Below are 225,123 nucleotides of genomic sequence, written 5' to 3'. Positions count from 1 at the left end.
GTTTGAAGACCACGTACAGGCTGACGCACACGACCCCCATCAGGGCCAGGGCGAAGGGGTAGCCCATGACCCAGTCGAGTTCGGGCATGTGGTCGAAGTTCATGCCGTAGATCGTGCCGACGAGGGTCGGGGCGAAGAGGATGGCGGCCCAGGAGGAGATCTTCTTGATCTCCTCGTTCTGTGAGTGGCTGGACTCGGCGAGCGCCTTCATCTCCTCGTTCTGCTGCTGAGTGACCAGCGTTGCGTTCACGGCGAGGATGTCCTGCAGGGCCAGGCGGAAGCCGTCGACGCGTTCGGTGACGTGGGTGGCGTGGTCGGCGACATCTCGCAGGTAGCGGCGCAGTTCCTCGTCGATGCCGTATTTCTCGAAGCCGGCGGAGAGCCCTTCCAGGATTCTGGTCAGGGGGCGGGTCGCGCGCTGGAACTCCACCACTTCCCTGGAGAGCTCGTAGATGCGGCGGGACACCCCGGGAGCGTTGCCGAAGACCTCGGTCTCGATCTCGTCGACGTCGTTCTCCACGCCGGCCACCACGGGGAGGTAGCCGTCCACGACCGCGTCGAGGATGGCGTACAGCACGGCTTCGGGGCCGCTCTTGAGCAGGTCGGGGCTGTCTTCCATCCGGCGGCGCACCGCGGCCAGGTCGGGGGCGGCGCCGTGGCGGACGGTGATGACGAAGTCGGGGCCTACGAAGACGTGCAGTTCGCCGAAGTCGACTTCCTCGGCGGCGTCGAGGTAGCGGGCGGCGCGCAACACCACGAAGAGGGTGTCGCCGTAGCGTTCCAGCTTGGGCCGCTGGTGGGCCTCCAGCGCGTCCTCGATCGCCAGCTCGTGCAGGTCGAACTCGGCGGCCACGGACAGCATCTCGGCCTCGGACGGGCGGTACAGGCCGATCCAGGCCATGCCGCCCTCCTCCTCGCGGAGCTTCTGGAAGGTCTCGGCGAGCGAATCGTGGGTGCTGGTGCGCACGCCGTCCTGGTACAGCGCGGCGGTGATCACACTGGATTCGCGGGGTGGCTGCTGCTCGGCCGACGCGGCCGTGCCGGGCTCCTCGCCCGTGGGGCGGGGCTGGGCGTGGTTCTTGGCGGGCTTCTTGAATGCGTCGCGCAGGCCACGCAGACGGCGCTCGGACATGGGAGTCCTTCCGGCGGGACGGACGGGGAGTCGTGGGCGTAGGGATGCAACTACGGCACGCCGCTGACGCCGCCTCCAGATCCGGTCAGGGCCCGGTCATGGCAGCGTCCCGCGGCGTACGACTGGGAGGTTCACCGCACATTGCGGATCTCACCTGCCTCTCTGTACGCATGGGATTCGGCCACGTAGCAGGCTATACCCGCCCGGGCAGGCTCCGGACCGGCGATCTCCGCGCCCGGCTTCAGGGCCTGTGCCCAACATGCGGCCTTCGTACGCACATGCGAATCTGGTAGTGGTCCATCGTCCGAGATCCTCTGTCAGGAGGCACGATCGTGGGCAAGAAGCAGAGCCGGCAGAACCGCGGTGCTCGCACCGGCGGCCATGAACGCACCACTGCTGCGGAGACGAAGGAGCAGACGCCTACCTCGGCCGCACCCGACGCGATGCGTCCCATCGCCGAGCACGTCTCCCATAAGAAGGAGCGGAAGTTCGGCCACAACTGATCCTGGTGGTACTGACCAGAAGTACAGATCAGTTGGTCAGGGAGTTGGTGAGTTCTCGTGCCAACTGTGCGGCTGCTGCCGTGTCCTTGTGGTCCGCCACGTTGCGCAGGTCGCGGAGCTGGGCGTTGATGCGAGCCGCATCGGCGGCCTGTGTGGTGTGCTCCAAGCGGTCCCAGGTGAGTTCGAGACTGGTGACGTCCCCGGCCACCGCGCCCGCGTCGGACGCCTGTGCGTCGAGGCGCAGTTGCTGTGCCCAGAGAGACATCCGGGCCGCCTCGACCGCGGGCAGTGGATCGTAGCGCAGATGCAGGTCCAGGTCGTTTTGCGCGACCCGGAGCATCGCTCCCCGTACCAGATCGGCGTCGCGCGCCTTGACGGCTGCGGTGAGTGCGTCCAGGTCGCGGTTCATCTGGGTCGTGAGCAGGGCCGGGACACGGTCCGATGTGCGGTACGTGTTCCAGGCTTGCCGTAGCGTGCCGACCGCCGCCGGATCTGCGGGGTGCTCGTGTGCCGCTCGGACGGCTTCCGTCAGGGCCGTGAGGTGTGCCGGTCGCGGGCCGGGTCTGGCGTCCGTCGGGACGGCCAGTGATACCGCCTCCAGGTCGGCGCCCGGCTTGCCGGTGGAGAACTCCCCGTATCCCGGGGCGAATACCTTGTCCTCGCGGGTGCCGTCCATGTGCAGTTCGGTCACCGTGATCGCGCCCTTCACGGGTCCGTACGGACCGGCGACCGTCTGGCCGGTCTTCTTGACGGTGACCTCCTCGAAGACGACCTCCGGTACGTTCTCCGGCCGGTAGACGTCCCCTGTCCTCGGCTGCGCGGGCATGATCATCGCGGCTGGTCCCGTCTTCCCTGCCAGCCACGTGCCGTCGGTGTCGGCGACCACGCCGTCCTCGTAGTTGAAGACGTCCTCGCCGAGGTACCAGACCGATCCGTCGTCGGCCTGCGCGAACCAGTCGAGCGCGACCTCCTTGATCCGTCCGTCCGAGAGCGCCATGTACTGGAGGGTCCGCACCTTCACCTGCTTGCCGTCGATGGCGATGGACTTGGTGTCGGGCAGCAGGGTGAACTCGGTCCGGAACGGCTTGCCGTCGACCTGGCCCCCGTAGATCACCTGCTTGATCTCCGAGCTGGGGTGGAGGGGGTTCGTGATGGTGGTGGGGTTCGAGAACGTGGGCCTGGTCGTATCCACCCGGGCCTTCTCCGGGGCCAGTGGCAGGCAGGTTCCCGTTTTCTTGCCGGTGGTCGCGTCCACGACGCGTACGCAGTCCGTACCGGCGGGTCCGGGTGCCTTGCCGGTGGCGTGCGCGCCGCACGCGCCCGCCGTGAGTGCCGCGGTCATGGCCACGCTCGCCGCGATCATCGGCCTCTTCCTTTGTGTCCTCATGGCTGCCTCCTCTGCCGTGTTCGCGACGTTGCCACTCGGGCGCTGAAGGGACGCTGAACGAAGCTGAATCGGCGTTCAGCAGGGGTGTTTAGTGGGGGTGTTCAGCGGGGTGTTCGGTGGTGGGGAACGACGCCTCGAAGCGGGCTCCTCCGAAGGCGCTCCCGGACACACTGACCGTGCCGCCGTGCGCCGCCACCAGTTCCGCGACGATCGCCAGCCCCAGGCCGCTGCCGCCTGCCGCCTCCCCCGAGCGGGCCCGTGCGTCGTCGAGGCGTACGAAGCGCTCGAAGACACGCTCCCGGTCGGCGGGCGGCACCCCTGGCCCGTCGTCCTCGACCCCGAGCACGATCCGGCCGTCCCCCCGCTGGGCGAGATCGAACACCACCTGCGTACGGGCGTGCCGGGCAGCGTTGTCGCCCAGGTTTCGCAGCACCCGGCGCAGACCCTGCGCGTCCGCTTCGAGCCGCGCAGCCGATACGCCGGTTGTGGCGACGCGCAGCCCGGCCGCAGTCGCGCGCAGCCGCCGTGCCTCGTCCAGGACCAGGTCGTCCAGGTCGACCGGGTGCAGCTGCGGGCGCAGCGCGTCCTCGTCTGCGCGGGCCAGGAGCAGCAGGTCGTCGACCAGGTGCTGGATGCGGAGATCCTCGGCGAGTACGGTCCCGGCGAGCCGCTCCTGGGTCGTGCTGCCGGGGTGGGCGAGCGCGACCTCGGCGTGCTGGCGGATGGAGGCCACCGGGGAGCGCAGCTCGTGCGAGGCGTCCGAGATGAAGCGCCGCTGGGCCCTCTGGGAGCGTTCGAGGCGGTCCAGCATGCGGTTCATCGTGGCGGCGAGCCGTGCGATCTCGTCGCGGCCGTTCGGCAGGGGCACCCGGCGGTGCAGTTCGGCCGATGAGATCGCCTCCACCTCCGACCGGATCGCCGCGACCGGGGCCAGGGCGCGCCCGACGGCCATCCAGGTGGCCCCGGCGGCCAGGAGGAGGAGCAGCGGCAGCCCGGCCACGAGCAGCCGGGTGACGATCTGCGTGGATTCGGCGACGGCGACGAGCGCCCGCCCGACCAGGACGGTCCGCTCGCCTCCGGGGCCGCCCGGATCGTCGGCCGCCACCGCCACCACCAGGAACTCGTCCTCGTCCAGCGGTGTGGTGACCCGGGACTCGCCGTCCCCGCCCGGGGCGGCCAGCGCGGGCAGCTCCTCGACGTTCGCGCTGGACGCCACGACCGCGCCCCCGGCGTCCAGGACCTGGATGAACTGTTCCTCCCGGTCGGCCACGGCCAGCGAGGGCACCCCGCGCCCCGACTCGATGACGGAGGCCACCTGCTCGGCGCGGGTGCGCGCCGCCTGCCGTACGTCATCGGTCAGCTCGGCCCGCAACAGCGCGACCAGGGCCACCGCTCCCGCGAGCAGTCCCACCGCGACGACCAGGACGGCCGCCACGGTCGACCGGAATCTCACTCCGTGCCTGAACGCCATCCCTAGCCCCCGTCCGGAGCCAGCCGGTATCCGCTGCCTCGCACGGTCTCGATCGCGGCCCGCCCGAAGGGCCGGTCGAGCTTGTTGCGCAGGTGACGGACGTACACCTCGACGATGTTCGGGTCACCCTCGAAGTCGTCGTCCCAGACGTGCGCGAGGATCTCCCGCTTGGACACGGTCTCGCCGCTCCTGCGCAGCAGGAATTCGAGCAACGCCATTTCGCGGGCGGTCAGTTCTACGCGTACTCCACCGCGCGAGACCTCCCTGGCCGCCGGGTCGAGCCGCAGATCTCCGGCGGCGAGTGCGGCGGGCCGTTCGCGGGGGTCGCGGCGCAGCAGCGCCCTCAGCCGGGCCAGCAGCACGGCGTACGAGAAGGGCTTGGTCAGGTAGTCGTCGGCGCCGGTGTCGAGACCCTCGACCTCGTCCCACTCGCCTTCCTTGGCGGTGAGGATCAGGATCGGTGTCCAGTTGCCCTCGGCGCGCAGCGCCGCACAGACGCGGTAGCCGTTCAGGCCGGGCAGCATGATGTCGAGGACGATCGCGTCGTACGGATTCTCGCGGGCCCGCCACAGGCCGTCCGTACCGTCGAGTGCGATGTCGACGGCGAAGCCCTCCGCCTCCAGGCCGTTGCGCAGCCCTTCGGCGAACCGTTCCTCGTCCTCGATGACCAGAACCCGCATGGCCCGATTGTGGCCCTCGGCACCTGAACCTGCGCTGAACGCGGGTGGGTGTCGGGCCCCTCAGTGGAGGCGCGCGTCACTAGATGCGCTTCAGTAGATGCGCGGCGACATCACGTGGGGCTGGGTCCCCGGAGCCTCGAAGAGGCACCTGGGGATGCCGGGGCCCGCGGCCACGTGCACCGACGCCGCCGTGGGCGGGTCGGTCGGGAGCTCGATGTGTACGGTGACCGGGCGGTCGCCGTGCGTCGTGGCGTACCCCGTCTCCTTGCCGTCCACGAGCACCTCCACCGCCACCGTGTGGCCCGTCTGGACGGTCGCGCTGACCGAGTGGCCCGCGTGGTCGATGTGGAAGTGATGGCGCTGTCTCATGGGTCGCCTCCCGGCGGCGCCTCGGGCCGCGTCGCCACATCAAGCGTAGGCACGGTGCCGCCGGAGCGGACAGTCGACGGTTACCTCGTGGCGTCCGCCGAGGGTGTCCTCGGCGGTCACCGTGCCTCACCACGCGGGAGCCGGCGGGCCTTGTACGTTGCTTGGCCCGCCGGCTCCCGCGTGGTGCTCGTAAGACCGTCAGTTCTTGGTCAGTTCCTTGAGAGCGATGTTGAGCTGGAGGACGTTGACGCGGGGCTCACCGATGAAGCCGAGGGCCCGGTCGTAGGTGTGGTCGGCGACGAGCTTGTCGACCTGCTTGACGTCGAGGTCGTTCTTCTCGGCGACCCGGTGGACCTGGAGCTCCGCGTACTCCGGGGAGATGTGCGGGTCCAGGCCCGAGCCGGAGGAGGTGACGGCGTCGGCCGGCACGTCCTGGGGCTTCACCTTGTAGCCGGCGGTCGAGTTGTCCTTGACCACGGCCGCCTTGGCGTCCTTGACCCACTGGATCAGGTCCGGGTTGTCTCCCGAGCGGTTGGTGGCGCCGGAGAGGATGAGCGCGTACTGGGTGTTGACGCTGTTGGAGCCGAGGCCGTTGGACGGGCGGGGCTGGAACCATTTCAGGTCCGGGGCCGCCGTCTCCTCGCCTTCCTTCAGGGGTACGTCGTAGCGCTGGCCGATGAGGGCGGAGCCGACGACCCGGCCGTCGGACTTGATCTCGGAGCCGTTCGCCTTGTCGTTGAACAGGACCTGGGCGACGCCGGTGACGGCGAGCGGGTAGATGACCCCGCAGATCACGGTCAGGACGAGCAGGGCCCGCAGTCCCGCGCCGAGCATCCGGGCAGTGTTTCCAAGGGAGTTGTTCATGGCGTCAGCCGATTCCAGGAATGGAGGAGATGAGCAGGTCGATGATCTTGATGCCGATGAACGGGGCGACCAGGCCGCCGAGTCCGTAGATCCCGAGGTTCCGGCGAAGCATCTTGTCGGCGCTCGTGGGCTTGTACCGGACGCCCTTCAGGGCGAGCGGCACCAGCGCGATGATGATCAGCGCGTTGAAGATGACGGCGGAGAGGATCGCGGACTCCGGCGAGGACAGGTCCATGACGTTGAGCTTGTCCAGGCCCGGGTAGACGACCGCGAACATCGCGGGGATGATCGCGAAGTACTTCGCGACGTCGTTGGCGATCGAGAACGTCGTCAACGCGCCTCTGGTGATCAGGAGTTGCTTGCCGATCTCGACGATCTCGATGAGCTTGGTGGGGTTGGAGTCCAGGTCCACCATGTTCCCGGCCTCCTTGGCGGCCGAGGTGCCGGTGTTCATCGCCACGCCGACGTCGGCCTGCGCGAGCGCGGGGGCGTCGTTCGTACCGTCACCGGTCATCGCGACGAGCTTGCCGCCCGCCTGCTCCCGCTTGATGAGGGCCATCTTGTCCTCGGGCGTCGCCTCGGCGAGGAAGTCGTCGACTCCCGCCTCCTCGGCGATGGCCTTCGCGGTCAGCGGGTTGTCGCCCGTGATCATGACCGTCTTGATGCCCATGCGGCGCAGCTCGTCGAACCGCTCCCGCATGCCCTCCTTCACGACGTCCTTGAGGTGGATGACACCCAGTACCCGGGCGCCCTCCGCATCCTCCAGAGCCACCAGCAGCGGCGTGCCACCAGCCTGTGAAATCCGGTCGGTGAGCGCCTGGGCGTCCTCCGGGACACTGCCGCCACGCTCCTTGACCCAGGCGACGACCGAACCGGTCGCGCCCTTGCGCACCTTGCGCCCGTCGATGTCCACACCCGACATCCGGGTCTGGGCGGTGAAGGCCACCCACTCGGCCTGCTTCAGCTCGCCCTGGTGCCGCTCGCGCAGTCCGTACTTCTCCTTGGCCAGGACCACGATCGAGCGGCCCTCGGGGGTCTCGTCGGCCAGCGAGGAGAGCTGGGCGGCGTCGGCGAGTTCGGCCTCCGTGGTGCCCTTGACCGGTGCGAACTCGGACGCCTGACGGTTGCCCAGGGTGATGGTGCCGGTCTTGTCGAGGAGGAGCGTGGAGACGTCGCCGGCCGCCTCCACCGCGCGGCCGGACATCGCCAGGACGTTGCGCTGGACCAGCCGGTCCATGCCGGCGATGCCGATGGCCGAGAGCAGCGCCCCGATCGTCGTCGGGATGAGGCAGACCAGCAGCGCGGTCAGCACGATCATCGACTGCCGGGCGCCTGCGTACGTGGCGAACGGCTGGAGCGTGACGACCGCGAGCAGGAAGACGATCGTGAGGGACGCGAGCAGGATGTTGAGCGCGATCTCGTTGGGCGTCTTCTGCCTGGAGGCGCCCTCGACCAGGTTGATCATCCGGTCGATGAAGGTCTCGCCGGGCTTCGTCGTGATCTTGACGACGATGCGGTCGGACAGCACCTTCGTACCACCGGTGACGGCACTGCGGTCGCCGCCCGACTCCCGGATGACCGGGGCCGATTCGCCGGTGATCGCCGACTCGTCGACCGAGGCGACCCCCTCGACGACGTCACCGTCGCCGGGGATGATGTCGCCCGCCTCGCAGACCACGAGGTCGCCGATGCGCAGCTCGGTGCCGGGCACCCGCTCCTCGTTCGCACCGATGATCCGGCGGGCGACCGTGTCCGTCTTGGCCTTGCGGAGCGTGTCGGCCTGCGCCTTGCCGCGGCCCTCGGCCACGGCCTCGGCCAGGTTGGCGAAGACCGTCGTCAGCCACAGCCAGGCGGTGATCGCCCAGCCGAACCAGTCGCCCGGATCCTTGAGGGCGAAGACCGTGGTCAGTACGGACCCGATCAGCACCACGAACATCACGGGCGACTTGATCATCACCCGGGGGTCGAGCTTGCGCAGTGCGTCGGGGAGCGCCTTGATCAGCATCTTGGGATCGAACAGACCCCCGCCCACCTTGCCGCTCCCGTCCTTGTGACCGGTGGGGGCGTCCTGGTGCGGCGCGTGGGTGGCGGAACCGGTCGGAGTGCCGGTCGGAGTGCCGGTCGGAGTGCCGGTGCTCATGACGCGAGCCCTTCGGCGAGCGGTCCCAGCGCGAGCGCCGGGAAGTAGGTCAGACCGGTGATGATCATGATCGTGCCGACCAGGAGACCCGTGAACAGCGGCTTCTGCGTACGCAGCGTGCCCGCCGTCTCGGGGACCGGGGTCTGCTCGGCCAGCGATCCCGCCAGCGCCAGCACGAACACCATCGGCAGGAACCGGCCCAGCAGCATCGCGATACCGATCGTGCTGTTGAACCACTGCGTGTCCGCGTTCAGACCGGCGAAGGCCGATCCGTTGTTGTTGGCGCCCGAGGTGTACGCGTAGAGGATCTCGGAGAAGCCGTGCGCACCGGAGTTGGTCATCGAGTTGGACGGGGTGTCCAGGGCCATCGCAGCGGCGGTGAAGCAGAGCACCAGCGCCGGGGTGACGAGGATGTAGCAGGCGGCGAACTTGATCTGCCGAGTGCCGATCTTCTTGCCCAGGTACTCGGGGGTACGGCCGACCATCAGACCGGCGATGAACACCGCGATGATCGCCATGATCAGCATCCCGTACAGACCGGACCCGACACCGCCGGGCGCGATCTCGCCGAGCTGCATGCCCAGCATCGTGATGCCGCCGCCGAAGCCGGTGTACGAGGAGTGGAAGGAGTTCACCGCACCGGTGGAGGTGAGAGTGGTGGCCACCGCGAAGATCGACGAACCGCCGATCCCGAAGCGGGTCTCCTTGCCCTCCATCGCGCCGCCGGCGATGTCGAAGGCCGGTCCGTTGTGCGCGGACTCGGTCCACAGCATCAGGAGAGTGAAGGCGATCCAGATCGTCGCCATCGTGGCGAGGATCGCGTAACCCTGCTTGACGCTGCCGACCATCTTGCCGAAGGTGCGGGTCAGCGCGAACGGGATGACCAGGATCAGGAAGATCTCGAAGAGGTTGGAGAACGCGTTGGGGTTCTCGAAGGGGTGGGCCGAGTTGGCGTTGAAGTAACCGCCGCCGTTCGTGCCCAGTTCCTTGATGACCTCCTGCGAGGCGACCGCGCCGCCGTTCCACTGCTGTGTGCCGCCCATGAACTGGCCGACCTCGTGGATCCCCGCGAAGTTCTGGATCGCGCCGCACGCGACCAGCACGATCGCGCCGATCACGGAGATCGGGAGCAGGATGCGTACGGTGCCACGCACCAGGTCCGACCAGAAGTTGCCCAGCTCACCGGTGCGGGCGCGGGCGAAGCCCCGTACGAGAGCGACCGCGACCGCCATGCCCACGGCGGCGGAGACGAAGTTCTGCACCGCCAGGCCGCCGGTCTGTACGACGTGGCCCATGGCCTGCTCGCCGTAGTACGACTGCCAGTTGGTGTTCGCGACGAACGACGCGGCGGTGTTGAACGCCTGGTCCGGGTCGATCGAGGAGAAGCCGAGCGAGCCGGGCAGGGAGCCCTGCACGCGCTGCATGAGGTAGAGGAAGAGGACGCTCACCGCGGAGAAGGCGAGGACACCGCGCAGATAGGCGGGCCAGCGCATCTCGGTGGTGGGGTCGGCTCCGATGGCCTTGTATATCCACTTCTCGACACGGAGGTGCTTGTCCGAGGAGTAGGTACGGGCCATGTGGTCGCCGAGCGGGCGGTAGGCCAGCCCCAGCGCGACGACCAGGGCAAGCAGCTGGAGCAGTCCAGCGAGGACAGGACTCATATCCCCCGGAGCGGCAGCGACTGATGTCACAGTCAGAACCTCTCCGGCTTGACGAGGGCGAGCACGAGGTAGCCCAGCAGGGCGGCGGCCACGACGAGGCCGACGATGTTCTCGGCGGTCACAGCTTCGCCACCCCCCTGGCTATAAGAGCCACCAGCGCGAAGACCGCGATCGTGGTGACGACGAAGGCCATGTCGGCCATCGTGAGCTCCTGAGTGAAGAACGGATTCTCGGACATTCCGAGGAAAGCGCCTTTTCAGAGCGGTGCGACTCCCGTTAACGGGTCCCATACGAATCGCGGGGCGCTCTTGATGCTTCCCCTACGGCCCGAGGGCGGCGCAGGCACTCACGGCAGGTCGGACAGCCGGAAGCGCAGCCGGCAGATCACCGCTTCCGTGTCGCGGCGGACGGCCTGGGCCACCACGGCGCCGCGCTGGTTCTGCAGCAGCCGCTGCCAGACGTGGGCCGGTTCGGCCTCGGGGATGAGCACGGTGATCCGGGTGGCCGGTTCGGCGGCCGAGATCTCCCGTACGTACGAGGCGATGGGGCGGCCGACCGTGCGGCGGGCGGAGGAGACGCGCACGAGGGGGACACCGGGGTTCCACAGGGCCCAGTCGCGTTCCAGAGCCTCCGTCTGCTCCCGGTCCTCGGGGTCCGGAAAGCAGACCGTCACCGCGCGGACCTCGTCACCCAGGGACACCGCAGCCGTCAGGGCCTCGCTGGTGAGGCGGGTCAGGGACGAGACGGGTACGAGGACGAGCGACCGGTCCCGGTGCGGGGCCTCGGGTACGCGGCCGACGCCGAGGCGCTCACCGATCCTCGCGTACGCACGGTGCACCAGCTCGAACGCCGCCACCAGCAGCGGGAGGGCGACGACTATCAGCCACGCGCCGTCATGGAACTTGGTGGCGGTGACGACGACCGCGCTCACGCCCGTGAGCAGCGCGCCGAGCCCGTTGAGCAGCGCCTTGGCCGCCCAGCGCGGGCCCCGTACCTGGCGCCAGTGGATGACCATGCCCGTCTGCGCGATCGTGAAGCCGACGAAGACGCCGATCGCGAAGAGCGGGACGAGCGTGTTGGTGTCGCCACCGGAGAAGAGGAGCAGCGCGGCGGAGACGGCGGCGAGGGTGAGGACGCCGTGCCGGTGCACCTGGCGGTCGGCCTTCAGGCCGAAGACGTGCGGCAGGTAGTTGTCTCGGGCCAGTAGCTTCAGCAGGACGGGAAGGCCGCCGAAGGACGTGTTCGCGGAGAGCGCGAGCAGCACCACGGTCGCGAACTGGATGACGTAGAAACCCCAGTTGTGGCCGAGGGAGGCGTCGGCGAGCTGGGCGAGGACCGTGACTCCCTCGACGGGCTGGAGGCCGAAGCGGGAGATGAGGACGGACAGCCCGATCAGCATCACGCCGAGCATTGCGCCGAGCGCGATCTCGGCGCGCTGGGCGCGGCGGGCGGCCGGGGCGCGGAAGGACGGCACCGCGTTGGCGATCGCCTCGACGCCCGTGAGGGCCGAGCAGCCGGAGGCGAACGCCTTCAGGAGGAGCAGGGCGCCGACGGTGGTGGCGTTGTCGCCGAGTACGGACGCGTGACCGGCGGCGGCCTCGGTGGAGACCGGGCCGTCACGGAAGAGGCCGACCGTGATCAGGACCAGGATGGAGGTGATGAAGACGGCCGTGGGCACGATGAACGCGCGGGCCGAGTCCACGATCCCGCGCAGGTTCACGGCCGTGATCAGGACGAGTACGCCGACGCATATCCACAGCCGGTCGCCGTACAGCTCGGGGACGGCCGAGGTGAGCGCGGCGACGCCGGCCGTGACGGCGACGGCCACGTTGAGGACGTAGTCCAGGACGAGGGAGGCCGCCGCGACGAGGCTGGTGCGGGGGCCCAGGTGCGCCCTGGCGACCGCGTAGCTGCCGCCGCCGTCCGGGAAGGCGGCGATGACCTGGCGGTACGAGGCGACGAGCACCGCCAGCAGGGCGGCGATGGCGAGGGTCACCGGCAGTGTGAAGCCGAGGCCGTAGCCGCCGGCCGCCGCGAGGACCAGGACGATGGCCTCGGGCCCGTACGCCACCGACGCCATCGCGTCGAGCGACAGCGCGGCGAGACCGGTGACGACGGTCAGCTTGTGCCGGGCGCCGGTATCGGGTGGTTCGTCGGCGGCGTGTGTGGTGCTTTCGGTGGCTTTGGCGCCTGTGGCGGCTGTGGTCGCGAGGGACTGATCGGCCTCGCTGATCGGAGCGGACATGGGGGCGGTCTCCTTCGGTCTCCGGTCCGCTCAGCGTGTGCTCCGATCCGGCCGCTCCCCCTCCCCCCTGGCGCGTTCCTTGCGCCTGACGGTGATCTCTTCACGCTTCGTTGACGCGGCGGTCCGTGATCGGCCGTCCGCGCGTCAGCCCTCCCGGCGGAAGTCGTCGAGGGCCTCGGCCGCCGAGTGCCGGGCGACCGCGGCCAGTACCGGATTCTTGACCCGGTAGTAGTGGTCCGCCATGAGGCCGAAGGCCAGCGCCCAGCTCCTCCCCCGCGCCCACGTCGCGTCGTCCACCTCGACGGCCTCCCGGAACAGGCCGCGGGAGCCGGCGGGCAGCAGGGTCCAGGCCGCCATCGTGTCGCAGGCGGGGTCGCCTGTGCCGACCGCTCCGAAGTCGATGACGGCCGCCAGCCGTCCCCCTCGGGCCAGCACGTTGACCGGCAGCAGATCGCCGTGGAGCCAGGCGGGCTCGCCCTCCCACTGCGGGAGCCGGAGAGCCGACTCCCACGCCGCCGTCGCGACGTCCGCTTCCACCGTGCCGTCCGCCCCCAGGTCGCGGATCGCGGCGCGGACCTCCGGATCGCGGGTGCTGACCGGCCCGCCGCGGAAGGACGGCGGGCCGTCGGTGGCGTCGACCGCGCGCAGCGCGGTCACGAAGCGGCCCAGCTCGACGGCGGCGTGCGGCTGATCGGTGAGGGGCGTGTCGTGGGCGTTCTCGCCCTCCAGCCAGCCGAAGACCGACCACGGCATTTCGTAGCCTTCGTCCGGCCGCCCCAGCCCGAGCGGGACCGGCACGGCCAGCGGGAGGTGCGGGGCGAGGTGCGGCAGCCAGCGCTGCTCCTTGGCGACCTGCCCCGCCGCTCCGGGAACCCGCGGCAGCCGTACGGCCATGTCGTCGCCCAGCCGGTACATGGCGTTGTCCGTACCGGCGGAGCGGACCGCGGTGACGGGGAGGTGCGCCCACTGCGGGAACTGCGCCGCGATCAGCCGGCCGACCAGTGGGGCGTCGATGTCGACTTCGTCGGCGTGCATCTTCGTGCCCGTCATGCGGGGGCCTTCTTTCGTGTCGTCCGTCCGGCGGGGAACGGTACGACCGCCACCGTCGGCGTTCAAACGATTTACACCCCACGTAACCCCAACTGCCTTCATTTCAGGGGCTCTTCGAGGTTTATCTACGCGCGGAGCTACGACTCCCGAACGATCATTCGGGCATATCAGACGACTTCTTGCGCGGGCATTACCGGCGAGTACCGGGAGCTGCTAGAAACTGGGGCGCCCCACCAAATCCCCACCCACCCCCCACACTTCGAAGGGCTGGCAGCCATGTCAGTACGAAGAATCTGGGCATCCCTCTCCACTCTCGCCATCGCCACCGTCGCCGCGCTGGGCGCCGCCACTCCGGCCTCGGCGGCCGCCGGCGGCTACGTCGCTCTCGGCGACTCCTACTCCTCCGGCGTCGGCGCCGGGAGTTACCTCTCCGACAGCGGCGACTGCCGGCGCAGCACCAACGCCTACCCCCACCTCTGGGCCGCCGCGAACTCCCCGTCGTCGTTCGCCTTCGTCGCCTGCTCGGGGGCGACGACGTCTTCGGTCTCCAGCGGCCAGCTGGGCGCGCTGAGTTCGTCGACCGCACTCGTCAGCGTGACCGCGGGCGGCAATGACGTCGGGTTCGCGAGCGTCATGCAGGACTGCGTCCTGTCGAGCGAGGCCACCTGCGTGAACAGCGTGAACGCGGCGATCTCACAGGTGGAGAACGTGCTGCCGGGGCGCCTCGACTCGCTCTACAGCGGCATCCGTTCGCGGGCTCCGCAGGCGCGTGTGGTGGTGCTGGGCTACCCGCGCTTCTACAAGCTCTCGGGCAACTGCATCGCCGGGCTCACCGAGACCGAGCGCGGGGCGATCAACAGGGCGTCGGACATCCTGAACGACGTCACCGCCAAGCGGGCCGCCGATGCCGGGTTCACCTTCTCCAGCGTGGTGGACGAGTTCACCGGACACGAGCTGTGCTCCGGCGACGCCTGGATCCACAGCGTGTCGATTCCGGTCTACAACTCGTACCACCCCAAGGCCACGGGGCAGGCGGGCGGATATCTGCCGGCCTTCCGCTCGGCCGCGTAACGCACAGTCCCACACCCTCCCCCACGGGGTCCTCCCCAAAGGGATGCGGCGGTCACCGGAGTTCGTTCCGGTGACCGCCGCTTCTCCATACACTCCCGTACTCAGCCGTCGAGTGGGCGTGATGCCCTGACCGAGTACATGAGCGGGATACGGGGACGGTCCGCCGGGAAGCGGTAGTAGCCGTCGCCCTTCCGCTCCAGCGTGCCGAAGCGCGGGAAGAGCGAGGCGTCGTGCTCGTGCAGCAGCTCGATGCGCAGCCCGGCCGAGGCCAGCGCCGAGACGACCTCGCCCACCGGGTGCTGCCATTCGACGCTGCGGTTGTGGATCGTCGGAGCGTCGAAGTCGGTGTACGTACCCGGCGTTTCGTCCACCCACGCGTCGCGGCTGAAGTAGTCGTACGTGATCCGGGAGCCCGTCGCATCGTCCAGCGCGTCGGTCAGCGGATGGAACTCCGCGAGATACAGGAAGCCGCCGGGCGCGACGAGCGAGGCGGCGGTCTCGGCCCAGCGCTCGATGTCGGGAAGCCAGTTCAGCGCGCCGACACCGGTGTAGACGATGTCGTACGAGGAGTCGGGGACGGCCTCCGCCGCGTCGTACACATCGGCGGCGACGAACGCCGCGCGGTCCGGGGTGAGCCCGATCGACCGGGCCAGCCCGCGGGCGGTCTCCACGGCGGGTTCGGAGAAGTCGAGGCCGACCACATGCGCGGCGCCGTGCCGGGCCCAGGAGAGGGTGTCGAGCCCGATGTGGCACTGGAGGTGCAGCAGGGACTTTCCCGTGACGTCGCCGACCTCCGCGAGCTCGAAGTCCCGCAGCGCGTCCTTCCCCGCGCGGAACGCGTCGAGGTCGTAGAACTCGCTCGCCGCGTGTATCGCCACCCGCTCGTCCCAGCGCGCGCGGTTGGCGTCCTGCCAGTCGTCCGGAGTCGGTGCATGCATGCCCGAAAGTTACCCACAGGCCGGGCGCCGCGCGAACAGTTATCCACAGGCCACTCGGCCGTGGCGGCCGATCGGGTTGGATGGGGGCATGAGCGACACACAGAACGCCTCGTCCACGCCGGAGTGGGAGCAGCGTTTCCGCGCGCCCCGCGTGTCCCTGCCCGACTGGGCCGAGGACGCCCCTGACCGCTCACTCTTCGTCTCCAACGCCACCGGGACGTACGAGCTCTACGCCTGGGACCGGGCGAGCGGGCAGCAACGCCAGGTGACGGACCGGCCCAACGGGACGACCGACGGACTGCTGACCCCCGACGGCTCGACGATCTGGTGGTTCAGCGATACCGACGGTGACGAGTTCGGTGTGTGGATGCGCCAGCCCTTCGACGGCGCCCAGGGGGAGGACGAGCCCGCCGCCCCGGGCCTCGAACCCTCCTATCCGGCCGGTCTCGCCATCGGCCGCGACGGGACGTCGGTGATCGGCCGGTCGACCGACGAGGAGGGCACGACCATCCATGTCGTACGGCCTTCCGGCGCGCCCGTCGAGATCTACCGGCACCGGGAGTCCGCGGGGGTCGGGGACCTCTCCTACGACGGCACGCTGATCGCCCTGGAGCACACGGAGCACGGGGACGCGATGCACTCCGCGCTGCGTGTGGTGCGGCCGGACGGTTCCACGGTCGCCGAGCTGGACGACACCGAGGGCGGCACGAAGGAGCTGGGCCTCGCCGTGCTGGGGTTCGCCCCCGTGGCCGGGGACACCCGGCTGCTCGTCGGGCACCAGCGGCGCGGTCGCTGGGAGCCGATGATCTGGGACCCGGTCGCGGGCACCGAGACGGACCTCCCGATCGACCTTCCGGGCGACGCGGGCGCCGAGTGGTATCCGGACGGCTCCGCGCTGCTCGTCGAGCACAGCTTCGAGGCCCGCAGCGAGCTGTGGCGGTACGAGCCGGGTGCGCGGGAGCCGGTCAGGGTGGAGACCCCGGCGGGCACGGTGTCGGGCGCCACGGCCCGCCCGGACGGCACCGTGGAGTACCTCTGGTCCTCGGCCGCGCAGCCGCCGGTCGTCCGGTCCACGACCGGCGCCGTGGTCCTCGACCCGCCCGGTGCGAAGGCCCCGGCTTCGGTGCCCGTCGAGGACGCGTGGGTGGACGGCCCCGGCGGCCGTATCCACGCCCTCGTCCAGAAGCCCGCCACCGGCGAAGGCCCGTTCCCGACGGTCTTCGAGATCCACGGCGGCCCGACCTGGCACGACAGCGACGCGTTCGCCTCCGGCCCGGCTGCCTGGGTGGACCACGGTTTCGCCGTCGTACGGGTCAACTACCGCGGGTCCACCGGTTACGGCCGCGCCTGGACGGACGCGCTCAAGCACCGGGTCGGGCTCATCGAGCTGGAGGACATCGCGGCCGTCCGCGACTGGGCGGTGAAGTCCGGTCTCGCCGACCCGGACCGGCTGGTCCTGGCCGGCGGCTCATGGGGCGGCTATCTGACGCTGCTCGGTCTCGGTACGCAGCCGGAATCCTGGGCCCTGGGCCTGGCAGCCGTTCCGGTCGCCGACTACGTCACGGCGTACCACGACGAGATGGAGGCCCTGAAGGCGATGGACCGCACGCTGCTGGGCGGCACACCGGAGGAGGTGCCCGAGCGCTTCGAGGCGTCCTCCCCGCTCACGTACGTCGACGCGGTGCGCGCCCCGGTCTACATCTCGGCGGGCGTCAACGATCCGCGCTGCCCCATCCGTCAGGTGGAGAACTACGTGGACCGCCTCAAGGCCCGCGACGCGGTGCACGAGGTGTACCGGTACGACGCGGGCCACGGCTCCCTCGTCGTGGAGGAACGGATCAAGCAGGTCCGTCTGGAGCTGGACTTCGCACTCAGGCATCTCGGACAGGAGTGACGGGTGGGCCCCCGTTCCGGAGCCGCGGAGCGGGGACCGTACCGTGGAGGGGTGTACCGGTTCCTGCTGACCCCGCGATGGTGGGGGATCAACCTCTTCGTCGTGCTGGCCATCCCGTTCTGCGTGTTCATGGGCACCTGGCAGCTCGGCCGCTTCGAGGACCGCGTGCAGTCGCACGAGGAGGCCGAGAAGCGGCCCGATCCGGGTACGCGGGCCGCCAAGCCCCTCGACTCGCTGCTGCCGGTCGACAAGGTGACGTCCGGCAGCCCCGCGACCGCCACGGGGACGTACGCCGAGCAGTTCCTCGTCCCCGGCCGCGAGCTGGACGACCGTAACGGCTTCTACGTCCTCAACCTGCTCCGTACCGACAGCGGCAAGGCCCTGCCTGTCGTACGCGGCTGGCTGCCCGGCACCGCCGGGCGGACCGAGGTCCCCGCCGCACCGGCCGGCCAGGTCACCGTGACCGGCGACCTCCAGGCATCCGAGAACGCGGGCACCGACGGCGTGCACTCCGAGGGCGGGCTGCCCGAGGGCCAGCTCGGCATGATCAGCGCCGCGTCGCTGGTGAACCTCGTCCCGTACGACGTGTACGACGCCTGGGTCACGCTCCAGAAGCCCGAGTCGGGCGCGGCGGCCGAGCAGGGCGGGGCGAGCGCGCTGAAGCCGGTGCCCGCGGAGGCCCCGCAGGGCAGCGGGCTCGACCTGAAGGCGTTCCAGAACCTCGGCTACACCGGCGAGTGGTTCGTCTTCGGCGGCTTCGTGCTCTTCATGTGGTTCCGGCTGATGGGGCGCGAGGCCGAGGCGGCACGCGACGTGGAGCTGGGACTCGCGGCCGACGCCGACTGAGGCGCCGGCTGCACCATCCTCAGCTCCGACGTCCTTTGCTCCGACATCCTCACGGAGAAGCGGTGAGGACTCCCGTGCGATAGATCGTGCCCGCGCAGGCGTTGGAGATCTTCGTCTCCGCCACCGGGGCCCCGGCCTCCGGTGTGTGCGTCACCGCGATGCTGCCGTCCGCGGTCCCGCCGTCCTCGTCGGCGAACTGCGCTTCCACGTCCGTCGGGGTCGTGCCCTCGCCCGTGGAGCCGGCGGCGCCGTCCGTCGGAGTGGGGCTGGGAGAAGGACCGGTCGTCGGACACGTGTCCGTCGGGACCCAGGCGAACCGCACCTCGTACGCCATGGCCGGCTTCAGCATCACCGTGCCGGGCTCGGTCGAGGGGTCGGGCAGCCCGTCCGCCGGGTCACCCGCGGTGTGCTGGACGACCTGGATCTTGAGCGGGTCGGCCGCGCCCATCGCCTGCACGCCCACCGAGCCGTCGCTGCTCACCGAGCATTCCTCGCCGGAGATGTTGGAGATCCGGAAGGTGCCGTACACCGCGCCGTCCGCTCCGGCCTCGCCGGACTCGGCCGAGACGGCACGGAGCTGTTTCGATTCGCAGCTGGGCATGGCGGCCTCTTCGGAGCGCGGTGTGTCCGCGACGCCGCCGATGCCCTCGGGGTCGGGCGTGGTGCCGCCGTCCGCCGTGGGGGACGCCGAGTTGTCGGGTTCGCCCTTGCCGCCGTCGGTCACCGTGTCGGCGGGCCCGGGGGCCTCGTCGCCGCCGTGCTCCTCGCCCGGCTCCGACCCACTGCCCCCCTGGGCCTCCTCGCCGTGACCGGCGATGGCGGAGTTCACCCCGGCGCTGCCGTCCGAACTGGCGACGTGCACGAACGCGGGGACGGCGGTGCCGATCAGCAGGGCCGCAGCGGCGACCCCGACGACCGCCTGCCGCCGCCGCGCGCGCCGGGCGGGCACTGCGCGGTGCAGGTGGTCGAGGGTGCCGTGGGAGGGCTGGAGGTCCTCGACGGCTCCCTGCAGCATGCGGCGCAGGGCGATCTCGTCGAGACCCGCTCCCGCGTCGGCCGCCAGGTCCGGCACCGGCTCCGGCACCGGCTCCGGCGCGGGGCCTCCCCGAGCCTCGGCACCGTCCGAGTGCGCCTCCGAGTGCGCCTCGGACTGCCCATCCGGCTGCCCGTCCGACTGCGCGTCCGACGACACATCCGGCTGCGCATCCGCTTGGGCGTCCGGGGTGTTCTCCGACCCGTGGTTCACAATTCCGTTTCCAGTCCGGTCGCTCTCACGCCTGTGCTCGGGGCCACTCATGCCTGCGCCTCCATCACGACGCGCAGCGCCGCGATGCCTCGGGATCCGTACGCCTTGACCGAGCCCAGCGATATGCCCAGCGTCTCCGCGACCTGGGCCTCCGTCATGTCCGCGAAGTAGCGCAGCACCAGCACCTCTCGCTGGCGTCGTTGCAGCCCCTTCATCGCCTTGATCAGCGCGTCCCGCTCCAGCTGGTCGTACGCCCCCTCCTCCGCGCTCGCCATGTCCGGCATCGGCTTGGAGAGCAGCTTCAGACCGAGGATGCGGCGGCGCAGTGCGGAGCGGGAGAGGTTGACCACCGTCTGGCGGAGGTACGCGAGCGTCTTCTCGGGCTCACGTACCCGGTTGCGCGCCGAGTGCACGCGGATGAACGCCTCCTGCACCACGTCCTCACACGACGCGGTGTCGTCCAGCAGCAGGGCCGCGAGGCCGAGCAGCGAACGGTAGTGGGCGCGATAGGTCTCGGTGAGGTGGTCGACTGTGGTCCCCGCTGCCACCGTCTCCTCAGCGCCCTCGCGCTGCGAAGGCAGCCGAGTGGAACGCGCAGCGGGCATGGGCGCAATCACCGGCATACCGCCGGCTGCGCGGGGCCGCCGGAGCGGACGCAATGAAGCGCCTCGCAACGGGCCCACCACTGTGATGTCGAGAACCTCTGCCACGCCAGTTGGACACGCTTCCCCCCGTCAGGGTTGTACGCGTGCGCCACCGCGTTTGGCGCTGTGCGACATGCCCTCATACGTACCTGCTCTTCCCCAAATACCCCATTCATGCGCCCCACCACGCAAGAGTGACGGCATAGACGCACCAGCCCGACTCGCGGTTGCAGAAGGCCAGGAGATCATCGTCGGATACGGCAATGTCCCAGCTCAAGAGGTTCAGACCTGCTAGTTGCTCACAGGGGACGCACAGATCCTACAAAACCCGCTCGATCAGGAACGAGGAAATTCGGCCGCCACCGATTCGGCGATCTGCGCAACATTCAGCGCTGCCCCTTTTCGGAGGTTATCGCCGCAGATGAACATTTCGAGAGCCCGGGGATCGTCCATCGACTGCCTCACGCGCCCGACCCAGGTCGGATCGGTGCCCACTACATCGGACGGGGTGGGGAAGTCACCGGCCGCCGGACTGTCGAAGAGCACCACCCCGGGGGCGGTCGCCAGGATCTCGTGGGCCCGGTCGACGGCGACCTCGTTCTCGAAGCGCGCGTGGACCGACATCGAGTGGGTCGCGACGACGGGGACGTACACACAGGTCGCGGAGACCCGCAGACCCGGCAGGTCCAGCACCTTGCGGCACTCCTCGCGGATCGCGAGCTCCTCCGACGACCAGCCGTTCCCGGCATCGGCCCCGGCCCACGGCACGACGTTCAGCGCCACGGGCGCGGCGAAGGGGCTCGCCTCGCCGTCCCCGAGGGCACGCCGTACGTCTCCGGGGTGGGTGCCCAGCTCCGTACCGGCCACCAGCGACAGCTGCTCGCGGAGTGCGGCGACGCCTTCACGGCCCGCTCCGCTCACCGCCTGGTAGGAGGAGACGATCAGCTCCTGGAGCCCGAATTCGGCGTGCAGGGCACCGACCGCGACGATCAGCGACAGGGTCGTGGAGTGCGGGGACGCGACGATGCCGCGCGGCCGGAGCCGGGCGGCATGGGGGTTGATCTCGGGGACGACCAGCGGCACGTCGTCGTCCATGCGGAACGCCGCCGAGTCGTCGACGACCACGGCGCCCTTGGACGCGGCGACCGGCCCCCACTGGGCGGACACCTCGTCCGGCACCAGGAAGAGGGCCACGTCGACGTCGTCGAACACGTCCTCGGCGATGGCGAGGACCTCGGTCTCCTCACCGCGGACGACCAGCTTGCGGCCGGCCGAACGCGGCGAGGAGATCAGCTTCACGTCGCCCCAGACATCCGCGTGCTGCGAAAGGATCTGGAGCATGACGCCGCCGATCACCCCGGTCGCACCGACGACCGCGAGCGAAGGGCGGCTGGGCGTCATCGTCCGGTGCCTCCGTAGACCACGGCCTCGTCGGAGTCGCTGTCGAGTCCGAAGGCGGTGTGCACGGCGCGCACGGCTTCGATGACGTCCTCGGCGCGGGTGACCACCGAGATGCGGATCTCGGATGTCGAGATGAGCTCGATGTTCACGCTCGCGTCGGACAGGGCCTCGAAGAAGGTCGCAGTGACGCCCGGGTTGGTCTTCATACCGGCGCCGACCAGGGAGATCTTGGCGATCTGGTCGTCGTAACGGAGCGATTCGAAGCCGATCGAACCCTTCTGCCGCTCCAGGGCGTCGATGGCCTTGCGGCCCTCGGACTTCGGGAGGGTGAAGGAGATGTCCGTCAGGCCCGTCGACGCGGCGGAGACGTTCTGCACCACCATGTCGATGTTGACTTCCGCGTTCGCGATGGTGCGGAAGATCGCGGCGGCCTCGCCCGGCTTGTCGGGCACGCCGACGACCGTGACCTTGGCCTCCGAGATGTCGTGGGCGACTCCGGAGATGATCGCGTGCTCCACCTGCTGGTCCCCTTGCGGCTCGTTGCTGACCCAGGTGCCGCGCAGTCCGGAGAAGGACGAGCGGACGTGGATCGGAATGTTGTAACGGCGTGCGTACTCGACGCAGCGGTGCAGCAGCACCTTGGAGCCGGACGCGGCCAGCTCCAGCATGTCCTCGGAGGAGATCCAGTCGATCTTCCGGGCCTTCTTCACGACCCGCGGGTCCGCGGTGAAGACACCGTCCACATCGGTGTAGATCTCACAGACCTCGGCGTCCAGCGCCGCCGCGAGCGCGACAGCGGTGGTGTCGGATCCGCCGCGACCGAGGGTGGTGATGTCCTTCTTGTCCTGGGACACACCCTGGAAACCGGCGACGATCGCGATATTGCCCTCGTCGAGCGCGGTACGAATCCGGCCCGGCGTGACATCGATGATCCGCGCTTTGTTGTGAACCGAGTCGGTGATGACGCCGGCCTGGCTGCCCGTGAACGACTGGGCCTCGTGGCCCAGGTTTTTGATCGCCATGGCCAGCAGCGCCATGGAGATCCGCTCTCCCGCGGTCAGCAGCATGTCGAACTCACGCCCGGCAGGGATCGGGGAAACCTGCTCGGCGAGATCGATCAACTCGTCCGTCGTGTCGCCCATCGCTGACACCACGACAACCACCTGGTTGCCGTTCTTCTTGGCATCGACGACTCGCTTGGCGACGCGCTTGATGCCCTCGGCATCGGCTACGGAGGAGCCTCCGTACTTCTGCACGACAAGGCCCACGTGCGCTCCTCGCTCAATTCAATAGTGCGGTCGATTCAGTTTAACGAGCAGTCCGGAATCGCCTCGTCCTTACCAGATGGTGAGATGTCCCGCCCACCACCCGGTCCGGCGCGTCGACCCGAACTGCTCGTAGAGGGTTGCTGCCCGCCGAACGCCGGACCACGCCCGTTTGTGTCCCAGCCCACACCGCCCCCTGGGTAGGCTCATGTCCATGTCAGTCACTTGGAACGACGCCGTTCGAAGGCTCCTGGACGAGCCCATACCCGCCGTGCTCGCCACCGTGAACGCGGACGGAAGTCCGCAGACGTCGGTGGTCTGGATCGCCCGGGAAGGCGACGACATCGTCATCTCCACGGCCGAGGGCCGCCGCAAGGACCGCAACGTACGCCGCGACCCGCGCGTCAGCCTGACCGTGTACGACCCCAAGGACCCGGACCAGTACGTCGAGGTCCGCGGCACCGCCACGGTGACCGCCGACCCCGGCCGCGCACTCGCCGTCCGCCTCGCGGAGGAGTACGAGGGCCCGGGCGCCGGCGAGGAGTACCTGGCACTCCCGCCGGAGGTGGTCCGCGTCGTGATCCGGATCGCGCCGCACCACATGGTGGGCTCGGCCACCGCATGACGAACGCCGGGGTGGCGCCCATGTGGGCACCACCCCGGCGGTGTGATCGTCGCTCCCGCTACATCAGGGCGGCGATCTCCTGGTCGGTGGCCGCTCCGGCGAAGACGCGGGCCTGGTCGACGGCGCCGTTCAGATACTCGCCCCAGCCGTCGGCCGTGCGGCCCCGGCCGATCTGCAGACCGCCGCTGCTCTCCCACGCGTCATGGAATTCCGCGGTTCCCCCCGCGTCCACGTAACCGTCCACGTAGAGCTTGACCCGGTCCGTCGCGTCGTCGTAGACCACGGCGATCCGGTGTCCAGCGCCCTGTCCGCCGTCCGGCCACTCGACTCGCGACACGACCGTCTCGGCAGCTCCCGGCGCGTCCGCGTGGGACATCACCAGCTCCCAGCTCCGCGTCGCGGGCGTGTAGCGGACCTTGAAGGCGTCACCGTGCTCGCCGCCCTGGGAGAGCGCCGTCATCGGGTGAGCGGGCTCGTTGTCGGCCAGCCGCACCGTCGCGCTGACGGTGAAACTGTCGTCGGTGTCGACGACCGGCTTCTCGGTCGCCGCGTACCCGGTGGTGCCGTTCAGGGACAGGTGCCCTTCGTCGACGAGGGGCCAGTCACCCGGCGTGCAGTCCGGGTTCACCTCGCAGTCGTCCCCGCCCCGGAAAATCGAGGCGCCCGCAGCCAGCTTCAGCGGTTCGCCGCCGCTCGCCTCGGCGCTGATGCCCGCCGGGGCGTCTTCCAGGGCCCAGTGACCGCGCAGCTGCGCCGCACGGTTCCCGAGCTGTGTGATCTCTGCGGAACCGACCACCCGGTCGTAGACCCGTACGTCGCCGATCTCGCCCTTCCAGCGGTCCCGGTAGCCCAGAGTGCCGCGCGACCGGCCGATCTGGAAGTTTCCGTCGGCCGCCACAGGGGTGACCGCCTTCTCCTCGCCCACGGCACGGCCGTTGACGTAGAGCCTGGCCTTGCCGGTCTCGGCGTCGTACGCCCCGAGGACGTACGCCCACTCGCCCGCCTCCGGCAGGCCGCCGGTCGTCCGCGTCCCGTCGACGCCGAACGACCACACCGGGCCACCGTCCTCCTGTCGCAGGCCGAGGGTGAACGCCGGCGCGCCGACCGCGTCCTGACTGGCGATCGTGCGGACGCCGTCGACCGCCGTCGGCCGCACCCAGCCGCCGACCGCGAACGTCTCCCCCGCCCCTGTCACCGAGGCGTCGGGGGTCAGGAAGCCGTGGCCCGTACCGTCGAGGGTGACCGTGGACGTAAGAGCCGTACCGGAGGGAGCGGGCGACCCGAAGGAGGCTCCGATTCCGGCGCGGGCCGCAGGTCCGGCCGCAGCGGCAGCCGTACGCGAACCCGCCTCGTCGGCGAGGGTCCAGCGTGCGGCGGGCGTCCGGCCCGAAGCGACGCGGAACGTGTAGTTCGTCGGGATGCTCCCGTTCCCCGCCCTGTCCCGCGCCTGTACCTCCAGGGTGAACACTCCACCGGCCGGCGGCATGTATCGGAGGTCCGCGGACCCATCGGGGCCGGACGCCGCCGCCGTCAGCTGGGGACCGCCGAGGAAGCGGTACGTGTAGGAGACGACGTCGTCGGAAGCCGAGTCGACGTGGAAGGTGCCGTAGACGCCGCCCCCGTCGGTCCAGGTGTCGTCGTCCGGGTAGTCGGTCGAGGTGACGACGGGCTTGGCCGGCGCCGTACGGTCGTAGACGAACTCGCAGGGAGCGCCCCCGCCCTCGGTGCTCCACGGGGACGCGGAGCCGCCGTCCACGTCGACCGCCCGCACACGCCACGAGATCACGGTGTCCTCGGGGATCTCAGCCGGCAACTGCCACGAGAACGGAGTGGTGTCGCTCCTCATGCCGGTGGCGAACGTCCGGCGCTCCTCGGCGCCGCCCTCGCCCTCCCACCAGGCTTCGAACTCGCCGCTGACCCGCGTCGCTTCGCCCGGCTGGTGGTCGCCGCCCGCATACAGACGGGCTGTCAGGCTGGGCACGGTCCCGATGAACGGCCGGCTCTCCCCCGCCGCGCACGGGCTGCCCCAGGTGCTGAGGTCCCCCACGAGCGGCTGCGGAGGCACCGCGGTCTCCGCCACCGCCACCCCCGGCGCCGCCAGCACCGCCCCCGCGACCAGCGACGTCACCGCCGTCCATCTGGCCCATCTGTGCTTCGTGTTCCCCGACATGCGCATGCCCCTCCCCATGGCCCGTGAGAATCACGAGCCATGGGGAGGCTAGCAACGGCCGCCGACAACGGCGCGGGAGTTTCGGCGCGGGGCCGGCCAGGCGCGGCCTGGTTACTTCACCGGCCGCAGACCCAGCGGGCCCGCGATCTCCTGGACCATGACGCGGCCCGCTTCCTCGGCCAGGTCCTCGTCGCCTGGGTCCTGGTCCGTGTCGAGGCCGTCCAGCTCCTCCAGGGGCTGGTTCAGGCGGATGTGGGCGACCAGGGACTGGAGGGCGCGCAGGGTGGCGGAGGCGGTGGAGCCCCAGTTGGAGAAGTACGAGAACTGCCACCACCACAGCGCCTCGGCCGTGCGGTCCGCCTCGTAGTGGGCCAGGCCGTGGCCGAGGTCCGTGACCAGGTCGGCCAGGTCGTCGGAGATGCGGTGCGGGACCGGGGCCTTGCGGGGCTCGTACGGGTCGAAGACCTCGGAGTAGACGTCGATCGGTTCGAGGAGGGCCGCGAAGCGCTCGCGCAGGCCGTCCGCGTCCGGCTCTGGGCCGAGGTCCGGCTCGTAGCGCTCGTCGGGCAGGACGTCCTCGTACGCACCGAGCCTGCCTCCCGCCAGGAGGAGCTGGGAGACCTGGAGCAGCAGAACCGGGACGGCCTCTTCGGGCTCCTCGACCTTGGACACCTCGGTGACCGCGACGATGAACGTCTTGATCTGGTCCGCGATCTGGACGGCGAAGTCGTCCGGGTCCTGCGTGACGGAGTTCAGCGTGGCGTCAGACATCGAGGGGACCTCCCGTAGGCACGGTCTCGAACGGTGAGTGGGGCCTGAGAAGCACAGCGCGGGTGTCAGACATCCAGGAGTCGCCTGCCTTCGAACGCGCGGCCCAGGGTGACCTCGTCGGCGTACTCGAGGTCTCCGCCCACGGGCAGGCCGCTGGCCAGCCGGGTCACCCTCAGGCCCATCGGCTTGACCATCCGCGCCAGGTACGTCGCGGTGGCCTCGCCCTCCAGGTTGGGGTCCGTCGCCAGGATCAGTTCCGTGATGGAGCCGTCCGCGAGCCGGGCCAGCAGCTCGCGGATACGGAGATCGTCCGGGCCCACGCCCTCGATCGGGCTGATCGCGCCGCCGAGTACGTGGTAACGGCCCCGGAACTCGCGGGTCCGCTCGATCGCGACGACGTCCTTGGGCTCCTCGACCACACAGATGACCGTGAGGTCGCGGCGGGTGTCCCGGCAGATGTTGCACTGCTCCTGCTGAGCGACGTTGCCGCACACCGAGCAGAACCGGACCTTGTCCTTGACCTCCAGGAGGGCATGGGCGAGGCGCCGTACGTCGGTGGGCTCGGCCTGCAGGATGTGGAAGGCGATCCGCTGCGCGCTCTTGGGACCGACGCCGGGCAGCCTGCCCAGTTCGTCGATGAGGTCCTGAACAACGCCTTCGTACACGGAAAGCCTCTCCACTGCTCTGTCGCTGTGCTGCTCGTACCGTAGTTGGTACGCCTGGGTATCAGTAGGTCTGGTGCGGGTCCGGTCAGAAGGGGAGACCGGGCATGCCGCCCAGGCCCTGGGTGAGGGGGCCCAGCTTCTGCTGCTGGAGCGCCTGCGCGTTCTCGTTCGCCGCGTGGACCGCCGCGACGACGAGGTCGGCGAGCGTCTCGGTGTCCTCGGGGTCCACGGCCTTGGGGTCGATCACCAGGGCACGGAGCTCGCCGGAGCCGGTCACCGTGGCCTTCACGAGACCGCCGCCCGCCTGTCCGTCGACCTCGGTCCTGGCCAGTTCCTCCTGGGCCTCGGCGAGGTCCTGCTGCATCTTCTGGGCCTGCTGGAGCAGCTGCTGCATGTTCGGCTGACCACCACCGGGAATCACGGTCACTCCTGGCATTTCGACGACAAATGTTTCGGTAAGCCGAGCCTACGTGCTCGTCGGTCGCCGCGCCCCACTCGCCGGGGACCAACTCTTTCGGGTGAGATTTGGAACGCGGTAGTCACCCTCCTATACCTGATCACAGGCCGTGCACACCCAGGAATCCCGCGATTTCGACTCCACGGCCCACCATTCGGCGGTAGGAAGGGCATGCGTATCAGTACACCCACGCGCATCAGCGGTAACGCAGAGTTACCCGGAGCCAGACCCAGAACCCACGTCGCGAACCCACGTCGTTCCTACGCAGAGTGCAGAGGAGTGCCCCGGTGAGTCAGCCGGAGATGCAGCCCGAAGGGCCGCCCCGCAAGGAGTCCGGCGAGGGAACCGGTGGAGAAACCGGAACTGAGCGCTCCGTTCCAGCCCAGGGAAGGGGGTCGTCCAGGGACCTCACGGTCCGGTCCTTCCCGCTCGGCGACTGGGGCGAGCCCGCCGAACGTCTCGACGAGCTCTACCGCTGGGTCGAGGACGGCGCCCTGCGCACCGTGGACTGGTATCTGCACGACCGCCTCCGCAAGCGGCGCGCGGCGCGGGCGCTGCGGCTCGGTACGGCGACCGGGGCGGTCGCGGGGGCGGCGCTGCCGCTGCTCGATCTGACGGGCGCGCTGGACGGGGCGGCGGGGTGGGGCTATCTGTCGCTGCTGCTGGCCGCGGCCTGCACGGCCTGCGACCGGTACTTCGGGCTGACCTCGGGATGGATAAGGAATCTCGCGACGGCGCAGGCCGTGCAGCGGCGGCTTCAGGTGCTCCAGTTCGACTGGGCCTCGGAGTGCGTACGGGAGGTGCTCGGGCCCGCCGAGGGCACGGCGAGCGAGGCCGCGGAGCGGTGCCTCGGGGTGCTGCGGCGGTTCTCGGAGGACGTCACGGAGCTCGTGCGGTCGGAGACGGCGGACTGGATGGTGGAGTTCCGGGCCGGGCCCGCGCCCCTGGGGATGCAGTCGATGGTGTCGGGGGGCGCGGGGCGGGCGGAGCCGGGCGGGCCCGTGGGCCGGTTCGCCCTGCCGACCGTCGCCCGGCCGAACATGCCTCGGCAGAGGCCGCCGGAGGCGCCGAGGTAGGGCGGTGGAGGACGAGCCGTCCGTGGGGGAATGCGTCAGCTGAAGATGATCATGGAGCCTTGGGCGAGGCTTCTCGTCGCCGCCGCGTGCAGGCCCAGCCAGACGTGGCGTTCGCGGGCGAACGGGTTGTCGTCGGGGGCTATCGGACCGGCCGGTTCCTCCAGCGTCGTCGGGCCGATGGGCGGGAGCGGGGCGGCGGGCGGGTTGGCCGGGTCGATGCCGATCGAAGGGGCCACGGACTCCAGCTCCCGCAGCAGACCGTGCGAGGAGCCCAACGGGCCCCCGCCCTCCAGCAGTTCGTCGTTCGAGAGCGGAGCGGAGAAGTCCACCGGGACGTACGCCCCCGCGTGGTCGTAGTGCCAGACCAGATGCGACTGCTGCGCGCTCTGCTCGAACATCTCCAGCAACTGCTCGTAGTCCCCGCCCAGTTCGTCGACGGGAGTCACCGCGAGGCCGCTCAGCTGGAGCAGGTAGGCGCGGCGCAGGAAGTGCAGCGCGTCGTAGTCGAATCCCGCGACCGGGGCGACATCCCCGGTGAGGCCCGGCATGTAGGCGTAGACGGGGACGGGCGGCAGTCCCGCGTCACCCAGCGCCTTGTCGTAGGTCGCGATCTCTTCGGCGAACGGGTTGTCGGGGCTGTGGCACAGCACATCGACGAGGGGGACCAGCCACAGGTCACAGGCCACGAATGCTCGCTCTCCAACGGGTTCGTGCGATGGTCGGGACAGCGTAATGCGGACGGAACGTCGCGCACAGTGCACCTCCCGAACCTATTCCGCCGCTTCAGCGGGCGGTGTGGCGGCACCCGGGTGCGCCAGGTCACCGGCCGCGAGCTTGTCCGCCCACTTCAGGCCGTGCTCCTTGTACGCGTCGAGCACCGCGCGTACGGCCTCCGCGTCCGTGTCCATGATCGCCTGCACCAGTTCCTGGTGGCCGCTCCACAGCCAGTCCAGTACGTCGGCCTCACCGCGCAGATACGGCACGGCGAACACCCACGCCTGGACGCGCAGACGGTGCAGGAAATCGGTGATGTAGCTGTTGGCGACGATCGCGCCGAGCTCACGCCAGAAGCGCAGGTCGTAGCCGATCAGGATGTCGAGGTCGCCGCAGCGGGCCGCCCGCGCGGCTTCCTCCGCCCGGCGGCGTACGGAGACGAGCGTGTCGCGGTACGGGGCCAGGCGCGCCGAGGCCGGCTGCTGCCCCTCGAAGACCCCGCGGAACACCCCGTCGATCACGAGTGCGCGGGCCTCCACCATCGACCGGTAGTCGGCCACGCTGAACTCGCGCACGCGGAATCCGCGGTGCTGGTCCGATTCGAGGAGCCCCTGCGCGGAGAGGTCGAAGAGCGCCTCGCGCACCGGGGTGGCGGAGACCCCGTACTGCTCCGCGATCTGCTTGACGGTGAACTCGCGGCCCGGCTGGAGACGCCCGGCCAGCACCTCGTCACGCAGCGCGTCGGCGATCTGCTGCCGCAGCGTATTGCGGGTCACACCTCCGCTCGCACGCATGGTGCCCCCTCCCCTTTTCGGCTCCGGTCACCTTAAGCCAGGCGCGGGCGGGGAGGAGGGGGCCATGTGCGGGACTCGTTACGCGGTGTGGTCGTCGGTGACCTACGCGGTGTGCTCGTCGGCGACCGAGAGGGCCACGTCCAGGGCCGCGAGGCCCTCCTTGGCCTCCGCCTCGGTGACGTTGCAGGCGGGGACGGCGTGGGTGCGGTTCATGTTGATGAAGGGCCAGAGGCCGTTCTTCTTCGCCGCCGCGCCGAAGGCCGCCATCGGGGCGTTGTCCGCGCCCGACGCGTTGTACGGGACCAGCGGTTCGCGGGTCTCGCGGTTACGTACCAGGTCGAGGGCCCAGAACGCGCCGAGGCCGCGGACCTCGCCGACGGACGGGTGGCGCTCGGCCAGCGCGCGCAGGCCGGGGCCGAGGACGGTCTCGCCGATGTGGGCGGCGTTCTCGATGACCTTCTCGTCCTCCATCACCTTGATGGTGGCGACGGCGGCGGCGCAGGCCAGGGGGTGACCGGAGTACGTCAGTCCGCCCGGGTAGGGGCGGGTCTCGAAGGTGGCGGCGATCTCGGCGTTGATGGCGACTCCGCCGAGCGGGACGTAACCGGAGTTGACGCCCTTCGCGAAGGTCATCAGGTCGGGGACGATGTCGTAGTGGTCGGCGGCGAACCACTTGCCCGTACGGCCGAACCCGGCCATGACCTCGTCGAGGACGAAGACGATCCCGTACCGGTCACAGATCTCGCGGACGCCCGCGAGGTAGCCGGGCGGCGGCGTCATGATGCCCGCGGTGCCGGGGATGGTCTCCAGGATGATCGCCGCGATGGTGGACGGGCCCTCGAAGGCGAGGGTGTCCTCCAGGTGCTGGAGCGCGCGGGCGCACTCCTCGGCCTCGGTCTCGGCGTAGAACGGCGAGCGGTAGAGGAACGGCGCCCAGAAGCGGACGACGCCCGACGAGCCGTTGTCGGAGGGCCAGCGGCGCGGGTCGCCGGTGAGGTTGATCGCAGTGGAGGTGGCGCCGTGGTACGAGCGGTAGGCGGAGAGCACCTTCGTACGGCCGGTGTGCAGCCGGGCCATGCGGACGGCGTTCTCGACGGCCTCGGCGCCGCCGTTGGTGAAGAAGATCTTGTCCAGGTCGCCCGGGGTGCGCTCGGCGATGAGGCGTGCGGCCTCGGAGCGCGACTCGATGGCGAAGGCGGGCGCGAAGGTCGTCATCTTCCCCGCCTGCTCCTGGATCGCGGCGACGACGGTCGGGTGCTGGTAGCCGATGTTGGTGTAGACGAGGCCGCTGGTGAAGTCCAGGTAGCGGTTGCCGTCGTAGTCCCAGAAATACGCCCCCTCGGCGCCGGCGACGGCGAGCGGGTCGATCAGGCCCTGGGCGGACCAGGAGTGGAACACGTGCGCGCGGTCGGCGGCCTTCACGGCCGCTCCGGCCGCGGAGTCGACATACGGGGCATGAGGGGTCATGCCGTGAGCGTAGGTGCTGGTGGGGGTGTGCTCCATGGCCACCTTGTATGGAGTGTGGCGTTCCGTTCGGCAGGGTGTCGGGTCCCCCGGGTCCGGGGCCAATTGACAGCATGCTGCATATATGACAGCCTACTGTCATAGCTGATGGTTCCGCGTTTCCAGTTCTGGAGGTCGCCATGACCCGCAAGACCGTTCATCTCGCCGTCTACGACACCTTCGCCGACTGGGAGACCGGGCACACCACGGCCCATCTCACGCAGAACGGCTACACGGTGCGGACCGTCGGAGCCACGACCGATTCGGTCACCACCATGGGCGGGGTACGCATCCAGCCCGATCTGGCACTCGACGAGCTGCGGCCCGAGGACAGCGCGCTGCTCGTCCTGACCGGGGCGAGCCTCTGGGACACCGGCGACGAGCTGGCTCCCTTCGCCCGCGAGGCACGCGCCTTCCTCGACGCGGGGGTGCCGGTCGCGGCGATCTGCGGAGCGACAGCCGGTCTCGCACGCGAGGGGCTGCTCGACGACCGGGCCCACACGAGCGCGGTCTCCTTCTACCTGGCGGCCACGGGTTACGCGGGGAGCGCGCGGTACGTGGAGGCGGACGCGGTGACGGACGGCGGCCTCGTCACGGCCGGGCCGACGGAGCCGGTGGCTTTCGCACGCGAGGTGTTCGGGCTGCTGGGGGTGTACGACGCGAAGAAGCTGGACGCCTGGTACCGGCTGTTCCACGACTCCGACGCGAGTGCGTACGAGGTGTTGACGGGATGAGTGGCCGCGAGGACCAGGAGCGGCTGAGCCGCACGGCGCTGGGTGTCTTCCGGCTGAACGGCCAGTTCCTCTCCGTGGCGGAGGATCTGGCCCGGCCGTCCGGGCTCACTGCGGCGTGGTGGCAGGTGCTCGGTGCGGTGGTGGGTGAGCCGCTGCCGGTGTCCGGGATCGCGCGGGCGATGGGCATCACGCGGCAGAGCGTGCAGCGGATCGCGGATCTGCTGGTGGGGAAGGGGCTGGCGGAGTACACGCCGAACCCGGCCCACCGCCGGGCGAAGCTCCTCCGCCCGACGGAGGAGGGCAGGGCGGCGATGTCCCGGATCGGCCCCGGCCACGCGGAGTTCGCCGCCCGGCTCGCACAGGAGCTGGGGGCGGAGGGGTTCGCGGAGACGGTGCGGGTCCTGGAGCGGCTGTCGCAGGCGGTGGAGGCGGTGGGCAGGGACGTGTCGGGCCCGTCCGGCGATTGAATCCGCCCCGGCCTCCGCGACGAGAGCGAGGCAGACCGTGATGTTCAGGCCCGGGCCTGAACCTCGGGGGTGACGTGGAAACGGATGCGGGCCGCCAGTTCCTCGCAGCGCAGAACAGCCTCCGCACGCGTGGGCGCGGTGGCGAACACGTAGCCCTTGTCGCTGGCCAGGAGCGAGTCCATGGCCGACACCCGGTCGCCCACATGCTTGCTGATCACCGCTCCCCCGTCCGACCCGGTGAAGCTCGCGAGGAAGGGGATCATGTGCGGATGGGTGGTCCCCGCCGGGACCCGGCGCACGGGTACGGGGAGGTCCTCCACCCCGGTGATGCCGGTGATCAGGCCCGGCTCCGCGTCCAGGAACCGGATCGCGGCGCCGCGCTTCGGTTCCGGCGCCGCCTCGGGGAGCCGGTCGATGCCGAGCGGAACGGTCATGAAGAGACGAGCCGGGTCCCAGCCGGTGGACCGGTTGACCATCTCGGGGATACCGGCGCCGGACAGCCGGTTGTGCGTCTCCAGCAGCCGCGGTCCGTTCGGGGTGAGCACGAACTCGCTGTGCGAGGGACCGTCGGTCAGGCCGACCGCGTCGAGGACGCCGGCGGTGAGCTCATGGATCTCGGACAGGCAGGGCGCCGCCTGGTCGCTGGGGACGCTGCACTCCCACTCGACGAAGTGCTCGTTGACCTGGTACTCGCAGATTCCGAGCACCACATGGCGCCCCTGGTGGGAGAACGCCTCGACGCTGACGACCGGCCCCTCCAGGAACTCCTCACCCAGTACGCCTCCGTGGCCGAACGCGGCCACTTCCCGCACCGCGTCGACGGCGTCCTTGGCGTTGTCCACCTTGTGGATGTGCAGGCTGCCCGCGCCCTTGCCCGGCTTGAGGACGATGGGACCGCCGACGTCCGCCAGGAACTCCACCGCTTCCGCCTCGCCGGTGATCTGCCGGTGGCGGACCGGGCTCAGGCCGCGGCGGTCCAGTGCCTGTCGGGTCAGTGCCTTGTCCTGGATGATCCGGGATACCGCTGGGCTCGTGCCGGGGAGGCCGAGCTCGGCGTTGAGTTCGCCCACCGAGACCGCGGCCAGCTCGGTGGTGGTGAGGACGAGTTCGAACGGGTTCGCGTCGTGCAGCGGCCGGAGCAGGCGAAGCAGCTCACCGGCGTCGGTGATGTCGCCGGTGAGGATCGCGGAGCAGTGCGGCTCGGCCTCGGCAGGGTCGAACTGCCCTTCCGTGTGGACCAGTGTGACGTCGATGCCGAGTTCCCTGGCCCCGTGGACGGGGGCGGGACGGCCGCCTACGACGGCGATACGGCGCGGGGTGGTGGTCATGCGGTCGCTCCTTCGGACCTGGTCACTACGGGGTACTGCTCCTCGGCCGCGGTACGGGCGAGGGCCGGGAGCCACTCGGCGATGGGCGGGATCCGGTGGCCGAGCTCGTCCGCCCTGGCCGTCGAGACCCCGAAGTCGGCGGGGCAGGAGAAGGGCGACAGGGCGGGGTCGTCGGCCGCGTCCTCCTTCTCCACCACGACGGCATCGAGGCCCGTGGACCGCTCCACCGCGGCGCAGATGCCGTAGACGTCGGTGGTGTCGGGAGAGGCGACGTTGACCACTCCGGTGAGCTCGGAGGTCGCCGCCCAGGCCAGGAACCGGGCCGCGTCCACAGCGTGGACCAGAGAGGTCTGCCCGGGGCCGGGGTGCGCGACGACGGGCTCTCCGGCCCGGATCCGGTCGAGGTGGAACCGGTACCGGCCGGTGAAGTCACCTCGTGCGGCCAGTACATGCGCCACGCGGGCGATGACGACCGGAACCTGCGCGTGGCGGGTCAGGGCTGCCTCGGCCTGGCGCTTTCCCTCACCGTAGTTGGCTCCCAGGAACGCCTCGTCGTCCCACGGCAGCTCGGTGTCGTACGCGTATCCCGCCGGGTCGAGTTCGTCCTCCCGGGCGAAGGTGCTCAGAGCCGGCGCGGGTATCCGCCACCTGAAGGTCTGCTTGTTGTACACCTCCATGCTGCTGGTCAGAACGAACTTCCCCGCCCGGTCGCCGAAGGCACGGCATGCCTCGACCGCGGCGTTCGGTGTGTAGCACATCTGGTGGATCACCGCGTCGAAGCGCCGTCCCGCAACGGCGTCGGCCAGCTCACCGGGCCGGGTGACGTCGGCGCGCAGACGCAGTACGGAGTCCCCGAAGTCGTCGGGGCTCTGACCGCGGGTCACAACGGTGACGTGGTGGCCTTCTTCGAGCAGCCTGTGAACCGTGAGCCTGCCGAAGAACCGAGTACCTCCGATGACGCAGACATCAGCCATTTTCCGCTCCCTCCATCGCTGGAACGGTCTGCGGCTCGTCGCTCGCGTCGCCCTCGTCCTCGTCCCGGCTCAGCAGGCAGGCAACGGCGCAGGCCGCCGCCACCGCCGCGGTGACGTACCAGTTGAATCCCGGCAGTCCGGCCGTACGCGACAGGTCGAACATGACTCCGGCAAGCAGCGAGCCGACCATGTTTCCGGCGCTGCGGAAGAAGTGCATGGCGCCCATCGCCTTGGCGAGCCGCTCCGCCGGGACCTTGCGGGCCACCCAGATGTCGAAGGAGGGCACGAAAAGGATCTCGCCGAGCACCACCGTGAGGCAGCCGACGATCACCCATGCGGCGCTTCGGCCGGCTCCGAAGGCGATGAAGGCGACCGTCATCCCCGCAAGGCCGACCGCCATGACGGCGCCGGGCCGCAGGTGCTTGATCAGGAACTTGAAGAGCGGGTACTGCAGGGCCAGGACGCCGAGCCCGGTGATCCAGAAGGGGGCCGAAGGCGCCCACTGCGGAGCGAACTCGGCCATGTGCAGGGGGATGCCGACCACGAAACCGATGGACAGGAACCAGAACACGGCCGACAGCAGGAAGTAACGGGTGGCGCCGCGCACTTCGATGCCCTTGAGGACCGCGGTGCTGAACAGCGGTCCGCGGGGCGCGACATCGGCCGGAGCCGCGAAGCCGTTCGGCGGGATGAACGCGGAGGCGGCGAGGCAGAACCCGATGAATATCGCGAAGACCAGACCGAACAGGGTGCGCAGATCGATGTCGACCAGCAGTCCGCCGGCCACCGCGCCGCCGAACAGCCCTACCTGCGCGGACATCTGGAAGGTGGAGAATGCCTTGGGCCGTTCGCTGTCCGGATAGGACACCAGAATGTTCTTCAGGCCGGGGAACGCGGTCCCGGAGCCGAATCCGATGAAGAACGCCAGAACGCTGTAGACGACCACGCCGCCGCTGAAGCCCATCAGGCCCAGCGCCACCGCCTCCATCGCGGTACCCAGGAACACCGCCCCGCGGATGCCCAACCGGGCGGCGGCCCCCTCGTAGGAGAAGGTGGCGAGGAGCCGGCCGACATAGGTCATACACATGACCACGCCGGCCCAGAAGCCGCTGTCGGTACCGCCGAGCGAGGCGATGAGGACGGGGAACCAGATGAAGTTCCCGATATGGGCGAGGAATATGCCGGCGTTGATGCCGATCAGGGCCCGCCTGCGTTCACTGGTCACAGTCTGACCTTCCCTTTCGATTCGGTGGACCGGATTTCTGCGATGGCGCGTGCGACGGCGGTCCTGTCCACCGGAACGCCCTGCACGACAGTGGCCACCGGCAGGGCCGAGAGCGGCTTGCCCGGGGCGTGCAGGTTGTAGGTAGCGCTCGCTCCGACGGTGAGGGGGTGGATGCCGGTGCGGTCCCCCCGCAGCTCGTCGAAGTAGGCCCTGCCGCCGACGGTGGCCTGGTGGCGCAACCGCGGGACCAGCGAGGGGTCGTCCCCGCAGAGGGCGTCGAGCTCGCCGAGGAAGGAGTAACCGTGGTAGGCACCGAGGTTGCCCGAGTCCGTACCGACCAGCAGGTCCCCGTTCCGCAGCGCGGTGAGGGCGTTGGCGCGCATGTCCCTCAGCGCGGCGGTACGGGTCTCCTGGCAGCCGTACTCGATCCCGAAGGGCTTCTCGACGCCCTGGACGAAATCGAGGTTGTATCCGTCCTGCGTCTCACGGAAGCCCTCCCGGCCGTACTCGGCGAGGAAGTCCTCCCGGGACATGATCATCGAGCGCAGTCCGGCCAGAGTGGAGACGAACCGGGCGCCCTGGAGCCCCTTCCACTCCGCTTCGGTGAGGGTCTTGTCCCGCACCGAGTGCGCGAAGAGCCGGAAGCCGCACGAGTACGCGAAGAGGGTCTCCTCCAGGGTGTTGCAGTCGATGACCGCCGTGACCCCGCGCTCGGCGGCCGTACGGGCGGTGAACCGCATGACGTGCTCCGACAGCCGGGAGAACCGCACGGGACTGCCCGGCTGCTCGGTGCCGTCCGTGAACATCACCTTCAGGAAGGTGCCGCCCCGTTCGGCATTGGTGCGCAGCGCGTGGTCCAGGTCGGCCTCGACGGCCAGCATGTGGACCGGGGCCGGGAACTCCACACCGTGACCGGTGCGCCCCGCGCTGTCGGTCGTCGCCGTCACCGCGTAGCCGCAGTGCACGAGTTCGGGGTACGGCCAGGGCGACGCGGCCCGGCCGGCCTCCCATGCCTCGGCCAGCAGGGGGAACCCGAACATGTCCACCACGTGGGTCACCCCGTGGTAGAGGTACTGGAGGGCGACGATGCGCGGGTCGTCGACCGAGTCGTCCCAGTTGGGAGGCAGCGAGACATGGGCGTGGGTCTCGGTGTAGCCGGGCCACAGCTCGTTCTCCGAGCCCTGGGGGGTCTGTCCGGTGGGCTCGACGCGGGTGAAGACTCCGTCCTCCGCGGTCACATCGAACAGGACCTCGGGGTCGAGGGCCGGGATGGCCACGCTCCGCAGGACGAGGGGGCCGGGCCGCTCGGCGGGGGCCCCTCTCATCGGGCGACCTCCACCCGCATCCGCAGGTCGATGCGGTCCAGGCCCTCCTCGCAGCGCTTGTTGACCTCGTCGCGGTCGCTGCCGGTGAAGATGATGTGGCCGATCCAGTCGAAGTTGCTCTTCGAGAGGCGGGAGACCGCCGTGCCGGTCTTCTTGTATGCCTGGGCGCTGTGATAGCCGGGCGCCTCTGCCAGGTCCTCGAAGCCGATGGAGTCCACGGTGCCGGCGATCGGGGCGCCGAACCAGTGGCCGCCCGCGGTGGTCTGCCCCGGGAAGGGAAGCTCGGGACGCTCGCCCAGTGCCTGCCGGATGACCTGGAGGTAGGCGTCGACACCCGAGGAGATCTCCATGAGGGTCGGCACGATTCCGCCGATCAGACGGCCGTTGACCTCGCACAGCACCGGTCCGTCGGCACCGAGCAGGAACTCGGTGTGGATGAAGCCGAAGTCCACGCCGAGCTCGTTCAGCACCTGGGTGGTCATGGCGAACAGCTCGTCCTGGAGGGGGTGGCCGCTGAAGTAGGTGGCGCCCATCTCGATGAAGTGCGGGAATCCGCTCATCGGGCGGTCGGTCAGGCCGAGGTTGACGATCTCGCCCTTGCCCAGCACGCAGGACTCCACCGAGATCAGCTCACCCGTGACGAACTCCTCGATCAGGATGTCCGGGATCCGCACGACACCACGCCCGTAGTCGACGACGTCCGCCAGCTCGGCGAGGTAGGTGGCGAGGTCGTCCTCGTCCTTGAGGTGCAGGACGTGGAGGCTGGCCGTACCGTCCGACGGCTTGACCACGCAGGGGAAGCCGATCTCCCGCACGGCGGCCTCGACCTGCGTCACGTCGGCGACGTGGGCGAAACGTGGCTGGCGCACGCCGGTGCCGTCCAGGGTGAGGCGTGTCAGGTGCTTGTGCCGCGCGTTGCGGGCGCCCTCCACGCTCATGCCCGGCAGGCCGAGCGACTGCGCCACCGCGGCGGTGTGCACGGTGTGGTACTCGCTGTAGGTGGTGACGCCGTCGATCGGCCGCTCGGCGTGCAGGTCCGTCGCCAGCGCGATGAGCTCGTCGATGGAGAAGGCCTGCTCGCTCTTGACGACACGGCAGTTCGGGTGGGCGTACGCCGCTTCGGCCAGCGGTGAGGCGGCGAGGTAGAAGCCGGGGTCGACCGATACCAGCGTGACGTCGTGCCCGAGTTCGAGGGCGTTGGCGATGCCGGCGATGCCGTTGGGGTTGCATTCGATCATGAGGATGTGCACGGGGACTCCTGAATTCTGTTGACGGGCCGGTTGGTTGCTTCGGTGGGATCAGGCGCCGGCCGGGGCGGGACGCTCAGCGCCGCGTGCCCGGTGCACGGCCGAGAGCACGGCGGGCAGGTCGAGGCCGAGCGCGGCCATGACCTCCTGGTGGTCACCGCCCTGCGTGGGCCAGCTCTGGTCCGCGGCCACCCCGGTCACCTCGCACCGGGGCATCAGCAGGGCCAGCGCCTCGGCGACTCCGCCCTGGCCGCGGTGCTCCTCGACGACCACGAACCGCCGGTGGTGCTCGGCCAGTTCCGCCGAGGCCCGGGTCAGGTGGTCGTGGTCCAGGTAGACCAGGTGCGCGTGAGAGGTATCCGGCGAGCCCTGCCGCGCGGCGATGGCGAGGCGGGTTCCCTCCTCGCCCACCGACACCAGGCACACCTCGTCGGACGCGGCCCGCGACTCCCAGTTGACCAGCGGCGGAACGTCTCCGTCCCAGTCGAGTGACGGGTATACGGCGTTGCGTCCCGTACGGATGTAGTGCGGCCTGCCGGAGCGCGCCGCTTCCCGGACCACCGCACGCATCTCTGCCTCGCCGTAAGGGGCCGCGATGGTCACCCCCGGGATGCTTCGCAGGATCGCGAGATCCTCCAGGCAGTGGTGGGTGGTGCCGAACCACGCTCCGGAGACCCCCGCGTACGGCGCCACCACGGTGACTCCGGCCGCGAGATAGCCCAGGGTCAGCTTCAGGCTCTCCGCCGCCCTGAGCGCCGCGAACGGCGCGAAGGTGCTGACGAAGGGCTTGTAGCCGGCCACGGCCAGCCCCGTCGCCATGTCGACCATGGCGCCCTCGGCGATACCGAGGTTGAAGAAGCGGTCCGGGTGGGCGGCCTGGAACGGGTGTCCCTTTCCGCCCAGATCGGCCTCCAGGCAGATGAGGGAGGCATCATCGGCAGCGAGCCTCGTGAGCTCGTCCCGATAGGCGTCACGTCCCGAGAGGGTCATCGGATCGCTCGCTTCCACTTGGCGGCGCGGGTGGCGTCGATGGTCACGTAGTGGGAGGCGGCCTTGCCCTGCACGGCGGCCACGCCCTTGCCCTTGACGGTGTCGGCGATGACCGCGAGCGGTCTGCGGGCCGCCGAGCGGTCGCCGGAGAGGACCGCGGTCAGCGCCCGCAGATCGTGCCCGTCGGTGTGGGCGACCTCGAACCCGAAGGCGGCGAACCGCTCGGCGAGGTGGGGCAGCGGCGAGATGTCCTCGACGAAGCCGTCGTTCTGGCCTCCGTTGCGGTCCACCACGAGCACGAAGTTGCCCAGTTCCCGGGCCGCCGCGACCTGGCAGGTCTCCCAGACGAGCCCCTCCTGGAGCTCACCGTCGCCGGCGACCGCGATGCCAAGACCGCCCCGGCCGCCGATGCGGCGGGCCAGCGCCCACCCGGCGGCGTACGGGACTCCGTGCCCGAGGCTCCCGGTGGGGAACCGCACTCCGGGCACCTTGGGGCCCGGGTGCCCGGTGTAGGGATGGCCGGCCAGTCCGTACAGCGGGGCCGGGTTCTCCGGCAGGATCCCGCTGACGTACAGGGCCGCGTAGAGGCCCGCGGCGGCGTGGCCCTTGCTCAGCACGACTTCGGTGCCGTCCCCCGCCGAGGCCCGGTGCAGGGCCGCGATCAGGATGTCGAGTACGGAGAGGCTGCCGCCGAGGTGGCATCCGCGGGGGCTTGCCGCCATGTCGACGACGAGCCCCCGGGCCTGCGCCGCACGTTCGGACAGGGTGTCGAACAGTTCGTCGTCGTGGGTGCCGGGTGCGCCGGCCGATGTGTCGAGCAGGACGGTCATCAGCGGCTCCCCTCGGGCAGGGCGAACCAGCGGTTGACCGCATCGGCCAGCAGCGAGCGGGCCGTGCGGTACTCGGTGCCGCCGATCCGCTCCTCGTCGGTGTGGTCGAGGGCCGAGTCGCCGGGCCCATACGCCACCATCGGGACATCGCTCCACGTGGTGGCCAGGGTGTTCATGTCCGACGTGCCCTTCTTCACCACGAAGCGGGGCCTGATGCCGGCGTCGGCGAAGGCGCGGGTGAAGACCTTGACCAGGGAGCTGGAGCGGCCTCCCGAATAGCCCGGGGTGGCGCGCAGCACCTCGATGGCCACGCCCTCGCGGGCGGCGCCGAGCGCGGCGGTGCGCAGCGCGTCGAGGTCGGCCGACGGCGGCACACGGAAGTTGAGGATTCCGGTGGCCCGGTGCTCCTCGCGCCCGGTCGCGCAGGTGACGTCGATGACCGCGCTCAGCGCGTCGGGCGCCTTCGCGAGTACGGCCTCCCGGATGTCGCCGAGGGCGCCGATCAGCCTGTCCGGAGCGGACACCGCGTCCATGCCTGCCGAGTGGCCGCTGGCCACGGACGCGGTGACCTGGAGCTTGAAGAGCCCGAAGTAGCCCAGGGTCAGTTTCTGCGAGCCGCTGGGCTCGCCGATGACGACGGCATCGGCGGGGTAGTGGTCCCGGGCGTGGAAGGCGCCCTTGGAGGAGGAGATCTCCTCCTCCACCGCGCCGACCACGCACAGCCGGCCGTCCTCGGGGATGTCCGCGTGGGCGAGCACCTCCAGGAAGTTCGCCAGGCTGCCCTTGGCGTCGACGCTGCCGCGGCCCCACAGCTCGTCCTCGCGCCAGGCGACAGGCCAGTGATGGGGGACCGTGTCGAGGTGGCCGAGGAGCATCAGGCGCCGGGGCCCGGTGCCGCGGGTCGCGACGAGGTTGCCGGCCTTGTCGACGGTGGCGCTCATACCGCGCTCGCGGCACCAGTCGGCGAGGAACTCCGCGAGTTCTGCCTCGTCACCCGAGACCGAGGGCACGGAGACCAGTTTGGTGAGCAGCGCAAGGTCGGCGGAGGGCTCCCGGGTACGCCAGAAGCGAGTCCATCCCGAGGGCTCGGCCATGGTGTGCGGGCCGGTCACCGCCACGTCCGCGCTGCCATCCAGGGCCATCTCGGCCGCCCGCACCTTCTGGCGCATACGGCCGCCGGCGTAGCGGGCACCGTCGCCCCGGTAGGCGTTCCCCAGCGTCGACCGAGGATCGGCGGGGTCGGTCAGCAGACCGGCGGTGCCGGTGACCAGGCGCAGATGGTCGGCGCCCAGCGCGTTGCTGAGGACCGCGGCCAGGACGTCGGCGTCGACGTTCAGCGGGGAGCCGTTGCCCTGGTCGGCGACCGGCGGCGACAGGCAGACCACGTCGTACGCGTCCAGCAGGGCGTTCAGCCGTGCGGCGTCGACATCGGTGGGGACACCGGCACGGTGGTCGCGGACCACGCGCGGCTTGTCCTCGGCGGACAGTGCCTTCAGGGGGCGGTTCGCCCGGCCGGTCACCAGGCCGCCGCGTGAGGCGACGGCGGTGAACACGCTCAGCCCGAGGGCCTTCAGGTCCTTCTCGACCGCGGGCAGCGTCACCCGCTCGTAGGCGTCGACCAGGTGCGCCATCTCCTCCGGCGGGCAGTAGCGCACGGAGTCACCGTTGGCCAGCCGCAGTTGGGGCATCGGGCGGCCGGCCGCACGGTAGTGGCGCTCGATGCCGGTGGCGCCGCCGGCGACCAGCAGCACCCGGGCGCCGCGGGCCACGAGCCCGGCGACTTCCCTGTGGATGGTTCCCCGGTCGAGCGTCGCGCTGCCGGCCTTGATCACGTACAGGGGCCTCGTCACGGCGACACCGCCGTGGTGGGCAGCCCTGCGGTCTCGTCGAAGCCGCTGATCAGGTTCATGGCCTGGATGGCCTGGCCGGCCGCGCCCTTGATCAGGTTGTCGAGGGCGGCCACGGCGATGCACTGCCCGTCGCGGACGGCGATCGCGACCTCGGCGACGTTCGAGCCGACGACGGCCTTGAGCATCGGGAAGTCCTGCGGAGCCTTGGGCGCCGGGCGGACCCGTACGAACGGCTTGCCGACGTACGCCTTGGCGTAGGCACGCTTGACGTCCAGGGCCGAGACTCCGGGGCGCAGCCTGGTGTAGGCCGTGACCATGATGCCGCGCGCCACGTCGAGGCTGTGCGTGGAGAACTGGAGGTCCAGGGCCGCGCCGGTGAACTCGGCGAGGGCCTGGTGGATCTCCGGAGCGTGCCGGTGCCCGTACAGCTTGTGCACGCGGAAGTTCCCGGTGCGTTCGGCGGGCGGCTCGTCACTGCTGCGTCCGCCACCGGTGGAGCCGGTCTTGGCATCGACGATGACGTGGTTGTCCACCAGGGACGCGGCGAAGAGCGGGTAGAGGGCGTAGATGCTGGTGACTGCCATGCAGCCCGGCAGGCTGATGAACCGGCTCTCCGGGACGGCCGGGCTCAGTTCCGGGACGAAGTACGCGAAGTCCTCCAGCGGCGGGTGGGCCGACGTCTTCGGATAGTGGGTGCTGATGTCCTGGCTGTCGCGCAGCCGGAAGTCGCCGCCCAGGTTGAGGACCCGCTCGGCATGTGCGGCGATCAGGGGCAGCCGCTCGGGCAGCGCGCCGGTGGGCAGGCATCCGAAGGCGATGTCGACGGTGTCGATGTCCGCGAGCTGGTCCAGCGGGCGGAACTTGAGACCGGCGGCCTTCGGGTGGTTGCGCAGCCAGGGATGGACGCTGCCGACGGCGGCGCCCGCGTTGCGTTCCGCGGAGAGGAAGGCCAGCTCCACGTGGGGGTGTTCCAGGAGCAGCCTGATCACTTCGCCGCCGGTGTAGCCGCTGCCGCCGATGACGGCCGCGCGGATCTTCTTGTTCGCAGTGTCAGCCAAGGCGGGCCGCCTTCTCGTACGGACGGCGGTAGTCGCCGGCCTCGACGAGCTTGCGGATGGCGTCCGGGCGCCGCGCGACCTTCGTGAAGGCGTCGGCGTAGCGCCGCGCACGCTCCCACTCGACCGGGGAGCGCAGCTCGCGGCAGAGAACGAGGGTGCTGTCGAGCATTCCGAGGGTGACCGGGAAGTCCTCCGCACGGTGGTCGCGCGCGGCATCCGGGTTGAGGGTGAAGGGGTATCCGTTGCCGAAGCCGCCCCGGTGCCGGAAGGGCAGATGGCAGGGGATCGGCGTGTTCTGCCATTCGCGGGCCGGTACGCCCTCGGCGACGAGCAGCTCGTGCACCGCCTCCTTGACCGCGTGCACGGGGAGGTCGCCCAGGCCAACGGCCTCGGGGGTGAGGGTGATCCGGTACATGTTGTACGCGTGCACGTGCCCGTCCGGGACGTACGGCGGCGTGAACAGGCCGGTCTGCGCGAGGGATTCGCCCAGCAGGGCGGCGTTACGGGCGCGGATCTCGTCGTAGTACGGCAGGCGCTTGAGCTGGCTGCTGCCGAAGGCCGCGGCGACCCAGGACATGCGGTAGTCGATGCCGTGGCGCTCCAGGTAGGCGACGGCCCGGTTGTGGGCCTCTTCGGTGGAGAAGAAGGCGATACCGCCCTCTCCGCCGAGCGGGAAGTTCTTGTCGGCCATCAGGCTCTGCCCCGCCGCATCGCCGAAGGAGCCGGCCACCTGCCCGCCGACCTTGGCGGAGTGGGCGTGCGAGGCGTCCTCCACGAGGGCGAGGCCGTGCTGGTCCGCCAGGGCCCGCAACGCGGTCACGTCGGCCGGCAGGCCGTGGACGTGCACAGGCATGAGGGCGCGGGTCCGGCCGGTGATCGCGGCGGCTGCGGCCTCGGGATCCATGCAGTACGTGAGCGGGTCGATGTCGACGAACACCGGGATCGCATGGGCTGCCACGACGGCCTGAGCGGTGGCGATGAAGGTGAACGCCGGGACGATCACCTCGTCGCCGGGCTGCACGCCGGCGCCGACGAGAGCCATGTGCAGGCTGGACGTGCCACTGGCGGTCGGCAGGGCGTACTCGGCGCCGACGTAATTGCGGTAGGCCTCCGCGAAGTCGGCGACGACCTTCTCGGGTGCCTGACGCTGGGCGAGCATCAGGTTGAAGACGTCTTCCTTGGTGATGACGGGGAAGAGCGTGCGACGCAGGGCCTTCGGAATCATCGCCCCGCCGCCGAGGGCGGCGAGCTCCGCCTCGATGTCCGCGGCGACCGGCAGGGGCAGCGGGGCTGCCGGGAAGTCAGTGATCATGAGCGTGCTCCGGATGTGGCGGCGGGTCGCGCCGCCTGGGTCAGGGCCATCCGCGCGCAGGCGGCCACCAAGGGGCTCAGGCGGTAGTTGAACTGGACGCCCGGGACCAGACCGGGGTCGGCCTCCTCCTGCGTCCACATCGTCCGCAGGTCGTGGGCGCCGAAGATCTTCAGCCGCTCGGCGCGGTTCCAGATGTCGGGCTCGTCGGTCAGGACGGCCGCGGCAGGCCCGAAGCCGAGCCCGGTCAGGTCCACGACCAGCGCCGGGGCGACGGATCGGGCGGCCAGCTCGGCCAGCCGGTCCGCGTTGGCGGCGTCCAGCGCCAGGTAGTCGTACGCGGCCGGGCTCTCGCCGCCCACGGTGACGCCGAGCCAGCTCAGGAACGCTGTCGTCTCCACGTCCGCATCGGCGAGGGAGACGGTGTCCCCGTGGCCGATGCCCTGGCCGGCGAGGGCCGCGTGGATGGCGCCGGTGCGGCTGTTGACCAGGACGGCCTTCGCGCGGCCGGTCTGCTTCGTAAGCAGCCGTTCCAGACCGGGCAGTTCCCGGTCGCTCTTCTCGATGCTCATGACCACGCCCGAGGTGAGGACGCGGGTGAGCACCGTTGCGGTGTCGAACAGTTCCATGGGTCTTCTCCGTCTCACGCGGCCACGGTCGCGGTCGCGAGCTGCTGCGCGACGTAGGCGGCGAGGTGGCCGGCCACGTTCACTCCGTGCACGGCGGAGGAGCGGGCGAATTCGGGGTTGGCGTTCACTTCGAGGACGAGCAGTTCACCCGTGGCCCGGTTCTCCACCAGGTCCACTCCGTAGAAGCCCTCGCCGAGGGCGTCCACGACCTGGGCGCAGAGCTTCTCGATCTCCGCGGTGATCTCCACACGCCGGACGTCGGCTCCCAGGTGGGTGTTGGTGCGCCAGTTGTCCGAGACGCGCTGGATCGCCACCACGGGGGTGCGTCCCACGACCACCACGCGCAGGTCGTGGCCCGGCTTGTCGACGTACTCCTGGACGACGACGGGGAACAGCTTGCCCGCGGCGTCGGCGGACTCCCGGCCGCCGGCCCATGCCTCCACGCACTCGGCGTTGGTCATCTTGGTGACGCCGCGGCCCCAGGACCCGCTGACGGGCTTGACGACCGCGGGCAGGCCGAACTCGGCGACGGTGGCGCGGACCTGGTCGTAGCTGAAGGCGTGCCGGGTGACGGGGTGGGGAATGCCGTGCCGGGCGAAGACGAGGGACTGGAGACCCTTGTCGTTGCACGTCTCGATGGTCGCGGCGGCGTTGAGCGTGGGGATCGCGGCATGTTCGAGGCGGCGGGAGACGCTGATGGCGTCGCGGTGGGAGAGATTTCTGATCAGGACGAGACCTGGCGGGCCTGTGCGGCCCGCCACGACCCCGGCCAGATCCTCCATGAGCAACGGCTCTGCCGTCAGGCCCTCGTCACGCAGCGCGGCGAGAAGGAGCTTCTCGTCGGGCCGCAGCATGGTGATCGAGAGCAGGATCTGGGTGGGAGATGTCACTCGCCCCAGTCCTCTTCCACCTCGGGGGCCAGGTCCAGACGTACGAGGGCGTCGGACTTCTCGACCACTTCGTGCTCCTGGCCGCAGGCCGTGCACTCGGTGATCTCGCCCTTTTCCCAGTCGTCCTTGACCTCGAAATCGGTGTCGCATACGAGGCACTTCGGTGCCGCAATGGCGGTGGTCATTCTCGAGACTCCTTGCGTAAATAGGGTTGACTGAGACATGCTGGGACGACGGCTCTGTCGGCAGGATGCGTGAAACAGCTCGAAGGCATCTCTGTTGATTCGGCACAACAGAGCTTGCCTGGCTGCCTCATGACGGTGCGTCACCTTCGGTCAGACACCGGCGACGCTTGGTCGAAAAGCCGTGACTCCGCAGTTCAGACGTGGTTCTGGGACTCAGTTCCAGCCCGTGTCATCCACTGCCCCGACGATTTCGCCGGCCACCGCCTGATCGGCGGTCCCCGAGATGCCGATCAATAGCGCAGCGGCAATCGCGAACGCACTGACGGCCTTGCACAGAAAATGCTTGAACTTCATATTCGTGCCCCCCCGGGCATTTTCCGGACTACCGGAGTTCCCCGGTGTCTCTGTGGAAATCATGTCGCAGGGGATGGGTTGCGGGAAGCGTCCGCAGGCATCAGGATCATGCATTGCTGAAACCTGAAGGGGGGTGGGGCACATGTGCGGAACAACGGAGGGCCGGGGGGCCGGGGCCGTCACAGAGATCTGCGAGGAGGGGCGCAGGCTCTATCGGGCCGCGCTCACGAGCGGGGCGATCGACCGGGGCGAAGCCCCCGGATGCCTTACGGAGCTGGGGCTGCTGACGCCCTCGGCCGGGGACCCGGACAGGCTGGCACCGGTACCGCCGTCGGTCGCGACCATGACACAGACGTACCCCGTGTCGCAGGCGATCCTCGTGCACCAGCAGCGTCTGGCCGCGCTGCACGAGGTGATGTCCCAGGTCGAGAGCATCTACCAGGAGGCGCAGCCGGTCGGTCAGCCCACCGTACGGCGACTGGTCGGACCTGCTGTGATCCGCGCGGCGATCGACGAGGCCGCGCAGGGCCTGACCACGGAGGTGCTGACCATGCAGCCCGGGGGCGGCAGGCCCGAAGGGGCGCTGGCCGACGCCCTCAAGCGCGACGTGCTCGCCCAGGGCAAAGGCGTCGTCCAGCGCACGCTGTACCAGCACACGGTGCGCGCGCACGCCCCGACGCTCGCCTACATCAGGGCCGTCACCGAGGCGGGCGCGGAGGTGCGCACGCTCGACGAGGTCTTCGACCGGCTGATCATCTGCGACCGGTCCACCGCGTTCATCCCGGATCTGGAGGGTTACCGCAGCGATCAGGCCCTGGTGATCCGTGACGTCGCCATCGTGCAGTTCTTCGTGTCGGTCTTCGAGCACGCCTGGGAGCGGGCCGAACCGATCGCCTTCAAGGCGGACCAGCAGCGCCCCGTACTCCTCACCGAGAAGACCCGGCTCCGGGTGCTGCGGCTCATGGTCGACGGCTACACGGACGCGGCGATCGCCAGCCGCCTCGGCATGAGCACGCGTACGGTGGCGACCCACCTGAAGAAGGCATCGGACATGCTCGGCAGCAACAACCGTGCGCATCTCGCCTACCTCATGGCCCAGACCGGCCTCCTGGAGGACCCGCTCCCCACCGGCTGCCGCTGCGATGCCTCCCACGTCACCGACGACACACACGACGCCGCCTCCGCGTAAGCGGGCGCCGGCCCCTATTCGGCAGCATCTCTCCTGGCCCCTTGGTACGGGGAGAAGTGCGGGTTCAGGGCGAGGGCTTCGCGTACGTGCCGCTCCCCCTCCGGCAGGCCGAGCTCCCGCTCGACGACGCCACGGTGGTAGCGGAACAGCGCGTTCTTCCAGCCCGTCGCAGCCGCCTTGCGGACGTACACAAGGGCCTCCGCGTCCCGGCCCGCCCGATGCAGGGCCCAGCCGAGCGCATCGGCCGCGATGACGCTGCGCGTGTGCTTCCACTCCCGGCGCATGAGTTCCACCGCGTCCTCCGGATCACCGTGATCGGCGGCGAACAGTGCGAGTTGCGGATCCACGGGTCCGCCGTCGGCGAGCGAGAGACGCACCTGCGCGGCCAGCACCGCCGCCTCTTCCCCGGGGCTGTTCACCCCCGCCGCACCCCGCAACTCCAGCGTCTCCAGCAGGAACTGCGGCAGCGGCGTCCGCCCCACGAGCCGCTCGTACACCTCAAGCGCCCTGCCCCGCTCGCCCCGTGCCGCGAGCACCCTCGCCGTACCGGCCTGTGCGTACGGATGGTCGGGTACGGAGTCCAGCGCCCGGCGGTAATGCCCCTCCGCCCGGCCCACCGCACCGCCGGACCAGGCCAGGTCCCCCAACCTCGCTTCGGCGAAAGCCCGTTCGTCCGGACTCGCCGCACTCTCCACCGCGCGCCGCAACGCGATCTCCGCATCCTGCGGCCTGCCGTGCGTCTCAAGGTCGTACGCCGCCCTGCTGTACGCGGCCGAGGCCGGGGCGAGGTCGAGCAGACGCTGTACCGCCGCCCGCGCGGCCGGGTAGTGGCCGAGCTGGATCTCCGCGTCGGCCAGCACCGCGTAGCCGTCCGGCCGGTCCGGTGCCATGCGGGTGGCCCGCAGCCCCTGGGCGCGGCCCTCGGTGAAGGCGTGCCGGGCGTTGGCGAGCAGCCCACGGCCCGTCTCCGCCGCGTAGTTGTCCGTCGGATCGAGGGTCAGCGAGCGCCGCAGCGCGAGGTCGGCGGCGTCCAGACGGGCCGCGTCCAGCGTGGTGCGGGCCCGTTCGATCTCGGCGCGGGCCAGGGCCGCCCAGACCGTGGGGTCCTTCGGATAGGTCCGCGTACGCTTCCGGGCCGTGTCGAGAGGCGTCTGCCCGCTCTCCGCGACGGCCCCGGCGGGCGGGGCGGCGGCCGGTGGCCGGCCGGTGCCGGGACCCAGGTACAGGAGTCCCGCCACACAGCCGGCCACGGCCGCCGCTCCGCCCACGGCGCTGATCAGACGCTTCACGGGCCCGCGTGCGGGAGGTTGAGGTAGGGGAACGTGGTCTGCGCGTCCGCGGGTTCGAGGCGCACGACCGGGTCGGGCAGCAGACCCATCGCGGACGGACCGGCGGGTTCGCCCTCCAGCATCCGGATCAGCGGCCCGTCGATGTTGTCGTTGAGACGCCGCCCGTTGGGGAAGCCCTGGAGGTCGCCGTCGATGACACCGTGCGACTTCGGCTTCGCGGTCACGGGAGTGGTGAGGTTGAGCCGGAGCATCTCGGCGAGCCTGATGCGGCCGGGGTCGGCGTCGGCGTTCATCGCATGGGTGTTGAGGTCGAAGCCGAACAGCGAACCGTTGGACTTCCCGATGCCCTTCATGAACAGCGCCTGGATGTCATGACGCGGCCCCGCGGGCGCCTTGCGCCCCTGGGCACGCTCGATGCGCTTCGGCGGTACGGGGTCGAGCGTCGCGGCCAGGAAGTCGGCCTCCAGGTGGTCGTCCTTCGGCGCACGCGCCTGGAACCGGTCCTCGGGACCGCCGGGCTTCGAGAACCCGATCGTGGAGCCGTACACCCCGAAGGCGATGTGCGGGGTGCCGTTGCGGGAGACCTGACGGAACGTGGGGGCCTGTTCCTTCAGACTGCGCCCCAGGTCGGCGCCCTGCCGCGAGACGGAAGCCCACACGCCGACGACCGGGTTGCGCTCCGGGTTGCCGTTGAGTGCCACCTCGCTCTTGGGCACCTGCAGCACAAGGCTGTTCACGTTCAGCGCGGACAGCGGCTGGGCGTCGGGCAGCCAGCCGGGCACGGGGCCCGACGTACCGAGCGTGAAGAGGCCGAAGACCTGGGTGTCGGCCTTGAAGGAGTCCGCCGCCTGCGTGGCCACCGTACGTCCGCCGCCTGGCAGGTCGCGGGTGGCCTGCGTCCGCAGCTTGCCGTAGTTCGGCATCAGGACGCGGCCGGTGTTGGTGGGCGAGGCGATGGCGTCGGTCAGCAGCTTCGTGGCGGAGCCGTCGGCCGCGACCTTCTCCAGGGTGTACTTCTGCCGGACACCGAGCGACCGGTCGTCGAGTGAATTCACCGGCATCGGACCGACCTTCGGGCCGATCCCGAACGGCCGGCGGTCCTCGTCGTGGAACGTCCAGCGGTACGTGGTGTCGGGGGCGCCGTCCCCGTCGGCGTCGGTGTGGATCTCGTACCGCGCCCCGGTCGCGAACGGGAAGTCGACCAGCGCGTTGGCCGCCGTGCCCGGCACCTGGAACGGCCTGACGTTGGCGACGAGGGTGACCATGTCGTGGTTGTCGGGGCTCGTGAAGGCATAGACGTCGGTGAGGTCCGCCGGGGAATCGAGCACGGCGGACGGGGCGTCGATATGTCCGCCTGCCGCACCGGTGCCCATGAGCGGACCCGCGACGGAAGCGGCGGTCAGCGCGACGGTGGCGGTCGCGAGGACGACGAGCTTCCTGCGGGACAGTCTGTTGAATCCGGGAGTTCTGGCGAATGCGGACATGCGGTTCTCCAGTGCTGTGTGGGGGAGTTGCCCCACACTGGGCCCGCTGTTGATCTTGGCGCGACCGCAGCGCGCTGATCGCCGCCAGTCGCGTGGCCGTTTTCCGCCGGGCGGCCTAAGAACGGTTTGGCGCCGTGCACATATATGCATTCATGGACATACCCGACAGGGAGTCGAACGCTTCGCCATCCCGCGACAACGTCGTCGCCTCCGATGAACTCGACTTTCAACTAAACCTGTTGGGCCCGGTCGACCGGGTCTCCGGTTGCGGCCCCCACCCCCCACAGACAGAAATGGGTCCATGAGTATGCACGGAATCCGTCGTCTCACCGTCCTCGCCGCCGTGGCCGCCCTCACCCTGCCCCTCGGCATCACCTCCGCCGGAGCTGCCGCCCCGCAGCCCGCGGAGGCCCGGACGACCACAACGGCCGACCCGTTCCCGGGCGCCTACATCTCGCCCTGGGGCGACGCGCAGGTCGCCCTCAGCGACGAGTCGCTGGCGTGGCTGGAGCAGTCGGGTATCACCCTGGAGGCCATCAGCCCGTTCGCGATGGACGCGGACGGCCGCGGCTTCTCCATGCCGATCGGTTCGACAGCCGGTGACGGCCTCGACTCCAAGGGCCGCATCTACTACCCGGGCGGCCTGAAGCTCAAGCACGCCAACACCGGCCAGACCCTCACGCTCAAGGCGACCTACATCCGCCTGATGCCGACGCCCGGCTACTCGGCGGGCGTCCAGGTGAACGGCAAGTCCGTCTCGGACGAGGTCATGGTCGCCGACACCACCCGCACCGAGGCACTGACCAGCGCCCGCCCGAGCTTCACCGGCTTCCGGCTGGAGAAGGTCCCGTTCCGCGTCACGGCGGAATTCTCCAACCTCTTCGCCGACGTGACGGGCACCCCGGGTCCGCGCGCGGGCAGCCTGTTCGGCACGCTCACGCCGAACTTCGACTACATCCCGACCAAGTCGTCCCAGGTCGGCCTGCCGAAGCTCCCGTAAGCGACCTGGCGGAACCGTACGGCGGCAGCATGACGTCCCCCGTCATGCTGCCGCCGTCGGGTGAAAGTTGAACTACGTGTGGACCGTCCTGGGGATACTCTTCGCCGCCGCACCGCTGATCGTCTGGACGACGATCGCCCGCACCCGAGGGGTGGGCTTCGCGGTCGGCGGCGCACTGCTGGCCGGAGCGTGCGTGCTGATCGGCGTGCAGCAGGACTGGATCACCGCCCCACGCACCGACGCCCACCTCCTGTACACCGCCCTCGCACCCCTGCTCATCGCCTGCGGTGCGGGGCTGGAAGGCCGCCACGAGAACTCCCCTCCCCCGGAATGGATCCCCCGCCGCAACGGAGCCATCGGCTTCCTGGGAACGCAGTTCGCCCTCACACTCGTGGTCGGCCTGCTGTACGCGCTGATGCTCACCGAGGGCTCGGACGCCCCGCCCGCCAGGGCCGTACCCCCGCTGCCACCCGGCATCACCGTGGTCGACGAAGGCACCAGCTGCGGTTCCGGCGGCTGCTGGCGCGTAGTGACGGTCGCCGGCAAGGGCGGTCAGTCCCGCCCGGAGATCATCCGCGAACTGAACCTCCAGCAGGAGACCTGCCGCCCCAGCGGCTGGCTGCTGGACTGGCGTGACGTGTGCGTCGGCGCCAGGGACAACGGCAGGAACGTCGTCATCTACGCGGGGTGGGGCTACTGAGTCCCCCACCCCGTCACCCCAGCAGCAGAAAAGCCGCGTTGAGCAGGATCAGCGTGTGCACGAAGCGCCCCGGATACGTCGGCGGATACCGCCACGCCAGCGGCCACGTCCGCCCGATGAGCGCCGGAACGGGTACGTAACTGATGGACCCCGCTGCTGAGTTGAGCCGCGTCACCCCCTCGGGCCACGCCCGCCCGGACGTCGTCCCGGCCGGCACGAGGAAATACACGCCCCGCCGCCCGCTCGCCTCGGTGACGACGGGTCCGGGCTCGCCCCCCGTAATCGCCTCCATGAGATCGGCGAGCCGCCGCCCGTCGTCCCCGTCGACACGGACGGCATCGAATTGCACGCCCGCCTTGCGGAGTTGGAATCCGGAGTCCGGAATCCAATCGATGTTTAGTTCACGATTCGGCGCATTCACAGGGACATTGTGCGGCCGAACGCCTAGCGTTTTCTTTGACTGACGAGGGGCGTCGCACACCCGTTGACCTGCGCGAACTCCTCTGTAGTTCAGTTGAATTCGGCGGGGTCGGGTAGTGACCGGTTGAGTCCGGTTGAGTCGAAAAGAGATCGCAATGGCGCGAGCTGAGAACAAGGAAACGGCGAGTCCGACAGCACAGATGGTGGCCGATCTGGCCCGCGCGATGCGCGTGAAACGAGGCTGGACCCAGGAGGAGCTGGGCACCGAGATCGGCTACTCGGCGGCGGCCGTGAGTGCGATGGAGACGAACGCGCAGCCTGCGAGCGACGCGATGCTGGTCGCGCTGAATCGGGTGTTCGACGACAGCGCGGACTTCTTCGAGACGGCGCGGAAGTACGTTCGGATGGAGAAGTACCCGCAGCAGTTCCAGGGCTACGCGCTGCTGGAGCAGGACGCGGTGGGGCTGATGCTGTACGCAACACCCGTCGTACACGGCCTCTTCCAGACGGAGGCGTACGCACGGGCACTGATCGGGGGCGGATATCCGCCGCTCCCCGACCACCGGGTGGAAGAACTGGTCGAGGCGCGGATGGCACGCAAGGCGCTGTTCGACCGCGATCCGGTGGCGCTGATCGAACTGATCCTGGAGGAGACGGTGCTGACGCGTGACATCGGCAGCAAGGAGGTCATGCGGGAGCAGATGCGGTACCTGGCGGAATGCGCACGGCGTCGTAACGTCACGCTTCAGGTGCTGCCGCTGGACTGCGGACTAAGCGGCGAGCATGCGGGCGATCGGGGCGGCATGAACCTGGTGGAGACCCCGGACCACGACCACGTCGTCTACCTGGAGCCCCAGGACGAGAGCATGCTGATCAGGGAGGCCGCAAAGGTGAGTACGTACGCGCATCGATATGCGAAGATCCGAGCACAGGCCCTGGGTCCTCGTGAATCGCTGGGCCTCATCGAGCGGTTGGCAGGAGAACAGGAATGAGCAACACCCTGCGGTGGTTCAAGTCCAGCTACAGCAGCTCCAGCGGCGGCGAATGCATCGAAGTCGCCTTCGACTGGCACAAGTCCTCGTACAGCAGCTCAAGCGGCGGTGACTGCATCGAGGTAGCCACCTGCCCCCACGCCGTCCACGTCCGGGACTCCAAGGTCCCCGAAGGCCCCGCCTTCGAGGTCGCCCCCGACGCCTGGTCGACGTTCCTCACCTGGGCGGGCTGAGCACGCGCGTGGGGCCGGGCATGTACGCCCGGCCCCGCGTTGCTGTCCGCGTACCGGATCAGTCCTCGATACGGATGGCCCGGACGCCCGTACCCCTGTACCGCGAAGGGCTCCTCGTCAGGACAGGGCGACCCCTCGGCCACTCGATCGACGGCCGGGCCAGGTGCAGCGCATGCGCGCCGCTCCAGTCGCCGCGCGTCTCGCCCCTGAGCTGCTTTCCGACGGCTGCCGCGCCGGCGAAGTCCAGCTCCGTGATGTCGAGGGACGGCAACGCGCCCAGATGCTCGGCCACGCCCGCACGCTCGCTCTCGGCGACGGCGAGACACAGAGCTGGGATGTAGATCCGCAAGGCCGGGTCCTTCTCGGCCTCGACGACGAACCGGGACGTCATGCGGTTGCCCGCACCGAGGGCGAGCGCGGCGGAGTCGTCGAAGACGATCGCGCGCGGCAGTGGATACTGCTCCTCGCCCATTACTGGACCTCTCCGATGCGCCCGGCCAGGACATCCGCCCAGAGCTTGTCCCCGGCCTTCTCGTCCTCGTCCGTGTAGGGCCTGCCGAGGAAGTGCTCCTCGACGTACGCCTTGGTTTCCTCGCGCTGCCTGGCCAGTTCCTCCTTCGTCGGAGTCGCACCGGCCAGCTCGGTGAGCAGATCGCGCATGGTGATGCCACGGTCACGGGCGAGCTCTTGAAGGCGGTCACGGACGGCGGGGTCGACCTTGATCGTGGTGTCAGCCATGCGGTCAGTATACCTGCGGTATACCGTCTCAGGGCGTACGAGTGTGATGGTCACGGCGCTCCGTTTCTCATGGGCGGGCTCGACTGAGGCGACGCTAGCGCCACAGACAGTCACTTGCGCAATGGCCAGTGGCATAGTCCAAACGCGATCCAGGATTCGCGCCTCGCACACCAAAGCGCCCTTGACCTGCCCTTTCACCCGGGCGACGGCCCACGGCGCCGAACCAACGGCCGCCCTGCCCCCGTACGACAGTTCAGCCATTGGAGTGACGGAGGCATCCTCGTTGCGGTGTCGCGCCCTGGGCGGCGACCTCCAGCACTGAACCGGGCGAGGGGTGGGGGCACTGCCCCCGCCCCCACCAGCCGATATTCCTCGCTCACTGTCCGAGCCATGCCATACCCTGCGATCCGGGCCGCACCCCTCTCTCATCTCCGGGTGCCACGCGGCCCCTCTTACCGTGGGGGTAACAGACACTGTGCGTACGCGCAGAATTTCGACCGCGACAGCGCTCGCGGTCCTTTTCAGTTCAGTAGTGCTCGTCGGCGGAGCCGCCAATCCGGCCGCCGCCGACAGCAGCGCGATCCTGCCGGTCATGACGGCCGGGGACATCGTGGTGGACGGCGTCCACCAGAAGATCTTCATCAGCGACCCGTACAGCGGCAAGCTCGTCGCCACCGACTACGCGGGCCGGGTCCAGGCCACGCTGACCGGACTGCCGGGCGTGAACGGGCTCGCCCTGTCCGCCGATTCGGGGCAGTTGTACGCGGCCGTCCCGGGTGACGACTCCATCGTCTCCTTCGAGACGCAGACGGTCACACAGACCGCCCGCTACGCGACCGGAGAGGGAACCGATCCGGAGTCCCTCGCCCTCGCGGGCGGCAAGGTCTGGTTCGGGTACGGCGTCGAGGACAAGGGGAACCTCGGCTCGCTGGACCTGTCCGCGGCCGAGCCCGTCGTGACCCTGGGCCAGGACGACGCGTCCGGCTGGCGGGGAGCCCCGAAGCTCGCCACCACGCCGGGCGCTCCCAACACCCTGGCCGCCGGGGACGAGACCACGTCCTCGGGCCTGCTCGGGGTCTTCGACGTCGCCACCGGTTCGGCGGTCCGCACCGCCTTCATCACCGACTCGTACAGCCATACCAAGGACCTCGCGCTCACCCCGGACGGCAGCCACCTCGTCACGGCCGACGTGGCGAACCGCCACTTCATCCGGCAGACCACGGACCTCGCGGAGGTGGGGACGTACCCCACCGAGCACTACGCCAACGGCGTGGCCATCGCGTCCGACGGGACGGTCGCGGCGGGAAGTGACTCCTCGTACGCCCCGGACGTGCACGTCTTCAAGCCCGGCGCCTCGACCCCGGTCAGGCAGTACGACTTCCCCAACACCGGGACGAGCAGCGGCTCGGATCTCCTGGCCGACGGCGGCCTGGCCTGGGAGCCGAACGGCAGCCGGCTGTTCGCCGTGTCCAGCAACAGCCAGGGCCAGTTCTCGCTCCGCGTCCTGACCGAGCCCACCAAGTCGGCCACCACCGTCACGGTGAACGCCCCGTCGACGGCGGCCCGCGCCACGAAGCTCACCGTCACCGGCAAGGTCGCGTCGAACACGCCGTTCCCGGCCGGGGCCAGGATCGCGGTCACCCGTGTCGACATGGAGTCGCCGAACGGCACCGCGCCCAGCTCGGTGGCCCTGAAGGCGGACGGCACCTTCTCGTTCACCAACTCCCCGCCCTCCGGCGGCAAGGTGACGTACAAGGTGGTGTACGCCGGTGACGCCACGCACTCCGCGTCCTCCGGTTCCGACTCCGTCGCCGTCTCCCGGGCCAAGACCAGCCTCACGCTGAACCGGAACAAGTCGGTCTACTCGTACGGCAAGGACGTCACGTTCACGGCGCACCTCGGTACGACGTACAAGAACCGTGTCGTCGAGCTGTGGGTCGACCCGTTCGGTGCCGACAAGCCGAAGAAGCTGGTCCGTACGGCCAAGGTCAACTCCAGCGGCAACCTGTCCGTCGTCGTGGACATGAAGCGGGACACCGCCGTCACCGCCGTGTTCAGGGGTGACTCGCGCTACGCGCCGAAGTCCGTGAAGTCGACCGCGTACGCCAGGGTGAAGGTGTCGACCTCCATCACCAAGGAGTACAAGAACGCGAAGATCGGCACCAGGTCGTACGCGTTCTTCCACAAGACGACCAACCCGGTCTTCAGCACGGGCATGAGCTACTACAAGGGCCGCTCGCACCTGCTGTCCCTGCAGCTGTACTACAAGGGCACCTGGTACGACGTGGGCTCGGACTACTTCAAGCTCGGCACGAGCGGCAGGACCTACATCACGCTGACCGGCCCGCACGACACCGGTTACAAGATGCGTGTGCGCCCTTCGTACGTGAACGGGTACTCGGGCGACAGCGTGAACAGCACCACGCACGGCAGCTGGAAGTACTTCATCTTCACGAAGTGAGCTCAGCGGCCCGGAACGCCAGCCACAGGTCGTAGCGGGCGCTCGGGGTTCTGAGCAGTGAGCGCTGGAGCACCGCTTCGAGCCGGGTGAGCCGCTTGCGGGCACCCGGCACGGAGATGCCCAGCTCAGCCGCCGTGGGACCGAGGCGGCCCTCGCACGCGAGCCAGGTGCGCAGGGTCGCCTCTGTCGTACCGCCGGCCGGGGCCAGCGCCCGCAGTTGCTCCGCCGCCCATGTCTGGAGGGCAGGTCCGGCCAGGAGTTCGTCGAGGCCCGGGGCGTGCGCCGGAGACGTGTCGGCGGGTCCGTGCCGGGCCGGGGTCGCGCGGACCCGGAGGGCCAGGTCGAGTGCGGCCTGGTCGGCGATCCGGTCGAGATCGAGGCCGAGCAGGTCACCGATCAGCCGCAGCCGGGAGGTCAGCGTGTTGCGGTGGATCTTCAGGTGCTGGGTGGCACCGGAGGAGAACGCGAGCCAGGAGCCGAGGGTCGCCGCCAGTTCCTGGCTGCCGGGGTCCTGGGAACGCCTCGGCCGGTAGGCCAGCAGGGGGCCGAGCAGGGCGTCGGCCCACCGCGCGCCCGCGTCGCCGACGACCAGGGCGGGTTCCGGTGAGTGGCCGAAGCGGGAGTGGCGGCCGGGGAGTCCGCGGGCCACGGCGAGCGCGTGGAACGCCTGCCGGTATCCGGTCGCCGTGTCGGACAGGGGTATCTCCTCGCTGATTCCGACGACGCAGTCGTCCACGAGAGCGGCGAGGGCCAGGTCGAGTCCGTGGTCCCCCGCGGGCATCACGAGGATCAGATGACGTGCGTACACCGGGCACCGCACGATCCACGACCGGCCGCCCGACACGTCCGCGCAGACCCGCGCCACCTCGTCGCGGCGCCCGCCCGAGCACTCGACCACGCACACCTGCACCGGATCGGGGAGCCTCGGCCGCAGCGCGCCCGCCACCTGGTGCGCGATGGACAGCTGGCCGGTCATCAGGAGGTGCAGCACCGCTTCCCGCCCCCGCGACTCGGCGAGGTCGACGCGGCGGCGCTTGCGTTCGACGGTCTCGGACTCCCAGCACAGGGTCAGGGGCATGATCACGTCGGCCAGCAGCGTGGACAGGCCGGCGGGCAGGGGGCGGGGTGCGAGGACGGCGAGGGCGGGGACGGATGCGCCCGACGGTCCGTCGAGGGGAAACAGCAGCCCGGTGTACGTGTCCTTTTCGAACGAGTACGTGCGAGCGCTCCGGTCCTTCAGCACGCTGACGCCCTCGGCCGCCAGCGTTGCGGCCTCCCGGAGCACTTCCGGGAGCACCCGTGACTGCGGTGTGGCCACGGCGTGGAGCACGGTGCCTTCGGAGTCGAGGAGACCGGCCCAGCCCTCGGCGCGCATGGCGAGCCACCGCAGCAGCTCCGCCGTTCCGCCGATGCGGGCCAGGCGGTGCATGCGCAGTACGTTCTCGGCCCGCTCCGGCGCGTGCACCTTCTCCTCCGTTCAAGCCGCTGAAATCGGAGCGAAGCGTACCGGTCCGACTGTGCGAACTGATACCCCGCGCGTCCCACGTTGGGCGAAGTGAAGCTCCCCGTCGGCCACCCGGCGCCCTAGAGTCCGAACGTGTCCCGGCCTTCGGGGGAAGCCGGGCATGCAGGGGGCACCGGGGGGAGCGCGGCGGCAGCGGCCCACGGGGGTGGTCGCTGTCACCGGCTCCCGCCCGGTGGGCAGCAGGGTTTCGGGGGATTGTCAGTGGCGTCCCCTAGCGTCGGTACTCCGGTGACCGATGAGGAGAAGCCCCGCCATGGAGTTCCGCATTGAACGTGGTGCACTGACCGACGCCGTGGCCTGGGCGGCCCGGGTGCTGCCCACCCGGTCGCCCGTGCCCGTGCTCGGCGGACTCCTGCTCGCGGCGGAGGGCGGCCGACTGCGTATCTCCGGGCTCGACTTCGAGGCTTCGGCGTGCATCGACGTGGAGGCCGAGACGCTGCGGCCCGGCCGGGTGCTGGTGATGGGGCGCAGGCTGCTCGACATCTGCAAGGTGCTGCCCGAGGGCGCCGTGGAGTGTGCGGTGGAGGGCTCGCGCTTCGCGGTCACGGGGGACGGCGCCCGCTTCGGTCTCTCGGTGCTGCCGCTCGACGACTATCCGGCGCTGCCCACGCTGCCGCAGGTGCGCGGGGCGGTGGAGGCGGCCGAGTTCGCCGCGGCGGTCGCGCATGTGACGGTGGCGGCGGGGCGGGACGACACCCTGCCCGCGCTCACGGGAATCCGGCTCGGCCTGGACGGTTCGACGATGACGCTCGCGGCCACCGACCGCTACCGCTTCGCGGTGCGCACCCTGCCCTGGAAGGCGGCGACGCCCGAGGTCACCGCCGATGTGGTGGTGTCGGCCCGCAGACTGACCGAGATCGCGCGCTCGCTGGGCCGCTCCGGCCTCGTCAGCGTCGCGCTGGACTCCGGCTCCGCCGGCTTCGAGCACGCGGGGATGCGGACGACGGTGCGCCTGCTGGACGGGCGGCTGCCGCGCCACGACAAGCTGTTCGCGATGGCGGACCCTGCCCTCGCGGTGACGGACCGGGCGGGGCTCGTGGAGGCGGTCAAGCGGGTGTCGGTGGTGGCGGACGGGGACAGCCCGATCCAGCTGACCTTCTCGGCCGCGGACGCCACGGTGCTGCTCCAGGCGGGGTACGAGGACGATGTGGCCGCGCAGCTGCTGCCCGCCACGCTGGAGGGCGCCGACGGGATGACGGTGGCGTTCAACCCCTCGTACCTGCTGGACGCGCTGACCTCCTTCGAGGAGCCGGTGGTCCGGCTGCATCTACTGGGGCCCGGGCAGCGCGCGATGATCACGGGCGAGCCGTCGCGCGGTGACGCCACGCACCAGCACCTGCTGATGTCGGTGAAGCCGTCGCTGGTGTAGTCGCGGGTCCGGACGCCGAAGCGGGGGGCGCGTCCGGCCGGAGCCGGTCGCACCCCCCGTCCGGGTGGGGGTCGTTGGTCAGCAGCTCAGGTTCGAGCCGGGGGTGGTGCCGAGGATCTGGGTGAACGCGCGGTACTTGTCGATGCGGCTCTGGACCTGGGCGGGGTTGCCGCCGTTGCACTCCAGGCTGCCGTTGATCGAGCGGATCGTCTCGCCGAAGCCGCGGCTGTTGACCATGGCGTTGTGGGGCGTCATGGTGCCGGGGCCGTTCTGGGTGTTCCAGTACCAGAGACCGGTCTTCCAGGCGATGGAGGCGTTCTGCTCCACCTGCCACGGGTTGCCGAGCAGGTCGATGCCGAGCGCGTCACCCGCGGCCTTGTAGTTGAAGTTCCAGCTGAGCTGGATCGGGCCGCGGCCGTAGTAGGCGGCCTGGCCCGCCGGGCAGCCGTAGGGCTGGCTGGTGTCGCAGTAGTGGGGGTAGTTGGCCTGGTTCTGCTCCACGATGTGGACCAGTCCGCCGGTCTCGTGGCTGACGTTGGCGAGGAAAGCCGCCGCCTCCTGCTTCCTGACCGTGTCGCTGCCCGTGGTGGCGAAGCCCGGGTAGGCGCTCAGTGCCGCGGTCAGGCCGCTGTAGGTGTAGAAGGAGTTCCGGCTCGGGAACATCTGGTTGAACTGCGCCTCGCTGACGACGAATCCGGAGGGGTTCGGTACGCCCGGGTCCGTACCGCCGCAGCTGCCCTGGTCGGCCCAGACGTCGACCGTGCCGGGCCTCTCGTTCTGGGTCCACCACTTCGCGGACCAGTTGTGCCCGTTGTACGAGGCCGTCCCGCCGCCCCAGTAGACGGACGAGGCGTTCCAGGCCGGGGCGCAGGTGGCCGCCGCGGCCGTAGTGGCGGGGAGGATGACGATCGTCGCGATGACCGCGCCCAGCGCGGTGAGCAGACTCATGACGCGTCTGATCAAGGTGATCACTCCTTCGGTGCGGCGCTACGGCTGACCGTGCGCCGCCATGGGGGGTGACCGTCACTCAAGCGGAATGGTCTGTACCTGTCAAGGTCTAGACCAAGGTTGGCGAATCCCGGCAGCCACCGCGGCAGCCACCCCGACGAACAACGGGCGAACTTCAGTCGACGGGACATCCCCCCGACCCCCAACTCCCTTACCGCGCGCATACGGTGGCGCAAAATGATGGCCGCGCCAGGCGCACGCCTGTGCGCGTCGGGGGGAGTGCGAGAACGCCGTGGAGTGGTTCAGCGCCGAGAACATCGTGGCCGTGCTCACCGCCGTACTGGGTGTCCTGGCCTCCGCCGGCGTGCTCTGGTACGAGCGCCGGGTGCCCCGCCGCAAACACATCGGCTACCGGGTCCAGATGGACACCCCAATCGGCCGCGACGTCAGCGAGGGCCGGGCCAATGTGCGGCTCGGGCTCTTCAACGAGACGCCGGACATGGCCGATGCCACGCTCGTACTCCTGCGCGTGGAGAACGACGGCTCGCAGTCCATCGCCGACAGCGACTACACGGGTCGTGAACTGCACGGACTGACCGTCGAGTTCACCGGCCGGACCGTCCGCGGGATAGCGGTCACCCAGTCACCCGGCGCCGACCACCTGATGGAGCACTTCACCCCGGCCGGCGGGATGCGGCACAGCGGGACCCTCATCCGGCTGCCACGCGTACCGCTCAACCGCAACGAACACTTCAAGCTGCTCGTGGTGCTCACCGGAGGCCACGTGGGCAGCCCCATCACCATCACCGGCGGCATCCGGGACGGCGTGGTGGCCCCGAACAAGGCCGTGCGCCCCGACGAGAAGCCGCCGCTGTTCGGCCGGGCCGCGCGGCTGATCACCGTGACCCTGACCGTCTGCGTCGTCACGCTCGCCTCGATCATCCTCGTACGGGACGACAGCCCGCCGCCGATCGGCTGCGCGCAGGGCACGCTGACGGTGACCGGCTCCACCGCCTTCGCCCCGGTCGTACGCGAACTGGCCGACAAGTACGAGAAGGAGTGCGAGGGCTCCACCGTGAACGTGGACCCGCACGGCTCCAACGCCGGGATACGGCAACTCGCCGACAAGGGCGCCGAGTCCACGAAGTCCGGCTCACCCGCCCTCGTGGCCCTCTCCGACGGGCCGAAACCGGACGGCTACCCGCAGCTGCGCGAGACCCGTGTCGCGGTCTCGCTGTTCTCCCTCGTCGTCAACGACAAGGTGCCGGTACGCGACCTGTCCCTGGCCGACGTCCGGAAGATATACCGGGGCGAGATCCGCAACTGGAAGGCCCTGGGTGGCCCCGACCTGAAGGTCCTGCTGGTCAGCAGGGACGCCAACTCCGGCACCCGCGAGGTCTTCCAGCGGCGCGTACTCGGCCGCAACGAACCCGCCCAGTCCTCCCGCGACTGCGCCACCAAGGACGACCCGCAGGCATCGGTCACCCGCTGCGAACTCGACAGCACCGAGCAGGTCCTGTCCACGGTGGCCAAGCTCCCCGGAGCCATCGGCTACAGCGAACTGCGCTCCGGGACCGAGCTGACCGGACTGCACCAGCTCGCGATCGACGGCACCACCCCGTCCGTGGAGACGATCGGCAGCAGCACCTACCCGTACCGCGAGATCGAGTACGCGTACAGCTACGGCCAGCCGCCCGCGGACTCGCTGACCTCCAGCTTCCTCGGCTACCTCAGCCGGGGCAGCGGCCAGGACGTCATCCGGACCCACGGCCACCTGCCGTGCGCGACCCCGAAGGGCCTGCGGATCTGCGGCGAGGACTGAACGTCGAAGGGCCGGGGCCGCTGGAAACCTCCCAGCCGCCCCGGCCCTTCGACAGACTCCGCCTCTACAGGAAGGAGTTGATCTCGATCGTCTCGGTGCGGCCGGGGCCGACACCGATCGCCGAGATCGGCGCGCCCGACATCTCTTCGAGCGCCTTCACGTAGTCCTGCGCGTTCTTCGGCAGGTCGTCGAAGGTCTTCGCCTTCGTGATGTCCTCGGACCAGCCGGGCAGCATCTCGTAGATCGGCTTCGCGTGGTGGAAGTCGGTCTGGTTGTACGGGAGCTCCTCGACGCGCTTGCCGTCGATCTCGTACGCGACACACACCGGGATCTGCTCCCAGCCGGTCAGCACGTCCAGCTTCGTGAGGAAGAAGTCGGTGAGACCGTTGACCCGGGTCGCGTACCGCGCGATCGGGGCGTCGAACCAGCCGCAGCGACGGTCGCGGCCGGTGGTGACACCGCGCTCGCCACCGATGCGGCGCAGCGCCTCGCCGTCCTCGTCGAGCAGCTCCGTCGGGAACGGACCGGCGCCGACGCGCGTGGTGTACGCCTTGAGGATGCCGATGACGCGGCTGATCTTCGTCGGGCCCACGCCGGAACCGGTGCAGGCGCCGCCCGCGGTCGGGTTCGACGAGGTGACGAAGGGGTATGTGCCGTGGTCGACGTCGAGCAGCGTGCCCTGGCCACCCTCGAAGAGGACGACCTTGCCCTCGTCGATGGCGTTGTTCAGGATCAGCGTCGTGTCGGAGACGTACGGCTTGAGCCGGTCCGCGTAGGTGAGCAGCTCTTCGACGATCTTGCCGGACTCGATCGCGCGCCGGTTGTAGAGCTTGGCGAGGAGCTGGTTCTTGAATTCGAGGGCCGCTTCGACCTTCTGGACGAGGATCGACTCGTCGTAGAGGTCCTGGACCCGGATACCGACGCGGTTGATCTTGTCCGCGTACGTCGGTCCGATACCGCGACCGGTGGTACCGATCTTGCGGGAGCCGAGGAAGCGTTCCGTCACCTTGTCGACCGTGACGTTGTACGGGGTGATCAAATGAGCATTACCGCTGATCAGAAGCTTGGACGTGTCTACGCCTCGCTCGTTCAGACCGTTCAGCTCGGAGAACAGCACGGCCGGGTCGACCACGACGCCGTTACCGATGACCGGGGTACACCCCGGCGACAGGATCCCCGAGGGGAGGAGATGCAGTGCGTACTTCTGGTCGCCCACGACGACCGTGTGGCCGGCATTGTTGCCGCCCTGGTAACGCACCACATAGTCCACGGATCCACCGAGGAGGTCGGTGGCCTTCCCCTTGCCCTCGTCACCCCACTGAGCACCGAGCAGCACAAGTGCGGGCACAGGCGTACACCCCTTCCGGGCGGGGCATGTCCAAGGTCAGGGGGCGTACGTAAAGGTGTACCTGCCGCACGACGATGTACGGCAAAGCCTGAGCCGTCGAACCGGGTGCCCCGGAATAGACGAAGCCCCTGGCGCAATAGCGCAAGGGGCTCTTGCACCAAGATGCTACCCGAGGAAGGACCGAGGTGTCGGCTGCAGAGCCCCCCGGCGACGGCGACCACCAGCTTCTGGTGCTCATCGACCCGGTTGCCCGCCGGACCGACGGCGAGTCCGTCCGTATCGCAAAGGATGTGCTGAGCGCCGGCTCGCACGCCAAGATCTGCCTTCCGGACACCCCCGAGGAGTTCCTCCGGGCCCTGTCCAGGCGGGGCGGGAGGCGGCCGGTGGTCGTCGGCGACGACCGGTCGCTGCTGCGCGCAGTGGCCCATCTCCACCGGGAGCGCGAGCTGTCCGACGGCGCCCTCTCCCTGGTCCCGGTCGGCGCCGCCCACACCCTGGAACTCGCCCATGCCCTCGGCGTGCCACGGGGCGCGGTGGCCGCGGCCCGTTCGGCGCTGGACGGCACGGGCCGCAGGCTGGACCTGCTGGTCGACGACAGTGACGGCGTCGTCCTCGGCACGCTGCGCATCCCCGCCCTGCCCCCGTCCTCCGGCACCCCGCACACGGGCGTCACGGCGGTCTGGGACACCTGCCGCTCGCTGGTGGCGTCCCTGGTCCGCCCGGCACCGTCCGGCGCCCACACGCCACCGCGCACGCACCGTCTGCGGGTGGAGGCGGACGGCGTGCTGCTCAACGACCTGGACCGCCCCGTCGAGGGCGTATCGGTGACCGCGCAGGGCGACGGCGGCCTGGTCGACGTGGTGATCCACACCGCACCGGGCCGTACGGAGTCCAGGGAGGCCAAGGCCGTCACGGTCTCCGGCGCGGACTTCCGCTACCGGGCCGACATAAACGTCACCGGCCCGGTCCGCACCCGGACGTGGACGGTGCGGGCGGGAGCGTGGTCGTTGATACTTCCGGCGGTGGTCGGCTGATCCGGCCCAGGGGGGAACGTGTCACACATGTCCGAGCCGGAGGCAGATCCTGCCGCGCCGGCGGCCGCGAGCGCGCTCGATCTGCCGGAGACGGCGGAGGCACTGCGACGCTACCGGCGGCGGGCCGGCCGCTGGGCCGACACGGGAACGGCGCTGCTGGCCGCCACGGCCTGTACGACTCCGAGCTGCGGGACACCGCCGCCCACGACGTCGTCGGCGCCCTCGGGATCGGCGGTCTCGCGCTCGTCCTGACGGGATTCACGGGCGGCGCCGTCCGGCACATCCAGCGGAGGCAGGGGGAGTCCGAGCTGCCGTTCGGGCTGTGAGAGCCCGTCAGTCCGCCTTGCCGCCCGGGGACGCGCGGTGGGCGCGCCAGCGGTCCATCATCCCGGCGAGCTCCGACTGTACGAACTCGAAGAACTCGGCCGTCTCGGCGAGGCGGACTCCGGCCGGGGTGTCCTCGCCCAGGGTGCGGGCGCCCTCCTTGAGGGTCTCCTCCCAGCGGGTGAGCACGCGGTCCCGGCTCGCGAAGGTGGTGTACCAGATCTCGCTGTGCAGGCGGTAGCGGTCGCGGCGGGAGCCCGGTTCGCGTTCCCTGCTGACCATGCTGACCTGGGTCAGATAGCTGACGGCGCCGGAGACGGCGGCGGGGCTGATCTGGAGCGCGAGGGCGAGCTCGGCCGAGGTCATCGAGCCGTCGTCGTCCGCGAGGAGGGCCGCGAAGACGCGGGAGGCCATGCGCTGCATGCCCGCCTCGGTCATGTCGGCCGCGAACCGCTCGACGAACCGCGACACGGCCTCGTCGTTGCGCGCGTCCACGCCGATCTCGCTGTTCTCACCGGTTTCGCTCGTCATCATGCACTGGATTTTACACGTTTCTTTAACTTCACAAATTTATGAAACTAGCGTACGTTGTGAAACATGACGAAGGCGATCACCGTAGCCGGACTGCACAAGTCGTTCGGGCGGACACATGCGCTGGACGGCCTCGACCTGGGTGTCGAGACCGGTGAGGTCCATGGCTTCCTCGGGCCCAACGGCGCCGGGAAGTCGACGACCATCCGGGTCCTGCTGGGACTGCTGCGGGGCGACTCGGGCTCCGCCCAGATCCTCGGCAGGGACCCCTGGGACGACGCGGTGGAGGTGCACCGCCGCATCGCGTACGTCCCCGGCGACGTCACCCTGTGGCGCAACCTCTCGGGCGGCGAGGTCATCGACCTCTACGGCCGGCTGCGCGGCGGCGGGCTCGACAAGCAGCGGCGCGCCCGGCTCATAGAACGGTTCGAACTGGACCCCACGAAGAAGGGCCGCACCTACTCCAAGGGCAACCGCCAGAAGGTCGCCCTCGTCGCCGCACTCGCCGCCGACGTCGACCTGCTGATCCTCGACGAGCCGACCTCCGGGCTCGACCCGCTCATGGAAGAGGTCTTCACGGACTGCGTGCGGGAGGCGGCCCGCGAGCGCGGGCAGACGGTGCTGCTCTCCTCGCACATCCTGAGCGAGATCGAGACCCTCTGCGACCGGGTCAGCATCATCCGCAAGGGCGTCACCGTCGAGACGGGTTCCCTCGCGGACCTGCGGCACCTGACCCGTACCAGCATCACCGCCGAACTGGCAGCCTCGCCCAACGGGATCGCCGACCTGCCCGGCGTCCACGACCTGGACGTACAGGGCAGGCGCGTCCGGCTCCAGGTCGACACGGACAAGCTCGACGCCGTGCTGCGCTCGCTCACCACCTCGGGCGTGCGCTCGCTGACCAGCACCCCGCCCACCCTGGAGGAGCTGTTCCTCCGCCACTACCAGGACACCGACTCCACAGCCGCGGAAGAGGTGATCGCGCGATGACCGCGGACCTCGCGGTACGGAGCCCCGGCGGCGCGGGCCGACCCACCGGCCGACCCGCCGGCCAACTCACCGGCACGAAGCCACTGTTCAGGCTGGCCATGCGCCGGGACCGCGTCATGCTCCCGGTCTGGGTCCTCGTACTGACCCTGATGGTCGTCAGCGGCGGCTCGTCCATCGAGACGCTGTACGACACCCCGGCCGACCGTGCCGAGGCAGCCCGGTCCATGACTGCCAACAGTTCGCTGCGCGCCATGTACGGACCGGTCTTCGACGACTCAGTCGGCGCACTGGTGGCCTGGCGGTTCGGAGTCTTCGCCGCCACGCTGGCCGCCGTGATGAGCCTGATCATCGTCACCCGGCACACCCGGGAGGAAGAGGAGACGGGTCGTCAGGAGATGCTCTCCTCCGCCATGGTGGGGCGACGCGCCCCGCTGACCTCGGCCTTGTGCACCGCCCTCGTCGCCAACGGACTGGTCGCCCTGCTCATCACGGGCGGCCTCGCGGGCCAGGGCGGCACCGGAGCTCTGGCACTCGGGCTCGCGGTCGGCGCGACCGGCATGGTCTTCGCCACCATGGCGGCGATCGTCGCGCAGCTCACCGAGAGCGCACGGCTCGCCAAGGGAATGACGGGCGGCGTGGTCGGCCTCGCCTTCCTGCTGCGAGCGGCAGGAGACTCCGGCACCAACGACGGATCGTCGCTCCTGACCTGGCTCTCACCGATCGGCTGGGCCGAGAACATGCGGCCCTACGCGGGCGAACGCTGGTGGGTGCTGCTGCTCGCCGTCGCGGCGATCGCGGGCCAGGGTGCGGCGGCGTACACCCTGGCAGGACGGCGCGACATGGGCATGGGCTTCCTGCCGGCCCGCCCGGGACCGGCCGAGGGCCGGCTCGCCACGGCGGGCGGTCTGGCCTGGCGGTTGCAGCGCGGCACCCTGTTCGGCTGGACCGTGGGCTTCGCCGTAGCGGGCGTCGTCTTCGGCGGCATGGCCGAAGGCGCGGCCGACCTGGTCGGCGACAACGAGCAGGCCAAGGAGATCTTCGCGCGGATGGGCGGCCAGGAGGCCATGACCCAGGCGTTCCTGGCCGCGATGGTCGGCATGCTGGGGATGATGGCCGCGCTGTACGCGGTGGCCTCTGTCCTCCGCCTCCACAGCGAGGAGACCTCGCAGCGCGCCGAACCACTCCTGGCGAACCGGCTGGGCCGACTGCGCTGGGCGGCCGGTCACCTGGTGATCGCCTTCGGCGGCGCGGTCGTCGTCATGCTGGCGGGCGGCCTCGGACTGGCCGTCGGATACGGCCAGGAATTCGGCGCGGTGCTCGGCGCGGCCCTGGTCCAGCTACCCGCGATCTGGCTCCTCGGCGGACTGGCGGTGCTGCTGTACGGGGCCTTTCCCAAGGCGGCACCCGCGGCCTGGGGTGTGGTCGGTGCCTGCCTGCTGATCGGCTGGATCGGCCCGGCGCTCGACCTGCCCGGCTCGGTGATGAACCTGTCCCCGTTCGGCCACCTGCCGAAGCTGCCGGGGACGGAGATGGCGTGGACCCCGGTGCTGCTGATGACGGTGGGGGCGGCGGCCCTGATAGCCGCCGGTCTGACGGCTCTGCGCCGCCGGGACGTCCTGACCTGAGATGAGTCGAGAGCCGGGGAGTCGAGAGCCGGGGTCCGGACCCCGGCCCCCGACTCCCCGGACCCCCGCCCTCACAGCTCCACGTTCAGTTCCTTCAGCCCCCGGATCACATAGCCCGGATGCCACTCCGGCTCTGCGACCAGCCGCATGTCCGGCGCCTTGCGCAACAACTCGCCGAACGAGGCGGCCAGTTCGATACGGGCCAGCGGGGCCCCCAGGCAGTAGTGGATACCCGCTCCGAACGTGATGTGCGGGTTGTCCGGCCGGGACAGGTCCAGCGTGCCGGGGTCGGCGAACCGCTCCGGGTCCCGGTTGGCCGAGCCGAAGAGAAGGGCCACCTCCGAACCACGCGGAATGACCGTGCCGGCGATCTCGATGTCGTCGAGCACCCAGCGCTCGAACATCTGCAACGGAGTGTCGTACCGCAGCAGTTCCTCCACGGCGGTGGGCAGCAGACCGTGATCTCCGCGCAGGGCCGCCAACTGCTCCGGGTGCCGGAAGAGCGTCCACCAGCCGTTGACCGTGGTGTTGACGGTCGCCTCGTGCCCCGCGTTCAGCAGCAGCACACACGTGGAGATCATCTCCTGCTCGCTGAGCCGCTCCCCCTCGTCGTGGGCGGCGATGAGCGCGGAGATCAGGTCCGTCCCGGGGTCGCTGCGGCGCTCCGCGATCAGCCCCCGCAGATACGCGGAGAAGTCCACCGAAGCCCGGACGGCCTCCCGGGCCGTCTCCTCCGACGGGTTCAGCTCGAACATCCCGCAGATCGCCGAGGACCACGGCCGCAGCAGCGCCCGGTCGGCCTCCGGCACCCCGAGCATCTCGGCGATGACGGCCACGGGCAGCGGCTCGGCGACCTCTGCCAGCAGGTCGCCGCCGCCCGAGGCGACGAACGCGTCGACCAGCTCGGCCGCCAGCCGCTCCACCGTGGGCGCGAGCCGCTCGACCGTACGCGGGGTGAACGCCTTGGAGACCAGCCGCCGGATGCGCGTGTGGTCGGGGGCCTCCAGATCGAGCAGCCCCTGCCCGTTGAGCGTGTGGAAGGGCTCGTGGGCGGCCGGCGGCGGGGTGAGCCCGAACTCCTCGTGGGTGAACCGGTGAAGATATGTCCGGCCGAGACGCCGGTCGCGCAGCAGGCCGGACACATCGGAGTAGTGCGGGATAAGCCACTGCCGGGTCGGCTCGAAGTAGTGCGCCCGGCCTGCGGCGCGCAGCGCGGTGTAGGCGGGATACGGATCGGCGACGAACGCGGGCGACCAGGGGTCGAAGGACACGTACATGAGGCGACGCTACAGCCCGCTGACCACGGGGGCCCCTGGACGGCCCCCGGCCCCGGGCCCCGCCCCCAAGCGGTGGGCGGCACCGCCCACCAACCCCTACCCCGGCGTCACCAGTCGCGCCTCGTACGCGAACACCGCCGCCTGCGTACGGTCACGCAGCCCCAGCTTCACCAGGATGCGGCTGACGTGCGTCTTGATGGTGGACTCGGCGACCACCAGCCGCGAGGCGATCTCCGCGTTCGACAGTCCTTGCGCGATCAGCACGAGCACCTCCGTCTCCCGCTCCGTGAGATCGCCGATCCTGGCGAGCGCGGGAGGCCGCGGCGCTTCGGCGAGCTTCGAGAACTCCGTGATCAGCCGCCGTGTGACCGTCGGCGCGAGCAGCGCCTCGCCGGACGCCACCACCCGTACACCGTCAGCGAGCTGACGGGCCGACGCGTCCTTCAGCAGGAAGCCCGAGGCCCCCGCGCGCAGCGCCTGGTACACGTACTCGTCGAGGTCGAACGTGGTCAGGACGAGGACCTTGGCGTCCGCGTCGGCGGCGACGATCTCGCGGGTGGCCTCGATGCCGTTGAGTTCCGGCATCCGGATGTCCATCAGCACCACGTCGGGCCGCAGGGCGGCGACCTGCGAGACGGCCTGCCGACCGTCGACGGCCTCGCCCACGACCTCGATGCCGGGCATCGCGTTGAGCAGCACCGAGAAGCCCTCGCGAACCATCATCTGGTCGTCGACGATCAGCACCCTGATGTTGTTCATACGGCCCCGCCCGGGGTCGCCCCGCCCGGCATCGTGTCGTCCGGTGCCTGCTCGCGGACCATCTGTACGGGGATGAAGGCGGTGATCTCGTACCCACCGTCCGCCGTGGTCTGCGCGGTCATCTCCCCGTCCAGCATGGCCACCCGCTCCCGCATCCCCGTGATGCCGTGCCCGGCCCCCGGCGACGGCTTGACGAGACCGGTGGGCGGCCCGTTCACGACACGCAGCCCGAGACCGCCGAGCACATAGCCGATCTCCACCTTCGCCGCGGCGCCCGGCGCGTGCCGCAGCGTGTTGCTCAGGGCTTCCTGGATGATCCGGTACGCCGACAGCTCGACGCCCTGCGGCAGCTCGCGTACCGCACCGGTGACCGTCTTCTCCGTCTCGAGGCCCGCGTCCCCCACATTGGCGAGCAGCCGGTCGAGCTCGGCGAGCGTGGGCTGCGGGGCGTCCGGGGCCTCGTAGTCCTCGGCCCGTACGACACCGAGGACCCGGCGGAGCTCGGTGAGCGCGGCGACGGCGTTCTCGCGGATGGTGAGGAAGGCCTGCTCCAGCTCGGGCGGCGGGTTCTCCACCCGGTACGGGGCGGCCTCCGCCTGGATCGCCACGACCGACATGTGGTGGGCGACGACGTCGTGCAGCTCACGGGCGATGGTCGTGCGCTCCTCCAGGAGCGTGCGCCGGTCGCGCTCGACGGCGGTCACGGTGCGCTGCACGGTCACCTCGCGCTGAGCCTCCCGCCGCACCTGGACCATGGCGACGACGAGCAGGGCGAACGCGGAGGTGACGCCCATGCCCGCGATGGTGGAGGAGTACCCGCTGCCGAATTTGTCCAGGAGGGACCCCACGAACATGGTGAGGACCCACATCCACGCGGCGGTACGCGCCCGGGTACGTGCCGCGACAACGACCAGAACGCCCAGGTGGCAGAGGAACATGCTCGGTCCCCACGGCCAGTCCCCGCTGCCCGCGACCGCGGCCACCGGGGTCAGCACGATCGACGCCCAGAACGCGCCGACGGGCCTGACCAGCGACATCAGGAGCGGAATGGCCGGCAGCAGCCCGCTGACGACGGCCGCGATCCCGTAGACACCGTGGGAGTCCGCCATGACAAGGCCCATGATCGCCGTGAACAGGGCCAGCGCGCCGACCACCGCGTGCGGAAACCAGACGGCTCGCGCCCGCAGCCGCTTGGGCAGCCGCCGGATCACCGGTCCGCCGGTCCCCAGCGGGTCCAGCGGACGGTAGGCGAGCACATTCTGGAAGAGATCCTGCCGCAGGCCGCCTATCGCATCTGCGGCCAGCCGGAACTCGGGGCTTCGGGTCTTGGTCTCGGTCACGCTCTCACGGTAGGCGGCGCGGCGAGCGGGGTCGTCAGCAGTGATGCGGATCCCGCACCGTCCGTCGCAAGGACTACACGGGGGTACGCGGGGGTACGCGGGGGTACGCGAGGCGCCCTCACCACGCCAGCTGGGCCAGCTCCTCCGCGACCACGGCACACGCGTCGGCCGAGGGATCGATGAGCGGGAAGTGCCCGACCTCCTCCAGCAGCGTCAGCCCCACCATCTCGCCCGCCTTCGCCGCGGCGTCGACGAACGCCTCCGACACCGCCTGCGGCACGGTCAGGTCGCAGGCGCCCTGCACCACGGCCGTCGCGATACCGGTGGGCAGCAGGACCGCCGGGTCGGCGAAGGCGCTCCGTACCGCGAAGTCCCCCTCTCCGCCCAGCAGTTGATGCGCGGCACCGGAGCAGACGTCCAGCTCGACGGCGGTCGCGAAGTCGGCGATCGGCGCCAGCGCGACGACACCGCGCAGTGGCGGCGGCGAGGGCAGCCGCCACGGCGACCCCTCGGGGAGTACGTGCCGGGCGGCGGCCCACAGCGCCAGCTGACCGCCCGCCGAGTGCCCGGTGACCACGGTCCGCCGCACATCGGCCTGCGGCAGTTCCCTGCCGGCCAGCACCGGCATCGCGTCCATCGCGGCGGCGACGTCGTCGAAGGTCTCGGGCCAGCGGCCGGCGACCGGACCTGAACCGCGCTGCTGCGGGATCTCGCTGCCGCGCCGGTACTCGACGTTGGCGACGGCGAAACCCCGCCGGGCCAGGAAGTCCGCGAGCGGTGACACATGGAGCCGGTCGTACGGAGCACGCCACGCCCCGCCGTGGAAGAGGACGACGAGCGGCGCCCCGGTCCTGCCGTCCCGGGGGGCGTAGAAGTCGATCACCTGATCCGGGTGGCTGCCGTAGGCCGCGGACCGATCGGGGGCGACCACCGGATGCGCGAACGCCGACTCCTCCTCGGCGGCATCACGATCACGCGCGGCAGAATCCGACATGCTGCTCCAACCGTCCTACACCTGTGCCCAACTGGCCTGACCTGCGGGGACGTTATCAGCCCCACGCAGGCCCCTTGATCGCCGGACGGACTCATTCCTCCCCGAGAACCTCCGCGACAACCTCCGCAAGAACCCGCGCGGCCCGCTCCGCGTCCGCGAACCCCACGTACAACGGCGTGAACCCGAACCGCAGCACGTCCGGCCGGCGCAGGTCCCCGACCACACCCCGCTCGATGAGCGCACGCATCACCGGCTCCGCGTCCTCGCACCGCAACGCGACCTGGCTGCCGCGTTCCGCGTGCGCGGCCGGGGTGACCGAGGTGACCCGGCCCTCCGGCACGTACGCGGCGACGCACTCCAGGAAGAAGTCCGTCAGCGCGAGGGACTTGGCCCGTACGGCGGCCACGTCCACCCCGTCCCACACGTCCAGCGACGCTTCGAGCGCCAGCATGGACAGGATGTCGGGGGTGCCGACCCGGCCCCGTACCGCACCCTCGGCGGGCGCGTATCCGGGCGTCATCGCGAACGGGTCGGCGTGCGACGTCCAGCCCGGCAGGGGGGAGTCGAACGCCGCTTGGTGGCGCTCGGCGACGTACAGGTAGGCGGGCGAACCGGGGCCGCCGTTCAGGTACTTGTAGGTGCAGCCGACGGCCAGGTCAACGCCGCGCTCGTCGAGGCCGACGGGCAGGGCGCCCGCGCTGTGGCACAGGTCCCAGACGGCGATGCCGCCCGCCGCGTGCACGGCGGCGGTGAGACCGGGCAGGTCGTGCAGCCTGCCCGTGCGGTAGTCGACGTGGTTGAGCAGGACGACCGCCGTACGGGGGCCGAGCGCACCCAGGACATCGGCGGGCGCGACCGGGACGATCCGGTGTCCGGTCATCCGGGCGGCGGACTCCGCGATGTACCCGTCCGTGGGAAAGGTCGTCGCGTCAACCAGGATCTCGTCGCGTCCGTCGGCCGCGAGGCGGCTCGCGGCGACGACGGCCTTGAAGACGTTCACGCTCGTCGAGTCGCCCACCACGATCTGCCCGGCGGCGGCCCCGACGAGCGGGGCGATCCGGTCGCCGATCCGCTCGGGCGCGGTCCACCAGCCGCTCTCGTCCCAGGACCGGATGCGCAGCTCGCCCCACTCGCGGGCGAGGACGTCCTGGATCCGGGCGGGTACGTGACGGGGCAGCGCGCCCAGCGAGTTCCCGTCGAGGTAGACGGTGTCGTCGAGGGTGAACAGCTCTCGGAGCTTGGCCAGTTCGTCGGCGGCGTCGAGCGCCGCAGCCTTCTCGGCGAAGGTCTCAGACATGGCTGCGCGCCGTCCACAGCTCGGGGAAGACGTTCTTCGTGGCCCGCTTCTCCAGCCACGCGACCCCGGCCGAGCCGCCGGTCCCGGTCTTCGAGCCCATCGCGCGCCGGGTGGCGACCAGGTGGTCGTTGCGCCAGCGCCAGACCAGTTCTCCGACGTCGGTGAGCGCCTCGCCGAGGCGGACGAGCTCGTCGTGCTGGTCGGGGTTGGCGTAGATCCGCGCCCAGACGGCCTCGACCTCGGCGGACGGCTCGTACTTCTGAGCCAGGTCACGGCCGAGCACGGACTGCGGCACCGCGTGCCCGCGACGGGCGAGGAGGGCCAGCACCTCGTCGTACAGGCTGGGCTCGTGGAGCGCCTTCTCCAGCTCGGCGTACACCCGGGGCGCGCCCCGGTGCGGCACGAGCATGGAGGCGGACTTGTCCCCGAGCAGGAACTCCATCCGCCGGTACATCGCCGACTGGAATCCCGAGCCTTCGCCGAGCGCTCCGCGGTAGGAGTTGAACTGGGCGGGGGTGAGCCCGGCCAGCGGGGTCCAGGAGGCGTTCAGCGCCTCCAGCTCCCGTACGGACCGCTTCAGGGCGTCGCGCGCGACGGGTATGCGGTCCTCGCGCAGGGCGTGCGCCGCGGTCTCCCACTCGTGCACGATGACCGTGAACCACAGCTCCATGACCTGGGTGGTGACCAGGAAGACCATCTCGCCGGGATCGTCCGAGCGAAGGTGCTGGAGGTGGGTCAGGACATCCGCCTGGACATAGTCCTCGTACGGAGTCGTTCCCGCGAAGTCCAGGTGCGGGGTGTCCGCACCGGTGGCTTCGGGGTCGGGGTGATTCGTCGACATTTCTGTCTCCTCGACAAACGAGCTTCCGGGTAGCGGTCCGCCCCTTCCGTGAAGGAAGTGGAGCTCCGGTCCCCTGTCGGCATCCTAAGCCGGGCCCGCGGGCGCCGTCTCCCGGGCATCGGGTGAGCGGCGGGAGCGGGGCAGCACACGGGCCCCGCGGACGCAGATGTCCACGGGGCCCGGTACAGCACAGGGCGGGCTGAATCAGCCCAGAGCGGTCTCAGCCCAGGGTGTCGGCGGCGGTCTGCGAGGAGTCGCGCAGGAACGTCGAGCAGCGCTCGTACTCGTCCTTCTCACCGATGTCCCCCGCGGCGCGGGCGAGGGCGTGCAGCGCGCGCAGGAAGCCGCGGTTCGGCTCGTGCTCGAACGGGACGGGGCCGTGGCCCTTCCAGCCGGAGCGGCGCAGGGCGTCGAGGCCGCGGTGGTAGCCGGTACGGGCGTACGCGTACGACTCGATGACCCGGCCGCCCTCGTACGCCTCGTCGGCGAGCTGCGCCCAGGCCAGCGAGGATGTGGGGTACTTCGCTGCGACATCGGCGGGCGCCGCACCGTTGGCGAGCAGCTCGCGCGGCTCCGGATCGTCGGGCAGATGGGTCGGGGAGGGCCCCCCGAGCAGGTTCTCGTGGATGGACATGGACTCAAGTGTGCCTGGTGGGACGCCCCCGTGGGGCATCACCCCGCTTCCCGTCCCGGTTCGCGTCCCGGCTCGCTTCCCGGTTCGCCTCCCGTCTCGCGTACGGGCTCCAGGGGCGGCGCCGCGACCCCGCAGTGCACGGTGCACGCGGGCCGGGCCGCCTTCGGCGGGGTCCGCACCGTCGCCCAGGCGATCGCCGCGCCCAGCACCAGCAGCCCCGCGCACATCGGCATCGCCCGCCGGAACGTCGAGGCGAACTCGTCGGCGTCGCGGTACGCCTCCGGGCCCATCCCCGCGAGCAGCGGCAGCGCGGCCACCGCGATCAGCCCCGCCGCGCGCGCCGCCGCGTTGTTGATGCCACTGGCGAGCCCGGCGCGCCCGGTGTCCACAGCGGCCAGGACGGTCGCGGTGAGCGGGGCGACCAGGATCACCAGGCCGGCGCCGAGCACCAGGACGGCGGGCAGCACATCGGTGACGTACGAGGAGACGGAGGCGCCAGGACCGACCCGCAGCATCAGCAGCATCCCGGCGGCGGCCAGCAGGGGCCCGACCGTGAGCGGGATGCGGGGTCCGATCCGCCGCCCGAGATCACCCGCCCAGGCGGAGAACAGCAGCATCAGCACGGTCGTCGGCAGCAGCGCGGTGCCCGCCCCGAGCGCCGAGTATCCGGCGACGACCTGGAGCTGCATCGCGGAGAGGAAGAAGAAGCCGCCGAGCGCCGCGTACACACAGAGGGTGACGATGTTGACCATGGTGAACAGCCGGGACGCGAAGATCGAGGGCGGCAGCATCGGATCGGGCCGCCGCCGCTCCACCTGCACGAACGCCGCACCGAGCAGCACACCGCCCACGGCGGCCCCGATGACGACCGGGGACGCGCCCTGCCCCGGTGCCTCGATCAGCGCGAACGTGACACCCGCCAGCGCGAGCGCCCCGAGCACGGCCCCCAGCACGTCGAAGCGGCCGTGCGCGTTCGGGTCCCGGGACTCCGGTACGTGGCGCAGAGCCACGGGTACGCAGATGGCGGCGAGCGGCAGGTTGAGCAGGAATACCCAGCGCCAGCCGGGCCCGTCGACGAGCCAGCCCCCCACGAACGGCCCGATCGCGGCCCCCACCCCGCCGAGCCCCGACCAGAGCCCGACGGCACGCGCCCGGTCGTCCGGATGGAAACTGGCCTGGATGAGCGCGAGCGACCCCGGCGTGAGCAGCGCACCACCGACCCCTTGCAGGGCACGGGCGGCGATCAGGACACCGGCGTTGGGCGCGATCCCGCAGAGCAACGAGGCGGCGGCGAACCACACGACCCCCACGACGAACACCCGCCGCCGCCCGTACCGGTCCCCGAGCGCCCCACCGAGGAGGATCAGCCCGGCGAGGGTGAGCATGTAGGCGTTGACGGTCCACTGGAGCGCGGCCAGATCGGTATCGAGGTCCTCGCCGATGCGGGGCAGGGCGACGTTGATCACGGTGGAGTCGAGCATGGCCATGCTCGACCCGAGAACGGTGGTCAGGACGACCCAGCGACCGACGGGCGAAGCGACCCGGATTCCGTCACCGCCGGCATGCGCATCATCCATGCAGCCAGCATCACGGGTCCAGGTTCACGCTGCGACCGGGCGGGGCCCGACCCGGCGATCTTTCAGCCCGTCCGGCGTTCGAGGACCGGCGCCCGGTTCCTTTCAGCCCGTCCGGCGTTTCAGGACCGGCGCCCGGTTCCTTTCAGCCCGTCCGGCGTTTGAGGACCGGGGCCCGGGGCGGAGCCCCGGTTTCGGGAAGGGGCGGGTAGGGGAACGCCCGCCGCAGGCGCACCTCGCACCCGCACTCCCCCTGCCCCCGCCCTACCGCCCGCTCCCCACCCCCCGGATCAACGCCTCCACCCCGGCCACCACCTTGCTCCGAGGGCACCCCACATTCAGCCGCAGGAACCCCGCCGCCCCGTACACCGCCCCCGGCATGATCGCGACCTTCTCCCGCTCGATCAGCACCCGCTGCAACGCCTCGTCGTCCACACCCAGCGCCCGCAGATCGATCCACGCGAGATACCCCGCCTGCGGCGGCTCCCAGCCCAGCTCGGGAAACGCCCCGTTCAGCCGCTCCGCCACCAGCGCCAGATTCCCCGCCACGTACGCACGGACCGCGTCCAGCCACGCCGCACCCTCCCGGTACGCCGCGATGTGCGCGGTCAGCGAGAGCACCGCCGGCGAGGCGAGGCCCTCCGCCGTCTGCATCCGCCGCAGGAACTCCGCCCGGTCCGACGGCCGGCCGACGATCCCGTACGACCCCGTCAGCGCCGGAAAGTTGAACGACTTCGACGCGGACGTGATGACCGCCCAGCGCCCGTCACCCCCCACCCGCGTCCAGGGCACATGCCGGTGCCCGTCGTGCACGAAGTCCGCGTGTATCTCGTCGCTGACCACCGCCACCCCGTACCGCCCGGCCAGCGCGGCCATCTCCGTCAGCTCGGCCTCCGTCCACACCCGCCCGGTCGGATTGTGCGGCGAACACAGCACGAGCACCTTCGCGTCGGCCCGCGCGAGCTCCCGCTCAAGCGCCTCCACATCCCCCACCGGCACGCCCCGCAGCTCACGCCCGAGCCCGGTGATCGCCTTGCGGAAGCCGTCGTACGTGGGGGTGTGGACGACCACCCCGTCCCCGGCGTCCGTCCACATCTGGAGGAACTGCGAGAGCTGGCTGAGGACGGACGGCCCGTAGACCAGCCGCCCGGTGTCGAGACCGGTGCCGTACCGGGTCTCGTACCAGTGCGCGATCGCCGAGCGGAAGTCGTCCTGCTCCCAGTCCGTGTAGCCGAACACCCCGTGATCGAGCCGGGACCGCAGCGCGGCCAGTACCTCGGGCGCGGTCTCGAAGTCCATGTCGGAGATGGTGAACGGCAGCAGCCCGTCCACCCCGAACCGGTCGGCGACCCCGTCCCACTGGACGCACCAGGTGCCCCGGCGGTCGACGACGGTGTCGAAGTCGTAGGACGCACTCACAGCAGCTACCTCACATCGCTCGAACATGCGACTCGGACACGAAACGGGCCCGGCACCCCAAGGGGTACCGGGCCCACCACAGCAAACAGCTTGCCGACTACTTCAGCTTGGTGCCCGTGGACCGCAGGTTGGCACACGCCTCGGTGACACGCGCGGCCATGCCCGCCTCGGCCAGCTTGCCCCAGGTGCGGGGGTCGTACTTCGACTTGGTGCCGACATCGCCGTCGACCTTCAGCACGCCGTCGTAGTTACGGAACATGTGGTCCGCGACCGGCCGCGTGAAGGCGTACTGGGTGTCGGTGTCGAGGTTCATCTTCACGACGCCGTTCTCAAGCGCGGTGGCGATCTCCTCCGCGGAGGAGCCGGAGCCGCCGTGGAAGACGAAGTCGAACGGGGACGTACGGCCGTACTTGGCGCCGACACCCTCCTGGAGGTCCTTCAGCAGCTCGGGACGGAGCACGACGTTGCCCGGCTTGTACACACCGTGGACGTTGCCGAAGGACGCGGCCAGCAGGTAGCGGCCCTTCTCGCCCAGGCCGAGCGCCTCGGCCGTACGCAGCGCGTCGTCGACGGTCGTGTACAGCTCGTCGTTGATCTCGTGCGTGACGCCGTCCTCCTCGCCACCGGTCGGAGTGATCTCGACCTCAAGAATGATCTTGGCGGCGGCGGCCTTGGCGAGCAGCTCCTGACCGATGGAGAGGTTGTCGGCGAGGTTCTCGGCCGAGCCGTCCCACATGTGGGACTGGAACAGCGGGTTCAGACCCTTGGCGACACGCTCCGCGGAGACCTCGATCAGCGGACGCACATAGGTGTCCAGCTTGTCCTTGGGGCAGTGGTCGGTGTGCAGCGCGACGGTGACGTCGTACTTGGCGGCGACGATGTGCGCGAACTCGGCCAGGGCGACAGCGCCCGTGACCATGTCCTTGTTGTACTGGCCGCCCAGGAACTCCGCCCCACCGGTGGAGATCTGGATGATGCCGTCGCTCTCGGCCTCCGCGAAACCGCGCAGTGCAGCGTGCAGGGTCTGGGTCGAGGTCACATTGATGGCCGGGTAGGCGAACTTGCCTGCCTTCGCCCGGTCGAGCATCTCGGCGTAGACCTCGGGGGTTGCGATGGGCATCTGTCCGCTCCTTGGGATGTGCGGGTGTGCAGTGCTGGTCCCTGACCTGGGGGCGACGTCATCGTCGCCCCCATCTTCCCAGACTCTCGCCGCGGCTCCACCCGGCCTCCCCGACCCGGCCACACACAAGGGCGGGCCGTTTCACGTGAAACGGCCCGCCCTTGTTCGAATCCGCAGGTCAGGACAGGTCGAGGTCCGCCACGGAGTAGACGTGGACGTACGGCAGCCCGGCCTCCGCGACGGCGGGGGCGGCCCCCCGCTCCACGATCACGGCGACGGCGACGACCTCGCCCCCGGCCTCGCGCACCGCCTCCACGGCGGTCAGCGGCGAACCGCCCGTCGTCGAGGTGTCCTCGACGACCAGGCAGCGGCGGCCCTTCACGTCCGTGCCCTCGATCCGGCGCTGCATCCCGTGCGCCTTCTGCGCCTTGCGGACGACGAAGGCGTCCAGGCTCTGCCCGCGCGCCGCGGAGGCGTGCAGCATCGACGTGGCCACCGGGTCGGCGCCCAGCGTCAGACCGCCGACGCAGTCGTAGTCCAGGTCGGCGGTGGCGTCGAGCATCACCTGACCGACCATAGGCGCGGCCTTGCCGTCCAGCGTGATCCGGCGCAGGTCGATGTACCAGTCGGCTTCCAGACCCGAGGAGAGGGTCACCTTGCCGTGTACCACGGCCTTGTCCTTGATCTGCTGGAGCAGCTCAGCGCGTACGTCAGTCATGTCAACGAGGGTAAGCGCTGCCGTCGCCGGTCAGAGCCGCACCCAGCTCCAGGTCGTCGCGATCTCCAGCGGCTCGATCGGGGTGACCAGCCGGGGCGCGGTGTTCAGCCCGTTCGGCGGGCCCGACTGCGGCTCCACACACACCGCGTCGTCCTGCTCGTCGTAGACGACCACCCACTCGTCCCGGCTCTTCACCGTCAGCTCCAGCTGCTCCGGCCAGGTGAGCTTCACATCGACACCGTCGGGCATCCCGAAGCAGTCGTCCCACGGGCCGGGCAGAGGGTCGATCCGGCGGCCGGTCGGCAGATGCTCCTCGCCTCGCTCCTCCTGCCAGGCGGCGTCGAAGTCGAGCCGCACGTCCCGGCCTCCGATGGTGCGGTGGAACCAAGGGTGCCAGCCTGCCTGCGCCGGGAAGGAGTCCACGTGAGCCTCGACGCCCATACGGAGCGTCAGCGAGTCCTCGGCGAGCTCGAAGGTCTGCGTCACCCGGCCCGGGTAGGGCCACGGTTCGGCCAGGTCGTAATAGAAGGCCGCTTCGTTCCCCGTCTCCATGGCGGTGTGCCAGGAGGTGTCGCGCCCGGTGCCGTGGATGGCGTGCGGCGGGGCGTTCAGCGGCAGGCTGTGCAGTTCACCGCCGCTGCGGAACTGCCCGTTCCCGGTACGCCCGCACCACGGCACCATCGGGAAGCAGCCGTACCGCTCCCCCTGGCGCAGCAGTTCGGTGCCACCGATCCGCAGGCTGCTGATCCGGCAGCCATGGGTGGGGTCAACGGTCAACTCGGCGTCGCCGACGGTCAGCCGGACGTTCTTCGCAGCTCTGCTCACCCCACGACACTACTGGCGCCGCTACCTCCGCCGCCGCAGCGCACGACCCACGACCACCGCGGAGGCGAGCGCGAGGGCGGCGGCGGGTGCGACCCAGCGCAGGGTCGCCCCGGCCCGGTCGGCCTCGGGCGAGGGCACGGGCGCGTACCGGCCGCGCGGCGGGGCGTGGTCGACCTCCTCCGTGCTGCGCCCGATCATGGTGCGCCGGGCGTGCGCGGCCTCGGCCGGAGGCCCGTCCGGCACGGTGAACTCGACCTCCGCGAGCGGGTCGAGCGAGGGCGGCGGCACCGGGGCGTCGTACACGGACCCCTTACCGGGCGGCGGCTCGGCGGACGGCGCCTCGTCGGGCGCGGCCTCGTGCATGGGCGCGGACTCCTCGGGGCCGGACTCCTCGGAGAAGCCCACCACCTCATCGGACACCCTCGGCTCCCCCGACACCCCAGGCTCCCCCGACACCCCCGGCTCCCCCGGCCCCCCCGCCAGCGACTCCGTCACCAGCTGCTGCGTGAAGCGGTCCAGCAACCGATGGGCCGCCGCCAGCGCCGCCGCGTCGTCCAGGTCCACGATGCGGCCGTCTCCGCCCGCCGTCCCGGCGAACTCGATCGTCGTACCGCCGTCGGTCTCCGTGAGGGTGAGCGTGAGGGCCAGCTTCGCCGAGCCCGTACCCCGCGCCTCCACACCCTCCCCGGACACGACGAAGGTGTCACCGTCGCGGCCGGCGAGCTCCAGCACGCCCCGGTAGGTGATCGTGTGGCCGTCGACCCTGATCTTCAGCCGGCCGGACAGCGGGCCCGCCGACGCGTCGGCGTCCTGCTGGAGTCCAGGCACACAGCGCGCGACCCGGGCAGCATCGCCCAGGGTCCTCCGCAGGGACAGGACCGGAACCGGAACGAACACCTCATGCTCCATGGAAACCGAGCCTACTCAGACCCGGCCGCCACGTCAGCGCTTCGGCACCCCGCACGCCTCCGATCCCCCCGCACCGACACCACCGGCACCGCACCCTCACGATTCCTCCCAGTACCGCGGATGCACCAGCGTCGACGGCGCCCGCACCCGTACACGTACGCTCTCCGCGGTCGACCCCGCCTCCCACAGCTCCCGCTCCCCCAGGGACCGCAGCCCCGGTGCCGCGGGGTGCAGACCCAGCGCGGGCGCCGTGTGCGCCGAGGCCAGGACGAATCCCCAGTCGCGCGGTTCCTCCGTCCGGCCCGTCACCCGGTTCGGACCCGCCGCGAAGCCGGAGAGCCGGCCGGCGATCCGGTACGGGCGCGTCGCCAGGCCGCCCGCCCGGATCGACGCGTCCACCGTCCAGAAGGTCTGCGGCCGGATGCCCACGGGCCCTGCGTGCACCACCAGCCGGCCGCCCGGCGCGAGGGCCTCCGCGACCAGCCCGTAGAACTCCGCCGAGTAGAGCTTCGTGCTCGCCGTGATCCCGGGGTCCGGCAGATCCGATACGACCACGTCGTAGGGGCCGTGTGCAGTCCGCAGCCATGTGAACGCGTCCCCGCCGACCGTCGTGAGCCGCGGGTCCCGGTACGCGTGCCCGTTCAGCCCGGACAGCGCGGGGTCCGTCCGGGCCAGTCGGGTGACGGCGGGGTCCAGCTCGACGACCGTCACGGCCCGTACGCCCGGATAGCGCAGCACCTCGCGGGCGGCCAGACCGTCCCCGCCGCCCAGGATCAGCACCCGCCCGTGCGGCCCGCGCATCGCCGGGTGCACCAGCGCCTCGTGGTAGCGGTACTCGTCGCGGGCGCTGACCCGCAGCCGCCCGTCCAGATACAGGTCCAGGGAGTCCCGCCCCTCTCCGGTGAGGACGATCTCCTGCACCCCGGTCTGTACGGCGACCCGCACCCGGTCCCCGTAGACCGCGCGCCGGGCCGCCCGCTCGAAGTCGTCGACCAGCACCGTGGCGGTGGCCAGCAGCCCGATCACCGTGACGTTGGCCAGGACCAGCAGCCAGCGCGACCGGGCGCTCAGGTCGCGCCGGAACAGCCACAGCACCAGCGCCCCGCCCGCCGCCGCGTTGACCGCCCCGGTGAACAGCGCGCCGGTGAGCTGGCCCAGCATCGGCAGCAGCAGGAAAGGAAAGGCGAGCCCGCCGACGAGCGCCCCCACGTAGTCGGCGGCGAAGAGGTCGGCGACGGCGCCGCCCGCGTCCTGCCGGTCGACCCGCTGGATCAGTGTCATCAGCAGCGGGATCTCCGCACCGATCAGAATGCCGATCGCCAGCGAGAACCCGACCAGGGCGTACCGCGACTCCCCCAGCCAGGCGAACGAGGCGTACAGCACGAGCGCCGACGAACCGCCGACCAGCGCGAGGGCCGCCTCGATGAGCCCGAATCCGACCGCGGCACGGCAGCGCAAACGTTTCGCGAGGAGCGACCCGATACCCATCGCGAACACCATCACGGAGAGCACGACGGACGCCTGCGTGACCGAGTCGCCGATCAGATACGAGGCGAGCGCGACGAGCTCCAGCTCGTACACGAGTCCGCAGGCGGCGCAGATGAAGACGGTGGCCAGCACGAAGAACCGTCCGGTCCTCGGCCGTACGGGAAGCCGCGCCGCGCCCCCTCGCAGCGGCACCTGCTGGTCGATCATGAAGCGAACGCTACGTTACGAAACTGTCGCCGCCTGTCACCCACACGGGTGTAAGTAGCTGGGTCAGAGCGCCGGGGCCGGCACCCGGACACCCACCCGGGTGCGCGTCACCACCAACTGCCCCTCCTGCGGGTACGCGTGCCAGGTGCGCCACCGCACCTGGCCCTCGGCCTCCTGCGCCAGCAGCGCGGTGAAGGCGTGCGGGCTGCCGGGGAACGTCCCGGCGAGACCGTGCGGATGGTCGGCGACGAGCGCGAGCAACTCCTGCGCACGCCCCGCGAACGCACCTTCGGTGAGCGTCTCGACGCGCGCCGCGAATTCGTACTCCCAGTCGCCCAGCCGCTTCGCGACGCCGAGCGGCAGCGGGGTGCTGCTGCCGGGGATACAGGCGACGGTCTCCGAACAGGTGGTACCGCTGTCCTCCTCCAGGAGGACCTGATGAGAGGCGCCGAGCAGCCTCAACTGCAGCTTGGCCTCCGCGAACCGGAGGTCGAGGACGGCGAGGGCGGGCAGCGGCTCCCGTCCGAGCGCCCAGGCCAGATCTGCGGCGCGGGTGTCGGAGTAGGCCGTCTGAAGGGTCGTGAGCATGGTTCGGCTCCGCAAACACACATGGGACACATGGACAGGGGGCGCCCCCTGGAGATGCGCATGGGGGAGGGAAACGCCCGATCAGGTCCAACTGGGGTCCGAGGGCTGAATGTTCTCTAGAGGGAGGGAATCACGAAGTACGCCTCACTCACAGCGTTTTTGCCCAACTTGACGTGGTTTCCATCCCCCCGGGGGCGGCCCGTTCAACTGTTCAACCACAACTCCCCGCGTGGCTCAACGAAAAGGTGTCCGGCGGGAGTTCACCCACCGGACACCTCACGTGCTCCGCGTCAGCTGCCCCCGCCACAACCGCCACCGCCGCCGCACGACGAACTGCTGCTTCCGCACGAGGAGCTGCTGCCGCAGGACGAGCCACCACCATGACCGCCGTACGCGCTGGAGCTTCCGCTCCCGCCGGCCCCGGCGGCCTTCCGCCGCCGCGACGCCTTCCCCCCGGGCACCGGCCTGCGCCTGCCGCGCGCCCCTGACACCCCGGCGGCGATGGCCAGCACCACGACGATCCCGATCAGTGCCGCTCCGAAAACCCCCACTGCCCTCACGTCCTTCCGTCCCCCGAAGCGAGGTCCTCGCTCCCGTGTACGAGGGGGATGCCCGGCGCCCTCCGGAGCCAAAGCAGACTTGAGCAACTCCAGAGCTTCGGCACAGGATGGCGGCCATGACACAGGGACGACCGCTGCTCAACCGCCGCCTCACCGAGTTCGGGACGACCATTTTCGCGGAGATGTCCGCGCTGGCCGTACGGACCGGCTCGATCAACCTCGGTCAGGGTTTCCCCGACACCGACGGCCCCGAAGAGATCCGCGAGGCCGCGGTCCGCGCCCTTCGGGCGGGGCACGGCAACCAGTACCCGCCGGGCCCCGGCATCCCCGAGCTGCGCTCCGCGATCGCGGAGCACCAGCAGCGCTTCCACGGGCTGTCGTACGACCCCGAAAGCGAGGTCCTGGTCACCGCGGGCGCCACCGAGGCCATCGCGGCGGCCCTGCTGGCCCTCCTGGAGCCCGGCGACGAGGTCATCGCCCTGGAGCCGTACTACGACTCGTACGCCGCCTGCATCGCCCTGGCGGGCGGCACCCGCGTCCCCGTCACCCTGCACCCGCACGACGGCGCCTACCGGCTCGACCTCGACGAACTCCGCGCGGCCGTCACCCCCCGCACCCGCCTCATCCTGCTCAACACCCCGCACAACCCCACCGGCACCGTCCTCACCCGCGACGAACTGGCCGCCGTCGCGGAACTCGCCTGCGAACGCGATCTCCTGGTCATCACGGACGAGGTCTACGAACACCTGGTGTTCGAAGGCGAGCACCTCCCGCTGGCTTCCTTCCCGGGCATGCGCGAGCGCACGGTCACCATCAGCAGTGCGGGGAAGACCTTCTCGTTCACCGGCTGGAAGGTCGGCTGGATCACCGCGAGCCCGGAACTGGTCGCGGCGGTCCGCTCGGCGAAGCAGTTCCTGACGTACGTCTCCGCCGGACCGCTCCAGTACGCCGTAGCCGAGGCCCTGCGCCTGCCCCGCTCCTACTACGACGAGCTGCGCGCCGACCTCCGGGCCAAGCGCGATCTGCTGAGCGACGGACTCGCCGACGCGGGCTTCGAGGTCTACCGGCCCGCCGGTACGTACTTCGTCACCACGGACATCCGCCCCCTGGGGGGCGAGCAGGACGGCTTCGCCTTCTGCCGCGCCCTGCCCGAACGCTGCGGGGTCGTCGCCATCCCGAACGCCGTCTTCTACGACCACCGCGAACAGGGAGCGCCCTTCGTACGCTTCGCGTTCTGCAAGCGCACCGAGGTGCTGACCGACGCGGTCGCCCGCCTGAAGACACTCACGGCCTGACAGCGGCCGCCCAGACGAAAGCCCGGCCCGGGGCAGCGGCCGGCATGACCGCCCGCGCCCGGACCGGGCTCCCGCTCGTTCCGGTGCCGGATCAGGCCTCCGGCGACTCCTCGTCGTCGGACTTGGCCTCGGCCGGCTCCAGGCCCAGACGCTCCACGAGCCACTTGTCGAACTCGATGGAGGCCCGCACCCAGCTGACCGTCGAGGAGACGAAGTGCTCCAGGCTGACGCCCGTACCGATGAGCATCTGCGCCTCACCGATCAGCCGCACGGAGGCCGCGGCGCCTTCTTCACCCTCATGGGCGTGCGTGTAGACCTTCGGCCACAGGGTGCGGCGGTTCCAGTCGTCGATCGCGTCCAGCAGAACGGGACGCTGGTCGAGGGCGTGGGGCCGGTCGTAGAACGTACGGACCGAGAAGACCTGCTGCTCGTCCTCACCACGGAACATGAAGTAGGTGCGGAAGTCCTCCCACGGCGCGGCGAGGTCACCCTCGTCGTCGACGACGAACTTCAGCTCCATCTGCTCAAGCAACTGCTTGACGAGGTCCTGGTCAGGGACGACGGGGCCCTCGGGTCCTGCCGCCTGCGGTTCGGGCTGCCCCCCGAAGTTGGGAATCGAGGACGGATCGATAGACATCGCCGGTTACTCCTGTGGATCGCACGTGGTTGCCTGACTTTGCCTTCGACCCTAGCCGCGATTGACCGGCAGTAGTCCTACGCCCTGAGGGGAATCGTGCCCGCGCCTGTTCCCCGGGCCCTCGACCAGGCGAAGGCGACCAGGACCGCGCAGATCGTACCGAGGATCCCAGCGCCTCCGATGGTGTCGGCCGAGGAACCCGACAGCTCCGTGGCGAGGCCGCCCGAGGCGACACCGATCCCCTGCATGGCGGTGAGCCCCGACCTGGCCAGTCCAAGCGCCTGGCCGCGCTGGTCCACCGGCGTGAGCAGAACGAAGGTGGCGCCGGCGGTGATCTGGTAGGCGGAGAACACGCCCGACACCATGAGCAGCAGCACGGCGGCCCCTACACCGGGGCCGGCCCAGTAGAAGATCAGCGGCAGATTCGCGCCGATCGCCAACGGGCCGAGAAGGCGGCGACGCCGCTCGTCCCCCACCCGCTCCCGGCCCAGAAGAGCCGCGCCCAGCACCATGCCCGCCGGATGAGCGGCGAGCAGGATCCCCACAGAGGCCGCGCCGGCGTCGGCCTCTTCGGCGAAGGGGGCGGCCAGCCCTTCCGGCAGCACGATGAATCCCGCAAGCCAGCCCAGTGCCATCAGCGACCGCAGCCGGGGGTCCGACCAGATCAGCCTGGCCGCGCTGCGGACCTGGCTGTGCAGCCGCTTCGGCCGCGCGTCGGCGTTCGCGACGGGCCGCGCCTTCACTCCGAAGCGGATCAGGACGGCGGAGAGCAGGAACGACACGGCGTTCAGCCCCAGGGAGATGTGGCTGCCCAGCCACACGACCACGATGCCGCCGCCGGCAAAGCCGATCAGCTGTCCGGCCTGGTGGGTGATCAGCATGGCTCGCTGACCCCGTTCGTACCTCCGCTCGCCGAGCACGGTCGGCAGCATGGCCCCCTGTGCGGCGCCGAAGGGCGACTCGGCCAACTGCGCCAGCACCAGCAGGCCGGCCAGCAGGGGCAACGGGGTTCCGGGCAACGCCATGAGCCCGACCAGGACCGCGCGCACCAAGTCGCATCCGATCATGACCGTGCGCCGGGGGAAGCGGTCCGCCAGACCGGACAGAAGCACACCGGACAGCAGGGCGGGCAGGGTCGTCAGGGCGTAGGTGGCCGCTGTCCAGCCGGCCGACTCCGTGCGCTCGAAGACCAGTAGCGACAGTGCCACGCGCGCGAGCTGGTCACCCAGGACCGACTGTGCATAAGCCGCCCACAGGGCGCGGAATTCGCCGAGGCGAATGAGATTGTCGCTTTTGCAATCCTTCGCCCCCGGGCTTATGTCATCAGGTATCCGATCCGTCATGCGCGTACCTTACCGGCTGACGAATTCCTCCCTGCCCCCTTCCAGCAGCCCACGAAAAGGCGTCCGGAGTGTCCCGATATTGCGCGGAAACCTTGCAAGCAACCGCCCACCGACCGGTCCGCGACCGAGGACGGTTTTATGTATCGACCGGATACAAATACCGGCGCATGGAACGCACGGCATCTTTCATTCGGCCACGTAATGGAAATTTTCGGCTTAATTTCGCGGGCAATCGAGAACGGCTGACAAGCGATGGGTGCGCGGGGCACACATCAATGCGGCCACCAGTGCGCACAAATACTTGTCCCCGGCCGGGACACCTGAGGTCCTGGCCGGGGACACGAGACCCGGCGCGTTCTACAGAGTCTTGGCCGTGGACGCCGAACCCACGATCAGCCCGTCCCCCACCCGGTCCACCCGCACCGTGTCGCCGTCCGTGATCTCGCCCGCGAGGATCTCCTTGGCGAGCCGGTCGCCGATCGCCGTCTGGATGAGGCGGCGCAGCGGCCGTGCCCCGTACGCCGGGTCGTTGCCCTCCTCCGCCAGCCAGGCCAGGGCCTCGGGGGTGACGTCGAGCGTGAGCCTGCGGTCGGCCAGGCGCTTGGCCAGGCGGCCGATCTGGAGACCCGCGATGTGCGAGAGCTCGTCGCCGGACAGCGCGGAGAAGACCACGAGGTCGTCGAGCCGGTTGAGGAACTCCGGCTTGAACGAGGCGCGCACTACGTCCAGAACCTGCTGCTCCTTGACCTCGGGCTTGGTCAGGGGATCGACCAGGTACTGGCTGCCGAGGTTCGAGGTCAGGATCAGGATGGTGTTGCGGAAGTCCACCGTCCGGCCCTGCCCGTCGGTGAGGCGGCCGTCGTCGAGGACCTGGAGCAGGATGTCGAAGACCTCGGGGTGCGCCTTCTCGACCTCGTCCAGCAGAACGACGCTGTACGGGCGACGGCGGACCGCCTCCGTGAGCTGGCCGCCCTCCTCGTACCCGACGTACCCCGGAGGGGCACCGACGAGCCGCGCCACGCTGTGCTTCTCGCCGTACTCGCTCATGTCGATGCGGATCATGGCCCGCTCGTCGTCGAACAGGAAGTCCGCGAGCGCCTTGGCCAGCTCGGTCTTGCCGACCCCGGTCGGACCGAGGAAGAGGAACGAGCCGGTGGGACGGTCGGGGTCGGCGATTCCGGCACGCGTACGGCGTACCGCGTCCGACACCGCCTGCACGGCCCGGGACTGCCCGATCAGCCGCTTGCCGAGCTCCTCCTCCATGCGCAGCAGCTTCTGCGTCTCGCCCTCCAGGAGCCGCCCGGCGGGGATTCCGGTCCAGGCGCCGACGACATCCGCGATGTCGTCCGGGCCGACCTCGTCCTTGACCATCGTGTCCTTGGCGGCTTCCTGCTCGGCCTCGTCGGCCTCCGCCAGCTCCCGCTCCAGACCCGGGATCTCCCCGTACAGCAGCTTGGACGCGGTGTCGAAGTCCCCGTCGCGCTGGGCGCGCTCGGCCTGACCGCGCAGGTCGTCGAGGCGTTCCTTCAGCTCACCGACGCGGTTGAGGCCCTCCTTCTCCTTCTCCCAGCGGGCGGTGAGGCCGCGCAGCTCCTCCTCCTTGTCGGCGAGGTCGCGGCGGAGCTTCTCCAGGCGCTGCTTGGAAGCGGGGTCGGTCTCGTTCTTGAGGGCCAGCTCCTCCATCCTCAGACGGTCGACGGCGCGCTGGAGCTCGTCGATCTCCAGGGGCGAGGAGTCGATCTCCATGCGGAGCCGGGAGGCCGCCTCGTCGACCAGGTCGATGGCCTTGTCGGGGAGGAACCGGGAGGTGATGTAGCGGTCGGAGAGGGTCGCTGCGGCGACCAGGGCGGAGTCGGCGATCTGGACCTTGTGGTGCGCCTCGTACCGCCCCTTGAGGCCGCGCAGGATGGCGATGGTGTCCTCGACGGACGGCTCGGCGACCAGCACCTGCTGGAAGCGGCGCTCCAGAGCGGGGTCCTTCTCGATCCGCTCGCGGTACTCGTCGAGGGTGGTCGCGCCGACCATCCGCAGTTCGCCGCGGGCCAGCATCGGCTTGAGCATGTTGCCCGCGTCCATGGCGGAGTCGCCGCCCGCGCCGGCGCCCACCACCGTGTGGAGCTCGTCGATGAAGGTGATGATCTGCCCGTCGCTCTCCTTGATCTCGGAGAGGACGGTCTTCAGCCGTTCCTCGAACTCACCGCGGTACTTCGCGCCCGCGACCATGGCGCCGAGGTCGAGCGAGACGAGCCGCTTGTTCTTGAGGCTTTCAGGAACGTCGCCCTTGATGATGCGCTGGGCGAGCCCTTCGACGACGGCGGTCTTGCCGACGCCGGGCTCACCGATGAGCACGGGGTTGTTCTTGGTGCGCCGCGAAAGCACCTGGACGACGCGGCGGATCTCCTGGTCCCGGCCGATGACGGGGTCGAGCTTGCCTTCCCTGGCCGCGGCCGTGAAATCCGTACCGAACTTCTCCAGGGCCTTGTACTGACCCTCCGGGTCGGGTGTGGTCACCCGTCGCCCTCCCCTGCTCTTCTCGAACGTGTCCAGCAGCTTCTTCGCACTGGCGCCCTGCTCAGTGAGGATCTCACCGGCGCGACCGCCCTTCGCCGCGACGCCGATCAGCAGGTGCTCGGTGGAGAGGTAGTCGTCGCCGAGCTCCTTCGCGCGCTGCGCGGCGTCGGCGATGACGGCGAGGAGCTCTCGGTTGGGCTGCGGGGGCGCGACGGTGGAGCCGGTGACGCTGGGCTGCGCCCCGAGAAGCCGCTCGGTCGCGGCGCGCACGGCCACCTGGTCGGCGTCGACGGCGGCGAGGAGGTCGGTGATGTTCTCGTTGTCCTCGCCCGCGAGGAGCGCGAGCAGCAGGTGCCCGGGAGTCAGATCGGGATGCCCGTCCTTCACGGCCCGGCTGGTGGCCGCGTTGAGGGCGTCCCGGCTCTTGTTGGTCAGCTCGGCGTCCACGTGCGTCGTCTCCTCCTCGTGCCGGTGCTTCACGGCTTCGGTGACCATGACTCGTACAACAGGTACAAAGTTGAGTCTACTGCACTCAACACTGCGCAGAGCCTGCCGATGCCTGTCCCGTCTCCCTGTATCTAGGCTGACCCCATGCCTGATGTACGCAACCCCGGCCCCGAATACCTCGCCTTCTGGCGGGAACGCCATGTCTGCACCCTGACGACACTCCGCCCGGACGGCACCCCGCACGTGGTCCCGGTGGGTGTGACGTACGACCCGGAGACGCGAACCGCCCGGGTCATCACCAACAAGAACAGCAGGAAGGTCGCCCACATCCTGGCGGCCGGCCTGGAGGGGGCACGGGTCGCGGTCTGCCAGATGCAGGGACGCCGCTGGGCGACGCTGGAGGGCCGCGCGGCGATCCGCACGGAGTCCGGGCAGGTCGAGGACGCGGTACGCCGCTACGCGGAGCGGTACGAGCGCACCCCGGCGCACAACCCGGACCGGGTGGTCATCGAGATCGCCGTGGACCGGGCCCTCGGAAGGGGCTGAACCGGCCCCGGGCCCGAATCCGGGCAGCACAACGGCGCCATCGTGTTCAGGTCACGATGGCGCCGTTGTGTGGGGGAAGCGCCTGAACGATATGGAACGACGGGGGTCGCTCAGGCACTGCGGGGGGTGGCGGAGATGGCTTCAGGTTCGAACAGCTCATGGTCCCGCTGATCGAGATTGACGAAGATCATGCCGTACCTCACGGCACAGCGGACCGGTTGCGGAGCCCCGCGGGGCCGACGAAGGCAGCGATAGGCGCGGACGTCCTCGCCCTCTTCCATGACGACGACGATCGGCTCACCGAACAGGGTGACCATCAACGAGTCGCCACGACGGGGGAGTGCCGTGAGCAGATCGATGAAGTGCCACCCGGAGCGATAGGCCGTGGCCATCTCGCGCCGGAAGGTGCGGTCGTCCGGCGGAGTGGTCATGCGACCGTGCGGGCCGGCGCGGACCAGCCGATGTCGGTCGGGGCAACCCAGCCGATATCACCCGATGCGACGGCCGGGGCAGCCCAGCCGATATCACCTGATGCAACAGCCGCCTCGCTGCTCCAGCCAATGTCGCCACCGCTCAGCAGTCCAAGACCCAGGGCCGCAACGAACGAGGCGGCAAGCGCCGAGCGAAGCATTCGCTTGTACATAGTCGGCTTCGTCCTCACTTGTGGATTCTTCTCCCCCGCACCTAAGACGATGTCTCACCTGGGCACACGAACACCACAGCGTCGATGCATCATGTTCCTGCATGTTCAGGAACCTGGGGGGTGAAGATATGACCACAAACAACACAAAAGCGACACATCCTCATGGGGTCACCGAACTGTGCGAGGCGGGAGGACGCCTTTACGCCAGCGCACTGCGCTCCGGTCGCATCGCCCGCGTCGAGGTCGAACCGGCTCCGTGCCTCATGGACTTCGCCCTGTTGCATCCCGACCCCGACGATGCGGACTGGCTCCGGCCCGTTCCGCCGTCCGCCGCTCTCGCACAGCATCTGCATCCCATAGAACGCGAAATCCAGGAGCGCCGAAGGCACTCGCTCGAACTCACCGAGTCCTTCGAGCCCTTCATGGACATCAGCGCTCAGGGGCCACCGGCCACCCACGCCATCACGGTGCTGGAGGGGGTCAACCGGATCAATGCGGCCCTTGATCTCGCCACCGCAGAGTGCCGGACCGAAGTGCTCACCGTCCAGCCCGGGGGAGGCCGCGACGAGGACAGCCTCAGCAAATCGTTGGAACGCGGCCTGTCAGTCGTCCATCGGGGCGTCAAGATACGCACTTTGTACCAGCACACCGTGCGTCACAGCCCCAGCACCTTGGCCTACGCGGAGCGCATAGCCGATGCCAACGTCGAAATACGGACGCTGGAAGAACTCATCGAACGGCTGATCGTCTTTGACAGGACGGTCGCGTTCATCCCCGCCCAGGACGACCGTCAAGTCGCCTTGGAACTCAGGCATCCGGGGCTGGTCGAGTACCTCGTCAAGGTATTCGACCAACTATGGACCCGCGCCGCCCCCCTTTTGGAGGACGTCAAGTACGACCCAACTCCCCAAGGAATCTCCGGCGTCCAACGCTCCATCGCTCAACTCCTCGTCGATGGCCATGTGGACGACTCCATCGCCCGCCGTCTCGGCATGAACGTCCGCACATGCAGGGCGCACGTTGCGAAACTCGCTGCGGCGCTCGGAAGCAACAGCCGGGCACAACTCGGCTATCTGATCGCCCGGTCAGGAATCCTGGACCAGGACTCCTGACCGTCCGGCGCCTCCAGCATCCCCACCCCAGGAGCCGGAAGGCGCGACCGCGCAACGGGGGAGAGCACGGCCGCACCCTGTTCCATCAGGGAAGTTCCCGGCTCCCCCGACCCGTCCACACTCTCCCGAAAGCTACGCTTCCACCACCGTCATCTTTCTGCACTGCAAAAAGTGGGGGGCCCACAAATGGATACGGAAACGGCAAACGAAGTCCATTCGCATGGGAACAGAGAACTGTGCGACCCGGCGATCCGGCTGTACGAGGCAGCGCTCCGCAAAGGGCGTATCGCCCGCGCCGAACTCACCGCCGCACCCTGCCTCATCGAGATGGCACTACTACATCCCGACCCGAGGGACGACGCGTGGCTACGACCCGTTCCACCATCCGCCGCCCTGGCACACCTGCTGCAGCCCATCACCCGCGAGATAGACGAGCGCGTGCAACTCACCGCCGCACTGAGCCGGTCACTGGCGCCACTGACCGCGGTCGCCAGCGATGACCCCAACCTCGCGATCACCGCGCTCGAAGGCAAAGAGACAATCCAGTCGGCCGTCGACGAGGCCACCGCCGCCGCCACGTACGAAGTCCTGACGGCCCAGCCAGGCACCAACCGAGCTCTGAACAACATGCAGGCGGCCCTGGCCAATGGCCGGAGCCTCATCCGGCGCGGCATCCAACTGCGGCACATCTACCAGCATCCGGCGCGCTACAGCAGCTACGTCCGGGAGTACCTGGAGCAACTGCCCACGGGCCATCTACAGGTTCGCACCACAGAACAGACCGTCGAGCGGCTGATCATCTTCGACCGTGCGGTGGCGTTCATCCCTGCCTCACCCGATCGCGAAACTGCCTTGGAGATCCGGCACCCAGCGCTCGTCCGCTACTTGTTCCAGGTCTACGAAACCCTCTGGGCACAAGCCACGCCCATCACCGAGCATCTCCAGCCCGTCGCCCCCGGCACCCCCATCACCGCCGTCCAGCACAGCATCGCCCGCCTGCTCGTCGAAGGCCACGTCGACGACGTCGTGGCCCGCAAGCTGGGCATCAGCGTCCGTACCTGCCGTGCCCACATCGCCAAGCTCATGCAGGCACTCGACGCGTCGAGCCGGACCCACCTGGGGGCACTGCTCATCCAGTCGGGCCTGGTCGAAACCGTTGCCACTACAACCCCCCAGGCCGACGCCCCGTGACGGCACCCCGGCCCCGTACAACACACACGATGCTCACGCTGACAGCAAAAGGCCCGTGCCCCCGAACCACTCGGGACCACGGGCCTTCTGCCACTCAACTCGCCTAGTCCGTAACCCTCTTCGGCTTCGGACGCCACACCACCAACGCACTCGCCTGCTGCACGTCCTGGTACGGGACCAGGTCGCGGCGGTACGAGGCGTGGACCTGGGCCTCGCGCTGCTGCATGGCCACCGCCGCTCCGTCGACCGCTGCCGAGAGCTCCGCGACGCGCTGCTGGAGCGCGGCCACCTGGTTCTCCAGCTCGATGATGCGCTTGATACCGGCCAGGTTGATGCCCTCGTCCTGCGACAACTGCTGTACGGTGCGCAGCAGTTCGATGTCGCGGGCCGAGTAGCGCCTGCCGCGGCCGGCGGTGCGGTCCGGGGAGACCAGGCCGAGGCGGTCGTACTGGCGCAGCGTCTGCGGGTGCAGGCCCGAGAGCTGGGCCGCGATCGAGATCACGTACACCGGTGATTCGTCGGTCAGCTGGTACGGATTACGTCGACGGCCGTCCATCTCAAGCTCCCTTCGCAGCCTGGAACAGCTCCGCCCGCGGATCCTCCTCCGCGGTCGCCTTCCGGTACGCCTCCAGTGCGTCCCTGGCCTCGGGTGCGAGGTCCTTGGGCACTGCGACCTCCACGGTGACCAGGAGGTCGCCGCGGGTGCCGTCCTTGCGGACCGCGCCCTTGCCGCGGGCGCGCATCGTACGCCCGTTGGGGGTGCCGGCCGGAAGCTTGAGGGTGACCGCGGGGCCGCCGAGCGTGGGGACCTTCACCTCGCCGCCGAGCGCCGCCTCCGTGAAGGCGATCGGCACGGTGACCGTGAGGTTGTCGCCCTTGCGGCCGAATACGGGGTGGGCGTCGACGTGGACGACGACGTACAGATCGCCGGCCGGTCCGCCGCGTTCGCCCGGGCTGCCCTTGCCGCGCAGCCGGATGCGCTGCCCGTCCAGGACGCCCGCCGGAATCCTGACCTGCATGGTGCGTGCCGACTTCGCCCGTCCGCTGCCCTTGCAGACCTCGCAGGGGTCCTGGGCGATGAGGCCCCGGCCCTTGCAGTCCACGCAGGGATCGGTGAGCGAGAAGCCGCCGCCGCTGCCGCGCGAGACCTGTCCGGTGCCGACGCAGGTCGGGCAGACCCTCGGGGTGCCGTTCTTGTCGCCGGTGCCCGAACACGCCTTGCAGGGCGCCTGGCTGGACATCCGCAGCGGGACCGTGGCCCCGTCGACCGCCTCGGTGAAGCTGAGCGTCACCTCGGACTCGATGTCCTGGCCGCGCCGCGGCTGCACACGGGTGCCGGCGCCGCCGCGGTTGAAGAGGCCGCCGAAGACGTCTCCCAGACCACCACCGCCGCCGCCGAAGCCACCGGCGCCACCGGGCTGGCCGCCGCCCGGGGCTCCTCCGAAGAGGTCGCCCAGGTCGAAGTTGAAGTTGCCTCCCGCGCCACCGGGACCGGCCCGGAAGCCTCCGTTGCCGAAGAGCGCGCGGGCCTCGTCGTACTCCTTGCGCTTCTTGCTGTCGCCGAGGATGTCGTTCGCCTCGGAGATCTCCTTGAAGCGCTCCTCCGCCTTGGCGTCACCCTTGTTGGCGTCCGGGTGGAACTCGCGGGCGAGCTTCCGGTACGCCTTCTTGACCTCGGCGTCGGTGGCGTCCTTGGGGACGCCGAGGACCTTGTAGTAGTCCTTCTCGACGAAGTCCTTCGTGCTCATCGACGTCCCTCCTTCCGGACGATCGGCCGAGGAGCCGGCCCGGGGGCCGGGCTCCTGGCCGGTCGGTGTGCACCGAGTTGGTCAGACCTGATGTCAGACCTCCTCCGTGCCACCGCTCTCCTCGTCGTCTGCCTTCTCTTCCTTCGCCGTCGCCGGCGTCGCGCCCGGCTGCGGCTCGGCCACGGCCACCCGCGCGGGGCGGATGGTGCGCTCGCCGATGCGATACCCCGGCTGCAGGATCGCCACGCAGGTGTCCTCGGTGACGTCCGGTGCGTACGAGTGCATCAGGGCCTCATGGATCGTCGGGTCGAAGGGCTCGCCCTCCTTGCCGAACTGCTGGAGGCCCATCTTCGCGGCGACCGTCTCCAGGGACTCGGCGACCGACTTGAAGCCGCCGGTCAGCTCGCCGTGTTCCCGCGCGCGGCCGACGTCGTCGAGCACGGGCAGGAGCTCGGTCAGGAGACCCGCTACTGCGATCTCCTTCACCGTGACCCGGTCCCGCTCGACGCGGCGGCGGTAGTTCTGGTACTCGGCCTGGAGCCGCTGGAGGTCTGCGGTGCGCTCGCCGAGCGCGGTGCGGACCTGGTCCAGCTGTGCCGTCAGACCGACTGTCTGTACGTCGTCCCCGGCCGGGGACGCCTCCTCCTCCGGAGAGGGGGTGGCGTCCTTCGGCTCAGCTCCGTCAGGGGTGGCGCCGGAGGGGACGTCAGGCTTCTCCTCGAAGCCCGGAGTCTCCTCGGTCACACCGCACCGCCCTTGGCGTCCTTCTCGTCGTCCACGATCTCGGCGTCGACGACATCGTCATCGGCCTTGGCCTGGCCGTCGGTGGGCGCGTCCGCACCCGGCGTCGCACCGTCGGCCTGGGCGTTGGCGTACATCGCCTGGCCCAGCTTCTGGGAGACGGCCGCGACCTTCTCGGTGGCGGTACGGATCTCGGCGGTGTCCTCGCCCTTGAGCTTTTCCTTCAGCTCGGTGAGGGACTCCTCGACCTCCGTCTTGACGTCGGCCGGAACCTTGTCCTCGTTGTCCTTGAGGAACTTCTCCGTCTGGTAGACGAGCTGCTCGCCCTGGTTGCGGGACTCGGCGGCCTCGCGACGGCGGTGGTCCTCGTCCGCGTACTGCTCGGCCTCTTCGCGCATCCGGTTGACCTCGTCCTTCGGCAGCGAGGAGCCACCGGTGACGGTCATCTTCTGCTCCTTGCCGGTGCCGAGGTCCTTGGCAGCGACGTGCATGATGCCGTTGGCGTCGATGTCGAAGGCGACCTCGATCTGCGGCACGCCACGCGGGGCCGGCGGCAGACCGGTGAGCTCGAACATTCCGAGCTTCTTGTTGTACGCCGCGATCTCGCGCTCGCCCTGGTAGACCTGGATCTGCACGGACGGCTGGTTGTCCTCGGCCGTCGTGAAGATCTCGGAGCGCTTGGTCGGGATGGTCGTGTTGCGCTCGATGAGCTTCGTCATGATGCCGCCCTTGGTTTCGATACCAAGCGACAGCGGCGTGACGTCGAGGAGCAGAACGTCCTTGACCTCGCCCTTCAGGACACCGGCCTGGAGCGAGGCGCCGATGGCGACGACCTCGTCCGGGTTGACGCCCTTGTTGGCTTCCTGACCACCGGTGAGCTCCTTGACGAGCTCGGCGACGGCCGGCATACGGGTCGAGCCACCGACGAGAACGACGTGGTCGATCTCGGAGAGCTGGATGCCCGCGTCCTTGATGACGTTGTGGAACGGGTTCTTGCAGCGGTCCAGGAGGTCCGCGGTGAGCTGCTGGAACTGAGCGCGCGTGAGCTTCTCGTCCAGGTGCAGCGGGCCCTCGGCCGACGCCGTGATGTACGGCAGGTTGATCGTGGTCTCCGTGGAGGAGGACAGCTCGATCTTCGCCTTCTCCGCGGCCTCGCGGAGACGCTGGAGAGCCATCTTGTCCTTGGACAGGTCCACGCCGTGACCGTTGGCGAACTGCTTGACCAGGTAGTCCATGACGCGCTGGTCCCAGTCGTCACCACCGAGGTGGTTGTCACCGTTGGTGGCCTTCACCTCGACGACGCCGTCACCGATCTCCAGGAGGGACACGTCGAAGGTGCCGCCACCGAGGTCGAAGACGAGGATCGTCTGGTCGTCCTTGTCGAGCCCGTACGCCAGCGCGGCGGCGGTCGGCTCGTTGACGATACGCAGGACGTTCAGGCCCGCGATCTCGCCGGCCTCCTTCGTCGCCTGACGCTCGGAGTCGTTGAAGTACGCCGGGACGGTGATGACCGCGTCGGTCACCTTCTCGCCCAGGTAGGACTCGGCGTCACGCTTCAGCTTCTGCAGGATGAAGGCGCTCATCTGCTGCGGGTTGAAGCTCTTGCCGTCCAGGTCGATCTTCCAGTCAGTGCCCATGTGGCGCTTGACGGAGCGGATGGTCCTGTCGACGTTCGTCACTGCCTGGCGCTTCGCCACCTCGCCGACGAGAACCTCGCCGTTCTTCGCGAAGGCGACGACGGACGGCGTGGTCCTGGCGCCTTCGGCGTTGGTGATGACGGTGGGCTCGCCGCCTTCGAGAACGCTCACGACGGAGTTAGTCGTGCCCAGGTCGATGCCGACCGCACGTGCCATTTCAATTCCTCCAACTGACTACTTGAGTGGATCTGACTCAAGGATGCATGACACCCGCCCCAGAGTCAACAGACCTGAGTCGAGTCGACTCAACTAACGTGCTCACACCCTTGCTCACCAGCGGTTTTCCCTGAGGAGGCGCTGCGCGGCTTCACGCACCATCCGCCCCACGGGGCGACACCCGCCCCCTCGCGCGCGCCACACGCCCCGACCCACCATCGCACCGTGGGATCGTTCTGTCACAAAATGCCGTGAGCCGGTCAAAACCGGCACGTCGGCACGCCACCGATCCCCGGGCAGGTGCGATGCAGAACGCGAACCGGACTGCGGCAAGAACCGCGGCAAGCACCGCGGCACGGACTGCGGTACGGGCTGCGGTACGAACCAGGGCGCACGCAGCCGTCGAGTACGCGACGGCCCGGCTGACGGCCAAGCGGCTCCTCGACCTGACCCTCGGCACCGCCCTGCTGGCCCTCGCCTCACCGGCCCTCGCCGCGGGCGCCCTCGCGCTCGCCGTACGACGCCCGCCCGGCGGCGTACTGCTCCGCGAACCCAGGACCGGTCTCGGCGGCCGGCCCTTCGAGCTGCGCTCCCTGCGCACCCGCCGCTGCCGGCTCGATGTGCTCTCCCGGCTGCCCCACGTCGTACGGGGAGAGCTCTCCCTCGTCGGCCCGGCACCCCTGGCCCCGGGCGACCCCAGGACGCAGGGGCCGGGGGCCAGACACTGGCGCCAGGAGCTGCGGCCGGGGCTGACGGGCCTCGCGCAGGTACGGGCCCGCTCCGGGATGCCCTGGGACGAACCGGCCCTGCTCGACCAGCACTACGCCGAGCAGCACTGGGTGGGGCTGGACCTGGCGATTCTGGCGGAAGCCGTACGCCTTCCACTGCGCGCGACCCTGCGTGCGGCGCTGCACCCGGCCCTGCGGCGGCGGCCTCGCGGCAGCAAGGGGTACCTGAGCGACGCAGATCACCGCCTGCCCGGCTACAGCGTGGCGGAATAAGTGGATAGTGTCGTCACAGACTCATTAAGTTACTGCTTAGTAATCCGTAATCATTGGTGTATCCCACCCCCTCCCCCAACCCCTCGCAGGCCCGAGGAGCCCCCAAATGCAACTCGCCGCGATCATCGTGTCGCTGGTCATCACGGTGGTGGCCGTCGCGCTTTTCGGCCGCGCCATCGCGCAGATCTACCGGTACGTGCGACTCGGTCAGCCCGTGCCTGCGGGCAGCCGCACGGGTGACCCCACGCAGCGCACCATCACGCTGGCCAAGGAGTTCCTCGGCCACACCCGTATGAACCGCTGGGGCATCGTCGGCTTCGCGCACTGGTTCGTGGCGGTGGGCTTCTTCTCGCTGCTGCTCACGATCGTCAACGCCTTCGGCCAGCTCTTCCAGGCCGACTGGCTGATCCCGTACATCGGCGACTGGCTGCCGTACGAGATCTTCACCGAGTTCCTCGGCCTGATGACGGTCCTCGGCATCGTGACCCTGATCGTGATCCGGCAGCTGAACCGGCCGGGCGGCGCGGGCCGCAAGTCCCGCTTCGCGGGCTCCAAGACCGGCCAGGCGTACTTCGTCGAGGCCGTCATCCTCATCGTCGGCGTCTGCATCATGACGCTGCGCGGCCTCGAAGGCGCCCAGCACCACGTGACCAGCTGGGAGCCCGGCTTCTTCGCCTCGTACCCGCTGGTCGCCGCCTTCGACGGACTCAGCCTCGGCACGCTCCAGCACATCACCTACGCCGTCGCGGCGCTCAAGATCGTCACGTCCTTCACCTGGATGATCACGGTCTCGCTCAACACCAACATGGGTGTGGCCTGGCACCGCTTCCTCGGCTTCCCGAACATCTGGTTCAAGCGGAACGCCGACGGCGCGGTCGCGCTGGGCGCGCTGCAGCCGATGACCTCGGGCGGCAAGGAGATCAACTTCGAGGACCCGGGCGACGACGACGTCTTCGGCGTCTCCCAGGTCGAGCAGTTCTCCTGGAAGGGCATCCTCGACTTCTCCACCTGCACCGAGTGCGGTCGCTGCCAGTCGCAGTGCCCCGCTTGGAACACCGGCAAGCCGCTCTCCCCCAAGCTCCTCATCATGTCGCTGCGCGACCACGCGCACGCCAAGGCCCCGTACCTGCTCGCAGGCGGCGGCAAGGACATGGAGGGCAACGAGAAGGCCACCGCCGAGCAGCTCAAGGACGTCCCCGCCTCCGCACTCGCCGAGGCCGAGCGCCCCCTCATCGGCACCGCCGAGGAGAACGGCGTCATCGACCCGGACGTCCTGTGGTCCTGCACCAGCTGCGGCGCGTGCGTGGAGCAGTGCCCGGTCGACATCGAGCACATCGACCACATCGTCGACATGCGCCGCTACCAGGTGATGATCGAGTCCGCGTTCCCGTCCGAGGCGGGCACGATGCTCAAGAACCTGGAGAAGAAGGGCAACCCCTGGGGGCTTGCCAAGAAGCAGCGCGTCGAGTGGACCAAGGAGGTCGACTTCGAGGTCCCGATCGTCGGCAAGGACGTCGAGGACCTGAGCGAGGTCGACTACCTCTACTGGGTCGGCTGCGCGGGTGCTCTCGAAGACCGCGCCAAGAAGACCACGAAGGCGTTCGCCGAACTGCTCCACATCGCGGGCGTCAAGTTCGCGATCATGGGCGGCGACGAGAAGTGCACCGGTGACTCCCCGCGCCGCCTGGGCAACGAGCCGCTGTTCCAGCAGCTCGGCCAGGAGAACGTGGCGATGCTGAACATGGCGTTCGGCGAGGACGACGAGGACGAGGCTACGAAGAAGCCGAAGTCGTCGAAGAAGATCGTCGCGACCTGCCCGCACTGCTTCAACACCATCGCCAACGAGTACCCGCAGCTCGGCGGCGAGTACGAGGTCATCCACCACACGCAGCTGCTCCAGCACCTGGTGGACGAGGGCAAGCTGATCCCGGTGACCCCGGTCGAGGGCCTGATCACGTACCACGACCCGTGCTACCTGGGTCGTCACAACAAGGTCTACACGCCCCCGCGCGAGATCATCGCGAGCGTCCCGGGTCTGCGGAACGAGGAGATGCACCGCCACAAGGAGCGCGGCTTCTGCTGCGGTGCCGGTGGTGCCCGGATGTGGATGGAGGAGCGGATCGGCAAGCGCATCAACAACGAGCGCGTCGACGAAGCCCTCTCCCTCAACCCGGACATCGTCTCCACCGCCTGCCCGTTCTGCCTCGTCATGCTGACCGACTCGGTCAACGGCAAGAAGAACGACGGCCAGGCCAAGGAGTCGATCCAGGTCGTCGACGTCTCGCAGCTGCTGCTGGAGTCCGTCAAGACCCCGGCCGACCCTGCGGGCGAGCCGGAAACGGCGGACGCACCGGAGCCGGAACCGGCGAAGTAACACCCGCCGTCGTAGGAACGAAAGCGGCCGGACCTGCCTCGGGGGCAGGACCGGCCGCTTCTGCGTGATCAGGTTTCGTGTGATCCGGGACATGTACGCGCCGGGACATCTGAAGCATCATGTGGGCCGAACACCTTCGAACGCGCCGGACCACCAGCCCCACCGAACACATCGCCCCGGGCCGGACCTCCGCGCTTCACGACGCGCTACGACGCATCACGACGGATGAGGGACCTCCCGTGCGGACACGCATCACACCGGCCCTGTCGAGAGCCAAGGCAAGGACCACTGCCACCAGGTCCACCGCAACCGCGCTCGCCGCGAGCGGCGTCTGCTGCCTGCTCCTGCTGACGGCCTGCGGAAGCCCCTCATCGGCCCACGGCCCCTCGTCCGCGTCCACCCCCGCCGCCGCCGAAGCGGGCAAGAACGGCGACGCCCCGCCCGAGGCCCTGGCAGGCCGGGCCGACGTCCCCCGTATCCCGGTCCCGCGCGGCAAAGGCAGCCGCACCGCCGACGACTTCAACGGCGACGGCCACCGCGACCTCGTCATCGACGACCTGGTGAAGGCCCCGGAGGACAGCCACGGTGACGACGTGGGCATCGGAGTCGTCTACGGCTCCGCCGACGGCGGCCTGGACCCGGCGGCGCGCCAGTTGCTGAGCGCGCGGACCCACGCGGCCAAGTCCGGCGACACGCTGCCCATCGCGTTCGACGCCGAGGCGGCCTGCGACCTCGACGCCGACGGCTTCACCGACCTGGTCGTGGCCACGGACCCCCCGTACAACGGCATCGGCCGCCCGCCCGTACCGCTTCAGGTGCTCTTCGGCTCCCCCGAGGGCCTCAAGGGCAAGGCCGTCACGCTCCGCATCCCGGCCGGCGCCCGGTACGGCAACGAGTGGCCCGACCACCCGGTCTGCGGCGACTTCGACGGCGACGACCGCACCGACCTCGCCGTCACGGCGGGCGCGGGCCGGATCAGCTACCTGCGCGGCCCCTTCACGCGCGCCGCGGCCCCACGCGCCGCCGCCTCCCTCCCGGGCGGCGGCCCGTACCTCGCCGCCCCCGAGCCCCGCGCCGACACGAACGGCGACGGCTACGACGACCTCGCCCACTCCGCCAAGCCCCTGCGGCCGGGCGCCCCCGCCACGACAACACTGCTGCTCGGCTCGGCCGACGGCCCGGCCCGCCCCGGCGGCACGTACCGCATCAAGGCCCCGGCCAACGGCATCCCGACGGCGCCGATCCGCACCGGCAAGGGCCCCACGGAGACGGCCCTGCTCCGGTACGCGGACTTCGACGGCGACAAGAAACCCGACACCGTCGTCCGCACACACCGCGGCGAGCAGGCGGACCTGATCGCGCTGTACCCGTCCACAACCCCGGACCGCCCCCACATCACATTCACCACGGCACTGTTCCTCCCCTGACGTCCGCCCCTGCTCCACCCCTAGGGGATGTCACAGCTCGGCCGCAAAGGCGGGCGGGTTCCCCCAGCTCTCACACCACACACACGCGGACCAGGTACGTTCGATTCGTGGCTGGATTCAGGATCGGACGCGGCCGGGACAACCGCACACCGCAACAACACCCGCAGCAGCAGCAGCCGTACGGCACGCAGGCACCACCGCCGCCGTACGGCCAGCAGTCGTGGCCTCCGGCAGGAGGCACCGGAGCGCCGTACAATGGCGGCGGGCACCAAGGCGGACCTCGGGCCGGCGGGCACCAGGCCGGGCAGAACGGTGGCAGACACGGGGAGCCCGAGTACTTCGGCGACCCGTACCACCAGGCCCCGCCGCAGGACCCGTACGCCAACAGCCCGGGTCACACCCAGGCGTTCAGCATCAACGAGGACCCGTACGGCGCAGGCGACACCTACCGCGCCGGTCAGGCCCCCGCCCAGCCCGCAGGCCCGCGCCTGCCCTGGAAGGACCTGCTCGCGGGCATCGTGCTGCGCCCCGGCCCGACCTTCTGGCAGATGCGCGACTACCCGGTCTGGGGCCCCGCGCTCGTCATCACGTTCCTCTACGGGTTGCTCGCGCTGTTCGGCTTCGACCAGGCCCGCGACGAGGCGATCAACGCGACGATCTCGACGGCCGTGCCGTACGTCGTCGTCACGGGCATCGGTTTCGTCATCGGCGGCCTGGTCCTCGGCGCGGTCACCCACACCCTGGCCCGCCAGCTCGGCGGCACCGGCTCCTGGCAGCCGACCGTGGGCCTCTCCATGCTGATCATGTCGATCACGGACGCCCCTCGCCTGCTCTTCGCCGTGTTCCTGGGCGGCGAGAACTCCCTGGTCCAGGTACTGGGCTGGATCACCTGGCTGGCCGCCGGCGCACTGTTCACCTCCATGGTGAGCAAGTCGCACGACCTGCCCTGGCCGAAGGCACTGGGCGCATCCGCGATCCAGCTGATCGCGCTGCTGTCGATCATCAAGCTCGGCACGATCTGAGACACACCCGCACGGACAGACGAAGGGCCCCCGGCACGAACTGCCGGGGGCCCTCTCTCGATCCGCTACCGCTCATCCGCCCTACGAGTCGAGAACCTGACCCTCACGACGCACGACGGGCTTCTCCACGCTCCACGGGAAGTTGATCCACTGATCGGTCTTCTTCCACACGTACTCGCACTTCACGAGCGACTGGGGCTTCTCGTAGATGACCGCGCTGCGCACCTCGGCCACATGATCGATGCAGAAGTCCCGCACCAGCTTCAGCGTCTTGCCGGTGTCGGCCACGTCGTCGGCGATCAGGACCTTCTTCCGAGAGAAGTCGATCGCGTTCGGAACGGGCGCCAGCATGACCGGCATCTCCAGCGTGGTGCCCACCCCGGTGTAGAACTCCACATTCACGAGGTGGATGTTCTTGCAGTCCAGCGCGTACGCCAGTCCGCCCGCGACGAAGACCCCGCCGCGCGCGATGCTGAGCACCACATCGGGCTCGTACCCGTCGTCGGCCACGGCCTGCGCGAGCTCGCGCACGGCCAGCCCGAAACCCTCGTACGTCAGGTTCTCCCGCACGTCACCGCTCATCCGGCATCACACCTGTGTCCGATGGAAGTTCATGAACGACCGCGAGGCCGTCGGCCCGCGCTGACCCTGGTACCGCGAGCCGTACCGCTCGGAGCCGTAAGGGAATTCGGACGGCGAGCTGAGCTTGAACATGCACAGCTGCCCGATCTTCATCCCGGGCCAGAGCTTGATCGGCAACGTCGCGACGTTCGACAGCTCCAGCGTCACGTGCCCGGAGAACCCGGGGTCGATGAACCCGGCCGTCGAATGCGTCACCAGCCCGAGCCGCCCGAGCGAGCTCTTCCCCTCCAGCCGCGACGCGAGGTCGTCGGGGAGCGAGATGACCTCGTACGTCGAGGCGAGCACGAACTCACCGGGGTGGAGGATGAACGCCTCGTCGCCCTCCGGTTCGACCATGCGGGTCAGGTCTGCCTGCTCGACGGCAGGGTCGATATGCGGATAGCGGTGGTTCTCGAACACCCGGAAGTAGCGGTCGAGCCGCACATCGATGCTCGAGGGCTGCACCATCGACGCGTCGAACGGGTCAATGCGCACCCGTCCGGCGTCGATCTCGGCCCGGATGTCCTTATCTGAGAGAAGCACGTCCCGAGGATACGCAGAACGCGCGAGCCCGCCCCAACCGGACCGCCCTCGCGCGCCTGCCTGCCACTTCTCCCGGCCCTGGACGGCCTCGCGACTCCCGTCGCGACCGGCCCCTCGACCGCGCCCCTCGGACCGCGCCCGATACCCCAGGCACCCCAGGCACCCCGGGTACCCCGGGCGAACGCCCTACCGCTGCCCGGACACCACGGGAACCGCCTGCCTCAACCGGGCACAGCGCGGACAGCGAATGAGCCGCCCGGGACCGATCCGGCCGGACCCGAGCTGCTGCATCGGGAACGACGAGGTAGCAAAAACGTGCCCTTCGGCACAACGGACGACGGTGCGCTCCATCGACTCCATCAAGCCCCTTCCCCAACCAAGCCTTGGACGAGAAAGCCACATTAGGGGATGAACAGGACGCCACTCCAGGCGGCACTCCGACCACCCACGCTACGCCTTCAACTCCCGCCCACCGGACCCGCGTCCACCCCACCACACACCCACCCCAACCCCGCGCGGACCCCGCGGCGCCTACGCCGGGGGCCTGCCATGGGGTACAGTGTGCGACGATGCACTGCCGATCATCGGCGCGCTTCGCGGGTGTAGTTTAATGGTAGAACATGAGCTTCCCAAGCTCAGAGCGCGAGTTCGATTCTCGTCACCCGCTCCACGATGAAGGCCCTGGTCAGAGACCAGGGCCTTGCTTGTTGTCTAGACCATTTCTAGGGGCCGTGCCATTCGCGTGCCATAACGACCCTCCCGGCCTGCATCAATAGTGGATCCGTCACCCCTGAGGGCGAGCGCTCCACTACCGGGCCCGCATCGCGAGATCATTCCCAAGTGGCCTGCGTCACATGGGCGGGCGGACTGTCTACTCCTGCGCGATCAACGCCGCGCAGTCCGCGGGGCGGATGGTCCGGGCGGGCGCGGCACCAGAGGGTGAACGGTCGCGCCACCACGCCCCGAGGCTGCGGCCGACTGTTGGCGGCGTACGTCGAGATCGATGTTGGCGGCGAGCCTGCGCTGATGCTCCTTGGTGGAGTGCTGGTAGATCAGTTGCGCGCGCTCGGAGGACTGGCCGGCTCGGACCATGAGGTCCTTGAGTTTCGCGCCGGTGTCGGCGGCGAGCGTGTTTCCTGTGTGCCGCAGGTCGTAGAAGCGGAAGCCTTCGGGCAGCGCTCCACGGCTATAGCCACCTCCCCGGTTCGGGTCCCGCGTCGAGCAAGACCAGGGGCCACTCGTTCAAATTCCGGGCAGGATCACAGCCTGCCCGAGTTGCCGGCCAGCGTACGGCCCCCTGCGGATGCTCGACCCCAAACCGGGCAGGACACCGGCCAAACCCGCTCCACCGACCTCGTTTTTCAGACAGCTGGGATTGGAAGCAGCTCCACATGGGAAACATTGCTCCCTATCATCTCCGAGTCGGGGACGACGGTGAGGCAGACCAGCACGTTGTTGCTTGTCATAAGACCGTGAGGCTGGGGGGCCTGCTTGACGGCAACACATCACTACTCAGGCGACGAGTGGGAGCAGTACTGCCTGCTACTCGCCCGTCGGCACTACGGTGCAGATCGGGTCCAAGAGGTGCCAGCCCGCCACGGGGGAGACCTCGGAATCGAAGCATTCACCTTCTGCGGTCGCGCATTCCAGTGCTACGCCCCGGTAGAACCGCTCTCTACCGCCGAGAGATACGAAAAGCAGCGGGATAAACTTTCGACCGATCTGCGAAAACTCAGCACAAAACAAAAAGATCTCCACCGCCTTCTTGGTGACGTGAAAATCAATACCTATATTTTCCTCGTGCCTATTTTCGACTCGGCTCATCTCGTTCAGCACGCCAGCGCCAAGGCGGAAGAAGTGCGCTCGAAGAATCTCCCTTTCATCACAGCTGACTTCAAGGTATCCGTCGCCACAGATTCGAGCTACGCGAGAGAGCGGAGTGAAATCCTGGAACGATCTCCCTCTCTAGTCGACGTCGTCCCCACCCCTCCGGGCGAGGTCGACAGCTGGATGGAGGGGAATTCTCAGCTGGCCGAAACGGCCCTTGCGAAGCTAGCCAAACTCAGGCTCCCCCCTGGCTCCAGGCTCGCCTACCTCGAGCAGCTAGTCAATCAATTCCTCGATTCCGAAAATGCCCTCGCTCGTCTCCGCGAAAAGTATCCGGACCAATGGGAGGCCGCGACTGGGAGCAAGGTACGAAAAGAGCGCAAACTAGTCCTTGAATACCCTCCCGGGAGCACCAATAACGCGGCCGACGTCACCTCTATTGTGAAATCACTTAAGGAAGAACTTTCGCGCCAGGTGCCCGCCCTTGATGATTCTTTCATTGACGCGATGTCCTGGGGGTCTATAGCGGATTGGCTCATGCGTTGCCCATTGGACTTCGAATATAGCGAGAGTGCTACATGAGCAGTACTGCAATCCTTGAGCGAGCTTTCTCCGGAATTTCGAGCAACGTTGTCTTCACTCGCCGCCCAGACCCCATCCCGGGGGACCTACGTACAGGGTGGCGACTGGCGTCGGTTGTTCTAATCCTGCGACGCTGTCGAGCCAATACCGCCAACCTAGAACAGATCCACGTCCTGGCTTGGGCATTGAGGTCCAGTCAAGGACGCGAAGTAATCAAAGAGTGGTTCTCGGTGCATCGGAAACCGAATGGCCTCATCATTAGATATGACCCATCCACTACTCGCACAATCAACCTGGCAGTCGCCACAGGATTGGCAATGAGAAACGAAAGCTCTTCCATCACTTTAACGGAAAAGGGGGAACGCTTCGCCAACCTCTTGTGGGCCAATTTTGAGGTCCTTGCGCCAGAAAAGAATTTCCTTGCAACTCTACCGGCACGCATTACGCAAAAATCCGTGATGGAACTACTGGAGTGGAGGTCTTAGATGCTTAAAATCAGGAGACTTTCTCTTAACGTACGCACGTCTGGCCCCACATGCGGAACTGATCTAGAGTTTGGCCCCGGACTAAACATTCTTCGAGCGGACAACTCAAGTGGTAAGTCGACTTGCCTCCAATCCATCATTTACGCGCTGGGCCTGGAAGGGATGATGAGTCCCAGTCGAGATATTCCCCTTCCCCACGCCATGACCGATAGGGTCGAAGTTGATGGGCAAGAGTTCCGCGTCGAAAAGTCGAGCGTCTCGATCGAAATTGAGAACGGACAAGGGGAGATTCTTACCATCGGTCGCCCCGTAAAAGATGACCGTTTCGATAAAACACTAATAAGGACGCGCAACGGGCCCACACTTTCCCAACCTGGAGTCACCTATACCCAGCGAGAATATTTCGTCCGAAGGGGAGGTTCAGCTCAGAGGGAAGCAGGTTTTCACTACGAACTAGCCAAGTTCCTAGGCTGGGAACTTCCTAAGGTAACTCGGATGGACGGAAGTGAAGGAACTCTTTACCTAGAGTGTCTGTTCCCGTATTTCTTTGTAGAGCAGAAGCACGGTTGGTCAGGAGTGCAAGCACGCATCCCTACTTATCTGGGAATTCAAGATGTATCCAAGCGATCCGCCGAGTTCATCTTGGCGCTAGACGCAATGGACATGGTCTTGGAGTCCCAGCGGATCGAGTCTTCTATCTCTCTCATCGAGACGGACTGGAAGAATGTAGACCGGACCATCTCAGATGTAGCCACTCGCGCCGGCATCCTTGTAAAAGGAATTCCCAGAAAACCGAGCGCATCTTGGCAGCGAGCCGAACTAGTCTCTCTGGAATTGGATACAGGTTCCGGATTAATCTCTCTTGACAATGAAATTTCCCGCCTAGCCGATGAGCTGGAGGAGCAAGGGACTCAAGTTCTCACATCTATCGGCGAAGCAGCTCCAGAAATCGAAGAGTCCTTGTCACTGAATCAAGACAGAACAACAGAACTCAGCCTGGTGCTGTCTTCTGCAATTGAGGATTGGGAACAAGCTAAGAAACAAGAACAGTCACTGGAGCTCCGCATCGAAGCCTTGGAAGAGGACTTGCGCAAGCATAAAGACGCAGCCCTGCTTCAGCGACTCGGGGCTTCCAACAGTTACGGACTTGAAGAAGAAGTCTGCCCGACGTGTGGGCAGAACCTCCCTGACGGTTTCGAAATTACCGACTATCCGCTTACTATCGAGGACAACATCTCGCACCTCGAGAGGGAGCTTGCTACATTTCGCTCCATGCGATCGGACGCAAATCGCGTTGGAGAAATCAGCCACGTAAGGGTGTTCAGGATGCGCCAGGAGATGGAGGATTTGCGTGCAACAATTCGATCCCAAAAGGACGCTTTGATTAGCCCAAGCTCGCTACCTGATGCAGCTAGGCTGGCTCAACGACTTAGGGCCGAAGAAAAGCTGAACGCACTACGTGGCATTCGTGATTCCATCGAGTCATCAATAGATGAGCTTGATTCATTGGCGGTGACTTGGCAGCAAAATAAGGGAAGACTGGCCGCCCTGAGGCGCCGGGAGCAAACTGCACCTGACGAATCTAAGATTCGTTCACTCAGAGATTCCCTGACTACACAACTTGAGTCATATGGGTTCCGCTCCCTCGAACCACGAGCCATCGATGTATCCAAGAAAACATACCGACCCAATCACGAGGGGTTCGATCTGGGTTTCGACCTTTCCGCAAGCGATATGATCAGAGTAATTTGGGCATACCTGTTTTCCCTTATGGAGGTATCCCGAGAGTTTCACGCAAATCACCCTCAGCTGCTCATTTTTGACGAGCCGAGGCAACAAGAAGCGGCCCGCTTTAGCTTCCAACAACTTTTGAATCGAGCCGCTCGGAACGGTGTCGCTGGGAGCCAGGTCATTTTCGCCACGAGCGAGGAGGAGGACGATCTGAACTCGATGCTCAGGGGTCTTCCTCATCAGATGATGTCTATTCCCCGGGGAGAGAAGTTGATCAAACCCCGCGTGGTGTAGGCGGCTTACCAGGCGTTCAATCCCCTGCAGAGAAACACTCAAGCGATAGAACACCGCTAGGTTCACATAACAGCTCTGCCAGGAAGCGTCATAGTCGGCATAGGACTTGCTAGAGATCTTTAATGGTGCGGGTTACGTTGGGCCATGACGGCTGCCGTGGTCCGCTCCATTAAAGATCTCTAGCTCCTGGTCGGGGCAGGCGTGCCCGAGAGCACTCGCCTTGAATACACCTCGTTCAAGCCTGGCGATGAGAGCGCGCCCTCGGGCTCGGCCAGGGAGTCGATCGGCGGCACCGCCACGATTGGGCTGCTCTACGAGCACACTGATCGCGAGAAGCGCGGGCAGTACCGGTTTGACCTCACCTGGGACCAGCCCACCATGAGCATTGACCACTTTCACGACCAACGGTCAGCGCGGACCACGACGTATCTCGCTGGGTGTTTCAGCGCCTACTGGTACTCAGCGAACGGACAGCACGCGTGAGAACGGCCCCCGATCGATTCACCTGGTCAGGGGCCGTTCAACCGCGGTGGGTGTGGGATTTGAACCCACGGTGACATCGCTGCCACAATGGTTTTCAAGATCGTCGCCATCAGAGCATGGGGCTGGCGGTGTTCAAGCGCCCACGGGCTCCTGGTTTTGGGACCAAAGGGTGAGCTGAATGCGGTGTGTACGGCTATCTCCACGAGTGTGCGATGCCTCGGCAGCCGCCTCGGCACCGCTCAACCACGGCAGCACCTGCACCTTGAACCCTGCCCGGCCAACTGCCTTCGACTCCCGTATCACAGCAATGGTCAACTCAATCTCCACCGAACTGATGGCCAGACCGAAGCCGCCACCTCCCTCGCCGGTGCGCTGCTGCGCTGCTAGGAGATCTCGGCTTACCTCTCGAAGAACCTCGTCAAGGCGGAATCCGTTTGCCACTTCGTTCCCCATGCCTAGCACGCTACGACGGAACGTCTCCGAGCACTCCGCCGGAATACTCCATCTGGATAGAGCAGCGCAGTACCGCAGCGCAACTCCAGCAAGCGCTCCGTCCGGTGGCCTCCCTCGCAGGCCCCGTAACTGCCGGAATGCCCCGGTGACCCATCCCGCTGGCGTTGTGGATCAGAGGTTCTCCGTGCCACGACCGCGCCAGATCGAGCGGGGAATCACGGGGAGCTGCGGCTACCACCAGAGGTCACAGCCAGCAGATGCCGAAGTGGGCACGCCTTCAGAAGGCGTGCCCGACGAGTCCAACAATCAAGGTCAACAGCGGGTGCCAGAATGAGCCCAAGGCTTCAACCTGGCACCCTTTGCCGCTAGTCAGGTCGCCAACTACGCCCAGAAGCACGGTGATTTACAAACTCAGAGCACGAGTGCGATTCTCGACACCCGCCCTTCGAAGAAAGGCACAGGTCAATGGCCGAGAGTCGGGCCCCCTGGACCGAACTGCTCGCGGGCTCAACGTCGCCCACCCGCTCGATGGCGGGTGCTCGATCCTCCTAGAGCGCTGCTCCCAGGGACCACCCGGGGAACCTCGTCTCCACCGCGCTCAAACTCACCACCCCCCGGGGGATCGGGCTTCAGAGCGTGCCAAGCACACGGCCTCTGTCCCAGGCGTCGCGTATCAGGTTCTGGTCAAGCAGCGGGGCCTGAACAGCCATGGCCGATCCGGGGGGATCCTTGCACAGCACGACCCCACCCGTTGGCATCACCACACCGCCTTGACGACCCCCCAGGAAGATGAGGTGCCGGTCGTGGAGTTGTTTGCGATCTCCTGGATGCATTGTCTTGATAGCGCAGTCCAGCGCAGTGAAGGCAGCCATTGCGGAGGCGTCAACTCTCTGGGCCTGGTCCTTGGCAATCAGCATCCGGATCCGGGTGCTGCAGGTCGCACGAACGGCCTGGACGAACCGCAACAGCGTTGGTGGGTCGACGGCCAAATAACGGTCCACCCACACGACCGCGGGTGCACCGGAGAGAAGCCCGCAGAAGGTGGCGACCGACTCCACCCAGTGATCGGGCCATGTGGGTGCCCGGCCGTCCAGCTCGGCGAGGGCCGCGCTAGACCGCAATGCGCTCACCACGTCATACCGCCCGTCGCTCGCCGAGAAGACCAAGGGAGCCAGGGCTTCGGCCGCGAAGTCGTCTGGAGGTAACGTGGCAGGTCCGTCGCGCACCACCTCCTTGATCCATTGGACGGCATCCCACGGCACGTCTTGGACCCAGTGAGGGGCACGCAGCTCAGCTGCCGCACGGACCTGGTGGAGGGCCGGCCTGCCCAGGACTGAGGTCACCATCCCCAGCAGCGCGGTATTGCCTCCTACGGCTGCGACGGCATCCACCGACTGGGTGCAACCGACGGCCCTGAAGTCGGCCTCTACTGTGCCAGGCAGAGGGATCACCCGAGCACGCGCCACCAGTGGAGAACCGCTGCTGACCAGGTGCATGCTTCGCGCCCAGCGTCCCGTCAGCAAGGCGCCGATGTCCACAGCGCCCTCGCCGTCGACCAGCAAATGCAGCAACTGCCTCTGCAGCCGCAGTCCGCGCGACCGGCGAAGGGCGTGTGGGTAGTCATCGAAGAGGAGATGTGCCGTACCGTGCCTGTCGAGCGCCTCGCGGACCCGCTTCTGGAAGTCCTCGCCGCGCTTTTCCTGGTCCTGCTCGGTGTAACTGCGCCCCCGGGTGGGCACGCTGGTACCCGCCAACTCCCGGTCCACCGCGTTGAGGAGAGTGGTCTTGCCCGAGCCGGGCACCCCTCGGACGATGACGATCTCCCCATCGATCAAGTACTCGCATACAGCCTGAACCCATTGCCGCTGCGACGGCAAGAGCTTCATTTCACCACCAGTGCCCGCATGGCGTGGATCCGCGGTGCCCAGTTCTCGTCAGTAATGCCGTACGACATCAGGTGCGCCGCCATGTCGGGCTCGTTCCGAGCCCATTCCTTAGCCTCTGAGCTCTCCTGCGGATCGTCGGACCACAACAGGGGAAGCATGGCGGCTTCGTCTCCGAACCATTCGGTGAAGGAAGCCAATACGTCCGCCACCTCCGACTGGGGCGTGTTGGGACCCCGCATCTCTGACGCCTCTTCCAGCGCGAAGAGTGGGACATGCCAGGGGATCTCCCTCCGGGGGCGCTTGCGGGCCGCGACAGAACACGCCTTCCGCGTGAGGAGTGGGTGGCCGCCGAACTCTTCGAAGAGGAAGTCGATCGTGCGATGGTCCGAGTAGCGCAGCGCCATACGCTTGCCGAGACTACGGACCATCTCCCCCATCTCGCTGCGCTTCATCGGGGAAAGGAAGGCCAGCCTCGCGAACTTGTACAGCAGGTTGTCACGCCCTTCGAGGAGCGGCCTCTCAAAGATGGCGGGATCCACCCCAGCGCAGACAATACCGATACCGTGCTTACCTTCGGCCTCGCGGCTCTGGACCACACCACGCAACTGGATGAGACACCTCATCACCGCGGCTGCCTGTTCCACGCCGAGATTGGAGCGGCTAGGCCACGCCTGGTCAATCTCGTCAATGAACAGTTCCAAGCGGTCTGGCAGCGCATCCAAGAGGACATTTAGATCGCGAATCCAGTAGCCGCTTGTCTGAACTGCCGGATTGGGGTTGCCATCCCGGGTGAGCGTCATCAAACGAGGTAGCTTTTGCCCAAGCTGCCGGACGATCTCGTGGCACTTCTCCAGCAAGGCAAGCTGGAACGCCTCGGCTGTCTGCAACACGCTGATGTCCAACCAGATCACTGGCTTGCCAATACGTTCACGCTGTCGAGCCACAAAGTTGAGCAGCGAGGTCTTGCCCGCCTTGCGAAGTCCAAAGATCCCGACAGATTGCCCCCGATCCAAGGCGAAATCGAGCTCTGCCACCTCGGCCTGCCGGCCGTAGAACGCCGCGGGTTCGGTGATGGGACGTGTTAGATCGTAGTGGTCGTGAGTGACCATGATCTCCGCAATGCGATCGCGGAGCCCTATACCCGACGCGTTGATCAGCTCGTCCGAGTTAATTGTCAAGATAGCGAGCTGGCCACGGCGCCGTTTAACAAGGTCGGCCGCGCCCGGATCTGAAGTCAGCAGGATGGCGAAATCCGGGTCGACCCGGGCGTCGCGGTCGTGCAGTCGTTCTGCGACCAGGGTAAGAATTCGCGGTTCCACCCTCTCATACGAGGCAGAAAGACAAAGGACATCAAGGCGTAGGTCGAAGGTCTCTCCGACATTGGTGGGCAGGGTGATGTAGATCCACCAGCGCGCCCTGTCCGATTGATCCTCTTTGAATCGATATGCCTCTGCGCCCATATCCCGTAGGAGCTTGTTGAACTCCCGTCCGCCGGGGACTCGCTGCTCGAACTTCGCCCTATGCGCTGCCAGGACTTGCTGGTTACGGGTATTGGCCACGTACGCCTCTCAGCGGGGAGTCTTACCCACATGCTAGTGAGCGCGGCGGGAGTCTGCCGCGGTTTCCTCGAGAGCAACAGAGTTGGCGAGGTGGACGCCCTCCGCCCCGAGGTCGGGGGAGAATAGTTCGGAGGCCGGATCGCCGCACACTTGCCTCGATCATTCATGAAGGCCCGTCAACAAGCTGACGAGCCCTCGTGAACGATCGAAACTAATCACAGGCGGTACTGCCTCAGAATCGTTCGGGAGGTTCCTCAAAGAACTACGGGGAAGTTCATCGAGCACTATCTCTCAGTCTCCGGAGACGTCGCGGAACGACGACCCGTCGACTGCTTGGAGTGCTACGCGAAGCTCCACGAGGCACTGAGTGGCCTGCAACCCGGGACGCCGCACCGGACCGCGAAGGGCTTGCGTCCGCGCGAGTGTCGAGCTCCCACAGCGTCAGCCCCGGTAACAGAGGCCACGCGAGCAGCCAGCCGGCCCCGATACTCAGCGGAAGCCCGATCCCCAGCAGACGCCCGGGCAGGAACCCACCGGTCCGAAGGTCTCGTCTGCGCACCGTCATGGCATCCGTGAAGAGCAGCAGCGCCAGGGTGACTTCGAGGAGCGCGACGATCGGCGCGGCGTCGTGCGTCAGGTCGACGATGTCCAGCACCGCCGGCCCGATAAGGACGCCGGCACCGACGAACACCATCGCCGACGAGACCGGGGTCGTGGAAAGCCGCCGCGAACCCAGCGCGTACGCGGCGGTGACAGCGGCCACCGCAGCGCCTGTCCAAGCACCACTGCTCATGTCCAGACCTCCGAGTGATCGCCCGTGGCCCCCTTCTACAGGTCGGCAAACCGCTGTCGGCCGACGTCGAGGGGGACACGCCGGGCAGCGCCCGCTCAGCGATGGAACAGCGCTTCGCCGTCGGTCGGGAAGGCTGGGCACTGTCACACCACCGTCCGGGCCACGCGCCGACAGCCTCCTCCTGCAAGCGGGAGGTAGGGCGCTGTCCGGCGACAAGCCTGTGAACCATCACCTCCGAGCGCCCTGGCTGGGAGCCGAGAGCGGAGGAACGAGCCGGTGGACGGACCCGGCCGAGATGCTGCCCGATCCACGGTCCGGGAACCTGCGCCGGCGTCGATGTCGTCGGCGAGCCGACGCTGGTGCTTCTTGGTGGCTTGCTGGTAGATCAGCTGGGCCTGTTCCGAGGGCTGGCCGGCGCGGACCATGAGGTCCTTCAACTTGGCGCCGGTGTCGGCGGCGAGGGTGTTGCCGGTGTGCCGGAGGTCGTGGAAGCGGAACTCCTTCGGCATGCCGACCGCGTCGCGAGCCTTACGCCACTTCCGGTCGAAGGTGGTGCCGCACAGGGCGGCGCCCTTCTCGCCCACAAAGACGAGGCCGTCCGGTCCGTCCTGGGCAAAACACTCCAGGTGCCGGCGGACGTCACGGAGGATGAAGCCGGGCAGCATGATCTCCCGTTTGCCCGCACGGGACTTGGGGTCCCCGATCACCCGGTGGCCGGTGTTCAGTTCCGGCCCCTTTTCCCCGTACCCGCACCCGCACCCGCACCCGCACCCGCACCCGCACCCGTCCAGATGATGCCGAAGGTCGGTCCGGATAAAGACCGACAGGACCACGACCCGTTCGCCCACTCTGACTTGGTGTCGCCCGGAGCACGGCGCCCCGCGGCCAGCTCGGGCGCCGCCATGCGGACGCGGTTGGTCAGCTCGTCCAGCCCCCGGCCCAGCGCGGGTTGCGTCGGATCAGGTCGTCCTCGATCGCACGGTTTCCCAAGCTGACAGCCGTTGGCAGGGCGGGCCAGGGGGCTGCACATCCCGCCTGGTCACCGAAGGCCACATGCGTTTCAGTGGCTGGTCCTAACCTGATCCCCGCGCATTCGTGAAGAGGGGGCTACATGCCAAAGGTGCCCGAAAGTAGGCGTATCGGACGCATGGCAGTGAATGAGGTGCGTTCGCTGCTGGAACGGCACGGCCACATCGTGCAGGAGATAGACGGCGGCAACGACCACGGCGAGGATCTGCACATCACCTTCGTCGATAACGGACATCGGACGGAGGATTCTCTGACCGTGCAGGTGAAGGGCGGAGTCTCGACCCGAACCAGACGCGGGCACCGCGTACCGGTCGGCAATCATGGGGACAACTGGCGCGACGGCAGCCTTCCCGTTCTCTGCGTGGTCCACGATCCCGAGCGCGGCGGGCTTTTCTGGGCCAATGCGACGCGTCAGCTCCGCCGGGGCAGGGCGCTGCGCAAGAAAGTGAAGTCGATCGTCGTCTCCCGGGAGTCCGTACTGGACGACGCGAGCCTTAACGCGTTCGTACAGGTCATGCGGCGCTATCTGGCACGGGAACGCGAGGGAGTCGGTAGGTGGGCGGATATGGCGAACGTCGAGTTCGCTCCGGACGACATCGTCAAACCCTTCGAGAACGAGGCCCATGAACCCATGGTCTTCTGGCAGCGTCGCGGTGAGCCGTATGCGGTCCTTCTCCACCACGACCTGGATTGGGAGCCGGTGCGTATCCAGGAGGGGATGCTCCGTTTCGAGCCAATCCCCTGGGTCGGCAACGTCATCCTCGACATCGCGGAAGCGCACTGGCTGATGGGCTGTTTCAAATCTACGGAGTGGTGGCGACGACCAATCGACCATCACGACTCAACTGGGCCCCTCCAGTCTTCCAGCCAGCCGTGAGCTACGGGACAGCCCGTCCGGGCCCTTCTCGACGACGGCCCGCCCATCGGAAGTACCACGGGAGAGGCCCATCTACACGAGAGTGGGCAGGGCAAGCACGAGGGTGATCGAGATGCAGATGCCAAGGATGAACTTCCGCCACCTGAAAGGACGTCGCCGACCCCTGGCATCCACGAGCTGCGCGATCCAGGCAGCTAGGAGCACGCAGAGTGACCCTAGGGAGGCATGCCCGAGATGGCCGCCCTGCAGCGCCGTGGAGAGGTAGAAGACGCCCGCCATCTGAACAGCGACCGTAAGCACTACGACAGCCAGGACGATGCCAGCCTTCCTCTCGGCCGCCGCCTCCTCCGGGGTAACGATCCTGACTCGCACGTATCGAGGCATCGCTCTCCAACCAAGTCGAGAACAGACCGTATTGGTAATCACGAACCCTAGCGAGATCCACGCCCACGACCCCAACCATGAGCCATCACCCCTGGCACACGATGCGCACGCCTTGCCTGTCGACGGAGAGGCAGCCACGGTTCCTACAAGTCGCGCCGCTCGTCGAGGCCGAGGAGGGGAGGCACGTCGCGACGTGTGGCGGTCCATCCATAGTGTGTGGCCAGCGTCACGGAGAGTGGCGATGGGCAGCAATACACAAGCCCTTACGCGCATACTCCAGTATGCTTGCCGCATGTCCTCAACGACTCGCATCACCGTCACGCTCCCCAGCGATCAGGTGGCGGAGCTCCGCAAGCTCACGGACAACGTTTCCGGCTATGTAGCGGAAGCCGTGGCCCGCCAGATCCGGCACCAGCTTCTGGGCGACGACCTTCGTCGGCACGAGGAAGAGCATGGAGGCTTCAGCGACGAGGAGCTCGCCGAGGCCCACGCGAAGATCTTTGGCGCCGTCAGTTCCTCCAAGGGCACGGACGCCGCGTGAGCGAACGCATCGAAACCGTTGTCCTGGACTCGGAAGGACTCTCCGCCTGGATCACGCAGGACCGCAAGTTCCTCGCGATGCTTCAGGTCTTCCACGACATGGGAGCTGACCTCGTGATCGGGGCTAACACCATCGTGGAAGTCAGCCACTCCCGTACCAACATTCCCCGCCTCAACTGGGCCCTGTCCCGTATCAAGGTAGAGCCGGTCACCGAGCAAGCAGCCAAAGCGGCAGCAGAGCTCCTCAAAGGCGCCGGGCTGCACGGACACAAGTACGCCATCGACGCCACGGTCGCCGAGGTCGCGCTCCGCCAGCCGAAACCCGTCGCCCTACTGACGTCCGACAGCGACGACATGGCCAAGCTCTGCGGCAACCAGGTCCGCATCATCCCTCTCTGACCCGCCAGCCCACCGGAGCATGCACCTCGGCAGCGTGTGATCGCGCGATTCGAACCTGATTACCCTCACCAGGCAGGAGGGCGAGACTGGTCGCCTCCCTCGATCACCTTCGGCCAGTCAACGGGGGCACCATCCGTCCGGCTCAGGATCCCGGGGCCGGGTGGGAACTCTTCGTCGTGCGGTCCGGACCAGTAGGCCCACCGCGTGCGCGGAAGGGGTATCTCCACCAGCTTGCCGTCGTGGATCATTCACAGCCCGAAACAGTCATCCTCCTCGTCATGTATCAGGAGCTGCACCATCTCCGGGCGGGGCCACGGCAAAGACTCCAAGTGCTTGAGAAGTCCGGATCTGTTGCGCACCCGCACGAACTCCGTACCCCATCCGAATCCCCAGGTCTCACCTGGGCGCATCTCAAAGAACACGCCGTTCCAGGTACGTCGCGAGGGCCGGCGACGGCCTTCCCGAGTCGCTGCGCGAGCCGATGGCGAACGTCCTGGCAACCACGCCGACACAGTGCACGAGGGGTCACCAGCAGCGTGGACATGCGCTCTCTGCCGGTGCCGCAGAACGACATGCCTCACGGTGCGGGGTGGAACGCGCCGACCAGGCGAAGCTGGACCTACGGCACGCCGTCGAGGCATTCATGCGCACGTGCATGGCGGAGACCCTGAAGACCCTGAACTGCAGCTGACGGTCACGGAATATAATCGTCCACGTCTTCCGGCGCTGGGTGGCCGTCGTTTCAATTGATTGCAAGGGCATGAACCGGCGCCCGGACTGGATCAACGAGTGAACGACGCCGGCGGGGAAACGGTCGAGCAGCAGGCGTACATCACGCGCTTCCTCCTCGACTACACAGCGGTGCCCCTTGCCGGGGGGACCTTCCTGCGCGGTGTGCTGCCGGCGCGGGATGCGGTCCGGGTCGTGACCGGAGCCGCCTCCACGGTGGCGCCACACGAACTGGTCGCCTATGAAGTCCCGTTGTCGGACGAGGACAATGAGCCGGTGACCGCCCCGCTGGTTCTTGGCTGGACACGCACGGTCGCATCCGGCCCTCTCCCCCACACGGACGCGACCGTCATGGGCATGCCCCTGGTCCCGGTGGACACCGCCGTCCTCGAACCCGCCGACTCGACCAGTACGGATCAAGCGCTGCGCGTGCTGCGCACGTTGGCCTGGCCGTTCGTCGAGACCCCGCCCAGCCCAGCACTCTGCGGGTTCCTCTTCACCGGACAGGACAGCATGCGCCTCTACCTCGCAGTCGAGAACGCCGACGGCCTGATCGCGGCCGACGTACATCTCACCGGCGCGTTGACCGCCCTGCTGGCCGCGCTGCCCTCGCTCATCGGCGAAGAGGAACGCTGGGTGACAGACACATCCGACCCCCACTGTGTCCACGCAGTCGACCTGACCGGATGGTAACGACCGGCCATCGTCGCTTGCTTGCAGACGTGCTCGCCGTTGGCGGTGCATACCCTCTGGCTCTTACCGGCGGCTACGCGGTCCAGGCTCACGGCCTGGTCGACAGGCGCAGCCAGGGCCTCGACGTCGCGACCGAGAACCCCGACCGAGTGGAGGACCGCTGCTGCGTCATGGCCGATGCAAGGTCCGGTCACGCAGCGGTGTGAAGTCCCATTGCAGCCTCTGCTTCTCATCCACTACGGGCCTGTAGTCGTTGAGGGGCTCGTTGGTCTCGAGAGACGTGGCGATCGCCTCCATGAGCGTCGGCAAGGACGTCCACTTCTCGTGTGATCGGCGCATGACACCTTCCGTGGACTCGGCTTCGTGGACGCGCCCCCGGTCGATCTCGGGACGGTGGTCCAGTACCAGGTAACCCCCGCCGCACTCCCTCGCGATGGGGATCAACTGCGGATGTCCGTACAGGACGCTACTCGACCCGATCTTCATGAAGTGGTAGTCCACCTCCTCCCCTTCTTCATCCGCCGTGCGCTTGTCGTAGAAGCCGGTGAAAAGTTGCCAAGCAGCCGCTATCTCGTGTGTGCTCATCGGCCGGTATGACCCTGGCAGTAGCGGGCACCACAAGTCGAGGAGACCGTCGTGCCGCAGCAGTGACGTCACCAAGGGCCTCAACAGCGGTCGGCCTATGAGGCGTTCGATCGCGGCGATGTCCGCCGGGTCTGCGGGCGGTGCCAGCGCGGCGTAGGTCGTCGGCGCGTGCTCGGTCAGCCAGTTCTCGATGCGTGTCCACGACTCACTGATCGGTGCTGTCATGGCACGGCATCCTGCCACCCGGTACTGACAGCCTCCTGGCACAGCCAGATGGTCGCCGTGATCCGGATGTATCCGACTGGGCCGAGTCGCGTTGATGGAGGTTTATTGACCGATCGTTCTGCATTGGCTTATGGTCTCCGATGTGGCCAGGACCAAGGAATTCGATCCGGACGCCGCTCTGCAGTCGGCCCTTGAGCTGTTCTGGCGGCGCGGTTACGAAGCGACGTCGATCGCCGACCTCGTCGAGCACCTCGGCATCGGTCGCGCCAGCATCTACGCCACCTTCGGCAACAAGCACGAGCTGTACCTGAAGGCCATGGACCGGTATTCCGAGGGGCGTGATCCGTTCCTCCTCACCGAGCTGTCCCAACCGGGGCCCGCGCTGCCCGCCGTGCGGGCGGTGGTACGCCACTTCGCGGCGGAAGCAGCCTCCCCCGAGGGCAGGCTGAATGGCTGTCTCATCACCAACACGGCGGCCGAACTGGCCCCGCACGACCCTGCCGCGGCCCGCCGGGTCGAGGTCAGCTGGGAGCACTTCGAGACGCTGCTGCAGTCCGCGCTCGTACGGGCCCGGGCCCAGGGCGAGCTGCCAGAGCACCGCGATCCGCGCGCGCTGGCCCGCATGCTGCTCGTCCTGCTGCAGGGCATACGGATCGTCGGCAAGGCGTCCAGCGATCCCGCCCGGGTGCGGGACGCGGCCGAGCAGGCACTGACCCTGCTGGACTGAGTCGCACGCGCCGAGACTGCCGAGGCATCCTTGCATGCCCGAATAATGGACCGATCGATCAAGTATAAGGAGGGGTATGACCACGGGGGGAGCCACCCACGTCGTCGACGTGCAGCACCGATACGCCTTCGTCCTTCTCGGAAGCGTCCAGACCACGCTGATCTTCACGCTCGCCGCGATCGCTGTACCGCTGCCTCTCATCGGCCGGGAATTCGACTTGCAGCGGGCCGACTTGATCCTGCTCAGCGCCTCGTACGGACTGACCTTCGCCGGTCTGCTGCTCTTCGGTGGCCGTCTCGCCGACCGCTACGGCGGGCGGCGCACCCTCGCCGTCGGCCTTCTCCTCTTCGCCGCCGCCTCGGCCGCCGCCCCGTTCGCTCCCGGCATCGGGGCCCTGCTCGCGGCACGCCTCGTACAGGGCGCGGGCGCGGCCCTTGTCGCGCCCGCTGCCATGGCGGTGCTGCGCATCCTCTTCCGCTCCCCCGCCGCGTACGGCAGGGCGATGGCCACCTGGGGCGGACTCTCCGTACTCGGCGCGACCGCCGGCAATCTGCTCTCCGGCGTCATCCTGTCGTGGCTTTCGTGGCGTTGGACCTTCGCCGTACCACTCGTGGTCGCGGTCACCGCCCTGGCCCTCGCGCCCCGGCTGCTGCCGCGCACCGCTCCGAACCGGGGCAGGACTCTCGACCTGCCGGGTGCGCTGCTCGCCACCACCGGGATCACCCTCGCCAGTTACGGGCTCGTCGTCACCGACGTCCGGCCCTGGTCGTCGGCCGGTGTGCTCGTGCCACTGCTCGGCGGAGCCGTACTGCTCGCCGCGTTCCTGTACGCCGAGCGTCACGCCCGCGACCCGCTGCTGCCGGCTCGCTTCCTGCTCGACCGACGGCGCGCCCTCGCCCTCACGGCCATCGCGCTGAGCGCCTGCGCCACGGCGATGACCTCCGTGGTCCTCTCACTCCACCTCCAGCAGACACGCGACTGGTCACCGCTGCAGACCTCGGCCGCGTTCGTGCCGTTCGCCATCGCGCTGATCGCCTCGGGCCGGGCGGCAGGGCCCCTCGTCATCCGGTACGGGGCCGGCGCCGTCACGACCGCCGGACTCGGCACCGGCGCGGCAGGGCTCATCCTCCTCGCCTCCACCGGACTGCATCCACAAACTCCGTACGCGTACGGGCTGTTGCCGGGCCTCGTGTTGCTGTCGGCCGGCGCCGCGGCCTCCTTCGGCGGAGCCGCCGTGCTCGCCACCGAAGGCGTACCGCCGCACCAGACCGGGCTCGCGGGCGGTGTGCTGAACAGCGCGATGGAGCTCGGCCCGACCGTCCTGTTCGTCCTCCTCCTCACCCTCGGCGGCGACGCCCTGTCCCTGGCCGCGACGGGGTCCGCCCTTGCCGTCGCAGCCTTCCTGAACCATCGCACCGACTGATCCACCACATAAAGGAGTTGCCGAACAATGAACCGCTTCACTGGCAAAACCGTGCTCGTCACAGGTGCGGGCTCCGGTCTCGGCCGCGCGATCGCGCTCGCCTTCGCCGCCGAGGACGCATCCGTGATCGCCGCGGGTCGCACCGCGGCCTCCCTGGACGAGACGGTCGGCCTCATCGAGGCGGCCGGCGGCACGGCTGCCGCCATCACCGTCGACGTCACGGACTCCGGCCGGCTCCGGGACCTCGTACGCGAGAGTGTCACCCGCTTCGGCGGGCTGGACATCGCCGTCAACAACGCCGGGATACTCCGTGGCACCGTCCCCGTCGGAGAGGTGAGCGATGAGGACTGGGACGCGGTGCTGCGGACCAATGTCACCGGCGTCTGGCTGGCCATGAAGCACGAGATCGCACACATGAAGGAGAACGGCGGCGGGGTCATCGTCAATATCTCCTCCAACCTCGGCGCACACATGCGCATCCCGAACGCAGCCGCGTACATCACCTCGAAGGCAGCCGTCTCCGCACTGACCCGCGCCGCCGCTCTCGACCACATCCACCAGGGCATTCGCATCAACGCGGTCAGCCCTGGCGCCTCCGCCGCTCCCATGTCGCTACGGCCCGGCGAGACCGACGCCGACCGTGCCGAGCGGATGAAGTCGGAGAACCCGCTCGGCCGGGTCGCGGAGGCCGAGGAAGTGGCTGCTGCGGTGCTCTACCTCGCCTCGCCCATGGCCGGCGCGGTGGTCGGCACCGACCTGGTCGTCGACAGTGGGTCAGCGGCCTGAGGGTTCGTAGGCAGGGGGTATCGGACGGGGGCAGCGGCCGGGGGCATCGGCCTGACGGTTCGCAGGCAGGGAGCATCGGGCGGGGGCTGCAGTCTGACGGTTCGCAGGCAGGGAGCATCACTGCTGCGTTCGCGCCCCGTCCGTGCCCCCTCCACAGGGCATCTGCGCAGGTCAGGATCGAGGGGAGCCTCGTCGCGTACTCCTCACTGCTCACCGGAGAGCGCTGCCTCCCTGCCGTTCCACCCCCGGGGGAGCCTAGGATCGCAAGCATGGCCCTGACCATGAGTGACGTGGACCGGTTCGAGACGTCCAGGCCCCGGCTGGAGGCGATTGCCTACCGGCTGCTCGGCTCGGCGAGTGAGGCTGAGGATGCCGTACAGGAGACGTTCCTGCGCTGGCAGGCAGCCGACGTCGGGCGGATCGAGGTGCCGGAGGCCTGGCTGACGAAGGTCCTCACCAACTGGTGCCTCAATATGCTCACTTCGGCACGTGCCCGGCGCGAGACGTACGTGGGGAGGTGGCTGCCCGAGCCGCTGCTCGCCGGGGACTCGATGCTCGGCCCGGCCGACACCGCCGAGCAGCGCGAGTCGGTGTCGTACGCCGTCCTCGTCCTGCTGGAGCGCCTGTCGCCCAACGAGCGGGCGGTGTACGTGCTGCGCGAGGCCTTCGACCACCCGCACCGGGAGATCGCCGAGATCCTGGAGATCACCGAGGCCGCCAGCCAGCAGATCTACCACCGGGCCAAGAAGCACCTCGCGGACGGCAAGGCGCGCACCGAGATCGACGAGGCCGCCGCCCGGAGAATCGTCGAGGAGTTCCTGGCCGCGGCGACCACCGGCCGTACCGAACCCCTCGTACGCCTGCTCACCCAGGACGCCGTCTCGGTCGGCGACGGCGGCGGGAAGGTACCGGCCCGCGCGAAGGCGTTCGAGGGCGCGCTCGCGGTCGCCACGTTCATGCGCGGTCTGTTCAAGCCCGCCGCGGCCAAGCGGGCACTTGTCGGCGGCGCGCCCGAGATCTACGCATCGACCGCGAACGGCGGGCCCGCGATCGTGGCGGTCGTGGACGGCCGGGTCATCGGGATCGCCTGCCTGGAGGTCACCGCGGAGGGCATCGCCGCGGTCCGCAACCAGGTCAACCCCGACAAGCTCGTGCGCGCGACCGAGCGGTGGGCCGCAGCGGACCACGGGGAGGCCCCGCTCCACACCCTCTGAGGTGATGTGACGCAAGTCACATTCCGATCCTGTCAGGGAACGGGGGGCTGTCCGGTTCAAGGGGCGAAACCACGCCGGACAACGGCAGCCCCCGCCCAGACAGGAGCACGGACATGCAGCACCGCATCGTCGTCCTCGGAGCCGGCTACACCGGCGCCAGCGCCGCCGGCCGCCTCGCCAAGCGGCTGCACCACGAGGACGTCACCATCACCCTCGTCAACCCCGAGCCCGACTTCGTCGAGCGCGTCCGGCTGCACCAGCTCGCGGCCGGCCAGGACCTCAGGCCCCGGCCGTTCGCCGAGATGTTCGCGGGCACGGGTGTGGAGCTGAAGCTCGCGAAGGTCACCGCCCTGGACGTGGACCGCAAGACGGTGACGGTCACCGCCGCGAACGGCTCCGAGCCGGAGCAACTGGAGTACGACACCCTGGTCTACGCCCTCGGCAGCAGCTGGAACGACGGGGGCGCCCCCGGCGCCGCCGAGCACGCCCACGAGATCTCCAGCCGCCCCGGCGCCCTCCGTCTCCGCGATCGCTTGGCCACCCTGAACGCCGGCCGGCCCGTGGTCGTGGTCGGCGGCGGCCTGACCGGCCTGGAGGCCGCGACCGAGATCGCCGATGCCCGCCCGGACCTCGATGTCGCCCTGGCCTCCCACGGTGTCCTCGGCGACTGGCTCTCGGAGAAGGGCCGCGCCCACCTGCGGAAGGTGGTGGACAAGCTCGGCATCACGGTCCACGAACACGCCGCGGTCGACGCCGTGGAGGCGGACGGCGTGACGACCGCCGACGGCCGGACCATTCCCGCCGCGGTCACGGTCTGGACCACCGGCTTCGCCGTCCACCCGATCGCCCGGGCCACCGCCCTGGAACTCGCCGACCACGGCCGGATCGTGGTTGACACCACGATGCGCTCGGTCTCCCACCCGGACGTGTACGCCGTGGGCGACGCGGCGATGGCGACAGGCCCGGGCGACAAGCCCCTGCGTATGTCATGCGCTTCGGGCGTCCCCATGGCCTGGCAGGCCGCCGACGCCATCGCCGCCCGTCTCACCGACACCAAGGTCCCCAGCGTCTCCATCCGTTACTTCCAGCAGTGCATCTCCCTCGGCCGCAAGGAGGGCCTGATCCAGTTCGTCACCGCCGACGACCGAGCAGTCGACAGCGCCCTGACGGGCCGCGTGGCCGCCTTCTACAAGGAACTGATCTGCAAGGGTGCGGCCTGGGGCGTCGCCAACCCGACAACGGGCATTCCGTCCCGGCGCCGACGTGTCGTACGGCAGGAGGCCCGGAGCCGCGTACGGGACGAGGCAGCGGCCTGACCTCGCCGGGGATCTACTCTCGGATGCGCCGGGTGACTCCCGAGCTCGGAGCGCGAGTTCGGTTCTCGTCACCCGCTCCATGAAAGAGAGGCCGGGATGAAGGATCTTGTCGTGGACGACGCCGTGCGCTCAGCGGCGGCGGTCCGGCTCGAGGAGCACCGGGACGAGTTGACCGGCTACTGCTACCGCATGCTGGGTTCGCTCTTCGAGGCGGAGGATGCCGTCCAGGAGACGATGGTCCGGGCGTGGCGGAACTTCGGCCGGTTCGAGGAACGGTCGTCAGTGCGGACTTGCGTCTACCGCATCGCCACCAACGCATGCCTGGACGCACTCGCCGCCGGCAAGCGCCGCGCTCGCCCCATGGACCTCTCCGGCCCGACCAGCGGGGCCACTTCACCGGGCGCTCCGATGGAGGCCGCCCTGTGGATCGAACCGTGTCCGGGCAGTCCGGCGTCCACGACCGGTGACCCCGCGGAGGCAGCGGCAGCGGCGGAGACGGTGCGCCTGGCGTTCGTCGCCGCGCTGCAGCACCTGCCGCCCAAGCAACGGGCGACTCTGCTCCTGCGGGACGTCCTGGCGTTCTCCGCCCGCGAGGTCGCCGACCTGCACGGCTCCACCGTCGCCTCGGTCAACAGCGCACTGCAACGCGCCCGTGCCACGCTGGCCACCCGCCGTGAAACGACAGGCGAGGCGGCCACCCCACCGTCCGACGCGGTCCAGCGGGCGCTCGCCGAGCGGTACGCCGCAGCCTTCATCGGCTTCGACATGGAGGAGCTGAACATGCTGCTCCACGTGGACGCCACCCTGTCCCTGCCTCCGTACGCCCTGTGGATGCGGGGAGTCTCCGACATCCAGGCGTGGCTGACCGGGCCCGCGATCGGCTGCCGTGGATCACGCCTGATCCCGGCCGTGGCCAACGGTTCACCCGCGTTCGGCCAGTACCGGCCCTGCCCCGACGGGACGGGCTACGAGCCCTGGGCGCTCCAGGTCATCGAGGTCTCCGGCGACCGCATCACCGGCATCAACGCCTTCCGCGACACCGAGCGCCTGTTCCCGCTCTTCGGTCTGCCCGCGCGTATCGGCCCGGACGTCACTTCCGGCACCGGCGCACCCGAAGGCCGCCACCGTCCCGGCCCGGCCCACCATCCGAAGGACCCCGCATGACGTGGTCGGAGCACACCGTCGTCCGTGAGGGCGTCCGCATCTCCTGCCGTGACTGGGGCGGATCGGGGCCACCCGTCGCCCTGCTGCACGGGCTGGCCGGCCATGCGGGCGAATGGGACGCCATCGCCCGGGACCTGAGCCCCCGTTACCGGGTCGTCGCCGTCGACCAGCGCGGCCACGGTGCCAGCGAGCGGCGCCCGCGGGACGTGTCCCGGGCGGCGTACGTCGCGGATGCCGTCGCCGTACTCGAACAGCTCGGCCTCCAGCAGCCCGTCCTGGTGGGCCAGTCGCTGGGCGGCCACGCCGCCATGCTCGCCGCCGCCGCGCATCCCGGCCTCTTCCGTGCGCTCGTCCTGGTGGAGGCGGGCCCCGGCGGAGCGGACCGTGACACGCAGGCAGAGATCGCCGGATGGCTCGAATCCTGGCCCAGGCCGTTCCCGTCGCGGGAGGCTGCCGTCGAGTTCTTCGGCGGCGGTCCGGTCGGCGAGGGATGGGCGGCCGGCCTTGCGGAACGCGACGGTGGCTGGTGGCCGCGCTTCGACTCCGACGTGATGGTCGGGTCGCTGACGGAGAATGCCCAGCGGTCCTTCTGGGACGAGTGGTCGGAGGTGACCTGCCCGACCCTGGCCGTCCTCGGCCAGTCCGGCATCATCTCGGCCGGGGAGATCGACGAGATGCTCCGGCTACGGCCGGAGACGGTGGCCTTGAGCGTCCCCGGGACGGGACACGACGTTCATCTGGAGCGACCGGACGTCCTTCGGCACGTACTCCGTGGGTTCCTCGGAGAGGTGACGTGACCTCTCCGGGGGTTCCTAGGCGAGGTCACGTGACCCTGAGGCGGCTGCTCGCCTGAGTACCGGTGCGGGTGAGCCTCACTCACCGCACGGGGAAGCCGAAGGCGTACCCCTCCTGTTTCAGCCAGGGCAGCACCTCGCGCAGAGCGGCCACGGTCTCGGAGCGTTCCCCTCCCGCGTCGTGGAAGAGGACCGTCGGCCCGTTGGTGATCTCGCGCTTGACGGTGGCGACCATGGTGTCCGCACCCGGATGCTCGAAGTCCTTGGTGTCGACGTTCCAGCCCAGCGGACGCATCCCCCGGGACGCGGCGAGCTGTCGGCTGTACGGGGTGAAGGCACCGCCCGGGGCCCGGTAGTACTGCGACCGGACGCCCCCGGACGCCTTGATGATCATGCGTTCGGCATCCAGGATCTGCTGGGACTGGTAGGCCTCGGACTTGGTGTCCATGGTGGTGTCGTGCGAGACGGTGTGGTTGCACAGTCGGTGCCCGTCCGCCACGACCGCCTTGACCAGGTCCGGGTACGCCTGGGCCTGCGTGCCCACCATGCAGAACGTGGCCTTCACACCCCTGTCCTTCAGCAGTTTCAACACCTGCGGCGTCCAGACCGGGTCCGGTCCGTCGTCGATCGTGATGTTGACGCCCCGGGCCCCGCGGTCCGATGCGTGCGCGATGTCCGCAGCCACCGGCCGGACTTCCGGCGCCGAGACACGCGCCTGCGGCTGCCGTCCTCCGGTGGTGTCGGCCTGCGCGGTCCACATCGAGGTGGCGGCGGCCACCGCTGTCACCCCGAGCCCCGCCGCGAGAAGCCGGCCGTGACGTCCCCTCCCCTTGTGCCGTGCCATGTCAGCCCGCCCCTTCGCCGTCTCCCCGATGCCGTGCACCCATGAGGACATGCGAACGCCCTTACAAGCTGCCTCTGTTACCGATCGAAGACGAATCCAGAGGGGGCCGGCGACAAACAGAGGAGTTCCGCGACAGACGAGGGACGCAACGGCCTGACCGGCTGTCCCCACCGGGCATTCGCTGCGCATTTCGACGAATGCGCCGTGTTGTTCGGGTGACAACCGTTCGCGCCGCCCGTATCCGGTGCCCATCGGGGTCCATACCTGACCCCATGGACAGGAAACCGCCGAGACGAACGGTGCGTGTTGCGGTGCGAAGAGAGAATTCCGGATCCTTTCGATCCTTTCGGCGTCGCGTGGTCGCCGGATGCTGTGCCCTGCTGCTCCTGGCGCTGACGTCGGGCGCGGCAGCCCAGGCGGTCTCGTCGCCCGACGGCGGCGGTTCCGGCCGGCTCGACCCGCGGATCACGGAGATCATGCGGAAGCCGGACTACCCCAACGCCCAGTGGGGCCTGCTCCAGCGCGACCCGGACAGCGGGCGGGTGGTCCACAGCCGGTTCGCCGAGCAGTTCTTCGTCCCCGGGTCGGTGGCCAAGCTGTTCGGCGTGTCCGGCGCGTGGAAGACCCTCGGCGGCGACCACCGCTTCCGGACCCCGGTCTACGCGGTCGGCGAGCGCCGCGGGAGCACCCTGGAGGGCGATCTCGACCTGGTCGCGCAGGGCGACCTCACCATGGGCGGAAGGACCCGCCCCGACGGCACGGTCGACTACACCGATCTCGACCACACGTACGCCAACGACTTCCCCGGCGCCACGCTCACCCCGGAGAACCCGCTCGCGGGGATCGACAGGATCGCCCAGCAGGTACGCCGTTCCGGCATCACCCGCGTCGACGGCAACGTGGTCGTCGACGACCGGCTCTTCCGGCCCGAGCCGGTCTTCATCCCCGACCCGGCACCGCTGATCATCAACGACAATCTGATCGATCTGCTGACCACCCCGGGCGCCCGGCCCGGCGCGCCCGCGCGGCTGGACTGGCGGCCGAAGGTCGCCCCGTACCGCGTCACGTCGACGGTCAGGACCGTGGCGGCGGGCGAGCCGACCGACATCGAGGTGACGACTTCCAAGAACGGCACCAGGATCCAGCTGTCCGGCACCATCGCGGCGGACTCCGAACCGGCGCTGAAGGTCTCCGACATCGCCGACCCCGCGGCCTTCGGACGCACCGCGCTGATCGAGGCGCTCGGACGGGCCGGGGTGGAGGTCACCGCAAGACCGACGGGAGCCAACCCGGTCGACCGGCTGCCCGACGGGTACGAGGGCCGGCCGCGCGTGGCCCAGTACACTTCCCCGCCCTACACCCAGTACGCCAAGCTCATCTTCAAGGTCAGCCACAACCTGGGCGCCAACCTCGCCATCTGCCTGATGGCCGTCGCGAAGGGCAGCCAGGAATGCATGGACGGCTTCCCGGTGCTGGCCGACTTCCTGGACCACGCGGGCGTCGACCGCAAGCAGGTGCAGCTCCTGGACGGCCGGGGCGGCAACCCCGTCGACCGCACCACGCCGAAGGCCGTGGTGCAGATGCTGACGTACTGGCATCGCACCCCCGAGGCGGAGGTCTTCCGGAACGCGCTGCCCATCCTCGGTGTCGACGGTCTGCTGGCCGAAAACTGCACCGACTGCCCCGCGCGCGGAAAGGTGTTCGCCAAGACCGGCGCCGCCGTCGGTCTTGACGCGCTCAACAACCGCCTGGCCATCGGCGCCATCACGATCGCCGGCTACCTGGACAAGGGCAACGGCCGCTTCGACGTCTTCTTCGCCGGCGTCAACGGCGCATCGACCCCGACGACCGACGTCAACGGCGTACTGGACATCGCCGACGACCTCGCCATGATCTCCGCCTACCTCCAGGAGGCGGCTGCGCGGCGAAGGGACTGAGAGCGCGCCGTCAGGGGACGACGACCAGGCGTCCGGTGACCTTGCCGTCGGCGAGGCGGGCGAATGCCTCGCCGACCTTTGCCAAGGGGTACTCGGCCTCCACACACCCCCGGATGAGGCCGGCTGCGGCCATCTCCATGACGGTGCGGGCGTCGGCGAGGGTGGCGCCGACGGAGCCGCGGATCTCCGTCTCCCGTACGACTACGTCGAGCACGTCCAGCGTGGCGGGCTCGCCCGTGTAGCCGACGAGGACTACTCGCCCGCGGGTCCCTGTCATTCGTACGGCCTGTCCGGGGGTGTGGGCATTGCCGACCGTGTCGACCGCCACGTGGCAGCCTGCCCCCGCGGTCGCCGCGTGGACGGCCGCGACCGGGTCGCCGTCGCCCGGGTCGATGACGGTGCCGGCCCCGTAGCGCCGCGCCTGTTCCCTGCTCGGCGCGTGCGGGTCGACGGCGATGACGCGGGCGCCGTCGGCGACGGCCACCTGGACGACGGCGAGGCCGACCCCGCCCGCACCGATGACCACGACGGTCTCCTCCGGGGCGGTACGGGCGACGGACCGGACGACGCGTACCGCGGTCGTTCCCGAGCAGCCGAGGACGGCGGCTTCGGCGAAGGAGACCGTGTCCGCGATCGGTACGAGGGAGCGGGCGCCGGCCAGGTAGTACTCGCACAATCCGCCGTCGGAGTCGAAGCCGACCTTCGCCGCCGGGTTCGGGCAGAGGTTCTCCGATCCCTCCGTACACCGGGGGCAGCGCCCGCAGCCTTCGTAGTAGTACGCGAGGACCCGGTCTCCGGGCGTGAAGCCGGCGCCTTCACCGACCTCGGCAACCTCCCCGGCAATCTCGTGCCCGAGCACGATGGGGAGGGACGGGGTGACGACGGAGCCGTCGGCCAGGTGGAGATCGGTGTGGCAGAGCCCGGCTGCGCGGACCCGGACGAGCACCTGTCCCGGTCCTGGAACGGGGCGGGTACGGAGCTCGATCTCCAAGGGCTTGCCCAGTGCGTTCAGCACCGCCGCCGACATGACACTGCTGGCCATCGCAGCCTCCGATATCCAGCCGCCGTCGTGCGACGGCCTCAGGTCCGGGATCCTCGCACGGCAACGGTCCCCGGGTTGCGCCGCGCGAGCTGGATTGACGTTTCTCCTGCCGCTGACCTGGGGCGATGTCGACCACCCGCTCAGGGTTTCACCCGATAGACGGACATCCCCCGCCCACCGGAGAGGGGATCCGCGCGGCCCTGGGCGCCGACACGGCAGGCAGATCCGCCCCTGACCTGGGACTTCCTCCGACATTCGGCATGAAGCGCACATTATTGGGTGAAATGTGATCGGTCCGGCGCCCAGTACGTTCCGACTGAAGTGGATCACCTTCAGAGAGCGAACCCCGTGGACTTCGAAACCTTCCACCATGCTTACCCGCGCATGCTGCGGGGGCTGATCGACGAGCCCGCCTACCGCAACGCCCCCCGCGGCTACGCCAGCCGCGAGCAGCTCGGCGTGCGCTTCCGGCTCGCGCGGGCGGACCAGCGGGTGCCGCTCGTACCCGCCCGCCGCCTCAACATCGTCTTCAACTTCGCCGAGGCCCTCTGGTACCTGGCGGGCCGGGACGACCTCGACTTCATCGCGTACTACGCCCCCAGCATCCGCAAGTACTCCGCCGACGGACACCGGCTGACGGGCACCGCCTACGGCCGCGCGCTGTTCGGGGCATCCGAGGGCAGGCCCGACCAGTGGCCGGCCGTGGTGGAGACCCTCCGTGCGGACCCGGACACCAAGCGGGCCGTCATCCAGATCTTCCGGGGCAAGGAACTCCAGGTCCCCGGCAACCCGGACGTCTCCTGCACGCTCGGCCTGCAGTTCCTCCTGCGCGAAGGCGCCCTGCACGCCGTAGGATTCATGCGCGCCAACGACGTCTACCGCGGTATGACCAGCGACGTCTTCTCCTTCACGTTCCTCCAGGAGATGCTCGCCCGCCAACTCGGCGTCCCTCTCGGCTCGTACGTACACCAGGTCGGCTCCCTCCACCTCTACGACCCCGACCACACCCGGGCCCTGGAGGTGCTCGCCGATCCGGCCGCCGACGAGCCGCCGGCCTGGGATTTCCCCGCCATGCCGGAAGGCGACAACTGGCCATACGTACGCGAGGTCCTGGCCGTGGAGGAACAACTGCGGCTCGGCCGCCACACGCTCGCCGCGGATCCCGGCACGCACGGTCTGCCCGACTACTGGACGCATGTCCTCGTCCTCTTCGAAATCCACCGCCGCATCCGGCACAAGGAACACGTCGGCGAGGAGCAGCTGGCCCTCCTTCCACCGCTCTACCGCCGCCTCGTCGAAGAACGCTGGCCGAGCACTGCGCCCGTCGCCGTCCCCGTCCCTGTCCCTGTCCCCGTCGCAGGCTGAAAGGCGTTCCGCCCATGACGACCAGCACCCATTGGCAGAAGAACACCTCCATCGCCGACGGCTTCGACGCCTACGACGACCTCCCCGAGCGCCTCATCGGCTACCCGGCCGTGTTCCGCGCCCTCGGTATCGGCGCCCCCGCCGTGCGCACGGTCCTCGACTACGGCTGCGGCCCCGGCAAGGTCGCCACCCGCATCGCCGAGGTCTCATCCGACGCGCAGGTCGTGGCGGCCGACATCTCCCCGCGCATGCTGGAAATCGCCCGCACCCGGCGCCCGCACCCGCGCGTCGACTACCGGCAGATCGACAGCGGCAAGCTCACCTTCCTCGCCGACGACTCGATCGACGCGGCCATGTCCGCCTACGTCTTCATCAACGTCGGCGAACTCCCGCTCCTCCACGAGATCGCCGCCGAGGTCCACCGCGTCCTGCGCCCCGGCGCCCGCTACGCCGTCCTCGACACCAACCCGGACACCACGGGCATCCGCTTCTCCACCTTCCGCAGCGGCGAACCCGGCCGCACCTACACACCCGGGGAACGCCGCCAAGTGCTCCTCGACCGGCCCGACGGCGGCGAGCCGCTGGAGCTCATCGACCACCACTGGCCCCGCCAGACCTACCTCGACGTCCTGACCGAGGCGGGGTTCACCGACCTGACCGTCGCCGAACCGCTCCTCACCGACCTCTCGGCCCTGCCCGGTACCACCCCGGCCGAGGCCGCCCACCCGCCGTTCCTCATCGTCACGGGAGTCAAGCAGTGACCACCACCACCGCAGCCGTCCAGCAGACCCGCAGCGTGTTCCTCGCCGGTCCCTTCAAGGCCCTCGTCGACGCGGACGGCGCCATGAACACCGAGGCCCGTACGCGCTTCGAGACCCTCATCGAGCGCCTGGAGGCCGAGAACTACCACGTCTACAACGCCCACCGCCGCGAATCCTGGGGCGCGAAGTTCCTCACCCCCGACGAGTGCACCCGCCTCGACTACGACGAGATCTCCGCCAGCACCGTCTTCGTCGCCTTCCCCGGCCACCCCGCATCCCCCGGCACCCACATCGAGATCGGCTGGGCCTCCGCCATGGGCAAGCCGATCGTCCTCCTCCTCGAAGAGGGAGCCGACTACGCCTTCCTCGTCCGCGGTCTCCACACCGTCGGCAACGTCACCTACCTCACCATCGGAGACACGGGATCACTCGTCACCGAGGTCATCGACACCGTGAACCGGCTCGCCCGGCACGGCGAGGAGGCCGGCGCGGGCATCTGACAACCTGGCAGCGGATCACGTTCAGGAGCGGGACTGCGGGCGGGCAGCCTGCGCGCGGACACCTTGGGGGGAACGCAGTGAAGGCAACGGCGGCATCACAGTGATGGGCCTCCTGGACAACTACTTCGGTACCCGGCACCCCGACGAGGGTGTCGCACCGCGCACACCCCTGGAAGTCCGGTCGGCGTTGCTGGCGCTCAACGGGCCGGGCGCCCCCTTCGCCGTACGCAACGGCACTTCGAAGGAGGGCGACCTGGTGGCCGAGTGCCGGCTCCCCGCGCTGCGCGTGAGGCTCCGCACCCGGATGCGCCTCGACGCGGCGAAGCGCGAGGTGCGGGCTGTCGACGAGCAGTGGGAAGTCTCGCTGGCCGAGCACGTCCGCGGGCAGCACTCCCGCGGGCCGGCGAACGCGGTGTACCGGGTGTGGGGCAAGGAGACGGGGCCCGACGGGCGCGAGCGCAGGGTCGAGACGTTCCGGTTCGAGACCCGGGAGATGAAGGATCCCCTTCGCCAGGCGGTCCTCGACGCCGGCTGGACCTGGCGCGGAGTGCTGTTCCGGCTCTGACCGTCCCTGGCCGGTCCATGCACGCCGGCACTCCGGTCATCCACAAGGGTTCTGGCGAACCAACCGCTCTTGAAAGAAGGCCCAGGTCAGCGACCTGGGCCTTCGCCGTTCAGACCTCGACCCCGACCCGTTCGGGCTGATGCCACCGCTTCGGCCGAGCGCATTGCGGTGACGTTTCAGGCATCTATTGAACCGTTCGGGAATGTCGTAGGGGTTGATCGTTTCTGCATGATCCGCTCACCCTCAGGCCGAGCAGCCGCGTTCCCGTACCTGGCCGTCCCGCTCCAGCTGAACTCCCCACACCCCTCAAGTAGGAGTCACCTCCATGCGTTTCACCCCTGCCGCCTCCCTCGCCCTGACCGCCGGAGCCTGCACCGTTCTGCTCCTGGCCGGGCAGCCCGCCGTGGCCGGATCCGGCACCGCGGCGCACAAGGCCGCCGCTGCCGCGCCCACCTGCGTCAAGGACGGGGAGACCGGCACCTACCTCTCCAAGGAGGGCACCTCGAAGGCCACGTTCTCCTCGGGATTCTTCGACACCCTGCGCAGGGCGGGGGTCACGATGGACGCCATCGCTCCCCACGAGATGACCGACAACGGAACCTCCGTCACCCTTCCCATCGGCGAGAAGTACGACAACATCGAGTTCCCCAGCGGACGTGTCTGCTACCCCGGCGGGTTCCGCTACACCAAGGAAGCCACGGGGAAGACGTCCGAGATCGACATCTTCTGGGTCCAGTTCGCCGCTTTCGGGAACAGTAAGTTCCTGGCCACCCCCAAGGTCGACGGGAAGCCCCTGCCCACGGGTGAGCTGACGATGCTGAACTTCAGCGTCCCGCAGGCGTTCACGACCGGCGAGTTCGTCCCGCACAACGACGGAATCGGCCCCAAGCGCGTCGTCATGTCGATGGACGCCCAGTGGGCCACCCACCTGAACACGGAGCTCGGAACCGACTTCAGGGCGGGACAGCACGTCTTCGACCTCGACATCGCGTGGAAGGGCCTGCCCACCAAGCCGTTCCCGAACACCGGGCCGTTCCCCAGCCCCGGCGTCGCGGGGCTCCAGAGCATCGCGGACGCCATCCGGCCGGAACTCTCGCCGACCGCCTAGTCCAATGTGTACGCGGCCGCGCGAGGTCCTTACCCGCCCGTCGGGACCGAGGCGGCCTTCAGTGTCTCCCGCATGATGCGCGCGCCCTGTTCGGCCATCTCGGCGATGGGGCCCGCGAGTTCGTCGGGCGTCACGTCGATCGTCCAGACGAACCGGCTGCGCCCCTCGGTGTCGGCGAGGACCTGCATCGAGGCGTGGTGGTGCTTCGGCTTCATCGAGCCGCCGACCACCGCGTACGCCACCCGGCGGGCCGCCTCGTCGATGTCGACGATCAGCTCGTGCACGACGACACCGTTCGCGAAGGTCACGATCCTGGTGTCCGCCTCCATGCGGGTGTCCGTGACGAAGCCCGGCACCAGGCGCCGGTGCACGTCTCCGACCTCGCGCAGGGCCTCCCAGACGTTCTCCGGGGAGTTGTCGATCAGAAACTCCTTGTGGATGTGAGCCATGACCTTCTCCTGTCGGTGACCAGGGGATGAAGCGACTACGGGATGAAGTGCGATGTCGCTCAGCTTGCTTGCCACACCCCGTCCCGGTCTTGAAGATCCTTGCGGCGGGCCGGTGTCAGACCCCCGGCGTAGCGTTCAGGAGTGCTGACCTCCACCGTCCTCGCCACCCGGCCGGACTTCCGCATCACCGCGGTGAGCTGCCGGGACGACCACACCCGCTGGTCACAGGCGGAGGTGCGCGAGGACTACCGAGTGGTGCTCGTGCGCCGCGGCCGGTTCCGCAGGCGGGCGGCGGGCAGACCGGCCGAGGTCGACCCGACGATGGCCTATCTCGGCGTCCCGGGCGAGGAGGAGCGTTTCGCACACCCGGCCGGCGGGGGCGACGAGTGCACCTCGATCAGCCTGACGCCCGCGCTGTGGCGCGTCGTGGCAGGTGAGGACGCCCGCCCGGCTCGGCAGAGTGTGTACGTGGACGCCCGCCTCGACCTGGCCCACCGCCGCGTCCTCGTGTCCGCCCGCACCGGCGACGTGGACCATGCGGTGACCGAGGAACTGCTCGGACTGCTCTCCGCCGCAGTCGGCCACGCCGTCGACGGCGCCCTGCCTCCCGGCGTCGGTCCCGGCCCGGACGAGGCGGCGCTCGTCGTCGCGGCCCGGCACGCGATCGGCGAGGCCCACCCCGCCTCCGAGGGGCTGCTGCCGCTCGCGGAGCTCCTCGGCGTCTCGCCGTACCGCCTGAGCCGCTCCTTCACCCGCGAGCTGGGAGTCTCCCTGACCCGCTACCGCAACCGGGTCCGCGTCGGCCGGGCTCTCGACCGTCTGGACGCGGGCGAGGACAGCCTCGCCGCCCTCGCCGCCGACCTGGGTTTCTCCGACCAGGCCCACCTCTGCCGGACCATGCGCGAGTACCTCGGCCACACACCGACGGTGCTGCGGCGGCTCCTCGGCGCCGGAGAGGCGTAGCACGACACAACCAGGGTCCTGTGGCATTCGTCACAGCGAAAACACAGGCAGTGAACGCAACTGCACCCTTTCGTCTTTTCTGTCTCTCCCGGTGTCGTGGTGCCGCCCGGAACAGGTGAAGAAAACGTGACGGCCGACCGTTGCCCCGGCCATACGATCACCTTCGAGTCGCACCTGCGTGACCCATTCCGCTGCGACCCTTCTTCTCTTTTTCGGACCCCGAAGGGCTCTTGTGAAGATTCGCCGGATTCTCGCCACAGCTGTTGCCGCCGCAGTGACCACGCCTGCCCTCCTGCTGTCGGTCACCCCCGCGTTCGCCGACGACAAGCCGGCAGCGCAGACGCAGGAGAAGCCGTCCATCGCGGAGCTGGAGATAGCCGCCGCGGCGGCGCAGGAGGTGTACGACGGAGCCTTGGCGGCCGAGACTGCCGCCTACGCGGCTTTGGAAGCGGTCCTGTCCGACACCGCTCCCCTGGAGGTGGCGGTCAAGGCCGCCCAGACCTCGGCAACCGAAGCCGCCACCACGAAGACCAACGCCGACCAGGCGGTCGTCGACGCTCAGGCGGCGCTGGACGCCCTCACGGAGACTGCCACCGAGGAGCAGAGGGCCGCCGCCACGACGGCTCTCACCGAGGCGCAGACCGCAGCCGTGACCGCCGGTGAGGCCAAGGCCGACGCCGACGCCGCGCTCACGGAGGCCGTGGACGCGCGTGACGACGAGCGGGTCGCCGCATTCCGGACCCTGCACCAGGCTCAGGAGGCCACCAAGGCCGCGCTCGCCGCCAAGACCGCCGCCGACGAGGCGCTGGCCAAGGCGAAGGAGGAGGAAGCCGAGGAGGGTGAGGGCGGCGAGGAGGGTGAGGAGTGCGTCCCCGAGGCCAAGCTCACCACGGTCGTCACCGGTCTGCCGTCCACGGTCGTCGCCGGCACGAAGGTCAACTTCAAGCTCCGGGTCACCAACGGCACCGATAAGACGATGGACGAGGTGCTTCCGTTCGCCTACGTCCACGCGACCGACAAGAGCGGCCTCAACGACCTCGACGACGTGGTGCACCTGCAGTGGTCGTCCGGCTCCTCCTCGACGTGGAAGACCGTCGACAACGAGCACTACATGGACGCCATCAGCCCGCTGAAGGCCGGCGCCCACGCCGACGTCAAGATGCGCCTCACGATCGACGCCTCGGCCCCTGCGGGCAACGGCGTCACCTTCGTCGCCGGTGACTACTTCAACGACAACGGCACCTGTGGCGGAAGCCCGGACCTCGAGGGCTACGAGTTCATGATCGCCGCCGCGGGCAGCAAGCCCGGCAAGGTCGACGACGCCAAGCCCGGTAAGACCAAGCCGAACACCTCGGACGTCAAGCCGCAGAGCGGCGCGTCGGCCAGTCCCGTGGCCGGCAGCCTCGCCGCCACCGGCTCGTCGTCCGCGACCTCGCAGCTCGCCCTCGCGAGCGGCGCGGCCCTGGTGATCGGCGCGGGCGCGGTGTTCGTCGTACGCCGCCGCAAGGCCGGCTCCCACGCCTGACGCATGAGCTGAGCCGGGGTGCCGACCAGACACCCCGGCCCACGCACCGACCTACCAGCGGGCCCGACACCGAACGGTGTCGGGCCCGTTGCTGTGCCGGTCCCGCGGCTGTGTCGGTCCCGCTGCTGTGACAGGCCGGGGGCGGCAGCCCCTCACGCCTTGGATCTTCCTCTGAACCGGGGCCGCATCTGCTAGACGGATTCAACGAACTAATTGCAGATGAGAGGCCAAACGGCCTACGGTGTCGCATATGCAGTCCTACACAATCGGACAGGCGGCACGTCTGCTCGGAGTAAGCCCCGACACCGCGCGCCGCTGGGCGGATGCAGGCCGAGTCGCGACCCACCGCGACGAAGCCGGCCGCCGCCTCATCGACGGCCGTGATCTGGCCGCGTTCTCCATCGAGGTCGCCCAGGGCGGTATCGGCGAGGAGGACTCCTCGTACACCTCGGCCCGCAACGCCTTCCCCGGCATCGTCACCGCGATCAAGCTCGGGGACGTCGCGGCCCAGGTGGATATCCAGGCCGGTCCGCACCGGCTCGTCTCACTCCTGACCCGGGAAGCCGTGGAAGAGCTGGGGCTGGAGGTCGGCATGCAGGCCACCGCCCGCGTGAAGTCGACCAGCGTGCACATCGACCGCACCTGACCCTCGCGCAAGCAGGCGGCGTCGCCCTTCCCAGGCTCCCGAACGGAATCGAGCAGCGGAGGCCCCCCATTCGGCGCGGCTGATCATCATCCGCTCGGACGGCACCTGCCGACCGCGTCCCCAAGGAGTCCCACCCTCATGTCTCGCACCCTCATGACTCGTACCACGCTCACCGGACGGCGCGCCGCTGCCGCCGTGCTGACCGTCGGCCTGCTCGTGCCACTTGCCGCCTGTGGCAGCGACGACGACACCAAGAAGGACAGCGGTGCCAAGGCCACGGATTCGACGGCGGGCACTCCCGACGCCGATCTGACCGTGCTGGCCGCCGCCTCCCTCACCGACGTCTTCAAGACCGCCGGCGCCGCGTACGAGAAGTCCCACCCGGGAACGAAGCTGAAGTTCTCCTTCGCCGGCTCGCAGGAACTGGCCGCGCAGGTCAAGCAGGGCGCCCCCGCCGACGCGCTGGTGACCGCGGACACCAAGACCATGGACGGTCTGAAGGCGGACACAGGTACCCCGTCCGTCATCGCCAAGAACCGCCTCGTCATCGCCACCGTCGAGGGCAACCCGGAGAAGATCGACGAGCTGAAGGACCTCGCCGACCCCGAACTCAAGGTCGTCCTCGCCGCGCCCGAGGTTCCGGTCGGCCGCTACAGCCAGCAGGTCCTGGACGCCCAGAAGATCGTCGTGAAGCCGGTCTCCCAGGAGCCCAACGTCCGTGCCGTCATGAGCAAGGTCGAGCTGGGTGAGGCCGACGCCGGCCTCGTCTACAAGACGGACGCCGCCACCGCCACGGACAAGGTCGACGCGGTCGAGATCCCGGACGCCCAGAACGCGATCGCCGAGTACCCGGCCGCGACCCTGAAGACGTCCGAGAACGGCGAGGCCGCGGCTGCGTTCGTCGCCTGGCTGAGCACGCCCGAGGCACAGAAGATCCTCCAGGACGCGGGCTTCCAGAAGCCGTAACGTGTCACGTCACTCACGTACAGGGGGCTGCCCGGTCCGGGGGGATCGGGCAGCCCCCTGTACGGCTCCGCCGCTCCTCGCCCACCACCCCAGGAACCTCCGAAATCCCAGGAACCTCCGATGAGAAGCCTCCGCACCCGCGCGCCGGGCCCCCGCACCCCCGCCGCTCTGGCGATCCCCGCGGTGCTCGCCATCGCGTTCCTGCTGATGCCGCTGATCGGGATCCTCGTCCGTACGTCATGGGGCGACCTGGGCGACCATCTGACCAGCCCCGGGGTGACCGAGGCCCTCGGGCTCTCGCTCCAGGTGTCCTTCTGGGCGCTCGGCCTGTCCCTGCTGCTCGGGGTGCCGCTGGCCTGGCTGCTCGCCCGGGTCGAGTTCCCCGGCAAAGCGCTCGTACGCTCGCTCGTCCTGCTGCCGATGGTGCTGCCGCCCACCGTCGGGGGCGTGGCGCTGCTCCTCGGCTTCGGCCGCCGCGGACTCCTGGGTCCCTGGCTGGAGGACACCTTCGGCATCACCCTGCCCTTCCACACCTCCGGGGCCGTCGTCGCCGCGACCTTCGTCGCGATGCCATTCCTCGTCATCAGCCTCGAAGGGGCGCTGGGCGGGCTGCGCCCGCGCTACGAGGAGACCGCCGCTTCCCTGGGTGCCTCGCCGGTACGGGTGTTCTTCACCGTCACCATGCCGATGGTCGCCCCGGGCCTCGTCGCCGGAGCCGCGCTCACCTGGGCGCGCGCACTGGGTGAGTTCGGCGCGACCATCACCTTCGCCGGCAACCTCCCCGGCACCACCCAGACGCTCCCGCTCCAGGTGTACCTGCTGCTCCAGGACGAGCCGGAAGCCGCGACATCCGTCTCGCTCCTGCTGCTCGCCATCGCCATGGTCGTACTCATCGCCCTGCGCGGACGCTGGACCGGAACGCCCGCGGCCCATTCGCGCCCGCCTCCGCCGTCGGCGGATGTCGCGGACCCGGCAACGGCCGCGTTCCCCGCCGCCCGGCCCAGCGACACCGAGCTTGCGGTCGCGCGGGAACGCTGGTCCCTGCACACCGAGGTCACCGGCTTCAACCAGCTCGCCCTGGACGCGGAACCCGGCACCACCATCGCCGTCGTGGGCCCCAACGGCGCCGGGAAGACCACCCTGCTGCGCGCCCTGCTCGGCCTCACGCCCCGGGCCCACGCCACCCTGTGCCTCGGCGACACCGACGTCACCGACCTCCCGCCGCACCGCCGAGGCGTCGCGTGGGTCCCGCAGGACGGCGCCCTCTTCCCGCATCTGAGCGCCCTCGCCAACACCGCCTACGGGCTGCGCGCCCACGGCGTGCCCCGCGCGGAGGCCCGCCGCAGCGCCCAGGAGTGGCTCGACCGCCTCGGCGTCGGACACCTCGCCCACCGCAGACCCGCCCAGGTCTCGGGCGGCCAGGCCCAACGTGTCGCGCTGGCCCGTGCGCTCGCCGCCCGGCCCCGCCTGCTGCTGCTCGACGAACCCCTCGCCGCCCTCGACCAGACCACGCGCGCCCACGTACGCCACACCCTGCGCACCCACCTCGACAGCTTCGGTGGCGTCTGTCTGATCGTCACGCACGACCCCGTCGAAGCCGTCTCGCTCGCCGACCGGGTCCTCGTGCTGGACGAGGGCCGCGCCATCCAGGACGCCCCGCCCGTCGAAGTCACCCGCCACCCCCGCTCGCCCTGGGTCGCACGCATGCTCGGCCGCAACGCCTGGCCGGGCACCGCCACCGCCGACGGTCTCCAACTCCCCGGCGGAGGAGTGCTGGTGGTCGCGGAACCGCTGCCGGCCGGCACCGACGCCCTCGCGATCATCGCGCCCGAAGCCGTCTCCGTACACCGCGAGAGGCCCAGCGGAAGCCCCCGTAACGTCTGGCCCGGCACCGTCCGCGAGATCACCGCCAGCGGCAGTCGGCTGCGCCTCCTGATCACCTCGGACCAGGCACCTGACCTCATCGCCGAGATCACCCCCCAGGCAGCGGCCGAACTCGGCCTCGCCGACGGAACGTCCGTGTGGACCAGCGTCAAGGCGACGGAAGCCGGCATCGTGGCGCTCTGAGTCCCTCACGAAGAGCAGTGCCCGCGGCCGGCGGACATGTGGCACGTGTGGCACGTGTGGCACGACGGCGGGCGGGCGCAACCCGCCCGCCCGCCGTCGGCATGATCGCTGTGCCTTCCTCAGTTCTGGTTCAGCGGGAGTGCGACGTCGACGACCTGGTGCCGCGCCGGGAACGAGCCCAGGAGGTCGGTCTCGCCGTCGAGGACGTTCACCCGGTAGAACCGCTGCTTGTCGCCGGTGGACAGGGCCGCGAAGCCGCGGTTGGAGCCGTCGGAGTTCCGGTAGTAGATGTCGAACCCGGCGGACGGGCCCACGTCCAGACCGAGGTTGCCCGTCGGCGCGAGGGTGCCGGCATTGGCCGGGGACTGGAGCGAGACGCGGTTGTTCAGCGTGTCGATGTCGAACAGGGTGGTGGCCGTCGCCGCGTTGAGGTCGTTGTTGGTGTACGCGGCGCCGGTGACGCCGAAGGCGGTCGACGGCGGCATGGTCGGGTTGGTGAGCGTGCCGTCGACGGTGGTTTCCAGCAGGGCGGCCGGGTCGTCGATGTTGTGGCGCAGGTTCTGTCCGGTGTCGCTGATGACGCGCAGGCGGTTGGCGGCGGGGTTGAAGTCGACGCCGAAGTGCTCGCCGACGAGGCCGACGGTCAGCTTGGAGACCTTGGCGGCCTTGGCGTGCCTGTTCAGGGTGTAGATGCCGCCCTTGTCGCCGACGCCGTACAGCTTGCCGTTCTGGACGCGGAAGTCGATCCCGACGAGCTTCTTGTCGCCCTTCAGGCCGGCGACCTTTCCGAGCGACCAGGTGTCGCCGGGGTTCGCGACGTAGAAGCCGACGAGACGCTGGGTCGAGGTCAGCCCGACACTGATCAGGCCGCCGCCGTCGGAGCCGCCGGTGGCATGGGCGCGCGGCGCGAACGAGTCGGATTCACCGACGTCGGCAGCCGCGAGAGTGGGAGTGATCAGGGAGGCAGCGACCACCGCGACAGCGATGGCTGCGACACGAGTACGCACGAGGGGGAACTCCGATCGGTCAACGGCCCGCCCCCTGGATGGGACGAGTCCGCAGATGCTTCGACACCACCCGGCCAAGGGATGGGCCACCGAAGGCAGAACACCCGGTACGGCCCACATAAGTCGTACCGCCACACCCACACACGGAGCAGTCCGCTACGCCGGTCCCGAACAGGACACCGCCGGACAGTCCCTAGCGCGGCGCCGTGTCGTCGGCCGGGAACGCGGGGCCGTGGCCGGGCACGATCAGGTCCGCAGCGGCGAGTACGCGGAGCCGGGACGTCAGCAGCATCTCGTGGTCCGGGGACACCGGGTCGTCCACCGGGCCGTTGGGGCGCCACCACAGGTCTCCCACGAAGGCCACGACACCCGAGTCCGTGCCTGCCAGCAGGGTGATGTCCTCCCGGCTGTGTCCGGGGGTGCGGATCAGCCTGAGCGAGGGAGTCAGTTCGTAGCCCTCGGCGTCGCGGTCGGTCCACTGGTCGTTCCGGTAGATCGCCTTGTGGTCGTGGACGCGGGCCCGGCCGAAGAGGCCGACGTTCATGGTGTTGTCCGGATGGTGGTGGCTGAGCACCACGTCGGTGATGTCGTCGGGGCCGATCCCCGAATCCGCGAGCGGGCCGAGGATCCGCTCGCGGCCGGCGACCATGCCCGGGTCGACGATCACGTGGTGGTCCCCGTCGCTGATGTACGAGACGGTGGCGGCCACCCCGGGGCCGGTGGAGAGGGTGTAACCGGTGGTCAGGATCCTGTACGTGGCGCTGCGGCCGAGCGGTGCGTCTGTCATGGCCCCAAGTCTTCGGCGCGGGGCCCTCGTTCACGAGTGGCCGTGCTGCCACTGATCGCAGGAATCGTGCCACACTGCCGGCATGCCGCCCTTCGTGACCGTCGCCGCCTACGCCCCGCCAGGGGTCGGGATGCTCGGGGCCGGGATCGTCTCCGAGGTGTTCGACGCACGTGGGCAGGATCTGCCCGGCTTCGACTTCGCTCTGTGCACCGACCGGCCGGGGCGGATCCGCAGTGATGTCGGCCTGCCGATCGTGGTCGAGCACGGTCTGGACCGGCTGGCCGCCGCCGACCTGGTGATCGCCTTGCCCTGGGCGGACTTCCGTACGCCACCGGGACCCGCCGTCCTCGATGCGCTGACCGCCGCGCACGAGCGCGGCGCGCTCGTCGCCGGACACTGCGTCGGCGCCTTCGCCCTCGCCTCGGCCGGCCTGCTCGACGGGCGGCGCGCCACCACCCACTGGCGGTTCGCCCGCCTCCTCGCCGACCGCCACCCGGACGTCACCGTCGAACCCGACGCGCTGTACATCGACGAAGGCCGGATCGTCACAGGCGCGGGAGCCGCCGCCGGCTTCGACCTGTGCCTGCACCTCCTGCGGCGGGAGTACGGCGCCGCCACGGCCAACGCCATCGCCCGGGACCTGGTCCTGCCGTCCCACCGCGACGGCGGACAAGCCCAGTACCTGGCCACCCCGGCCCCCGAGGACTGCCACGACGACCGGCTCGCCGACGTACTCGCCTGGGCCCGCGAGCACCTCCACGAGTCGCTTCCCGTGGCGGAGCTGGCCCGCCGGTCCCTGATGAGCCGACGCTCCTTCGCCCGCCGCTTCGCCGCATCGACGGGCACCACCCCGCACGCCTGGCTGCTCGGCCTGCGGCTGAGCCGGGCCGAGGAACTCCTGGAGACCACGGACCTCCCTGTCGAGGAGATCGCCCACCTGGTCGGCTTCGGAAGCGCGGCCGTCCTGCGCTCACAGTTCGTACGGCGCCGGGGAGTACCGCCCCGCTCCTACCGCCGGTCCTTCACGCGCACGCCGTAACGGGCGGGGTGTCCTGGTTACCGGCCGCTGCCCTCGGCGAGGGTGTGGGCGACCAAGGCGTTGGCGTGGCCGTGGCCCAGGCCGTGCTCGGACTTGAGCCAGCCGACCAGCTCCATGTGCTTGGTGAGCGGGGAGGAGCGGATGAGGTCCTTCCACTCGGAGATGGGGCGGCCGTACTTCTTCTCGATCGAAGGGAAGTACGCGGCAGGGCCCTTAACGGTGTCGGTCATGGGATGTCCCGTCTGTCGAGCGGAATGGACGTGCCGTACTCGCTTGTATGACTGCCGACGAGAGGTGAACTCATCGGATCGGCAGGCATGACCTGCGAGCGCGCCTCTGCCGAATCCCGTGTTGCCGCACCACCACTTGTTCATGTAAGTGAACTGAAATCACGTACGCAACCGTTGACGCGGTCACGACAGGGCCTCTACCGTCCCATAGAAAGCGCTTGTTGTCGCTGATTGCAAGGTTCCGCCGCACTGCCCCGTTCATGCATCGGAACACCCCCCCACCCCCTGGAGACGCACCATGCAACTGAGACCCGTCATCGCATGCGTCGGCCTGCTGGCCGGCACGCTCGTCGCGTTGTCCGGCAACGCGGCGCAGGCCGCGTCCGTCCGGTACGAGGCCGAGCGCTCGCCCGCCGTCTGTAGCGGTGCCATCGACGCCGACTGGGCCGGGTACTCCGACAGCGGCTTCTGCAACGCCGACAACGCGGTCGGTGCCTACGCGGAGTTCACCGTGAACGCCGCCGCCGCGGGCACCGCCACGCTTCAGGTCCGGTTCGCCAACGGGACCACCGCCGCGCGGCCCGCGACCGTCACGGTGAACGGGTCGGCGGTGGCCTCCGCGTCGTTCGAGGGCACCGGCGCCTGGGGTACGTGGGTGAGCAAGACGCTCACCGTGCCGGTGCGGGCGGGCAGCAACACGGTCCGGCTCAGCCCGACCACCGCCAACGGGCTGCCCAATGTCGACTACCTCGATGCCGACGCGGGCGGCACCACGCCCCCGCCGGCCGGCTCCGCGCTGTACGTGGCACCGAACGGCAGCGAGAGCGCGGCCGGAACGGAGGCGGCGCCGACGACGCTCGCCTCCGCGATCTCCCGCGTCGCTTCCGGTGGGACGATCTACATGCGCGGCGGAAAGTACCCGCTCTCACAGACCGTCACCATCGCGCCGGGCAACAGCGGCACCGCCGCCGCCCCGACCGGGCTGTCCGCCTACCCGGGTGAGACTCCCGTACTGGACTTCTCCGCCCAGAGCGAGGACCCCGCGAACCGCGGGCTCGCAGTGAACGGCTCGTACTGGCACATCGACGGCCTCGTCGTCGAACACGCGGGTGACAACGGGATCTTCGTCGGTGGCAGCAACAACACCATCGAGCGCACGGTGACACGCTTCAACCGCGACACCGGACTGCAGCTCTCGCGGATCGCCTCCACCACTCCGCGCGACCAGTGGCCGTCCGGCAACCTCGTCCTCAGCGCCGAGTCGCACGACAACGCCGACTCCGACGGCGAGGACGCCGACGGATTCGCCGCGAAGCTCACCGTCGGCTCCGGCAACGTCTTCCGGTACGCCGTGGCACACAACAACATCGACGACGGCTGGGACCTCTACACCAAGACCGACACCGGCCCCATCGGAGCGGTGACCATCGAGGACTCCCTCGCGTACGAGAACGGCACCCTGAGCGACGGCTCCCAGAACTCCAGCGGTGACCGCAACGGGTACAAGCTCGGCGGCGAGGACATCGGGGTCGACCACGTCGTCCGGCGCAGCATCGCGTACGACAACGGCAAGCACGGATTCACGTACAACAGGAATCTCGGCACGATGGCGGTGTCGGACAACGTCAGCATCGACAACGCCGAGCGCAACTTCTCCTTCGACGGCGGCACTTCGGTGTTCCGCAACAACGTCTCGTGCCGCAGTGGCAGCGGCACCAACGACAAGACCGTGGGCGACGCCGACGGCACGAACCAGTTCTGGTCCGGTACGAACGGGTCCCGCTGCTCCTCGTACGCGGGTGCGCTGGGCTGGTCCTACACGGCGGACGGCCGCCTCGCCGTGACCTTCGGCGGCAGCCGGGTGACGCCGTAACCGACCTGCTGCTCATGAGGGCCGGGCCGATGACGAGGGACAGCCGGAATCCGGTGATCTGCACGCCGTCCTTCGGAAGGATGTCCACGGGCTCGGGACGAAGCCGCTCCAGCGTGCCGCGCGGGCCCGCGCCCTCCCCCTCGACCACGGTCTCGATGTGGCAAATCAGCCTCTTGGCCCAGGTGATGCATGAAGAAGGCCCAGGTCACCGACCTGGGCCTTCTCGCTCACTTCACTGCGCTTCTCGTCTCCACGGACGCCCGGTGCGGGCTCAGTCGTAGCTGAAGTCGCCCACCGTCCAGGCGCTGACGTCCTCGATCGAGACCCGGTACATCCCGCCCGTCTCCGGGATCCCGACCGCGCCCTGCAGGATGCGGGCGACGTGGAAGTGCAGGTGGGTGGGCGGGTCGTTCCTGCCGGTGGGGGTGGTGAAGATGCCGGAGAACTCGCCCAGGCGGGCCGAGTCCGTCAGGACCTCCGAAACACGCTGCCTCCACACGGCTTCGGGAGCCAGTCGGCCGGTGATGACAGCGCCACCGGCGACCACGGTCAGGGACATCTGATTGCTGTGCCCGGACTCCACCATGGCGGCGATGTCCACGAGCAGCTCGTCAGTCTTCGACATGAAAGCCGAGTCTATTGGCCGGGCCGCTGTACACGCAGTTCGGACCGGGCCGCCTGGAGACCTTGACCACATCACGCGCGGCCGGGGATGCCCGGGCCGTACCCGGATGTTGCCATCCGGAGGACACCCCAGCGACTGAACAGGACATGCCGTGACAGACGTATACGCCGAACGTGCCGCAGACACCCTTTCGCGCCCGTTCGCAGTCCGCGGACTCACCTCGCGCAACCGCATCGCCATGGCCCCCATGACCCGGCAGTTCTCCCCGAACGGCGTTCCGGGGCAGGACGTGGCGGACTACTACGCGCGGCGGGCCGCCGGTGGTGTGGGGCTGATCATCACCGAGGGGACGTACATCGACCACCACTCCGCGGGCACCAGCGACCGCATCCCGCGGTTCCACGGTGCGGACGCGCTCGCGGGCTGGGCGCATGTCGCGGACTCCGTGCACCGCGTGGGCGGCGCGATCATTCCGCAGCTGTGGCATGTGGGGGTCAAGCGCACCGAGGGCGCCCCGCCCGTCGTGGACGCGGAGCCGGTCAGCCCCTCCGGCGTGTCGCTGGCCGGTGACCCCAAGGGGCGCGCCATGACGCAGAAGGACCTCGACGACGTCGTCACCGCGTTCGCCGACGCGGCAGCCGCCGCCGAGCGCGCGGGCTTCGACGGTATCGAACTGCACGGCGCGCACGGCTACTTGATCGACCAGTTCCTCTGGTCGGGCACCAACCGGCGTACGGATGGCTACGGCGGCGACCTCGTCGCGCGGACCCGCTTCGCGGCCGAGATCGTGGCGGCCTGCCGGGCGGCCGTGTCCGACGCCTTCCCCCTCTTCTTCCGTATGTCGCAGTGGAAGATGGACGCGTACGAGGCGAAGCTCGCCGAGACGCCCCAGGAGCTGGACGCCCTGCTGACGCCGCTGGCCGACGCCGGTGTCGATGTGTTCCACGCGTCCACCCGCCGCTACTGGCTGCCGGAGTTCGACGACTCCGATCTGAACCTCGCCGGATGGGTGAAGAAGATCAGCGGCCGGCCGACGGTCACCGTCGGCTCGGTCGGTCTGGACGGCGACTTCTTCGGCGCGTTCCAGGGCAACAGCTCCGGGGTCACCGGCATCGACCAGCTGCTGGAGCGCCTGGAACGCGACGAGTTCGACATGGTGGCCGTCGGCCGTGCGCTGATCGCCGACCCCGAATGGGCGGCGAAGACGCTGCGCGGGCGCACGGACGAGATCACGCCTTTCGGTGCGGAGATGCTGTCGACTCTGCGCTGATCAGGCCCTGGTCTGCTGATCAGGTCGTGATCCGCTGATCCGGTCGTGGTCAGGAAGCGGTCGGGGAGTGGAAGGTTGCCGCGGGCCTCGCCGTGACCGCGCCCGCTCAGGCCCGGCCGGTCGCGGCGGGGCCCACGAGTTCCTCCAGTACGTCTTCCATCGTGACGAATCCGATGACGGTGCCCTTGTCGCCCGTCACGGCCGCCAGGTGTGTGCCCGCGGCCCGCATCGCGGTCATCGTGTCGTCGAACGGGGTGTCGATCTCGACGCGGATGACGGGGTGGTAGGCGCTCCTGGGGAGCGGCTGGGTGCGCTGGGCGACGCCGAGGGCGTCCTTGATGTGCAGGTATCCCAGCACCTCGTCCCCCGGTCCCGTGACCGGCAGCCGGGAGAAGCCCGAGGTGGCCGCGGCGCGCTCCAGCTGCTGCGGGGTGATGTCGTGGCCGACCGTGACGGTCCTGTTGAGCGGGACCATCACCTCGCCGATGGGGCGGGTGCCCAGCTCCAGGGCGTCGCGCAGCCGTTCGCCGTCGGCCGGGGCGAGCAGTCCGGCCTCGCTGGAGTCCTTCACGAGCCGGACGAGTTCGTCGTCGGTGTAGACGGAGGAGACCTCGTCCTTCGGTTCGACCTTCAGCAGCCGCAGCAGGACGTTGGCGAACGCGTTGATGCCGAAGACGGCCGGGCGCAGTGCCCGGGTCAGTGCCACCAGCGGCGGGGCCAGCGCGAGCGCGGTCTGTGCGGGGGCGGCCAGCGCGATGTTCTTCGGGATCATCTCGCCGACCAGCATGTGCAGATACGTGGCGAGGGCCAGCGCGATCACGAACGCGATGGGGTGCACCAGGGCCTCTGGCACGCCGATCGTCGCGAAGGGCGGTTCCAGGAGGTGGGCGATGGCCGGCTCGGCCACCGCGCCCAGGACGAGCGAGGAGATGGTGATGCCGAGCTGGGCGGTGGCCATCACGGCCGAGAGGTGTTCGAGACCCCACAGCGCGCTCCGCGCGCGGACGTCGCCCTTGACCGCCCGGGGCTCGATCTGACTGCGGCGTACGGAGATCAGGGCGAACTCCGCGCCGACGAAGAACGCGTTGGTGAAGAGGGTGAACACGCCGATGGCGAGCTGGAGCATGGTCATCGGGAGCCCTCCTCGACGAGCGACGCAGGAACGGGGACGGGTGCGGTGACGGGTGCGGGTGCGGTGACGCGTACCCGGTCGGCACGGTGGTGTTCGACGTGCAGCACGGCCAGCTGCCAGCCCTCCACGGAGATCACGTCGGTGGGTTCCGGGATGCGTTCCAGCCGGGTCGCGACCAGTCCCGCAAGCGTTTCGTACGGGCCTTCCGGCACGTCGAAGCCGATGGATTCGAGCTGGTCCAGACGGATGCTGCCGTCCGCTTCCCAGACGGCGCGCCCGTCCGGCGACATTCCGCCCGGCGCCAGGTCGGGGCGCTCGTCCGGGTCGTGCTCGTCGCGTACCTCGCCGATGACCTCCTCGACGATGTCCTCGACGGTGGCGACGCCCGCCGTGCCGCCGTACTCGTCGATGACGACGGCCATGGTGCGGCTCTGCCGCAGCCGTCCCAGCAGGGTGTCCACGGGCAGCGAGTCGGGTACGAGGAGGGGCGCCGTGGCCAGGTCGGTGACCGGGGTCAGGCGGCGCAGCGGCTCGTCCAGCGCGAGTACGTCGCGGATGTGGACGGTGCCGATGACCTCGTCGAGGCTGTCGCGGTAGACGGGGAAGCGGGACAGGCCGGTGGCCAGGGTCAGATTCGCGGCGTCGGCCGCGGTGGCGCCGGCTTCGAGGGCGCGGACGTCGACGCGCGGGGTCATGACGTTCTCGGCGGTCAGGTCGGCGAGGTGGAGGGTGCGGACGAACAGCTCGGCCGAGTCCTGCTCGATCGCGCCCTCGCGGGCGGAGTGCCGGGCGAGGGCGACGAGCTCCTCCGGGGTGCGGGCGGAGGCCAGCTCCTCGGCGGGTTCCATGCCGAAGCGGCGTACGACACGGTTCGCCGTGTTGTTCAGGTGCCGGATCAGCGGGGCGAAGCAGGCGGTGAACGCGCGCTGCGGGCCGGCCACGACCTTGGCGACGGCGAGCGGGCTGGAGATCGCCCAGTTCTTCGGGACGAGCTCTCCGATCACCATCAGCACCACGGTGGAGACCGCGACGCCGAGCAGCGTGGCGACGGTCGGGACGGCGCCGGACGGCAGACCGGCCGCTTCCAGGGGGCCGCGCAGGAGCACGGCCAGGGAGGGTTCGGCGAGCATGCCGATGACGAGCGAGGTGACGGTGATGCCGAGCTGGGCACCGGAGAGCTGGAAGGTGAGCCGCTTGGCGGCCTTCAGGGCGCTCTCGGCTCCGCGCTCGCCCGCCTGTGCGGCGCGCTCCAGCTCACCGCGCTCGATCGTGGTCAGGGAGAACTCGGCCGCTACGAAGACCGCGCATGCCAGCGTGAGTGCGAGTGCGAGGAGGAGAAGGAGGACTTCGCTCACCGTGCCACCGCCGCCCTGTGGTCCGACGGGGCGGGAATGGCACGGCTCGTACTGGGAGGCTCACCCATTGCGGGACCGGAGCTCCTTTTCGGTTCGGATGGCGGGCTGGGGCGTGCTGCCCCTCCACAGATGGTAAAGGGAAAGCAAAGCGTTCCCCTGTGGCCCCGGGTCACAGGACGGACACCTTGCCGCGCTACCGTGCCGCGACGGCGGGCTGCTGCCCGTGCACACCCAGGGAGGGAACACCCCATGAGCCAGGCCGCCGGTACGGGCGAACTGCGACGGCGGCTCGGAGTGCGCGACGCCGTGGTCATCGGTCTTGGCTCCATGATCGGAGCCGGTGTCTTCACCGCGCTCGGGCCCGCCGCCGAGGCCGCCGGCTCCGGGCTGCTGCTCAGCCTGGCCCTCGCCGCGGTGGTGGCGTACTGCAACGCGACGTCGACCGCCCGCCTCGCCGCCCGGTACCCGCAGTCCGGCGGCACCTACGTCTACGGCCGCGAACGCCTGGGCGGTTTCTGGGGCTACCTGGCCGGCTGGGGATTCGTCGTCGGCAAGACCGCCTCGTGCGCCGCCATGGCCCTCACGGTCGGCGCGTACGCCTGGCCGGACCAGGCGGCACCGGTGGCCGTGGCCTCCGTCGTGGCGCTGACCGCCCTGAACTACACCGGCGTGCAGAAGGCCGCCTGGCTGACCCGGGCCGTCGTCGCGGTCGTCCTCGCCGTACTCGGCGCGGTCGTCACGGCGCTCCTGACCAGCGGTACGGCCGAGACCTCCCGCCTCGGCATCGGCGGCGACATCACGGCGGGCGGCGTGCTCCAGGCCGCCGGGCTGCTGTTCTTCGCCTTCGCCGGGTACGCCCGCATCGCGACCCTCGGCGAGGAGGTCCGTGACCCCCGGCGCACCATCCCCCTGGCCATCCCCCTCGCCCTCGGCATCACCCTCGTCGTCTACGCGGCGGTCGCCGTGTCCGTCCTGGCCGTCCTCGGCCCGGAGCGGCTCGCGCAGTCCGCCGCCCCGCTCACCGACGCCGTGCACGCCGCGGGTGTCCCGGCGCTGGCGCCCGTGGTGCGCGTCGGCGCAGCCGTCGCCGCACTCGGATCCCTGCTCGCGCTGATCCTCGGCGTCTCCCGCACCACGCTCGCCATGGCTCGCGACCACCATCTCCCCCGTACGCTGGCCGCCGTCCACCCCCGGTTCGGCGTCCCGCACCACGCCGAACTCGCCGTCGGCGCCGTCGTCGCCGTGCTGGCCGCGACGATCGACGTGCGGGACGCCATCGGCTTCTCCTCCTTCGGCGTGCTCGTCTACTACGCGATCGCCAACGCCGCCGCCCGCACCCTCGGTCCCGACGAGGGACGCCCGCCCGTGCCCGTACCCCTGCTCGGCCTGGCCGGCTGTCTCGTGCTCGCCTTCACCCTGCCCGTCGCCTCGGTCCTCATCGGCGGCTCGGTCCTCCTGGCCGGCGCCGCCGTCTACGGGCTGCGCCGCCGGACCACGGGCTGACGGGCGCCCGCCCCCTCCCCGACTTGCCGGACCGCCGCCTTTGGGGTTGGTTCGATGTAGGTGTGTACGTGGTTCCCGTCTCCCCGGTTGGGGGTGAACCGACGTGCTGTTCACCGATCGCGCCGAAGCGGGGCGGCTGCTCGCCGAAGCACTCAGGCATCTGAAGGCCGAGCGTCCCGTCGTCCTCGGCCTGCCGCGCGGCGGGGTCCCGGTCGCCTTCGAGGTGGCGGAGGCACTCGGCGCACCCCTCGATGTGATCGTCGTCCGCAAGCTCGGCGTTCCCTACCACCCCGAGCTGGGGTTCGGCGCGATCGGCGAGGACGGGGTACGGGTCATCAGCGAGGAGATCGTCCGCCGGACCGGGGTCACGGAGCGGGATCTCGCCGCCGTCGAGCGTGCCGAGCAGGCCGAACTCGTGCGCCGGACGCGGGCGTTCCGCGCCGACCGGCCGCGGGTTCCGCTGGCGGGCCGGACGGTGATCCTGATCGACGACGGGATCGCGACGGGCGCCACGGCCGAGGCCGCGTGCGCGGTCGTACGGGCCCAGGGGGCGGGCCGTGTCGTGCTCGCCGTTCCGGTGGCGCCGCCGAGCGCGGTCGCCCGGCTCCGCACCAGGGCGGACGACGTGGTCTGTCTGTCGACGCCTGCGCTGTTCTCAGCCGTCGGCGAGTGGTACCGCGACTTCTCCCAGACCCCGGACGAGGACGTCGTCGCCCTGCTGGCCCGCGCCGCACAACGCGAGCTGCCGTCCAGGCCCGTCGTCACGACCGAGGCGGAGGTGGAGGCCGACGGCCTCTCCCTGGCCGGCGAACTCGCTCTCCCGGAAGGTGCCGGGGCGGTCGTGGTGTTCGCCCACGGCTCCGGAAGCAGCCGCCACAGCCCCCGTAACCGTGCGGTGGCGGCCGACCTGAACCGGGCGGGCCTCGGCACTCTCCTCTTCGACCTGCTGGTGCCCGCCGAGGAGGCCGACCGCGGGTACGTCTTCGACATCGAGACCCTGGCCAGACGGCTGACGGAAGCCACCCGCTGGCTGCGCGACCGGGTGGCCGAGCCGATCGGCTACTTCGGGGCGAGCACCGGGGCCGCCGCCGCGCTCCGTGCCGCGGCGGCCGCCGACGCGGACGTCGGCGCGGTGGTCTCGCGCGGCGGGCGTCCCGACCTCACCGGGCGGCGGCTCGCGGACGTACGGGCGCCGACGCTGCTCATCGTGGGCGGCGACGACGGGCAGGTGCTCGATCTCAACCGGCAGGCGCAGAGCGAACTGCGCTGCGAGAACCGGCTGGAGATCGTGCCGGGTGCCACGCACCTCTTCGAGGAGCCGGGCGCACTGGACACGGTGGCCGCCCTCGCACGCGACTGGTTCACCCGGCACCTGGTGACAGGTGCCGGGTGAACGGTGACATGTGACGGTGCCGGGTGAACGGTGACATGTGACGGTGCCGGGTGAACGGTGACAGTGCCGGGTGACAGGTGACAGTCAGGGCCGGTCAGCTCTCACGTCAGCGGGTACGACTTGCGTCCCGACGCCTCGTCGATCTCGTCGTGCGCCTTGGTCAGCAACTTCATCGCCAGTTCGTTGAGGGCTCTGCCACCCGCGATCTCCTCGCCCACCCTCGGCTGCTCCGAATCGCTCGGGTGCCTGCTTGCATAGCCGTGGGCACGCATCTCGGTGCCGTCCGGGAGGCGCACCAGGGCAGCCGCACGCGTGCGGTTGCTGTCCTCCTCGAACTCCAGCTCGATGTGCCATCCGACAACGGTCTTCAGCATGACGGTCACCTCCGGAAACCCCCTCCGGACATCCCCTGCTACCAGGGTGCCCCTGTTCCCTCCACCGCGCAGCACACGCCTCGACGGCGCACACTCGACGTAAGTCCCATTTCGCCCCGCGGGTCATCGCGCGCGCCCTTCGGGAGGTCTCCCAAGTGCTCGACGTACCGTTCTGGCTGTGGGGGACATTCGTCGTGGTCGTGGTCGTCTCTCTGCTGATCGACCTCCTGTCCCACCGCACCGCGCACGTGATCGGATTCAAGGAAGCCGCCCTGTGGAGCGGGATATGGGTGACCCTCGCGATCACCTTCGGAGGGGTCGTCTTCCTGGTTCTGGGAACGACCGCCGGAACCGAATACACCACGGCGTGGCTGCTGGAGAAGAGCCTGTCCGTCGACAATCTCTTCGTCTTCGCCCTGATCTTCGCCTATTTCAAGGTGCCCCGCGCCTATCAGCACCGCGTCCTGTTCTTCGGGGTCATGGGCGCACTCGTGTTCCGCGGAATCTTCCTGGCCCTGGGCGTGGCCGTCGTCAGCCGGTTCACCGCTGTGCTCTTCGCCTTCGCGGCGATCCTCTTCTGGAGCACGTACAAGATCCTGAGCGGGCAGGAGGAGACCTTCGATCCGGGCAAGAGCTTCGCCGTACGGCTGCTCCGCAAGTTCGTCCCGGTGCGCGACGACTACGTCGGTACGAAGTTCCTCGTCAAAGAGGCCGGCAAGCGGGTGGCCACTCCCCTGCTCGCGGTCGTCGCCGCGATCGAGGCGGCGGACCTCGTGTTCGCCGTCGACAGCGTGCCGGCGGTCCTCGCGGTCAGCGACGACGCGTTCATCGTCTACACCAGCAACGCGTTCGCCATTCTGGGTCTGCGGGCCCTGTTCTTTCTGCTGGCCGGCATGCTGGACAAGTTCCACTACCTCAGCCACGGCGTGGCGATCATTCTCGCCTTCATCGGCTTCAAACTCGTCCTCCAGGCATCCCACGAGCTGATCAGCGACTCCATTCCGGAAATCCCCTCACCGGTGAGTCTGGCTGTGATCGTCGTGATCCTGACCGCATCCGTGGTCCTGAGCCTGCGACGTACGGAGAAATAGCCACCGCTGCGCCGAAGGTAAAGCGCAGGGAAAACTTTCCACAATTCCCCTTCGGGATTACCGTTGAAGAATGTCCAGGAAAGAGCGTGAGACCAAGCGGCAGGACGCGTTCATGTGCCCGTCCTGCAAGCACCCCGTCGCCAGCGCGTTGGGCCGGCACAAGACCCTCGGAATCTTCGTACCCGTATGGGGACCGGGCCCGTGCCAGAACCGCGACTGCCCCAACTTCCGGTTGGAACCGACGCACACACAACACCGGACCTACTCGTAATTCCACCGGGCTCTGACCCGCCCTCACCAACGAGATGCGGCACAGCCCGACTCATGGCACTTTATGCCGTATTGACCACTTGGACAGTGCGGCATCCTCGGATGGCGCCGTGGCCGTTGCGAGGAGTGCCGCATGAGCACGATGGACGTCCCGTCGGACATCCCGTCCGACGTTCCGAAACCACGCACTCAAACCGCCAAACCGGCGGTGGCGGGGATGACCTGGGTCACCCTCGCCCTGATGACCACCGCTTCGGTGGCGAGTCTGCGATCCGCCCCGACCATGGCCGTCTATGGTCTGGCCTGCGTCTTCCTCTACCTCATCCCGGCCATCATCTTCCTGCTGCCGACGGCGCTCGTCTCCGCGGAGCTCGCCTCGGGATGGAACGGCGGTGTCTACCGCTGGGTGAGTGAGGGCCTGTCGAAGCCGCTGGGTTTCCTGGCCGTGTGGTGCCAGTTCGCGATGACGATCTTCTACTACCCGAGCCTGCTGGCCTACGTCGCCAGCACCATCGCGTACGTGATCGATCCAGCCCTGGCCAGCAGCGGCCTCTACACCGCGATCGTCATCATGGTCCTGTACTGGACCGGAGTCTGGGTCTCCTCGCGCGGTACGAAGGCCGTCGCCGGGCTCTCGTCCTGGGGCCTGATCATCGGCACCCTGATCCCCGGCACCATCCTGGTCGTCCTGGGGCTCGTCTTCCTCGGCCAGGGCAACGGTTCGGCCGCCCCGATGACCAGCAGCCACCTGCTCCCCCAGTGGACCGGGCTCGCCAGCCTGGTGCTGATCGTCAACAACTTCCTGAGCTATTCGGGCATGGAGATGAACGCCGTCCACGTCTCCTCGCTCAAGAACCCGGCCAAGGAGTACCCGCGCTCGATGTTCCTGGCCATGGGCCTGGTGCTGCTGATCTTCATCCTTCCGGCCCTGGCGATCAGCTGGGTCGTGCCGGCCAGTCAGCTCAGCCTCACCGCGGGCGTGATGCAGGCGTTCGACGCCTTCTTCTCGTACTTCCACGTCGGCTGGCTCACCCCGATCGTGGCCATCGCCCTCGTCGCCGCCGCACTCGGCGGCATGCTGACGTGGCTGGCCGGACCCTCCAAGGGTCTTCTGCTGATCTCCCGTGAGGAGGGCTATCTGCCGCCCTTCCTCCAGAAGCTCAACAAGAACGGCATCCAGCAGAACATCCTCGTCACGCAGGGCATCGTCACCACGGCCATCGCCCTGATGTACGCGCTGATCCCCGATGTCTCCAGCGCCTACTGGATCTTCTCGGTCATCACCACGCAGGTGTATCTCATCGTCTACCTGCTGATGTTCGCCGCGGCGATCCGGCTGCGGCAGAAGCAGCCCGACCACCCGCGCGGCTACCGCGCCCCCGCGCTCATCCCGCTCTGTGTCCTCGGGCTGCTCGCCTCGCTGGCCGCGCTCGCCATCGGATTCGTACCGTCCTCGCAGTTCGGCGGGAACAGCGTCTGGGCTTACATCGGGCTGATCGGCGGCGGTCTGCTCGTCCTCGGCGTGATCATTCCGTTCCTGTTCCTCAAGCTCCGCAAGCCGAGCTGGCGCATGCCCGCCCAGGGCCCGGCGGACGAACCGAATCCGGAGGGCGCCGCATGAGTCCCACCCGTATGGCCTCCGAGCACCGCTGGGTGTACATCGGGGCGATCGTGATCCTGGTCGCCCTCATGGTCGTCGGCATCATCCAGTACGAGTCGGTCAAGAAGACCAACGAGTCGCGGGAGAAGGCCGAACAGCTCAGCGAGCAACTGGGCGACGCCGGGTATCCGGCCCCCGACCTCGGCACCGTCCAGCGCGTGCTGGGCACGGACGGCGGCATCGTGTGCGAGTCGCCCGACGACGCCCTGCGCACCGCCCTGTGGAAGATCCAGCTGTCCAACGGCTCCGGCGGCCCCGGCCAGCGGCCCGTCATCTCCGACAGCCGGGCGGTCGAGGCCGAACGCATCGTCCTCCAGGTCTACTGCCCCGACCAGGTCGAGGACTTCGACGAGACCGTCGACAGCCTCAAGACCGATGAGACCGTCCGGCGCTGACGTCCCGCGCCGACCACCCCTGTGAGGGAGCCACCATGAACGAAGCCGAACTCGCCGACCGGATCGCCGCCCTGATGCCCCGCGCCCAGGCCGATCTCAGCGAACTGGTGTCCATCACGTCCGTCGCCGACCCCCGGCAGTACCCGCCCGAGGAGTGCAAGCGGGCCGCCCAGTGGGTCGCGGACGCCTTCACGGACGCGGGTCTCCAGGACGTACGCCTCGCCGAGACCCCGGACGGCAGCCATGCGGTGCTCGGCCACCGGCCGCCACCGCCCGGCGCTCCGACCGTGCTCCTCTACTGCCACTACGACGTGCAGCCGCCCCTCGACGACGCCGCGTGGACGTCGCCGCCCTTCACGCTGACCGAGCGCGACGGCCGCTGGTACGGGCGCGGTACCGCGGACTGCAAGGGCAACATCGTCATGCACCTCACCGCGCTGCGCGCCCTCGGCGACGACATCCCGGTCGGCCTGAAGTTCGTCGCCGAGGGCTCGGAGGAGCAGGGCACCGGCGGTCTGGAGGCGTACGTCCCGGGGCACCGCGACGAGTTCCTCGCCGACACACTCCTGGTCTGCGACACGGGCAACGCGGCGGTGGGAAGGCCCACCGTCACCACGTCGCTGCGGGGTCTGGTCAATGTCGTGGTGACCGTCTCGACGCTGCGGGGCGAGCTGCACTCGGGGATGTTCGGCGGACCGGCCCCGGACGCGCTCGCCGCGCTGATCCAGCTTCTGGCGACCCTGCGCGACCCGGACGGCGGAACGCGTATCGAGGGACTCGACTCCTCCGGGACCTGGACCGGGGCCCCTTACGAGGAGGAGCAGTTCCGGCGCGACGCCGACGTACTGGACGGGGTCGCGCTCACCGGCTCCGGGACGGTCTCGGACCGGCTCTGGGCCCGCCCCGCCGTCACCGTCCTGGGCATCGACTGCCCGCCCGTCGTCGGTTCGTCCGCCGCGATCCAGGCCACCGCACGGGCCAGGGTCAGCCTGCGCGTACCGCCCGGCACGGATGCGGACGCCGCTCTGCGGGCGCTGACCACCCATCTGGAGAAGGCCGTTCCCTGGGGCGCGAAGGTGTCCGTCGAGACCGAGAGCACGGGCTCACCGTTCCGTGCGGCCACCGACGGGCCCGCGTACGCCACGCTCGGCAAGGCCATGGCGGATGTCTACGGAACCCCGATGTCCTCCCTCGGCCAGGGCGGTTCGATCCCCCTGTGCAACGTCCTCACCGAGCAGTACCCGGACGCCGAGATCGTCCTCATGGGCGTCGAGGAACCGCAGTGCCTCATCCACGCCCCCAACGAGAGCGTCGACCCGAGCGAGATCCAGAACATGGCGCACGTGGAAGCCCTGTTCCTGCACCGCTACGGAACCGCCGTCGGCGGCTGACAGCCGCACTGCCAGGCCTCCCGTCCCAGCCGCACCCCTACCCGTACTACAGTGCGAAATTCAGTCTGTACGAGTAGGCGGGGGCCTGGCATGGCACTGTTCGGAAACGCGCACACGATCGACCCGGAGAAGGCTCAGCAGGACTATGCCCGGCTGCTGGGGCAGGACGAACGGATCAGCGCCGCCTATCTGTTGATCCGCGACACGATCCTGTTCACCGACCACCGGCTCATCCTCGTCGACAAGCAGGGGATCACCGGCAAGAAGGTGGAGTACCACTCGGTCCCGTACCGGAGCATCACGCACTTCTCGGTGGAGACGGCCGGCACGTTCGACCTCGAGGCCGAACTCAACATCTGGATCTCCGGGGCCCCCTTGCCGGTCACGAAGACCTTCTCCAAGGGTGTCGACATCTACGAGGTGCAGGCCATCCTGGCGCAGTACGTGGCCAAGTAGGTCACCCGCAGGTCCCACGGCCCTTCGCGTACGCCGCCCGTCACCGCCGGCGTTCGCGGAGGGCCGCCACCGCTTCCCGGATGGCGGGCAGCTGGCCATACAGCGCGTCACCGGGGCAGCCGGTGAGATAGCTGTCCCGGTGCCCCGAGACGACGTGGAGCTCAGCCGTGTGGCCCTTCGGGAACCGGCTCTCGTCGTTCGTGGAGACCAGCCGCACCGAACCGCGCGGATCGGCCCCCGGCCGCAGCTTCCACGCGATGACCCGCGCGATCGCCTCCACGACCGCCTTCGGTACGGGCACTCCGGCCCCGAAGGTCCCGATCGCCGCGATCCCGACCGTGTGGGCGTTGAACCCCTTGGTGTGCGCGCCGCGCACCGGCCGTGTGACGCCGCCGGCCCGGCCCTCGTAGATGGTCCCGCACCGGTCGACGACGAAGTTGTACCCGATGTCGTCCCACCCGTCCTGCTCGACGTGGTCCGCCTGGATCGCGCGCAGCAGTTCCGGGGCTTCGGCACAGTCGTACCCGTTGGTGTGGCCCGTGTGGTGGATGAAGGCCGCGCTCACCGAGCCCGTGTACGTCGCCGCGTGCTTGACCATGCCCTCGTCGGCCCGCCAGGACGACCGGGGGACGATCTCGGGCCGTGGCGCCCCGGGCGGGGCCTCGGGGAGGGCGAGCGGTGCGGGCGCGGCGAAACGTACCGGGGCATCCCGAAGGACCAGAAAGGCCAGCGGCATGAACACGGCACACAGGACGAGCCGACGCGACCACTTGGGCATACGTCCACCCTGCGGTCTGCGCGGTCTTCCCGCAGTCGAGCCAGCCAACCGGGTGAGGCGGCCGTGAGGTCTGCCGGGTCTCCGACAGGCGCCCGCGAAACATACCCCCCATGCCTTTTTGGGCAGAACGGACCGTTTCGGCCACTTCGGCGCCGGACGGTCAGGAAGCGACCGCTTCCGCTTCCCTGCTCTCCTTGAGGAGACGCTCGGCGCGGTGCGGAGACATGTCCAGTCTCGACAGCACACCCGGGACTGCGTGGTTGGGCAGGATCATCTCGAAGAGGGCCGAGATCTCGCTGACCAGGTCCGGCGGTTCGGACATCGACTCGGCGACCAGCTGAACTCCGGTCCACGCCCCGACGGACAGCCGTGAGGTGGCCGCGGGGTCGACGTGCGGGAGCAGCTCCCCGCGCTCCTTGGCCTCGGTGAGGATCTCCGTGCCCATCGCGATCCAGTCGGGCCAGCGCGTGCCGAACATACTGCGGGCCCTGGGGTCGACGGACAGCCGGATGGAGGCGCTGAGCATCGGCTCCCGGGGCAGGCGGTAGGCCAACAGCAGTGCTATGTCCACCCATTCCTGGAGCTTGAACGCCTGCGGGACGAGTCCGTCCGCCGTCACGGCCTCTTCGAGAACTCCCCGCGCGAGCTCTTCCTTCGAGGTGAAGTGGAAGTAAAGTGCACCTCGGGTAAGTCCGGCTCGCTCAAGGATCGATGCGATGGTGGCGGCGTCGTAACCGTGCTCGTCGAAGACCTCTGCCGCCGCTTCGAGGAAGATCCTGCGCGTACGGATCGCCCGTTGCTGTCTGGCCAACTCGCGCTCCCTTGACCTTGTTTTTGCTCTTGGTTCAAAACAAACGGGTGAACCGGTATCATATCAGCGCGAGCATCATCACATCGCGCCCGTTGGCCCGCCGCAGCCGAGGGCCATGTGCTTCAAGACAACACCACTGTGGCGGTCGCCAATTCGGAGTTCGGCTGGATTTCGCCGCCCGCCTACGGCCGGCTGCGCGGTGAACACCTCTCCCGCAGCTGGAACGAATGGCCGCTTCCCGCTCCTGTCTCACCGGACGGGGCAGGCCGACGGTGTCCGCCGGCCCCGTGCCGTACCCCGGCGTCACTGATTGACGAAACCGCCGTCCACCGGCATGACCGTGCCCGTGAGGAACGGGCAGCGGTCGCTGAGCAGCCAGGCCGCGGCCGCCGCGATCTCCTCGGGCTCCGCCGTACGGCCCTGCGGCGTAAGGGAGTTGACTATCTCCTCCAGGCCGGGGTTGCGCCCGAACCAGTCGGCGGTGATCTCACTGCGCGTCGTCCCGGGGGCGACGGCGTTGACCCTGATGCCCTGCTTCGCGTACTCGTCGGCCGCTGCCCGGGTGAGCCCGACCACGGCGTGCTTGGACGCAATGTAGGGAGCGGCGGCGGGTATCGCCACCAGCCCGGCCACGCTGCTGTTGTTGACGATCGTGCCGCCACCCGTGGTGAGCATCGCGGCGATCTCGTACCGAAGGCAGTTCCACACACTTCGTACGTTGGTGTCCATGAGGGTGTCGTAGATGTCGTCGCCCATCAGGTGCATCGGCGTCCGGTCACCGCCGAGACCCGCGTTGTTGAAGGCCGAGTCCAGGCGCCCGTACGTCGACACGGCGAAGTCGACCGCGCGCGAGACCTCTTGCGCCACGGATACGTCGGTGACGACGTAGGCCGCCTCCGCGCCCTTGTCCCGCAGCTCGCCGACCAGCGTGGCCAGCCGCTCTTCGCGGCGGGCGGCCAGCACCACCTTTGCGCCCTCCTGGGCGAAGACGCGGGCCGCGGCCGCGCCGATTCCACTGCTCGCCCCGGTGATGAGGACGACTTTGTCTGAGAGGAGATCGTTGCTCATGGGCGCAGTGTCGCAGGGCGATTCGGCACGGGCTCCGGCAGCCCCGCCTCTCCCGCACGCACCGCGAGCCGCGGCAGCATCAGCGACCAGAACTGGGTGACCGCCATGCACGGGGACCACTCCTCGTCCGCGCGTCCCATGACCTCCGAGCCCACAACAGCCGTGGTGACGGCGGACACCACCGCCTCCAGCGGCACGCCGGCCGCCAGGTCGCCCCGCTCACGGGCGAGAGTCAGCGTCGAACGGACCCAACTGCGCCACTCCAGCCAGAGTTTGACGCCCCCCTGCCAGGTGGCATCGCTGCCGAGCCCGAACCCGGCCCTCAACACCGCGTCCTGGGACAGCCGTTGAGCCAGTACGCGAGAGGTGCCGACCAGCAGGCCGAGCGGATCGGGGTGGCTCGGCAGGCACGGGGCGATGATGCCGTGCAGCGTCTGCTCCGCGGCGGACTCGACCGCCTCCCCCAACTCCCTTTTGCTGCCGAAGTGGAAGTGCAGCGCCCCGCTGCTGACTCCGGCGCGGGCGCTGATGTCGGAGAGCGAGGACAGCCCGAAGCCGCTGCGGGCGAACGCCTCGGCGGCCGAACGGATCAGCTCTTCGCGCGTACGAACCGCACGGTCCTGCTTGGCCAACGTGACGCTCCGGGAGGCGTGTGGCGGAGTTCCACGTTAACAAACCGGTCGTCTGGTTTCAGTGGTAGTTCGTTGAATCTGGCCGAAATTTTTCCCTGCCCCCGGCTCCTGACGTCTGAGCGGTACCGTGCGGCATGCTCGCTATCCAGTTCGGCCGCTTCGGTGGCCCTGAAGTCCTCACGCCCGTTGAACTGGCCGCCCCCGTGCCGGGCCCCGGAGAGGTGCTCCTCACGGTCGAGGCAGCCGGGGTGAATTTCGCGGACACCCATCAGGTGGACGGGTCGTATCTGACCGCCGACGCACTGCCGTTCGTCCCCGGCAGCGAGGTCGTGGGCCGCACGCCCGACGGCACCAGGGTGCTGGCCCGGGTGTCGGGCGGATACGCGGAGCAGGTGGTCGCCAAGGAGTCCGCCGTCCAGCAGATCCCCGAGGAGCTCGGCGCCGCGGAGGCGCTCTCCCTGATGATGCAGGGCCTGACCGCCTGGCACCTGCTCCGCTCGGCGGCCCGGCTGCGCGAGGGCGAGACCGTCGTCGTCCACTCCGCGGCCGGCGGCGTGGGCAGCCTCGCCGTCCAGCTGGCCAGGGAGTTCGGTGCCGGGCGGGTGCTCGCACAGGTCTCGACCCCCGCCAAGGAGCGCCTGGTCCTGGACCTCGGCGCGGACGCGGTGATCACGTACCCGCACGAGGAGAAGGCGGACGTCGTCCTGGACGCCGTGGGCGGCGAACTCTTCGACCAGGCCCTGGGGTCCCTGGCGTCCTACGGCCGGCTGGTGACGTACGGCAACGCCTCCCGCTCGGGGTTCACCCCGGTCGACCCGGCCCGGCTGAACCGGCTCAACGCGGCGGTCGTCGGCTTCTATCTGCGGCCCGCACTGGCGGCGCCCGGCGCGGTCGGCGGCCCGCTCAAGGAACTCTTCGGCCTGGTGGCCGAGGGGCGCCTCAAGCCGGTGGCCGGCGGGAGCTATCCGCTCTCGGAGGCCCACCGCGCCCACGAGGACCTGCTCGCCCGCCGCACGGTCGGCAAGGTGGTGCTCGTCCCCTGACGTCCTCGACGTCACCACGGATCCGCGGCCTCCGCGGACCGTGACGGCGTCCCCGGGCGCCGCCCCTCCGCTCGCCGCAGCAGCCGGAAGGCCACCAGCGGAAACGTCAGTACGGAGACCATGGCGGCGCCCACCAGCGCCGCCCCCTCACCCGCGCCGAGCACTCCGTCGTCCAGGCCGATCGTGGTGATCGCGACGACGAGGGGCAGGCAGGTCGACGCGTAGAGCGCCAGCGCGGTCCGTTCGGGTTTGGCCAGGTCGCGCGGGGCGAGCAGGTAGGCAGGACCGCCGCGGACCAGCAGGAACAGCACCAGGAAGACGGGCAGGAGCAGCAGCGGCCGGCCGTCGTCGAGCAGCGCGTCGAGGTCGAAGTTGATCCCCGTCACGATGTAGAAGAACGGCACCAGGAAGCCGAAGCCCATCGCCTCGATCCTGCCCAGGATCTCGTGGCTGGTGGCGGGCGCCGCCCCCTGGAGCACCAGCCGCGTCAGCATCCCGGCGGCGAAGGCACCGAGCAGCGTGTCGAGACCGAACACATGGGACAGCCCGAGCATCGCGGCAAGCACCAGCATGACGAAGCGGACGGCGAACTGGGCGCTGCTGTGCAGGGTCTCCTCGATGATCCGGGAGAACCACGGCGGCCGGGGCCGCATCGCCCAGAAGACAGCGCCCGCCGTCACGACCGCGAACGCGATGAGGACCAGGCTCGCCGCACCCGGACTGCGCCCGCTGAAGAGCAGCGCCATCGCGATGATCGGGCCGAACTCGCCGACCGCCCCGAACGCCATCACCACCGTCCCGAAGCGCCCTTCGAGCCGCCGGGAGTCACGCAGGATCGGCAGTACGGCCCCGAGTGCGGTGCTGGTCAGCGCGGTACCGATGACCAGGCTCTTCGCGAAGTTCCCGCCGGTCAGGGCGAGCGCGACGCCGAGCCCCGCGGCGAACGAGGCGGCCCAGGCCCAGGCCGAGCGGCGCAGGGTGTCCCCGCGGACCGCCGCGAACTGGATCTCGTACCCCGCCAGGAAGATCAGCATCGAGAGACCCAGATCGGAGAGCACGTCCACGATCTCGTCGTCGTGGACCCAGCCGAGTACGTCGGGGCCGATGAGGATGCCCAGGACGATCTCGAAGATGACGACGGGGACGGCCAGTCTGCGCCCGACGGCGTACGCGAGCAGCGGCGCGATGACAGCCATGACCATGATCAGAACGAGTGTCCCCGGGTACTCCATCGCTCGTGTATAGCAAGAAAACACCATAAAACGATCCATTAGGGGAGCCGGTCACCCGTTCCCCCGCACCGGAGTGCCGTACGGCCGGAACGGCCGTTGACTGCTTCCTACGAGTACGAGCCCCCGACCGGGAGTACCCATGCGGCAGCAGCCATCCACGAAAGACTCCGGTGCTCTGCGCCGCACCGGCCAGTGGTGCGCCCGGCACTTCGTCGTCGTCATCGTCCTGTGGCTCGCCGCCCTGGCCGGGCTCCAGGTCCTGAACCACGCCTACGGCGGCGACTACTCCGACGACTTCTCCCTCCCCGGCACCCAGTCGCAGGACGGCCTCGACGTGCTCAAGGCGCACGAGCCGTCGGCCGGCGGCTACAGCACCCAGGTGGTGCTGCACGACGCGTCCAAGCCCCTGACCGACGTCAGCAGCCAGGTCTCCTCAGCCGTCACGGCCCTCGAAAAGCTGCCGCACGTCCTCTCCGCCCAGAACCCGCTGCCCTCGTCGGGCACTCCGGCTCCCTCGACCCCGAACGTCGGGCCGCTCTCCACCGACGAGAAGACGGCGTACATCACCGTCCGCTTCGATGTGCAGCCCTCCACGCTCGGCGCCGGCTACCTGGACGGGGTGGACTCCGCCGTCGCACCGCTGCGTGCGGCGGACGTCGACGTGGAGTACGGCGGTCCGCTGGGCGAACTGGCCCGCCCGGAGGCGGACGACCGAAGCAGCGAGGCCATCGGCTTCGGGGTGGCGATCCTCGTCCTGCTGATCGGCTTCGGCAGTCTGCTGGCCGCCCTGCTGCCCCTGATCACCGCACTGATCTGCGCCGTCTGCGGCCTCGCCCTGCTGGGACTGCTCGCCGCCGCCGCCACCTTCGCGACCGTGTCCCCGACGCTGGCCACCATGATCGGGATCGGCGTCGGCATCGACTACGCGCTCTTCCTCGTCACCCGGCACCGCCAGAACCTCATGAACGGCGAGGATCCGGTGAGGGCCGCGGGAATGGCCGCGGCCACCAGCGGGCGGGCGGTGCTGCTCTCCGGCTGCACGGTCGTCATCGCCCTCTCCGGGCTGTGGGTCTCCGGGATCGGCTTCATCGGCAAGCTCGGCCTGGCCGCGGCGGTCACCGTCGTCACGGCCGTGGCCGGGGCGCTCACCCTCGTACCGGCGATGCTGGGCCTGATCGGCCGGCGCATCGACCGGATCCACGTCCGCACCCCCATCGCCGAGACGAACGCGGAGCCCGGCAGTGAGGCGACGGGCGGCTGGCACCGGTACGCGCAGCGGGTGGAGCGCAGGCCGTGGTGGTTCCTGACCGGCGGGGTGATCGCCCTGCTCGTCCTGGCGTTCCCGCTGCTGTTCATCCAGCTCGGCCACATCGGCGACGGCGCGGACCCCAAGTCCTTCACCGACCGGCGGGCGTTCGACCTGATGTCCTCGGCCTTCGGCCCCGGTTCGAACGGTCCCCTGACTCTCGTGATCGACCAGACCTCGGTCCCGCAGTCCGACCGCTCCGCGCTGGCCACCCAGGCACAGCAGGCCCTCACCAAGGTGCCTGACGCGGCCACCATCACCCCGCTGAAGGCCACGTCCGACGGCGACGTCCTGATCGGAACCGCGTACTCCGTGGCCTCCCCGCAGGACGAGAAGACCACCGACCTCGTCAACCGGCTCGCCGACGACGTGCTGCCCAAGGCCGTCTCGGGGACGGACGCGAGCACCTACGTCACGGGTACGACCGCCGCCCAGGTCGACTTCCTGGACATCGTCTCCAGCAGGCTCCCGCTGATCATCGCGGTGGTGGTGGGCCTCGCCTTCCTCGTCATCCTGATCGTGTTCCGCGGCGTGCTCGTCGCGCTGAAGGCGGCCGTGCTCAACGTGCTGTCGATCGCGGCCTCGTACGGCGTGGTGGTGGCCGTCTTCCAGTGGGGCTGGGGCGGACCGGCCCTGGGCGTGTCGGGTGACGTCCCGATCGAGAGCTACGTACCGATGATGATGTTCGCCATCGTCTTCGGCCTCTCCATGGACTACGAGATCTTCCTGCTCTCCCGCATCCACGAGGCGTGGCTACGGACCGGGGACCCCAGGGCGAGCGTGGCGCACGCCCTGGAGATCACCGCGCGGGTCATCACCTGCGCGGCGCTGATCATGGTCAGCGTGTTCGCGGCCTTCATCCTCAGCGACAACATCGTGGTGAAGATGCTGGGCCTGGGCCTCGCCGCGAGCGTCCTCATCGACGCCACGGTCGTCCGCCTGCTGCTGGTGCCCGCCGTGATGACCCTGCTGGACAAGGCCGCCTGGTGGACCCCACGCTGGCTGGACCGGATCCTGCCCCACCTGGACGCCGAAGGGGACGACTCGCACGCGGGGCCCGTCAGTCGTCCCGGCTGATCGCCTCGGCCAGTTCCCGCAGGCCGGCGGCCGAACCGGAGGCCGCCGTCCTGCGCAGTTCCTCCTCACCCAGCCGCAGCCGCAGCCGCTCCTCGCACCAGGCCCTGCGCCTCCCCAACGGCGTGCGGTCGTACGTCCGTGGCCGGCCGGTCTCCGCCAGGGAGTCCGCGGCGCCGAGCACCCGAGCCGCCTCGCGGTCCTCGCCGAGCCCCAGCTGGATGTCGACGAGGAGCAGGGCGGCGTACTCCGCCGCCTGATCCTGGCCGAGGTCGGCCAGGCGGCGGACGGCCTGCGCCGCGTACCGCCGCGCCCTGCGGGAATCGCCCTCCCAGCGGCCCATTTCGGCCAGCACGATACGGGTCCACGCCCCGGCCAGGCTGTCCTTCTCCGACAGGGTCCAGTCCGGCGACGAGGTGAGGACGTCCATGGCCGCCTCCGGGTCCCGCTGGACCAGCGCCAGAGCGAGCATGGCCACCGACATGGCCCTGCCGGGACCGAACTCCGGAACGTCGGGCAGCAGCACCAGCGCCTCCCGCAGCTCCGGTTCCGCCTCGGCGAAGTGCCCGTACCAGATGTACGAGGACCCGAGGGACTGGGCGATCCGGCCGAGGCAGGCCCGGTCGCCCTCCGCCTCCGCGAGGGGCCTGGCCCGGGCCAGATGCGGCTGCGCCCCCTCCACCTCGCCGTCGCAGAGCAGCAGATGGGCGATCAGCCACAGTCCGCGGGCCCGCCGGGGACCCGTGTGCGCGTCCAGCGCGAGGCGGGCGAGCCTGATCCCCTCCGCCCTGCTGGTGCCCGTGCCCCACAGGAACCACAGGGACACCACCGCGTCCAGGACCACCACACGACTGGAGCCCTCCGGCCCTCCGACGGCCGACTCGGCATCCGACTCGGCATCCGACTCGACCGCCGTCCTCACGTCGGGCAGCAGCCGCCCCGCGAGGGCCTGCGCCTCCGCGTGCCGTCCGAGCGCCCACAGCTCCGCGGCACCGGCAGCCGCGGCGGCGAGATGACGGCGGTGGCGCAGGGCCACCTCCCCGGCGTCGCCCCGTGCCACCAGGTGCGGACCACCGGCCGCGCGCGGGGCCGGAAGCATGCGGTAACAGCCGTCGTCGTCGGCCAGCAGCACCTGCGGCGCCAGTCGGGCGAACGCGATCAGCAGCTCCCGGCCCGGCAGCGTGTCGGATTCGCACACGGCCAGCACTGCGGGAATGTCGAAACTCCCCCCGAAGACGGTCAGCCGCTCCCACACCAGACGTTCCGTGGGATCACATGCCCGGTAGGACCGCTCGGCATCCACGAGAGGGCCCCTGCCATGGGCCGAGCACAGCGGTTCGGCGGCCACGGCCGCCAGGGGCTCCGCCCCCAGCCGTGCCGCCGCGTGCACCACCGCACCCGCGATCAGCCCGGTCCGCTCGCACAGCTCCGCCACCGTCCCTTCCGCGGCCTGCGGTACGGGGCTGCCCGCCACCGCTGCCGTACCGGCGAAGAGCCTGCGGGCCTCCGGAGCGCTCAACGGGCCCACGAGCACCGCGGCCTCTCCCGGCAGATACAGCCTGCGCCGCGTGGTGATCAGCAACGACAGGCCCGGCAGCTGTTCCAGGAGTCCGACGACGGTCTCCCCGGCCTCGCCTCCCAGCTCCTCACAGCCGTCCAGCACCAGGAGCATCGCCCTGGAAGCCAGCCGGTCCCGCAACTGCGCCACGACGGTGGTCAGCCGTTCGGTGGTCGCATCCCCGGCCGCCAGCCACATCACGCCCCACCGTCCGGCAAGGCGTTCCGCATCGGCCGCCTGCCACGCCAGCCCGGTCTTCCCGGCACCTGCCGGACCGTGCAGCGTGACCAGCCGATGTCCGGTCAGCAGCCTTCGCAGCACCAGGAGTTCCCCCTCCTCATGCATCACAGCAATCGTTCCCCACTCCCCCGAGAATGTCCTTATGTGCAAGGTGCATAGTCACCCGGCACATTCACCATTCCTGGACACGCCCGACGAATCCACCGGAAGAGGCCATGCCCAGAGCGAAATCCGCCACCGAGGACGGCGACCGGGCGCTGATCCACGCCCTCCAGATCGCTCCGCGCGCCGACTGGGCCCGCCTCGCCGGAATCCTCGAAAGCCACCCGGTCACACTCGCCAAGCGGTGGGACAGACTCACGTCCGAGGGCCTCGCCTGGTGCACCGGCCTGGCGCTCCACACCGGCGACACCCCGCCCACCCTGGCGTGGGTCGAAGTCGTCTGCACCGGCGAACGGAGCGCCGCACGGGCGGCGGCCCTCGTCGACGACCCGCACGTGCTGTCGGTGTACGAGGTGACCGGAGGCCGCGACATGATCCTCTTCACCGCGTTCCCCGACCTGACCACCCTCGACGAGCACCTGTCGACGCGGCTGCTCCGGCTGCCGGGCGTCGTGCGGACCCGCACCCATCTGGTCACCGCCCTGCACCACAGCGGTCCACGCTGGCGGCTCGACCAGCTCTCCGCCGCCCAGGCCCAGCAGCTGCGCGCCCTGTCCGGCACACCCGGTGACCGCGCCGGACCCCCGCCCACGCTCGCCCCCGACGAACGGTCGCTGGCACTCACGCTCGCCGGGAACGCCAGGACCGGCATCGCGGAGCTCGCCCGTCGTCACGGCATGAGCGAATCGACGACCCGCCGCCGTGTGCGCCGGCTGGAGGCCAGCGGCGTACTCACCTTCAGCTGCATGCCCGCGCCGCAGCACTCGGGCTGGCCTGTCACCGTGGTCATCTGGGCGCACGCGCCCTCGCTGGAACCGGGCTCGCTGTTCGTGAGTCTGCGCGAGGTGGTGGAGGTGATGTCCGTCACCGGTCCCAACAACCTGGTACTCGGCGTCATGCTCCGCTCGCTCGCGGACCTGCCCCCGTTCATGGCGGCGCTCGCCCGGCGCGTGCCCGGCGTGCGGTTCGCGGACACCCTCGTCGCGCTGCGCTGCCACAAGTTCGCCGCCCAGGTGCTCGACGCGAAGGGCCGACGCGTCGGGTACGTGCCACCCGACATCTGGGCAGCTCCGGTGGCCGTGCCCCCGAGGGGCTGAGCCGGTGGCCCTTCCCGGAGGTCACTATGGTGTCCGCGTGACCTCCTTGACCTCGAAGACACCGAGCCCGGCTCCCACGGAAGCCGGGGCGGCAGCGGCCGGTGCCCGGTCGGCCGGGCGCGACCCGTTCTTCGACAACGCGAAATACCTGGCCATCGTGCTGGTGGCGATGGGACATGCCTGGGAGCCGCTGCCCGACAGCGGGCGGGTGGTCGAGACGCTCTACACCTTCGTCTACACCTTCCACATGCCGGTCTTCATCGTCATCGCCGGCTACTTCTCCCGCAGCTTCGACCTGCGGCCGGAGCGGGTGTGGAAGCTGGTCACCCAGCTTCTGGTGCCGTACGTCATATTCGAGGTCGCGTACTCGGTCTTCCAGCGCACAGTGCGGGACCCGTCGTTCACACTGACGATCGCCGACCCGTACTGGCTGCTGTGGTTCCTGCCCGCCCTGTTCTTCTGGCGGCTCACGACACCGATCTGGCAGGTGATCCGCCAGCCGGTCGCCGTGTCCGTGTGCATCGCCGCACTGGCGTCGATGAGCGACGGCATCGGCGGCGACCTGCAGCTCCAGCGCGTCCTGCAGTTCCTGCCGTTCTACGTACTGGGCCTGCGGCTGAAGCCGCACCACTTCGACCTGGTACGCCGCCCCGCGGCGCGGATCATCTCCCTGCCGGTCATCGCGGTCGCCCTGCTCGTCGCGTACTGGGCGGTCCCGCGCATCTCGACCTCGTGGTTCTTCCGGAAGAGCAGCGCCGAGGAGCTGTCCTCACCGGTCTGGGCGGGCGCCGTGATGACCCTGCTGCTGTTCTCCGGCGCCGTGGTTCTCAGCGCGTGCTTCCTGGCCTGGGTGCCGAACCGGAAGCTGTGGATGAGCGCGCTCGGAGCGGGCACGATCTACGGCTATCTGCTGCACGGCTTCGTCATCAGGACCGCCACGTACAAGGGCTTCTACGACCACGCGTTCCTGGAGACACCGCTCGGCCGGCTCGCGGTGACCGTGGCCGCCGCGGTGATGGTGACGCTCCTGTGCACCTCACCGGTGCGCCGGGTGTTCCGCTTCGTGGTGGAGCCCCGGATGAAGTGGGCCCTGAAGCCCAAGCCGGCATCCTGACGCCTCATCCCGTGACGGCCGTCCGGCCGAGGACCGTGGCGTGCTCCAGGACGTCCTCCAGCGGGTCGTCGATCTGACCGGTCGCGATGAGCGCCACCTGCGGGCCGTTGTGCGAGTTCGTGTGCGTCTCGTCGGCGTGCGCGATCCCGGCGGGCAGCACGGACGCCAGTACCGTCGCTCCGAGTGCGGTCAGCTTGCGCATGCTCATGTCGGTTCCTCGCCCATGGGGTGCAGTCGGCCGACCCAATCCTCTCCCCCGCCCGCGCGCGACACGCCGGTGGCCACCCGTACGGCGGAGCGACTGTTACGCGGGAGAACGCACCGCACCCCTGCGCCCGGACGACGGGCACAGGGGTGCGGTGGTGTGGCTGGGTTCTGCGGGATCAGACCGTGTCGGGGGTCCCGAGCAGCGCCGACGCGTTCTCCATCGGGGTGAGGGGCGCCGCGGGGGCGGGCACCTCGGCCGAACGGCAGGTGAAGCCGAGGCGCGTCAGCGCCCTGGTCACCTCGGCGGCGGAGAAGTCACGGCGGTCCTGCCGCGTGATCACTTCGCCGACCTGCTTGACGGGGTAGACCCGGCGGCTGATGACCACCGCGTCACCGGTGACGGGTTCGGGCTTGATGCCCTTCATCGAATCCTCGACTTCGTTCTTGAACAGATCGAAGGGGAAGCGGGCGATGACACAGCGCATAGTGCCTCAACAAGGTGGAGGGGAAAGCCGGACGGGGACTACCGGTACGGATTCACGCGGCCCGGTTGGAGCGGCGCTGCGACGCCGCGGCACGCGCCTCGGGCGTGGGTACGCCCGGACGGCGTCCCTGTGCGGGACGGCTGCGACGGCCACGGCCGGCGAAACCGCCACTCTTGGACCGCTCGGACGGCGGCGAGCTGATGGTGACGGGCACGCCCGAGGGGGCCTGCGCGCCGGTGATCCGGTTCAGCTCGGCCTCACCGGAACGGACCTGGGCGATCTGCGGGGTGATCCCGGCGTCCGCCATCAGGCGGGTCATCTCGCGGCGCTGGTTGGGCAGCACCAGCGTGACGACACTGCCGGACTCACCGGCGCGGGCGGTACGGCCGCCGCGGTGCAGGTAGTCCTTGTGGTCGCTCGGCGGGTCGACGTTGACGACGAGGTCGAGGTTGTCGACGTGGATACCGCGCGCCGCGACGTTGGTGGCGACGAGCACCGTGACATGGCCGGTCTTGAACCGGTCCAGGGTGCGGGTGCGCTGCGGCTGGGACTTGCCGCCGTGCAGCGCCGCCGCCCGTACACCGCTGTTCAGCAGGTGGTCGGTGAGCTTGTCCACGGCGTGCTTGGTGTCCAGGAACATGATCACGCGGCCGTCGCGGGCCGCGATCTCGGTGGTCGTGGCGTACTTGTCGGCGCCCTGGACGTAGAGCACGTGGTGCTCCATCGTCGTCACCGCACCGGCGGCGGGGTCGACCGAGTGGACGACCGGGTCGTGCAGGTAGCGACGGACCAGCAGGTCGACGTTGCGGTCGAGGGTGGCCGAGAACAGCATCCGCTGGCCCTCGGGGTTCACCTGGTCGAGCAGCTCGGTGACCTGCGGCATGAAGCCCATGTCGGCCATCTGGTCGGCCTCGTCGAGGACGGTGATGGTGACACGGTCGAGGCGGCAGTCGCCGCGCTCGATGAGGTCCTTGAGCCGGCCCGGGGTGGCCACGACGACTTCGGCGCCGCCGCGCAGAGCGCTGGCCTGGCGGCCGATCGACATGCCGCCGACGACGGTGGCGATGCGCAGCTTCAGGGACCTGGCGTAAGGGGTGAGCGCGTCGGTGACCTGCTGGGCCAGTTCCCGGGTGGGGACGAGGACCAGGGCCAGCGGGCGGCGGGCGTCGGCGCGGCGGCCCTCGGTACGGGCCAGCAGGGCCAGACCGAAGGCGAGCGTCTTGCCGGAGCCGGTGCGGCCACGGCCCAGGACGTCACGCCCGGCGAGCGAGTTCGGCAGGGTGGCCGCCTGGATCGGGAACGGCACCGACATGCCCTCGGCGACGAGCGCCGCCATGAGCGGTGCGGGCATGTCCAGGTCACCGAAGGCTTCGACGGCGGGCAGCGCCGGGTTGATGGTCACCGGAAGGGCGAACTCGCCCTTGAGCGCCGCGGGCCTGCGGCCGTAGCCACCGGAACGGCCGGAGCCGCCGCCGGAACGGCCCTGGGAGCCGCTTCCGCCCTGGCGGTTCGATGCGGCACCGCGGAATCCGTTGGCGGTGCGGCTGCCTCCGGAGGGGGCGCCACCCGAGCGGGTCCGGGAAAATCGGTCGTTCGTACGAGATGTGCGATCGCGGTTCATGCAGAACCTTCCTCGATATGGCGCGTATCGAGGGATTCTTTATCGGGCAGCAGCAGCCTGAGCGGCGCCAAGAATCGCAAGAACGTGCCGATGAAATACGAATACGAAGCGCGGCCGCTGGAAATAAGCCGTATCCGGCGCTTCAAAATGACTGCTTCTACATGACCGACATACATCCGGAATAAATCACCGGGGAGCCGCTCATGGGGTCGGTCATGGATCGGTCAAGATGTGGGACGTGCTGTGGGACGTGATCTAGGACGTGATGTCGGGACGTGCCGGGCTGACCTGCACCGATCCCGCGCTGCCAGAAAACAGCAGCAAGCCGGGACCCGCACCCCAAGGTGCGGGCCCCAGCTGTGCCATACGCCTGATGTGATCAGGCGGGGGTGATGTTCTCCGCCTGCGGGCCCTTCTGGCCCTGCGTGACGTCGAAGTTCACCTTCTGGCCTTCCTGCAGCTCGCGGAAGCCGGAAGAGGCGATGTTCGAGTAGTGAGCGAAGACGTCAGCGCCGCCACCCTCCTGCTCGATGAAGCCGAAACCCTTTTCCGCGTTGAACCACTTCACGGTGCCAGTAGCCATGTCATATCTCCTTCGGGGCAGTGCCCGTGGGCTCACACTGTGCGAGCCCTACGTCGCCGCAAATGATTGCCCCTTCCGGAAAAGACCCGGAAATACAAAAGCGCGCCCACCGATGTAGAACCGGCGAGAGCACTTGAAGTTTTGGGAACCACAACTGCAACTGAGATCAACCGTAGCACGATTCGTCGGGGGGCGGGCTGTACGCCATATCACTCGGCTCGCGGACATAATCTGCTGGTTGACCATTGAGCAAATTTTCTGTGCTGGCGAAAACAGATATTCAGCGGCCGGCCGCTGGACGCCGCAGCTCCTCGTTGAGACGCAGGGCTTCTTCGAGCTGGTCCTCGAGGATGACGATGCGGCACGCGGCCTCGATCGGCGTACCGCCGTCGACCAGCTCGCGGACACGGGCGGCGATGCGCAGCTGATAGCGGGAGTAGCGGCGATGGCCGCCCTCGGACCGCAGGGGCGTGATCAGACGGGCCTCACCGACCGCCCGCAGGAAACCCGGCGTCGCACCGATCATCTCGGCGGCTCGCCCCATCGTGTAAGCGGGGTAATCGTCGTCGTCGAGCCGGTCGATAGCGTGCGAAGGGGGTTCCGTCGGCATCTGCACCTCTGCTGTCACGCGTCCAGGCGTACCGCTGTTTGACGCGCCTGCGCAAGAAACCCTATGCGTGCGAGGGATTCATGTCTATCGCGACCATCACAGATTTCGGCGGGAGCGGACGTGCGAAGGCGGGTGGTCCCTGGCCGGGCAGACATCCGACTGACCGGTTGGTCAGTTGGATGCGCGCCTGACCAGGGGCCATAATGCCGGTGTAGCCCTTCACGCATCCCCCGTCGTGAAGGGCTACACCCTTGTCCGGACACCCTTGCACGAACCGGGCCGGCCGGGTCTTACGGTCCTGTGACGTGGGTGCGCCGATCCGGGTCCCGCGCCCCGCACGGACCTAGCGTGGCGTTCATGCGCGTACTGGTCACCGGCGGAGCCGGGTTCATCGGGTCGGAGATCGTCAGGGCCCTCGTCGCGGCCGGGCACGAGGCGGTCGTGTTCGACGCCTTGCTGCCGTCGGCGCACGTGGGGAGTGCCGGTGCGCCGGTCCCACCCGGTGTCCGGTCGGTCGTCGGGGACGTACGGGACCGGGAGGCGGTCGCCGGGGCGCTGGCCGGGGTCGACGCGGTGTGCCATCAGGCGGCGATGGTCGGTCTCGGCAAGGACTTCGCGGACGCGCCCGCGTATGTGGCGTGCAACGACCTCGGCACCGCGGTGCTGCTCGCCGGGATGGCGGCGGCGGGGGTACGGGGTCTGGTGCTCGCCGGGTCGATGGTGGTCTACGGCGAGGGCCGGTACGACTGCCCCCGGCACGGGGTGGTGCGGCCCGGTCCCAGGGCGGAGGCCGATCTGGCGGCCGGGCGCTTCGAACCCCTCTGCCCCTCCTGCGGGGCGGAACTGGTGCCCGGTCTCGTCCCGGAGGACGCTCCCGCCGACCCGCGCAACGTGTACGCGACAACCAAGCTCGCCCAGGAGCATCTCGCGGCGGCATGGGCCCGGGCGACGGGCGGGCGGGCGGTGTCGCTGCGCTACCACAACGTGTACGGGCCGGGGATGCCGCGCGACACCCCGTACGCCGGGGTCGCCTCCTTCTTCCGCTCGGCCCTGGCACGCGGCGAGGCCCCCCGCGTCTTCGAGGACGGCGGGCAGCGGCGGGACTTCGTCCACGTACGGGATGTGGCGGCGGCCGATGTGGTGGCCCTGACGGCGCTGACGGAACGGGCGCCGGGCACGTTCACCGCGTACAACACGGGGAGCGGGGAGCCGCACACGATCGGCGAGATGGCCGCCGCGCTCGCTTCGGCCCACGGTGGGCCGCTCCCGGTGGTCACCGGGGAGTACCGCCTCGGGGACGTACGCCACGTCACGGCGGACTCGTCCCGGCTCCGCGCCGAGCTGGGCTGGAAGCCGGAGGTGGGCTTCGCCGCGGGGATGAAGGAGTTCGCGGCGGCGGAGCTGCGGGGCGCAACACCGAGCCCGTCCCCTTCAGGCGCATAAGGACGACACCTCAAGCCCGACGACGCCTCAGCCGGAGGACACCGGCAGCGTGACCTCGAAGCGGCAGCCGCCGGCGACGTTCCGCACCGCCGCCCGTCCCGCGTGCGCCTCCACGATGCCGCGCACGATCGCGAGGCCCAGGCCCGCGCCGGCCGGTGGGGTGCGGGCGTGGGTGCCACGCCAGCCCGTGTCGAAGACCCGGGGCAGGTCCTCCTCCGGAATCCCCCCGCATCCGTCGGTCACCGAGAGCACCACCCCGCCCTCGCACCGCTGCGCGGCCACCGCAACGGTGCCGTCGGCCGGCGTACGGCGGATCGCGTTGATCAGGAGGTTGCCCAGGACCCGGCTCATCTCCTTGCTGTCGACCTCCACCGGCACCGCGTCGACCCGGTCGCCCACCAGCCGTACCCCGTGCTCGCGCGCCAGCGGATGCGCACCGGCGATGGCGTCCCCGACCAGGTCGTACACGGACATGCGGACAGGGGTGAGGGTCAGCGATCCAGCGTGGATACGGGAGAGTTCGAAGAGGTCGCCGACCATGTCGTTCATGCGCTCCACCTCCGTGCGTATCTGCCGCAGATAGCGGCCCGGGTCGGGCGCCATCCCGTCCTCCAGCGCCTCCGACATCGCGCGCAGCCCGGCCAGCGGTGTCCGCAGATCGTGCGAGATCCACGCGACGAGCTCGCGCCGCGAGGTCTCCAGCGCGCGCTCCCGCTCCCTGGAGCTGTCGAGCTTGGCACTCGTGGCCGCCAGCTCCCTTGTGAGCGCGGCGAGTTCGGCGGTCACCTCACCTTCGGGCGCGGCGAACGTACCGCCGTCGCCGAAGGAGCGTGCCGCGAGTGTCAGATCGCGGCTTCGCGCCGCCACCCAGCGGCCCAGCAGCATCGCTGTCGCGAGGGAGACCACGGCGGCCATGGCGACAACGGTCGTGACGACGGTCAGGTCGTGCGGCGACAGGAACATCGCCCAGGCCACCGCGAGCGTTCCCGCGAGCATCGCCGTCACGGCCACCGCGGCGACGACCGTCAGCGACACGACGAGGGAACGGTGCCGGAAAGTCCGCAGGACGAGGGCGCCCAGCAGGCCCGCAGCGGCGGCGCCCATGAAGGCGAAGAGCGCGATGAGCGCGATGTCGTTCACTGCGTCCCACTCCCGGCGGCGGTGTCGGGGGCCGTGGCCCCCCGGAGGTCCAGGCGGTAGCCCACGCCCCACACGGTGCGGATCAGGCAGGGGTGGGCCGGGTCGGCCTCGACCTTGCCGCGCAGGCGGCGTACGTGGACCGTCACCGTCGACAGGTCGCCGAAGTCCCAGCCCCAGACCTCCCGCATCAGCTCCTCACGGGTGAACACCTGACCGGGGTGGCGCAGGAAGAACGCGAGCAGGTCGAACTCGCGGAGCGTCAGGGCGAGCGCGGCGCCGTCGCGGGTCGCGCTGCGGGCCGCCGGGTCGAGGACGAGACCGGCGCCGCCGAACGGCGCCGCGGGCCCTCCGGCGGCGGTCCCGGCCGTGGCCCTGGCGCGGCGCAGTACGGAGTCGACGCGCAGGACGAGTTCGCGCGGGCTGAACGGCTTGGTGACGTAGTCGTCCGCCCCGGTCTCCAGACCGAGGATGCGGTCGTCCTCGTCGCCCCTCGCCGTGAGCATGATGACCGGCACCGGCCCCCGCGCGCGCATCCGGCGGCAGACCTCGAAGCCGTCCATGCCGGGCAGCATCAGATCGAGGACGACCAGATCGGGCCGTCGCGCGGCGAACCGTGCCAGGGCGGCGGGCCCGTCGTCGGCCCGCTCGACGCCGTAACCCGCCCGGTCCAGATAGCCGGCGACGACCTCGGCCACGGTCGGATCGTCGTCCACGACGAGCACCCACCTGGCGGGTGCGTTCGGTGGGGTGTTCTGCATGGTTCCCACCTTGGCAGCCGGTGGTCCGGTGTGTGCCGTCCCGGGGCCGCCGGTGGGCCGACGTCCACGTTTCGTAAGATCCTGACGCCCGAAATGCCGGATTCCGCTCCGTAAGGTGAAGAGCGTGACCGACTCCTCAGCGGCTGACTCCGCCGCACGCGCCGATGTCGTCCTGCCCTGCCTCGACGAGGCGGCGGCCCTGCCCGGCGTGCTGGCGCGGATTCCGGCGGGCTGGCGCGCGATCGTCGTCGACAACGGTTCCACCGACGGCTCGGCCGAGCTGGCGCGCTCGCTCGGCGCGACGGTCGTACGCGAGCCGCGGCGCGGCTTCGGCGCCGCCTGCCACGCCGGGCTGCTCGCCGCCACGGCGGAGTTCGTCTGCTTCTGCGACTGCGACGGCTCCCTCGACCCCGCCCTGCTCCGCTCGTTCGTACGGAGGATCGCCGACGGGGAGACCGAGCTGCTGCTGGGGCGCCGCCGTCCCGAGGGCCGAGGCGCCTGGCCGGTGCACGCACGGGCCGGAAATATGGCGCTGGCCCGGATGCTGCGCCGCCGCACGGGCCTGCGCCTGCACGACCTCGGCCCCCTGCGCGCCGCCCGCCGAGCCGACCTGCTCGCGCTCGGCCTCACGGACCGCCGCAGCGGCTACCCGCTCCAGATGGTGGTCCGGGCCGCCGACGCCGGACTGCGCGTCACGGAGACGGACGTCCCCTATACCCCGCGTACGGGAAAGTCGAAGGTCACCGGCACCTGGCGGGGCACCTGGCACGCGGTACGCGATATGCGGACGGTGCTGCGGGAGCCACCGGCGGGAGAGCGGCCGGCCGGAGAGCGACCGGCCGGAGAGCGGTCGACGGTACGCGGGGAGGTGCCCCGATGAGCCGCGCCACGGGTCCTGCGGACCCCACCGGCCCTGCGGGCGCGACCGGCCCCACCACCCTCCTCGTCATCGCCAAGGAACCCGTCCCCGGGCGGGTCAAGACACGGCTCTGTCCGCCCTTCAGTCACGCCGAGGCCGCCCGGCTCGCCGAGGCCGCCCTCGCCGACACGCTCCGCACCGTCCTCACCCTCCCCGCCCGGCGGCGCGTCCTCGTCCTCGACGGGCGGCCGGGTCCGTGGCTGCCGCCCGGCATCGACGTCGTGGCCCAGAGTGCGGGCGGCCTCGACGAACGGCTTGCCGCCGCGTTCGCCGCCTGCGCGGGTCCCGCCCTCCTCATCGGCATGGACACACCGCAGGCCCGAGCCGAGCACTTGGCCGACGCACTCGCCCCGGACGGCTGGGACCACTGCGGGGCCTGGTTCGGACCGGCCGAGGACGGCGGGTTCTGGGCACTTGGCCTCGCCGACCCGGACCGCGCCCCCGGTCTCGTGCGCGGCGTACCGATGTCCGTCCCGGAGACCGGCGCGGTCCAGCGCCGCCGCCTCGTGGACGCCGGGCTCACCGTGCGCGATCTGCCGCAGCTGCGCGACGTGGACACGGCCGAGGACGCCGCCTACGTCGCCGCCGCCGCGCCGGACGGCGCGTTCGCCGCGGTCTTCGCCCGCCTGACCCGGGCCGCTGCCCGGTGAACGCCCCGACGGATACGGCACAGCCGGCCGCCTGGACCACCGACCCGTACGCGAACGCGCTGCGCAACGGCCACGGTCCGCTCTTCCTGCGGCGTACGGACGGCTGGCTGCTGCCCCTGGACGTCGAACGCTGGTGCGCGGGCGCCGACGCCGCCGACCTGTCGGCGCTGCGCCGCTGCGAGGGCCCGGTCCTGGACGTCGGCTGCGGCCCCGGCCGCCTCGTCGCGGAACTGGCCGCGCGCGGACACCGCGCGCTGGGCATCGACGTGAGCGAGGCCGCCGTCGCCCGCACCCGGCGGCTCGGCGGCTCGGCGCTGCACCGCAGCGTCTTCGATCCGCTGCCCGGCGAGGGCCGTTGGGGCACGGTCCTGCTCGTCGACGGCAACATCGGGATCGGCGGAGACCCGCACGCCCTGCTGAACCGGGCCGCCGAACTGCTCGCCCCCGGCGGGCTGCTCGTCGCCGAGACCACGGCTGGGGACGTCGACGAGCGGGTCCAGGTCCGGCTGGACGACGGGCGCGGACGGACGGCGGCGCACGGTACGCGACCTGGCGCCCCCACGGACACGCTCTTCCCGTGGGCCCGGCTCTCCACGCCCGCCCTGCTCCGTTACGCGCTGCCGCCCGACTGGCGGCTCGTCGAGGAGTGGGAGACGAACGGCCGCCCCTTCGTGGCCCTGCGCCTCAGCCGCAGCGCGCGGACCACGAACCAGAGCGCCGATGCCGCGAACAGCGCGCCGGTGACCAGCAGCCAGTTCCCGAGGAACACATCGGGGGACAGCCCGCTCGCGGACTCGTAACGCTCCGTCTGCCGGGTGATCAGCGGAAACCACGTCAGCAGGAGCAGACCGGAGAGGAAGGCCGGTACGCGTACGAAGTTGACGAGACCGGATCGCGGGCCGAGCGCCCCGGCCACGGCCCGGTCCGCCAGCGAGTACACCGGCACCAGCACCAGGTCGTGCACGAACGCGGCGCCCACGAACCACAGCGCGACGCCGAACGTGTCGCCGTCCAGCAGCCGCACGCCCGCGTAGCCCGCGAGGCAGAACGTGGTGGCCAGCAGCAGGAGCTGCAGCGGCCCTTCCCCGTACCAACGCCTCAGAATCCCCTTGCTCATGACAGCTCTCCGAACGTCAGGCGGCCCACCCATTTGGTGTTCATCACGCCGGGCGCGGCCGGCACGATGATCCGCGCCGGATATCCGTGATCGGGTGACAGGTCCTCGCCGTTGACCCGCAGCGCCAGCAGCGAGCGCGGGTCGCGTACCTGGTTGTCGCGGAGCGCGACCGTACGGAACGGGCCGCGCCGCTGCACGGACTCCACCAGCACGCCCGGTGGCCGGTCCTCCGGATATCCCGCGAGCGCCGCCAGGTCCCGCAGCCGCACCCCCCGCCACCACTGGTCCGAGGTCGACCAGCCCTCCACGCAGGCGATCGGGAGCGCCGCGCTGTACTGCTCCATCGCGAGCAGCCGGGCCCGGGACAGCCGGATCGCACCGGCCGGTCCGCTGACGGTGAGCGACCAGCCCTCCCCCATGTCGGCCGGGGTGACACCGACGTAGGCGGCGGTCTTGTTGATCTGGAAGCCGTTGGGGCCCGAGCCGGGTTCCTCGCCGCCCCTCGGGGTGAGCAGTGCCGTGGCGCGGAGCGGCCCGTCGAAGCTGCGGCCGGCCGAGGTGGCGAGCATCAGCAGCGAACCGGCGCCCACCACGGCGAGCGCCCCGCGCCGGGAGATGGTTTCCGGAGCGGGGGCGGGCGACGCGAGTTCGTCCTTGTCCGCCTCGCCCCGGTCCGCGCGCAGGACGCCGCCGCGCAACGCCCGTACCGCCTGCGGGAGTTTCAGACAGGTGTGGGCGAGGAACCCGGCGAAGAACACCCAGCCCCCGTAGAAGTGCAGGGGATAGAAGGACCCCGGAAACAGGTACTCCAGCTGGATGTTGAGCAGCCCGGTGATGAACTCGAACAGCGCGCCGCCCACGAGCAGCAGCAGCGAGATCCGCTCCAGTCCATGTGCCACGGACCGGACGGGCGGCATGGTGAAGAGCTTCGGGACCACCGACCAGAGCTTCGCCAGCAGGACGGGTACGAGCGCGATGCCGACCGTGACGTGGAGCCCCTGGTTCAGGCGGTACAGCCAGACCGGGCCGGTCGGCCAGGCGAAGAGATAGAAGCCGAGCCACCCCTTGTCCGGCGTCTTGTCGTTGACGGCCGCGAGGTCCGGGTTGTACGCGGCGTACGACAGCAGCCCGGTCACGAACAGCAGAGTGAGCCCGACGAGCAGGACGAGTCCTAGCACCGCCGTGAAGCGGACACCGCGTACCGGGCTGCGCCAGAACGCGGGGCGGGTGGGGTTGGGCAGTGCGCTGATCCGAGCTCTGGCGTCCATGCGCCGAAGCTATGCCCGGTATCGGGCCATCGGGCGGCTGCGACTCCTGACGAAAGTCTGACGTCACCCCGTGGCACCACCCGAAGCCGTCGTCGCGTGCATAGCGTGCCTACGGTGATGACCGAGGAACGCTCCGGACGCCGCCGGGACCTGATCGCCGCCGGGGCGGGTGTCCTGCTGGTCACCATTGCCGTGCTCGTCGGGCGGGCGATCCAGCGCGCCGACGGAAGCCTCCACGTGCAGTGGCCGCCCCTGCTGGCCTCGTGGGACCCGCACCTGGGCCCCGGAACCCCGGCCGCCGTCGTGGTCGCCGTCGCCGTCGTCGCCTACGGGCCTGTCCTCGCCGCACGGCTGCCGTGGCGGCGCCTGCTCCTCACCGCGTGGGCGGCCACCCTCGCCTGGACGCTGTCGCTCGCGCTCATCGACGGCTGGCGCCGGGGCGTCGCCGGCCGCCTCACCACGAAGCACGAATACCTGCGCGTCATCGACCGCTTCGACGACATCGGGGCCGCGCTGCGCGGCTTCAACGACCACATCCTGATCGGCCCCCCGGGCAACTGGCCCGCCCACGTCGCCGGACACCCGCCGGGCGCCACGCTGACCTTCGTCGGCCTGGACCGCATCGGGCTCGGCGGCGGCGCCTGGGCCGCCGTCTGGTGCCTCGTGCTCGCCGCGTCCGGCACAGTGGCCGTCCTCATCACGCTCCGCGCCCTGGCCGACGAACGTCTCGCGCGCCGGGCCGCTCCGTTCCTCGTACTCGCCCCCGTCGCGGTCTGGGCGGGCGTCTCGGCCGACGGCTACTTCGCGGCCGTCGCCGCGTGGTCCGTGGCCCTCCTGGCCCTGGCCGCGACCCGCACTTCACGCTTCCCGGTGGCCGTCGCACTCGGCTCCGGGCTGCTGTTCGGCCTGACCTGCTATCTGTCGTACGGGCTGACGCTGATCGCGGTGCTCCTGCTCGCCGTGCTCGTGCTCGCCCGGAAGGCCCGCCCGCCCCGCCCGTTCCTCCTGCTCAGCCTGTTCCTGCTGGGGGCGCTCGTCGCCCCGATCGCCTTCACCCTGGCGGGATTCAACTGGTGGGACGCCTACCACCTGCTCGTCGAGCGCTACTACCAAGGCGCGGGTGGCGTACGGCCGTACGGCTACTGGGTCTGGGCGAACCTCGCCTGCACCACCCTCGCCGCCGGCCTCGCCACCGTCGCGGGCCTGCGCCGCGCGACGGCCGCCGCCCCCGGCGCCGTACGCACACTGCGACCCGGCGGCACGGACGCCCGGCAGCAGCTCGCGCTCCTTGCCCTGGCTGCGCTCCTGGCCCTGCTCGTCGCGGACCTCTCCGGTATGAGCAAGGCGGAGACGGAACGCATCTGGCAGCCCTTCATCCTCTGGCTGCTGCCCGCCGCCGCGCTGCTCCCCGACACGACCCGGCGCGGCTGGCTCACCGCACAGGCGGTGGTGGCCCTGCTGATCAACCACCTTCTATGGACAGGCTGGTGAGACCCCCTCAACCGTTACACCCGCACCCGCACCTGCCCGCGCAGCCGCTCAAGCACTCGGCCGCGCAGCAGCTCGTACTCCTCGCGGAGCCTGACGATCTCCGCCGGGCGGGGAACCACCGTGCCGCCCGTGACGATCTCCTCCGGGCCGAACTGCTCGCGGGTGAGGTCGATCTCGATGCCCATCCCCAGCCGGTTCCACCAGTGAAAGTCCGTCTGGACGCCGCCGACCCGCACCTCGCCGCGGATCAGCTCGCCGCCGAGCAGGTCGTTGACCACCATGGCGGTGACGCCGCACTGGTCCCTGGCCGGATTGTCCGGATTCCAGTGCGGTCGGTGAACGGGGGTGGTCGTGTCGGCGTCCCAGCTGCTTCTGATGGCGGCTTCGAGATCGGCGAGGAGGAGTGGTTCCATGCCCCGATCCTCCCACCGCCCACTGACAACAGACCCCGTTCAGCCGGTCGGAGGCACGATCAGCCGGTCGAAGGCCGGATCAGCCGATCGGAGGCCGGATCCGGGAGGCCATCACCGCGATGTCGTCCTCCGCGTCCTGGCCGAACCGTTCGAGGACGTCCTCCAGCAGGTCGTCGAGCGTGCCGCTCGCGGGCAGCGTCAGGCCCGCCAGCCGTCCGACGGACACATCGATGTCCTCTCCCCTGCGCTCCACCAGACCGTCGGTGTACATGAACAGCACCGTCCCGGGCCCGCACGGCACCTTCGTCGTCCCGTAACCCCCGTACCCCGTGCCCAGCGGCGGCCCGGTCGTCACCCCGACGACCCGCCCGCGCGCCCCCGGGTCGATGAACACCGGCGGCAGATGGCCCGCGCTGGCCAGTTCGCACACCCCGGCGGACCGGTCGACGACCGCGATCAGACACGTGGCGGCCCGGTCGAGCCCCGACCGCTCGACCATCGTGTCGAGCCGTTCCAGAATCCGGTGCGGCGGCAGGTCGTCATCGGCCAGGAGACGCAGCAGCGAGCGGTAGTGGCTCATCGCGACGGCCGCCTCCACGCCGTGGCCCATCACATCGCCCATCGCCTTCAGATGCCGCCCGCCCGTCAGCGGGATGACATCGAACCAGTCGCCGCCCACCAGCGCCCCCTGGTCGGCCGGCAGATAGCGGCTCGCGACCTCCACATGGGGCTGCGCCCCGCGCGGTTCGGAGAGCAGTGAACGCTGGAGCTCCCGGGCGATGTTGTGCTCGTGGGCGTACCGGCGGGCATGGTCCAGATCGACGGCGGCCCGGCCCGCCAGTTCCCGGGCGACGACCACGTCCTCGTCGGTGAAGGGGGGCGATTCACCGGCCCGTACGAGACTCAGGACCCCCAGCGGACGCCCGCGCACGGTGAGCGGCACGACGAGCGCCCCGTGCAGACCGATGGCGCGGTATACGGCGGCCCGTTCGGGGGAGGGCCCGGAGCGGCTGCGCTCCTCGTCGCTGTCGAGGAACACGGTCACGGGCCCGTTCGCCGCCAGGCAGCGCGGTACGGCCGCCTCCTCCTGGTAGTCGATGTACTCCCCGGGCATCCCGAACTGGTCGGCGGAATCCCTGAGTACGGGCACGGCGGCCAGCCCGGCCCGCCGCAGCCGCAGCACGCCCGGCGGCGGGCGCCCTGCCTCGTGACCCACGTCCGGCGGGAAGATCTCCACCGAGGCGAGGTCCGCCAGCGCGGGCACGACGAAGTCCGCGAGTTCCTGGCAGGTGGTGTCCATGTCGAGCGTCGTGCCGATGCGCACGGCCGCGGTGTCCAGGAGGGCCAGATAGCTTCTGGCCCGTTCCAGCTCCTCGTGCTGCCGATGGGCGGTGCTGATGTCCTGGACGATCGCGACGAGCCCTCTGACCCGGCCGTTCTCCTCCAGCCGGTGGTACGCCCCGTGCCAGTACCGCTGCTCCTCGTCGGACACCGCCCAGGTCTGCCCGCTGTAGGTGATCTCCCGGGCCTGCCCGTCGGCCAGCACCCTGCGCAGGACGTCCTCGCGCGCCTCGATCTCCGGCAGCACCTCGGAGACGGTCCGGCCCAGGTGGGCGGCGGCCGATACCCCGTTGAGCCGTTCGAGTGCCGGGTTGACGTAGACGTAGCGCAGGCCTGTGTCCAGCACGCCCACCCCCGCCGTGGTGCCGCCGAGCAGCGCGGCCAGCGCCGCGGTGTCGAAGCGACGCGGCTGGTCGTCGTGCTCTTCGGACGGCAACGGAGCCTCCTGGGGCGGGCACGGGCGGGTCACGCGGTACCCGGGCCGCAGGCGGGGTCGGTGCACCCACCTGCAGCCCGGCCCTTCATCGTGTGCCGGGCAGTCCCGCTCCGCATCCCGGAGCACTCATCAGTGCGCGTGCGGTCCGGACAGCTGCGGCTTCCCCTGCGGTACGAGCGCGAGCGCCACGGCAGCGCTCACCCCGGCGGCCACCGCACACACCGTGAACGCGTCGCCGAACGCCCCGATGGCCGCGCTCCCGCCCGCGATTCCCGCAGCGGCGACCGTGGACACGACCGCCACTCCGATCGAACCGCCCACCTCGTGGAACGTGTTCACGACACCGGAGGCGAGCCCCGCCTCCCGGTGGTCCACCATGCCCAGCGCCGTAGTCGTCGCTGTCACAAAGACCGCCCCCAGCCCGAACGAGGCCACGACGAGCCCGGGGAGCAGCCCCCCGTACACACTGCTGTCCGCCGAAAGCCACGTCAGGGGTACGCACCCGACGGCTGCGATCACCATCGCGCCCACGGCCGTCGTACGGCTGCCGATCTTCCCGACGAGCTGCGACCCGAGATGCGCGCCCATACCCACGGCCACCGCGACGGGCAGGAAGACGAGACCGGTCCTCATCGGCCCGAAGCCGCGCCCGTGCTGGAGGTAGACCGAGCCGAGGAAGAAGAACGCGATCAGCAGCGCCGTGGCGATCAGCATCAGGAACGCCCCCGCGAGCACCGGCCGTCGCGTGAACATCCGCAGATCCATCAGCGGCGCCTTCGACGCCCGCTCGACGCCCGCGAACACCGCGTACAGCACGGCGGCCCCCGCGATCGGCAGCAGCGTGGCCGCCGCGCCCCAGCCGGAGTCCCCCGCCTCGACGAGCCCGTAGATCAACGAGCCGGTACCTGCGGTGACCAGCAGCGCCCCGGGTACGTCGAGCCGGGCGGGCTGCGGTGCGCGGGCCGGGACCAGGAGGGGTACGGCCACCAGGAGCGCCAGGCCGACGGGGACGTTGACGTAGAACACCCACTGCCAGCCGGGACCCGCGGTCAGCGCACCACCGAGCAGCACCCCGATCGCCGAACCGGTGCCGCCGATCATGGCCCACACACCGAGCGCCTTGTTGCGCTCCTCGCCGTGGAACGTCGTGGTGACCAGGGACAGCGCGGCCGGCGAGAGCAGGGCGGCCCCCACCCCCTGCGCGATCCGTCCGCCGATCAGCAGGGCTGCGCTGTCGGCGAGCCCGGTGACCAGCGAGGCGGCGGTGAAGACGGCCAGCCCGGCGAGCAGGACGCGGCGCGCTCCGAGCGCATCGGCGAGCCGCCCGCCCAGCAGCATCAGGCCGCCGAAACAGAGGGTGTACGCGGTGACGACCCAGGTCAGCGTGGTGCGGTCGAGGTGCAGATCGCGCGCCATGTCGGGCAGCGCGACGTTCACCACGGTCACGTCGAGCACCAGCATGAACTGGCCGACGCAGATCAGCGCGAGGACGGCCCAGCGCCGTGGATCGACGACGGAGTCGGTGTGCGGATGGGCATGCGGATGGGCGTGATGGACCTCGGAGTGGACCTCGGAATGACTCATGAACTCAACTGTACGGTTCAGTTCAGTTGAACTCAACCGTACAGTTCAGGTCGCTGTTAGCCTGTCCCCCATGACCGCGAAGCAGCCCCCCGCCGGACCCCGCGCCGAGGCCAAGCGCCTGGCCATCGTCGGAGCCGCCCGCACGGCGTTCCTCCGCGAGGGTTTCGGCGTGGGCATGGACGTCATCGCCGCCGAGGCGGGCGTATCGAAGGTGACGGTCTACAACCACTTCGGCAGCAAGGAAGCCCTGTTCACGGCCGTCATCACGGGCGCCCTGGACGAACCCCTCGGCGGCGCGCCCACGGCAGCGCTGGCCGGACTCGCCGACGCCGACGACCTCCGTACGGCCTTCGTCGACGCGGCCCGCACCTGGGTGGCGGCGGTACGGGGCAACACGGACGTCGCGGCCCTGCGCACCCTGGTCGCCGCCGAGCAGCACCGCTTCCCCGAACTCGGCGCGGCCTGGCAGGGCCACGGCCCCGAAGGCCATCACCCGGCCATCGCGGACGCCCTGCGCACGCTCACGGAACGGGGCCGGCTGGACATCCCCGACCTGGAAACGGCGATCGTGCAGCTCTACGCGCTGCTCGTCTTCCCGCACCTGGTCTTCAGCTCGTACGGAACCGGAATCGACGACGCCGCCACGGATCGTCTGATCACGGGCGGCGTCGACATGTTCTTGAGCTATTACGCACCGAGGGGGTAACCGGCCGGACTCGCGGTGTGGTTCGAGTGCTACGAACGTGCGCCCGCGCGCGCCGCGGCATACGGGCGCGGCAGCGCGTCGATGCTCACCGTTCCCGGTTCGGAGTCCGCGTCCCTGGGCAGCCGGAGCGCCGCCGAGACGGCGTCCGGCAGGGCGTTCTGACCGAGCAGGGCGGTGACCAGGGCGGTCGCCAGCTCGTGCCAGAGCGCGGCGCGGCGCAGCATCGCGTGGTCGCTGCCCTCGACCGTGATCAGGCAGGTCCGGGCACCCGCGCGGCGGGCGCGGTCGGCCAGGGCACGGCTGTTGCGGGGGCTCGTGACGCGGTCGTGGGTGCTGTGGAGCAGGACGACGTCGCGGTCGGCGAGTTGCTCGACCGGGTCCTCCGGCGGGCACCACGGGGCGAGGCCGACCACTCCCCGTACAAGGGGATGCCCGGCGGCGCGGAGGGATGCGCGGGCGCCCATGGAGTGGCCGACGAGGACGACGGGGATGTCACCGGCCTCGCGCCGGAGGGCGTCGAGGGCGCGTACGGCGTCGTGGAAGGGGTCCTCGCGGGCGCCGTTCCAGCCCCGGTACGAGTAGCGGACGCTGCGGACCAGGACGTCGGCCGGGTCGGTCGCCTTCGTGATGGCCCTCCGGAAGGGACGCATGCGGACCGCCGGCAGGTTCAGCGGACCGAACGGCGGTGGTGCGGTCCCTGCCTCACGGCCGCCGTGCAGGAGGAGTACCGCAGCGGAGGGGGATTGGTTTGCCATACGTTCACCGTACGGGGGCACGTACACGTCCACGTACGACAATCAAGGGAGCGATCATGGCATCAGGACCTCAACTCGGGCAGCCGGTAACGGACTTCACCCTGCCCGGTGGAATTCTCACCGACGGCGCTTTCGAGAGGCGTGATTTCACGCTCTCCGAGACGCGCGGCAGGGCCGTCGTCCTCGCTTTCTATCCGGGGGACAACACCGCGGTCTGCACGAAGCAGCTCTGTTCCTACTCTTCCGGGTTCGAGACCTTCGAGGGGCTGGACGCCGAGATCTGGGGAATCAGTCCACAGGGTGTGGACAGTCACGAGGCGTTCGCCCGCACGCACGGACTGCGGATGCCGCTGCTCGCCGACGAGGGGCGCGAGATCGCCAAGGCGTACGGGGTTTCCGCGCCCGGGATCGGGGTGCGGCGGGCGGTGTTCCTGGTCGGGCCCGACGGGGTTCTGCGGTGGAAGCACGTGGCGCTGCTCGGTGCCACGTTCCAGTCGCTGGACACGCTCGCGGACCGTCTGTCCGGCATCAAAGTCGCGTAAAGACTGCCGGGACCCGGCAGTACCACGATCCGCGGCTGTATGGGATCATCCAGCCAGTTCGACGGAAATGTCGGGGGACATCGAAACGCCGGGGGAGTGATCGCGTGACCTTCTTTCTGGGTCTCGGCATTGCGGGAATTGTGCTTCTCGCCCTCTCCCTGATCTTCGACGGAATCCTCGAAGGACTGTTGGGCGGCGTGCTGGACGGCCTGTTCGACGGCCTCCTCTCGCTGCCCGTCATCGCGGGCTTCCTCTCGATGCTCGGCTTCGGCGGCGCGATCATGCTCGGCACGACGGGTGTCGGCACGGTCGCGGCCACCGTCACCGGAGTTGCCGCCGGTCTCGTCGCGGCATGGCTGACCTGGCGGTTCAGCCGGGCGCTCATGGCGGACCAGACGACCGCGACACCGCGCGGGGACGATCTCATCGGCACGTCCGGGTCGGTCGTCACGCCCATTCCGGCCGACGGGTACGGCGAGGTGCTGCTGCGAGTCGCGGGCCAGACCGTGAAGTTCTCCGCGAAGAGCGGCGAGCCGGTCGAGCGGGGCGCCGAGATCTGGGTGGAGGCCGCGCTGTCGACCACCTCGGTCCAGGTACGCCCGGTCGAACGCTGACCACCAACTGACTGTTTGACTGCCTGACTGAAAACGATCTGCCGCCCCCTCGTCGGGAGGCAGGGGGGACCCTTCTCATGAGCCCAGTTCTGATTGCCGTCATCGGCATCGTCGTACTCGTCGTACTCCTCGGCCTCGTAGTGATCACCCGCTACAAGGTGGCCGGGCCCAGCGAGGCGTTCATCATCACCGGCCGCCGCGGCAAGAAGTCGACCGATCCGGTCACCGGCCGCACCAGCATCGACAACAGCGGCCAGAAGGTCGTCGTCGGCGGTGGCGTCTTCGTAGTGCCGTTCGTCCAGCAGAAGTTCACCCTGGACCTCTCCAGCCGGCACATCCCGATCTCCGTGCGCGGCGCGGTCACCCTGCGCGGTGTGAAGTCGAACCTGGAAGGCGTCGCGATCGTCAAGGTCGGCGGCAACGAGGACGCGATCCGGGCCGCGGCCCAGCGCTTCCTCCAGCAGCAGGACGGCATCGTCGGCTTCACCCAGGAAGTGCTGTCGGGTGCGCTGCGCGCCATCGTGGGCCGGATGTCGGTCGAGGACATCATCCGCGACCGTGCCGCGTTCGCGAGCCAGGTCGCCGAGGAGGCCGAGGCCAGCCTGTCCGGGCAGGGCCTGATCCTGGACGCGTTCCAGATCCAGGACATCACGACGGAGGGTTCGTACCTCGAAGACCTCGGCCGGCCCGAGGCCGCGCGCGCCAAGCAGGAGGCCGACATCGCGGAGGCCATCGCGCGCCGTGCGTCGGAGCAGGCCCGGCTGAAGGCGGCCGAGGAGATCGCCATCGCCGAGCGGACGTTCTACCTCAAGCAGGCGGAGATCAAGGCCGAGACGGAGGCCGCCGCCGCCAAGGCCAACGCGGCGGGCCCGCTCGCCGAGGCCGCCCGCCAGCAGGAAGTGCTGATGGAGCAGGAGAAGGTCGCCGAGCGCCAGGCTGCGCTGACCGACCGCGAGCTCGACACGAAGGTGCGTAAGCCCGCCGACGCCGCCCGCTACCAGGCCGAGCAGGAGGCGGAGGCCCGCCGCATCGCCCAGGTCAAGGAGGCCGAGGCGGACGCGGAGCGCTCCCGTCTGACCGGCCAGGGCGAGAAGCTGCACCGTTCGGCGCTGGCCGACGCGGTGCGCATCGAGGGCGAGGCGGAGGCCGCGGCGATCGCGGCCAAGGGTTCGGCCGAGGCCGAAGCCATGCAGAAGAAGGCCGACGCGTTCGCCCAGTACGGGGACGCGGCGGTGCTCCAGATGCTGGTCGAGGTACTGCCGACGGTCGTGGCGAAGGCGTCCGAGCCGCTGAGCGCGATCGACAAGCTGACGGTGATCTCCACGGACGGCGCCAGCCAGCTCGCCCGCACGGTCACGGACAACGTGACGCAGGGCATTGAACTCCTCAACTCCACGACGGGCGTTGACCTGGGCGCCCTCCTCGAAAACCTCAAGAACCGCACGACGCCCGCCCCCGCGGTCCCCGCCCAGTCGGAGCCCGCAACGAGCAACGGCAAGATCGAAGTCACCGACTGACCGTTCGCGCGTTCTCCACCACCCGTGCTCGGCCGAGGAGTTCCTTGGCCGGGCACGGGTGCGTCAGGGGACGAAGTACGTCCCCGGGTTCAGTGGGCCTGGTGTGGCTCAGTCCCCCGTCGGCCGCCAGCGTCGGGCCGTTGTGCAGGCGTTGTGGGTGGCCCACGCTGCGGTCAGGGCGGCCAGGGTGAGGAGTGTTGTTGCGGTCCCCGTGATCAGTTCCGGGGGCAGTACGCCTCTGCGGGGCGGGGTCGTCAGGGGGGCCGTCAGCCAGATCGCGAAGCCGGCCGCCAAGGGGGCGGCCAGGCAGAGCGGGGTCAGTACCGTCCAGGCCGCTACCGAGGCGTAGATGCGGCGGCTGCCCGTCAGGACGCATACCGGGGAGATCGCCCGGGCGAAGCGCAGGATCTCGCCGAGGGTGTTCAGGCCGTGGGCCGCCGCGACGATCAGGACGCCGATGCAGCCGAGGAACGAGGCCCAGCGCACGTGCTGAGTGGTGGTCATGATGCCGCCCAGGGCGTACTCGCCGATCTTGAGTACCTCGGTTCCGGGGCCGAGTGTGGCGTGGGCGGTCTTGTGGAGTTCGGGGGTCGGGAGGGCCGTGGTTGTCGTGGAGACCGCCGCGACCAGGGGTGGGGACGGGCCGTCCTGGGTGCGTGTGGAGCGGGTGAGGTGGGGTGGGGCGGGGAGGGATCTGACGGGGGCCATGGCTGAGGACTCCGCCAGGAGGAGTGCGGCTCGGGGGTGGTGGGAAGGGTGGATCGTCGTTGCGGTGCAGGGGAGGTCCAGGGCCTTGAGAGCCGGGCAACTGCCTCGCAGGGTTGTGGGGGTGCCTGGTTCGAGCGTGACCAGCTCCGTGGTGGGGGGTAGTGCGGCCACGAAGGCCGGGAAGCGGTGTGCGTCCGGGACCTCGATGCGTAACAGGCTCGTGCCTGCATCCGCCTGCGCCTGGCGGGCCGCCGTTCCGAAGGAGGACGGGATGCTCGGGTAGACCTGGATGAACGCGAGCAGTCCTGCGGCGATCACCGAGCCCGCGACCAGGCGTGCCAGCCTGCCGGGGCCCGCCTGGACCCAGCGGCCCGCGAGCAGGGCGCCGGGGGCGCCGTGGCGCAGGCCCAGGTGGGCGGCGGCTCTGCCGAGTGCGCCCAGGGCGAGGGCCAGGACGGCGGGCAGGGTTGCCAGGGAGCCGATCGAGCCGACCGCCAGCGCCAGGGTCGACAGCACCGTGTGGTGGGTGTGCGCGAACAGCGCCGGGAACCAGGCGAGGAGCAGTTGGCAGGGGATGAAGAGGGCCGCCGTTGCCCTGGTGGCTCGGGGGGTGGGGGTTCTGGTGGATGGTCTCCCCGCGGAGTCTCCGGGGGCCGGGTGCAGTAGCGCTGTCGTGGTCAGTACCGTCGCGCCCGCCGCCGCGATCGCGCCGAAAGCCTCCGGTGCGTACGCCCGGAGGTGGGCGGCGTCCACGGTGAAGCCGATCCACGGCAGGGGTACGTCGACCGACATCGCGACCACCGTCGCCGCTGCGGCGGCCGTGCAGCCCAGTGCTGCCGGAACCAGTGCCTCGCCCATCGCCACGACGGCCAGATCGCGGTGGGAGGCGCCCATCGCGCGCAGCACCGCCGTGCGTCTGTCGCGGGCTCTCGCCCCGGTCCTGGCGGCGATCACCAGCAGCAGACCGGCGGGCAGGCCGAGCATCACGGCGATGAGCGAGAGGAGTTCGCCCAGGGGGCGGAAGCCGGAGTCGTCGCCGAATCTCGGGCCCCAGGGGGCGGACGTGCCGAAGCCGGTGGCCTCGGCAGCGTTGTCGTTGGTGAGGAAACCCGCCTCGGGACGTACGTACGCGAGCTTCTCGCCCGCTACCGCCAGGCCCGCGACGGCGATTCGGCCGCTGACGGGGCCGTAACGCGTGGTGATCCCGTCCTGTCGGCCGGCGTCGAGCAGGGCGGGTGAGAGGACCGCCTCTCCGGGGCGCGGCCATTCCCGGACGCCCGGGGGCGGCGGGGCGTCCGGCGTGAGGGGCTCGATGTGGATCAGGGTGAAGGCGGTCCCCGCCACCGCGTCCCTGTCCTGGCGCCAGAGGAGGCGCGGGGGGCCCGCGCCCGGCTCGTACTCGGTCAGCACAGGGGCGCGGGCTTCGCTGCGCAGGGCCCGGCCCTCGTACGTGGCCACCGACAGCACCACTGAGAGGAGTGTCAGCGCGGCCACGGCCGAGGCCAGGACCAGTCCGGCGAACCGGGTCCCGCGCTGGTCCGCGCTGCGGGCGGCGCTCCGGCCGATCCGCAGCATCTGTCGCCATCGGGGCGTCACCGCGACACCGCCCCCGCGTCCCGGGCCACCGGAACCGGGCGCTGCTCACGCAACGCGCCCTCCTCAAGCGCGTACCGGCGGTCGGCGCGAGCGGCCACAGCGGGGTCGTGCGTCACCAGTACCAGGGCGCAGCCCCAGCGGGCGGGCAGCGACAGGATCAGATCGGCCACCAGGTCCCTGTTCACCGGGTCCAGCGAGCCGGTCGGCTCGTCGGCGAGGAGCAGGGAGGGGCGGTTGATCAACGCCCGTGCCACGGCGGTGCGTTGCCGTTCGCCGCCGGACAGGTCGGCCGTCGCCGTGCCCGACTCCGGGACGCCCAGCTCCGTGAGGAGTTCCGAGGCACGGCGCATCGCCCGGCCGCGGCCGGTCCCGGCGAGCAGGGCCGCCAGTGCCACATTTTCGAGAGGGGACAGTTCGGGCAGCAGCTCCCCGAACTGGAAGACCATGCCCGTGGTCTCCCTGCGGTGCCGGGCCACCTTGCGGCTCGTGAGGCGGGTGATGTCCGTCCCGGCCACGCGCACCGCGCCGCGCTCCGGCCGCGTCAGCCCGAGCAGACACATCAGCAGGGTGCTCTTCCCGCTGCCGCTCGGACCGGTGACCGCCACCGAACGGCCCGCCCCCACCTCCAGCTCGGCGCCGTCCAGCAGCACCCTGCCGGTCGGGGTCACGCAGCGCAGACCGGTGACGGAGAGTACCGGGGCGCGGGGCGCATCTCCGTTCATCAGAAGGCGAGTTCGGGGCTGCATTCGTCGGGGTTGACGAACTCGGAGACGCAGACGTTCATCTTGTACAGGGCGGTGCCCTTGGACGACGTGGTGTACGTACCGCCGCCGTCCTTGTTCCAGAGGGTGATCTTCTTGCCCGTGTCGGCCTTGCGGTAGTAGTTCACGTAGACCGGGTCGCCCGCCGACTCCGCCGCGTCGTCCCAGGCCCGGACGTACGCCGAGGTCCTGGACGCGTGGTGGTACGAGTAACCGTACGCCCGGCCCGACACCTTCACCTTTCCGTCGTGCCCGGGCATGTCCGGCTCGGCGGGGGCCGCGCCCCAGGTGACCGCGGAGAACGCGGGGGACGCGGCCAGCAGGGCGACGGATGCCACTGCGGCGAACGTCAGGAGAATCTTCTTCTTTTCCACAGGACCGTCCTTCGAGGAGCGCGGTGTCCGGGATCGCGAGGGATCACAGCGGGATCGCTGACCGGATCACTTTCCTGTGGAGCATTCGGTGGAGAAATGATTCTCCATTCGGCCGAGGAGCGGCTTTCATCACAATGAGTGACGAAAGCCGTTCTGTAGAGTTCCAAGCGGATCCAGAACAGTTCGTGCAACGCAACGTATGGAGACATCAATGGCTCTGTGGGACCGGCTCAAGGAATCCGCCTCGACGATGCAGACGCAGCTGGAGGCGAAGAAGAACGACCTCAAGAGCGGGTCGTTCCGTGACGCGAGCATGGCCATGTGTGCTCTGGTCTCCGCCGCCGACGGTTCCATCGACCCGTCCGAGCGGCAGCGCGTGGCCTCGCTGATCGCCACGAACGACGTGCTCAAGAACTTCCCGGCGGACGACCTCCAGCGCCGCTTCAACGCGTACGTCGACAAGCTCACCGCCGACTTCGCGTTCGGCAAGGTCAGCGTGCTCCAGGAGATCGCCAAGGCGAAGAAGAAGCCCGCCGAGGCGCGTGCCGTCATCCAGATCGGCATCGTCATCGGCGGCGCCGACGGCGACTTCGACAAGTCCGAGCAGGCCGTCGTCCGCGAGGCGTGCTTCGCACTCGACCTGGCGCCGCACGAGTTCGACCTGTAACAGCCCCGGAATGGCCGGCCTGGCGACTCTCAGAGTTCCTTGGCCGGCCACTCCAGCAGACGGGCGCCGATGACCGCGGTCTGCAGCGTGTAGCGGTGCATCGGGTCGGCCGGGTCGGAGCCGGTCAGCTGTCGGATGCGCTCCAGCCGGTACGTCAGGGCGCGCACGCTCAACGACAGCCGGCGGGCCGTCTCCGCCGCGACGCAGCCCGCGTCGAAGTACACCGAGAGCGTCTTCAGCAGCGGTTCCGCGCCGCCCCTGGCCTGCTGGAGCGGGCCGAGCTCACTGCGCACCAGGTCGGCCATCGCCTGCCGGTCCCGGGTCAGCACGGGGTAGACCAGCAGGTCGGCGGCGTACAGCACCGGCTCGTCGAGCCCCATCCGCCGCGCCAGATCGAGGGCTTCGAGCGCTTCGTCGTACGAGTGGACGACGCCGCCGGGACCCTGGTGCGGGCGGCCCACCGCGACCTGGCCGCCGTCCGTCGCCGCGTGGGCCTGCTTGGCGAAGTACCGCAGGACGTCCGGCTGACTGGCGGGAGTGATACAGACCAGCCGCCCGTCCTTCGTCGTCAGCAGGATCTTCCGGCCGCCGAAGCGGGCGAGCAACGCCGCCTCCACGCTCCTCGGTACCGCGTCCGTCTCGGTGTACGCCTCCGGGCCCGCTGCCACCGCCACCGCGTGGGCGCGCGAGAGCCGCAGCCCGAAGCGGGTGGCCCGCTCGGCGAGGCGGCCCAGGTCGCTGCGCCCGTACAACAGGTCGTCGATGAACTCCCGTCGCGCGGCTTCCTCGCGCCGGACGGTGAGGCGCTGGGCGCGCTCGAAGCCCTCGGCGAAGGCGTCGACCGCCTGTTCCACGGCGGCCAGGACGGAATCGGTCGCGGCGGGCTTGGTGGCGGGCGGCCAGGCCGTGCGGGTAGCCGCCAGGTGCAGGCCGACCAGGGCGCGCAGTTGGTGTCCTGCCTCGGCGGCCTCGCGGCCGAGGGTGCGGCGGGTCTCCAGCTCCTCGCGGGTCAACCGGCGCCCGGTGGCGGAGACTTCGCTCAGTACGCGGGCGTAGTCGCCCAGATACTCCACGGGTATCTCCGGCTCCGGCACGTGCACTCCTCCGACTTCGCGTCGCGTTCGCGTTCCGTCCTTGATGCTGCTCTGACGTTCCCTTAACGCCTTCGGGCGGCTTCCAGTGCCCGGCATCAGCAACGTATGAAGACTGCCGGATTCCGGCAGTGCGGCGGCGCGGCCACGGCTGACACCATCCGGTCAGCACCACACGGGGGAACGCACGGGGGGAACGCACGGGGACACGGGGAACACCCCGGCTGCCGCAACGCCGTTCGCGGCGACACGGCAGCCGGGACCCTCCCTCCCGTACGGACGTACCGGCCGGGGCTCCGCCGCCCCGGACCGAACGGAAGAGAGCAAGGCATGCTGGGTTTCGTGCCCCCTCTTCCTCAGCAGCCCCAACGCACCGCCACCGGCGGACACATGGTCGTCTGCGGCGACGACACGCTGGCCAGGCGCCTCGCCGTGGAGCTCCGTTACGTCTACGGCGAACGGGTCACCGTGATCCTCCCGCCGGGCCGCGACCCCGGCCATCCCGAGCAGCAGATGACCCAACGCGGTCGTGCGGCAGCCCTGTTCGGGCGGATGTCGGCGGCGATGAACCGCAACGGCGCCGCCGCCGGCGCCACGGGCGGCGGCGACACCAACGCCGGGGTCGAGGCCGTGCGCATCATCGAGGCGCTGGAGCCGTCCGACGAGGTGTTCGAGGAGGCGGGTGTCGACCGGGCCGCCGCACTCGCGCTCGTCTACGACGACGACGAGCGCAACATCCGTGCCGCTCTGACCGCCCGCCGCCTCAACCCGCGTCTGCGCCTGGTCATCCGGCTCTACAACCGCAAGCTCGGCCAGCACCTGGAGACCCTGCTCGACCAGGCGGCGGCCGTCTCCATGCCGGGCCTCGACCCGGCCGCGCTGGACGCCTCCACGACCGTACTGTCCGACGCCGACACCGCAGCGCCCGCCCTCGCCGCCACCGCGCTCACCGGCAGCAGCAAGATCATCCAGGCCGAGGGTCTGCTGCTGCGGGCCGCCGACCGGCCGCCGCCACGGCCCGGCGAGACCGTCGACCCGGGCCTGTGCACGCTCGCCCTGCTCTCCTCAACCACCCATGACCCCGCAGGCGCCGAAGGTTCCGACAGCAGCGGCGACGAGGGGCCCCAGCTCCTGCCCGACGAGCAGTCGGTGGCGGCTGCGACCGGCAGGGGCACGGTCGTCCTGGAGGCCATCAGCCGGGCGGGACCCGACCGGGCCCCTGCCCGGATGGGCGGCCGGGGCGCGCCGCTCGGCCGGCTGTTCTCGCGGCGGCTGCGCTGGTCGGCGGCGGGTGTGGCGGTGGCCGTGGTCGGCCTGGCCGTCGCCTCGGTCCTGACCAACGACTACCACCCGCTGCACGCCGCCTATCTGACACTGCTCGACCTGTTCGCGATGGGCGACCCGGCGGTCGACGACCCGCCGTCCCGCCAGATCATCCAGCTCCTCTCCGGACTGGCCGGGCTGATGCTGCTGCCGCTCCTGGTGGCCGCCGTCCTGGAGGCGTTCGGCTCGCTGCGCACCGCGTCGTCGCTGCGCCGCCCGCCGCGCGGCCTGTCCGGGCACGTCGTCCTCCTCGGGCTCGGCAAGATCGGTACGAGAGTGCTGGTCCGCCTGCGCGAACTGGACGTCCCCGTGGTCGTCGTCGAGGAGGACCCGGAGGCGCGCGGCATCCCGCTGGCCCGGAGCATGCGCATCCCGACGGTCATCGGCGACGTCACCCAGGAAGGCGTCCTGGAAGCGGCCAAGATCCGCCGTGCCCACGCCCTCCTGGCCCTGACCAGCGGCGACACGACGAACCTGGAAGCAGCGCTGTACGCCCGCTCGGTCAAACCGGACCTCAAGGTGGCCCTGCGCCTGTTCGACGACGAGTTCGCCACCGCCGTCTACCGCACCCTGCGCACCGCCCACCCGCATGCCCTGACCCGTTCCCGCTCCGTCTCCCACCTGGCCGCCCCGTCCTTCGCGGTCGCCATGATGGGCCGCCAGATCCTGGGCGCGGTCCCGGTCGAGCGGAAGGTCATGCTGTTCGCGGCCCTGGAGGTGCGCGGCCACCCCCAGTTGGAGGGCCGCACCGTCGAGCAGGCGTTCCGCGCCGGCGCCTGGCGGGTGCTGGCCCTGGACGCGACCCCGCCCGCCGACCGCAGGCCCGACCTGGCCGCCGACGGGGGTGCGGAGCAACCGTCGGGCCTGGTCTGGGACCTGCATCCCGGGTACGTGCTGCGCGCAGAGGACCGGGTGGTGATCGCCGCTACCCGTCGTGGCCTGGCCGAACTGCTGCGCAGGCAGCGCTCGATGACGCCGCGCTGACGGGGGCGCCAGTTTGTGGGTCAGCGCAGACCGCCCATGGCGTCCCGTACCTCGTCGAGGGTCCGCTCGGCGATCTCGTTGGCCCGGTCGTTGCCCGCGCGCAGCACCGACCGTACGTACGCCATGTCCTGCGCGTACTGCGCGCGCCGGGCCCGGATCGGCGCCATCCTCGCGTTGACCGCCTCGGTCACCGTCCGCTTGAGGACGGCGGCGCCGCCGTTCCCGATCTCCTCGGCGAGTTCGTGCGGATCGCGGTCGAGGCAGAGCGCGGCGAGCAGCACGAGGCCCGACACCCCGGGCCTGCCCTCCGGGTCGTACGTGATGTGGCGCTCGGCGTCCGTCTTCGCGCCCTTGATCAGCCGTGCCGTCTCGTCGGCACCGGCGGAGAGCGCGATGGAGTTGGCGCGGCTCTTGCTCATCTTCGTGCCGTCGGTGCCGAGGAGGAGCGGCGCGGCGGAGAGCAGTGCGTCGGGTTCGGGGAACACCGCCCCGTACCGCTCGTTGAAGCGCCGGGCGATGGTCCGGGTCACTTCGAGGTGCGGCAGCTGGTCCTGGCCGACCGGCACCAGATTGCCCTTGCAGAAGAGGATGTCGGCGGCCTGGTGGACCGGGTAGGTGTACATGAGGCCGCTGACCGAGGACTGCCGGGAGTGCGCGATCTCGTCCTTCACGGTGGGGTTGCGGCCCAGTTCGGCGACGGAGACGAGGCTCAGGAAGGGCAGCAGAAGCTGGTTGAGGGCGGGGACGGCGCTGTGGTTGAAGAGCGTGGTGCGCGCGGGGTCGATCCCGATCGCCAGGTGGTCGAGCAGCAGCCCTTCCACGTACTCGGTGAGCCGCTCGGCGACGTCCCGGTCGGTGAGCACCTGGTAGTCGGCGACGAGTACGAAGACCTCCACGCCGAGGTCCTGGAGCCGGACCCGGTTGTGGAGGGTGCCGAAGTAGTGGCCGAGGTGGAGGGCGCCGGTGGGGCGGTCGCCGGTGAGGACGCGGAAGCGTTCCGGGGTCCGTGCGAGCTGCTGCTCCAGCTCGTCGCTGCGGCGCTGGGCGGGCGTGATCACGGTTTCGGAAGCGTTGACGGTCGTGGTCATGGTCGGTCTCTCCTCGCGAGTGCGCGTGATGCGCCGGATACGTGGAGGACGGCCCGCCGAACCGGGGATCCGTACCGCCCGAGGGCAGCAAAAAGGGCCGTCCTTGTCGAACGGCCCTGGTTCCGTGCAGATGAGGTGGCCGCTCCTAGGAGGAGCGCCACCGGTTCCGGCACGGTACGGAGGTCATGGGGGCAGTCTAACGGCCACCCGGCTGGCAGGCCGGGAATGCCTCTGGGAGGAGCGAGAGAGCTTCGGCTCCTCGGACGTGACAGCCTCGGCCCCGCTCACAGGTCGTCGGGCAGCAGCCGGAACGCTTCGTGACCGGTCAGCGGCCGGACCATGCGGAAATGGCGATCGGTGGTGAACATGACGTCGGTGCGGTACGCGGCGGCCAGGGCGACGTTCATCGCATCTGTCATGCCGATGCCCTTCCCCCCGTCAGCGTCCGCGTAGCCCTCGGCGACAGCGATCGCCGCACTCAGATGGGCGGCAACCGACGGCACCTCGAACCGGCGGGTGACCACGTTGCGTTCGATGAACCGTGCCGCCACCAAGGCCTTGCGGGGCCCGCCTCGCGTCGAGATCAGATAGTCCAATTCGGCCAGGACCATCGGGGAGACGATGAGATGGCTGATCGCCGCCAGCCCTTCCTTGTGCGCCTCGTGGCCGGTGATTCGCGCGTCGAGCAGACGGTAGAGGGCGTTGGTGTCGGCAATGGCAATCAGGCTCACGCCCCCATCCCCTTGAGCGCGTCCTCGATCTCATCGTTGGTGAGGTCCGGAAGGCCGAGGTCGGGGAGTTCGATGAGCCCCATGGGGTCGGTGGGGTACGGAGGGATGTCCTCATCACCTATCGGCACCACACGCGCGACGGCAACGCCGTTCTTGGTGACCGTGACGGTCTCGCCGCGAGCTGCGGCGGCAAGGATCTGCGACGACTTCTGGTTGAACTCACGGGCCGTGGTCTCCATGTAGTACATGTTACTACATGGAGGGGGTGCGGGCACATACCGGAGCAGAACCGGACCTGCTGCGTACGGGTGGACACCGCGCGCCCTTCGTTCCGGATCGGTGTCTGCGGCGGTAGACCGGGGGCACGCCGTTTCGTTAAGGAGCCCCGCATGGTGCCACCCGACCGTACCGATGACGCCTACCGCTTCGACGGTCTGCGCGCGATGTACATCAACTGCACGCTCAAGCGGTCCCCGGAGGCCAGCAACACGGACGGGCTCGTCGAGCGGAGCCGCTCGGTGATGGAGGCGCGCGGTGTCACCACCGAGGTCGTCCGGGCCGTCGATCACGACATCGCGACCGGCGTGTGGCCGGACATGACGGAGCACGGCTGGGAGACGGACGCCTGGCCCGCGTTGTACGAGAGGGTGATGGCCGCCGACATCCTGGTGCTGTGCGGGCCGATCTGGCTGGGTGACAACAGCTCGGCGATGAAGCGGGTCATCGAGCGGCTCTACGCCTGTTCGAGCATCCTCAACGACCAGGACCAGTACGCGTACTACGGCCGGGTCGGAGGCTGTCTGATCACCGGGAACGAGGACGGCGTCAAGCACTGCGCCATGAACGTGCTCTACAGCCTCCAGCACCTCGGCTACACGATCCCGCCGCAGGCCGACGCGGGATGGATCGGGGAGGCGGGGCCAGGGCCCTCGTACATGGAGCCGGGGTCGGGCGGGCCGGAGAACGACTTCACCAACCGGAACACCTCGTTCATGGCCTGGAACCTGATGCATCTCGCCGCGATGCTCAAGCGCTCGGGCGGCGTCCCCGCCCATGGCAACCAGCGTTCCGCGTGGGACGCGGGCTGCCGTCCGGACTTCCCCAACCCGGAGCACCGCTGAATCCGGCGCACCGCTGACGGGCCCCGCCCGGACGGCGCACGAGATGTTGCCGCACCTGTCGCCCGAGGAGAGCCTGAGCGGGACGTCCCCAGGTCTCAGCGAGCGCGGACCGCACCGCGCCGGTCGTGGTGGGCGCAAGGAGCACACACTGCGATGAGAGTCATGCTGAGGGCGCATCTGGACACCCAGGTCTCGAATGCGGCGGTCAAGAACGGCACGCTGCAGAAGGTCGTCCAGCAGATGATGGAAGAGCTGAAACCGGAGGCGGCCTACTTCGGGCCGAGCGAGGGCGGGCGGTGCTGCACGTTCGTCTTCGACATGGCGGACAGCTCACGGCTGCCCACCATCGCGGAGCCGCTCCTCGACCATCTCGGCGCGAGGATCGAGATCCAGCCGGTGATGAACGGCGAGGACCTGAAGAAGGGTCTCGCCGCGGTGAAGCGGGACTGACTTCGGGGCAACCGCCCGGCCGGTCCGGGCGGTTGCCCACCATCGCCCAGTGGGATGAAATGCGCGTTTCGCCCAACTCGGTTCTACTGAGGTGTCATGAGCGCCCTTCCGTTCCATGACACGACCAGTTCCGAGAACGCCGACCGCGGTTGCGGCGCGGCCTTCCCCGGCCTCCCCGTCGTCACGCCGTAGGGGAGGCCTTTCCTTGCGCAGCAAGAAGAAGACGAAACTGGGCCGGCCGACACCCTCCGACGTGTCGGCCGGTCTGGTGACCGGGCTCTTCTCCATCCCGGAGGGCATGGCGTACGCGGCGATCGGCGGCTTCAACCCGGTCACCGGTATCTACGCGGGCGTCGTCCCGACCATCCTGGGCTCCTTCTTCGCCCGTACCGTCCTGATGGTCACGACGCTCACCTCCGCCATCGCGCTGACCTCGCAGAGCGTGCTGTCCGGAGCGCATCTGGACCCCAAGGACGCGGGGAACATCGCGACCGTCGTGGTGCTGGCCGGGATCATCATGGTGGTGCTGGGGCTGCTGAAGCTCGGCGCCGTCATGAGCTTCGTCTCCAACGCCGTGATGACCGGCTTCTCGACCGGGATCGCCCTCCAGATCATCACCGGTTCCCTCGACGACGCCACCGGCTACGAACCCGAAGGCCACAACCGGCTCACCCAGCTCTTCGACTGGCTGATCCATGCCGCCGACTGGAAGCTCGCCGCCACCCTGACCGCCCTCGTCACCGTCGCCGTGTGGGCGCTCGTCCGGCTGGTCAGGAAGCTGGAGCCGGTCTCGATCCTGGTCGCGCTCGTCGTCGTCAGCCTGGGCGTCGGGGTGCTGTCGGTCGATGTGGAGCTGGCCCGGGACATCGCCCGCATCCCGGCGGCGCTGCCCCACTTCACCGCCCCCGATCTCTCGGTGATCGGCGAACTGCTCCCCGGCGCGTTCGCGATCGCCCTGGTCGCGCTGGCCCAGGCCACGTCCATCGGCCCGACCGTTCCCAATCCGGACGGCTCCAAGTCCTCCGTCGACGGCGACTTCGTCGCGCAGGGCATCGGCAACATCGGCGGCGGGCTCTTCGGCGCGCTGCCGGCAGGCGGTTCCATGTCCCGTACCGGAGTCGCGGTCGGTGCGGGCGCCCACACCCGGTGGACCGGGATCTTCGCGGGGCTGTGGCTGGCCCTGCTGGTGCTGACGCTCGGCTCGCTGGCCGAGCGGATTCCGATGCCGGTGATCGGCGGGCTGATCATCGTGATCGGCTGCGAGCTGATCTGGGGGCGCCGCAAGGACATCCTGCTGGTGCTACGTACGTCCCCGCTGTCGGCGGCGGCCATGGTCGTCACGTTCGTCGCCACCACCCAGCTGCCGTTGCAGCAGGCGATCATCATCGGTGCGCTGCTTTCGCTGCTCCTGTACTGCGTGCAGGCCGCCCGCCAGGGCGGGCTGCGGAGGCTGGAGCGCGGTGCGGGGCCGGGCGCGTGGAGGTTCACCGAGCCGCCGGCCCGGGTCGGGCCCGGCGAGGTCGTCGTCCTCTTCTACGACGGTACGAGCCTGTTCGCGGAGGCCCCTCGGATCGACGCCCAGTGGCCCGACATGTCGCGGGCGCGCGGCGCCGCGGTGGTGCTCTCGCTGCGTACCGCCCCGGACGTGCCGTCCTCGGTGGTGCTGAAGCTGCTGGGGCGGTACGCCCGTGACCTGGAGAAACACGGCGGTCGGCTCTATCTGGCGGGGGTCGAGCCGGGTCTCGCGCGGGTGCTGCGCCGGACCGGGACCACGGCGGAGCTGGGTGAGGACCGGGTGCTCCCGGCCCGGGAGGAGATCTTCGGGGCGCAGGAGGAGGCGATCGCGCGGGCCGAGCGGTGGGTCGCGGAACAACAGGGCTCCGACCAGCAGGAATCGTTGCGTCCGGGGAGTGCGGAATAGGTCGGGTGGGTGCCCCGTTGTAGGGTGTGTTCACATAGTTCAATATTCAACCAAAACTTGAAGGGCGGGCGTCATGCAGTTCGGGATCTTCACCGTCGGAGACGTCACCACCGACCCCACGACCGGCCGGACACCGAGCGAGCACGAGCGCATCAAGGCGACCATCGAGATCGCGCTCAAGGCCGAGGAAGTGGGCCTGGACGTCTTCGCGACCGGCGAGCACCACAACCCGCCCTTCGTCCCGTCCTCACCGACCACCACGCTCGGCTACATCGCCGCCCGCACCGAGAAGCTGATCCTGTCCACGTCCACCACGCTGATCACCACCAACGACCCGGTGAAGATCGCCGAGGACTACGCCACGCTCCAGCACCTCGCGGACGGCCGCATGGACCTGATGATGGGCCGCGGCAACACCGGCCCCGTCTACCCCTGGTTCGGCAAGGACATCCGCCAGGGCATCCCGATGGCGATCGAGAACTACGCCCTGCTGCACAAGCTGTGGCGCGAGGACGTCGTCGACTGGGAGGGCAAGTTCCGCACGCCGCTCCAGTCCTTCACCGCCACCCCGCGCCCGCTGGACGGCGTCCCGCCGTTCGTCTGGCACGGCTCCATCCGCTCCCCGGAGATCGCCGAACAGGCCGCCTATTACGGCGACGGCTTCTTCCACAACAACATCTTCTGGCCCATGGAGCACACGGAGAAGATGGTCGACCTCTACCGCAGGCGCTACGCCCACTACGGGCACGGCACCGCCGAGCAGGCCATCGTGGGCCTGGGCGGCCAGGTGTTCATGCGGAAGAACTCGCAGGACGCGGTACGGGAGTTCCGCCCGTACTTCGACAACGCGCCGGTCTACGGACACGGGCCCTCGCTGGAGGACTTCAGCGAGCAGACCCCACTGACCGTCGGCTCCCCGCAGGAGGTCATCGAGCGGACCCTGTCCTTCCGTGACTCCGTCGGCGACTACCAGCGCCAGCTGTTCCTGATGGACCACGCGGGACTGCCGCTGAAGACGGTCCTGGAGCAGCTCGACATCCTCGGCGAGGAGGTCGTGCCCGTACTGCGCAAGGAGTTCGCCCGTCTGCGCCCGGCCGGTGTGCCGGACGCCCCCGTCCACCCGGCGGTCACCGCCGCCCGCTCCCCGCAGAAGGAGGGCTGACCACCGTGTTCGCCACCGCACCCCTGAAGATCGTCGCCGTCTCGGCCGGGCTGAGCAGCCCCTCTTCCACCCGGCTGCTGGCCGACCGGCTGGCCGAGGCCGCCCGTGAGCGGCTGGAGGCCGACCAGGACCGCAGGATCGACGTACGGATCATCGAACTGCGCGACCTGGCCGTCGACATCGCGAACAACCTGGTCACCGGCTTCCCGCCGCGTGCCCTGAAGGACGCGATCGAAGCGGTGACGGAGGCGGACGGTCTGATCGCCGTGACGCCGGTCTTCACCGCCTCGTACAGCGGACTGTTCAAGTCGTTCTTCGACCTGATCGACAACACCGCGCTGACCGGCAAGCCCGTCGTGATCGCGGCGACGGGCGGCACGGCCCGGCACTCGCTGGTCCTCGAACACGCGCTGCGCCCGCTCTTCGCCTATCTGCGGGCCGTCACCCTGCCGACGTCCGTGTACGCGGCGTCGGAGGACTGGGGCTCGTCGGGCGACGAGTACACCGAGGGCCTGCCCTCCCGCATCCGGCGGGCGGGCGGCGAGCTGGCATCGGCGGTGCTGGGGCGGACGGTCTCCGGGGCGTCGAAGGCGCTCGGCCTCGACGACGGCGACGAGGCGGTCGTGCCGTTCGAACAGCAGCTCGCCGACCTCCGGCTGAACTGACGCCGAGTGGAGAAATGTCAGGTTTGATTAGATTTGGACCGAACGTCTTACCAAGCTGAACCGAGCTGAACCCGAGCTGAACCGAGCTGGAGGCAGACATGGGCAGGATCGTCGTGGGCGTGGACGGCTCCGAGACATCGATCAAGGCGCTGCACTGGGCCGTACGCCAGGCCGAGCTGACGGGCGATTCCGTCGAGGCCGTGAACAGCTGGGAGTACCCCGCGACCAGCTGGGCGTCCATGATGCCGGGCATGCCGGAGGACTTCGATCCGCAGGCCCTGGCGACGGTCTCGCTCACCGAGGCACTGGAGGAGGCCCTCGGCGCCGAGGGCGCAGCCGCCGTCAGCAAGATCATCGTGATCGGCAACCCGGCACAGGCCCTGCTGGACCGGGCCAAGGGCGCGAATCTGCTGGTCGTCGGCGCACGCGGATACAGCGGCTTCAAGGCGACGCTGCTCGGCTCGGTGAGTCTGCACGTCACCCAGCACGCACCGTGCCCGGTGACGGTCGTACGGGACTGACGGGGACAACACGGGATGGGCGGCCCACAGGACGGGCCGCCCATCCGAGCGTCAGGGTCCTTCCACGCGCGTCAGGCGGACTGCGCCTTCACGTGGTCGATGACCTCGTTGAACTCCTTCGTGGGCGAGAAGTCCACGTACTCGCAGTCCTCCAGCGCCTCGGGAGCATGACCCGGCGACCAGTAGAACGCCTGCCCCGCCTCGTACACCTCGTCCCCCGCCTTGGTCCGCATCTTCAGCCTGCCCTTGAGCAGATAGCCCCAGTGGGGGCACTGGCACAGGTCATCGGGCTGCCCCTTGAGCGCCGGGGACATGTCCGTGCCCTTCGGGAACCGTACGAAGGCGACGGTCATGTCTCCCCCGACGTCCCGCATGCGCAGTTCGACACCGTCGTGCTCGATGGCGACGGGCGTTTCCGTCCGTGTCATTGCCGTCATGACTCCTCCAGGGCCGGTCGGCTGTGCGCGCCCCGAGCTTCCCGCCCTTCAAGTCTGTTCCCGGCCCGGGTGCTGTGCGACCTGTAGGGAAATCAAGCCCCTGGACGGTCACTTCCGGTTGTACAGCCGCATCGTCACCGAGCCGAACACGACCACGAAGAGTGCCGACCACCCCAGCGACCAGGCGATCTCCGTCGCGGGCCACTCGCCGGCCATCAGTTCCCGTACCGCGGACGCGAGGTGCGTCACCGGACTGTTGTTCACGAACGCCTGGAGCCAGCCCGGCATCGTGACCGGGTCGACGAACACGTTGCTCAGGAACGTCAGCGGGAAGATCACCATCATGCTGACGCCCATCACCGACTTCTCGGTGCGCAGCATCAGCCCGAACATGGTCCAGATCCACGAGAACGCGAACGAGAACACCACCAGCAGGGCCACGCCCGCCAGCACTCCGACGGGTCCGCCGTCCGGGCGGTAGCCGATGATCATGCCGACCGTCAGCATCACCGCCGAGGCCAGTACGTAGCGCAGGACGTCGCCGAGCAGATAGCCGACCATCGCCGCGGGGCGCCAGATCGGCAGCGTACGGAAGCGGTCGAAGACTCCCTTGGTGATGTCGGTGTTGACCGCGACGCCCGTGTACATCGTGATCATCACGACGCTCATCACCAGGATGCCGGGCAACAGGAACTGGATGTACTCCTCGGTGGAACCGGCCAGCGCACCGCCGAAGAGGTACGTGTACATCAGCACCATCATGATCGGGAACGCCGTCACGTCGAAGAGCTGTTCCGGCACATGCTTGATCTTCAGCATGGCCCGCCAGCCGAACGTGAGGGACGCCGACAGCGCGCTCGGCCTCGGCGGTCTCTCCTGGCCGACCAGCAGGGCCGCCAGGCTCTCCGCGTCGGGCGCGGCGAGTGCGGCGTCCTCAGGCAGCCCGGTCCTGTCAGTCGTGGTCGTCATGCCGCCACTCCCTTCTTGTCCGTGAGTGCGAGGAAGACCTCGTCGAGGCTGGGCTGTCCCAGCGAGAAGTTGTCCACGGTGATCCCGCAGCGGGCCAGCTCCGCCAGCGCGCGGGCGGCCTGTTCAGCGGCGCCCTGGTCGGTGGCGTGTCCGTCGACCCGGGCGGTGAGCGCGACCGGGTCGGGGTCCAGCTGCACGGTCGCGTTCAGCGCGAGGGACAGCACCCGCTCGGCCTCGGGGCGCTGGGATGCATCCCGCAGACGCAGATGTACGGAGCCGGCGCCTACCGACGCCTTCAGCTCGCCCTTCGTCCCCTCGGCGATGACCTTGCCGTGGTCGATGACCGCGATCCGGGACGCCAAGTGGTCGGCCTCGTCCAGATACTGGGTGGTCAGCATGACCGTCGTGCCCTGCGCGACGACGGCCCGCACGATGTCCCACACCTGGTTGCGGCTGCGCGGGTCGAGCCCGGTCGTCGGCTCGTCGAGGAAGAGCAGGTTCGGGGTGTTGAGGATGGACGCGGCGATGTCGATGCGGCGGCGCATACCGCCCGAGTAGTTCTTCACCTGCTTGCCCGCGGCCTCGCTCAGACCGAACGCCTCCAGCAGCTCCGCGGCGCGGGTACGTGCCGCCGGCTTCGCGTGCCCGAGGAGCCGGGCGAGCAGCACCAGGTTCTCGGTGCCGGTCAGGTCCTCGTCCACCGAGGCGTACTGCCCGGTGAGACTGACCAGGCTGCGGACCGCGTCGGCGTCCTTCACGACGTCCTTGCCGAACACCCGTGCCTCGCCGCCGTCCGGGCGCAGGAGGGTCGCCAGCATCCGTACGGTGGTGGTCTTCCCTGCGCCGTTCGGTCCGAGGACGCCGTAGACCGTGCCGGGCGGGACGGCGAGGTCGACGCCGTCGACCGCGCGGTTGTCGCCGAAGATTTTCACCAGCCCGTTGGTCTCGATGGCCAGTTCCGTCGTCATGTTCCATTCCTTGTCGGGTCGGTGTCGGTCGATGGGCGGCGGGGCGACGGCGCAGTGCGACCGCCAGAGGCTCCGGCGGTCGCGTCCACGGGCGGTGGAGCTCCCGTGCTCAGTCCTCGCGCGTGTAGTAGACGTAGAAGGCGACGCAGGCCACGCCGGCTCCCACCCACGCTCCCATTACGGCGGACCTCAGCACGCTGGTATCGGTGAGACTCGTCAGAAATCCGATGGCGCAGGCCGTCAGCGCGCCGAACGCCGCCGCCCGCAGTTCACGCGGCAGCACGTGCCGGTAGCGGCCGAGTGCGAAGCAGAGAGCGGCGAAAACGACACCGGAGACCACTCCGAGCACGGCCTGGCCGCCGGTGGCCGCGCCGCCGTCCCGGTCGATGAAGGCTGCGTAGAAACCGAAGATCACGCCCAGTGCCACGGGCACTGCCCAGGCGAGCGGACCGTGGTGCCGGGCCGTCGTACCCGTACGGGATCCGCGGGACCTGCGGGATCCGCGGGACGGCATGGCTGCGTGGGTGGTCATGGCGGAGAGCTCCTTCCCTCGCCCCCGTTTCTCCAGAGCACACCCGACCGCGCCGCCCGGCAACTCGAATGGCGTACGGCCCGGGGCGCCCGGAGCCCGTACGGGATTCCCTGAGCCTGTGCGCACCTACCTCTCCGTGTCCCTGTCAGCGGTCCTGCTCGTGCTGCTCGCCGTTCTGGTGCCCCTGAGCGCACTGTCGGCCTGGGTCGACCTGGAGATCGACGACACGGACCGGTACGTCGCCGCTCTCTCCCCTCTCGCCTCCGACCCCGATGTGCAGAGCACGGTGACCGAACTGGTCACGGACGAGTCGATGAGGCAGTTGGATCTGGGGCCGCTCCAGGAACCCGTCGAGGAGCTGCTGCGCGGCGCCGTGCAGTCCTTCACCACGACGGAGGCGTTCCAGAGGTCCTGGGACCTCGCGAACCGGACCTCGCACAAGGCGATGAGCGAGGTGCTGAACGGTGACGGCGGCCAGGCCGTGACCATCGACCTGGCTCCGGTGATCGAGCAGGTCAAACAGGAGCTGCTCAAGGACGGGGTGCCGTTCGCCGATCAGATTCCCGTCCAGCGCACCGATATCACTCTGATCTCCGCCGACCGCGCGGACGAGGTGCGGGACCGTATCGGATGGCTTCGGTACAGCAGCGTCTGGCCGGCGGTCGGCACCCTCGTGCTGCTTGTGCTGGTGGTGGGCATGGCGGCGGTACGGCGCGGGCTGCGGGGCGCCCTGTTCGCCGCCTCGGTCGCCGGGGTGGGCCTGGTGCTCGGCGCGCTCGTGCTACGGGTGCTGGTCGCGGTCGGCCGCGGCCGGGTGCTGGACGAGGTGCCGGACAGTGACCGGGACGGGGCGGCGGCGGTGTTCGACGCGCTGACAGCCTCGCTGCGGACGACGGTGTGGGTGGTGCTGCTGGCCGGAGCGGTACTGGCGGTCGGCGCCCTGGTGACGCGGGTACTGCTGACGCGCCGGGCGGCCCGCTGAGTCGACGTGCGCTCCCGCGCGGGCCGGGCGAGAGTGGGAATCGTGAGTGTCGGGGGCGACTGAGAGGTCATGCGCATGCGAGCCATCGCCGTGAGCGCGTTCCGCGCGGAGCCCTGTCTCGTCGAGGTCCCCAAGCCGGAGCCCGCGGCGGGCGAGGTGCGAGTGAAGATCGAGTACGCGGCGCTCAACCCGCTCGACTGGCAGACCGCTGACGGCGCCGGGGGCGATCCTGTCCGGCAGGTGTTCCCGCTGGTCATCGGCGTGGACTTCGCGGGCAGGGTCGACATGATCGGCAGCGGCGACAACACCTTCCGGGTGGGCGACGCGGTCCTGGGCCGGGTCACGGCGAAGGTCCTGGGGACCGGAACGTACTGCGAGTACGTGTCGGTTCCGCAGGACTCCCCGATCGTCCTGGCCCCCGACGGCCTGCCGCCCCGGACCGCCGCCGCGCTCCCGTCCGCCGGGATGGCAGCGGCCCAGATCCTGGAGGCCGTGGCGGTGCGCCCCGGCGGGCGACTGCTCGTCATCGGTGCGGCGGGCGGCGTCGGCAGCTGTCTGACCCAGCTCGCCACGGCCCATGACGTGCGGGTCCTCGCGGCGGTGCGCGGCGACGAGCGGACGCGGATGGGCGCGCTGGGGGCCACCCTCACCATCGACACGACGACCGGGAACGGGTCCCTCGAAGCAGCGGTACGTGAGGTGTGCCCGGCCGGCGTCGAGGCGGTCGTCGACCTCACCTCCACCGGCCCGGCCTCCTTCGCTACGCACGCCGCGCTGGTGCGTACGGGCGGAGTCGCCCTCAGCACCCGGGGCGCCACGGGTCCCGGAGCCGCCCGCGCCGGCATCCGGTGCGCCGACTTCCGGCTGGCCCCGACCGCCGTCCTGCTCGCCACCCTCGCGAAGGCGACCGCGAGCGGGGCGCTGAACGTTCCCATCGGCATCGAACTCCCGCTGGAGAAGGCCCCGCAGGCGCTCGCCGAGAACCGGGCGGGCGGAGCGCGCGGCAAGACCGTCTTTGCACTCTGACATCCGAGAGAGGCGTCATGGGCGACCAAGACATCTTCGACCACATCGACAGCCTGATCACCGAGGAACGGGCCCTGCGCGACCGGTCCACCGAGAAGTTGGGCCTCTCCACCGAGGACAAGGCCCGTCTGCGTACGGTGGAGGTCGAACTCGACCAGTGCTGGGACCTCCTGCGCCGGCGCCGAGCCCTCAGCGAATTCGGTGAGGACCCGTCAACGGCGAAGGTCCGGCCCGCCGAAGAGGTCGAGAACTACGAGAGCTGACTGAGCGCGGGGGAACGCACGGAGGGGGCACGCAGTGGCCGGGGCCGACGCCGAACGGAAGCGCGCGGCACCGCCGCCCTGGCTGCTGAGCGGGCTGCTCCCGCAGTCCGCCCCCATCCCCTGGGCCGCCGTCGCCCGCGCATCCGTGGCCCTGGCCGCCCCGCTCGCCGTCGGCTTCGCCGTCGACCGGCCGGAGTACGGCGCGCTCGTCTCGATGGGCGCCCTGTCCGGTGTCATCGGCGACACGGCCGACGCCTACCGGATGCGCGTCCTCAACATCGCCGTCCCGCAACTGTTCGGCGCGCTGGGCATGATGCTCGGCACCCTCGTCTTCGATACCGGCTGGGCGGCCGTCGCCGTACTCACCGTCGTCGCCCTGGTCTCCGGGATGATGTCGACGATCGGCGCCGTGGCCTCGGTCTCGGGGCTGCTGCTCCTGCTCAACTCGGTGGTCGGCGCGGGGCTTCCGATGCCGAACCCCTGGTGGGTGGCGCCACTGCTGCTGACGCTCGGCGGCCTCGTGGTGCTCGTCCTGACACTCCTGGCCTGGCCGCTGCGCGGGAAACTCCCCGAGCGGGTCGCCGTGGCCGACACCTACCGGGCCATCGCCGATGTGCTGGCCGCCGCCGGGACACCCGCGTACGAGGAGCGGCGCCAGGCCGTCACCCAGTCGCTGAACGCCTCCTACGACCTGGTCCTCGCCCGGCGGGCGCGCTATCACGGGCGCAGCACCTCCATGGTGCGGCTGCTGTCCCAGCTCAACGCCGTGATCCCACTCGTCGAGGCCGCCCCCGCGGTCCATATGACGCGGCGCCCGCTGCCCGAAGAGATCCCGGCAGCGGTACGCGTACTGGCGGACGACGTCGAAAGGAGCCGCACCGGTGCGCCGGTGCCCGGACTCCCGGCCCCCGACTCGCCCGCCACGCGCGCGGTCGACAGCGCCCTGCGGCATACGGCGACCGTCGTCCACAAGGCCGAGCCCGACCCGTACAACGTGGATGACCGGCTGGGACGGCCCGCCGCACTGGGCGTACGCGTCCGGCGGGCGACCCGCAGTGTGCTGTTCTCCGAGACGTCCTGGCGGTACGGGCTGCGCCTGGCCCTCTGTATCGGCCTGGCCCAGGCGCTCACCTCGCTGATCGACGTGGAGCGCTCGTACTGGGTCGCTCTGACCGTCACCTTCGTCCTCAAGCCGGACTTCGGTTCGGTCTTCTCCCGGGCCGTCCTGCGCGCGGTGGGCACGGCGGCCGGACTGGTCATCGCGACGCCGGTGCTGGCCGAGGTGCCCATCGGGTGGTGGGACGTGCCCGTCATGATGGTCCTCGCCGCGCTCATCCCTGCGTTCACGGCGAAGGGCTACGCCTTCCAGACGGCGGCGATCACCCCGGTCATCCTGCTGCTGTCCGACCTGCTGAACCACCAGGGCATCGACCTGGTGGCACCACGCCTCCTGGACAGCCTGCTCGGCTGCGCCATCGTGCTCGTGGCGGGCTATCTGCTCTGGCCGGAGAGCTGGCACACCCGGATCGGCTCCCGGCTCGCCGACGCGGTGACGGACATCGCCGACTACGTCGCGTGCGCCTTCGACGGCCTCGAAGCCGACCAGGCGGAACGGGTGCGGTCCCGGCGCAGGCTCTACCGCGACCTGTCGGCCGTACGGTCAGAGTTCCAGCGGGCCCTGACGGAGCCGCCGCCGGTCGGGGCGCGCGCCGCAGCCTGGTGGCCGCTGGTCGTCGCCGTCGAACGGATCGTGGACGCGACGACGGCGGCGCGGGTCCGGGTCAACCACGGGGCTCCGGCGCCGCGGCCCGATGAGGTGGCCGCGATCGAGCAGCAGTTGCGGGAGCTGTCGGAGGGAATGCGGTCGAGCGAGGTACTGGTGGAGGTGCGGGCCGAGCTGACGGGTGACGAGGACAGCGTGCTGGAACCGCTGCGCCAGGAGGTGGCGGCGGCCAGGGCGATCGCCTCGCCCCAGCCGTAGCGTCTCGTCGGCCGAGCTGCGTGTTTCACGTGAAACACGCAGAGTGACCAAACGCAAGGTGACCGCTCACCGGTCCGGCCCGGGTCCCCGCTCCTGAAGGCGCTCCATCTCGCGCCGGTCCCGCTTGGTGGGGCGGCCCGTGCCGCGGTCGCGGACGGGCACCTGGAAGGCGACCTCGCGGGGCGGCGGGGGCGGGCTGTTGTCGACGAAGCACTCGACCGCCACCGGGGGGCCGACCCGCTTCTTCACGATCTTCGACACGACCACGATCCGGTCCCGGCCGTCGTGCCGGAGCCGTACCTCGTCGCCGGTGTGCAGCGCCTGGGCGGGCTTGGCCCGGTCCCCGTTGACCCGCACGTGCCCTGCCTTGCAGGCGGCCGCGGCCTGCGAACGGGTCTTCGTCAGCCGGACCGACCAGATCCAGACGTCGACGCGGACGGTGCCCTCCGCCTGCGGTGCCTCACCGGAAACCATGGGACCGACTCTAATGCGGCGTACGCGCGCGGGCGCCGTACAAGCGGACTTTCGCCCGGCTGTACGACGCCCGCGGGAATCACGGTGGGTCAGGAACCGAAGTCGCTGATGACCTCGGACATGTTGTAGCTGTACATCTCACGCTCGCACGCACCGCACTTGCTCGGGGCGTGCTCGCTCAGCGAATAGAGCTGCGGGGCGAAGCCGTCACCTCGCCCGTGCGCGAGGTAGAGGTCCTCGGGGCCGAAGGAGGACTCCAGGATCTTCGGGTTGCCGACGAGCTGGGTCGTGCCGTCGACCGACTGCGGGGTGGCCTGGAGCAGCCGCCCGTTGTCATAGGCGTTGCTGCGGTGGAAGTACCACTTGCCCTCGTACCGAGTGACGCCCTGCATCTTGTGCCACAGATTCTCGCCGTTGAAGGTGGCGCCGGTCGGCAGGCCGTACGCGAGGTCGGCGCTGGCGCCCGTCCCGGCGGCACCCTCGACCGCGGCCGTCAGGGCGGTCATCGGGTAGGTGCCCACACGGCCGGGGCTGGTGATCGCGGCGTCGTCGGGATCGTTGTTCTTGGTGTTGCAGTACTCGCCGAGCACCATGTGGTCGGTGCCGGTCCGGTCGAGGGAGATGTACGAGGCCTTCGGGCGGCCGGTGGTGTAGCACTGGTTCTTGCTGGTGGGCTTGTCGATCTTCGCCGTGGTGAACTTCAGCGTGGCGACCTGGGGCATGACGTAGCGGTAGCCGTAGCCGTACCAGACGTTGCTCTGACGGCCGACCCGCTTCTTCTCGATGACGTCGCTGACCAGACCGTCCGGGGTGGGGTCGTTGACGTCGGCGTTGTTGTCCGGGTTGAGGTCCATGATCTTGCGCATGTCGAAGACGCGCATGCCGTTGGCGGTGTCCGCGACGTACAGGTAGTCGCCGTACCAGACCATGCCGCCGGCGTGTATGCCTTCCTGCGCCTTGCAGGAGGCCGTCACGCTGGTCGTGCACTTGCCCTCACGCGCGTGCAGCGCGTCGAAGGAGATGTGGTCCTTGGAGTTGACGTAGGGCCAGACCAGCAGCACGTGGCGGTACATCTGGGTGGCCTGGTTGAAGAAGCTGACCCGTATGCCCTTCTCGTTACAGGCATCGGACGCGGCGTCCTGGACGCAGTTGTCGGCGCCCGATATGTAGTTGCTGCGGCCGGGGTTCTCGGCGTCGTACCCCGCCACGGCGATCGGCTCGGCGTTGGACGTACCCCAGTCCTCGTCCTCCTGGGCGTCCGAGACCCCGGTGATGGCCTGAGGAACCCATTCGCTGGAGACGGCGTCGTCGTCCTTCCAGCAGATGCGGTGGTTGGTCGCCAGGTCGGGACCGTAGATACCGGTGGTGCCACAGGCCCCCTCCCAGCCCGCGGGCCGGTTCGCCTGCTCCATGAGCTCGGTGAGACCCTGTTTGGGCAGCGCGGCGTCGAGCTGATTCACGAGACCGGTGAGGCTGGACCCCGCCGCCAGGTGGAAGTCCCCGACCCTGCCGGGGACGGGGGCTGCCTGCACCCCGGCGTCGCTCTGGGCCGACGACGCGGCAGAGGCCAAGTCGTCCTGCTCGCCCTCGGGTTCGTTCTCGAAACCGTCGTCGGGCATACCTTCGCTGCCCGGTACCGGTTCCACCGCCGCCACGGCTTCCGTGCGGGGGGTGGCCGGGACGGCGGTGGCGCCGGTGGCGGGGACGAATGCCGTGAGCATCGCCCCAGCCACCGCGGTACAGACCGCGAGACGTGTTCTGCGGGACGGAATTCCCATGCGGGGGCCCTTCGTGAGAAGCGTGCGGATCACCGGGGGGTGACTGGGTGTCAGCCACGCCGGCCGGTCACGCTAACAAGGCGACTCGGACCCCATGCGCACATGTGTACGACGTACATCAGCCCTGCACCTCATGGGCACAGGGCTGATGCTTTGCCGGATTCGGCAGGGGGAACGCGGCTCGGTCAGACGCCGATGTCCCTGCCGTCCTTGCGCCAGACGGCGACGACGGACGGGCGGACGATCTTCCCCGGACCGTCCGGCCAGCTGCTCGCCGGCTTCTCGACGGTCGCGCCGTCGATCTCGCCCGGGTGCTGCACGGCGACCAGGACACGACGGTCCTGGATCACCGGGCCGCAGGTCTCGGCGCCGGTCGGGACGGTGAGGAACTGCTTCAGCTCACCGCGCCGCTCGCCCTGCGTCGCGACACCGAACAGGCCGTCGTGGGAGCCGAGCTGGTTGCCGTCCGTGGAGATCCACAGGTTGCCGTGGTCGTCGAAGGCCACGTTGTCCGGGCAGGAGATGGCGCTGACCTTCTCCTTGGGGAAGCCCGCGAAGTACGTCGCGGGGTCGTTCGGGTCGCCCGCGACGAGGAAGAGCCGCCAGGCGAAACCGTCGCCCGCCGGGTCGTCCCAGTGCTCCGCCAGCTCCAGGATCTGGCCGTGCTTGTTGAGGTTGCGCGGGTTCGCCTCGTCCGCGCCGGCCTTGCCCGCCTTGCCGCGGTCGGTGTTGTTGGTGAGCGCGATGTACACGCGGCCGGTACGCGGCGAGGGCTCGACGTCCTCGGGGCGGTCCATCTTCGTGGCGCCGACCTTGTCACCGGCCAGGCGCGTGAAGACGTACACCTCTTCGGCCGTCATGCCGGGCACGTGCGAGGTGTTCCCCGTCGCCAGCGGAATCCACACACCGCTGCCGTCGAACTCGCCGTCGGAGGGCAGCTTGCCGGTGCCGTCGAACTCGGCGGCCGGGGAGTCGCCGGTCAGCTTGGCGACGTACAGCGTGCCCTCGTCCAGCAGGGTCAGGTTGTGCTCGCGGGCGGACCGCGAGTTCCCCTTCTTCATCTGCTTGCTGGAGACGAACTTGTAGAAGTAGTCGAAGCGTTCGTCGTCGCCCATGTACACGACCGGGCGTCCGTCGGCGGTCAGCCGGGGCTGCGCCGCCTCGTGCTTGAAGCGGCCCAGAGCGGTCCGCTTACGGGGAGTGGACTCCGGGTCGAACGGGTCGAGTTCGACGACCCAGCCGTGGCGGTGCGGCTCGTTGGGCTCCTGCGCGACGTCGAAGCGCTTGTCGAAACGCTCCCACTTGCGCTCGGTGGTGGTGGAGCCGATGCCGTACCGCTTGTCGGTGGCACTCGAACCGTTGGCGAAGTACTGGTTGAAGTTCTCCTCGCCGTGCAGCGTGGTGCCCCACGGCGTGGTGCCGCCCGCGCAGTTGTTGAGCGTGCCGAGGACCTTGCGGCCGGACGGGTCGGCGGACGTACGGAGCAGAGGGCTGCCCGCGGCCGGACCCGTGACCCGGAACTCGCTGGTCGCGGTGAGGCGGCGGTTCAGCGGGTGACGGCCGACCGCGCCGAGCTTGCCGGTGCGGTGCTCCTCCTGGACCACGACGACGGAGAGTCCGTGCGCCGCCCAGGCGATCTCGACCTGCTCACGGGTCGGATTGGCCGGATCATAACCACGGAACATGAGGTTCTCGTCCGTGTACTCATGATTGGCGACCAGGACCTGACGGCCGTGCTCACCCCGGAGCGGGAGCAGCGAGAGGAAGTCGACGTTGTAACCGAACTGGCCCGCCTGCGCCTTCGCCGTCTGACGGTCCGGGTCGAAGGCGGGGGCGCCGCGCAGAATCGGCTCGCCCCAGCGGAGCACGATGTTCTGCTCGTAACCGTCCGGGACGGTGACCTTGTCGTCCTTGTTGGGTGCCACGGGCGCGAAGCGCAGACCACGAGCGCCCGAAACGCCGGAATTGTTCGGGTACTTCGGTGTCCGGCCCGGTCCGGCGAGGGCGGCGGCCTCGGCCTGCGGGGCGGCCGGACCGGCGAGGGCGGCGGTCCCGGCAGCGGCGGCAACGGTCACCACGGCGGCGGCGCGCATCATCGACCGGCGCGACAGGGCACCGGCGATGACATCGCCGGCGTACTCGTTGTCGCTGGTGTTCGGTATCTCCTGGAAGCAGGCGTCACCGCAGCGGTAGCGGCAGGTCAGCCCAGAGCGCCCGCCCGGATGCGAGCTGATGAGCGGCAGCAGATTGCGCACGTGGATTCCCTCCATCTGTGTGTCCTGCGTGACGGTAGGTGCGCATTCACGCGGTACGAGGGACTCCCGGTGAACGAGGGGTGAAGTCCGGGCCACCGCTGCTCTCCGCCCTTGGCCGGAATTCGGCAATGCCTCGGTTGGGGCTCGGTTGAGGCTCAGTTGTCCCCGGGGCGGGCCGTGCAGCCGAACGGCCGGATCCGGCCGCTAACCTTACGTATCCGCCCTGGCCAGGGATCAATTTCCGCAGGTCGGACATTTACGCACCCAACTCATGCGAAAGGCTTGGCCCATGGGCATTCGGAGCTTGCTGCGCAAGGTGTTCGGCCGCACGGAGCAGGACGAGTCGGCAACGGCCACCGTCCCGCCCCAGGCCGAGCGCAACCAGCCCACGGAGCCGGAGCCGGAGACGACTTCGGCGGCCGAGCCCGCACCGGCCGCGAAGGCGTCGGTGCCCGCCCCGGCCTCCTCCTCTCCCTCCACCTCCCCCTCCTCCTCGACTTCTTCCTCCGCCTCTTCCGCCTCCTCCGCCTCGGCGACCACGCCTGCAGCGCGGTCCGGCGAGCACGAGAGCGGACTGGCCTCGGACCTGGTGGCGGCTGCCTTCGACAAGGCCGCCGCGGCTTCGTCGTCCGCCCCGGCCGCCACGCCGACGGTCCCGGCCCAGGGCACCGACCCCGACACGAAGCCGGCCCCGAAGACGGAGGCCACCCCCGAGCCGGTCGCCGAGCCGGTCGCCGAAGCGGTCATCGAGCCGGTCGCCGAAGCGGAAGCCGCGCCCGAGGCAGCGGCCGAGCCGGTCGCCGCCGCGAGCGAGCCGGAGGCCCAGGCGGAGCCGGAGCCGGAGCCGATCAGCATCGAGCTGGACCCGGAGCCGGAAGCCGCCGTGATTCCGGCGGCCGAGGCGGAGACGACCGAGCCCGCCCCCGAGTCGACCCCGGAGGCAGCCCCCGAGCCCGCCACCGAGGCCGACATCAAGGTCGAGGCGGAGCCGGCCGCCGAGGCAGAGGCCCTCCCGGAGCCGGCCGCCGAGGTCGCGGCCGAACCGGAGCCCGACTACACCTGCGCCATCATTCCGCCCGCTGCCCCGGAGCCCGTCGCCACGGAGCCCGTGGCCGCCGAGCCCACCCCTGTGGAGCCCGTGGCCGCCGAGCCCACCCCCGTGGAGCCCGAGGCCACCGACAGCACCACCGACAGCCCCGCCGATACCCCCGCCGCCAAGCCGGCCGTGGCCCTCGCCCGGGTCAAGACCCGCGCACCCGGGCTCGTCGCCCCGTACAAGGCCGCGCAGGCCGGGCTCAAGGAGCACGGGCTGACCGGGTTCCGCGCCACCGTGTACCTGGTGCTCGACCGGTCCGGCTCCATGCGCCCGTTCTACAAGGACGGCAGCGCCCAGCACCTGGGCGACCGCACCCTGGCCCTCGCCGCGCACCTGGACGAGACCGCCACCGTGCCCGTCGTCTTCTTCTCGACCGACATCGACGGCACCGGGGCGATCGACCTCACCGCCCACGAGGGCCGGATCGACGAGCTGCACGCCGGGCTCGGCCGCCTGGGACGTACGAACTACCACCGGGCCGTCGAGGAGATCGTCGCCCACTACGAGAAGTCGGAAGCCACCGGTCCGGCCCTCGTGATCTTCCAGACGGACGGTCCCCCGGACGCCAAGCAGGCCGCCAGGCAGGCACTGGCCGACGCGGCACGGCTTCCGCTGTTCTTCCAGTTCGTCGCCTTCGGTGACGAGGATGCCAAGGGCTTCGACTTCCTGCGCAGGCTCGACGTCGAGAACGCCGCGTTCTTCCACGCGGGCCCGGCCCCGCGCGAGGTCCCGGACGCCACGTTCTACCGGGAGATCCTGTCCGCGCTCCCCGCCTGGGCCGCCACCCGCGAGGCCTGATCCACAGCTGATCCACACCTGATCCACCTGCGCGAATGACAGTCACGGCGGTGCCCGCCCCAGCGGCCGGGTACCGCCGTCGCCGTTATCCGTGCGAGGGGATCAGCCGGGGGCCGTTAGGATTTCGACCATGGCGGCCACTGGAACCGAGAAGCAGGAGTCGAGCGAAGGCGTGAAGGCCTTTTACGTATCGACCCCCATTTACTACGTCAACGACGCTCCTCACCTGGGCCACGCCTACACGACCGTCGCAGGCGACGTGCTCACGCGCTGGCACCGTCAGCGCGGCGAGAAGGTGTGGTTCCTCACCGGCACGGACGAGCACGGTCAGAAGATCATGCGCACGGCCGAGGCGAACAACGTCACCCCTCAGGCCTGGTGCGACAAGCTCGTCGAGGAGGCATGGAAGCCCCTCTGGGAGCACCTGAACGTCTCGAACGACGACTTCATCCGTACGACGGAGAAGCGGCACACCGACCGTGTGCAGGAGTTCGTGCAGGACCTGTACGACAAGGACGAGATCTACAAGGGCGGGTACGAAGGCCCGTACTGCGTGGGCTGCGAGGAGTACAAGCTCCCCGGCGATCTGATCGAGGATGCGGACGGCACCAAGCTGTGTCCGGTCCACAAGAAGCCGGTGGAGATCCTCAAGGAGGAGAACTACTTCTTCAAGCTGAGCGAGTACGGCCCGAAGCTGCTGGAGTTCTACGCGGCCAACCCCGGCTTCATCCAGCCCGAGTCCGCCCGCAACGAGGTGCTGAACTTCGTCAAGCAGGGCCTCCAGGACCTGTCGATCTCGCGCTCGACCTTCGACTGGGGCGTCCCGGTGCCGTGGGACGAGAAGCACGTGATCTACGTGTGGGTCGACGCGCTGCTCAACTACGCGACGGCGGTCGGCTACGGCTCCAACCAGGAGAAGTTCGAGGGCACCTTCCCCGCCAACGTCCACCTGGTCGGCAAGGACATCCTCCGCTTCCACGCGGTGATCTGGCCCGCGATGCTGATGGCGCAGGGTCTGCCGCTGCCGGGCCGGGTCGCGGCCAACGGCTGGCTGATGGTCGGCGGCGAGAAGATGTCCAAGTCGAACCTGACCGGCATCAAGCCGCAGGACCTGACCTCGCACTTCGGCGTGGACGCGTACCGCTGGTACTTCCTGCGTGCGATCGCGTTCGGCAGCGACGGCTCGTTCTCGTGGGAGGACTTCTCCGCCCGCTACACCTCCGAGCTCGCCAACGACTACGGCAACCTGGCCTCGCGCCTCGCCGCCATGGTCGGGAAGTACTTCGGCGGGGCGCTCCCGGAGGCCACGGCCGCCGGTGACGCCGAGCAGGCGGTACGGGAGGGCCTGGCGAAGGCCATCACCACGGCCGACGCGAAGATCGGCGAGGAGCTCGACTTCCAGGCCGGCATCCTGGCGATCTTCGACTTCGTGAAGCAGGTCAACGGCTACATCACGGAGCAGGAGCCGTGGAAGGTCGCCAAGGACGACTCGCCGGAGGGACAGGCCCGCCTCGCGACGATCCTTTACACCGCAGCCGAGGCGCTGCGCGGTGTGGCCGTCCTGCTGAACTCGGTGATGCCGGAGACCTCGCAGAAGCTGTGGGAGTCCCTGGGCGCCGAGGAGTCCCTGGGCGCCCTGGCCGACCAGCGGGTGCAGGACGCGGGCACCTGGGGTCTGCTGCCCGCGGGCGCGACGGTGACGAAGGGTGCGGTGCTGTTCCCGCGCCTGGAGGAGAAGCCCGCGTAACCCAGACCGGCCGATGCCGGAGGGGGGGGGGCCCCCCCCCCGGGGGATCCCCGGGGGCCCCGGCCCCCCGGGGGGGGGGGGGGGGCGGGCCCGGGGGGGGGGGGGGGGGGGGTGGGGGGGGGGGGGGGGGGGGGCCCGGGGGGCTCCGGGGCGGGCACCGTTCCGGGC

At 69.8% G+C, this 225,123-nt stretch carries 209 protein-coding genes, 1 tRNA gene and 2 pseudogenes (1 of these 212 only partly in view); 91 read left to right on the top strand and 121 right to left on the bottom strand.

All coding sequences use genetic code 11. The features are described 5' to 3' along the window. Nucleotides 1-1,132 carry the 5' portion of a magnesium and cobalt transport protein CorA gene (locus tag ACWGO0_RS01060; protein ID WP_453526020.1) on the bottom strand. Its footprint begins 17 nt before the window's first position, so only the first 1,132 of its 1,149 coding nucleotides appear in the window; the start codon lies at nt 1,130-1,132; its stop codon lies beyond the left edge, outside the window. Nucleotides 1,133-1,464: 332 nt separating this feature from the next. Here ACWGO0_RS01060 and ACWGO0_RS01055 point away from each other — a divergent pair, with 332 nt between their 5' ends. After that, entirely contained in the window at nt 1,465-1,635 is a 171-nt protein-coding gene (locus tag ACWGO0_RS01055; protein WP_453526017.1) for a hypothetical protein, read from the top strand. Nucleotides 1,636-1,663: 28 nt separating this feature from the next. On the opposite strand, the gene ACWGO0_RS01050 is transcribed toward ACWGO0_RS01055, so the two are convergent. The 10 genes from ACWGO0_RS01050 to ACWGO0_RS01005 all read right to left on the bottom strand — a co-directional run bounded on the left by ACWGO0_RS01050 (nt 1,664) and on the right by ACWGO0_RS01005 (nt 13,502). Continuing rightward, nucleotides 1,664-3,022, bottom strand: coding sequence for a hypothetical protein (locus ACWGO0_RS01050; protein WP_453526014.1), 1,359 nt, complete (start codon nt 3,020-3,022; stop codon nt 1,664-1,666). An 88-nt stretch (nt 3,023-3,110) separates the two neighbouring features. Beyond that, the gene (locus tag ACWGO0_RS01045) at nt 3,111-4,493 is read right to left on the bottom strand and encodes an ATP-binding protein (RefSeq protein ID WP_453526012.1); all 1,383 of its coding nucleotides are present in this window, start codon (nt 4,491-4,493) and stop codon (nt 3,111-3,113) included. Between the two features lie 2 nt (nt 4,494-4,495). Continuing rightward, nucleotides 4,496-5,173 carry a response regulator transcription factor gene (locus ACWGO0_RS01040; RefSeq protein ID WP_453526009.1) on the bottom strand — a complete coding sequence of 226 codons (678 nt, stop codon included), beginning with the start codon at nt 5,171-5,173 and terminating at the stop codon, nt 4,496-4,498. A 90-nt stretch (nt 5,174-5,263) separates the two neighbouring features. Beyond that, nucleotides 5,264-5,542, bottom strand: coding sequence for a hypothetical protein (locus ACWGO0_RS01035; protein ID WP_453526006.1), 279 nt, complete (start codon nt 5,540-5,542; stop codon nt 5,264-5,266). Between the two features lie 198 nt (nt 5,543-5,740). Further along, on the bottom strand, nt 5,741-6,406 hold the full coding sequence (locus tag ACWGO0_RS01030; protein ID WP_453526004.1) for a potassium-transporting ATPase subunit C: 666 nt from the start codon (nt 6,404-6,406) through the stop codon (nt 5,741-5,743). A 4-nt stretch (nt 6,407-6,410) separates the two neighbouring features. Further along, nucleotides 6,411-8,546 carry a potassium-transporting ATPase subunit KdpB gene (gene kdpB, locus ACWGO0_RS01025; protein ID WP_453526001.1) on the bottom strand — a complete coding sequence of 712 codons (2,136 nt, stop codon included), beginning with the start codon at nt 8,544-8,546 and terminating at the stop codon, nt 6,411-6,413. Next, nucleotides 8,543-10,207: a potassium-transporting ATPase subunit KdpA gene (kdpA, locus tag ACWGO0_RS01020; RefSeq protein WP_453526388.1), complete on the bottom strand. Its 1,665-nt coding sequence runs from the start codon at nt 10,205-10,207 to the stop codon at nt 8,543-8,545. The genes kdpB and kdpA overlap by 4 nt, the downstream gene beginning before the upstream one ends. 32 nt (nt 10,208-10,239) lie before the next feature. Then, nucleotides 10,240-10,329: a K(+)-transporting ATPase subunit F gene (gene kdpF, locus ACWGO0_RS01015; RefSeq protein WP_361896819.1), complete on the bottom strand. Its 90-nt coding sequence runs from the start codon at nt 10,327-10,329 to the stop codon at nt 10,240-10,242. 224 nt (nt 10,330-10,553) lie between these two features. After that, entirely contained in the window at nt 10,554-12,452 is a 1,899-nt protein-coding gene (locus tag ACWGO0_RS01010; protein ID WP_453525997.1) for an APC family permease, read from the bottom strand. 144 nt (nt 12,453-12,596) lie between these two features. Further along, a complete protein-coding gene (locus ACWGO0_RS01005; RefSeq protein ID WP_453525994.1) occupies nt 12,597-13,502 on the bottom strand; it encodes an aminoglycoside phosphotransferase family protein in 906 nt (301 codons plus the stop codon). Between the two features lie 276 nt (nt 13,503-13,778). On the opposite strand from ACWGO0_RS01005, the gene ACWGO0_RS01000 reads away from it, so the two are divergent. After that, nucleotides 13,779-14,573, top strand: coding sequence for an SGNH/GDSL hydrolase family protein (locus tag ACWGO0_RS01000; protein WP_453525991.1), 795 nt, complete (start codon nt 13,779-13,781; stop codon nt 14,571-14,573). Between the two features lie 101 nt (nt 14,574-14,674). Here ACWGO0_RS01000 and ACWGO0_RS00995 read toward each other — a convergent pair whose 3' ends face one another. Then, nucleotides 14,675-15,511: a class I SAM-dependent methyltransferase gene (locus ACWGO0_RS00995; RefSeq protein WP_453525988.1), complete on the bottom strand. Its 837-nt coding sequence runs from the start codon at nt 15,509-15,511 to the stop codon at nt 14,675-14,677. An 88-nt stretch (nt 15,512-15,599) separates the two neighbouring features. On the opposite strand from ACWGO0_RS00995, the gene ACWGO0_RS00990 reads away from it, so the two are divergent. Beyond that, a complete protein-coding gene (locus tag ACWGO0_RS00990) occupies nt 15,600-17,405 on the top strand; it encodes a S9 family peptidase (RefSeq protein ID WP_453525986.1) in 1,806 nt (601 codons plus the stop codon). A 51-nt stretch (nt 17,406-17,456) separates the two neighbouring features. After that, nucleotides 17,457-18,251, top strand: coding sequence for an SURF1 family protein (locus ACWGO0_RS00985; RefSeq protein ID WP_453525983.1), 795 nt, complete (start codon nt 17,457-17,459; stop codon nt 18,249-18,251). A gap of 49 nt (nt 18,252-18,300) precedes the next feature. Here the strand turns inward: ACWGO0_RS00985 and ACWGO0_RS00980 are convergent, their stop codons facing one another. The 4 genes from ACWGO0_RS00980 to ACWGO0_RS00965 form a co-directional block, all read right to left on the bottom strand. Then, the gene (locus ACWGO0_RS00980) at nt 18,301-19,497 is read right to left on the bottom strand and encodes a hypothetical protein (RefSeq protein ID WP_453525980.1); all 1,197 of its coding nucleotides are present in this window, start codon (nt 19,495-19,497) and stop codon (nt 18,301-18,303) included. Nucleotides 19,498-19,544: 47 nt separating this feature from the next. Then, nucleotides 19,545-20,120 (bottom strand): SigE family RNA polymerase sigma factor, encoded by a 576-nt coding sequence (locus ACWGO0_RS00975; protein ID WP_453525977.1) that lies wholly within the window; start codon nt 20,118-20,120, stop codon nt 19,545-19,547. Between the two features lie 357 nt (nt 20,121-20,477). Continuing rightward, on the bottom strand, nt 20,478-21,542 hold the full coding sequence (locus tag ACWGO0_RS00970; RefSeq protein ID WP_453525974.1) for an aspartate-semialdehyde dehydrogenase: 1,065 nt from the start codon (nt 21,540-21,542) through the stop codon (nt 20,478-20,480). Further along, nucleotides 21,539-22,810: an aspartate kinase gene (locus ACWGO0_RS00965; protein ID WP_453525971.1), complete on the bottom strand. Its 1,272-nt coding sequence runs from the start codon at nt 22,808-22,810 to the stop codon at nt 21,539-21,541. Before ACWGO0_RS00965 ends, ACWGO0_RS00970 begins: the two co-directional genes overlap by 4 nt. A 211-nt stretch (nt 22,811-23,021) precedes the next feature. Between ACWGO0_RS00965 and ACWGO0_RS00960 the strand changes: the two genes are divergently transcribed. Next, on the top strand, nt 23,022-23,432 hold the full coding sequence (locus tag ACWGO0_RS00960; RefSeq protein ID WP_453525968.1) for a PPOX class F420-dependent oxidoreductase: 411 nt from the start codon (nt 23,022-23,024) through the stop codon (nt 23,430-23,432). Between the two features lie 58 nt (nt 23,433-23,490). On the opposite strand, the gene ACWGO0_RS00955 is transcribed toward ACWGO0_RS00960, so the two are convergent. The 4 genes from ACWGO0_RS00955 to ACWGO0_RS00940 form a co-directional block, all read right to left on the bottom strand. Beyond that, nucleotides 23,491-25,602, bottom strand: coding sequence for a LamG-like jellyroll fold domain-containing protein (locus ACWGO0_RS00955; protein ID WP_453525965.1), 2,112 nt, complete (start codon nt 25,600-25,602; stop codon nt 23,491-23,493). Between the two features lie 111 nt (nt 25,603-25,713). After that, a complete protein-coding gene (locus ACWGO0_RS00950) occupies nt 25,714-26,373 on the bottom strand; it encodes a DUF5063 domain-containing protein (RefSeq protein WP_453525962.1) in 660 nt (219 codons plus the stop codon). A 65-nt stretch (nt 26,374-26,438) separates the two neighbouring features. After that, entirely contained in the window at nt 26,439-27,038 is a 600-nt protein-coding gene (gene recR, locus ACWGO0_RS00945) for a recombination mediator RecR (protein ID WP_328910986.1), read from the bottom strand. A gap of 85 nt (nt 27,039-27,123) precedes the next feature. Then, nucleotides 27,124-27,459 carry a YbaB/EbfC family nucleoid-associated protein gene (locus tag ACWGO0_RS00940; RefSeq protein ID WP_453526385.1) on the bottom strand — a complete coding sequence of 112 codons (336 nt, stop codon included), beginning with the start codon at nt 27,457-27,459 and terminating at the stop codon, nt 27,124-27,126. Between the two features lie 323 nt (nt 27,460-27,782). On the opposite strand from ACWGO0_RS00940, the gene ACWGO0_RS00935 reads away from it, so the two are divergent. After that, nucleotides 27,783-28,571: an SLATT domain-containing protein gene (locus ACWGO0_RS00935; RefSeq protein WP_453525958.1), complete on the top strand. Its 789-nt coding sequence runs from the start codon at nt 27,783-27,785 to the stop codon at nt 28,569-28,571. Between the two features lie 35 nt (nt 28,572-28,606). On the opposite strand, the gene ACWGO0_RS00930 is transcribed toward ACWGO0_RS00935, so the two are convergent. From ACWGO0_RS00930 to ACWGO0_RS00920, 3 genes are all read right to left on the bottom strand, one after another. Beyond that, nucleotides 28,607-29,257, bottom strand: a complete 651-nt coding sequence (locus ACWGO0_RS00930) for a hypothetical protein (protein WP_453525955.1) — start codon at nt 29,255-29,257, stop codon at nt 28,607-28,609. A gap of 84 nt (nt 29,258-29,341) precedes the next feature. After that, nucleotides 29,342-30,079 (bottom strand): GntR family transcriptional regulator, encoded by a 738-nt coding sequence (locus tag ACWGO0_RS00925; protein ID WP_453525952.1) that lies wholly within the window; start codon nt 30,077-30,079, stop codon nt 29,342-29,344. A gap of 102 nt (nt 30,080-30,181) precedes the next feature. Further along, nucleotides 30,182-31,546 carry an aminotransferase class III-fold pyridoxal phosphate-dependent enzyme gene (locus ACWGO0_RS00920; protein ID WP_453525947.1) on the bottom strand — a complete coding sequence of 455 codons (1,365 nt, stop codon included), beginning with the start codon at nt 31,544-31,546 and terminating at the stop codon, nt 30,182-30,184. A gap of 176 nt (nt 31,547-31,722) precedes the next feature. On the opposite strand from ACWGO0_RS00920, the gene ACWGO0_RS00915 reads away from it, so the two are divergent. Both ACWGO0_RS00915 and ACWGO0_RS00910 read left to right on the top strand, forming a co-directional pair. Then, nucleotides 31,723-32,316 carry a type 1 glutamine amidotransferase family protein gene (locus tag ACWGO0_RS00915; protein ID WP_453525944.1) on the top strand — a complete coding sequence of 198 codons (594 nt, stop codon included), beginning with the start codon at nt 31,723-31,725 and terminating at the stop codon, nt 32,314-32,316. Continuing rightward, nucleotides 32,313-32,783, top strand: coding sequence for a MarR family winged helix-turn-helix transcriptional regulator (locus ACWGO0_RS00910; RefSeq protein ID WP_453525941.1), 471 nt, complete (start codon nt 32,313-32,315; stop codon nt 32,781-32,783). Before ACWGO0_RS00915 ends, ACWGO0_RS00910 begins: the two co-directional genes overlap by 4 nt. Before the next feature lie 44 nt (nt 32,784-32,827). Here ACWGO0_RS00910 and ACWGO0_RS00905 read toward each other — a convergent pair whose 3' ends face one another. From ACWGO0_RS00905 to ACWGO0_RS00840, 14 genes are all read right to left on the bottom strand, one after another. Then, complete coding sequence (locus ACWGO0_RS00905; protein WP_453525938.1) at nt 32,828-34,111, bottom strand: ATP-grasp domain-containing protein; 1,284 nt, start codon at nt 34,109-34,111, stop codon at nt 32,828-32,830. Continuing rightward, nucleotides 34,108-35,085: an NAD-dependent epimerase/dehydratase family protein gene (locus ACWGO0_RS00900; protein ID WP_453525935.1), complete on the bottom strand. Its 978-nt coding sequence runs from the start codon at nt 35,083-35,085 to the stop codon at nt 34,108-34,110. Before ACWGO0_RS00900 ends, ACWGO0_RS00905 begins: the two co-directional genes overlap by 4 nt. After that, entirely contained in the window at nt 35,078-36,310 is a 1,233-nt protein-coding gene (locus ACWGO0_RS00895) for an MFS transporter (RefSeq protein ID WP_453525932.1), read from the bottom strand. Before ACWGO0_RS00895 ends, ACWGO0_RS00900 begins: the two co-directional genes overlap by 8 nt. Continuing rightward, entirely contained in the window at nt 36,307-37,635 is a 1,329-nt protein-coding gene (locus ACWGO0_RS00890; protein ID WP_453525929.1) for a hydrolase, read from the bottom strand. The genes ACWGO0_RS00895 and ACWGO0_RS00890 overlap by 4 nt, the downstream gene beginning before the upstream one ends. Next, the gene (locus ACWGO0_RS00885; RefSeq protein ID WP_453525926.1) at nt 37,632-38,885 is read right to left on the bottom strand and encodes an ATP-grasp domain-containing protein; all 1,254 of its coding nucleotides are present in this window, start codon (nt 38,883-38,885) and stop codon (nt 37,632-37,634) included. Before ACWGO0_RS00885 ends, ACWGO0_RS00890 begins: the two co-directional genes overlap by 4 nt. A 48-nt stretch (nt 38,886-38,933) precedes the next feature. After that, nucleotides 38,934-39,872 carry a transketolase family protein gene (locus tag ACWGO0_RS00880; protein WP_453525923.1) on the bottom strand — a complete coding sequence of 313 codons (939 nt, stop codon included), beginning with the start codon at nt 39,870-39,872 and terminating at the stop codon, nt 38,934-38,936. Further along, on the bottom strand, nt 39,869-40,702 hold the full coding sequence (locus tag ACWGO0_RS00875) for a thiamine pyrophosphate-dependent enzyme (RefSeq protein WP_453525920.1): 834 nt from the start codon (nt 40,700-40,702) through the stop codon (nt 39,869-39,871). The genes ACWGO0_RS00880 and ACWGO0_RS00875 overlap by 4 nt, the downstream gene beginning before the upstream one ends. Beyond that, nucleotides 40,702-42,552 (bottom strand): M20/M25/M40 family metallo-hydrolase, encoded by a 1,851-nt coding sequence (locus ACWGO0_RS00870; protein ID WP_453525917.1) that lies wholly within the window; start codon nt 42,550-42,552, stop codon nt 40,702-40,704. Before ACWGO0_RS00870 ends, ACWGO0_RS00875 begins: the two co-directional genes overlap by 1 nt. Then, nucleotides 42,549-43,610, bottom strand: coding sequence for an N-acetyl-gamma-glutamyl-phosphate reductase (gene argC, locus ACWGO0_RS00865; protein ID WP_453525914.1), 1,062 nt, complete (start codon nt 43,608-43,610; stop codon nt 42,549-42,551). The genes ACWGO0_RS00870 and argC overlap by 4 nt, the downstream gene beginning before the upstream one ends. Then, complete coding sequence (locus tag ACWGO0_RS00860) at nt 43,603-44,922, bottom strand: DegT/DnrJ/EryC1/StrS aminotransferase family protein (RefSeq protein ID WP_453525911.1); 1,320 nt, start codon at nt 44,920-44,922, stop codon at nt 43,603-43,605. Before ACWGO0_RS00860 ends, argC begins: the two co-directional genes overlap by 8 nt. Continuing rightward, nucleotides 44,919-45,548, bottom strand: coding sequence for a degT/DnrJ/EryC1/StrS aminotransferase (locus tag ACWGO0_RS00855; RefSeq protein ID WP_453525908.1), 630 nt, complete (start codon nt 45,546-45,548; stop codon nt 44,919-44,921). Before ACWGO0_RS00855 ends, ACWGO0_RS00860 begins: the two co-directional genes overlap by 4 nt. Nucleotides 45,549-45,562: 14 nt before the next feature. Continuing rightward, the gene (locus tag ACWGO0_RS00850; RefSeq protein ID WP_453525905.1) at nt 45,563-46,438 is read right to left on the bottom strand and encodes a RimK family alpha-L-glutamate ligase; all 876 of its coding nucleotides are present in this window, start codon (nt 46,436-46,438) and stop codon (nt 45,563-45,565) included. Continuing rightward, the gene (locus ACWGO0_RS00845) at nt 46,435-46,623 is read right to left on the bottom strand and encodes a lysine biosynthesis protein LysW (RefSeq protein ID WP_453525902.1); all 189 of its coding nucleotides are present in this window, start codon (nt 46,621-46,623) and stop codon (nt 46,435-46,437) included. Before ACWGO0_RS00845 ends, ACWGO0_RS00850 begins: the two co-directional genes overlap by 4 nt. Nucleotides 46,624-46,836: 213 nt before the next feature. After that, a complete protein-coding gene (locus ACWGO0_RS00840; RefSeq protein WP_453525899.1) occupies nt 46,837-46,977 on the bottom strand; it encodes a hypothetical protein in 141 nt (46 codons plus the stop codon). 142 nt (nt 46,978-47,119) lie between these two features. Here ACWGO0_RS00840 and ACWGO0_RS00835 point away from each other — a divergent pair, with 142 nt between their 5' ends. Further along, complete coding sequence (locus ACWGO0_RS00835) at nt 47,120-48,166, top strand: helix-turn-helix transcriptional regulator (protein ID WP_453525896.1); 1,047 nt, start codon at nt 47,120-47,122, stop codon at nt 48,164-48,166. A gap of 14 nt (nt 48,167-48,180) precedes the next feature. Here ACWGO0_RS00835 and ACWGO0_RS00830 read toward each other — a convergent pair whose 3' ends face one another. Together ACWGO0_RS00830 and ACWGO0_RS00825 are read right to left on the bottom strand one after the other, a co-directional pair. Next, the gene (locus ACWGO0_RS00830) at nt 48,181-49,455 is read right to left on the bottom strand and encodes a tetratricopeptide repeat protein (RefSeq protein WP_453525894.1); all 1,275 of its coding nucleotides are present in this window, start codon (nt 49,453-49,455) and stop codon (nt 48,181-48,183) included. Next, nucleotides 49,452-50,939, bottom strand: coding sequence for a DUF4331 domain-containing protein (locus ACWGO0_RS00825; protein WP_453525891.1), 1,488 nt, complete (start codon nt 50,937-50,939; stop codon nt 49,452-49,454). The genes ACWGO0_RS00830 and ACWGO0_RS00825 overlap by 4 nt, the downstream gene beginning before the upstream one ends. Nucleotides 50,940-51,240: 301 nt before the next feature. Between ACWGO0_RS00825 and ACWGO0_RS00820 the strand changes: the two genes are divergently transcribed. After that, nucleotides 51,241-51,939, top strand: a complete 699-nt coding sequence (locus ACWGO0_RS00820; protein WP_453525888.1) for a hypothetical protein — start codon at nt 51,241-51,243, stop codon at nt 51,937-51,939. A 76-nt stretch (nt 51,940-52,015) separates the two neighbouring features. Further along, the gene (locus ACWGO0_RS00815) at nt 52,016-52,639 is read left to right on the top strand and encodes a hypothetical protein (protein ID WP_453525885.1); all 624 of its coding nucleotides are present in this window, start codon (nt 52,016-52,018) and stop codon (nt 52,637-52,639) included. Between the two features lie 13 nt (nt 52,640-52,652). Here the strand turns inward: ACWGO0_RS00815 and ACWGO0_RS00810 are convergent, their stop codons facing one another. Next, nucleotides 52,653-53,060, bottom strand: a complete 408-nt coding sequence (locus tag ACWGO0_RS00810) for a hypothetical protein (protein WP_453525882.1) — start codon at nt 53,058-53,060, stop codon at nt 52,653-52,655. A gap of 154 nt (nt 53,061-53,214) precedes the next feature. Here ACWGO0_RS00810 and ACWGO0_RS00805 point away from each other — a divergent pair, with 154 nt between their 5' ends. Next, on the top strand, nt 53,215-54,051 hold the full coding sequence (locus tag ACWGO0_RS00805; RefSeq protein WP_453525879.1) for a helix-turn-helix domain-containing protein: 837 nt from the start codon (nt 53,215-53,217) through the stop codon (nt 54,049-54,051). Further along, nucleotides 54,048-54,284, top strand: coding sequence for a DUF397 domain-containing protein (locus ACWGO0_RS00800; protein WP_453525876.1), 237 nt, complete (start codon nt 54,048-54,050; stop codon nt 54,282-54,284). The genes ACWGO0_RS00805 and ACWGO0_RS00800 overlap by 4 nt, the downstream gene beginning before the upstream one ends. Nucleotides 54,285-54,342: 58 nt before the next feature. Here ACWGO0_RS00800 and ACWGO0_RS00795 read toward each other — a convergent pair whose 3' ends face one another. Beyond that, on the bottom strand, nt 54,343-54,756 hold the full coding sequence (locus ACWGO0_RS00795) for a hypothetical protein (protein WP_453525873.1): 414 nt from the start codon (nt 54,754-54,756) through the stop codon (nt 54,343-54,345). Beyond that, nucleotides 54,756-55,022, bottom strand: a complete 267-nt coding sequence (locus tag ACWGO0_RS00790; protein ID WP_382726494.1) for a hypothetical protein — start codon at nt 55,020-55,022, stop codon at nt 54,756-54,758. The genes ACWGO0_RS00795 and ACWGO0_RS00790 overlap by 1 nt, the downstream gene beginning before the upstream one ends. Nucleotides 55,023-55,497: 475 nt before the next feature. Between ACWGO0_RS00790 and ACWGO0_RS00785 the strand changes: the two genes are divergently transcribed. Next, nucleotides 55,498-57,483 (top strand): Ig-like domain repeat protein, encoded by a 1,986-nt coding sequence (locus tag ACWGO0_RS00785; protein ID WP_453525870.1) that lies wholly within the window; start codon nt 55,498-55,500, stop codon nt 57,481-57,483. Here ACWGO0_RS00785 and ACWGO0_RS00780 read toward each other — a convergent pair. Next, nucleotides 57,473-58,912 carry a helix-turn-helix domain-containing protein gene (locus ACWGO0_RS00780; RefSeq protein ID WP_453526382.1) on the bottom strand — a complete coding sequence of 480 codons (1,440 nt, stop codon included), beginning with the start codon at nt 58,910-58,912 and terminating at the stop codon, nt 57,473-57,475. The two genes, ACWGO0_RS00785 and ACWGO0_RS00780, sit on opposite strands and share 11 nt — an antisense overlap. Before the next feature lie 349 nt (nt 58,913-59,261). Between ACWGO0_RS00780 and dnaN the strand changes: the two genes are divergently transcribed. Further along, nucleotides 59,262-60,377 (top strand): DNA polymerase III subunit beta, encoded by a 1,116-nt coding sequence (gene dnaN / locus ACWGO0_RS00775; protein ID WP_453525867.1) that lies wholly within the window; start codon nt 59,262-59,264, stop codon nt 60,375-60,377. Nucleotides 60,378-60,455: 78 nt separating this feature from the next. Here the strand turns inward: dnaN and ACWGO0_RS00770 are convergent, their stop codons facing one another. Continuing rightward, a complete protein-coding gene (locus ACWGO0_RS00770) occupies nt 60,456-61,340 on the bottom strand; it encodes a glycoside hydrolase family 19 protein (RefSeq protein WP_453525864.1) in 885 nt (294 codons plus the stop codon). A 277-nt stretch (nt 61,341-61,617) separates the two neighbouring features. Between ACWGO0_RS00770 and ACWGO0_RS00765 the strand changes: the two genes are divergently transcribed. Then, nucleotides 61,618-63,147, top strand: a complete 1,530-nt coding sequence (locus ACWGO0_RS00765; RefSeq protein WP_453525861.1) for a substrate-binding domain-containing protein — start codon at nt 61,618-61,620, stop codon at nt 63,145-63,147. 64 nt (nt 63,148-63,211) lie between these two features. Here ACWGO0_RS00765 and ACWGO0_RS00760 read toward each other — a convergent pair whose 3' ends face one another. After that, nucleotides 63,212-64,495, bottom strand: a complete 1,284-nt coding sequence (locus ACWGO0_RS00760) for an adenylosuccinate synthase (RefSeq protein WP_453525858.1) — start codon at nt 64,493-64,495, stop codon at nt 63,212-63,214. Nucleotides 64,496-64,680: 185 nt separating this feature from the next. Here ACWGO0_RS00760 and ACWGO0_RS00755 point away from each other — a divergent pair, with 185 nt between their 5' ends. Continuing rightward, nucleotides 64,681-65,529, top strand: a complete 849-nt coding sequence (locus ACWGO0_RS00755; protein WP_453525855.1) for a diacylglycerol kinase — start codon at nt 64,681-64,683, stop codon at nt 65,527-65,529. A 27-nt stretch (nt 65,530-65,556) separates the two neighbouring features. Then, nucleotides 65,557-65,781 (top strand): hypothetical protein, encoded by a 225-nt coding sequence (locus ACWGO0_RS00750; RefSeq protein WP_453525852.1) that lies wholly within the window; start codon nt 65,557-65,559, stop codon nt 65,779-65,781. A gap of 81 nt (nt 65,782-65,862) precedes the next feature. Here the strand turns inward: ACWGO0_RS00750 and ACWGO0_RS00745 are convergent, their stop codons facing one another. Next, on the bottom strand, nt 65,863-66,384 hold the full coding sequence (locus ACWGO0_RS00745) for a GbsR/MarR family transcriptional regulator (protein WP_453526379.1): 522 nt from the start codon (nt 66,382-66,384) through the stop codon (nt 65,863-65,865). A gap of 66 nt (nt 66,385-66,450) precedes the next feature. Between ACWGO0_RS00745 and ACWGO0_RS00740 the strand changes: the two genes are divergently transcribed. Both ACWGO0_RS00740 and ACWGO0_RS00735 read left to right on the top strand, forming a co-directional pair. After that, nucleotides 66,451-67,374: an ABC transporter ATP-binding protein gene (locus tag ACWGO0_RS00740; protein ID WP_453525849.1), complete on the top strand. Its 924-nt coding sequence runs from the start codon at nt 66,451-66,453 to the stop codon at nt 67,372-67,374. Then, entirely contained in the window at nt 67,371-68,999 is a 1,629-nt protein-coding gene (locus ACWGO0_RS00735; RefSeq protein WP_453525846.1) for an ABC transporter permease, read from the top strand. Before ACWGO0_RS00740 ends, ACWGO0_RS00735 begins: the two co-directional genes overlap by 4 nt. 71 nt (nt 69,000-69,070) lie before the next feature. On the opposite strand, the gene ACWGO0_RS00730 is transcribed toward ACWGO0_RS00735, so the two are convergent. The 15 genes from ACWGO0_RS00730 to ACWGO0_RS00660 form a co-directional block, all read right to left on the bottom strand. Then, a complete protein-coding gene (locus ACWGO0_RS00730; protein ID WP_453525844.1) occupies nt 69,071-70,276 on the bottom strand; it encodes a cytochrome P450 in 1,206 nt (401 codons plus the stop codon). Between the two features lie 96 nt (nt 70,277-70,372). Then, nucleotides 70,373-71,035: a response regulator gene (locus ACWGO0_RS00725; RefSeq protein WP_453525842.1), complete on the bottom strand. Its 663-nt coding sequence runs from the start codon at nt 71,033-71,035 to the stop codon at nt 70,373-70,375. Next, entirely contained in the window at nt 71,032-72,375 is a 1,344-nt protein-coding gene (locus tag ACWGO0_RS00720) for a sensor histidine kinase (RefSeq protein WP_453525839.1), read from the bottom strand. The genes ACWGO0_RS00725 and ACWGO0_RS00720 overlap by 4 nt, the downstream gene beginning before the upstream one ends. Before the next feature lie 118 nt (nt 72,376-72,493). Continuing rightward, nucleotides 72,494-73,369: an alpha/beta hydrolase gene (locus ACWGO0_RS00715; protein WP_453525836.1), complete on the bottom strand. Its 876-nt coding sequence runs from the start codon at nt 73,367-73,369 to the stop codon at nt 72,494-72,496. 91 nt (nt 73,370-73,460) lie between these two features. Further along, nucleotides 73,461-74,666: a kynureninase gene (gene kynU, locus ACWGO0_RS00710; RefSeq protein ID WP_453525833.1), complete on the bottom strand. Its 1,206-nt coding sequence runs from the start codon at nt 74,664-74,666 to the stop codon at nt 73,461-73,463. Then, nucleotides 74,659-75,507: a tryptophan 2,3-dioxygenase family protein gene (locus ACWGO0_RS00705; RefSeq protein WP_453525830.1), complete on the bottom strand. Its 849-nt coding sequence runs from the start codon at nt 75,505-75,507 to the stop codon at nt 74,659-74,661. Before ACWGO0_RS00705 ends, kynU begins: the two co-directional genes overlap by 8 nt. A 220-nt stretch (nt 75,508-75,727) precedes the next feature. Continuing rightward, a complete protein-coding gene (locus ACWGO0_RS00700; RefSeq protein WP_453525827.1) occupies nt 75,728-76,141 on the bottom strand; it encodes a DUF3151 domain-containing protein in 414 nt (137 codons plus the stop codon). Between the two features lie 38 nt (nt 76,142-76,179). Further along, nucleotides 76,180-77,718, bottom strand: coding sequence for an MFS transporter (locus ACWGO0_RS00695; RefSeq protein WP_453525824.1), 1,539 nt, complete (start codon nt 77,716-77,718; stop codon nt 76,180-76,182). Nucleotides 77,719-77,979: 261 nt separating this feature from the next. Then, nucleotides 77,980-79,134 (bottom strand): MalY/PatB family protein, encoded by a 1,155-nt coding sequence (locus ACWGO0_RS00690; RefSeq protein WP_453525821.1) that lies wholly within the window; start codon nt 79,132-79,134, stop codon nt 77,980-77,982. 97 nt (nt 79,135-79,231) lie between these two features. Beyond that, nucleotides 79,232-80,254, bottom strand: a complete 1,023-nt coding sequence (gene fbaA / locus ACWGO0_RS00685; RefSeq protein ID WP_453525818.1) for a class II fructose-bisphosphate aldolase — start codon at nt 80,252-80,254, stop codon at nt 79,232-79,234. A gap of 178 nt (nt 80,255-80,432) precedes the next feature. Next, a complete protein-coding gene (gene pyrE / locus ACWGO0_RS00680) occupies nt 80,433-80,972 on the bottom strand; it encodes an orotate phosphoribosyltransferase (RefSeq protein ID WP_453525815.1) in 540 nt (179 codons plus the stop codon). 30 nt (nt 80,973-81,002) lie between these two features. Beyond that, a complete protein-coding gene (locus tag ACWGO0_RS00675) occupies nt 81,003-81,797 on the bottom strand; it encodes an aldose epimerase family protein (protein ID WP_453525812.1) in 795 nt (264 codons plus the stop codon). A gap of 21 nt (nt 81,798-81,818) precedes the next feature. Continuing rightward, entirely contained in the window at nt 81,819-82,706 is an 888-nt protein-coding gene (locus ACWGO0_RS00670; RefSeq protein WP_453525809.1) for a carbon monoxide dehydrogenase, read from the bottom strand. A 96-nt stretch (nt 82,707-82,802) separates the two neighbouring features. Beyond that, nucleotides 82,803-84,401, bottom strand: coding sequence for a polyamine aminopropyltransferase (locus ACWGO0_RS00665; RefSeq protein WP_453525807.1), 1,599 nt, complete (start codon nt 84,399-84,401; stop codon nt 82,803-82,805). A 63-nt stretch (nt 84,402-84,464) separates the two neighbouring features. Beyond that, complete coding sequence (locus ACWGO0_RS00660; protein ID WP_453525804.1) at nt 84,465-84,989, bottom strand: DUF2617 family protein; 525 nt, start codon at nt 84,987-84,989, stop codon at nt 84,465-84,467. A 676-nt stretch (nt 84,990-85,665) separates the two neighbouring features. On the opposite strand from ACWGO0_RS00660, the gene ACWGO0_RS00655 reads away from it, so the two are divergent. After that, nucleotides 85,666-86,844, top strand: coding sequence for a pyridoxal phosphate-dependent aminotransferase (locus ACWGO0_RS00655; protein WP_453525801.1), 1,179 nt, complete (start codon nt 85,666-85,668; stop codon nt 86,842-86,844). A gap of 91 nt (nt 86,845-86,935) precedes the next feature. Here the strand turns inward: ACWGO0_RS00655 and ACWGO0_RS00650 are convergent, their stop codons facing one another. From ACWGO0_RS00650 to clpB, 3 genes are all read right to left on the bottom strand, one after another. Further along, nucleotides 86,936-87,481, bottom strand: coding sequence for a YbjN domain-containing protein (locus ACWGO0_RS00650; protein ID WP_453525798.1), 546 nt, complete (start codon nt 87,479-87,481; stop codon nt 86,936-86,938). A 77-nt stretch (nt 87,482-87,558) separates the two neighbouring features. Continuing rightward, nucleotides 87,559-88,824: an MFS transporter gene (locus ACWGO0_RS00645; protein WP_453525796.1), complete on the bottom strand. Its 1,266-nt coding sequence runs from the start codon at nt 88,822-88,824 to the stop codon at nt 87,559-87,561. Nucleotides 88,825-89,181: 357 nt separating this feature from the next. Then, on the bottom strand, nt 89,182-91,782 hold the full coding sequence (gene clpB / locus ACWGO0_RS00640) for an ATP-dependent chaperone ClpB (RefSeq protein ID WP_453526376.1): 2,601 nt from the start codon (nt 91,780-91,782) through the stop codon (nt 89,182-89,184). Nucleotides 91,783-91,926: 144 nt separating this feature from the next. Here clpB and ACWGO0_RS00635 point away from each other — a divergent pair, with 144 nt between their 5' ends. Beyond that, entirely contained in the window at nt 91,927-92,328 is a 402-nt protein-coding gene (locus ACWGO0_RS00635) for a pyridoxamine 5'-phosphate oxidase family protein (protein ID WP_453525793.1), read from the top strand. A 110-nt stretch (nt 92,329-92,438) separates the two neighbouring features. On the opposite strand, the gene ACWGO0_RS00630 is transcribed toward ACWGO0_RS00635, so the two are convergent. Both ACWGO0_RS00630 and ACWGO0_RS00625 read right to left on the bottom strand, forming a co-directional pair. After that, nucleotides 92,439-92,759, bottom strand: coding sequence for a (2Fe-2S)-binding protein (locus tag ACWGO0_RS00630; protein ID WP_382726419.1), 321 nt, complete (start codon nt 92,757-92,759; stop codon nt 92,439-92,441). Then, complete coding sequence (locus ACWGO0_RS00625) at nt 92,756-92,971, bottom strand: hypothetical protein (protein ID WP_453525790.1); 216 nt, start codon at nt 92,969-92,971, stop codon at nt 92,756-92,758. The genes ACWGO0_RS00630 and ACWGO0_RS00625 overlap by 4 nt, the downstream gene beginning before the upstream one ends. A gap of 128 nt (nt 92,972-93,099) precedes the next feature. On the opposite strand from ACWGO0_RS00625, the gene ACWGO0_RS00620 reads away from it, so the two are divergent. Both ACWGO0_RS00620 and ACWGO0_RS00615 read left to right on the top strand, forming a co-directional pair. Beyond that, nucleotides 93,100-94,083 carry a helix-turn-helix transcriptional regulator gene (locus tag ACWGO0_RS00620; protein WP_453525787.1) on the top strand — a complete coding sequence of 328 codons (984 nt, stop codon included), beginning with the start codon at nt 93,100-93,102 and terminating at the stop codon, nt 94,081-94,083. A 186-nt stretch (nt 94,084-94,269) separates the two neighbouring features. Continuing rightward, a complete protein-coding gene (locus ACWGO0_RS00615; RefSeq protein ID WP_453525784.1) occupies nt 94,270-95,274 on the top strand; it encodes a LuxR C-terminal-related transcriptional regulator in 1,005 nt (334 codons plus the stop codon). A gap of 103 nt (nt 95,275-95,377) precedes the next feature. On the opposite strand, the gene ACWGO0_RS00610 is transcribed toward ACWGO0_RS00615, so the two are convergent. The 4 genes from ACWGO0_RS00610 to dnaK form a co-directional block, all read right to left on the bottom strand. After that, entirely contained in the window at nt 95,378-95,830 is a 453-nt protein-coding gene (locus tag ACWGO0_RS00610) for a heat shock protein transcriptional repressor HspR (protein ID WP_453525781.1), read from the bottom strand. A 1-nt stretch (nt 95,831) separates the two neighbouring features. Further along, complete coding sequence (gene dnaJ / locus ACWGO0_RS00605) at nt 95,832-97,022, bottom strand: molecular chaperone DnaJ (protein ID WP_453525778.1); 1,191 nt, start codon at nt 97,020-97,022, stop codon at nt 95,832-95,834. A gap of 93 nt (nt 97,023-97,115) precedes the next feature. Further along, entirely contained in the window at nt 97,116-97,766 is a 651-nt protein-coding gene (gene grpE, locus ACWGO0_RS00600) for a nucleotide exchange factor GrpE (protein WP_453525775.1), read from the bottom strand. Next, complete coding sequence (gene dnaK, locus ACWGO0_RS00595) at nt 97,763-99,616, bottom strand: molecular chaperone DnaK (protein ID WP_453525772.1); 1,854 nt, start codon at nt 99,614-99,616, stop codon at nt 97,763-97,765. The genes grpE and dnaK overlap by 4 nt, the downstream gene beginning before the upstream one ends. 305 nt (nt 99,617-99,921) lie before the next feature. Between dnaK and ACWGO0_RS00590 the strand changes: the two genes are divergently transcribed. From ACWGO0_RS00590 to ACWGO0_RS00575, 4 genes are all read left to right on the top strand, one after another. After that, the gene (locus ACWGO0_RS00590; RefSeq protein ID WP_453525769.1) at nt 99,922-100,617 is read left to right on the top strand and encodes a sugar transferase; all 696 of its coding nucleotides are present in this window, start codon (nt 99,922-99,924) and stop codon (nt 100,615-100,617) included. A gap of 106 nt (nt 100,618-100,723) precedes the next feature. Continuing rightward, nucleotides 100,724-102,991, top strand: coding sequence for a (Fe-S)-binding protein (locus ACWGO0_RS00585; RefSeq protein ID WP_453525766.1), 2,268 nt, complete (start codon nt 100,724-100,726; stop codon nt 102,989-102,991). A 239-nt stretch (nt 102,992-103,230) separates the two neighbouring features. Further along, nucleotides 103,231-104,418, top strand: coding sequence for an FG-GAP repeat domain-containing protein (locus tag ACWGO0_RS00580; RefSeq protein ID WP_453525763.1), 1,188 nt, complete (start codon nt 103,231-103,233; stop codon nt 104,416-104,418). Nucleotides 104,419-104,525: 107 nt separating this feature from the next. After that, entirely contained in the window at nt 104,526-105,440 is a 915-nt protein-coding gene (locus ACWGO0_RS00575) for a Yip1 family protein (protein ID WP_453525760.1), read from the top strand. Nucleotides 105,441-105,521: 81 nt separating this feature from the next. Here the strand turns inward: ACWGO0_RS00575 and ACWGO0_RS00570 are convergent, their stop codons facing one another. Both ACWGO0_RS00570 and dcd read right to left on the bottom strand, forming a co-directional pair. Further along, a complete protein-coding gene (locus tag ACWGO0_RS00570) occupies nt 105,522-106,022 on the bottom strand; it encodes a phosphoribosyltransferase (protein ID WP_453525757.1) in 501 nt (166 codons plus the stop codon). Nucleotides 106,023-106,028: 6 nt separating this feature from the next. Beyond that, nucleotides 106,029-106,604, bottom strand: a complete 576-nt coding sequence (gene dcd / locus ACWGO0_RS00565) for a dCTP deaminase (protein WP_453525755.1) — start codon at nt 106,602-106,604, stop codon at nt 106,029-106,031. A gap of 596 nt (nt 106,605-107,200) precedes the next feature. Between dcd and ACWGO0_RS00560 the strand changes: the two genes are divergently transcribed. Next, nucleotides 107,201-107,274, top strand: a tRNA-Gly gene (locus ACWGO0_RS00560). Between the two features lie 215 nt (nt 107,275-107,489). Here the strand turns inward: ACWGO0_RS00560 and ACWGO0_RS00555 are convergent. After that, a pseudogene (locus ACWGO0_RS00555) lies at nt 107,490-107,780 on the bottom strand (tyrosine-type recombinase/integrase); the annotation flags it as partial. Between the two features lie 315 nt (nt 107,781-108,095). On the opposite strand from ACWGO0_RS00555, the gene ACWGO0_RS00550 reads away from it, so the two are divergent. The 3 genes from ACWGO0_RS00550 to ACWGO0_RS00540 all read left to right on the top strand — a co-directional run bounded on the left by ACWGO0_RS00550 (nt 108,096) and on the right by ACWGO0_RS00540 (nt 112,006). Continuing rightward, nucleotides 108,096-109,013 (top strand): hypothetical protein, encoded by a 918-nt coding sequence (locus ACWGO0_RS00550; RefSeq protein ID WP_453525753.1) that lies wholly within the window; start codon nt 108,096-108,098, stop codon nt 109,011-109,013. Between the two features lie 485 nt (nt 109,014-109,498). Beyond that, entirely contained in the window at nt 109,499-111,523 is a 2,025-nt protein-coding gene (locus ACWGO0_RS00545) for an AAA family ATPase (protein WP_453525750.1), read from the top strand. A 201-nt stretch (nt 111,524-111,724) separates the two neighbouring features. Then, entirely contained in the window at nt 111,725-112,006 is a 282-nt protein-coding gene (locus ACWGO0_RS00540) for a hypothetical protein (RefSeq protein ID WP_453525747.1), read from the top strand. Between the two features lie 132 nt (nt 112,007-112,138). On the opposite strand, the gene ACWGO0_RS00535 is transcribed toward ACWGO0_RS00540, so the two are convergent. From ACWGO0_RS00535 to ACWGO0_RS00520, 4 genes and pseudogenes are all read right to left on the bottom strand, one after another. Next, complete coding sequence (locus ACWGO0_RS00535) at nt 112,139-112,459, bottom strand: trypco2 family protein (RefSeq protein WP_453525744.1); 321 nt, start codon at nt 112,457-112,459, stop codon at nt 112,139-112,141. Nucleotides 112,460-113,088: 629 nt separating this feature from the next. Further along, a complete protein-coding gene (locus tag ACWGO0_RS00530; protein ID WP_453525741.1) occupies nt 113,089-114,345 on the bottom strand; it encodes a hypothetical protein in 1,257 nt (418 codons plus the stop codon). After that, on the bottom strand, nt 114,342-115,904 hold the full coding sequence (locus tag ACWGO0_RS00525; RefSeq protein WP_453525738.1) for a hypothetical protein: 1,563 nt from the start codon (nt 115,902-115,904) through the stop codon (nt 114,342-114,344). Before ACWGO0_RS00525 ends, ACWGO0_RS00530 begins: the two co-directional genes overlap by 4 nt. A gap of 936 nt (nt 115,905-116,840) precedes the next feature. Next, a pseudogene (locus ACWGO0_RS00520) lies at nt 116,841-117,431 on the bottom strand (tyrosine-type recombinase/integrase); the annotation flags it as partial. Nucleotides 117,432-117,844: 413 nt separating this feature from the next. On the opposite strand from ACWGO0_RS00520, the gene ACWGO0_RS00515 reads away from it, so the two are divergent. Next, complete coding sequence (locus ACWGO0_RS00515; protein WP_453525736.1) at nt 117,845-118,603, top strand: DUF4365 domain-containing protein; 759 nt, start codon at nt 117,845-117,847, stop codon at nt 118,601-118,603. 72 nt (nt 118,604-118,675) lie between these two features. Here the strand turns inward: ACWGO0_RS00515 and ACWGO0_RS00510 are convergent, their stop codons facing one another. After that, a complete protein-coding gene (locus tag ACWGO0_RS00510; protein WP_453525733.1) occupies nt 118,676-118,975 on the bottom strand; it encodes a hypothetical protein in 300 nt (99 codons plus the stop codon). A gap of 304 nt (nt 118,976-119,279) precedes the next feature. Here ACWGO0_RS00510 and ACWGO0_RS00505 point away from each other — a divergent pair, with 304 nt between their 5' ends. The 3 genes from ACWGO0_RS00505 to ACWGO0_RS00495 all read left to right on the top strand — a co-directional run bounded on the left by ACWGO0_RS00505 (nt 119,280) and on the right by ACWGO0_RS00495 (nt 121,348). After that, on the top strand, nt 119,280-119,528 hold the full coding sequence (locus tag ACWGO0_RS00505; protein ID WP_453525730.1) for a hypothetical protein: 249 nt from the start codon (nt 119,280-119,282) through the stop codon (nt 119,526-119,528). Next, on the top strand, nt 119,525-119,926 hold the full coding sequence (locus ACWGO0_RS00500) for a PIN domain-containing protein (protein ID WP_453525727.1): 402 nt from the start codon (nt 119,525-119,527) through the stop codon (nt 119,924-119,926). The genes ACWGO0_RS00505 and ACWGO0_RS00500 overlap by 4 nt, the downstream gene beginning before the upstream one ends. A gap of 789 nt (nt 119,927-120,715) precedes the next feature. Beyond that, nucleotides 120,716-121,348 (top strand): hypothetical protein, encoded by a 633-nt coding sequence (locus tag ACWGO0_RS00495; protein WP_453525724.1) that lies wholly within the window; start codon nt 120,716-120,718, stop codon nt 121,346-121,348. 168 nt (nt 121,349-121,516) lie between these two features. On the opposite strand, the gene ACWGO0_RS00490 is transcribed toward ACWGO0_RS00495, so the two are convergent. Further along, nucleotides 121,517-122,158: an SMI1/KNR4 family protein gene (locus ACWGO0_RS00490; protein WP_453525721.1), complete on the bottom strand. Its 642-nt coding sequence runs from the start codon at nt 122,156-122,158 to the stop codon at nt 121,517-121,519. A gap of 142 nt (nt 122,159-122,300) precedes the next feature. On the opposite strand from ACWGO0_RS00490, the gene ACWGO0_RS00485 reads away from it, so the two are divergent. From ACWGO0_RS00485 to ACWGO0_RS00455, 7 genes are all read left to right on the top strand, one after another. After that, nucleotides 122,301-122,885: a TetR/AcrR family transcriptional regulator gene (locus ACWGO0_RS00485; protein ID WP_453525719.1), complete on the top strand. Its 585-nt coding sequence runs from the start codon at nt 122,301-122,303 to the stop codon at nt 122,883-122,885. Between the two features lie 76 nt (nt 122,886-122,961). Then, nucleotides 122,962-124,308, top strand: a complete 1,347-nt coding sequence (locus tag ACWGO0_RS00480) for an MFS transporter (protein WP_453525716.1) — start codon at nt 122,962-122,964, stop codon at nt 124,306-124,308. 27 nt (nt 124,309-124,335) lie between these two features. After that, nucleotides 124,336-125,094, top strand: coding sequence for an SDR family NAD(P)-dependent oxidoreductase (locus ACWGO0_RS00475; RefSeq protein WP_453525713.1), 759 nt, complete (start codon nt 124,336-124,338; stop codon nt 125,092-125,094). 269 nt (nt 125,095-125,363) lie between these two features. Beyond that, entirely contained in the window at nt 125,364-126,308 is a 945-nt protein-coding gene (sigJ, locus tag ACWGO0_RS00470; protein ID WP_453525710.1) for an RNA polymerase sigma factor SigJ, read from the top strand. Between the two features lie 113 nt (nt 126,309-126,421). After that, a complete protein-coding gene (locus tag ACWGO0_RS00465) occupies nt 126,422-127,624 on the top strand; it encodes an NAD(P)/FAD-dependent oxidoreductase (protein ID WP_453525707.1) in 1,203 nt (400 codons plus the stop codon). 96 nt (nt 127,625-127,720) lie between these two features. Then, nucleotides 127,721-128,788: a sigma-70 family RNA polymerase sigma factor gene (locus ACWGO0_RS00460; RefSeq protein ID WP_453525704.1), complete on the top strand. Its 1,068-nt coding sequence runs from the start codon at nt 127,721-127,723 to the stop codon at nt 128,786-128,788. After that, a complete protein-coding gene (locus tag ACWGO0_RS00455) occupies nt 128,785-129,585 on the top strand; it encodes an alpha/beta fold hydrolase (RefSeq protein WP_453525701.1) in 801 nt (266 codons plus the stop codon). Before ACWGO0_RS00460 ends, ACWGO0_RS00455 begins: the two co-directional genes overlap by 4 nt. A gap of 79 nt (nt 129,586-129,664) precedes the next feature. On the opposite strand, the gene ACWGO0_RS00450 is transcribed toward ACWGO0_RS00455, so the two are convergent. Next, nucleotides 129,665-130,426: a polysaccharide deacetylase family protein gene (locus ACWGO0_RS00450; protein ID WP_453526373.1), complete on the bottom strand. Its 762-nt coding sequence runs from the start codon at nt 130,424-130,426 to the stop codon at nt 129,665-129,667. A 356-nt stretch (nt 130,427-130,782) separates the two neighbouring features. On the opposite strand from ACWGO0_RS00450, the gene dacB reads away from it, so the two are divergent. After that, the gene (gene dacB / locus ACWGO0_RS00445; protein WP_453525698.1) at nt 130,783-132,363 is read left to right on the top strand and encodes a D-alanyl-D-alanine carboxypeptidase/D-alanyl-D-alanine endopeptidase; all 1,581 of its coding nucleotides are present in this window, start codon (nt 130,783-130,785) and stop codon (nt 132,361-132,363) included. 10 nt (nt 132,364-132,373) lie between these two features. Here the strand turns inward: dacB and ACWGO0_RS00440 are convergent, their stop codons facing one another. Beyond that, the gene (locus ACWGO0_RS00440) at nt 132,374-133,405 is read right to left on the bottom strand and encodes an alcohol dehydrogenase catalytic domain-containing protein (RefSeq protein WP_453525695.1); all 1,032 of its coding nucleotides are present in this window, start codon (nt 133,403-133,405) and stop codon (nt 132,374-132,376) included. A 348-nt stretch (nt 133,406-133,753) separates the two neighbouring features. Here ACWGO0_RS00440 and ACWGO0_RS00435 point away from each other — a divergent pair, with 348 nt between their 5' ends. From ACWGO0_RS00435 to ACWGO0_RS00415, 5 genes are all read left to right on the top strand, one after another. Beyond that, nucleotides 133,754-134,770, top strand: a complete 1,017-nt coding sequence (locus tag ACWGO0_RS00435; RefSeq protein WP_453525692.1) for a thymidylate synthase — start codon at nt 133,754-133,756, stop codon at nt 134,768-134,770. Nucleotides 134,771-134,784: 14 nt separating this feature from the next. Continuing rightward, nucleotides 134,785-135,531: a class I SAM-dependent methyltransferase gene (locus ACWGO0_RS00430; protein ID WP_453525689.1), complete on the top strand. Its 747-nt coding sequence runs from the start codon at nt 134,785-134,787 to the stop codon at nt 135,529-135,531. Beyond that, on the top strand, nt 135,528-136,031 hold the full coding sequence (locus ACWGO0_RS00425; RefSeq protein WP_453525686.1) for a nucleoside 2-deoxyribosyltransferase: 504 nt from the start codon (nt 135,528-135,530) through the stop codon (nt 136,029-136,031). Before ACWGO0_RS00430 ends, ACWGO0_RS00425 begins: the two co-directional genes overlap by 4 nt. A 103-nt stretch (nt 136,032-136,134) precedes the next feature. Continuing rightward, the gene (locus ACWGO0_RS00420) at nt 136,135-136,596 is read left to right on the top strand and encodes a hypothetical protein (RefSeq protein ID WP_453525683.1); all 462 of its coding nucleotides are present in this window, start codon (nt 136,135-136,137) and stop codon (nt 136,594-136,596) included. A 325-nt stretch (nt 136,597-136,921) separates the two neighbouring features. Next, on the top strand, nt 136,922-137,704 hold the full coding sequence (locus ACWGO0_RS00415; RefSeq protein ID WP_453525680.1) for a hypothetical protein: 783 nt from the start codon (nt 136,922-136,924) through the stop codon (nt 137,702-137,704). Nucleotides 137,705-137,733: 29 nt separating this feature from the next. Here ACWGO0_RS00415 and ACWGO0_RS00410 read toward each other — a convergent pair whose 3' ends face one another. Then, nucleotides 137,734-138,153: an SRPBCC family protein gene (locus ACWGO0_RS00410; protein ID WP_453525677.1), complete on the bottom strand. Its 420-nt coding sequence runs from the start codon at nt 138,151-138,153 to the stop codon at nt 137,734-137,736. Between the two features lie 141 nt (nt 138,154-138,294). On the opposite strand from ACWGO0_RS00410, the gene ACWGO0_RS00405 reads away from it, so the two are divergent. The 5 genes from ACWGO0_RS00405 to ACWGO0_RS00385 all read left to right on the top strand — a co-directional run bounded on the left by ACWGO0_RS00405 (nt 138,295) and on the right by ACWGO0_RS00385 (nt 144,320). After that, entirely contained in the window at nt 138,295-139,116 is an 822-nt protein-coding gene (locus tag ACWGO0_RS00405) for a helix-turn-helix domain-containing protein (protein ID WP_453525674.1), read from the top strand. Between the two features lie 232 nt (nt 139,117-139,348). Then, nucleotides 139,349-140,641, top strand: coding sequence for an LAETG motif-containing sortase-dependent surface protein (locus ACWGO0_RS00400; protein ID WP_453525671.1), 1,293 nt, complete (start codon nt 139,349-139,351; stop codon nt 140,639-140,641). Between the two features lie 250 nt (nt 140,642-140,891). Beyond that, entirely contained in the window at nt 140,892-141,287 is a 396-nt protein-coding gene (locus tag ACWGO0_RS00395) for a TOBE domain-containing protein (protein WP_453525668.1), read from the top strand. A 138-nt stretch (nt 141,288-141,425) separates the two neighbouring features. After that, on the top strand, nt 141,426-142,253 hold the full coding sequence (gene modA / locus ACWGO0_RS00390; RefSeq protein WP_453525665.1) for a molybdate ABC transporter substrate-binding protein: 828 nt from the start codon (nt 141,426-141,428) through the stop codon (nt 142,251-142,253). A gap of 120 nt (nt 142,254-142,373) precedes the next feature. After that, nucleotides 142,374-144,320, top strand: coding sequence for an ABC transporter permease (locus ACWGO0_RS00385; protein ID WP_453525662.1), 1,947 nt, complete (start codon nt 142,374-142,376; stop codon nt 144,318-144,320). A gap of 119 nt (nt 144,321-144,439) precedes the next feature. On the opposite strand, the gene ACWGO0_RS00380 is transcribed toward ACWGO0_RS00385, so the two are convergent. Together ACWGO0_RS00380 and ACWGO0_RS00375 are read right to left on the bottom strand one after the other, a co-directional pair. Beyond that, a complete protein-coding gene (locus ACWGO0_RS00380; RefSeq protein WP_453525659.1) occupies nt 144,440-145,327 on the bottom strand; it encodes a DUF4394 domain-containing protein in 888 nt (295 codons plus the stop codon). A gap of 193 nt (nt 145,328-145,520) precedes the next feature. Beyond that, nucleotides 145,521-146,114: an MBL fold metallo-hydrolase gene (locus ACWGO0_RS00375; RefSeq protein WP_453525656.1), complete on the bottom strand. Its 594-nt coding sequence runs from the start codon at nt 146,112-146,114 to the stop codon at nt 145,521-145,523. A gap of 82 nt (nt 146,115-146,196) precedes the next feature. On the opposite strand from ACWGO0_RS00375, the gene ACWGO0_RS00370 reads away from it, so the two are divergent. Continuing rightward, the gene (locus ACWGO0_RS00370; RefSeq protein ID WP_453525653.1) at nt 146,197-147,153 is read left to right on the top strand and encodes a GlxA family transcriptional regulator; all 957 of its coding nucleotides are present in this window, start codon (nt 146,197-146,199) and stop codon (nt 147,151-147,153) included. 17 nt (nt 147,154-147,170) lie between these two features. Here the strand turns inward: ACWGO0_RS00370 and ACWGO0_RS00365 are convergent, their stop codons facing one another. Next, nucleotides 147,171-147,383, bottom strand: coding sequence for a DUF4287 domain-containing protein (locus ACWGO0_RS00365; RefSeq protein WP_453525651.1), 213 nt, complete (start codon nt 147,381-147,383; stop codon nt 147,171-147,173). 298 nt (nt 147,384-147,681) lie between these two features. Between ACWGO0_RS00365 and ACWGO0_RS00360 the strand changes: the two genes are divergently transcribed. Further along, on the top strand, nt 147,682-149,256 hold the full coding sequence (locus ACWGO0_RS00360) for a right-handed parallel beta-helix repeat-containing protein (protein ID WP_453525648.1): 1,575 nt from the start codon (nt 147,682-147,684) through the stop codon (nt 149,254-149,256). Between the two features lie 271 nt (nt 149,257-149,527). Here the strand turns inward: ACWGO0_RS00360 and ACWGO0_RS00355 are convergent, their stop codons facing one another. After that, entirely contained in the window at nt 149,528-149,881 is a 354-nt protein-coding gene (locus ACWGO0_RS00355) for a hypothetical protein (protein ID WP_453525645.1), read from the bottom strand. Between the two features lie 151 nt (nt 149,882-150,032). Here ACWGO0_RS00355 and ACWGO0_RS00350 point away from each other — a divergent pair, with 151 nt between their 5' ends. Then, nucleotides 150,033-151,151, top strand: coding sequence for an NADH:flavin oxidoreductase (locus ACWGO0_RS00350; RefSeq protein WP_453525642.1), 1,119 nt, complete (start codon nt 150,033-150,035; stop codon nt 151,149-151,151). 106 nt (nt 151,152-151,257) lie between these two features. Here ACWGO0_RS00350 and ACWGO0_RS00345 read toward each other — a convergent pair whose 3' ends face one another. Then, the gene (locus tag ACWGO0_RS00345; protein WP_453525639.1) at nt 151,258-152,283 is read right to left on the bottom strand and encodes a hemolysin family protein; all 1,026 of its coding nucleotides are present in this window, start codon (nt 152,281-152,283) and stop codon (nt 151,258-151,260) included. Then, nucleotides 152,280-153,638, bottom strand: coding sequence for a hemolysin family protein (locus ACWGO0_RS00340; protein WP_453525636.1), 1,359 nt, complete (start codon nt 153,636-153,638; stop codon nt 152,280-152,282). The genes ACWGO0_RS00345 and ACWGO0_RS00340 overlap by 4 nt, the downstream gene beginning before the upstream one ends. 249 nt (nt 153,639-153,887) lie before the next feature. On the opposite strand from ACWGO0_RS00340, the gene ACWGO0_RS00335 reads away from it, so the two are divergent. Together ACWGO0_RS00335 and ACWGO0_RS00330 are read left to right on the top strand one after the other, a co-directional pair. Beyond that, nucleotides 153,888-155,141 (top strand): APC family permease, encoded by a 1,254-nt coding sequence (locus ACWGO0_RS00335; RefSeq protein WP_453525633.1) that lies wholly within the window; start codon nt 153,888-153,890, stop codon nt 155,139-155,141. A 103-nt stretch (nt 155,142-155,244) separates the two neighbouring features. Beyond that, the gene (locus ACWGO0_RS00330) at nt 155,245-156,534 is read left to right on the top strand and encodes a phosphoribosyltransferase family protein (RefSeq protein ID WP_453525630.1); all 1,290 of its coding nucleotides are present in this window, start codon (nt 155,245-155,247) and stop codon (nt 156,532-156,534) included. Nucleotides 156,535-156,635: 101 nt separating this feature from the next. Here the strand turns inward: ACWGO0_RS00330 and ACWGO0_RS00325 are convergent, their stop codons facing one another. After that, entirely contained in the window at nt 156,636-156,908 is a 273-nt protein-coding gene (locus ACWGO0_RS00325) for a DUF1876 domain-containing protein (RefSeq protein WP_453525627.1), read from the bottom strand. A 155-nt stretch (nt 156,909-157,063) separates the two neighbouring features. Between ACWGO0_RS00325 and ACWGO0_RS00320 the strand changes: the two genes are divergently transcribed. The 5 genes from ACWGO0_RS00320 to ACWGO0_RS00300 all read left to right on the top strand — a co-directional run bounded on the left by ACWGO0_RS00320 (nt 157,064) and on the right by ACWGO0_RS00300 (nt 162,171). After that, nucleotides 157,064-157,999 (top strand): TerC family protein, encoded by a 936-nt coding sequence (locus ACWGO0_RS00320; protein ID WP_453525624.1) that lies wholly within the window; start codon nt 157,064-157,066, stop codon nt 157,997-157,999. Between the two features lie 403 nt (nt 158,000-158,402). Further along, nucleotides 158,403-159,890, top strand: coding sequence for an APC family permease (locus ACWGO0_RS00315; protein ID WP_453525621.1), 1,488 nt, complete (start codon nt 158,403-158,405; stop codon nt 159,888-159,890). Beyond that, nucleotides 159,887-160,324 (top strand): hypothetical protein, encoded by a 438-nt coding sequence (locus ACWGO0_RS00310; RefSeq protein ID WP_453525618.1) that lies wholly within the window; start codon nt 159,887-159,889, stop codon nt 160,322-160,324. The genes ACWGO0_RS00315 and ACWGO0_RS00310 overlap by 4 nt, the downstream gene beginning before the upstream one ends. Nucleotides 160,325-160,359: 35 nt before the next feature. After that, nucleotides 160,360-161,715, top strand: coding sequence for a M20/M25/M40 family metallo-hydrolase (locus tag ACWGO0_RS00305; protein ID WP_453525615.1), 1,356 nt, complete (start codon nt 160,360-160,362; stop codon nt 161,713-161,715). 90 nt (nt 161,716-161,805) lie between these two features. Continuing rightward, nucleotides 161,806-162,171: a PH domain-containing protein gene (locus ACWGO0_RS00300; RefSeq protein WP_453525612.1), complete on the top strand. Its 366-nt coding sequence runs from the start codon at nt 161,806-161,808 to the stop codon at nt 162,169-162,171. A gap of 40 nt (nt 162,172-162,211) precedes the next feature. Here ACWGO0_RS00300 and ACWGO0_RS00295 read toward each other — a convergent pair whose 3' ends face one another. The 4 genes from ACWGO0_RS00295 to ACWGO0_RS00280 form a co-directional block, all read right to left on the bottom strand. Further along, a complete protein-coding gene (locus ACWGO0_RS00295) occupies nt 162,212-162,949 on the bottom strand; it encodes a peptidoglycan recognition protein family protein (RefSeq protein ID WP_453525609.1) in 738 nt (245 codons plus the stop codon). A gap of 160 nt (nt 162,950-163,109) precedes the next feature. Further along, on the bottom strand, nt 163,110-163,760 hold the full coding sequence (locus ACWGO0_RS00290; RefSeq protein ID WP_453525606.1) for a ScbR family autoregulator-binding transcription factor: 651 nt from the start codon (nt 163,758-163,760) through the stop codon (nt 163,110-163,112). Nucleotides 163,761-164,063: 303 nt separating this feature from the next. Then, nucleotides 164,064-164,828, bottom strand: a complete 765-nt coding sequence (locus ACWGO0_RS00285; RefSeq protein WP_453525603.1) for a glucose 1-dehydrogenase — start codon at nt 164,826-164,828, stop codon at nt 164,064-164,066. After that, nucleotides 164,825-165,460 (bottom strand): ScbR family autoregulator-binding transcription factor, encoded by a 636-nt coding sequence (locus ACWGO0_RS00280; RefSeq protein WP_453525600.1) that lies wholly within the window; start codon nt 165,458-165,460, stop codon nt 164,825-164,827. Before ACWGO0_RS00280 ends, ACWGO0_RS00285 begins: the two co-directional genes overlap by 4 nt. A gap of 134 nt (nt 165,461-165,594) precedes the next feature. On the opposite strand from ACWGO0_RS00280, the gene ACWGO0_RS00275 reads away from it, so the two are divergent. Then, nucleotides 165,595-166,503, top strand: coding sequence for a quinone oxidoreductase family protein (locus ACWGO0_RS00275; protein ID WP_453525597.1), 909 nt, complete (start codon nt 165,595-165,597; stop codon nt 166,501-166,503). Between the two features lie 11 nt (nt 166,504-166,514). Here ACWGO0_RS00275 and ACWGO0_RS00270 read toward each other — a convergent pair whose 3' ends face one another. After that, nucleotides 166,515-167,735: a cation:proton antiporter gene (locus ACWGO0_RS00270; RefSeq protein WP_453525594.1), complete on the bottom strand. Its 1,221-nt coding sequence runs from the start codon at nt 167,733-167,735 to the stop codon at nt 166,515-166,517. A gap of 139 nt (nt 167,736-167,874) precedes the next feature. On the opposite strand from ACWGO0_RS00270, the gene ACWGO0_RS00265 reads away from it, so the two are divergent. Continuing rightward, complete coding sequence (locus ACWGO0_RS00265; RefSeq protein ID WP_453525591.1) at nt 167,875-170,118, top strand: MMPL family transporter; 2,244 nt, start codon at nt 167,875-167,877, stop codon at nt 170,116-170,118. On the opposite strand, the gene ACWGO0_RS00260 is transcribed toward ACWGO0_RS00265, so the two are convergent. Continuing rightward, a complete protein-coding gene (locus ACWGO0_RS00260) occupies nt 170,102-172,018 on the bottom strand; it encodes a hypothetical protein (RefSeq protein WP_453525589.1) in 1,917 nt (638 codons plus the stop codon). The two genes, ACWGO0_RS00265 and ACWGO0_RS00260, sit on opposite strands and share 17 nt — an antisense overlap. Nucleotides 172,019-172,128: 110 nt before the next feature. Here ACWGO0_RS00260 and ACWGO0_RS00255 point away from each other — a divergent pair, with 110 nt between their 5' ends. After that, nucleotides 172,129-173,172 (top strand): Lrp/AsnC family transcriptional regulator, encoded by a 1,044-nt coding sequence (locus ACWGO0_RS00255; protein ID WP_453525586.1) that lies wholly within the window; start codon nt 172,129-172,131, stop codon nt 173,170-173,172. A 37-nt stretch (nt 173,173-173,209) separates the two neighbouring features. Next, nucleotides 173,210-174,286: an acyltransferase family protein gene (locus ACWGO0_RS00250; RefSeq protein ID WP_453525583.1), complete on the top strand. Its 1,077-nt coding sequence runs from the start codon at nt 173,210-173,212 to the stop codon at nt 174,284-174,286. A gap of 4 nt (nt 174,287-174,290) precedes the next feature. Here ACWGO0_RS00250 and ACWGO0_RS00245 read toward each other — a convergent pair whose 3' ends face one another. The 5 genes from ACWGO0_RS00245 to ACWGO0_RS00225 all read right to left on the bottom strand — a co-directional run bounded on the left by ACWGO0_RS00245 (nt 174,291) and on the right by ACWGO0_RS00225 (nt 177,792). Then, entirely contained in the window at nt 174,291-174,494 is a 204-nt protein-coding gene (locus ACWGO0_RS00245; RefSeq protein WP_453525580.1) for a hypothetical protein, read from the bottom strand. Nucleotides 174,495-174,669: 175 nt separating this feature from the next. Beyond that, a complete protein-coding gene (locus tag ACWGO0_RS00240; RefSeq protein ID WP_453525577.1) occupies nt 174,670-174,978 on the bottom strand; it encodes an SCO5918 family protein in 309 nt (102 codons plus the stop codon). Between the two features lie 52 nt (nt 174,979-175,030). Beyond that, nucleotides 175,031-176,599, bottom strand: coding sequence for a DEAD/DEAH box helicase (locus ACWGO0_RS00235; protein ID WP_453525574.1), 1,569 nt, complete (start codon nt 176,597-176,599; stop codon nt 175,031-175,033). A gap of 379 nt (nt 176,600-176,978) precedes the next feature. Continuing rightward, nucleotides 176,979-177,182, bottom strand: coding sequence for a cold-shock protein (locus ACWGO0_RS00230; RefSeq protein ID WP_151476148.1), 204 nt, complete (start codon nt 177,180-177,182; stop codon nt 176,979-176,981). 280 nt (nt 177,183-177,462) lie between these two features. Further along, nucleotides 177,463-177,792, bottom strand: coding sequence for a MerR family transcriptional regulator (locus ACWGO0_RS00225; protein ID WP_453526370.1), 330 nt, complete (start codon nt 177,790-177,792; stop codon nt 177,463-177,465). A gap of 357 nt (nt 177,793-178,149) precedes the next feature. Between ACWGO0_RS00225 and ACWGO0_RS00220 the strand changes: the two genes are divergently transcribed. After that, nucleotides 178,150-179,235 (top strand): NAD-dependent epimerase/dehydratase family protein, encoded by a 1,086-nt coding sequence (locus ACWGO0_RS00220; RefSeq protein WP_453525570.1) that lies wholly within the window; start codon nt 178,150-178,152, stop codon nt 179,233-179,235. 27 nt (nt 179,236-179,262) lie between these two features. Here the strand turns inward: ACWGO0_RS00220 and ACWGO0_RS00215 are convergent, their stop codons facing one another. Beyond that, nucleotides 179,263-180,375, bottom strand: coding sequence for a sensor histidine kinase (locus ACWGO0_RS00215; protein ID WP_453525567.1), 1,113 nt, complete (start codon nt 180,373-180,375; stop codon nt 179,263-179,265). Then, a complete protein-coding gene (locus tag ACWGO0_RS00210) occupies nt 180,372-181,133 on the bottom strand; it encodes a response regulator transcription factor (protein ID WP_453525564.1) in 762 nt (253 codons plus the stop codon). The genes ACWGO0_RS00215 and ACWGO0_RS00210 overlap by 4 nt, the downstream gene beginning before the upstream one ends. A gap of 124 nt (nt 181,134-181,257) precedes the next feature. Between ACWGO0_RS00210 and ACWGO0_RS00205 the strand changes: the two genes are divergently transcribed. Genes ACWGO0_RS00205 through ACWGO0_RS00195 form a run of 3 tightly spaced genes read left to right on the top strand, consistent with a single transcriptional unit; the run spans nt 181,258 to nt 183,502 of the window. Next, a complete protein-coding gene (locus ACWGO0_RS00205) occupies nt 181,258-182,013 on the top strand; it encodes a glycosyltransferase family 2 protein (protein ID WP_453525561.1) in 756 nt (251 codons plus the stop codon). Next, a complete protein-coding gene (locus ACWGO0_RS00200; RefSeq protein WP_453525558.1) occupies nt 182,010-182,702 on the top strand; it encodes a TIGR04282 family arsenosugar biosynthesis glycosyltransferase in 693 nt (230 codons plus the stop codon). The genes ACWGO0_RS00205 and ACWGO0_RS00200 overlap by 4 nt, the downstream gene beginning before the upstream one ends. Next, entirely contained in the window at nt 182,699-183,502 is an 804-nt protein-coding gene (locus ACWGO0_RS00195; protein WP_453525555.1) for a class I SAM-dependent DNA methyltransferase, read from the top strand. Before ACWGO0_RS00200 ends, ACWGO0_RS00195 begins: the two co-directional genes overlap by 4 nt. 313 nt (nt 183,503-183,815) lie before the next feature. On the opposite strand, the gene ACWGO0_RS00190 is transcribed toward ACWGO0_RS00195, so the two are convergent. Next, entirely contained in the window at nt 183,816-185,087 is a 1,272-nt protein-coding gene (locus tag ACWGO0_RS00190; RefSeq protein WP_453525552.1) for a molybdopterin-dependent oxidoreductase, read from the bottom strand. A 117-nt stretch (nt 185,088-185,204) separates the two neighbouring features. On the opposite strand from ACWGO0_RS00190, the gene ACWGO0_RS00185 reads away from it, so the two are divergent. Beyond that, nucleotides 185,205-186,578, top strand: a complete 1,374-nt coding sequence (locus tag ACWGO0_RS00185) for a hypothetical protein (protein ID WP_453526367.1) — start codon at nt 185,205-185,207, stop codon at nt 186,576-186,578. A 14-nt stretch (nt 186,579-186,592) separates the two neighbouring features. On the opposite strand, the gene ACWGO0_RS00180 is transcribed toward ACWGO0_RS00185, so the two are convergent. The 3 genes from ACWGO0_RS00180 to ACWGO0_RS00170 form a co-directional block, all read right to left on the bottom strand. Further along, nucleotides 186,593-186,991: a YunG family protein gene (locus ACWGO0_RS00180; protein ID WP_382726209.1), complete on the bottom strand. Its 399-nt coding sequence runs from the start codon at nt 186,989-186,991 to the stop codon at nt 186,593-186,595. A 79-nt stretch (nt 186,992-187,070) separates the two neighbouring features. After that, on the bottom strand, nt 187,071-188,768 hold the full coding sequence (locus ACWGO0_RS00175) for a SpoIIE family protein phosphatase (protein WP_453525548.1): 1,698 nt from the start codon (nt 188,766-188,768) through the stop codon (nt 187,071-187,073). Between the two features lie 129 nt (nt 188,769-188,897). Beyond that, entirely contained in the window at nt 188,898-190,352 is a 1,455-nt protein-coding gene (locus tag ACWGO0_RS00170) for an MFS transporter (RefSeq protein WP_453525545.1), read from the bottom strand. A 70-nt stretch (nt 190,353-190,422) separates the two neighbouring features. On the opposite strand from ACWGO0_RS00170, the gene ACWGO0_RS00165 reads away from it, so the two are divergent. Then, nucleotides 190,423-191,058, top strand: coding sequence for a TetR/AcrR family transcriptional regulator (locus ACWGO0_RS00165; protein WP_453525542.1), 636 nt, complete (start codon nt 190,423-190,425; stop codon nt 191,056-191,058). A 29-nt stretch (nt 191,059-191,087) separates the two neighbouring features. Here the strand turns inward: ACWGO0_RS00165 and ACWGO0_RS00160 are convergent, their stop codons facing one another. After that, nucleotides 191,088-191,813: an alpha/beta hydrolase gene (locus tag ACWGO0_RS00160; protein WP_453525540.1), complete on the bottom strand. Its 726-nt coding sequence runs from the start codon at nt 191,811-191,813 to the stop codon at nt 191,088-191,090. A 56-nt stretch (nt 191,814-191,869) separates the two neighbouring features. Between ACWGO0_RS00160 and ACWGO0_RS00155 the strand changes: the two genes are divergently transcribed. The 3 genes from ACWGO0_RS00155 (at nt 191,870) to ACWGO0_RS00145 (ending at nt 194,486) form a co-directional block, all read left to right on the top strand. Next, a complete protein-coding gene (locus tag ACWGO0_RS00155; RefSeq protein WP_453525537.1) occupies nt 191,870-192,355 on the top strand; it encodes a peroxiredoxin in 486 nt (161 codons plus the stop codon). Nucleotides 192,356-192,459: 104 nt separating this feature from the next. Further along, the gene (locus ACWGO0_RS00150) at nt 192,460-192,969 is read left to right on the top strand and encodes a hypothetical protein (protein WP_453525534.1); all 510 of its coding nucleotides are present in this window, start codon (nt 192,460-192,462) and stop codon (nt 192,967-192,969) included. Nucleotides 192,970-193,046: 77 nt separating this feature from the next. Then, nucleotides 193,047-194,486: a flotillin family protein gene (locus tag ACWGO0_RS00145; protein WP_453525531.1), complete on the top strand. Its 1,440-nt coding sequence runs from the start codon at nt 193,047-193,049 to the stop codon at nt 194,484-194,486. A gap of 108 nt (nt 194,487-194,594) precedes the next feature. On the opposite strand, the gene ACWGO0_RS00140 is transcribed toward ACWGO0_RS00145, so the two are convergent. From ACWGO0_RS00140 to ACWGO0_RS00130, 3 genes are read right to left on the bottom strand one after another with little or no spacing between them, the layout of a single operon-like run. Next, nucleotides 194,595-196,790 carry an FtsX-like permease family protein gene (locus ACWGO0_RS00140; protein WP_453525528.1) on the bottom strand — a complete coding sequence of 732 codons (2,196 nt, stop codon included), beginning with the start codon at nt 196,788-196,790 and terminating at the stop codon, nt 194,595-194,597. Beyond that, a complete protein-coding gene (locus ACWGO0_RS00135) occupies nt 196,787-197,512 on the bottom strand; it encodes an ABC transporter ATP-binding protein (protein WP_453525524.1) in 726 nt (241 codons plus the stop codon). Before ACWGO0_RS00135 ends, ACWGO0_RS00140 begins: the two co-directional genes overlap by 4 nt. Next, nucleotides 197,512-197,925 (bottom strand): hypothetical protein, encoded by a 414-nt coding sequence (locus ACWGO0_RS00130; protein WP_453525521.1) that lies wholly within the window; start codon nt 197,923-197,925, stop codon nt 197,512-197,514. Before ACWGO0_RS00130 ends, ACWGO0_RS00135 begins: the two co-directional genes overlap by 1 nt. 211 nt (nt 197,926-198,136) lie before the next feature. Between ACWGO0_RS00130 and ACWGO0_RS00125 the strand changes: the two genes are divergently transcribed. After that, nucleotides 198,137-198,592 (top strand): tellurite resistance TerB family protein, encoded by a 456-nt coding sequence (locus ACWGO0_RS00125; RefSeq protein ID WP_453525518.1) that lies wholly within the window; start codon nt 198,137-198,139, stop codon nt 198,590-198,592. Between the two features lie 29 nt (nt 198,593-198,621). On the opposite strand, the gene ACWGO0_RS00120 is transcribed toward ACWGO0_RS00125, so the two are convergent. Beyond that, entirely contained in the window at nt 198,622-199,686 is a 1,065-nt protein-coding gene (locus ACWGO0_RS00120) for a helix-turn-helix domain-containing protein (protein ID WP_453525515.1), read from the bottom strand. 327 nt (nt 199,687-200,013) lie between these two features. Here ACWGO0_RS00120 and ACWGO0_RS00115 point away from each other — a divergent pair, with 327 nt between their 5' ends. After that, entirely contained in the window at nt 200,014-201,990 is a 1,977-nt protein-coding gene (locus tag ACWGO0_RS00115) for an NAD-binding protein (protein ID WP_453525512.1), read from the top strand. Nucleotides 201,991-202,010: 20 nt separating this feature from the next. Here ACWGO0_RS00115 and trpS read toward each other — a convergent pair whose 3' ends face one another. From trpS to ACWGO0_RS00100, 3 genes are all read right to left on the bottom strand, one after another. Beyond that, nucleotides 202,011-203,078 (bottom strand): tryptophan--tRNA ligase, encoded by a 1,068-nt coding sequence (trpS, locus tag ACWGO0_RS00110; RefSeq protein ID WP_453525509.1) that lies wholly within the window; start codon nt 203,076-203,078, stop codon nt 202,011-202,013. A gap of 284 nt (nt 203,079-203,362) precedes the next feature. After that, nucleotides 203,363-203,809, bottom strand: coding sequence for a PIN domain-containing protein (locus ACWGO0_RS00105; RefSeq protein WP_453525506.1), 447 nt, complete (start codon nt 203,807-203,809; stop codon nt 203,363-203,365). Next, nucleotides 203,806-204,048, bottom strand: coding sequence for a type II toxin-antitoxin system Phd/YefM family antitoxin (locus tag ACWGO0_RS00100; RefSeq protein WP_453525503.1), 243 nt, complete (start codon nt 204,046-204,048; stop codon nt 203,806-203,808). The genes ACWGO0_RS00105 and ACWGO0_RS00100 overlap by 4 nt, the downstream gene beginning before the upstream one ends. A 150-nt stretch (nt 204,049-204,198) precedes the next feature. On the opposite strand from ACWGO0_RS00100, the gene ACWGO0_RS00095 reads away from it, so the two are divergent. The 6 genes from ACWGO0_RS00095 (at nt 204,199) to ACWGO0_RS00070 (ending at nt 209,649) form a co-directional block, all read left to right on the top strand. Further along, nucleotides 204,199-204,930 (top strand): flavodoxin family protein, encoded by a 732-nt coding sequence (locus ACWGO0_RS00095; RefSeq protein ID WP_453525500.1) that lies wholly within the window; start codon nt 204,199-204,201, stop codon nt 204,928-204,930. A 153-nt stretch (nt 204,931-205,083) separates the two neighbouring features. Then, nucleotides 205,084-205,380 (top strand): hypothetical protein, encoded by a 297-nt coding sequence (locus ACWGO0_RS00090; protein WP_453525497.1) that lies wholly within the window; start codon nt 205,084-205,086, stop codon nt 205,378-205,380. Between the two features lie 205 nt (nt 205,381-205,585). Further along, the gene (locus tag ACWGO0_RS00085) at nt 205,586-207,301 is read left to right on the top strand and encodes a SulP family inorganic anion transporter (RefSeq protein WP_453525494.1); all 1,716 of its coding nucleotides are present in this window, start codon (nt 205,586-205,588) and stop codon (nt 207,299-207,301) included. Nucleotides 207,302-207,374: 73 nt separating this feature from the next. Beyond that, nucleotides 207,375-208,463: an LLM class flavin-dependent oxidoreductase gene (locus tag ACWGO0_RS00080; protein WP_453525491.1), complete on the top strand. Its 1,089-nt coding sequence runs from the start codon at nt 207,375-207,377 to the stop codon at nt 208,461-208,463. A 5-nt stretch (nt 208,464-208,468) separates the two neighbouring features. Continuing rightward, nucleotides 208,469-209,128 (top strand): FMN reductase, encoded by a 660-nt coding sequence (locus tag ACWGO0_RS00075; protein WP_453525488.1) that lies wholly within the window; start codon nt 208,469-208,471, stop codon nt 209,126-209,128. Nucleotides 209,129-209,226: 98 nt separating this feature from the next. Then, a complete protein-coding gene (locus ACWGO0_RS00070) occupies nt 209,227-209,649 on the top strand; it encodes a universal stress protein (protein ID WP_453525485.1) in 423 nt (140 codons plus the stop codon). Nucleotides 209,650-209,720: 71 nt separating this feature from the next. On the opposite strand, the gene ACWGO0_RS00065 is transcribed toward ACWGO0_RS00070, so the two are convergent. From ACWGO0_RS00065 to ACWGO0_RS00050, 4 genes are all read right to left on the bottom strand, one after another. Continuing rightward, nucleotides 209,721-210,086, bottom strand: coding sequence for a hypothetical protein (locus tag ACWGO0_RS00065; protein ID WP_453525482.1), 366 nt, complete (start codon nt 210,084-210,086; stop codon nt 209,721-209,723). 108 nt (nt 210,087-210,194) lie between these two features. Next, nucleotides 210,195-211,055 carry an ABC transporter permease gene (locus tag ACWGO0_RS00060; protein ID WP_453525479.1) on the bottom strand — a complete coding sequence of 287 codons (861 nt, stop codon included), beginning with the start codon at nt 211,053-211,055 and terminating at the stop codon, nt 210,195-210,197. Beyond that, complete coding sequence (locus tag ACWGO0_RS00055; RefSeq protein WP_453525476.1) at nt 211,052-212,023, bottom strand: ATP-binding cassette domain-containing protein; 972 nt, start codon at nt 212,021-212,023, stop codon at nt 211,052-211,054. Before ACWGO0_RS00055 ends, ACWGO0_RS00060 begins: the two co-directional genes overlap by 4 nt. 109 nt (nt 212,024-212,132) lie before the next feature. After that, a complete protein-coding gene (locus ACWGO0_RS00050; protein WP_453525473.1) occupies nt 212,133-212,555 on the bottom strand; it encodes a hypothetical protein in 423 nt (140 codons plus the stop codon). 118 nt (nt 212,556-212,673) lie between these two features. On the opposite strand from ACWGO0_RS00050, the gene ACWGO0_RS00045 reads away from it, so the two are divergent. From ACWGO0_RS00045 to ACWGO0_RS00030, 4 genes are all read left to right on the top strand, one after another. After that, nucleotides 212,674-213,537, top strand: coding sequence for a hypothetical protein (locus ACWGO0_RS00045; RefSeq protein WP_453525470.1), 864 nt, complete (start codon nt 212,674-212,676; stop codon nt 213,535-213,537). 75 nt (nt 213,538-213,612) lie between these two features. Further along, the gene (locus ACWGO0_RS00040) at nt 213,613-214,563 is read left to right on the top strand and encodes an NADP-dependent oxidoreductase (protein ID WP_453525467.1); all 951 of its coding nucleotides are present in this window, start codon (nt 213,613-213,615) and stop codon (nt 214,561-214,563) included. A 17-nt stretch (nt 214,564-214,580) separates the two neighbouring features. Further along, complete coding sequence (locus tag ACWGO0_RS00035) at nt 214,581-214,826, top strand: DUF2630 family protein (protein ID WP_453525464.1); 246 nt, start codon at nt 214,581-214,583, stop codon at nt 214,824-214,826. A 34-nt stretch (nt 214,827-214,860) separates the two neighbouring features. After that, entirely contained in the window at nt 214,861-216,807 is a 1,947-nt protein-coding gene (locus ACWGO0_RS00030; RefSeq protein ID WP_453525461.1) for an FUSC family protein, read from the top strand. A 66-nt stretch (nt 216,808-216,873) separates the two neighbouring features. Here ACWGO0_RS00030 and ACWGO0_RS00025 read toward each other — a convergent pair whose 3' ends face one another. The 3 genes from ACWGO0_RS00025 to ACWGO0_RS00015 all read right to left on the bottom strand — a co-directional run bounded on the left by ACWGO0_RS00025 (nt 216,874) and on the right by ACWGO0_RS00015 (nt 221,314). Beyond that, nucleotides 216,874-217,281, bottom strand: coding sequence for an RNA-binding S4 domain-containing protein (locus ACWGO0_RS00025; protein WP_453525458.1), 408 nt, complete (start codon nt 217,279-217,281; stop codon nt 216,874-216,876). Nucleotides 217,282-217,370: 89 nt separating this feature from the next. Beyond that, a complete protein-coding gene (locus ACWGO0_RS00020) occupies nt 217,371-219,059 on the bottom strand; it encodes a hypothetical protein (protein ID WP_453525455.1) in 1,689 nt (562 codons plus the stop codon). A gap of 185 nt (nt 219,060-219,244) precedes the next feature. Continuing rightward, nucleotides 219,245-221,314, bottom strand: coding sequence for a PhoX family protein (locus tag ACWGO0_RS00015; protein ID WP_453526364.1), 2,070 nt, complete (start codon nt 221,312-221,314; stop codon nt 219,245-219,247). A 289-nt stretch (nt 221,315-221,603) separates the two neighbouring features. Between ACWGO0_RS00015 and ACWGO0_RS00010 the strand changes: the two genes are divergently transcribed. Both ACWGO0_RS00010 and metG read left to right on the top strand, forming a co-directional pair. Next, entirely contained in the window at nt 221,604-223,208 is a 1,605-nt protein-coding gene (locus tag ACWGO0_RS00010) for a VWA domain-containing protein (protein ID WP_453525452.1), read from the top strand. Nucleotides 223,209-223,338: 130 nt separating this feature from the next. Next, a complete protein-coding gene (metG, locus tag ACWGO0_RS00005; RefSeq protein ID WP_453525449.1) occupies nt 223,339-224,955 on the top strand; it encodes a methionine--tRNA ligase in 1,617 nt (538 codons plus the stop codon). The last annotated feature ends 168 nt before the right edge of the window (nt 224,956-225,123 follow it).

It is taken from the genome of Streptomyces sp. NPDC055749 (assembly GCF_053617235.1).
This window is presented reverse-complemented; position numbering and strand designations above follow the sequence as displayed.

Excerpts from the sequence above, each read along its gene's own strand:
- ACWGO0_RS00345 (WP_453525639.1), bottom strand. The coding sequence starts at position 152,283 with ATGACCATGCTCCAGCTCGCCATCGGCGTGTTCACCCTCTTCACCAAC.
- ACWGO0_RS00725 (WP_453525842.1), bottom strand. The coding sequence starts at position 71,035 with ATGAACAACATCAGGGTGCTGATCGTCGACGACCAGATGATGGTTCGC.
- ACWGO0_RS00260 (WP_453525589.1), bottom strand. The coding sequence starts at position 172,018 with ATGCATGAGGAGGGGGAACTCCTGGTGCTGCGAAGGCTGCTGACCGGA.
- ACWGO0_RS00310 (WP_453525618.1), top strand. The coding sequence starts at position 159,887 with ATGAGTCCCACCCGTATGGCCTCCGAGCACCGCTGGGTGTACATCGGG.
- ACWGO0_RS00305 (WP_453525615.1), top strand. The coding sequence starts at position 160,360 with ATGAACGAAGCCGAACTCGCCGACCGGATCGCCGCCCTGATGCCCCGC.
- ACWGO0_RS00115 (WP_453525512.1), top strand. The coding sequence starts at position 200,014 with ATGCTGGGTTTCGTGCCCCCTCTTCCTCAGCAGCCCCAACGCACCGCC.
- ACWGO0_RS01035 (WP_453526006.1), bottom strand. The coding sequence starts at position 5,542 with ATGAGACAGCGCCATCACTTCCACATCGACCACGCGGGCCACTCGGTC.
- ACWGO0_RS00715 (WP_453525836.1), bottom strand. The coding sequence starts at position 73,369 with ATGTCGGATTCTGCCGCGCGTGATCGTGATGCCGCCGAGGAGGAGTCG.
- ACWGO0_RS00225 (WP_453526370.1), bottom strand. The coding sequence starts at position 177,792 with ATGCCGACGGAACCCCCTTCGCACGCTATCGACCGGCTCGACGACGAC.
- ACWGO0_RS00265 (WP_453525591.1), top strand. The coding sequence starts at position 167,875 with ATGCGGCAGCAGCCATCCACGAAAGACTCCGGTGCTCTGCGCCGCACC.
- ACWGO0_RS00800 (WP_453525876.1), top strand. The coding sequence starts at position 54,048 with ATGAGCAACACCCTGCGGTGGTTCAAGTCCAGCTACAGCAGCTCCAGC.
- ACWGO0_RS00705 (WP_453525830.1), bottom strand. The coding sequence starts at position 75,507 with ATGTCGACGAATCACCCCGACCCCGAAGCCACCGGTGCGGACACCCCG.
- ACWGO0_RS00200 (WP_453525558.1), top strand. The coding sequence starts at position 182,010 with ATGAGCCGCGCCACGGGTCCTGCGGACCCCACCGGCCCTGCGGGCGCG.
- ACWGO0_RS00875 (WP_453525920.1), bottom strand. The coding sequence starts at position 40,702 with ATGACCGTCCTGCTCGACACATCGGCCGGCGCACCCGGCACCCACGAC.
- ACWGO0_RS00805 (WP_453525879.1), top strand. The coding sequence starts at position 53,215 with ATGGCGCGAGCTGAGAACAAGGAAACGGCGAGTCCGACAGCACAGATG.
- ACWGO0_RS00395 (WP_453525668.1), top strand. The coding sequence starts at position 140,892 with ATGCAGTCCTACACAATCGGACAGGCGGCACGTCTGCTCGGAGTAAGC.
- ACWGO0_RS01040 (WP_453526009.1), bottom strand. The coding sequence starts at position 5,173 with ATGCGGGTTCTGGTCATCGAGGACGAGGAACGGTTCGCCGAAGGGCTG.
- ACWGO0_RS00285 (WP_453525603.1), bottom strand. The coding sequence starts at position 164,828 with ATGAGCAACGATCTCCTCTCAGACAAAGTCGTCCTCATCACCGGGGCG.
- ACWGO0_RS00890 (WP_453525929.1), bottom strand. The coding sequence starts at position 37,635 with ATGAGAGGGGCCCCCGCCGAGCGGCCCGGCCCCCTCGTCCTGCGGAGC.
- kynU (WP_453525833.1), bottom strand. The coding sequence starts at position 74,666 with ATGTCTGAGACCTTCGCCGAGAAGGCTGCGGCGCTCGACGCCGCCGAC.
- trpS (WP_453525509.1), bottom strand. The coding sequence starts at position 203,078 with ATGACCACGACCGTCAACGCTTCCGAAACCGTGATCACGCCCGCCCAG.
- ACWGO0_RS00335 (WP_453525633.1), top strand. The coding sequence starts at position 153,888 with ATGAGCCAGGCCGCCGGTACGGGCGAACTGCGACGGCGGCTCGGAGTG.
- ACWGO0_RS00635 (WP_453525793.1), top strand. The coding sequence starts at position 91,927 with ATGCCTGATGTACGCAACCCCGGCCCCGAATACCTCGCCTTCTGGCGG.
- ACWGO0_RS00135 (WP_453525524.1), bottom strand. The coding sequence starts at position 197,512 with ATGAACGGAGATGCGCCCCGCGCCCCGGTACTCTCCGTCACCGGTCTG.
- ACWGO0_RS00995 (WP_453525988.1), bottom strand. The coding sequence starts at position 15,511 with ATGCATGCACCGACTCCGGACGACTGGCAGGACGCCAACCGCGCGCGC.
- ACWGO0_RS00325 (WP_453525627.1), bottom strand. The coding sequence starts at position 156,908 with ATGCTGAAGACCGTTGTCGGATGGCACATCGAGCTGGAGTTCGAGGAG.
- ACWGO0_RS00235 (WP_453525574.1), bottom strand. The coding sequence starts at position 176,599 with ATGAACCGCGATCGCACATCTCGTACGAACGACCGATTTTCCCGGACC.
- ACWGO0_RS00920 (WP_453525947.1), bottom strand. The coding sequence starts at position 31,546 with ATGACCCCTCATGCCCCGTATGTCGACTCCGCGGCCGGAGCGGCCGTG.
- sigJ (WP_453525710.1), top strand. The coding sequence starts at position 125,364 with ATGGCCCTGACCATGAGTGACGTGGACCGGTTCGAGACGTCCAGGCCC.
- kdpB (WP_453526001.1), bottom strand. The coding sequence starts at position 8,546 with ATGAGCACCGGCACTCCGACCGGCACTCCGACCGGCACTCCGACCGGT.
- ACWGO0_RS00515 (WP_453525736.1), top strand. The coding sequence starts at position 117,845 with ATGGCAGTGAATGAGGTGCGTTCGCTGCTGGAACGGCACGGCCACATC.
- ACWGO0_RS00145 (WP_453525531.1), top strand. The coding sequence starts at position 193,047 with ATGAGCCCAGTTCTGATTGCCGTCATCGGCATCGTCGTACTCGTCGTA.
- ACWGO0_RS00060 (WP_453525479.1), bottom strand. The coding sequence starts at position 211,055 with ATGACGACCACGACTGACAGGACCGGGCTGCCTGAGGACGCCGCACTC.
- ACWGO0_RS00955 (WP_453525965.1), bottom strand. The coding sequence starts at position 25,602 with ATGTCGGGGAACACGAAGCACAGATGGGCCAGATGGACGGCGGTGACG.
- ACWGO0_RS00960 (WP_453525968.1), top strand. The coding sequence starts at position 23,022 with ATGTCAGTCACTTGGAACGACGCCGTTCGAAGGCTCCTGGACGAGCCC.
- pyrE (WP_453525815.1), bottom strand. The coding sequence starts at position 80,972 with ATGACTGACGTACGCGCTGAGCTGCTCCAGCAGATCAAGGACAAGGCC.
- ACWGO0_RS00670 (WP_453525809.1), bottom strand. The coding sequence starts at position 82,706 with ATGGAGCATGAGGTGTTCGTTCCGGTTCCGGTCCTGTCCCTGCGGAGG.
- metG (WP_453525449.1), top strand. The coding sequence starts at position 223,339 with ATGGCGGCCACTGGAACCGAGAAGCAGGAGTCGAGCGAAGGCGTGAAG.
- ACWGO0_RS00315 (WP_453525621.1), top strand. The coding sequence starts at position 158,403 with ATGAGCACGATGGACGTCCCGTCGGACATCCCGTCCGACGTTCCGAAA.
- ACWGO0_RS00125 (WP_453525518.1), top strand. The coding sequence starts at position 198,137 with ATGGCTCTGTGGGACCGGCTCAAGGAATCCGCCTCGACGATGCAGACG.
- ACWGO0_RS00700 (WP_453525827.1), bottom strand. The coding sequence starts at position 76,141 with ATGTCCATCCACGAGAACCTGCTCGGGGGGCCCTCCCCGACCCATCTG.
- ACWGO0_RS00855 (WP_453525908.1), bottom strand. The coding sequence starts at position 45,548 with ATGGAACTGTTCGACACCGCAACGGTGCTCACCCGCGTCCTCACCTCG.
- ACWGO0_RS00900 (WP_453525935.1), bottom strand. The coding sequence starts at position 35,085 with ATGGCTGATGTCTGCGTCATCGGAGGTACTCGGTTCTTCGGCAGGCTC.
- ACWGO0_RS00100 (WP_453525503.1), bottom strand. The coding sequence starts at position 204,048 with ATGGAGACCACGGCCCGTGAGTTCAACCAGAAGTCGTCGCAGATCCTT.
- ACWGO0_RS00220 (WP_453525570.1), top strand. The coding sequence starts at position 178,150 with ATGCGCGTACTGGTCACCGGCGGAGCCGGGTTCATCGGGTCGGAGATC.
- ACWGO0_RS00695 (WP_453525824.1), bottom strand. The coding sequence starts at position 77,718 with ATGGATGATGCGCATGCCGGCGGTGACGGAATCCGGGTCGCTTCGCCC.
- ACWGO0_RS00505 (WP_453525730.1), top strand. The coding sequence starts at position 119,280 with ATGTCCTCAACGACTCGCATCACCGTCACGCTCCCCAGCGATCAGGTG.
- ACWGO0_RS00730 (WP_453525844.1), bottom strand. The coding sequence starts at position 70,276 with ATGTACGTGTCCTTCGACCCCTGGTCGCCCGCGTTCGTCGCCGATCCG.
- ACWGO0_RS00790 (WP_382726494.1), bottom strand. The coding sequence starts at position 55,022 with ATGGCTGACACCACGATCAAGGTCGACCCCGCCGTCCGTGACCGCCTT.
- ACWGO0_RS00745 (WP_453526379.1), bottom strand. The coding sequence starts at position 66,384 with ATGACGAGCGAAACCGGTGAGAACAGCGAGATCGGCGTGGACGCGCGC.
- ACWGO0_RS01030 (WP_453526004.1), bottom strand. The coding sequence starts at position 6,406 with ATGAACAACTCCCTTGGAAACACTGCCCGGATGCTCGGCGCGGGACTG.
- kdpA (WP_453526388.1), bottom strand. The coding sequence starts at position 10,207 with ATGAGTCCTGTCCTCGCTGGACTGCTCCAGCTGCTTGCCCTGGTCGTC.
- ACWGO0_RS00365 (WP_453525651.1), bottom strand. The coding sequence starts at position 147,383 with ATGACCGACACCGTTAAGGGCCCTGCCGCGTACTTCCCTTCGATCGAG.
- ACWGO0_RS00860 (WP_453525911.1), bottom strand. The coding sequence starts at position 44,922 with ATGATCACTGACTTCCCGGCAGCCCCGCTGCCCCTGCCGGTCGCCGCG.
- ACWGO0_RS00480 (WP_453525716.1), top strand. The coding sequence starts at position 122,962 with ATGACCACGGGGGGAGCCACCCACGTCGTCGACGTGCAGCACCGATAC.
- ACWGO0_RS00450 (WP_453526373.1), bottom strand. The coding sequence starts at position 130,426 with ATGGCACGGCACAAGGGGAGGGGACGTCACGGCCGGCTTCTCGCGGCG.
- ACWGO0_RS00795 (WP_453525873.1), bottom strand. The coding sequence starts at position 54,756 with ATGGGCGAGGAGCAGTATCCACTGCCGCGCGCGATCGTCTTCGACGAC.
- ACWGO0_RS00415 (WP_453525680.1), top strand. The coding sequence starts at position 136,922 with ATGCGTTTCACCCCTGCCGCCTCCCTCGCCCTGACCGCCGGAGCCTGC.
- ACWGO0_RS00420 (WP_453525683.1), top strand. The coding sequence starts at position 136,135 with ATGGGCCTCCTGGACAACTACTTCGGTACCCGGCACCCCGACGAGGGT.
- ACWGO0_RS01005 (WP_453525994.1), bottom strand. The coding sequence starts at position 13,502 with ATGACGGGCACGAAGATGCACGCCGACGAAGTCGACATCGACGCCCCA.
- ACWGO0_RS00840 (WP_453525899.1), bottom strand. The coding sequence starts at position 46,977 with ATGAAGTTCAAGCATTTTCTGTGCAAGGCCGTCAGTGCGTTCGCGATT.
- ACWGO0_RS00210 (WP_453525564.1), bottom strand. The coding sequence starts at position 181,133 with ATGCAGAACACCCCACCGAACGCACCCGCCAGGTGGGTGCTCGTCGTG.
- ACWGO0_RS00460 (WP_453525704.1), top strand. The coding sequence starts at position 127,721 with ATGAAGGATCTTGTCGTGGACGACGCCGTGCGCTCAGCGGCGGCGGTC.
- ACWGO0_RS00975 (WP_453525977.1), bottom strand. The coding sequence starts at position 20,120 with ATGCCGGTGATTGCGCCCATGCCCGCTGCGCGTTCCACTCGGCTGCCT.
- ACWGO0_RS00845 (WP_453525902.1), bottom strand. The coding sequence starts at position 46,623 with ATGACCACCGCCATTGCGGCACCGAAGTGCCTCGTATGCGACACCGAT.
- ACWGO0_RS00295 (WP_453525609.1), bottom strand. The coding sequence starts at position 162,949 with ATGCCCAAGTGGTCGCGTCGGCTCGTCCTGTGTGCCGTGTTCATGCCG.
- ACWGO0_RS00300 (WP_453525612.1), top strand. The coding sequence starts at position 161,806 with ATGGCACTGTTCGGAAACGCGCACACGATCGACCCGGAGAAGGCTCAG.
- ACWGO0_RS00065 (WP_453525482.1), bottom strand. The coding sequence starts at position 210,086 with ATGACGGCAATGACACGGACGGAAACGCCCGTCGCCATCGAGCACGAC.
- ACWGO0_RS00925 (WP_453525952.1), bottom strand. The coding sequence starts at position 30,079 with ATGCGTGCGAGCGGAGGTGTGACCCGCAATACGCTGCGGCAGCAGATC.
- ACWGO0_RS00275 (WP_453525597.1), top strand. The coding sequence starts at position 165,595 with ATGCTCGCTATCCAGTTCGGCCGCTTCGGTGGCCCTGAAGTCCTCACG.
- ACWGO0_RS00230 (WP_151476148.1), bottom strand. The coding sequence starts at position 177,182 with ATGGCTACTGGCACCGTGAAGTGGTTCAACGCGGAAAAGGGTTTCGGC.
- ACWGO0_RS00620 (WP_453525787.1), top strand. The coding sequence starts at position 93,100 with ATGACCACAAACAACACAAAAGCGACACATCCTCATGGGGTCACCGAA.
- ACWGO0_RS00370 (WP_453525653.1), top strand. The coding sequence starts at position 146,197 with ATGCCGCCCTTCGTGACCGTCGCCGCCTACGCCCCGCCAGGGGTCGGG.
- ACWGO0_RS00545 (WP_453525750.1), top strand. The coding sequence starts at position 109,499 with ATGCTTAAAATCAGGAGACTTTCTCTTAACGTACGCACGTCTGGCCCC.
- ACWGO0_RS00360 (WP_453525648.1), top strand. The coding sequence starts at position 147,682 with ATGCAACTGAGACCCGTCATCGCATGCGTCGGCCTGCTGGCCGGCACG.
- ACWGO0_RS00170 (WP_453525545.1), bottom strand. The coding sequence starts at position 190,352 with ATGAGTCATTCCGAGGTCCACTCCGAGGTCCATCACGCCCATCCGCAT.
- ACWGO0_RS00255 (WP_453525586.1), top strand. The coding sequence starts at position 172,129 with ATGCCCAGAGCGAAATCCGCCACCGAGGACGGCGACCGGGCGCTGATC.
- ACWGO0_RS00070 (WP_453525485.1), top strand. The coding sequence starts at position 209,227 with ATGGGCAGGATCGTCGTGGGCGTGGACGGCTCCGAGACATCGATCAAG.
- ACWGO0_RS00910 (WP_453525941.1), top strand. The coding sequence starts at position 32,313 with ATGAGTGGCCGCGAGGACCAGGAGCGGCTGAGCCGCACGGCGCTGGGT.
- ACWGO0_RS00490 (WP_453525721.1), bottom strand. The coding sequence starts at position 122,158 with ATGACAGCACCGATCAGTGAGTCGTGGACACGCATCGAGAACTGGCTG.
- ACWGO0_RS00950 (WP_453525962.1), bottom strand. The coding sequence starts at position 26,373 with ATGTCTGACGCCACGCTGAACTCCGTCACGCAGGACCCGGACGACTTC.
- ACWGO0_RS00610 (WP_453525781.1), bottom strand. The coding sequence starts at position 95,830 with ATGGACGGCCGTCGACGTAATCCGTACCAGCTGACCGACGAATCACCG.
- ACWGO0_RS00375 (WP_453525656.1), bottom strand. The coding sequence starts at position 146,114 with ATGACAGACGCACCGCTCGGCCGCAGCGCCACGTACAGGATCCTGACC.
- ACWGO0_RS00185 (WP_453526367.1), top strand. The coding sequence starts at position 185,205 with ATGACCGAGGAACGCTCCGGACGCCGCCGGGACCTGATCGCCGCCGGG.
- ACWGO0_RS00590 (WP_453525769.1), top strand. The coding sequence starts at position 99,922 with ATGCAGAACGCGAACCGGACTGCGGCAAGAACCGCGGCAAGCACCGCG.
- ACWGO0_RS00010 (WP_453525452.1), top strand. The coding sequence starts at position 221,604 with ATGGGCATTCGGAGCTTGCTGCGCAAGGTGTTCGGCCGCACGGAGCAG.
- ACWGO0_RS00160 (WP_453525540.1), bottom strand. The coding sequence starts at position 191,813 with ATGGCAAACCAATCCCCCTCCGCTGCGGTACTCCTCCTGCACGGCGGC.
- modA (WP_453525665.1), top strand. The coding sequence starts at position 141,426 with ATGTCTCGCACCCTCATGACTCGTACCACGCTCACCGGACGGCGCGCC.
- dnaK (WP_453525772.1), bottom strand. The coding sequence starts at position 99,616 with ATGGCACGTGCGGTCGGCATCGACCTGGGCACGACTAACTCCGTCGTG.
- ACWGO0_RS00455 (WP_453525701.1), top strand. The coding sequence starts at position 128,785 with ATGACGTGGTCGGAGCACACCGTCGTCCGTGAGGGCGTCCGCATCTCC.
- ACWGO0_RS00650 (WP_453525798.1), bottom strand. The coding sequence starts at position 87,481 with ATGTCTATCGATCCGTCCTCGATTCCCAACTTCGGGGGGCAGCCCGAA.
- ACWGO0_RS00190 (WP_453525552.1), bottom strand. The coding sequence starts at position 185,087 with ATGGACGCCAGAGCTCGGATCAGCGCACTGCCCAACCCCACCCGCCCC.
- ACWGO0_RS00440 (WP_453525695.1), bottom strand. The coding sequence starts at position 133,405 with ATGGCCAGCAGTGTCATGTCGGCGGCGGTGCTGAACGCACTGGGCAAG.
- ACWGO0_RS00780 (WP_453526382.1), bottom strand. The coding sequence starts at position 58,912 with ATGCACCGCCTGGCCCGCATCGGCGGAACGGCGGAGCTGCTGCGGTGG.
- ACWGO0_RS01010 (WP_453525997.1), bottom strand. The coding sequence starts at position 12,452 with ATGTCCGCTCCGATCAGCGAGGCCGATCAGTCCCTCGCGACCACAGCC.
- ACWGO0_RS00240 (WP_453525577.1), bottom strand. The coding sequence starts at position 174,978 with ATGCGCTGTGTCATCGCCCGCTTCCCCTTCGATCTGTTCAAGAACGAA.
- ACWGO0_RS00245 (WP_453525580.1), bottom strand. The coding sequence starts at position 174,494 with ATGAGCATGCGCAAGCTGACCGCACTCGGAGCGACGGTACTGGCGTCC.
- ACWGO0_RS00820 (WP_453525888.1), top strand. The coding sequence starts at position 51,241 with ATGAGTATGCACGGAATCCGTCGTCTCACCGTCCTCGCCGCCGTGGCC.
- ACWGO0_RS00035 (WP_453525464.1), top strand. The coding sequence starts at position 214,581 with ATGGGCGACCAAGACATCTTCGACCACATCGACAGCCTGATCACCGAG.
- ACWGO0_RS00465 (WP_453525707.1), top strand. The coding sequence starts at position 126,422 with ATGCAGCACCGCATCGTCGTCCTCGGAGCCGGCTACACCGGCGCCAGC.
- ACWGO0_RS00385 (WP_453525662.1), top strand. The coding sequence starts at position 142,374 with ATGAGAAGCCTCCGCACCCGCGCGCCGGGCCCCCGCACCCCCGCCGCT.
- ACWGO0_RS00660 (WP_453525804.1), bottom strand. The coding sequence starts at position 84,989 with ATGCTCACGACCCTTCAGACGGCCTACTCCGACACCCGCGCCGCAGAT.
- ACWGO0_RS00915 (WP_453525944.1), top strand. The coding sequence starts at position 31,723 with ATGACCCGCAAGACCGTTCATCTCGCCGTCTACGACACCTTCGCCGAC.
- ACWGO0_RS00055 (WP_453525476.1), bottom strand. The coding sequence starts at position 212,023 with ATGACGACGGAACTGGCCATCGAGACCAACGGGCTGGTGAAAATCTTC.
- ACWGO0_RS00880 (WP_453525923.1), bottom strand. The coding sequence starts at position 39,872 with ATGACCCTCTCGGGACGTGACGCCTATCGGGACGAGCTCACGAGGCTC.
- ACWGO0_RS00095 (WP_453525500.1), top strand. The coding sequence starts at position 204,199 with ATGGTGCCACCCGACCGTACCGATGACGCCTACCGCTTCGACGGTCTG.
- ACWGO0_RS00355 (WP_453525645.1), bottom strand. The coding sequence starts at position 149,881 with ATGTCGAAGACTGACGAGCTGCTCGTGGACATCGCCGCCATGGTGGAG.
- ACWGO0_RS00530 (WP_453525741.1), bottom strand. The coding sequence starts at position 114,345 with ATGAAGCTCTTGCCGTCGCAGCGGCAATGGGTTCAGGCTGTATGCGAG.
- dnaJ (WP_453525778.1), bottom strand. The coding sequence starts at position 97,022 with ATGAGCACGAAGGACTTCGTCGAGAAGGACTACTACAAGGTCCTCGGC.
- ACWGO0_RS00180 (WP_382726209.1), bottom strand. The coding sequence starts at position 186,991 with ATGGAACCACTCCTCCTCGCCGATCTCGAAGCCGCCATCAGAAGCAGC.
- ACWGO0_RS00615 (WP_453525784.1), top strand. The coding sequence starts at position 94,270 with ATGGATACGGAAACGGCAAACGAAGTCCATTCGCATGGGAACAGAGAA.
- fbaA (WP_453525818.1), bottom strand. The coding sequence starts at position 80,254 with ATGCCCATCGCAACCCCCGAGGTCTACGCCGAGATGCTCGACCGGGCG.
- ACWGO0_RS00835 (WP_453525896.1), top strand. The coding sequence starts at position 47,120 with ATGTGCGGAACAACGGAGGGCCGGGGGGCCGGGGCCGTCACAGAGATC.
- ACWGO0_RS00735 (WP_453525846.1), top strand. The coding sequence starts at position 67,371 with ATGACCGCGGACCTCGCGGTACGGAGCCCCGGCGGCGCGGGCCGACCC.
- ACWGO0_RS00645 (WP_453525796.1), bottom strand. The coding sequence starts at position 88,824 with ATGACGGATCGGATACCTGATGACATAAGCCCGGGGGCGAAGGATTGC.
- ACWGO0_RS00165 (WP_453525542.1), top strand. The coding sequence starts at position 190,423 with ATGACCGCGAAGCAGCCCCCCGCCGGACCCCGCGCCGAGGCCAAGCGC.
- ACWGO0_RS00585 (WP_453525766.1), top strand. The coding sequence starts at position 100,724 with ATGCAACTCGCCGCGATCATCGTGTCGCTGGTCATCACGGTGGTGGCC.
- ACWGO0_RS00040 (WP_453525467.1), top strand. The coding sequence starts at position 213,613 with ATGCGAGCCATCGCCGTGAGCGCGTTCCGCGCGGAGCCCTGTCTCGTC.
- ACWGO0_RS01050 (WP_453526014.1), bottom strand. The coding sequence starts at position 3,022 with ATGAGGACACAAAGGAAGAGGCCGATGATCGCGGCGAGCGTGGCCATG.
- ACWGO0_RS00080 (WP_453525491.1), top strand. The coding sequence starts at position 207,375 with ATGCAGTTCGGGATCTTCACCGTCGGAGACGTCACCACCGACCCCACG.
- ACWGO0_RS00970 (WP_453525974.1), bottom strand. The coding sequence starts at position 21,542 with ATGACGCCCAGCCGCCCTTCGCTCGCGGTCGTCGGTGCGACCGGGGTG.
- dnaN (WP_453525867.1), top strand. The coding sequence starts at position 59,262 with ATGGAGTTCCGCATTGAACGTGGTGCACTGACCGACGCCGTGGCCTGG.
- ACWGO0_RS00740 (WP_453525849.1), top strand. The coding sequence starts at position 66,451 with ATGACGAAGGCGATCACCGTAGCCGGACTGCACAAGTCGTTCGGGCGG.
- ACWGO0_RS00750 (WP_453525852.1), top strand. The coding sequence starts at position 65,557 with ATGTCCGAGCCGGAGGCAGATCCTGCCGCGCCGGCGGCCGCGAGCGCG.
- ACWGO0_RS00475 (WP_453525713.1), top strand. The coding sequence starts at position 124,336 with ATGAACCGCTTCACTGGCAAAACCGTGCTCGTCACAGGTGCGGGCTCC.
- ACWGO0_RS00655 (WP_453525801.1), top strand. The coding sequence starts at position 85,666 with ATGACACAGGGACGACCGCTGCTCAACCGCCGCCTCACCGAGTTCGGG.
- ACWGO0_RS00090 (WP_453525497.1), top strand. The coding sequence starts at position 205,084 with ATGAGAGTCATGCTGAGGGCGCATCTGGACACCCAGGTCTCGAATGCG.
- ACWGO0_RS00155 (WP_453525537.1), top strand. The coding sequence starts at position 191,870 with ATGGCATCAGGACCTCAACTCGGGCAGCCGGTAACGGACTTCACCCTG.
- ACWGO0_RS00825 (WP_453525891.1), bottom strand. The coding sequence starts at position 50,939 with ATGTCCGCATTCGCCAGAACTCCCGGATTCAACAGACTGTCCCGCAGG.
- ACWGO0_RS00535 (WP_453525744.1), bottom strand. The coding sequence starts at position 112,459 with ATGGGGAACGAAGTGGCAAACGGATTCCGCCTTGACGAGGTTCTTCGA.
- ACWGO0_RS01045 (WP_453526012.1), bottom strand. The coding sequence starts at position 4,493 with ATGGCGTTCAGGCACGGAGTGAGATTCCGGTCGACCGTGGCGGCCGTC.
- ACWGO0_RS00625 (WP_453525790.1), bottom strand. The coding sequence starts at position 92,971 with ATGTACAAGCGAATGCTTCGCTCGGCGCTTGCCGCCTCGTTCGTTGCG.
- ACWGO0_RS00270 (WP_453525594.1), bottom strand. The coding sequence starts at position 167,735 with ATGGAGTACCCGGGGACACTCGTTCTGATCATGGTCATGGCTGTCATC.
- ACWGO0_RS00990 (WP_453525986.1), top strand. The coding sequence starts at position 15,600 with ATGAGCGACACACAGAACGCCTCGTCCACGCCGGAGTGGGAGCAGCGT.
- ACWGO0_RS00025 (WP_453525458.1), bottom strand. The coding sequence starts at position 217,281 with ATGGTTTCCGGTGAGGCACCGCAGGCGGAGGGCACCGTCCGCGTCGAC.
- ACWGO0_RS00020 (WP_453525455.1), bottom strand. The coding sequence starts at position 219,059 with ATGGGAATTCCGTCCCGCAGAACACGTCTCGCGGTCTGTACCGCGGTG.
- ACWGO0_RS00430 (WP_453525689.1), top strand. The coding sequence starts at position 134,785 with ATGACGACCAGCACCCATTGGCAGAAGAACACCTCCATCGCCGACGGC.
- ACWGO0_RS01000 (WP_453525991.1), top strand. The coding sequence starts at position 13,779 with ATGTCAGTACGAAGAATCTGGGCATCCCTCTCCACTCTCGCCATCGCC.
- ACWGO0_RS00050 (WP_453525473.1), bottom strand. The coding sequence starts at position 212,555 with ATGACCACCCACGCAGCCATGCCGTCCCGCGGATCCCGCAGGTCCCGC.
- ACWGO0_RS00410 (WP_453525677.1), bottom strand. The coding sequence starts at position 138,153 with ATGGCTCACATCCACAAGGAGTTTCTGATCGACAACTCCCCGGAGAAC.
- ACWGO0_RS00905 (WP_453525938.1), bottom strand. The coding sequence starts at position 34,111 with ATGACCACCACCCCGCGCCGTATCGCCGTCGTAGGCGGCCGTCCCGCC.
- ACWGO0_RS00570 (WP_453525757.1), bottom strand. The coding sequence starts at position 106,022 with ATGAGCGGTGACGTGCGGGAGAACCTGACGTACGAGGGTTTCGGGCTG.
- ACWGO0_RS00665 (WP_453525807.1), bottom strand. The coding sequence starts at position 84,401 with ATGATCGACCAGCAGGTGCCGCTGCGAGGGGGCGCGGCGCGGCTTCCC.
- ACWGO0_RS00630 (WP_382726419.1), bottom strand. The coding sequence starts at position 92,759 with ATGACCACTCCGCCGGACGACCGCACCTTCCGGCGCGAGATGGCCACG.